The following is a 229,039-nucleotide window of genomic DNA, read 5'->3' on the forward strand; positions in this document are numbered from 1 at the left end:
TGCCACGGGAAATAACGCTCAAGCCCAAGCCTCTTGCCGAGCTCTTTCGCAATCCACCAGCCAGGCTTCGAATCGCCCCGAGGTGGCAGTGCCGGCGCGCGCAGGGCCACGCAAGGCTCACGTTCAGGCGAATTTCGCAACGGGTCGTAGCGCTCAAGATAGGAGCATTCGGGCAGCACCACGTCCGCATACCCCGTCATCTCTGACGGCTGCACATCAATGGCCACAATCAACTCAAGCGACTGGGATGCGGTGGCGAGCTTCTCCCGCACCCCCGGCATCGTCATCGGCAAATTGGTGTCGTAGACGATCAGCGCCTTGTAGTGGGCATCCTTGCCGAGGGCGTTATCGATAATGACATTCGTGACCGCTGCTCCCGCGAGCGGATACTTTTTCAGGGTGATGTCCCGCCACGACGCCTTCGGCGCGGGGTAAGCGGGAAGCGGGTAGCTTGGGAGCTCGACCGCCTCCGGTAGGTAATACCCGCCGCGTGCTCCCCAGATGCCTAGCAGTCCAGCCAGAATCGCCATCGCACGGGCGCGTTGCGTATCGTCACCCCACCAGGTCGAATGACGCCCAGGGTGAATGACGGTGGCGGGCGCCGCAGCGGCCATGATGCGCGCTGTACGGCGGATGAGCTCGGCGTCGACCCCGGTCTCGGGATAAGCCCACTCGGGTGTGAACGGCGCGACGTGCTGCGCCAGCGCGTCGAAACCCAATGTGTTGCGCACAACATAATCGCGGCTATAAAGCTGCTCGGCCAAGATGACATTGATCCAAGCCAGCAGCAGGGCAATATCTGTACCCGGCCGGATCGGCAGCCAATGCTGGGATTTTCCGGCCGCCACCGAGAAACGCGGATCGACGGTAATAATGGTTGCATCGTTGCGTATGGCGTCCCCGAACGTCTGCACCTGACTGTTATGAAGGTTTTCGCCGATATGCGATCCAACCAGCACAATGCACCGCGCATTCTCCATGTCGGTCTGTTCGGGTGACTCCAACCCTTCGCCGAACGTCAGGAAAAATCCGGTGTCACGTGGCCCGCGGCACTGCGCAAATGCAGGCTGCGCGATGCTGTCGCTTCCGAAAGCGCGTACAAGGTGGTCAAAGTGTCCGGCGCCCGGGCCGTGGACAAGCGCCGCGACGCGATCGGCGCCGTGCTCGCGCGCGACTTTACTCAGTTTTTCGCTGATGAAGCCAAGCGCCACGTCCCAGCTGACCGGCTCGAAGCTCTGCTTCCCATTGCGCTGCACCCGCAACAGCGGCTTGACCAGCCGATTTGGATCGTAGTACGCGCCAACGCCGCCGGTTCCGCGCGTGCATAGCCGTCCGTTCGAATGCGGATCACCCGGCTGGCCCGTGATTTTCCAAAGCTCACCGTCTCGCGTATGCACACTTGCGGCACAACCCCAAAAGCAGATATTGCAGACCGTCGGGCTTTGCTTTGCAGGTGCTTGTGTCATCATCTTCTGCCATTCGGCAGGCTGGCTGCACCCTTCCAGCGTAGACCCCAGCAGCGCGACAGACCCCACTGCCGCGCTGACCTTCAAGAAGTCACGGCGCTGCATGTTCAATCCCCTAAGCCGCCACACCGCAAGGCGCCCAATGGTGACACCGCGGGATCGGCACCTCTTGCCGCAAATGCGCATCGGACCATGGGGTCACAAAACGTTGCATCCATCGACTCACCTCCATTGTGAAGGCCCGCCTCGAAAGGCACGACCATCGTCGATACGGTGAAACCTTGCAAGCGCGTTGGCGTAATCGGGGCGAGTCAAGCGCCAGCTGAGGACCCAGCAACACACTATTTTCAGGCTAGTCGGAAATGTGCGCCTCGAACTTGATCCACGTCAAGACCGGGAGGTACGTCACCCCAGGCATTCCCAGCCCCCTACCCTGCAATCTGCACGCAGCGCAGACCGCTCGGGACTATAGTTATCGCACAAGCTGGCGGAGTCCCGCGGACTGTAATTGCGCGCAATGGAGAAAACGAATTGAAAAACGTGGACTTGCTGCTTCTCCATGCGCCGAGCGTGTATGACTTTCGCAAACATGCGATCCTTTATGGACCCGTGAGCGACCTGATTCCGTCGTCAACGGTATTCGAGATGTATCCCCTCGGTTTCCTGACGATCGCGAGCTATCTTCGGCGGCAGGGAATGGAAGTGCGCATCGTCAATCTGGCGCTGCGCATGATCAATAGCCGCCGCTTCAGCGTTCCGCGCTTCCTTGCCAAAATTGCCAAGCCCGCGGCCATCGGGATCGATCTCCATTGGCTGCCACATTGCCATGGCGCGCTGGAGGTGGCGCGCATCGCAAAGGAAATTCTGCCCGACACGCCAATCATCATGGGCGGCCTGTCGTCAAGTTACTTTCATGAGGAGCTGATCACCTATCCGCAGGTCGACTATGTCTTGCGGGGCGACAGCACCGAGCCGCCCCTGCACCAGTTGCTGCTTGCCTTGCGCGACGGAAGCGATCTCACCACCATTCCAAACCTTACGTGGAAAAAGGCCGGGGCAGTCCAGGTCAACCCGTATACCTTCATCCCGGCCACTCTCGATTACGCCGACTTGCGGCCGGACCTGATGGTCGAGATGGTTCTTCGCTATCGTGACTTGCAGAGCGTCACACCGTTCAACGGCTGGACCAAGAACCCCATCACCACCGTGTTCACGGTCAAGGGCTGTGCACACGACTGTGTCACGTGCGGCAGCTCGCACACAACCTGCACGCACCTGACGATGCGCGACAAACCCGTGTTCCGCAGCCCGGCAAGCCTGGTCGAGAACATGCAGGCCATCAGCCGTCTGACACGCGCTCCGATTTTCCTGGTCGGCGATCTGCTCCAAGCCGGCCCAATGCATGCCGCGGAAGTTCTCGAGCAGCTTCGGCTGGCCCGCATCAACAACGAAATCGTCTTCGAGTTTTTCACCGTGCCGCCGACCTCGGTGCTGCAAGCCATTGCTCGATCGACCAAAAACTGGAGCATGGAGTTCAGTCCTGAAAGCCATGACCGCGCGGTTCGCAATGCGCAAGGCGGAGGCGAAGGCGAATATGACAATACTGCGATGGAGTCGTTCTTTCAGGAGGCGCTAAGGCAGGGCTGCCACCGCATTGACGTATTTTTCATGATTGGCTTGCCGCAACAGACCGTACGCTCGGTCCATGAGACCATCGATTACTGCGAACATCTCTTTGCCCTGGGTGACGCACGGCTGTCCTGCTTCATTTCACCCATGGGACCTTTCCTCGATCCGGGTAGCCGTGGCTTCGAAGAACCGGAACGCCTCGGGTACCGCCTCTTCGCACGCACACTCGAAGAGCACCGGCAGCTGCTGATACAGCCAACCTGGGAGCGGATCCTCAATTACGAAACCCGGTGGATGAGTCGTACCGAGCTGGTCGACGTCACCTACGCGGCGGCTGAGCGTCTCAACGATCTAAAGGTTCGGCATGGCCGGATTTCACCGCGTCGCGGCCGAAAGGTGGCCAGCCAAATCAAGGAAGCGCGCGCCTTGCGCGCCAGACTGGACGCCGAGCTGGCCACCGGAAAGGCCTCTTCGGCCTACCAGAGTCTGGCGGGCGAGATATCACGATTCAGCATGGACACGGTTTGCGACAAGCGCGAACTGTTCTGGCCACGGCACGCCGTCAATTTCAAGGCCAAAGAGATTGTGCGCATTATTAAACGGTATCTTTCAGGCCAGATCGAGTCGCCCAACGCGTAGGCTTTCGCTTCGCGACCGTATAACGGCGCCGTGCGGTTTTGCGCGATGGCACTTCCAAAACAAGTGCTTGTTGGATGCCCCTTCGATGCCAAGATCGTGCAGTCGCCACGTCAACGTCGCACCCGAATCATTGCGCCTCTGTTATTTTCGTTCGACACGGGATTATTTCGCCAGGCATCGAGTCTTCATATCGACCACAAACTCTCCTGTGCACGTTGCGCACTGAATCCCGTAATGGCCTCATTGAAGCCACCATTTGTGCTGATTCGCGATTGGATCCAAAGCCTACCTATTAAGAGTCCGCCAACAGCGAAAATTCATCGCTAATCTGGCAAGCCGACAGTCGGATTTCCGAGATTCGTCCATTCGATCATGGATCCCGCATAGAGCTTCGAGTTTGGATTACCGACGATTTCGCTCATCACGAACCACGCACCGGAGGCAAAAAGCGCCGTATTGCAGTAGCTAATGGTCGGCACGTCCGGCCTGATATGGAATTGGGCCAAGATCATCTTGTAATCTCTTGCGCTCATAAATTCGTAGGCCGCGCCAATCGGCCTGACAATCGCGTCGGTCGGGAAGGACACGGCGCCCGCCAAGTGCCCTGGTGTTTTATCCACTGGACTCCTGACGACACCCAGGAACTGATCCACGGGACGGGCGTCGACGAACTGATACGAGCCTTCCCGCAACCCCACTTTGACCTGTTCCAAAGAGGCAAGGATTTTTTGGTCGGCGGGGCCGGCGGTCCAGTTTCCGGTTGCTGCGGCAATCTTGTCAACACTTACCGGATAGCCGTCTTGCAACCACGCGTTGAGGCCACCATTTAAAATGGCAATTTTGTCGCGGGGCTCACCGAAAAAGCGCAGCTGGAAATAAAGCCGGGTGGCCATATCCACGGACGAGACGCTGTCGCCGACCGAAACAATGACAATAGGCTTGTCGGACTTGTTCAGACCCGAATCATCCATAATCTTTGTAAAGCGCTGCGCGGTGGGCATTTGTGCCTGAATCTTCACCCCGTCGACGATCCGGTCAACCCGGATCTTGTTGAAATCGACAGCAATCGCATTGGCAATATGCCCGCCGGTCTGCAGCAAACTCTTTTTCCCACTGGCCGCGACACCCCCGAATTGTGGTTCTTGGGTCAAATTCTTCATGTCGTCGCGGATATCGACAACCGTAACCTCGTTGAGATGCCGGCTCAGCCATTGCGGAGTGACGAGCGCACCCGGCAGGCCAGAGGCCGAAGCGGCTTGAGCCACCACCCCAAGAACGCAAATTGCGAACAACAATTTCCCCTTCATGCCCTTCTCCTCATATTGACGCCATCCCCCTCACCGATGCAGGCGCCGCCTGTAACGGTGAGGGGCTGTTGCTGAAAGAGCCTCCTGCGCTGAAGCGCCCTGACAGCCGGATTTATAGCGCGCTTTGCGGGTGCGCACAGGCCTGAGTTCCTGCGTCCCCGCGGCACTGCGTTCGCGCAGTTCGATTGTGCGGCATATGCAGCAGAAGCGATTCGCGCTTGCGGCCGTAGACACGACAGGATTTGGGATTGGGAGCTTGGCCGGCAGCGGCTAACCACGACGCACTGGAGCTCGTCACGCGCCACCTTGGACTCCAACATGGAACCAAACTCCCTGCAAGCAGCATTCGAAATGGAGCGCGCCAGACGATGATTGCTCCCGACCATCATGGAACCGTAAGACCAATGATGCATACCGTCTGGTTCTCACGAAAGATCGTCGTCGATGCCTTGTCGAGATGATCGCGCCGTGCGTCGCGCACGGCTGCGTGGACCTTCACAATGCGCCTAGAAGATTAACGCTGCCCACTGTACAAGGGTGGGGTGCGTGCGCCTTGGGGCCCAAACCGGCCTTGGCGGCCTCACGCTTGCCAGCGTCGGGTCGCAGCGGCGGGGGCGACGCATGTCTTCTTGGTAACGCATCCGGCCGTAGCGGGTCAAGCAACAGGACGATTTCAGCGTCCCTCGGAATTTTTCCGTCCACGTTAATGGGAATGTCTTCCGCGCATATGCCGTTAGACGTTTCTCGTCCCCTCCGTCAAGCATAAGGTGACCGCACTTCGAGTAGTGGCCGCAGTACGGGGCCGTTGCTGGGCGTTACGAACTCGGAGGCGGCTGTGTCTGAATGGCGCCGGACAACAAAAAGCCCACTTGGCCAAGACCCGTGGGCTTTTCTAATGGACACCTATCACACAACAGCGATAACACAAAATGTGGCCCATCGGCAAATCAAGCATATCGTGCCCAGTCGGCCACTTTTTGCTTAACGGCACACGAGCGCTAACCCGTATGAATGCTACGGATGGCGGAAGCGGTGAGATTCGAACTCACGAACGGTTGCCCGTTGCCGGTTTTCAAGACCGGTGCAATCGACCACTCTGCCACGCTTCCGAAGGATCGGCATTGTAGGTGAGGCTCGGAACTAAATCGCATTTGACTGAATCGACCGCGGTTTGCGGTCCTGTTCAGAGGGGAGAAACAATGTCAGCACCTCATTGAGCAGATCCCAACCCCTGGGAGTTGCAGCGATGAATTCTCCCGTCTGCCTCACAAGCCCAAGCCGATTGGCTTTCTCGAGCCCTGCGCGCAACGTGGACAGGGGCAAGCCCGTACGCTGCGTGTAAAGCTCTGTCGCAAATCCTTCGCGCAGGCGCAGCGCGTTGAGAAGGAACTCAAATGGAAGCTCGCGCCTTGCGATTTCGGCTTCGGACTCGACCGGTGCGCCTTGCACGGCTTGCTGCATATAACGTTCAGGCTGCCGCCATCGGGTCTGGCGAATGATGCGATGCGCGAAACTCAGTTTGGAGTGCGCTCCGGCGCCGATGCCCAGGTAGTCGCCGAAATCCCAGTAGTTCCGGTTATGGCGGCAGGCGTGGCCCGGTCGCGCATAGGCGGAGACCTCATAGCGATCGAGTCCGTCAGCCTGAGCCAGATCGGCGACCGCCTGCTGCATGTCGGCGGCGAGATCGCCGTCGGGGAGATGCGCTGGGGGTCGCTTCGCAAATGCAGTCTGGGGCTCGATGGTGAGCTGGTAAAGCGACAGGTGCGCAGGCTGAAAAGCAAGTGCCTTCGCAACCTCGGCGCGCGCGTGCTCGACGGTCTGCCCTGGCAGGGCAAACATGAGATCGATATTGAAGTTGGGCACGACGGTTTGGGCTTCCTCGATGGCAGCCCGCGCTTGCGCGGCGTCGTGGACACGCCCGAGCCTGCCGAGCATGTCATCGTCGAAGCTCTGCACGCCAATGGACAGGCGATTGACCCCCGCCTGGGCATAAGCCTTGAAACGCTCGCGCTCAAAGGTTCCAGGATTAGCCTCAAGGGTGATCTCTGCGTCGGACGCCAGTTGCACGCGAGCGCGCACTTGGGCCAACAGAGCGTCGACGGCATCGGGCGAGAACAGGCTCGGAGTGCCTCCCCCGAAGAAGATGCTCGTGACACGTCGACCCCAGATCAGTGGCAGCGCCGTTTCCAGATCAGCGACGAGCGCCTGCACGTAGCGCAGTTCGGGAATCCGGGGCTGCTCCCCCCGCCACTCATGCGAGTTGAAGTCACAATACGGACACTTGCGCAGGCACCAAGGCAGGTGCACGTAAAGACTGAGCGGCGGCAGCGCATGCAGTTGCAACGTACCTGCCCGCATATAGTCAGGCATGCGAGCAGCAGCCTCGGCCAGTGCCATCTGCCCATGCTCAAGCGGCGTGTCGACGATGGGAATCACAGGCCCCGTCATGGCGATATCCACATATTCGCTGGGAGAATCATCAACGCTTCAAGTCGGCGCCAGGCTGCCGCTGCACGCCCCAAAAGGCCTGCAGCAGTTGCGCCATCTGCCCTGCGGCGCGCGCACGATGACTGACACGATTCTTGTCCTCGGGCAGCAGCTGTGCGAGCGTCGCGCCGCTTTCGTTCAAGACGAACAGCGGGTCATAGCCGAAGCCACCGGATCCCGCCGGTCTCGTCGCAATGCGTCCGTGCAGCCATCCATGGGCAATCAGTGGTTCCGGATCGTCAGGCCGACGCACGGCAGCCAACACGCACACGAAATGGGCGCGGCGATCGGTACAAGCGTTCAGCTCACTGAGAAGTTTCGCGTTATTCAGCCCATCCTGCGTGGCACGGTCAGCCGCAGGGCCCCCTGCCGGTTGCGCATAGCGTGCCGACCACACCCCAGGCTCGCCACCGAGAGAGAACACACACAGACCCGAATCGTCAGCAAGTGCAGGCAAGGCTGTATGCGCCGATGCGTGGCGCGCCTTGGCCAGCGCATTTTCCACGAAGGTGCAGTGGGGTTCGGGGCACTCTGGCACCGCGTACTCCGACTGCGGAGCGATCTCGATCACCAGGTCACCGAAGAGCGCCTGGAATTCAGCGCACTTGCCAGGGTTGCCCGTCGCCAGAACCAACCGCGGATCATCGTCTAACGGCAGTTGCGTCATGCCAGATCGAGGGCCTGCCTTTGCGCGCCAATCAGTTGTGCGATGCCCATCTGCGCCGCGTCAATGAGCGCGTCAAGCTGAGCGCGGTGAAACGGCTCTCCCTCGGCGGTGCCCTGCACCTCCACCAAAGCGCCCGATGCAGTGCCGACAACGTTCATATCGCAATCGCAGGTCGAGTCTTCCTCATAGGCCAGATCCAGCAACACCTCGCCACCAAGCAAACCAACGGAGACCGCCGCCACCAACTCTCGCATGGGATTGCACGCGACTTTCCCCTGCTTCTGCAGCCAGGTGCAGGCATCCCAGGCGGCGACGGCCGCTCCGGTGATGGCAGCGGTGCGGGTGCCTCCGTCGGCCTGGAGCACATCACAATCCAAGACGATCTGGCGCTCTCCGAGTGACGTGAAATCAAACACACTGCGAAGGCTACGCCCGATGAGTCGCTGGATTTCCTCGGTACGCCCCTGTGGCCGCCCACGCTTGACCTCACGTTCGCTGCGCGTGTGCGTCGCACGCGGCAACATGCCATATTCGGCGGTCACCCAGCCTTGGCCTGTTCCCCTGCGATGCGGGGGAACACGCTCCTCGATACTCGCCGTACACAACACGCGTGTGCGTCCCATCTCCACCAGGACTGAGCCCTCGGCATGACATGTGAACTGGCGCAGAAGACGCAGGGGACGCAGCGTTGCGGCTTGGCGGCCGTCGGAACGGGAATAAGGCATGAGATCTATTTTTTGGCCGCGGCGCGGCGGATGGCTTCGTTAATTTCAGCAATGGATCGTTCGATGGCAGCATCATCGAGTTCGTCCATCTGCATGTCCGGTAATCCCGACTGGAAGGTCGACGCGAAAACACCCGGACGGATGCCCTCGGTGCTCACGCCCTGTGTCGTTTCGTGCTCAGCCTCCGCCTCCCACTCCATCGCGAGCGCCGTGACGTTATCCGACTCAACAGCATTCTGCCGCAGTGCCAATTCCACCATCTCGGGCACGGCATCAGATAAAACGCGCTCGCTGAGCAGCCGTACGATCGTGGCCTCAGGCAGCTGGCTCCACAGACCGTCTGAACACAGCATCACCACGTCCCCTGAGCGCAGGCTCTGCGGCACACCGATTTCCACAAAAGGGAGTTGTGACGAACCCAGACAGGTATAGAGAACGTTGCGGTTGACGGGCCCGCCATCCAATGTGGCATCCAGCGGGTTGTTTTCGCGCACCGCGCGCAGCATGCGCTGCTCGGCATGCGAATGGTCACGCGTGCGGGTGAGCAAAGCCCCGTTTCGCAGGTAGTACAGGCGGGAATCGCCAACATGCGCCCATTGTGCAACGCCCTTTTGCAGCACACACAAAACGACCGTGGTACGCGGATAATCGCTCAGCCCCTGCGTCTTGGCGTAGCGTTGAATCTGTTCGTGGGCCGTGAGAATCGCTCGGCGAAGGAACGCGCGCGCATCGTCCAGCGCTGGCTTGGCTTCACGCTGGAACATGGCCGCAATGGTCTGCAGCGCGAGTTGCGCCGCCATATCGCCGCGCGGATGGCCACCCATTCCGTCGGCCAGCCCCAAAAGCACGCTGTCTTGCGTGTAACAGTAACCCATACGGTCTTCATTCGCCAATCGCGCGCCGCGCCGGCTGACCTGGTAGATCGAGAACTTCATGGCTTATCCCGCCCTGACGGTGCCCTCTCGCGAGCACCACCGCCGGGGCCTATGCGCGTAGCCCCATTAACCCCCATACGCGTGGCCTGCTTGGCCTTGTCAACGCGGGATTTGGTGTCATGCACGAGCTCGTCGATTTGCATACGCAATTTTTCGCTCAGCGTGAGCTGTGTATAGCGGCGCGGATCTTCAGCGCCCAGCTCCTTTTGCAGATTGAACACACTTTGGGGGCGTGCCAAGGGATCCAGTGACATGCACCACTCCACGATTTCAATGAGGTTGTCCGAATAGATGCCGCGCAATTTTGATAGTTGCATCGGCAGCCGGTCCTTTTCCAGCCTCTGTGTGGCCTCATACGGGGGGTAACCCGTCATGCACGCGTAAATGCAGGAACCGACCGAGTAAATGTCGGTCCACGGACCAAATGATGCATCACGCTTATACATTTCCGGGGCTGCAAAGCCCGGGGTATACATCGGCCGAAAGCGCTTGTCTTGCTGCCCCAGCACCTCGCGCGCTGCGCCGAAGTCGATAAGGATGGGCTTGTCGTCGTCGGTAATGAAGAGATTGGCCGGCTTGATGTCCAGGTGCAGCATCTTGTGCTGGTGCACCACGCGCAAGCCTTGGAGGATTTCGTCGTAAAGAGAACGGATGGTGGATTCGCGGAAGATCTTCTTGCGCTTGAGTTCGCGCGCCGTGATCACGAACTCCTGCAGTGATGAACCCTCCAGGTAATTCATCACCATGTAGACCGTTTCATTTTCCCGGAAGAAATTCAGCACACCAACGACACTGGGATGCGAGATCTGCGCCAGCGACCGGCCTTCTTCAAAGAAGCTCTTCAGCCCCAAGCGGTATAGCGCCAATTTCTCAGGGTGTGCAATGGGCACCATCTCGCCCGCCGCTCGCTCCACCAAGGATGCCGGCAAGTACTCCTTGATGGCCACGCGCTGGCCATCCGCCGTGAGGGCGAGGTAGACCACGCCAAATCCACCGCTGGCCAGCTTGCGCAAAATGCGGTAGCCCCCAACCTGCGTATCGGGTTCAAGAGGTGCTGGCTTGGTTTTGGACATGTCGATTGACAATGGCAGGACTGCCCTGCGGAAGGAATGCTAGCTCGCGCGCCGCATTATGAAAAAATGCGGCGTTCGACCAAGGAGCATCGAGTGAAATTACTTTATAGCATGACCGGTTACGCCGAGGTCGGCCTGCCCGTTTCGGGCTCAGCTACACCCCTGACGATACGCGTCGAGTTGCGCAGTGTGAACAGCCGCTTTCTGGATTTGTTGCTCCGCCTGCCTGACGAACTGCGCGCAAGCGAAGCCAATGTCCGTGCATCGCTGACTCGCGAACTGCGCCGTGGCAAGGTGGAATGCCGGGTCAACCTGGACGAGGGCCAATCCGCGCAGATGCTGCCCGATCTGCAAATTGTCGAGTCATTGCTTCACGCCGAAGCCGCCTTGCTGCAGCGCGCACCACACCTGCGCAGCCTCTCCGTGGCTGATGTATGGCGCCTTGGCGCGGCACAGCAGCAACAGCCCTCTAGGGATGCGACTGCATTGGCGAACACGTTGCAGCAGGCCCTCGAAGGGGCATTGCAGGGGCTTCAGAAGGCGCGCGCGGCCGAAGGGGATCGACTTCGCAGTTTCCTGCTGGAGCGTTGCGACCAATTGCAGCAATGGGCACGTGCAGCTGAAGGCGTGGCGCCGCAAGCCGTGCTTCGGCAGCAGGAACGCTTCATGACCCGTTGGAGGGACGCGCTGGCGACCCTGGGCGGAGGCGCAAATCCGGAGGCGGTCCAGGAGCGTCTTCTGCAGGAAACCACAGCGTTCGCTCTGCGCGTGGATGTGGCCGAGGAAATCAGCCGCCTACAATCCCATCTTGATGCCATACGCACGGTGCTCGAAACTGGTGGGGAAGTGGGCAAACGGTTGGATTTTCTGATTCAGGAACTGCATCGGGAAGCCAATACCTTGGGCTCCAAATCCGCCGTGCTCGAACTCAGCGAGTTGGCAGTCAACATGAAGGTCTGCATCGAGCAAATGCGCGAGCAGGTGCAAAACCTCGAATAGCAAGGCACCGGCAGCTCTGGCCGGACCAACACGTCTTCCTGTGGCCTCACAGCGCTTCCTCCGTTCTCAACCCTAGCCCCAATACGACAGCGCATGGACTTCCCAGGCAATTTGTTCGTCGTCGCAGCTCCGAGTGGGGCCGGCAAATCCAGTCTGGTGTGCAAGCTGCTATCCAAGGACAAGGGCATTCAACTGTCCATCTCCTACACGACGCGTCCCCCGCGCGGACAGGAAGAGGATGGTCGAGAATATTGCTTCGTCGATCGTGACGAGTTCCAGCGTCGCATCGAGGCCGGCGACTTCCTCGAATGGGCGGAGGTCCACGGCAATCTGTATGGGACCTCGCGCCATTGGCTTCAGCAGCGCATGGCTCAGGGCGTGGACGTCATGCTGGAGATCGATTGGCAGGGCGCCGAACAGGTCAAGCGGCAATTCAGCAACGCAGTGAGCGTATTCATCCTGCCGCCCTCGTTCGAAGAACTCGAAGCAAGGCTCAAACGCCGTGGCGAAGACGCCCCGGAGGTCATCGCCCGGCGTCTGCGCGAGGCTCGGGTCGAAACCCCGCATGCCTCGACGTTCGACTTTATAATCGTGAACCACGATATCTCCCACGCGCTGCGCGACTTGCAGGCCATCGTGGTCGCGCAACGGTTGCGCTACGCGGCACAGCACCGCGCTCATCCCGAAGTATTCAAGGCGCTCGGCATTTGTTGAGTCGCTTGCTCTGACTTTCACTGGAACTGCCATGGCCCGTATCACCGTCGAAGACTGTCTGGAAAAGATCCCCAACCGATTCCAACTCGTACTGGCTGCCACCTACCGGGCGCGGATGCTCGCGCAGGGTCACACACCCAAGGTTGATAGCCGCGACAAACCGGTGGTGACAGCGCTGCGTGAAATCGCTGCCGGTCAGATTGGCATTGAAATGCTCAAGCGCGTCCCCGCCTGAGGGCGCCGACGGCATCTGGGTGCGCGGTGTTCCTGATGACCCCACGTCATGCAAAGCCGCCCACCCGTGACCGGCAGCAACCCGGCACCCCGCAACCGCCCCGTCGTCAGGCGCAAGCCTGCCCAGCACGCGGACGTGCCTCCGGATTTGGGCGCAGTCGCTGACACCGCGCTGAGCGCGCCGCTCGACAAGCCAGCTGCGGTCAGCCTGGCTGGATTGCTTGACAAGATATCGGCGTATTTGCCCGAGGGCGACCTGCAGTTGATCCGCAACGCGTATCGCTTTGCGGACGCGGCACACCTCGGACAATACCGTGCAAGCGGTGAGCCTTACATTTCGCACCCGGTGGCGGTCGCTGAGATCTGCGCCGACTGGAAGCTTGACACCCAGGCCTTGATGGCCGCCCTGCTTCATGACACAGCCGAAGACAAGGGCATTACCCAAGCGGAACTCATCGAGCACTTTGGCGCGACTGTTGCCGTGCTGGTGGACGGGCTGACCAAGCTCGACAAAATCCAGTTTTCCAACCGCGAGGAAAATCAGGCCGAAAGCTTTCGCAAGATGTTGCTGGCGATGGCGCGTGACATCCGCGTCATTCTGGTCAAGCTTGCCGACCGGCTGCACAACATGCGCACGCTGGCCGCCATGGCACCGGAGAAGCGCCGCCGCATCGCAAACGAAACGATGGATATCTACGCCCCCATCGCCTATCGGCTGGGGCTCAATCAGGTGTACCGCGAATTGCAGGATCTGGGTTTCCAACACAGTCACCCGATGCGCTATGCGGTGCTGAGTCAAGCGCTCAAGGTCGCCCGCGGCAATCGGCGCGACCTGATCGATAAGATCCTGGCTGCGACCACCAAGTCTTTTGCGGACGCCGGCATCTCCGTGCACCTGTACGGGCGCGAGAAGACCCTGTATTCCATTTACCGAAAGATGCAACGCAAGCATCGCTCCTTTGCGCATGTGCAAGACATCTTCGGTTTTCGCGTGATCGTGCCTGACGTCTTGGACTGCTATCGCGCCCTGGGCGTGCTGCATGCCCAGTACAAGCCCATGCCGGGCAAATTCGAAGACTTCATTGCCATTCCCAAGCTCAATGGCTACCAGTCGCTGCACACCACACTGATCGGCCCCACGGGCGCGCCAGTCGAGTTTCAGATTCGCACGGAGGCCATGCACCGTGTGGCGGAAAGCGGCGTGGCGGCACACTGGTTGTACAAGACAAGCAATGGCCTGGAGGCCATTGCACAAGTCAGCACCGCGGCCTGGCTCCAGTCGCTTCTGGATATCCAAAATGAGAACCGCGACGCTGCCGAGTTCATTGAGACAGTAAAGGTTGATCTTGCGCCGGACGCCGTGTATGTGTTCACACCCAAATCGCGCATCCTGGCGTTGCCGCGCGGCGCCACGCCCGTGGACTTTTCATATGCCGTGCATACCGATCTTGGCAACCAGACGGTCGCCGCCAAGGTCAATGGGGAGTTGGTACCGTTGCGCACCGAGCTCCACAGCGGTGACGTCGTGGAAATTGTGACGGCACCGCATTCGCGGCCGAATCCAAATTGGCTGAGTTTCGTGCGCACGGGACGCGCCCGCTCGAAGATCCGGCATGAGCTCAAGGTTGGCCAGCAGGCCGAGTCGCAGGATCTTGGTAAGCGATTGCTCAGCCGCGCGTTGACACAACTGGGCCTGCGCCTCGAAGATTTAAGCGCCGCGAATTGGAGCCGGCTGCTGCATTGGAGCGGGAACAAGAGCCAGGAAGAACTCTTTGGCGATATCGGCTTGGGCAAGCGCGTAGCCGACATCGTGGCGAAGCGCGTGCAGATGCAATACGGTGAAGCATACGGCGCGGCGAGTCCGCGCTCCCCGGACGAAGCGGGGTCCGCTTCGTCCCCCGCTTCCAATGGCGGGGCGCATGGCGCCACTGAACCATTGACGCGCACTGCCCTCCAGCTCGATGGCACTGAGGGCACCTCGGTGCACTATGCCGATTGTTGCCACCCGATACCTGGCGACGCCGTTCTCGGTTATCTCGGCAAAGGCGAAGGCCTCACCGTGCATCAGCAAGACTGCCCTCAAGCTCGCCGCCTGTTTCAGAAGCACCCACGCAGCTGGATCGACCTCAGCTGGTCGTCAACAGTGACCGGCTTGTATCAGGTGGGGATGGCGGTTGTCGTCAGCAACGGAAAGGGCGTGCTGGCGAAGCTTGCGGCGGCCATCAGCGAACACGATGCCGACATCATCCACGTCACCATGGACGATGACGCGGGCCAACCGACCATTGAGTTGCGTTTCATCATCGCGGTGCGCGACCGCAAACATCTCGCCGATATTTTGCGCGCGGTGCGAGCTCACAAATTCGTCGTTCGCGCCTCCCGCGGCAAGGCGCGCAGCCCGCATTGACCCGATGCGCGACAAGCCCCGCCGTTCAGGACGGGGAAGGATAGCGCGGATGCCACAGGCATCCTTGTCAGACTTGCAGGGTGTTCTCTTGTGCTGTCTATGTATCCTGCAATGAAGGGCGGGACACGCCCGGATCGCCTGCCAAGTGCGTGGTGCAGTTAGGCCGCCAGCAACAGGAACCCACCGAAGCGACTCTTCCCGGCTCGATGCAGGGGTGAGCGCCGTAGGAATCTCTGCCCTTTCCGCGCAAGCGGTGGCGACAGCCAAGGGCGGTGAGGATGTCAAACGACTTACGGTGCCGGGTAGCGCACGTCCACGACCTCAATCTGCAGCACGCCGCCGGGCGTGGGCAAACTGACAACATCACCCTCGCGAGCCTTGAGCAAGGCCCTGGCCACCGGCGAAACCCAGCTGATGTGCCCGCATTCGAGATCGACCTCGTCTGCGCCCACGATGGTGACCCGACGCTCGGCGCCGTTATCCTCGACGTACCGTACTGTGGCGCCGAAAAAAACCTGTGTGTTGCCATGCTGGCGCGATGGGTCGACCACCTCGGCCAGATCCAGGCGTTTGGTGAGGAAGCGAATGCGCCTGTCGATCTCGCGCAGGCGCTTCTTGCCGTAGATGTAATCGCCGTTTTCCGAGCGGTCACCATTGGACGCCGCCCATGACACGATTTCGACCACTTGGGGACGGTCGCGCTCGATCAACGCCTTGAGTTCATCGCGCAGGCGTGCGTAACCCGCCGGGGTGATGTAATTCTTGCTTCCTGGCGGTAGCTCCGGAAGGCGCGGCTCCTCGTCGTCTTGCTCCGTTGCGCTGTCTTCGCGTGTAAATGCCTTGTTCATGATGTCCAACGCATGCTCTTGGGAATGCCAATAAAAAAACGCCCCGGAAAGGGCGTTCGACACGTCAAAGCCAAGCTTGGGCCGGTGGCGCATGCACCACCGGCCCAAGCGTGTAGCGGCTTTACTTCACGGATTCGACCGCAACCACCTTCTTCACGCCATTGTCGAACGTCGACAGGGTGATGGTCGGAGCAGCCAAATTGCCGTCAGCTTCGAAATGGATGTCCTTCTTGGTGACGCCGTTATAGTCGATCTTCTGAATGAAGGGCAGATATTTCGCCGGATCGACGGAATTGGCCTTCATCATGGCGTGCGCCAAAACCATCGTCCCATCATAGGAATAGGGCGAATAGATCTGGAACGCGCTTGCCCCGAATTCGGCGTCATAACGCTTCTTCCATGCATCGCCACCAGGCATTTGCGAGATGGGCGAGCCGCCCTCGGCGCAGATGGTGATGTTGGCTGCGTCGCCAGCCAGCTTGGCCAGCTCGGGCGCGCAAATGCCATCGCCACCCATGAACTTGGCCTTGATGCCGAGCTGCTGGATCTGACGCAGCATGGGGCCGGCTTGGCTATACATGCCGCCATAGAAAATGACGTCGGGATTCATCGACTTGATCTTGGTCAGGATGGCCGAAAAATCCGTGGCCTTATCGTTCGTGAACTCCCGATCGAGCACCTTCAGGCCGTCCTTCTTGGCCGTTTTGCTGAACACGTCGGCAACGCCTTGGCCGTAGGCCGTACGGTCGTCGATCACAGCCACGGTCTTCGCCTTGAGTTCCGTCTTGGCGTAGTTGGCCAAGCCGGCGCCAAGTGCGTTGTCATTGGCAATGATGCGGAAGAAGGTCTTGAAGCCCTGCTGGGCGATCTTCGGATCGGTGGACGACGGCGTAATGTCCGGAATGCCCGCGTTGTTGTAAATCCGTGACGCTGGGTACGTGCAACCGGAGTTCAGGTGGCCCACGACGCCATTGACTTTTTCGTCCACGAACTTCTGTGCGATCGTCGTCGCCTGCTTCGGGTCCGCCTGGTCATCCTGAGCGTCGATTTTCCAGACCACCTTCTTGCCGCCGATCACGATGTTCTGCTTGTTCAGATCGTTGATGGCCATGCGCACACCATTGGTGTTGTCCTGGCCAAACGAAGCCTGCGGCCCGGACATCGGCGCTGCGCTGCCGATGGTTACGGTCACGTCGTCCGCCGCATACGCGGTGCCAATTGCCAGGGACAAGCCCAGAAGGGCATATTTCAGCTTCATAAATGAGCCTCCAGAAAGGATATAAAAGTAGCTTTAAGTCGGGAATTCCCAACGGAGGCATACGTTAACGGAAACAAGCTGAAATGAACAGAGCAATTTCGCGCCATGTTGCACCCTTTCGAAACCCCCGGAGACCGGGGCTTGCGCGGCCAACGTGCCCAGCTTACATGGAGGCGCGTGAGGTCGCAGGCAACATCGGTAGCGACCGTTCGTTACAAAACTTGCAGATCAACAGAAACTTTTCTTCCACGCGCCGTATGCGCAAACCAACACTCGCACAGCCACCGATTGTGTTCAGGGCTGTGCTTTTGAGGTTGGCGCCAGCACCGCGTCCACGGCCGCATGGGCCAAGTCGAGCAATGCAGGCTGGAGTTCGATGGCCAACTCTCGGGCGAGATCATCGACCTTGTGAGCCAGCAAATCCCGGATCTGCAATTCAAGTTCGCGACCCAGGCGCTGCGCCAGATCGGCCTGCAACTGTTCCTGAAGCCGCGGCACGCCAGCCGCGATCTGGGCGCGCAGGTGCGCAGCGACGACCTCATCTGGCCAACCACTTTGGAGCCAGTCGATTTCGGGCTTCAGGATCTCGCGTCGCGCTGCAGACTGCGAGATGGGGGACGCGGTTACCCCAGCCGATGGCGAAAACCCTGGTGCGACAGGGTTCAGTGCGCTCGCAGGGTGCTTCTCCTCGTCGGCTTGGCCCGCAATCACTGGCGACAAACAGGCGGGAGCCTCCTCGCCGTCGATGATGTCCGTCAAGACCGGCAGACGATCGGGAATTACGGGTGTCATACATCAACCTCCATGGTCGCGGGCTCGCAACCCCCACTCCGATAAGCGCGAAAGCGCTCGCGCCCGGCCTGCTTTTCAGCCGGCGTTGCACCAACCACTTCGATGACTCGGGGCAGCGCCCGCCAGCCCCCGGCAGATGCCGCCGCAAGATTGACCAGACAATCACGCTCGCCAAAACGGGACACATCGGCCTCGTCGGTCAGCACGATCGGGGTACGCGCCTCGAGCGGGTCCCCGGCTCGGCAATGCGGGAGGAAATCGAGCTGGGAAAAGGTCCACAGCCGCGCGTCCAGCGTATCGACCAGAGCCGGATCGACACGGACGACAAGTCTGGCCCCCTTCCCTGCCGCGACTCGCAAAAGACCGCAGACATAGGCCAAGGGGTCAGCCACGCCGACGCGGAACTCCACTTGCGTCATGCCTTGTTGTCCGGCTCGACGGTTCCGAGCAAATACCGCACGAGCAGCGGCACGGGGCGACCGGTCGCGCCCTTGGCCGCGCCACTCTTCCAGGCTGTGCCTGCGATGTCCAGATGGGCCCAGCGGTAGTCCTTTGCAAAACGCTGCAGGAAGCAGGCCGCCGTAATGCTCCCCGCCGCACGACCGGCAACATTGGCGACGTCGGCGAAATGCGTCTTGAGCCCGTCTGCATAATCGTCGCCCAGGGGCATGCGCCAGCAACTGTCGTGAGCCAGTTTTCCCGCCTTGAGCAAAGATTCAGCCAGCGCGTCGTCCGGGCTGAACAAGCCGCTGTGCACGTGCCCGAGTGCGATGACGCAGGCTCCGGTGAGTGTGGCCACATCCACCACGCTGGCGGGCTTGAAGCGCTCGGCGTACGTCAGCGCATCGCACAGAATCAGACGACCTTCGGCATCGGTATTCAGGATCTCGATGGTTTGCCCTGACATGCTGGTGACCACGTCGCCCGGTTTGACTGCGCGCCCCCCGGGCATATTCTCGGTCGCCGGAATCAGGCCCACCAAATTAAGCTTCGGCCTCAGGCGGGCGATCGCCTCAAACGCACCCAGCACTGCGGCAGCACCCGACATGTCGAATTTCATCTCGTCCATCTCGGCAGCTGGCTTGATCGAGATGCCGCCCGTATCGAACGTCACGCCCTTGCCCACCAGGACGTGCGGCGCATCCTTGCGGCCGGCACCGTCGTAGCGCAGCACGATGAAACGCAGCGGCTGATGCGATCCTTGAGCCACGGCAAGCAAAGCGCCCATCTTCAGCCGCTCGATGCTGGTGCGGGTCAACACCTCCACCTTGATTCCGTGGCGCTTGCCCAGATCCTGCGCGACCTTGGCAAGATGAGAAGGCGTGCAATAGTTGGCTGGCAAGTTGGCCAGGTTGCGTGTGAGCTCCACGCCCGCCTGAACGGCTTCAGCCCGCCCAAGCGCGGCTTTGAGTGTTGCCGCCTGGCGTGCGTGGCGTGACAGCAGATGCACGGCCTCGACCTTATAGGCCTTGGCGGGCTCGGGTTTGCGGGTCGCGGTGTATCGGTAGGCCGCATCTCCAAAGGCGCTCGGGACCAAGTCTGCCAGGCTCTGCTCCCCGTCGGCGGCAAGCAGATGGACCTGGTGGGCCCCAAGTGGCTTGAGCGCGCCGGCTGCGGCCTGCACCGCCTTGAGCCAGCCGGCTTGATCGACCGGCGCTGCACCCAGACCCACGAGCACGAGCCGCTTGGCTGCAAGCCCGGCGGGACGGCTACGCGTATAGGTGGCGCCCAGGCTGCCATTGAAGTCGCCGTCCTGCGCGGCTTCAGCGGCGATCTGGTCGACGGCATCGGCCTCGACCAAACCGCAGGACGTGCCGGGCTGGTGCACAAAGACGACGAGGGCATCAGTCTTTAAGGCGGCCAAAGCTTTCAGGGGGGCTATGCTAAATTTCATAAGGGCTCCAGATGACGCTTTCATTATTCCACCGAGCCCACGCAAGCGTGCCGCCACACACGAATGCGACTACTGCGTGTACCCTCTGCGTGAACATTTCGCACACGCTTCGTGCACCTGATTGATCCTTTGCCCTCCGCTGATGTTGTTGGACACCTCCCTGCGCCGCGAAATGGCCCGCAATTTCGGCGGCAGCTTCACCGTGTTGTTCTCGGTGGTGCTCACCCTCATGCTCATCCGCATCCTCGGCCAGGCGTCGGAAGGGCAGGCCAATCCTCAGGATCTGTTCCTGCTTATCGGTCTGGCAAGTCTGAGCTATCTGCAATTCATCCTGGGCCTGGCGCTGTTCATTGCGGTCCTCATGAGCTTCTCGCGCATGCATCGCGACTCGGAAATGGTGATTTGGTCGGGTGCGGGCGTGGCACCCCTGAAGTTTTTTGGCACGACGTTGCGCTTTTCCGCGCCGGTCATCCTGGCCATCGCGCTGCTGACCCTCATCGCCTGGCCTTGGGCCAACCAGCAAAATGCGGCCCTGCGCGAACGTTTCGAGCAGCGATCCGATCTGTCGCGCGTTGCGCCCGGTCAATTTCGCCAGTCCGCTTCAGGGCAGCGCGTTTTTTTCATTGGCAAAGGCGCCAACGCCCAGGGTCTCGCTCGCAACATCTTCATCCGCGACAAGGGCAACGGCAAGGAGACGATCACCCTGGCGCAGTCGGCCAAATTGCAGAACCATGACGGTTCGCGCTATCTGATGCTTGACAGCGGCCACCGCTACACCCACACGCCCGGGCAAGCCGATTACCAGATCACCGGGTTTTCACAAATGGGCATACGCCTTTCGGCCATCGCCGCGCCACCGTCCGCAGCGTCAACGTTACCTGAGGCGGCACGCCTGGCCAACACCCCCAGCCGGGAGATCTCCACCCTGACCCTGGCCATGTCCCACATACCCGCCTGGCTCGGCGAGCTGTCATGGCGCATTGGCGTACCGATCTCCACGGTGCTTCTGGTTTTCATGGCCATTCCACTTTCCGCCACGAATCCCAGGGCAGGCCGCGCGTTGCAGCTCATCATGGCCATCCTCATCTACCTCACCTATTTGAACTTTCTCAACGCCGCGCAGGGGTGGATCGACCAGGGAAAGCTGAGCCTGGGTGCGGCACTGCTTATTTTGCATGGCACAGCTGCGTTCGTGCTGATCGCCCTTGCCTTCTACAAGGGACTGCTGACTTGGCGGCGCGGCCTCCAAGCGCGACCCTCGGCCAACCGATTGCAAGGGCCGACAGCGTCACACTGAACCTCGGCCACCATGCGTACCCTGCGGCGTTACCTATTCCTGCAAATCGCGGCCGCCAGCGGCATCGTGCTGGTGGTGTTTCTCGGCTTGCTGTTTTTCCTTGATGTGATCAACGAACTCAGCAATGCGGGAGCCACGCCTGCGCTGGGCCACATCCTGGTCATGGTCGCACTGCAACTGCCCAGTCGAGCCTATGAGCTGTTGCCGATCGCGGGGCTCACTGGCACGGTGTATGTGCTGGCCAGCCTTGCAGCCTCGAGCGAATTCACCGTCATGCGCATGTCGGGCCTGGGCCCGCGCCGCGCGCTCTTGGAATTGTTGGGACTCGGGCTGGTGTTCGCCGCGCTGATCTTTGCACTGGGTGAATTCGCCGCACCACGCGCCGAGCGTATTGCTGCGACATTGCAAGCCAAGGCCCAGGGCGGACAGTTTGGCACCCAACTCAGCTCGGGGCTTTGGCTTCGTAACCGCCAAGACGGGCAGAACGATCAGATGATCAATATTGGCAGTGTGTCGGCGGGGGGTGAATTGCGCGACGTGCACATCTATAAGCTCGACAGCGCCGCGCATCTCGTCGAGACCGTGCATGCCGCCGCAGCCGTCTATCGCAGTGGGGGGACTTGGCTGCTGCGGCGGGTCACTTCGATTAGCCTGCCAACCCAGTCTGGCGAAGCCTTGCAGATCCGGCACACGGCGGAATTGCCCTGGCGCACCGCAATGTCGCCCACGGTACTCAACGTCCTTCTCCTCAGCCCGGAAAATATGTCAGTCGTCGATCTATGGCGCTACATCGACCATCTGCAGGCAAACGGCCAGGCTGTCCAGCGTGACGAAATTGCGCTGTGGCGCAAGCTCCTCTACCCCCTGAGCGCCGTGGTGATGATGATGCTCGCCTTACCCTTTGCCTATCTCCACGCGCGCTCCGGTCAGATCAGCTGGAAGGTATTCGGTGGCATCATGCTGGGCATCAGCTTCATTCTCATGAACACCCTGACATCCAGGCTGGGCTTGGTGGCGAGTTGGCCCACTTGGGTTGCCGCCGCGCTGCCCTACCTTCTCTACGGCTCGGCAGCGCTCGTGTTTTTCGTCTGGCGCGTGCAATATCGCTGAAGACACTTCAAGACGCTGAGTCGACCATCGGACCATGAACCTTCATCAGTTCCGCTTCCTGCAGGAAGCCGTGCGCCGCAATTTCAACCTCACCGAGGCTGCGCGCGCCTTGTTCACCTCGCAGCCGGGTGTGTCCAAGGCCATCATCGAGCTTGAAGACGAGCTGGGGGTCGAGATTTTCAGCCGCCACGGCAAACGCATTCGCAAGCTCACCGCCCCCGGCGAGGAGGTGCTGCGCAGCGTCGATGTGATTTTGCGCGAAGTGAACAACCTCAAGCGCATCGGCCAGAACTATGCCGCGCAGGACAGCGGGGCGCTCACCATCGCGGCCACCCACACCCAGGCCCGCTACCGCCTACCGCACGTGATCGCTGAATTCCGCCGGCGCTTTCCGCGTGTTCAGGTTCACATGCTGCAAGGCAACCCCGATCAAGTCGCGCACGCCGTGTTGGAAGAACGCGCCGATTTGGGCTTGGCGACAGAAAGCCTGGCAGAACACGCCGATCTCATCAGTCTGCCGTGCTACGAATGGCAGCATCTGGTGGTGACACCCCTGAACCATCCGCTGGCCGACCTCCCGGATCTTTCGCTCGCCGAGCTTGCGCGCTACCCCATCGTGACATACGACCCTGCGTTCACGGGTCGTCGACGCATCGACCACGCATTCGCCCAGCACGGTCTGCAGCCCGATATCGTGCTCGAGGCCATCGATTCGGACGTGCTCAAGACCTATGTGGAGTTGGAGCTGGGCGTGGGGTTGATCGCAGAGATGGCATTCAACCCGGAGCGAGACACGCAATTGCGTGCGCGCCCGGCGGGACATCTGTTCGGTCATAACCTCACGCGCGTGGCATTCAAGCGGGGCGTTTACCAGCGCGGTTTCGTCTACGTCCTCACTGAACTGCTCTCGCAACGCTTGTCGCGCAAACTGGTGGAACAGGTTTTGCGCGGTGAAACCAGCCCGGATTTTTCCATTTAACGCCGCTTGCACTTCGCCCGAAGGCCACCAGCAATGTCCACAGTCGAATCCGTCCCTGTGATCTCCCGCAGTCCCGCCCTGCATAGTCGCTTGCCTCACGTGGGCACCACGATTTTCACCGTGATGTCCGCCTTGGCACAGCAGTGCGGCGCGATCAACCTGGGGCAGGGTTTTCCCGATTTCGACCCTGACCCCGAACTGGTCAATGCAGTGACTGCCGCAATGCGCGCTGGGCACAACCAGTACCCGCCAATGGCGGGCCTGCCGGGCTTGCGTGAAGCCCTGGCCGACAAGATCTCAGCCCTCCACGGCAACCGATACGACCCCGCTGAGGAAATCACGATCACTGCGGGGGCAACGCAGGCGCTGCTCACCGCCATTCTGGCCGTGGTCCATCCGGGCGATGAAGTCATCATCCTCACACCAGCCTACGACAGCTACGCGCCAGCGATCGAGCTGGCCGGAGGCGTGCCCGTCTTCGTCCCTCTGGCTGCGGACTTCCGTCCTGACTTCGCTGCGATCGCGGCAGCCCTGACTTCGCGCACGCGTGCCATCCTGGTCAACTCGCCCCACAATCCCAGCGGCCGGGTGTGGAGCGCTGCCGACATGCGGCGCTTGGCTGCGTTGCTCGCTCCCACGGATACCCTGCTGATTGCCGATGAGGTGTATGAGCACATGGTGTTCGACGGCACCATGCACCAAAGTGCTGCCGCGTTTGCGGAGCTTGCCCAGCGCAGTTTCGTGGTCTCGAGTTTCGGGAAGACCTACCATGCCACGGGCTGGAAAGTGGGTATGGTGGCGGCGCCGCGCACCCTCATGCGTGAATTCCGCAAGGTGCACCAGTTCAACGTGTTCACGGTCAACACGCCGATGCAGGCGGGACTGGCACATTACCTGCGCACACGGCCCGACGCACACCTAAACCTGTCCGCCTTTTACCAAGCCAAACGCGACCGTTTCCGCTCGGGGTTGGCCGCCACGAGGCTAAGCTTGCTGCCTTGCGAGGGCACATATTTCCAGTGCGTGGACTACTCCGCTCTGGATGAGCGGTCTGAGGCCGAGTTCTGCGAGTGGCTAACGCGGGACGTGGGCGTCGCGGCGATTCCGTTGACGGCATTCGAACCCGCACCGAACGCGGCGCGCCGCTGCGTTCGCTTTTGCTTTGCCAAGCGTGAGGCCACACTTGACATGGCGCTGGATCGGCTGGCCAAGCTCTGATCACATGGCCGGTGATTCTCCTCGCGAGGCTGTGGGGTCGCCGCGCGGTCAGTTGCCGATTTCGTGAGCGATTTTGTAAAAATGGCGCTTCGGCGCCTAAAACCCAGCGCTCCCCCACACCTCGCCTGCACAACCGAAGCCGATGTCCCCTCATTCGATGAACACGCCTGATCCAGGCGCCCGGGTCAGCATCCTGAACCTGCAACTCGGCACGGCAAATAGCGTGATGACGCCGGCAATGGCACATGCGGGCATCGAAGCTCTGTCCACCGCGTTGCGCGATCCTGATATCCGGGTCATCGTCCTCACAGGCAGCGACGAGCAGTTCTGTCTCGGCGTTGGGGAGCAGACCAGGGGTGTTGCCGGCGCCGCACCGGCTCCTGCCGACACTGATGTCGCCTTCATCGACGCGTTGCACGACTGGTTGCTGGCGCTTCACGACAGCGACAAACCCGTCATCGCCGCAGTTGAAGGCGAGGCGCGAGGCGCAGGCCTGGCGCTTGCGCTGGCCTGCGACCTCATCGTTGCATCGCGCAACGCGCAATTCAGCTTGCCGGTTGCAGCACAACTATCCGGCCAAAGCGCAGGAGCGCTATGGTTTGCTGCGCAAAGGCTCGCGGCGCCGTCGTTGCTGAGCGAGCTGCTCCTGCTGGACACAGCGCTCGCGGGGGAACGCGCGCATCAGCTGGGCCTTGTTTGCCGTCTCGCCGATCCCGGTCTCGCCTTGCAAGATGCAGTCCAACTCGCCGAAGGCATGGCACGACACGCCCCGACAAGCTTTGCGGTGCTGAAGCAACAGATCCTGGACGTTGCCGCGAGGCCCCTGCACGAGGCGCTCAGCGACGAGCGCAACCGCTGGCTCCAGTCGAATGCCTATTGACCGGAATGCGCGACGCACCTCTGTCGTGTCACGCCATCACGATTTCTGCCCATCCCCCCCTGAACAAATGCCCGCGCATTCCCCTTCCTCGCCCGGCCCGACGCACAGCGTCGCTCAGGCGAAGCCGTCCGGGCAGGAGGGGGTCAAGCGGGCGGGTTTCGCTTGTTGTTCCTTGCGAGGCTGGATAAAATACCAGCATGCAACGGCGCAAAGTCACGCTCAAGCTGTATCCCAATGCCGCGCAGATGGCGCGGCTGAAGGCGTGGACGCGGCTGCACTGCGAGTTGTACAACGCGCCGCTCGAAGAGCGCATCGACGCCTGGCACAAGGCCCGGAAGTCCATCTCTTACGACGAGCAGCAGAACGTCCTGCCGCAGATCAAGGCGGAGCGGCCTGAGTTCATGGAACTCGGTAGCCACGCGCTGCAGCAAACGCTGCGGCGGCTGGATCTCGCCTTTCAGTCGTTCTTTCGCCGGGTCAAAGCTGGTCAAACGCCCGGATTCCCGCGGTTCAAGGCCGCCAAGCGGTTCGCGGGCTTCGCGTATCCAGACCCGTCGGGATGGAAGCTCATGCAGCACGGCGGCCGTGGTGCCACGCTGCGCATCGGCAGTGGCGAGGCTGCGATGTCCATTCGGGCGCGCGGGCTGCACCGCTTCGGCGATCAGGCAAAACCCAACGACATCACGCTCACGCGCAAAGGTGGTGGGTGGTTCGTGTCGGTGACGCTGCGCGTGCCCGAGTCGGCCTGTGCGCGGCAGCGCACCGCCGGCATGCGGCGTGGCGTGGATTTCGGGATCACCGACTGGGCGACGTTCGATGATGGACGGACCATCGATAACCCGCGCTGGGTGCGCGAGGAACTGCCGCGCCTTGCCGCGCTGCAGCGGCAGCGCGCCAGGAAGAAGAAGGGATCGCTGCGCTTCAAACGGCTCGGGCGCCGCATCGCCCGGCTGCACGAGCGTATCGGCAATCGGCGCCGGGACTTCGTGCACAAGGAAACGACCAGGATGGTGCGGCAATGCGCGGTGCTGGCGACCGAAGAACTCGCACCCAAGAACATGAGCCGCAGCGCGAAGGGCACGGTGGAGACACCGGGCCGTCGCGTGCGGCAAAAGGCCGGACTCAACCGGGAGATCCTCTCGGCGGGGTTCGGCATGGCGCATCCGATGCTCGCGTACAAAGCGGAAGAAGCTGGTACGCGGCTGCATCTGAGCAATACGCGCCAGCTCAAACCGTCGCAACGCTGCGCGGCGTGCTGGGAGATTGTGCCCAAGACGCTCGCAGAGCGCATGCATGTCTGCCCGCACTGCGGGCATGTCATGCAACGCGACCAAAACAGCGCGTTGGTGGTGCTCATCGACGCATTCAATACGCAGGACACGCCTGGGACGGGCGTGGCGGCGAGACCGAAACCTCTGCCACGGCAACGGGGCAAGTCGAAGTCTGTGACCCGCGAAACCCCCACGACAACCGCGCAAGCGGTTTAGTGGCGGGAGAGTTCATCTGGAGCTTTTATGAAACTCGTCCGCTATGGCCCGTCTGGGCGTGAACAACCTGGCCTCATCGACGCCAAGGGGGTGCTGCGCAGCTTGCGCGGCGTTGTGGCTGACATCAGCCCCGACGTGTATGCGCCAAAGGGGCAACGTGCCTTGCGCAAGTTGGACCCCGAAAGTCTCCCAATGGTGCGAGGCAACCCCCGGCTAGGCGTGCCGTTCGTCGGCATCAGCAAATACATCGCCATTGGTCTGAACTATCGCGACCATGCCGCCGAAGCGGGGCAAGCGCTGCCCAGCGAGCCCATCGTGTTCAATAAATGGACCACTTGCATCAGCGGGCCCTTCGACCCTATCGAGCGTCCCCCGCATTCCACGCGCATGGACTGGGAGGTTGAACTCGGTGTGGTCATCGGGCGCGAGGCCCGCTATGCGTCGGTGGCTGATGCGCTTGGCCACGTCGCCGGCTATTGCACCTTGCACGACGTGTCGGAGCGACAGTTCCAGTTTGAGCGCGGTAGCCAGTGGGACAAGTCCAAGGGGCTGGACGGTTTCGGCCCGGTCGGCCCATGGCTCGTCACGGCTGATGAAGTCCCCGATCCGCAGAACCTGAACTTGCATTTGGATGTCAACGGTCAGCGGATGCAGACCGGCAACACCCGAGACATGATTTTCAGCGTCGCGCAAATCGTGAGCTACCTCAGCCACTTCATGACGCTGCGTCCTGGAGACCTGATCGCGACCGGGACTCCCTCGGGCGTCGGATTGGGCCGCAAACCGCCACGTTTTCTGCAGGCCGGCGACGCCGTCGAACTCGAAGTCGAGGGGCTTGGCATGCAGAGGCAAACGATTGTGCCATCACGTGACAAAGTGGCCAGTGATGCAGGCCAGCTCATACTGCCGACTGAGCGTCGCTGAAGCGCCGAAACCCGCCGCATGGCGGGTTTCGTGCACCCGCACGCCGCACTTCAACTCGGGAGTTCGCGCGCACGCATTTCAGGGTCGGTCGCGAAAATCACGGCGCGTGCTTCCTCGGGCTCAGGCAGCCCTGTCATGACAGCCAGCGCCATCACGACCAGGCTCAGGACCGCCACGAGCCCCATCCCGGTGTAGAAGCCAAATGCACCGGCACCCCCGATGACCGCATCCGAAGGACCGTAATGCGTGATGGCCCACATGCCGACAAAGTAGGGAAGCAACCACGATGCCCCTTTCCACTCCAATTGCCCAAGGCGCCCACGCAAAGCCTGCGCGATCAGGTACAGCACAAAGATCACAAGCAACGCGCCGAAAAGAAAATCGTCGGTCGTCCTTCCCGACCAATAAATGATGAAGTTGGACACGATGAAAGCCAAGGGCGCCCACAGCCACGCGCCTTTGAGGGTAAAGGGGCGAGGATATTGCCCCGTGGGCAGCGTGCGACGCAGCGTCAATAGCGTGACGGGCCCCACGCCGTAGCCAAGAACGGCCGCTGAAGAGATGAATGTCACAATCTTCTGCCAAGACGGGAATGGCAGGAAAAAGAACATCCCCACGATCCAGGTGAGCCAAAGTCCTGCAGCGGGCACCCCCTTCTTGTTGAGCGAAGCAAGCCAGCTAAATGCCAGGCCGTCGTGTCCGGTGGCGTAGATCACGCGCGCGGTGGTACCCCCGTAAACAAGCCCTGTGCCCGCCGGTGAGACGACGGCGTCAATGTAAAGCAGCACAGCAAGCCAGCTCATGCCGACCAGCACTGCCAAGCCCGCAAATGGTCCGGCTGACCCGGCAAAATGCAGCTTGCCCCATCCCTGGGCCAGATCAGCCGGGTTCACTGCACCGACGAACGCCACCTCCAGACCAATGAAAAGAACAGCTGCGATCAGGACCGAGCCCAAGATGGCGATCGGCAGGTCGCGCTGAGGATTGCTCGCCTCCCCAGACAGCTCAATGGCCTGCCGGAACCCGAGGTAGCTGAACACGATGCCCGAGGCCGCCACCGCACCGACAATGCCCTGCATACCCATCGGTGCAAAGCCCTGGGCCGTGAAATTCTCACCATGGAATGTGACGACAAGCAGCACGATGACCGTCAGGGCGGGCACAATGAGCTTCCAGATCATCACCGTATTCCCCACTCGCAGCAACGCCTTCACGCCAAGCGCATTGATCCCCACGAACGCCCCCAACAGCACCACACCAGCCATGAACCCAAATGGCGTGAGAAGATGGGTGTGCACGTGAACCAGACCGGGGATGTAGTTGTTTGCATAGGTCACTACCGCCAGCACCTCAGCGGGCGCCACGCTGACGTAGCCCAGGAACACGACCCAACTCATCACCGCAGCCATGAGGCTGCCGTGGCTGAGCTTTGGAAACGTGATGACCGCACCCATGCGCGGAAAGGCCGTTGTCAACTCCGCGTTGACAAAGGCCAGGAGCAGGATCGCCACCGCGCCGATGACCCAAGACACGACGCTCGCTGGCCCGGCCTGCTGCGCCGCGTTCAGAGGCGCGAACAGCCAGCCCGACCCAACGATGGCGGTCAGGCTCGCGAACAACAGACTCCAGATGCCGGCAACCTTGTGAACCTTACGCTGCGCGGCAGATGGGGTCACTCCCGCGACGGGAATACTGGCCATGATCATCTCCTCTCAAGCGGTCGAATTGACCTTCGTCGCAAATTGGATTGCCACTCAACATTTTTAGTCTGTGCCGCACCGTTCGCCCGTGATCAAACGTAACCTCTGCAGCCGCATGCATCCTCTCCGCCTCCGTGCATGCCCGCGTGCGGGGCACACGAACTGCGGAGTTGCTAGGCTTTCGGAATGAACGCCAGCCCCAAACCCGCCATTAGCGCCGAACACCTTTTGCAACACATCTGGGGCTACCCCACCTTTCGCGGCATGCAGCGCGAGGTGATCGAACACGTCGTGCGTGGCGGCGATGCGCTGGTGCTGATGCCCACCGGTGGCGGCAAGTCGCTCTGCTACCAGATTCCGGCGTTACTCCGTCCCGGCATCGGCATTGTGGTGTCGCCCCTCATCGCGTTGATGCAGGACCAGGTCGTGGCATTGCGTGAACTTGGCATTCGCGCCGCCTTCCTCAACTCCACCCTGGATGCGCACGATGCACGCGAGGTGCAGGCAAGAGCGCGGCGCGGCGAACTGGATTTGCTGTACATGGCCCCCGAACGCCTGTTGAGTGAGTCCGGCCAGCGCCTCCTGGAGGCGTGCCGCATTGGGCTGTTCGCCATTGACGAGGCGCATTGCGTGTCCCAATGGGGGCACGACTTCCGCCCGGAATACGGTCAGCTTGCCATGCTGCGCGACCGCTGGCCGGACGTACCGCGCATTGCGCTGACCGCCACCGCAGACGTGCCCACCCGCAAGGAAATCGCGGACAAGCTGCTTCAGGACGGCCGCGCATTCGTGTCCAGCTTCGACCGGCCCAACATCCGCTACCGCGTTGTCGAAAAGCGCGACGGCCGCGCGCAACTGCTCCAATTCATTCGCGGTGAGCATGCAGGCGACTGCGGCGTGGTGTACTGTCTTTCGCGCAACACTGTGGAGGAGGTGGCCATGATGCTGGCGGCACACGGGGTGAACGCGCTGCCCTACCACGCAGGTCTGCCCACTGAGACGCGCTCCCGCCACCTGCGCCGCTTTCTGGATGAGGACGGCATCGTGATGGTCGCCACAATCGCCTTTGGCATGGGCATTGACAAGCCGGACGTGCGCTTTGTCGCGCATCTGGACATGCCGAAGTCCATTGAAGGCTATTTCCAGGAGACCGGGCGCGGCGGACGCGATGGCTTGCCGGCCCAAGCATGGATGGCCTATGGCCTTGCCGATGTGGTGCAACAGCGCCGGCTGATTGAACTCTCGGATGCGGACGACCCATACAAGCGCCTGTCCACGGGGAAACTTGACGCCATGCTGGCCTTGGCTGAAGCGGCGGACTGCCGACGCGTGCGCCTGCTGGCGTATTTTGACGAACCCAGCACGCCCTGCGGCAACTGCGACAACTGCTTGGCACCACCAGCTCTGGAGGACGCCACCGAAGCAGCACAAAAGCTGCTGTCGACGATCTACCGTTGCCGCCAGACCAGCGGCTCCAGCTTCGGTGTCACCCACATCATTGATGTGCTGCGGGGCAAGCGCACTGAAAAGGTGGAGCGTTACGGCCACCACGCGCTTTCCACTTTTGGCATTGGTGGCGATCTGTCCGAAGCTGATTGGCGCTCATTGCTGCGCCAACTCGCCGCCCAGCATCTTCTCGAGGTCGACGCCACTCACTTCAACGTGCTTCATCTCACCAACGCCAGCCGTGACGTGCTGCGCGGGCAGCGTCGCATTCACCTCAAACGCAGGGAGCAGCCATCGGAGCGCAAACGCCGCACGAGTGCAACGACCACCGCACGCCAGTCCGTGCTTTCCGCGGGCGAATTCGCGCTCTTTGAAAGCCTGCGCACCTGGCGAAGCGGCGTCGCCAAGGAACACGGCGTGCCAGCCTATGTGGTGTTTCCAGACGCCACGCTGCAAGCCATCGCCCTGGCAAGGCCGCGCAACCTCGACCAGCTACGCGGCATCTCAGGGGTGGGTGACAAGAAGCGCGATGCCTATGGCGACGCCCTTCTGGATCTGATCCGCACACATGTTGAAAGTGACGCCGTCTCCCACTGAACTGGCCGCCGACTGGAGCCGGTGCGCACGCCCAATCCATGCCGCATGACCGTTTCTAAATGACAAGCGACTGAAGTCGCGGGCCTTATTGTGAAGCAGAGGCCTGCTCGCCCATCTCCATGATTCCGACATCTCGTCGATGGACAGCGGGCCTCGACCGGGGGGGTGCCGCACGGCTATTCCACACCCGTTGTTCGAAACGGGGTGGGACAAATGTGCAGAGCGCCTTAGGCATGCCGGGCATGCTGGACGACCTGAGCGCGAAGGATCGAAAGGACCGATCCTCACGCACCTGCGCGTTGTCGATGCACCACGACGGGGCGTGGTCGCGAGCCGGGAAGGTGTGGCAACTCGTTCATGACGCCACGCCATGGACCACGGCACGCGCAACCTCTGTCACGATCTGCGCCACGGCTCGTTGGAGCAGACTTTGGGCAGCTTGCGCATAGTGCGCGGCATCGTTGACCCCAAGCACTTGTTGAGCATCCACGTGCCAATGCGCGAAGACGCGGCGGGGGATGGCCTGGACGAGCTGGCAGGTCATGTCCAGGTGCACGACACCGTGATCCGCAAAGACGTCATGCTCGAGTCGCACGAGCTCACAGTGGAGAGTCCAGTCGGCCGGTGCAAGCGGCGTCGCCTGCTCCACAGCGCTCACCCAGGACTGCCTGGATAACGTCTGGGCAATAGCCGCGCGGATGAGGTCAGCAGGCGGCGCCACCCAGCGGCTATCCCGGTAAGGCTCGATCTGACCCGGCTGTGCGCTGTACAGCATGGCTGTGCCACCCAGACCAGGTGCTGCCCCCACCGCAAGCAGCCGAATCACCACCGGCTGCGCATTGGCTGGAACGACCACGGGCGCAGCCAACAGACGGTACGTCGTCTGCGCCTGGGCGCCCGTTGCGGAAAGCGTGCATCCCGCACCCAGAGTGGCTGCCGCAAGCGCAAGGGCAAGCGCCAAGAAGCGAATCGCAAAGGTCATCAATGCTCTCCCGGACCGGCTGCTGGCTTGGGCGGGCCATAGAGCAACTGGCTTGGGTTGCCCTTGAGGCTGCGGATGAGTTCCGTGAGCTGGCTGCTGAGTTGTTCGAGGTTACCGGTGAGGCGGTCAAGCCCAGGAAGGGTGTTGTCATGCAACTGGTTGACTGCACGTGCTCCGGCCGCACCAAGGGTGACGGCGCCCTGCCCTGCCACGCGCCAAGTTCGAGCGGCCTCATCCATATCGCCCAGAGTCACTTGCAGTTGCTGGGTCGTGTCGCTCAACTGGCTAAGCAACTTGGCGCTCTGGGCGGTGAGTTGCTGTGCATTTGCCCCCATCGCAGACAGTTCCTGACTCGACTGGCGCAGATTCACTAACGTCTGCCCGAGATCCTGGCGGTGCGCATCCACCGTCTGCGTGACGCGGGCAACGTGTGCCAACGTCTGACTGAAGGCGCGCAGGTTCTCGTTGCTCAGCAGCAGGTCGAGGCGGTTGGCAATTTTCGACAGGACGACCGTCGCTTCGCTGATCCCTCCTTCCAAGCGCGAGAACACTGAGGGAGCATAAGGAATCACCGGATAAGCCTGGCCAGGTTTGGCCCGGAGCAACTCGCTGGAATGGCCGCCGGTGAGATTAATCACCGAAAGTCCTGTCACCCCTTGCGGACTCAGCTGTGCCACCGTGTCGGCCCGTACCGGAACATCCTTGTCAATGTGCAATTTGATCCGGATGAGCGCCGGATTGGCCGGATCGATCTCGATGGAAGCGACTTTCCCGACTTGCACCCCGCGGTACAACACGTTGCTTGCGTCGTTGAGCCCGTTGACATTGTCCGTCGCATAAACGAGGTAGGGCACGCTGTTGCCCTGTCGGCTGCCCGCTGCAAGCCACGCACTCACACCGGCCAGCATCAAACCGAACAAGACGACGAACACGCCCACAGCGGTGTAGTTGACCTTGGATTCCATCATGCAACCTCAATCCTCATCGAACCATACAGCAAAGATGCCCGTTCATGGCAAGCCAGCGTGGTGCGGCCTTGCTGCTTGCGCCTCATGCAAAAAAGCCAGGGATCGGCCCTCCCGGAAATAAGCTTTGAGTTCTGGCTCGTCGCGCTGCGCCAACTCGGCCGCGGAGCCGATCGCAAGCACGAGCTTGCGCGCGAGAAAGGCAACCAACTCGCTGCCATGCCAGATCGAGTCTAGATCGTGCGTCACCTGAAGGACGGTCAATCCAAGAAGGTCGCGTAACTCTCGGATGAGGTTGTCGAAACCCGCCGCGCCAACCGGATCCAATCCTGATGTGGGTTCGTCCAACACGAGCAATTCGGGGTCGAGGGCCAACGCGCGTGCCAATGCCGCACGCTTGACCATGCCTCCCGAGAGCTCCGATGGGTATTTGTGCGCCGCATCTGCCGGCAGTCCGGCCAGACGGATCTTGAGCATGCCAATATCGGACAGCAATCGACGGTCGACCGCGCCATGCTCGCGAATGGGCAGCAGGACGTTTTCGAGCACCGTCAACCCCGTAAACAGCGCACCTCCCTGGAACAACACCCCAATGCGCTGGCGCAGGCGCTGGCGCGCGTCCGTGCTTGCGCCGCGAACGTCCTGTCCGAAAAGCTTCAGGCTTCCGGCCTGCGGTTCACGCAGCAGAATGAGCGTGCGAAGCAGTACTGTCTTTCCCGCTCCCGAGCCACCCACAAGCGCCATGATGCAGCCGCGGGGAACGGCTAGATCCAACCCGTCATGCACAGCGTTGGTACCGAATCGGTTGACGATGCCACGCGCGTCGATGACAGCAGAGGTGTCGCTTCTCATAGACCCAGCAAGTTGTAAAGCACGGAAAAACCAGCATCAATCACGATCACCAGAAAGATCGACTGCACCACCGCGACCGTGGTGGCACGCCCAACAGCAGCAGCGCTGCCTGACACACGCAGGCCTTGCATGCAACCGACCAACGCGATGATCACGGCGAAAACCGGCGCCTTCACCAACCCGAGCAACAACGTCTGCCCGTCCACCACCTGCGGAACGCGTGCAAGATATTCGGTCCAAGGCACGCCGTATCCGACCGAAGCCACAACGCCTCCTCCGATCAGCCCCATGACGTCGGCAAACAGGGACAGCAGCGGCAAGGTCACGACCAATGCCATGACCTTCGGAAAGACCAATATCTCGAAAGGCGACAGACCCAACGCGCGCAATGCGTCGACTTCCTCCGTAATCCGCATGGTCCCTAGCTGGGCTGTGTATGACGAGCCGGTTCGCCCGGCGACCAGGATGGCGGCCAGCAGCGGCCCGAGCTCGCGAAGCGTGATAACCGCCACCAGGTTGACGATGAATATGTTGGCTCCATAGGTGGCCAGGGTCGCACCGCCCTGGTAGGCCATCACCATCCCGATCAGGAACGACAACATGCCCACGATGCCCAGCGCGCGCAAACCCGCCGCATCGATTTCGGCCACGACCTCGCGCCACCGGATCCGCCAAAACGTCAGGAGCAGCGGCATGCCGCGCCAAACCAGCTCTCCGATGACCTTGAGAAACTCGCGACCCTCGTTAAGGGCAGCCAGCGTTGCGCGGCCAATGTCCCCGAGCAGCCCGGGATGGTCCCCGTGCTGCTGCGGTGGCTCCGCCGCGGCACGTGACAGCACGAGTTCGATGAGTTGGCGTTGCGCGGAGCTCAGCGCGCTGCGGTCTATGACGACGCCAGCCTCAGCCCATGCCTGGAGACTGCGCGCCAGGACCAGCGCGCCGGCCGTGTCCATCTGCAGCCGCGCGCCTTCCGCATCGGCCGCCGCTTGCAGGTGCACCGTCGTGCAGGCCTCGGGCAACGCCAGCACGGGTGCAGGGGACAACCCGTGCACGGTCCAGGCACCGCCAAGCAGCAGATTCTGTAGGCCGGCCGCCGCCCCCGCTCGCCAGTGCGCGTGCGCCGGATGCAAGTCCACTGATCGAGACGTGGCGTGCATGAAGCGAATGCGCGAAGGTGCTGTTACCCGCCCTTCAGCGCGCCAAAAACCTTGCCGATCAGCGCGCTGCCGGTTCCCACGGGGTCCGTGCGAATGGCTCTCTCCTCTTCCCCGATGGCTTGATACAGCCGGTTCAGCGTCTGCTGAGTCACGTAGGTATCGATATTGGCCTGGTCTGCACTGACGAGCCCGAATTGAGCGGCTTGGCCGGCATACTGATCATAGGTTTGCGCCAGTCCCACTTTCGCCGTCGCTTGTCGCACGATGGGCAGAAACTTTTGCGTCAGAGGAGCCTCGGTCTTACGCTTGAAATAGGCGGTTGCCGCCTCATTGCCCCCAGTGAGAATGCCTTTGGCATCCGCAATGCTCATGGTTTTCACCGCATAAACCAACAGGTCTTTGGCCTCGGGCACGGCGGCCTCGGCAGCGCGGTTGATGGCCAGGTCCAAGGCATCAGCCTGCGAACCCATGCCGGCCATGCGCATGAGACTGGTCGTCTTCTCAAGCGCAGGCGGCAGCGGAATGCGCCATTTGGGACTGCCGTAGAAACCATCCGTGCGGCCCAGCGTGCTGACCGCCGTGTCGACGCCGCGCGACAGCGCCGCCTTCAGCCCCTGCCCCACCTCGCCTGAACTCAGCGCGGCAACCGCTGCGGTACTCCCGGATGCACTTCCCCCCGTATCCGAGGGAGCTGTCTGCTGCGCAGGCTGCTGTGATGTCCCGGGGTTTGCCTTTTGCAACACGCCCCCGAGCTGGTTTTGCAGGTCGCCGAGGTTGAACGCATAGGCAGGCACCGCGCTGGCCAGAACCATACCTGCAGCAAGGGCTTGGAAGGATGTGCGGATGAGCATCGGAAACTCCCTGGTCATTGGAAACTGCCTGGTGTGAAAGGCCGCGAGTCGGTCTGGCAAGAGGAACACGCCTCAGCCTTGGGCGACAGGCGTCGCATGCAGGACTTCATCGAGCGTGGTGCTGCCCTCTGCAACCTTGAGCGCGCCAGCCAGCCGCAGCGGACGCATGCCGTCGCTGACGGCTTGCTGGCGCAGCGCCTCAAGCGGGGCATTGGCCGCCACGAGGGTGCGCAAGGCCGGGCTGACCACCAGCAATTCGTATAGCCCCAATCGACCAAGATAACCGGTGTTACGGCACGCTGGGCAACCCACTGGCTTGTATGGGGAAATCCTCGTGCTCGGCCTCCAAGGGGCGACCGCGTGCTGAAAAGTGGTCTGATCGAAACTGTCGTCAGGCTGTTTGCAATGGGGGCAAAGCGTGCGCACCAGTCGCTGAGCGAGGATGCCGAGCACGGTGGCATTCACCAAGTAGGGAGCCACACCCAACTCCAGCAGCCTTGTGATGCTCCCAGGGGCATCATTGGTGTGCAAGGAGGACAACACGAGGTGACCGGTCAGGGCGGCCTGTACGGACATATCGGCCGTCTCGCGGTCACGAATCTCACCCACCATGATGATGTCAGGGTCTTGTCGCATCAGCGCGCGCAGCCCCTCGGCAAAGCCCATGTCAAGGCCAGGCTGGACCTGCATCTGGTTAAAGCTGGGCTCGACCATCTCGATCGGGTCCTCCACCGTGCACACATTGACTTCGTCAGTCGCCAGACGCTTGAGCGTTGAATACAAAGTGGTGGTCTTGCCGCTTCCGGTTGGGCCCGTCACGAGCACGATGCCGTGCGGTCGGCTCGTCAAATTCTGCCAACGCTGCGCCTCCGCCGCTGGGAATCCCAAGGCGGCCATATCACGCAACACAACGTCGGGGTCGAAGACGCGCATGACCAGCTTCTCGCCGAAGGCGGTGGGTAGCGTGGACAGGCGCAGTTCGACCTCGTCACCCGCCGGCCTGCGCGTCTTGATGCGCCCATCCTGTGGGCGACGCTTTTCCACCACATCCATGCGGCCCAGCAACTTGACGCGGCTGGTCATGGCATTCATAACCGAAGGCGGCACTTGGTAGACGGTCTGCAGGACGCCATCGATACGAAAGCGGATCACGCCAAGTTCGCGTCGCGGCTCCAGGTGGATGTCCGATGCGCGCTGCTCGAAGGCATATTGCCAAAGCCAGTCCACCACCTGCACCACACCGGCGTCATTGGCGTCCAGCGCACGCCCACTCTTGCCTAACTCGACCAGTTGCTCAAACTGATTCACCCCGCTCACGCCAGAAGCTGAGCCATTTTTCTGCGCCTGCCGCACCGACCGAGCAAGACTGAAGAACTCGTTGGTGTAGCGCGCAATGTCGATTGGATTGGCCACAACCAGATGGATCGCCCGGCGCAACATGCGCTCAAGCTCAGGCTTCCATGCGAGGTCAAAGGGCTCGGCCGTGGCGACCGTCACGCCCTCAGCGTCAGCCGCCACCGGCAAGATACGATGGCGCTCGGCGTAGTTCATCGAAATCAAGTCACCGATTTTCCCGATATCCACCCTCAGCGGGTCGATCCGCAAATAGGGCAAGGCTGCACGCGTCGCCAACCAACTTGTGAGCAGGTCCAGATCCAGGGCTTTGGCGTCAGATACGCGCACCAATCCGGCGTTTGCCACCTTCTGTAAGGCATGCAGGCGCGCACTGGCGTGGGCAGTACGATCCATCCCCTGCCGTAGCCCCGCATCGTCGATCAGGCCGTCCTCGTGCAACCAGCGAAGCAATTCGCGCCATTCGAGCGGGCCATGCATGGCCGCGACCGCCGTCTTGTCCTCCCGCCGGACGTGCTCGTTCAGATTGGTGGGTCTGGATGCTTGCATTGGCTCAGTGTAGATGCTGCAAGAGCGTGATACGCGCTCAGGCGTCAGCCGCGATCAGTCCATGGCTGATGAATACCCCACGCCATGCCTCGAGCTTACGTGCGAAGCTCCAACTCGCGTTGGCCGGACTTGTTGAGGGCAAGCGGTGGCACGCTGGCGCCAAACTGCAAGTCAGGCGCATCAGCCGAGCGGACTCACCGCCGTTGTGGGCAATAGCGCGTAATTGCGGCAATCCCGCCGCGAGGGCGCGCAGATCATTGGGTTGTGCCTTCGTGATGGCGGCGTCCATGCTGCCCTGCCGCTCGCAGGCCGCATACACGTCCCAGATGCCCAAGCCGCGCCTGAGAACAGCCTGCAGCCGAGTGGCGTACGGCATGCTGGTCAGGTCTTCATCAAACAAGGCCGCCAGCAGGGGCCAGAATTGGTTGCGCGGATGGGCGTAATACTGTTGAGCCTGAAGCGACGCGCGGCTTGGAAAACTGCCCAGAATCAGCAAGCGCGTGTGCGGTGCGATGGCGGGCGGCAAACCCAGGAACTGCGGCGAGGAGGATGTGGAAACAAGCATTGGACCGGCCGTTTATAATCGAACGTTTTGCGGGTGTAGTTCAATGGTAGAACGGCAGCTTCCCAAGCTGCATACGAGGGTTCGATTCCCTTCACCCGCTCCATGCACTTCGCCAAGCAGGCCTCACCGGAACGCCCGGTTTCTACGTCGGCCGCCTTCAGCCTGACGCCCATGCCTGATGCATCCATTCCCGAGTTGAGTCCGTCCACGGCAGAACTGCCGCCAACTGGCGCGCTGCGCGCGCGGCCGGTACGCAGCTTCGTCCTGCGAACCGGGCGAACAACGAGAGGCCAAGAACGCGCTCTGGCTGAACTCGGACCCCGTTTCGTTCTTCCCTACCGCGCCAGTGAACCGGACTGGGACACCGTTTTTGGCCGCTGCGCCCCCAAAATTCTGGAGGTGGGGTTCGGCATGGGCGAAGCAACGGCCCAGATTGCCCAGACCCACCCGGATCGCGACTTCATCGGCGTCGAAGTTCATACGCCGGGTGTCGGCGCCTTGCTGCTGCGTATCGAGACGCTGGGCCTGACCAACCAGCGCATCGTCCAACACGATGCGGTGGATGTGCTGCGCGACATGGTGGCACCAAACTCGCTTGCCGCCGTGCACGTGTATTTTCCGGATCCCTGGCACAAGAAGCGCCACCACAAGCGCAGACTGATCCAACCCGCCTTTGTGGATTTGCTGAGCAGTCGCCTCGAGCCTGGTGGCTACCTGCATTGCGCCACCGATTGGGAACCTTATGCCCAGCACATGCTGGAGGTCATGTCGGCGAATTCAAACCTGTTGAACACCGCCGACGGCTTCGCGCCGCGCCCGGCTTGGAGGCCGCCCAGCAAGTTCGAGCAGCGCGGCCTGCGTCTGGGCCACGGCGTTTGGGACCTGCTGTTCGTGCGGCGCGCCAACCCAACGTTGCAGCCGTCCTGATCACCCGCGCGGCGAATAGCCGCACGAGCCGGGGTGATGCAGCTGGGTTCAGTGCGCCCAGTCAACCCAACCCATGCGTGCCGTCAGCAGCACGAGCCCTCCAAAGACGAGCCGGTACCACGCGAAAGGCACGAAGCTATGCGCAGCCACGTAGCGCAGCAGCCAACGCACGACGACAAGCGCCGACAGGAAAGACACCGCCATGCCGAGCGCGAAGGACGGTAAATCCCCCACACCAAGAAGACTGCGGTGCTTGACAACGTCGTAGATCGTGGCCGCCATCAGGGTGGGAATCGCAAGAAAAAAGGAAAATTCGGTTGCTGCCACGCGGCTGAGCCCGAACAGCATTCCCCCGATGATGGTTGCCCCCGAACGGCTGGTGCCGGGAATCAGGGCGACGGCCTGCGCGACGCCCACCGTGAGCGCATCAAGCGCGCCCATTGCATCCACGGAAGTCACGCGCACCACGTCAACGCGGGCCTGGCGGCCCTCCGCCCAGAGGATCACGACAGCGCCAGCAATGAATGCCAGCGCCACAGGCTCGGGGGCGAACAGATAGCGCTTGATGGCGGACGCAAATGCCAGTCCAAGCAATGCAGCCGGCACAAAGGCAATGCACAGGTTACGGGCGAAGTGCGAGGCTCGTTTGCGCTCGGAGGCCTCCGGCGACACCATCGCCTGCATCGTCGCGATCAACCGCATCCGAAAATGCCACATCACGGCCAGCATGGCCCCGCCCTGAATCGCGATCTCGAACACCTTGGCCTTGTCACCGACCCAGTGCAGGACACTGGCGGTGAGAATCAGGTGGCCGGTGGAGGAAATCGGCAGAAACTCCGTCATCCCCTCGACCAGGCCGAGGATGGTTGCTGCCAATGAGGTGTACAGATCCATGCGGCGTACAGGCAAAAGCCTGCATTATCGCGTGGCGTGCATCGCACGCTGCCTGGGTGCACGGTAACGTACGCGGCTCAGAACACGCCGCTCAATCCACCGTAGACACCGAGTGAAGAAGTCAAGACCACCACCCCAAGCACCACCCAGAAATACCACCCGCGCAATCGGTGCTCGGGCGGCAATGCCTTGACCCCTAGTGCGACCAGAAAACCAAGAACCACGGGCAGCATCAGCGCATTCATGACTTCCACGCCCACGGACAACGCCACCAGATTGGGCGCCAGCGCCACAATCAAGGCGCCGCCCAACACACCGAGGGTGAAGACGACGTAGAACCACGGAGCCTCAAGCGGGTGGTATTCAAGTGAGTGCTTGTACCCAGTGACCTCGCCGAAACCCCAGGCCGCCGCCAAGGCCACAACGATGGCCGCCACCATCGCTGCGCCCAGAATTCCCAAGCCAAACAGGGTGTGGCCGAGCGTCTGCCCCAGAAAAGGGGTGAGGGCCTGCGCCACCTGGCCCACGGTTCCCAGCGGCGGGCTCAGATGCCCGGCCCACAGCGTGGCCGCAGCGACCAGAAGCACGGCTGCCATCACCACCTGAGTCAACGCGGCACCGATTGCCGTATCCCACCGCGCAGCTGTGTACTGATCAGGTCTGAGCTTCTTGTCAGCAACTGCTGACTGCTGGTAGAAGACCATCCACGGCATGATTACCGCACCAATGTTGGCCGCAACCAGGTACAAAAATCCTGGATGATGTGCCGGCACGCTCGCAAGTCCGTGCGCAAGTGCGCGCGGATCGATCGGAGCCTGCAAGGCCACCCAAATGAACACGAGTTCGAACAAGCCAAGAGCGATGGCCACGCGCTCCACCCGCCGGTAGCTCCCGGTCCATACGATGGTCAGCAGAAACACGGCGGCCATCGTGAGGCTCCATGCGCGCGGCACCCCGAACAACTCGCCCACTCCAGCGACGCCGGAAAACTCGGTCAGCAGGGCACCCACAGTAGCCACTGCCAAGCCCCCGACCGAAACCCAAGCCCACCCAGCGCCAAAAGTCGTGCGGATCAGCTCGCCATGGCCTTTGCCGGTGAAGATCCCCAGGCGAACCGTGAGCTCCTGGACCACGTACAGAATGGGAATGAGCAAAAGTTGAAGGCTGAGCAGCTGATAGCCCCATTGGGCGCCGCTTTGCGCTGCGGTCAGTATGCTGCCCACATCCGTGTCGGCCAGCATCACCACCAAGCCGGGGCCCAGGACGGCAAAGAATATTGTCCAGCGCGCTGTAGGTCGATGACATTGCGGACTGGCCGCCTGCGGGGTGCTCATACGGATCCTGGAGGAGTATCGGAGTGTCGTCCCCGCAAATGATAATCGTTCTTGATTGTTTGGCGATTTGTCTTACCTTCCGTTACCGCGGTCGCCACCGCGACCCCACTTGAGCCAAGCAAGCCAAGACCGCCACGTATCCCACAGTTCGCCAACGCCTTCCGCGCATCATCGCCAGGCGCAATCGCCTGTACGCTCACTCCTGGAATTGAAGGCCGCGCAAAGCGCAGACGGCGTCTTTCTCGCACGGCGCCGCCGCTCCACCCTAAAATGTCGGTTTTCGCCTGAAACTATCGAGCCATGGACTTCGAACGTGCCCGTTTCAACATGATCGAGCAGCAAATCCGACCCTGGGACGTGCTGGACCAGGACGTGTTGGACCTGCTGGGTGCCGTCAAGCGCGAGGATTTCGTGCCCACGGCCTACCGCAGCCTCGCTTTCACGGACATGGACATTCCCCTGCCATGCGGTGAGAGCATGTTGTCACCCAAACTGGAAGCCCGGATGCTGCAGGAACTGGCTGTGCGCAAGCACGAATGGGTGCTCGAGGTCGGCACCGGAAGCGGCTACGGCACCGCGCTGCTTGGGCACCGCTGCGCCCATGCGGTGAGCTTGGAGATCCACCCCGAATTGGCCGAAATGGCACAACACAAGCTGCGCCAAGCCGCCGTGATGAACGTTACCGTGCGATGCATGGATGCGTCGAAGGAACTGCCTCCTGGCGAATTCGACGCCATCATGCTGTCGGGTTCGGTTGCGCAGATCCCCGAGGCGCTGGTTGCACGCCTCAAACCGGGTGGGCGCCTTCTGACCATCGTCGGCGATGCCCCCATGATGCGCGCTCAGTTGCTCACGCGCACCGGCCCGAAGGAATCCAAGGTCGTCGACCTTTTCGACACCGTCGCGCCGCGGCTGCACGGTTTTCCTGAATCCCCCCGTTTCCGCTTTTGAGGATCGCTTCGATGATCGAACAAATGACCGTGGGCGAATTACGCGCGCTGCTCGACGAAAAGCACGAGCAATTTGCTTCCTGGCAGGTCGTCGACGTACGTGAGCCTTGGGAAGTGGAACGCGCCTCGATCAAGCACAAGCATCTCAGGCACACCCACATTCCCATGGCAACCATACCGCTGCGCCTTCAGGATCTGGACAAATCCAAACGCATCTTGGTGATGTGCCGAACCGGTGGCCGCAGCATGCAGGTTGCCAATTTTCTGTCGCAAAGCGGTTTCAGCAACGTCTACAACCTGCAAGGTGGGATCACCGCGTGGTCACGCGAGGTCGATCCCTCCGTGCCCACGTATTGACGAACTGGGGCCTGTGCGTGACCCCATGAGGTAACGGCCAATCCAGTCAGCCTGTTTGGCCGCAGCCCCGCGGTGCCTCGCTGCGAAACGAAGGGCTGCTTCGCTTGCCTGCTTGTGGCTGGACGCGTCATCCAGCCATGCGCCAAAGCAGGCCCACACCGCCGCCGCGTCCCCGACCTGAACGACCGCCCCGGCAGCGATACCCTGCTCCACCGCCTCGGTAAAGTTGAACGTGTGCGGACCCATGACGACCGGGCAGCCCTCGGCGCAGGCCTCAATGAGATTCTGCCCACCCAGCGCAAGAAGGCTGCCCCCGACGAAGGCGGCATGAGCCATGGCGTAATAGGCGGGCATTTCGCCCACGCTGTCGCCAAGCCAGACCTGGGTGTCGCGCTCCGGCAGCGCCTGGCTGCGGCGCACCACGCGCAAGCCACGGTCGCATAGCAGCGCATAGACCGCATCCATGCGCTGGGGATGGCGCGGCACCACGACGAGCAAAGCGCGCTGAAGCACGTGGGCAGGCAAGGCATCAAGCAGCAGCGACTCCTCGGCCAAGCCCTGATGCTCGCGGGTCGATGCCAGGAGCAGCACCGGGCGGTCAACCACGGACTTCCAATTCAGCCCACGTTCTCGCAGAGCGGGATCGCTCGCGCGGTCGAACTTGAGGTTTCCCGAGACGGTCACATCGTGGAGGCCCAGTCCTTGCAGCCGCAGCGCATCGGCCTCGCTCTGGGCCGTGGCGGCCGTGATCGCCTCAAATGCAGGTCTGGCGAGTGCCGTCCACCGCGCCCAGCGCACAGCGCTGCGCGCGGACAGCCGTGCATTGGCCAGCAAGAGGGGCACGCCGAGCTGTGCACAACTCTGCGCCAGATTAGGCCAAACCTCCGTTTCCATCAGGACGCCCGCAGTGGGCCGATAGTGCAGGAGAAAACGACGTATGAAACCCGGCAGGTCATAAGGCAACCAGCACTGCAGGTCGCCATCCCTGAGCAGCAGTCGCCCGGCATCGCGCCCCGTCGCCGTCATGTGCGTAAGCAGCACGGCAAGGTCCGGATGTGCACGACGCAGTGATTCCAGCAGAGGCTCGGCTGCGCGTGTTTCGCCGAGCGACACCACGTGCATCCACAGCAGGGGACGACTTCCGTTGCGCAGCGCGTGTTTGCCTGGCAACGCCCCATACAAGCCAAAGCGTTCGCCCAGATGCGTGCGGTACAGCGGCTCGCGGCGCGCGCGCCAAAACAGGCGACACACGGCAAACGGCAGCAGAACCCACCACGCAAGGGTGTACAGACGCAAAGCCCAAGCCATCTTGCGGGACGAACCGTCCCCTGGGGTCACTGACATGCGCAACCGGCGTTGTTTGCCAACATGCTCAGGGCGCCGGGCCGTGCACGGGCACTGCAGCGGGCAGCACGGCCCATCCCAACACACTGCCCACGGCCTGCATCACCGCGTGCACGTCCGGCGGCTTACCGTCATCGCCCAAGCTGCGCCAGGGGCCGCTTGATTCGAACTCGACGCTGTGCGGTGACGACCCCGCGTAGATGGCGACAGCGGGGGTACCCACGGCTGCACCGAGATACAACAAACCGGTATCGACACCGACCACCAAATGCGCAGCCTTGAGCACACCCATCCAAACATCGAGGCCAAAGGCTTCAGGCGCTACGTGGGCAAGACCCTCCGCGTCTTCGCCGGCCTGAGCACTGACGCCCGAAGCGAGTCGCTCAGCCCGCGCGCGTTCGCTGGCGTTTCCCCAAGCGAACACGCTGACCAAGCCCTGCTCACGCAACCATCCAGCCAACGCAACCCAGCGCTCCTCCGCCCAGAGTTTGCGCTCCTTCGCTGTCGCGGAAAGCAACACGACATAAGGACGACGACCATGCAGCCAGCCTGGCCGGTTCGCACGCACCTGGAGCCCGAAAATCGGTGGAGCCGAAGACGTGTATCCCAGCGCCCAGGAAGCGAGTTGACGGTAGCGCTGCACGGCAGCCTCGGTGCGCCCCAGAGGGGTTTGCATGCGCCGGTCATAGAACATCGAAGCCAGCGCTTCTCGCGACGAAGCCCAAGAAAGACCCAGGTGAGGGCCTCGGGCCAAGCGCGCGATGACGGCGCTTTTGACCAGTCCTTGCAAGTCAATGATGGCATCGAACGGCCGTGCACGCAGAGCGTGCACGAAGGCTCGCCACTGGTTGCGCGTTTCGGGATGGAGCAGGTTTTTGCGCCAGCGCCGCAGCGCAATCGGAATGACGTTCTCCACACCAGGATGTGCCTGAACGATGGGCATGTAGGCCTCTTCGACCAGCCACTCGATATGAATCCCAGGGAAGGCCGCATGCAGGTCAGCAACGACGGGGAGCGCATGCACGATATCGCCCATTGAACTGGTCTTGACGAGCAGCACACGCATTGCGGGGGGCTAAAAGGGCAGCTTCAGTGCCGGGTCGAGCGCAAGCAGCGCAGCGCGAAACTCACCCTGGATGCGCGTCAACGCTTGAAGGCTCGTGCCTTCAAACCGCAGCACCACGCAAGGCGTCGTGTTCGATGGGCGTGCCAGACCAAATCCATCCGCATACTCGGCGCGCACACCATCCATTGTGTAGATCTGCGTGGCCCGGGGGAAAGTCGCCTCACGCTGCAAACGCTCACACAACGCAAAGTTGGCACCCTCGGGCGTTTCAATTTTGAGCTCTGGAGTGGACACCGAATCGGGCAGCGCCAGTAGATGTGCCTCTGAATCGGACACACGGGAGAGGAGTTCGAGCAACCGAGCGGCGCCATATTGGGCGTCATCAAAGCCGAACCAACGATCCTTGAAAAAGATGTGCCCGCTCATCTCTCCGGCCAGGGGCGCACCGACTTCTTTCATGCGCGACTTAATCAGCGAATGCCCGGTGCGCCACATCATTGGATCGCCTCCATGCCTGCGCACCCATGGCCCGAGGTTAGCGGTGCATTTCACATCGAAAATGATGGGTGCGCCGGGGTGTCTCGTCAGCACGTCGGCCGCGTACAGCATGAGCTGGCGGTCTGGCCAGATGACGTGGCCGTGCTTGGTGACCACGCCCAGACGGTCGCCATCTCCATCAAAGGCCAAGCCAATTTCGGCGTCAGTCTCGCGCAATACACGCTGCAGATCCTGCAAATTGTGAGGATCGGCGGGATCTGGGTGATGGTTGGGGAAGGTACCATCAACCTCACAAAATAGCTCGACGACGTCACAGCCCAGCATGCGCAACAGACGCGGCGCGAACGCTCCCGATACGCCGTTGCCGCAATCCACCACCACCTTCATCGGGCGCGCCAGCCTTACGTCTTGCACGATACGCTGCAAGTAAGGCTCCACTACGTTCGCACGATGCTGACTACCGGCACCGCTTGCGTAATGCTCCGATTGCGTCAGCTCACGCAGGCGCTCGATGTCCTGCCCGTGAAGCGCATCGCCGCCCAGCACCATCTTCAATCCGTTGTAATCCGGCGGATTGTGGCTGCCAGTGATCTGGATGCCGTTGGGTACCCCGGTGGTAGCGCAGGCGTAGTACAGCATCGGGGTTGCGTTCATGCCGAGGTCAATGACATTCAAGCCCGCCCCTCGAAGCCCCGCACTCAATGCTTCAGCGAGCTCCGGGCCTGACAGGCGCCCGTCGCGGCTTATGTTGACGGACGTCTGACCGCGCTCGCGAGCAAGGGTGCCGTAGGCTCGCCCGATGTGCTCGCAAGCGGCGACGGTCAGGCTGCGCCCAACAACACCGCGAATGTCGTAGGCCTTGAACAAGGTCGGGTCAAGTTGCGCCATGGGGTGGTTTCTAGCCTTGATGGTTTGATGAAGGCGTCCTGAAGAAACCGGATCGCCATCTGATTGACAGGATGAAGAGCGTCGCAACCGAAGCGCCGCGAGCGTCCTGCGCTATTCTAGAAACTCATGACCACTTACTTGATTGGCGACCTGCAAGGCTGTGATGCAGCCTTCGCACGCATGCTTGACGTGATCGCCTTCGATCCAGCCCATGACCGGCTCATCGTGCTTGGTGATGCAGTCAATCGCGGACCAGACTCGCTGACGGCGTTGCGACGCCTGATGGCTCTGGGAGATGCGGCGCAATGCCTCCTTGGAAACCACGACCTGCATCTTCTGGCGGTCGCGCATGGTGTGCGCAAGATGCATCGCAGCGACACGCTCCAGCCGATCCTGCAGGCTACCGATCGGGAAGCCCTTCTTGACTGGGTGCGAAACCGCCCCCTCGCTCTTTTTGAACAAGGCTGGCTGTTGGTCCACGCAGGTGTACTGCCACAGTGGACCGTCGAAAAGACATTGCAACTGGCAGCCGAAGTCCAGGAACAGTTGCGCAGCGCTGATCTTCCGGCCTTCCTACAGGACTTGTTCGGCAACGATCCTGACCGCTGGAACGATCATCTGCAGGGTCCCGAGCGCTGGCGAATCACAGTCAACGCCCTCACACGCTTGCGCTTCATCGATACGAATGGCGCCGATGGGGGGCGCATCGACTTTCACTGTAAAAAAGAGGCGGATCGAGCGCCCCAAGGACTGGTCCCCTGGTTTGGCGTGCCCGGTCGACAAACGCAAGGGGTCCCGATCGCCTTCGGCCACTGGTCGACGCTTGGCCTTCATTGGGCGGATAACGCCCTATGCCTCGATAGCGGGTGCCTGTGGGGCGGCAGCCTGAGCGCAGTTCCGTTGCCACGCCCAGGCCAGCGGTGGCTACAGATCCACAGCCAACCTTGCCCCCGTCAACTCGAACCCATGCCGTTTTGAACAAAATCCCCGCGCATTCCCCTTCCTAGGCTGCAAGCCAGGAGGGGGTTAGCGGGGGCGTGTACCGTTGCGCGAACGCATTTCGCTCGTAGACTGTTTGCTTGCATGACGTACGGTGCTGGGCTGCTGTGTATGACGCATGCGTCGAACGTTGTACAATGTTTTGTTCATTTTCATCAAACCTAGGTGGAGTGCTCCATGGCACGGGTCTGTCAAGTAACCGGCAAAGCGCCGATGGTGGGCAACAACGTTTCCCACGCCAACAACAAAACCAAGCGTCGTTTTCTGCCCAACCTGCAATACCGCAGAATCTGGGTCGAAAGCGAGAACCGTTTCGTACGTCTGCGCATCTCGAATGCCGGTCTGCGCCTGATCGATAAGGTCGGCATTGACGCGGTATTGGTCGACCTGCGTGCCCGCGGCGAAGTTTGAGCACTGAACAGCACAGGAGCGAAACACCATGGCCAAAGGCGGACGTGAAAAAATCAAGCTGGAATCCACTGCGGGGACCGGCCACTTCTACACCACCACGAAGAACAAGCGGATTCAACCGGATAAGATGGAAATCATGAAATTCGATCCGGTGGCACGCAAACATGTTTCCTATAAGGAAACCAAGATCAAGTAAGGTCTTGAGGCGGCATTGATCGCCGATGAAAGAGCCCGCCGTCACGCAGCGGGCTTTTTTTGCGCCCTTCCCGCCTCCACCCCGGCCTCAAGCGGCCTCGCCTCCTCCGAGCAGAACATTGCTGCGACGGGAACACGCGGCTGACGATCGGATTCGAATCGTCGGTTGAGCCGCTAGGGCGCGCACCGGATCGACGTCGCGGTGATGGATGGATCCATCGTGTGTGCGTTCCGCCCTCGTACCAGCGATATCGAAACGCCTTCAGCATGTTCGGGCCTTCTCGACACTTGCCGACTCCCCACAGCTTTGGAGATCGTCTGCGAACACACTCCCGCAGCGTGCCGTGCAAGAGGCTCATGTCGCTCGCACTCGGCAGTGCCTGCCGAGCGAATGCTCCTTACTGGACCACACTAGCCGCTCGACGCGCCAAGCATGGTCGCGGGAGTTGCATGCCCCCAATGCAAAGGCCGTTGATGTTGCCCTCTCAAGCCCCAAACCACGGGTATTGCGCCCGCGCATATTCGTAGCCACCCGATCGCGCATAAAAAAAGCCAGCTTGCGCTGGCTTTGACATACTCGGCGCGAAACGCGCCTCGATATGCTTACTTGCTGGCGGCGCTGGCGGGAGCCGAAGCAGCAGCAGGTGCAGACGCAGGAGCAGCGGCCGAAGCGGCAGCGGGAGCGGCGGCGGAAGCAGCAGCAGGCGCAGCGGCCGAAGCAGGGGCCGAGGCAGCAGGAGCTGCTTCTTCTTTCTTACCGCAGGCAGCCAGGGCCAGGGCAGCGATCATGGAAGCCAACAGAAGGGACTTTTTCATTTGTATCCTCAAAGCGTCAGACAAATCAAACGGGCAATGGAAATCGGGCGATTCCGGGAAGTTTTTCAATCACGAACCCTCATGCCTCAGCGGCCATGCAAAGTTCAGTACAGAAGTATAGCGCCAGCCCGGGTTTTCCCCGGGGGCTCGACATAACTACGCGATCAGTGTTGCAAATTGTTCACAATCCGAGTGTATGCGCTGGAAACATCGGCGTCGAATGCTCCCAAGACTGATCAAACGCGTGAACCGCGGCGTGGAGGCGCGCACCCGAACAGTAGATGGCTAGCCGTGATTTCTCGCTGGGGATGACCAGCAACCCTATCTCGGGCAGCAACAAACATTCTTGCAGGCCACCACATTCCTCGGGCAAGGCATGACACGCAATGACATGGGCAAAGCGTATGCGCCACTGGACAAACCGCGGATCATCGCGCTGCAGGCCTTCAAACCGCTGGCCCAGCATGCGCACACTGGTCTGGCTGCGCCCTATGGCCCAAGCGTCCAAGCCCGCAATGACGTCCGGGGCTCCCAACCCCCAATCCGCATAGTCGGGGCTATACATGCGAATTGAACCGCGTGGCTGGGCCAGCAAACTCCGAATAGCGTGCCGCCAAGCCACTCGCCCCTGCACCTGCAAATCCACCGCCTCGGCCTCCCCTGCACGCGTGTTCACGACCAATCTCCTTCGCGATCTGGATGAGCCCAGCCCTGCACGCACCACTGCAGCAAGGCTTGGATTTCTTCGGGACGCGCGGCCTTCCAGTCATCGGCCCCAATGGCATGCCGGTCGGCGAGCCGGCGCAGCAATCTGGAGCGCGCAAGCCCCGGCGCGACGCGCTCGCCGTTGATCATCACGTCCCTGGATGTGTACAGCATCCGGCTTCGCCGATCCAAGCGCAGGCCTGCAGCGGCGCAGGCTTTCAGCAACTGGGCACGCTTGCGCGATGCCGCCTCGAACCACACCTGCTGTTTGGGCTCCGTGAGCAGTTCACCCAAGGCAGCTTCGAAGTCCCGAGATGCGGGGTTCAGGCGCGAGAAAGCTGCTTGGAGGAAGTGCACCAAGTCCTGTGGCAACTTCGCCGGGTGCCCAGCCACGGCGGTATCAACGCGACCGCGGTCGCTGTAACGCTCACCAGGCGCAAGGTCCTCGGCCAATTTCCACAGCAACTGCTGCAAAAGCTCGCCCTGCGGCGGGGCACGGAAGCCAACGGAATAGGTCATGCACGCGCCGACGGCGACACCGTCGTGGCCCCAGCCGGGCGGCAGGTAGAGCACATCGCCGGGGTCGAGCACGAATTCGGCGTCAGGCTCGAAATTCGTGAGAATCCTCAACGGCTGCTCGGGCTCGAAATGGGGCACTTTGACCGGTCCGATGCGCCATCGCCGCTGCCCCTCGGCCTGGACCAGAAACACGTCATAAGCATCGACATGAGGTCCCACCCCGCCGCCGTCGCTCGCCCAGGAAATCATCACGTCGTCCAATCGCGCATCGGGGAGAAAGCGAAAGCGCTCCAGGAACGCCGCTACGCCGTCGTGCAGAAGATTGGCGCCTTGCAAGAGCAGCGTCCAATCGCACTTGCGCAGAGCGGGAAGCGAGCGCTGGGCGAAGGGGCCATGCCTGAGCATCCAGCGGCCGGCCTGACGCTGCACGAGGCGAGACTCCGCATCATCCTCGCCCGCCAATGCGAACAGCTCGGCGCGCGTCAGCAAGGGTTGGAATCCCGGGATTGCCTGACGCAGCAGGAGCGGCCGGCGCTGCCAATGGCGTTGCAGGAAATGCGCGTGGCTGATGCCTTGCAGGGGCCAGGCCGCCTTCTCTGAAGATCGTCTCATAGGGTCTTGATGGCAAATGGAGCAGGATGCATTGTGCGGGTGAGAATTTACGCGCATCGGCAGGCCATGTCGCGGCCGCTTCGGCACTTGCAACGCGACGTGTCCGTTCCAGTGGTTGCGCAAGCGCCGCGCACGCATTGCATGCCCGCGCACTGCAATGAAGTCTAGCTTCGCATGCCTGAGGCGCTAAGCTTCCAACTGCACGCAGGCGCTGCGTCGCGCTGCAGTCCGCGCGTGCCGCCATTTTCATTCCGTCCATTGCGATGTCTCTCCTATGCAAGCCACACCCGATACCGTCGTGACGCTGTCCTGGCACCTCACTGACGCACAAGACGAACCCATTGCCGATGATGAGGAAGGCACGGATTTCTACGTCGGCGGTGCCGACCTCCTGCCGGTCATTACACAGGACCTTCTGGGCAAGCGCGTGGGCGAAAGCGGGCAGCTGCAGATCGAACCCCACGACGCCTTTGGCGACTATGACCCGGAGCTTCTGCGTGTGGAGGAGCGTCGCCTCTTTCCCGATGTGCTCGAACCCGGGCTGCAGTTTGAACAGCTGCCCGCCGGTTGCGCGTCGGCCGCGCCTGGGACCCTTTTTACGGTCACCGACATCGCCGACAACAAGGTCATCCTCGACGGTAACCATCCCTTAGCCGGGATGGCTCTGCGGGTTCGCTACACGATTTTGGATATCCGCGAGCCGGACCCAGACGAGCGCGAGGCGCAAAGCGCACATCTGGATGATGTGGACAGCGGGATGTTTTTCACGGGCACACCGCGCGGCAGCGCTTAGGCCCTTTCTGGCGTGGGCCGAGCGTGACCAGGACAGACACAGCGCTGTGCGCTGTCTCGCACATCGCCAGCTCGCCAGAGCCGACAACCGAGGTGCATACATGCTGCGGATGCACGCCTGAACCGGGAGTCGAAACTGGCACGGAGCCGCAAGGACACCAATGCTTGGCCAAAAGCGGCAGAGCGGAGTGCCTTGCCCATCCAGCGGCACTGGCGCCAAGAGCCAAGCCACGTTGCGCCCGCCCGCGGGCGTGACGATCTGCGGCGCGAAGCCCGCCGCGCGACCACAGCATCGGTCCTCGGGATTGATTAAAAATTGCGGCCGCAGCATGGGGCGTGCGCGGGACATTGTCTCTTGCTGAATTCGACGCGTCCGCACGCTTGGCCCCGAGCTCTTGGCCCGGGCTTGGCCATGCCGGGACCCGGGCCTGTCAGGTGCCATTCAAACCCGCACGTGCAGCGCACCGGCGCTGCCATTGCCGGCGAATGGAACAGCTCCAACCAAGCCGCACCAACACATACCCCAGAACGGCCAGCACCAGAGCCAGGATCGGCAATCCAACGAGCAGCGGCTCACCCAGTCCCATGGACCAATGCACAAGCGCCTTTATTGACGCGCCGAGGTGAGTCCAGTCCAACTGCGGCACAGCAGCGAGCCTGTCCCGCCCATTGACGCCCGTGACCCAGCTGCCCAAATGATAGGCAACCAGGTACAGCGGCACGATCGTCAGCGGATTCGAATACAAGGTGGTGACGAGAGCAATCGGAAAGTTGCATCGCAGCGTCACCGCCAGAACGCCAGCCCCCAACATCTGCAACGGCCCCGGAATGAGACCGGCAAAAAGACCCACAGCAACACCAAGGGCCACGCTGCGCCGATGCAGGCTCCACAGCGCGGGGTGACTCATGTGCGCGGCAAAGGGGCGCAATACTGGGTAATCACGCATTGTGTCAAAGCGTGCGGCAATCGCCCGGCTGAGCCTGCGCGCCATCCTGCGGCCCCGCTACGTTCGGCCGGTGGAACCAAATCCACCTTCGCCTCGCGCGCTTGGCGTGAAGGCCTCGACGACCCGCCATTGCGCCTGGACCACCGGAACAATCACCAATTGCGCGATGCGCTCAAAGGGCTGAACCGTGTAGTGCTGCAAGCCACGGTTCCAGCAGCTCACCATCAGCGGGCCCTGGTAGTCCGAGTCGATGAGGCCAACGAGATTGCCCAGGACGATCCCGTGCTTATGGCCAAGCCCCGAACGCGGCAGAATCATCGCAGCATGACCGCTGTCCGCAACGTGGATGGACAGGCCCGTACTGATCAGTTCGGCTTGACCGGGCGCCAGCACAAGCGGCTCGTCGATGCATGCTCGCAGATCCATACCCGCTGCGCCCGGCGTGGCATAGGCAGGCAGTTGCTCACGCAGCCTGGGGTCGAGCACAAGAATCTCAATAGGCAGGTTCATGATTGCTGGGATGGCATGCGGGATACGATTTCGACCAAAATGCGCCGCGCCAGGTCGAGTTTGGCGCCACGCGGCAGCTCGAGCACTCCTTGCGCATCGATCAAAACACAGGCGTTATCGTCGCGGCCGAAGGTCTGCGGGCCAAGGTTGCCCACCAACAGCGGCACACCCTTGCGCACACGCTTGGCCTGCGCGTTGGCGATGAGGTCATCCGCTTCGGCGGCGAAGCCCACGCAGAACGGCGCCTCGGGTTGGGCGGCGACTTCGGCAAGGATGTCAGGGTTCGGGTCGAGTTCGAGTACTGGTGGTCGGGCATCGCCTTGCTTCTTGAGCTTGCCAGCCTCAACGCGCGCGGGTCGCCAGTCAGCGACGGCGGCGGCGGCAATGAACACATCCACACCCTTCAGCTCTGCTTGGACTGCATCGCGCATCTCCCGCGCTGTTTCCACCTCGATGGTGCTCACCCCATAGGGAGTTGCCTGCGCCGTGGGACCGGCCACCAGGGTGACCTCTGCGCCCTGCTCCCAAGCTGCGCGTGCCAACGCCCAACCCATCTTGCCACTGGATCGGTTCGTCAGGCCACGCACTGCGTCCCAAGGTTCGAACGTGGGACCGGCGGTGATCAACACGCGCCGCCCAGCGAGCCGCTTGGGTTGGAATAGTGCCTCAATTTCGAGCAGGATGCTCTCGGGCTCGAGCATCCGGCCTTCGCCAACCTCGCCACAAGCCTGCTCCCCGCTGGCGGGCCCAGCGATTCCCACACCATCCATGCGAAGGCGCTGGACGTTGCGCTGCACCGACGCGTTGGCCCACATCGCCCGGTTCATCGCTGGCGCAAGCAGGGTGGGGATGGTGTCACGGGCAAGCAGAAGCGTCGAAAGCAGATCGTCGCCCAAGCCGTTCGCGGCCTTGCCTATGCAATCCGCACTGGCGGGGGCAACAACCAGAGCATCTGCGGCACGCACAAGCTCGATGTGGTCCATCCCATTGGCCGCAAGCGGTTGCCACTGGTCGGTTGCTACCGGCCGGCCCGAAAGCGCCTGGAGCGTCGCAGGCCCGACAAAACGCGTTGCCGCCGCAGTCATCACGACTTGGGTGGTATACCCCGCCTTGACCAGCAGGCGGGTCAGTTCACACGCCTTGTAGGCGGCAACGCCACCGCTTACACCAAGCACAATGTGGCGGGTCTGCAAGCTATCCATGGCTTAGGCCGACTGCGCAATCAAGCGCTGCGTGACGAAGTCGCGCCCGGCGGCTAGCGCAGCATCGGTCGCCTGAGGCTGAGTGCCTCCCGCCATGGCGAAATCCGGCCGGCCACCTCCCTTGCCGCCCACCGCCTGCGCGGCGATATTCACCAACTCCCCAGCCTTGATGCGAGCGGTGAGGTCTGGCGTCACGCCAGCGGCGAGTTGCACCTTGTCGCCGTCCACACTCACCAGCAGGATGACGGCCGATTTGAGCTTGCTCTTGAGCTGGTCGACCACGCTACGCAACGCACTCGCATCGGCACCATCCAGGCGCGCCACCAGGAGCTTGGCCCCACCCATCTCCTGGGCCTGTGCGACCAATTCCACGCCGCGCGCTGCCGCCTGATGGGCCTTGAGCGCAGCCAACTCCTTTTCCATCCCGCGCAGTTGTTCAAGCAATTGTGCTGCACGCTTGTCCAATTCGTTCTCGGGTGTCTTGAGCAGTGCGGCCAGGGCGCCCAGTTCAGCGCTCTGCCGCTGCGCCAGGACCAGTGCATTCAAGCCGGTGGTGGCTTCCACCCGCCGCACGCCCGCTGCCACCGCGCCTTGCGAGACGATGCGCAGGCAACCGATATCACCGGTACGCGCCACGTGCGTGCCGCCGCAAAGCTCACGGCTTTCTCCGATGTCGAGTACGCGGACTTCGTCACCATATTTCTCGCCAAACAACATCATCGCACCCGTCTGCTTGGCGTCCTCGATTGAAAGCACGCGCGCCTCGGTTGCGGTATTGAGCAGGATCTGCGCATTCACCCAGCGTTCGATCCGCTCGATCTCGTCGACGGAGATTGGCGCGTCATGAGCAAAGTCGAACCGGGTCTTCTCAGCATCCACCAAGGAACCCTTTTGCTGCACGTGCTCGCCGAGCACGAGACGCAGCGCCTTGTGGAGCAGGTGCGTGGCGCTGTGATTGCGCATTGTCGCCAGCCGGCGCTCGATGTCAACGCGTGCGGCAACGCTCTCGCCAACCCTCAGGCGTCCCGAGTCAACCACACCATGGTGGCCAAACACGTCATTCTGGATCTTCTGCGTGTCATTCACGCTGAAATGCAGCCCGCAGTCGTCGCCCTCGAAGAGAACCCCGCTATCGCCAACCTGACCGCCAGACTCCGCGTAAAACGGCGTGCGGTCCAGGACAACGACACCGGCCTGGCCCGTCTCCATGTGCGGCACCGAGATGCCCCCCACGTAAAGCGCGAGGATCTTGCAGGTGTCCAGCTGAAAGTGCGCATAGCCCTCAAAACGCGTGGCCTGACCGCTGTAGTCAAGATTGCCCGCCATCTTGAACTTGCCCGCAGCTCGCGCCTGTTCGCGCTGACGGTCCATCGCCGCATCGAATCCAGCCTCGTCCACGGCAACACTGCGCTCACGGCACACGTCGGCGGTGAGATCCAATGGAAAACCGTAGGTGTCGTATAACGTGAAGGCCACCTCGCCGGAGAGCGTGGCGCCTGCGTGCTCGCGCAGCGTTTCCAGCTCCGCGTCGAGGATGCGCATGCCATTCTCCAGCGTTTCAACGAACCGCTTCTCCTCAGCCTCGATGACCTCCCGGATACGCCTCGAGGCCTGCGCCAGTTCGGGATAGGCAGCTCCCATCTCCGCAACGAGATCGGGCACCAGCTTGTGAAAGAAGGGTTGGTGTTGGCCCAGCTTGTAGCCATGGCGCAGCGCGCGGCGGGCGATACGGCGCAGCACGTAGCCACGGCCCTCGTTGCCCGGGATCACACCATCCACGATGAGAAATGCGCACGCGCGAATGTGGTCGGCAATGACTTTCAGCGACGCATGACCGAGGTCTGCGCAACCGGTCTCGCGCGCGGCCGCCTTGATCAGCTTTTGGAACAGATCAATCTCGTAATTGCTGTGCACATGTTGCAGCACCGCCGCAATGCGTTCCAGGCCCATGCCGGTGTCCACGCAAGGCCGCGGCAATGGTTTCTGCGCGTACGTGGTGCATTTCCAGACGTCCCCTTGGCGTGCGACAAGCGCAATGCCGCCCTTGCGCTCGATCTCCGCCTTCGCCGCCTGAGCTTCAACCTCGCTGGGGAAGGTGCGTTCCTCGGCCACGCTGCGCTCGAACTGCATGAACACTAGGTTCCAGATTTCGATATAGCGGTCGCCGTCGCCCTCAGGGGATCCGGGGGGCCGCCCCATACGTCGGGACCATGGTCATAGAAGATTTCACTGCATGGCCCGCAAGGCCCCGTATCGGCCATTTGCCAAAAATTGTCGGATGCGTACCTTGCACCCTTGTTATCGCCAATGCGCACGATGCGCTCGGGGGGGACCTTCATCTCCCCGGCCCAGATGGCGTACGCCTCATCGTCCTCCTGATACACGGTGACCCACAGCTTGTCGACTGGCAGCTTGTACACCGAGGTCAGCAGTTCCCACGCATAACGGATGGCGTCACGCTTGAAATAGTCGCCGAAACTGAAGTTGCCCAGCATTTCAAAGAAGGTGTGGTGACGCGCCGTGTAGCCGACGTTCTCCAGATCGTTGTGTTTGCCCCCGGCGCGCACACAACGCTGCGCCGTGGTGGCGCGCGTGTACGGACGGCGGTCCTGACCGAGGAACACATCCTTGAACTGGACCATGCCCGAGTTGGTAAACAGCAATGTGGGATCGTTGCCTGGCACCAAAGGCGACGAAGGCACGCGGGCATGACCCTGGGACGCGAAGTAGGCGAGAAACTTCTCGCGGATGTCGGAAACGTTCATCAAGGCACCTGGAAGAGGCCGGGCTGGCTCGCGCGGCAAATGCGATCAAACCGTGGCAAATCCGCGATTTTAGGCGCCACCCCTTCGATGGCACGAGACGGTATACCAGACCTGCCGCCCAGTGGTTGCCCCGGCGACCCCAAGGTGGTGCTGTGCAAATGCGCTCCGGTGAGGCTAAATTGGTGGCTGACTTCCTTCAAACACCAGAAAGACTGCCATGGATACCGCGACCTCACCCCTCGCCCTTCTGCATGACCCTTCTTTACTCAAGACCCAGGCACTGATTGACGGCCAATGGATCGATTCTGTGAATACCGTGCCGATCCATGACCCGGCCACAGGCCGCGTGCTTGCGCACGTGCCCAGGCTCGGTGCAGGCGAAGCCGAGACGGCTGTCGCCGCGGCCGAACGGGCGTGGCCCGCCTGGCGCGCCCAGACGGCCAAACAGCGTGCTGCGGTGATGCGCCGCTGGTTCGAGCTGCTGATGCAGCATGCTGACGATCTGGCGCGCATCATGACCGCCGAGCAGGGCAAGCCCTTGGCCGAGGCCAAGGGCGAAGTCACGTACGGCGCAAGCTTTGTCGAGTGGTTCGCCGAGGAGGCCAAGCGCGTGTACGGCGAGACGATTCCCAGCCCGGATCCGACCAAACGGCTGCTCGTCATTCGCCAACCGGTCGGCGTGTGCGCAGCCATTACACCGTGGAATTTCCCCTTGGCCATGATCACCCGCAAAGTCGCCCCGGCCTTGGCCGCCGGCTGCCCCGTGGTCATCAAGCCCGCCGAGCAGACGCCACTGACGGCGCTCGCCGCGGCTGAACTCGCGCAGCGCGCCGGCATGCCGCGTGGGGTGCTTAACCTGCTGACGAGCGATGCTGCGGGTTCGGTGGACATCGGCAAGGTCCTGTGCGGTAGTCCCATCGTGCGCCACCTGTCGTTCACCGGCTCTACCGAAGTCGGACGCATCCTCATGGCGCAATCGGCACCCAGCATCAAGAAACTCGGTCTGGAGCTCGGTGGCAATGCACCGTTCATTGTTTTTGATGACGCTGACGTGGATGCCGCGGTGGATGGTGCGATGCAGAGCAAGTACCGTAACGCCGGGCAGACGTGCGTTTGCGCCAACCGCCTGTACGTGCAGGACGGCATCTATGAGAGCTTCGTCGAAAAGCTCTCCGCGCGAGTAGCCGGGATGAAGGTCGGCGCCGGTTTTGACGAAGGGGTGCAAGTCGGGCCGCTGATCGATGAGCAGGCCCTGTCAAAGGTGCAGCGGCATGTGGACGACGCCTTGGCCAAGGGCGCCCGCATGCTCACTGGCGGCACGGTCCTGAACGTGGGGTCCGGCGGCCGCTTCTACGCGCCAACGGTACTTGCCGACGCCAACGCCGGCATGTTGTGTGCACGAGAAGAGACATTTGGGCCCGTGGCGCCCGTGTTCCGCTTCAAAACCGAGGAGGAGGCGATTGCGGCCGCCAACGCCACCGAGTTCGGACTGGCAGCCTATTTCTTCAGTCGCGACGTGGGCCGCATCTTCCGGGTCGGCGAGGCCCTGGAATACGGCATGGTGGGCGTCAACACCGGTTTGATTTCCAACGAGGTTGCACCCTTTGGCGGCGTGAAGCAATCGGGTCTGGGCCGGGAGGGCTCGCACCACGGCATCGACGAATACGTTGAAATGAAATATCTCTGTCTTGGCGCGATTGACCGCTGAGCGGCCCTGGGCGCCAGGCGCTGAGCAGACGCCAGGTGGCCTGGCGCCGCGGCGGGCCTTAGCGAGGCGAGTGGCACTCGGCTTCGCCTTGCTGCTGCCGGATGCGCTGGCACACGTGTTCCTCCGGTTGGGGAGGCTCGTGTGCACCTAAGGTGCCATTGGCCAATCGGCATCATTCGCGCGCAGGCGCCGCCGAAAGCAGGCAATGACCAAGCATCCCCAAGGTCATTCACCTGCCTCGTACATGCGCGTCGAGCCTTCGATCAATGGGCGGCGGCGTAGTAGCGGTTTTGCGAGTGACTGACTTGGGCAAAAAAATGCCAGCGCTCGGCAATGAGTCCAGTCATCTGAGTCAACCAGGCCACGACGAACCAAGCCAGCGGCTCGTTTGCGCCAATCCCTGCACCGATCAGGCCCAGAGGGACCAGAAAACCCATGAGCACGAAGCCACCCTGAACGCTGCGCAAGACCGTATCCCCCTGGCCATGGAAGAACTCGCGCAGGTTGAAGCTGCCGGCCGTAAAGCCGCGGGAAATCTGCACGATGTGGTTGCTGCGCACACCGATGGCCGACTGCACGCTGCCAGCCAGCACCAGTCGCGCCGTACGCAAAAGCGCAGCCATGCGCCCGACGAAGGCCAGAAATGTCAAACCCAACGCCCAGCTGGCGATCTCTCCGACAGCGAGGCCCAGGGACGCAAACAGCGCGGCCGCCAGGATGAATCCGGACGCCAAACCCATGAGAACGAAATTCAGCAGAGTCAGCGGCGTGGCCCATTCGCGGATAAAGCGCACGCAGGCGTAGATCATCGCCGTGCACAGCCACAGGGCACCGCATGCCAGCAGCAGCGTCAGCGCCAGCCAGGACGGCCACGCATGCATCAGCCCCATCCATACCAAGGTGAAAGCGGTGATACCGAGAAAAGCCGGCAACGCGATGACCTCGCGCGAAAGCCAGGAGGTGCGCCACATCGCCGCCGCGCGCCAGGCACGCTCTGGCCGGCCGAGGTGCAGAAACGATGCGATGAGCGCAACCGCCCCGAGGGCCAGAACCACCGCTAGCCCAGCCCGCCCGGCGGCCAAGGCCGCGACTGGACCTCCGAAGAGCCCCAGAACGGCCAGCGCCAAGGCCACGGCGAGACCCTGGGCACAACCGATCAGCGTGGTGAGAAGCAGCACAGACCAAGCCGGACGCATGCTCAGCCCCCGACCAAAGGGTTGGATGACGCCAATCCTGCCGTAGTCACGCGACGTTGGGGCGGGGTGCCAAGTTCGGGGCCCGCGGCCTTCACGCCGCCACAGCCGCACTGCCCGGCGCCACACGCGCTGGCTGCACTGCCCCGTGTGGCCGATGTGCGCCTGCTGGTCACGCCGCCTGTCATCCGCCCAAAGATGCGTGACAGCAGGCTTTCACTTTCACGAACCAGCTCGTTGGCGGCGGCACACGTGCCCATGTCGGTCACTACAGACTGCATGCCGGCTTGCGATTGCGCATGGGGCTGGCCAGCAATCGATTCGCCAACCGGCCCGTCCTGCAGTCCAGCGGCCACCATTGCCCGGCGCGGCAGGTATTGGTTGGCAGGGCGGGTGCCGAGTTCGGGCATCAGAGCGTAGCCACCTCTACTGCGGATGGCACGCGACACCTCGGACTCGGGGTCGTGCACATCGCCGAACAGCCGCGCATGGGTCGGGCAGGCGTTGACACACGCGGGGTTGCGGCGCTCGGGCGGCGTGGTTTCATCGTAAATGCGATCCACGCACAGGGTGCATTTGGTCATGATGCCGCGGTCCTCATCGAACTCGCGCGCGCCGTAGGGGCAGGCCCAGGCGCAGTATTTGCATCCAATGCATTTGTCAGCATCCACCAGCACGATGCCGTCCTCCTTGCGCTTGTAGGAGGCGCCCGTCGGACACACTGGCACGCAGGGGGGCTCCTCGCAGTGCAGGCAGCTCTTGGGGAAATGCACCACCTGCGTGTTTGGAAACTGACCGACCTCAAAGGTCTGTACCCGGTTGAAGAAGACTCCCGAGGTGTCACTGCCGTAAGGATCGATGTCGCTCAAGGGGCCGGCAGCGCCCGACGTGTTCCATTGTTTGCAGGACGTGACACAGGCGTGACAGCCGACGCAGACATCCAGGTCGATGACTAGCGCGAGTTGGGTCATGAGCGGGTCTTCGGTTGAGAAGTCGTGGGTTTGTTTTTGTGCATGCGCCCTGCGTGGTACTGCAGCACCTGCGCCTGCGATTGCAGCCCGGCGTGCTGGCCGGGGGTGCGCGGCTGCGCAGCGTGGCGAGGCCAGCTGGCGTTTGCATCGACAGCGTGCAACACGTCGGTCCCTGCCGGCAGGGGCGCGCCGTGAACCTCCGCGTACGCATCGTCGCCGGCAGCCATCTCGGGAGCGCCGGCCGGGCGCAGGCGCACCCGCACGTCGTACCAGCCGGCTTGGCCAGTGATCGGATCGCTGTTGGACGACGGACCATTGGCGCCCGGCAGCTCGTCCGTGATCAGGTGGTTGAGCAGGAAGCCACGGTGCGACTCGGCCGCGCCCGGCCGCAGGCCCCAAGCGCCGCTGGCCTTGCCGATGGCGTTCCAGGTCCACACCGTGCCGGGCTCCACCGCCTCGGAATATTGCGCGACGCAGCGCACCCTGCCCCAGGCAGACTCAACCCACAGCCAAGCACCATCATCGACCCCGGCGGCGCGAGCGGTTTGCGGGTGCACGAACAAGGGGTTATGGCCGTGAATCTGCCGTAGCCAAGCGTTTTGCGCATCCCAGGCGTGGTACATGGCCATTGGGCGCTGCGTCACCGCCGCCAGCGGAAAGGTGGCAGCGTCGGTCTGCGCCTGCTCCAGCGGCGGCTCCCAGAATGGCAAGGGGTCGAAATGGTGGGCGATGCGCGCGCGCAAATGCTCAGGCGGCTGCCGGCCCTGGCCCGCCGTACTCGCCGCAGTCGCCTCCTCGGCACGGTCGCTCGCCGCCAGGCGAAACTTCTGCAACACCTCGGAATAGATGGCAATGACCACCGGATCATCGCGCCGGCGCCAGCCCATGTCCTTCGCGTAGCTCAGGTAGTCACGGTTGACACCGCGCATGTAGCGCAGGTTCTCGGGCAGCGGGGTGTAGTGCACGCAATCGTTCTCGGCGTAGCGCTCCCACTGCTCGGGGTTGGGCTCGCCCTTGAGCGACTTGCTGCCATCCTTGCCGCGCCAGCCCGAGAGGAAGCCCACGCCGGAGCCAGGTGCCGTTTCGTAGCGGACGATGAAGTCGGTGTATCCCTTGTACTTTGGAGTGCCGTCGGCGGCGGTGAATGCCGGAAAGCCCAGACGCGAGGCCAGCTCGATCAGCACCTCCTGGAACGGCCGGCAAGCGCCCAGGGCCGGCACCACGGGCACGCGCACCGAGTCCATCGCGCCGTCGAATTCCGAAATCGGGCGGTCGAGCATGGACATCGCATCGAACCGCTCCAGATAGCTGGTGTCAGGCAGCACGAGATCGGCGAAAGCCACCATCTCGGACTGGAAGGCATCGCACACCACCAGGAAAGGAATCTTGTGCTCGCCGTCGGCACGTTTATCGGTGAGCATGCGACGCACGCGCTGCGTGTTCATGGCCGAATTCCACGCCATGTTGGACATGAAAATCAGTAGAGTGTCGATAGGGTAAGGGTCGCCGCGCCAAGCGTTGGTGATGACGTTGTGCATCAACCCATGCACCGCCAGCGGATACTCCCAGGAAAACGCCTTGTCGATGCGCATGGGCTTGCCAGCCTCGTCCACCATCAGGTCCTCAGGCCCGACTGGCCAGCCCAGTGGCGCACCGTTCAGGGGCGTGTTGGGCTTGACATCGTCCCACGAGCGCGGGGTTCGCACCCCCGGCGGCGTCTGCTTGGGGTATGGCGGCTTGTGGCGGAAGCCGCCGGGAGCATCGATGGTGCCAAGCAGGCTCATGAGCACAGCAAGAGCGCGGATGGTCTGAAATCCATTGGAATGTGCTGCCAGCCCGCGCATGGCATGGAACGCCAGCGGGCGGGCGGTGACATAGCTGTGCTCACGGCCCCACGCGTCGGTCCACGCCTGCGGCACGTCAAAAGCCTGGTCGATGGCGGCTACAGCCATCTCCTCGGCCAGCTGTGTGATGCGCGCAGCACTGATCCCAGTGATGGCCGCTGCCCACTGCGGCGTGCTTGTGGCCACCTGATCGCGCAGTAGCTGCAGCGCGGTGGCCACCGGGGTGCCATCGGGCATCTGGTAGCGACCGAACAGGGCGGGCGTGGCGTCGTCGCTCCACGCTGGCACGGGTTTTTGTGTCGGCGCGTCCCACCACCAGGCGTTGCGCGGCGACGCGGGGTCGCCCACTTCACCATCGGGGTTGCGCAGCATCATGCCGTCGTCCGGGTGGCCGGGCTGCACCCTCACCAGTTGCGCGGCGTTGGTGTAACGCGCGGCGTAGGCGGAATCGAAGCGCCCGCTGCGCAACAGTTCATGCAGCAGCGCCATGAACAGCGCACCGTCGGTGCCGGGACGGATGGGGATCCACTCGTCGGCGACAGCCGAATAGCCGCTGCGCACCGGGTTGATGGAGATGAAGCGCCCTCCCCTGCGTTTGAAGTCCGACAGCGCCATCTTCAGCGGATTGCTGTGGTGATCCTCAGCCGTGCCGATCATGACGAACAGTTTGGACTGCTTCAGGTCCGGGCCACCGAACTCCCAGAAACTGCCGCCTGTGGTGTAGATCATGCCTGCAGCCATATTCACCGAACAGAAGCCACCGTGAGCGGCATAGTTCGGCGTGCCAAACTCGCGTGCGAAAAGACCGGTGAGTGCCTGCATCTGATCACGTCCGGTGAACAGCGCGAACTGCTTGGGGTCGGTGGCGCGGATGTGGCGCAACCGGTTTTCAAGCATGGCAAAGGCCTCGTCCCACGAAATCGGCTCGAAATCGCCGGCACCACGCTCGCTGCCCAGCTTCCGGCGCAGCGGCTGCGTCAGACGGGCGGGCGAGACCTGCTTCATGATGCCAGCTGACCCCTTGGCGCAGATCACGCCATGATTGAGCGGGTGGTTGGGGTTACCTTCGATGAACCGCACTTCGCCGTCCCGCACATGCACGTGGATCCCACAGCGGCAGGCACACATATAGCAGGTGGTGGACTTGACCTGGGTCTCGCCTTGCGGCTTCGCGATGGGGTCATGCAGCGGCGTGCCGTTGGAGAACACTCGGTTGATACGGTCGGTGATCCAGGCCATGGGATGTTTGGATTGCTCGGAGCGGAGGCTAAACCGTAGGCCCGACGGTCTATGAATTCCAACGCAATGTTTCGCTGACGATCAACAGCTTTTTCGATGGAACCGTCCCATGGCATTAGCACGAGACACACAAACCTGTCAGGGCGCGGGCTCTGCAGGCCTTGCGCTGAGTCCCTACGATGCCAAGTTGCACATTTGAGCAACGTTCGCGGAGGCCGATGATCGAATCTGGCCTCTGCCCTACCCAGGAATTCCAATCATGCACAAGAACCTGTTCAGCCCGCTCCGCATGGGCGCACTCGAACTGCCAAACCGCGTCGTCATGGCGCCACTCACGCGCTCGCGTGCCAGTCAACCCGGCGATGTGCCGAACGAAATGAACGCTCGCTATTACGCCCAGCGCGCCGCAGCTGGCCTGATCGTGAGCGAAGCCACGCAGATCAGTCGCCAGGGCCAAGGCTATGCATTCACGCCTGGCATCTACACCGATGCACAAGAGCGTGGCTGGCATATCGTGACCGACGCAGTGCATGCGGCTGGCGGACGCCTCGCGCTGCAACTGTGGCATGTCGGGCGCATCTCTCACCACCTCTTGCAGGAGGGTGGCCAGCCCCCGGTTGCACCGTCGGCCCTACGCAGCGAATCCGGCGAGTCCTTCGTTGTGCTGCCCGAAGGCCCCAAGCGCGTTCCTTGCGACATGCCGCGTGCGTTGGAAACCGAAGAACTCGCAGGCATCGTAGAGGACTATGCGCACGCCGCGCAGCGTGCCCTTCGCTCCGGCTTCGACATGCTGGAGCTCCACAGCGCCAACGGCTACTTGCTGCAGCAATTTCTCGCCACGAACACCAACCAACGCACCGATGCCTACGGTGGCAGCCTGGAGAATCGGGCCCGCCTCGTCCTGGAGGTCATGGACGCCATCATCGCCGTGGCCGGCAGCCAGCGCGTGGGCGTGCGCATCTCACCGCATTTCACCCGGCACGACATTGTCGATACCGAGACCGAGGCCATTCACCTTTATCTGGCGCGGGAGTTTGAACGCCGCGGTGTGGCCTATATCCACGTCGCCGAACCGGACTGGGCGGGCGGCCCGTCACTGACCACTGACTTCCGCAAGCAGTTGCGCCAGTCCTATCGGGGGCGTCTCATCGTCTGTGGCAACTACACGGCTGACAGCGCCGAGGCCCGCATCGGCGAGGGCTTGGCTGACGCTGTGGCATTCGGCCGCCCCTTCATCGCCAATCCGGATCTTGTGGAGCGCCTGCGCCGCGGCGCAGCCTTGAACAAACCGGACGCCACGACGTTTTATGGAGGCGGCGAGCGTGGATACACCGACTATCCAACTTTGGCCGATTAGGCTTTGGGGGCTTCGCGCCCCCACACACGCCAGCCCCAGATCGCTGCCTTCTGGCTTAAACCCAGAAATCGACGAGGAGCTGGGGAGGTTGAAATGGTCTCAGGGCTTGCCACCGCCAGGGCCCCTGCCGGCCCCCGGCCCCATGCCGGCGCCAGGACTCAAACCTTGGTGCATACGCTGAGCCGGCGGGTTGTCGGGCAGCGTCACACCGCGCTCCCTCGCTCGCTCCTGCATCTGCTTGTGATGTTCGGCCCGCAAGTGTTCGCGCTCCCGCACGGTCTTTGCTTCGCGCAACCTCGCCCTGTACTCGTTGCGCTCCTGCCGGGTCATCAATTGACTCCCGTAAATCGTCTCCTGCCTCTGCGTTTGGGCAAAGACAGGTGTGGTGCTTAAGCCAGCGGTTGCTAGCACCAAGCTTGCGGCGATTGCAGTCAGCAGCGGTTTTGTGGATGTCATGGCATTCTCCTGAGTAGAACTCTCGATATGGGAATCAGCGGATGTCGTCTTTCGTAACATAAAGGCCGGGCGCATGCCGGCGCTTGACCAAGATCAAGTTTGGGCGCCTCTTGCGCTGCGCCCTTGAACGCGCGCTGTCGGAGCCTGCGCGGCGCCCCCCCGAGCGCGCGATGCGTCAACGCGACGGCAACCCAGCAAACACCCGCACCCTGTGCCGTGGACTCACGCTCCGGCCGGAGGGGCTCCTCATATGGTCGCCGCTGTCAATCGCGTCAGCGCATGGGTGATGGCCGGTGAGGGGGTTCAGGATCGATCGGGTGATGCGACACGAGCGTTGCAGCGACGATGAATCAGACTCATATCCGCGGATTGGTTACCAGCACTTCATCGATTCGTCGCGGGCCTGCCTCGCTCTAGAGTCGGGGATCAGCCTTGCGGTGCCCTGGTAGGAGCTTCGAGGATTGCCCTGTCGGTGCTCGTGTGGCATCGCCCGATCGATCCCGGGTCGGTGTTCAGGTGATCCCCCTTTCGCGTTGTGCGTGCATGCCGAGCGCCCAGACGAAACCCGCCAGTTCGCGGGCCACGGCCACGCAGACCTTGTTGGCCTGAACGCCGCGCTTGTGCAGGGCGGCGTAGCGGGCGGTCAGTCGTAGCTGTGCCTTCCAGGCGATCATGCGGATTGCCTCGGAAAGCCCCTGCTGGCGTGCATGGATCTCTTTGCCGACTCTGGCCTTGAATTGGTCGTGCCAAGCCGCCTCGACCAAAAGCCTGCGCGCATGGCCGTTGCCCGTCTTGGTGATACTGCCTCGGCTCGTGCGTTCACCGCTGGAGTGCTCCGAGGGCACCAGGCCCAGGTAACCCATGAGCTTGCGCGGGTGCTCGAAGCGACTGAGGTCACCGATCTCCGCAACCAAGCCGATCGCGGTGACCGCAGCCACCCCACGCAACGCCTGCAAGGCTTCAACCACCGGCTCGAAGCGCCAACCTGCGATCGACGCCTGCAGCGCCTTCGTCAGCCGCGCCACGCGTTCGTCGGCCGCTTTCACCGCTTGCCAGTACTCGGTGAAGGCCGTCTGCGTGGCAGCCGAGTCGAAGCTCTGCCTGGCCAGCCACTGATCGTGCGCACCGCACCAGGAGGTCTTCCCGCCATAACGCCGGTCGTGACGCAGCAGGAAGCCCTTAAGCTGTTGACGCACCTGCGTGCGGTTGTTGACGGCGTCCTCGCGCGCCCGTGACAGATCGCGGATCGCCTCGTCTGCCGGATCGGGAATCCACACGGGTGTCAGCGCCCCGGCACGCGAGTACTCGGCCAGCTCCAGGCTGTCGCGGGCGTCGGTCTTGACCCGCTGACCCGACTGCCGAGGCGTCTTCGACGGCGCAATGACTTCGCACGCATAGCCCCTCGCAGCCAATGCCCGCTGCAGCCCGTAGCCCGTCGGACCGGCCTCGTAGACGATGTGCAGTCCATCGACCGTGCCCAGCTTGGCCAGCACCTTCAACAGCTTGGGAACGTCATGCGCGACCTTGCCCACCAAGCAAGCTTTGTCTCGCCCGGGCTCGGCCGCAGCCACCGTGATGCTGTCCTTGTGGACGTCCAAACCCACATGAATCTTGGTACCCTTTTCCATGGTCGGTCTCCTGTTTGCTGATGGCCCATGCCACAGCATGTAGCTCTACGCGCCTCGGCGCGCAACCTACGATGTTGGGGACCGGCCATCCGCCCTTCACGCGGCGACCATGATGTCTAGAATGGACTGCTGGTTCAGGTTTCATCAAATAGGCAAATCCAACATCATGTCAGCCATCAAAAAAGTAGTTCTCGCCTACTCGGGCGGGCTGGACACCTCAGTCATTCTCAAATGGCTTCAGGACCAATACCAATGCGAGGTCGTCACCTTCACGGCCGACATCGGCCAAGGTGAGGAAGTGGAGCCGGCGCGCGCCAAGGCCCTGAAAATGGGTATCAAGCCCGAGAACATCTACATCGAGGACCTGCGCGAGGAGTTTGTGCGCGACTTCGTGTTCCCGATGTTCCGTGCGAATGCGCTGTACGAGGGCGAATACCTGCTTGGCACGTCAATCGCACGCCCGCTGATCGGCAAGCGCTTGATTGAAATCGCGCGTAAGACGCGAGCCGATGCCATCTCGCACGGTGCCACGGGCAAGGGCAATGATCAGGTGCGCTTCGAGCTCACCGCCTACGCGCTCATGCCGGGTGTGAAGGTCATCGCTCCTTGGCGAGAATGGGATCTACTGTCTCGCGAGAAGCTGCTGGCTTACGCTGACAAGCATGGCATCCCCGTGGACTTCAAAAAGCGCAAAGGCGGCGGTGCGCCCTACTCGATGGACGCCAACTTGCTGCACATCAGCTACGAAGGCGGCGTACTGGAAGATCCGAACTACGCGCCTGACGACAAGATGTGGCGCCTCACCGTGTCGCCCGAGAAGGCGCCCAACAAGCCGCAGATTGTTGAATTGACCTATGCAGCTGGCGATATCGTCGCCATCGACGGCAAGCCACTATCGCCAGCGCAAGTTCTCACGACGCTCAATGGCATCGGCGGGCGCCACGGAATCGGGCGACTGGACAAGGTGGAAAATCGCTATGTCGGCATGAAAAGCCGCGGTTGCTACGAAACTCCGGGCGGTACCATCATGCTGGCCGGGCATCGTGCCATCGAGAGCATCACCCTGGACCGCGAGGTGCAGGCGCTTAAGGATGACCTCATGCCGCGTTATGCCCGCATGATCTACAACGGCTACTGGTTTGCACCCGAGCGCGTACTGCTACAAGGGCTGATCGACGCCTCGCAGGCGACGGTGAACGGCAAGGTGCGGTTAAAGCTCTACAAGGGCACAATCATGTGCGTGGGGCGCGAATCGGCAACTGACAGCCTGTTTGACCCTCAGATCTCGACCTTTGACGATGACCGCGGCGCTTACAACCAGGCCGATGCAGCAGGGTTCATCAAACTCAACGCGCTTCGACTGCGCATCGCGGCCAACGCCAAGGCCAAGCGCGCGGCCAAGTCTCGAGGCAGCGCGAAGCCAGCAGTCAAATCAGCTGGCAACTCCACCAGCAGCAAGAAGGCATCTTCCACCACCAAATCCGGTCTGGGCAAGCGCGCCAAGGCCGTCTCCGAGCCCCATTGACAACCATCATGACGAACGCAACGATCCTGCAAGCGCAAGTCACACCGCGGGCCAACGTTTATTTTGACGGCCGCTGTGTCAGCCACAACCTCCAACTCGCCGACGGCACGCGCAAGAGCGTGGGCGTCATTCTGCCTGCAAGCACGCTCACCTTCACGACGCAGGCGCCCGAGATCATGGAATGTGTGGGTGGTTCATGTCAGTGGCGGCTCCAGGGCAGCGCTGCCTGGCAAACGAGTGCTGAAGGCCAACGATTCGCGGTGCCAGCGAACACGGCATTCGAGATTCAGGTGGGCGCAGAGCCTTATCACTACATCTGCCATTTCGGCTGATGTCCGGGGGCCTGAACGTTGTGCCGTGAAGGGGGCGCGCCCCCTTCACGGCGGTCAAGCCAGTCGTGTCAACTGTGGTGATGGGGGTGCATCACCTTATCCTGAAGACGCTTGAAACCGACGAGCTTCATGACGTACTTTTCGTAGATGGGCTCCGAATTGCCCTTCTTCATCTTGCGAATGAAATATTTCTCGAATGCAATCTTCGCCAGATGCACCCACTTGCCGGAGCCGAACCAGTTCACATCACGCGGGGGGATTTGCGGAATGGCGACGAATGCGGCTCCCGTCGTTCCGAAATCGGCTAGGCAAATCGCCTGCCAGGTCCCTTTGTGCGTGGGCTTCTGGCCTGCGAGTTCCTCCTGGATGTTGTGCACAATGGCCGTGATCATGGACTCGATCATGTAGCCGGTCTTGGGCACGCCGCAAGCCACGGGGGTCGGCCCGACCGGCGGAATGGCGATGCACACACCGGCTGAATAGATGTTGTTGTATTTCTGATTGCGCTGGAACGCATCAACGGTTACAAAACCACGCGGGTTGCACAGGCCCTCAACCTTGGCGACTGCATCGACGCCTTTGAAAGCTGGCAGCATCATCGCATGCTTGAAGGGCAGTTCATGCTTCTTCAGCACGTTGCCGTGCATGTCGAGTTCGTCGACATACATCTTGCCATCTTCCACCTTGGTTGTCTTCGCGTTCGTGACCCAACGGATGTCATGATCACGAAATTCGTGCTCCATGACCCCCTTGGAGTCGCCGACGCCATCCAGGCCCAAGTGTCCAATGTAAGGCTCCGCCGTCACGAATGTAATCGGCACCTTGCTGCGCAGCCTTTTCTTGCGTAGCGCAGCATCGAGAATCATCGTGTACTCGTATGCGGGGCCGAAGCAACTCGCTCCCGGCATGGCGCCGATGATGACCGGGCCGGGGTTTTCGCACAGCTTCTGAAAGTCTTCGTAGCACTTCTCCGCATGATCGATGGTGCAGATGGACTGCGTAAATCCGCCATGCGGCCCCGCCCCTTCGACCTCGTCGAACGCAAGCTTGGGGCCCGTGGTGATGACGAGGAAGTCATAGTTGACCTTGTCGCCATTTTGCAGCGTGATGGTGTTGTTGGCGGCATCAATGTCCGTGGCTGCCTGCGCGATGAACTCGATGCCCTTTCGCTCGACATAGGGGCGAATCGGAAAAACCACCTCCTCGCGTGTGCGCCAGCCCACGGCCACCCACGGGTTCGACGGCACGAACTGAAAATAGTCCACGGTGTTGATCACCGTAATCTTGTGTTCCTTGCCGAGTAGATCCCGCGCCTCGTAAGCGGCAGGCATGCCACCGATGCCTGCGCCCAAAATGACGATATGTGCCATCGTTTCTTTCCTCCGTAACGACCCAGTTGCGTGAAGCCCCACGCCTTGCGCGCGCCCCACCCGTGTGCCCTCGCCCTTTTTGTTGTTTCGCACCCGACGCGGCAATGCTGCAACCATCCGCTGCAGGCCATTCCCGATCGTTTCCGGGACGAGCGATCTTTGAGGCTCGTGAAGCATACCCACTACACCCACCAGCCGGGCTACCCGATAGCGCAGTATGGAGCAGCGGTTTGACATCGGTCAATCGAATACACGCGGGCATCCGTGTTTGTCCTACCCTAGACAAACCCTAATACCCCGGGAAGCATCGTGGAAATCTCTCTATACTCGCCACAGTTCCCCAAGAACGATCCACAATCAATGGGAATGTAATTAAACGCTATTGTCACCAGTACACGAGGAGGAAGACACCATCATGCGAATCCCACGACCCCTTTGGAATCCTTACGTCGCGGGAGTCATCCTCGGCTTGGGATTGCTCGCCACATTCATCGTGACCGGCAACGGCTATGGCGTTACCGGCGCAACGACCCTGATCACGGCGTCGGCAGCCGGTCATCTTGCCCCGAGTCTCGTCGCCCCCCACACCTATTTTCACGGCCTGTTCGATGCTGGCCTGAACCGCTGGATCGTGTGGGAAGTCCTCGGGTTGTCCATTGGTGCGCTGCTTGGCAGCGTACTTGCCGGACGATTCAAGTTTCAGATCGACGGCCCCACTCAGGCGGGACGGACCTTGCGCCTGGTTCTCGCGCTGATCGGCGGGACCGCCGCGGGTTTTGGTGCTCGCCTCGCCCTGGGTTGCACCAGCGGCATGGGCCTATCCGGTTCCGCCACACTGGCAGCCGCCGGGTTTTTGTTCCTGATTGGCTTCTTCATCGCCGGAGCCGTGTTCGGTCAATTGACGAAAGGACTTTGGAAATGAGCCTCCCCCTCGGCTTTACGGGCCCACTTTCGGGCATCATTCTCGGCATCATTTTCGGCTACGTGCTGGAAAACGCCGGATTTGGCAGCGGCTGCAAGCTGACGGCCCAACTTCGCTTCCAGGACTGGGCCGTGTTCAAGGTCATGTTCACCTCCATCGTGGTCGCATCCGGCGGTCTTTACCTCTTGCAAGGCTTGGGCTTCGTCAATGTCGTCAACGACATGTTTGTCCCCTCCGTGTTCATCTGGGGTAGTACGTTTGGCGGCGTCTTGATCGGTGTGGGTATGGCGGTCGGCGGCTATTGCCCGGGCACCTCAATGGTCGCCCTGTTCTCCGGCAAGCTTGATGGGCTGGTCTTCCTGCTTGGACTCGGATTGGGCACGCTCGTCTTCAACGCCTTCTCCGGCTCGATTGAATCCTGGGCCTGGAAGCAAGTCGGTCCCGATTCCCTGACGCTTCCGCAACTCCTGCACATGCCGGTGTGGGCCGTGTGGGGCCTCCTGTTGGCTGTGTTGGTGGTGGTTGGCTATCTCACCCGCAACAAGATGCAGAACCGATCGGCTTCGGCGGCGCGTTCCCCGTCGAATATGGCAACGGCTCAACAGTCTTAAACTTTGCCCGGCGGATCCATGCAGTGTGTCTGCATGGATCCGCCGTCGCCGCGTCAACAATCGCGCGCTGAATGTACACCAATCGGCGTCGTATTCGTTGAACCCAAACGAGCCAGGCTTGCTTCTGGCTGCGTATCGCACCTTTTCTTTTCCATTCCACAACCTGGAGATTTATCAATGGCCACGTCCCGCCGCCTTAAGCTGTCCCACGCTTTGCCCGCGCTGGCTCTTGCCGCCGCCGTCGTTGCTCCGATGCCCCAAGCGCTGAGCAGCCTTTCCGCCACGACCGTGGCCCAAGCTGCGGCCAATCCCTGCGCTCCAAGCAACCCTTGTGCGCCCTCGGCCAAGAAGGCGGACAAGAAGATGGAGAAAAAGGCTGGCAATCCTTGCGCTCCGAGCAAGACGCAGCACAAGTCGAGCAACCCCTGCGCGCCTTCAAAGTAATTTAGGCCTGACACGAACAGGTTGCGCCGAGTCACGTCGCATCTGATTGAGACTCCAGGCGCACAGGTTTTCCATGTCGAACGATTGGTCTGAGCAGTCATCACAATGCCGAATCGGCGACTCCGAATTGGAGGACCTGTTGCGCGCCGAGCCGCGTGCCCGCAAAGAGCAAATGCTCGAAGCGGCGGAAGATGTGCTGCGTTGCGTCCGCGCCTATTCGAGACGTAGCACCAGTGTGCTTGCCGATGTACTCGGCAAGCACACGCATTTTGAGGAATGGGCCCATTACCCCGAACACGATGCCGTCGATACCCACAGCGGCTATCGCTTTTACTACCATGCGCATGCGGCGCGTGAGCGCGTGCGCGGTGAACATGGCCATTTCCACGTTTTCGGCCCGGCGCCAATTTCACGGCGCCGCAACCATGCAACCGCCAAGCCCGACGCAGACTACACCCACATTGTGGGCATATCCGTGGATGAGCGCGGCTTTCCGATGCGCCTGTTCACCACCAACAGATGGGTCACGGCCGAGCAGTGGCTGCCGGCTGCTAGCGTGATCCGCTCGATGCACAAGCTCGATCTGCGTCGAGCAAGACCTGTGCGTGCGGCGCGCTGGGTACAAGGCGTTGTGCACCTTTTTGGCGTGCAAATTGCCGCCATCGTCCGGCACCGCGACCACCGCATGGCCAGCAAGGCAGGCCATGCCGACCTCGAACGGCTATTTGAGGACCGGCGCAGTCATATCCTGAGTCAGTGTCGCGTTGACCTGGCAAAACAATTTCAGTTTTTGGAGGGCGCCGGAGTCGGCTGAAATTCGATCCCGATTCGGCATTTTTTTGTTCAACGAGGAGAAGAGTATGAAACTAGTGAAATGGATCGGTGTTGGCATTCTGGGAGCGGCTGCCCAGATTGCCTCGGCTGCAGGCACCCTGCCGGGGCCGCTGGTCACCCCGCAGTGGCTGCATGAGCACCTGAACGAGGTCACCATCGTCGATATTCGCGACGACATGAAGACCTTCAGTGCAGAGCCCAAATTCGAAGTCGACAAGAAGACGGGCAAGAAAGATCTGGTGGAGACCGGCGGACATATCGCAGGCGCAATCTCCGTGGACTTCAACAAGATTCGGGAAGAGCGCACCGTCGACGGCGTGAAGATCAAGGCCCAGCTTCCGACGGCCGAGTACTTCACGAAAGTGATGGATGACTTCGGCCTGAACAAGACCGACAAGCCCCTCGTCATCGTTCCCACGGGTGAAAGCGTGGACTCGATGGATATGGCTACCCGCCTGTATTTCCAACTGCGCTACTTCGGTGAACCGCGCGACAAGGTCGCGATCCTCAATGGCGGCGTTAACGCTTGGCTGCAGGCTGGCTTCCCGGTGAGCACGGATAAAGTCACCGCGACCAAAGGCAACTGGACCGCTGGTCCTGAGGACAAGGCAATCCTGGCCTCGATGCAGCAAGTCAAAGAGGGTCTGCAGAAGGGCTCAGAGCAGTTCGTCGACGCACGTCCCACGGCCCAATTTCTCGGTATTGTGAAGAAGCCGATCAACAAGACCGCAGGGCATCTTCCCGGCGCCCGCTCATTTCCGACGGATGCCATCGTCAAGCCCGTGGGCGCTGCTCACGAGTTCATGACGGCTGAAGACTACAAGAAGATCTACGCCGAGTTCAACATCCAGCCCAACGTGCCGACGGTGACCTACTGCAATACGGGCCACTTGGCTTCAGGCGCTTGGTTCGTGACCCACGAAATCCTGGGCAACAAGAACTCCAAGCTCTACGCCGGCTCCATGATCGAGTGGACCAATCTGGGTAACCCCACCATCGGTCTGCAACAGTAAAAGTTCACCTGACGTCTTGCCGTCCATCGGGCGGCAGGATTTGGGTAGGCACGGAAAAGGAGGCGCCTTGGCGCCTCCTTTTTTTCGTCGTGCCGTTGCGGCCGCGGCTTGTCGGCGCGTGGATCAGATCACCACGGGCTCAAATTCGAGCGTGATGCCGAACTTTTGGGCAACGGCACGCTGTACGGCGCATGCAAGGGCCTTGATCTCCTCACCGCTAGCGCCGCCTTTGTTAACCAACACCAAGGCGTGGCGCGCATCCACAGCGGCGCGCCCCATGCTCTTGCCCTTCCAGCCGCTGGCGTCGATCATCCACGCAGCGGCCAGCTTGAAGGTGCCATCATCCAACGGGTAGCTCACAATCTCGGGAAAATCCTGCAGAATCTCGTTGCGGATCGTGCGATTCACCACCGGATTCTTGAAAAAACTTCCGGCATTGCCCAACAAGGCCGGATCCGGCAACTTGGCACGACGAATGGCGCACACCGCGTCGAAAATTTGCCGTGCGTCGGGTTCGGGATGACCAAGTTTGCCAAAATGCCGCGACAGGTCGGCATACCCCAATACGGGTTGCCACGGCTTGGGAAGGCGCAGGCGCACCTGGGTGATGAGGGATTTGCCCGCCAGCTCGCGCTTGAACAGACTGTCCCGGTAGCCGAAGCGACAAGCCCGCGCATCCAGCGTAACCATGCGCCCAGTGGTCAGGTCGACCGCGTCGAGTGAGTCGAAACGGTCGGCCAGCTCCATCCCGTAGGCCCCGATGTTTTGCACCGGTGCGGCACCGACCGTGCCGGGAATGAGGGCCAGATTCTCCAGGCCCGGCAAGCCGATATCCAGGCTCCAGCGCACGAGCTCATGCCACTGGACCCCCGCTCCGGCTTCGATGATGGCCGCGTCGACATCGTCGCGCAGCACGCGCATGCCGCCAATCTCCACCTTCACGACCAGTTGCTTTGGATCGTGGGTAATCAGAATATTGCTACCGCCGCCCAGCACGAGTTTCGGCAGCGCCCCCCATTGCGGGTGGTCCACCACGAGGCGCACATCGCGTGCGCTATGCACGCGCACCAAACGCTCCGCATGCGCCGCCACGCCAAACGTATTCATGGCGACCAAGGGCACATGGGTTTCAAGTTGCAGGTCCATACAATGTGTTTTTGATCAAACGTCCATTATCCTCGTCAGGTCACGCGCCATGCCTTCCTTTGATGCCGTCCTCGAACCCAATCTGATCGAAATCCGCAACGCCGTGGATCAGACCGGCAAGGAAACCGCCACCCGTTTTGACTTCAAAGGCAGCTCGGCAAAGGTGGAGCTCGCGGACAAGACGATTACCGCCTGGGCCGACACCGAGTTTCAGCTTGGACAGGTGCGTGACATCTTGCTGGGCAAGATGGCCAAGCGCCATGTCGACGTCCGTTTTCTCGATATGGGCAAGACCGAGAAAATTGGCGGCGACAAGGTCAAGCAGTCAATAACCGTCAAGTCCGGCATCCCGCAGGAGCTTGCCAAACGCATCACCACGGCCGTCAAGGATTCCAAGCTCAAACTGCAATCGTCGATTCAAGGCGAAGTGGTGCGCATTTCCGGTGGCAAGCGCGATGATCTGCAAGCGGCCATTGCCATGTTAGGCAAGGCCATCACCGACGCTCCGTTGTCGTTCAGCAATTTTCGCGACTGACGCGTCCAGCTGTCGTCATCGCACTCCCATCGCGGCAAAGGCGCCTCGCTTTGGGCAGCCGCCAAACTCGAGGCCGGTGTCCGCTGCAGCATGTGTTTCCGCGACAGTCCGTGCCAATCACTTTGCGCCCGTACCGCGGCGCCTTGTGCTCAAAATGCCCGAGGAACCCTGACGCGATTGCATCGCTGATCGACCTCGCCAGCCTGCCACGCACAGCCCCCTGTCGGATCGGCCGTTATGGGCGCTTCGCGCCAATGCGGCGCTCCTTGCCGTCCAAAAGATTGCGAATGTTCTGACGGTGTCGCCATACGACCAAGGCCGCAATGACGGTCACGGCCACCAGCATGGCTGGGTCGGCTTGCCACACCAGACCGCTTCCGAACCAATCGTAAAACGGCGCAAACAGCGCTGCCGCTAGCGCAGCGACCGACGAATACCGACTGAACATCGCGACGATCAGCCAAGTCGCCATTGTGGCCAACCCAAGCCACGGGTTGACGGCCATGAGGACGCCAGCAGCCGTGGCCACACCTTTGCCACCCTTGAACTGGAAGAAAATGGGATAAAGGTGTCCAAGAAAGACTGCGATGGCCACGAGCGGTACGGCGGCATGGTCGAGAAAGCCAACGTGCTGGCCCTGATAGGCCAGCCATACAGGCAGCCAGCCCTTCAACGCATCCAGTGCCAAGGTCAGCGCTGCAGCCGGTTTGCTCCCTGTACGCAGCACGTTCGTCGCACCCGGATTGCCCGAGCCAAAACTGCGTGGATCCGGCAATCCCATGCCTCGACTCACAACCACGGCGAAGGCGATGGAACCAAGGAGATAGGAGGCCAACGCGGCAAGTAGGGCTGTGAGGATCGTCATGCGCAGCGATTCTATTGAACATATGCTCGCGCATGCCCCTTCCAAGCCCGATCCGACGCCCAGGGTCACATCGGCGAAGCCGTCCGGGCAGGAGGTGGCCCAGCGGGAGGTCTGCGCCTGTTGATTCCTGCTGCTCTGGATCCAAGCACGGCAAACAGATGGGACTTTGCGTGCGCCACATCCGGCCTCAATGCCGCGATCCTGCGCGCAGCCTCAGGCTCGGTCAACGCGTATTCGACGTCCAGGACGATGCCGCGTGCTGCCACCTTCGCCCTGACACCCGGCCTACGCAGGCCGCGTTCAAGTGCCCCCTCGTGCGACAACGCCATGCGTTGCGCGGCGGGAGCGTTCATGACAAGCCGCCAGCCCTTTTGCGCGACGCCAACTGCGATTGCGGGACCTGGCATGCCTCATCAAGTCAGCGGCAGAGCACACTCCACGGATTGGGCCTGCAGCAAGTCACGCAGCACTGAAGGCTGGATGCCCAGAAGCAGCCCGCGGCGCCCGCCATTGATGTAAATGCGCGCCAATGACAACACGCTGGCCTGCACGTAAATGTCCATGGGTTTGCGCAACGCAAAGGGGGACGTGCCACCGACTTGATATCCGCTATGCCGCTGCGCCACTTCTGGAGTGCAGGGCTGAACACTCTTTGCACCGATCGCCCGGGCCAGGTTCTTTGTCGAAACTTGGCAGTCCCCGTGCATCAGCACCACCAAAGGCTTGGCCTGCTCGTTTTGCATGACAAGAGTCTTGATGACAGCGTGCAAGTCCAGCCCCAGGCATTCGGCCCCCCAAGCTGCGCCGCCGTGATCCACATACTCGTACGGATGCAAGGTGAATGCAACCTTCTTTGTGCGCAGCCAATTCGTGGCGGGGGTCTCAGTGGGGCGCCGGTTTGTGCTCATGAGGATCGTTGGTCATGCGGGGGATTGGCTCCATTGCAGCAGGCTGGGTGCAATCTGCCAAGCCGGGCGTCGCCGGGGCCAAACCCATACCCCAAGCCGAGCCTGCGCGGCAGCCTAGAATCGGCACCATGCTCGTACCAGCCAATGCCGACCTGCACTGCCACTCGACCGTGTCTGACGGCACGCTCGCACCGGCGGCACTGGCGCGCCGCGCGCACGCCAATGGAGTGCAGATCTGGGCCCTCACGGACCATGACGAAACCGGCGGCCTGCATGAAGCAGCGCAGGCAGCGCAGGCACTGGGCCTGCATTTCGTGCCCGGAGTTGAAATTTCCGTTTCGGTCGGCGACCAAACTGTGCATATCGTGGGCCTCGGAATCGACCCCTCCAACCCGCTATTGCTTGGCGGGCTGGCCCAGGTGCGCGCCGGGCGCGATGCGCGCGCGCACCTGATGGCCAAGGCGCTGGAACAGCATACCGCCATAAGCGGCGTGTACGAAGGCGTCAGCCGTTACGCGGGGAACCCCGCGCTCATTTCGCGCACCCATTTCGCGCGCTACCTTGTCGAGCAGGGCGTCTGTGGCACCACACATGAGGTCTTCGGCCGGTTTCTCACTCCAGGCAAGCCCGGCTACGTTGAACACACTTGGGCAACGTTGCAGGACGCTGTCGAGTGGATTCGCGCAGCTGGCGGCCAGGCCGTCATCGCGCATCCGGGCCGTTATCGATTCACGCCCACGGAGGAATGGGCGCTGTTTTCGAGCTTCAAGGAAATGGGAGGCGCTGGCGTGGAAGTCATGACCGGCAGCCACACGGCATCGGACTTTCGCAAGTATGCCAGCTTGGCGCTGGCATTCAACCTGCGTGCATCGCGCGGATCAGATTTCCACAGTGCCAGAGAAAGCCGCTGTGATCTGGGCCAACTGCCCGCGCTACCGGCTGATCTGCCCCCCATCTGGGAACTGCTGCACTAGCGGCGACAACTCGACCCAGTCGCGCACACCCTTATCTTGCATCCATGGCGCAATATTTCCATATCCATCCCGACAATCCACAAGCACGGCTCATCAAGCAGGCTGCGGCCATCCTCCATGGTGGCGGGATCGCAGCCATTCCAACCGACTCGTCTTATGCCCTGGTCTGCCACCTGGACGACAAAGCGGCGGCTGAACGCCTGCGCCGCATCCGGCAAGTCGACGAAAAGCACCACCTCACGCTGCTTTGCAGTGACCTTTCTGAACTCGGGACCTACGCCGTGGTGGACAACCGCCAATTCCGCCTGCTGCGTGCTGGCACTCCCGGCCCCTACACGTTCATCCTCGAGGCCACCAAGGAAGTCCCACGACGGGTGTCACACCCCTCGCGCAGGACGATCGGTGTGCGCGTACCCGAGCATGCCGTGACCCATGCTCTGCTCGCCGAACTCGGCCAGCCCCTTCTGGCCACCACCCTCATCATGCCCGCACACCAAGACCCCCTGAACGATCCCGAGGAGATCCGAGCCGTCCTGGAAAAACATGTGGAGCTTGTGCTGGACGCTGGACCCTGCCCGCATCAGCCCACGACCGTGATCGACCTGACCGGGGATACGCCCGTCGTCGTGCGACTGGGACGCGGCGCACTAGCCCCACTGGGGCTAAGCGCGGAAATCTAAGGCCAACATCCCCGCCACATCTTCCCCTTGCACCCTGCCGCTCCACACCCCGCATAGGCCTCAAGCCCCAACAACTCGATTCATGGACCAACTTATCCAGGCCGTAACGGTCTTTGCTTTACCGGTGCTGTTTGCCATCACCCTGCATGAAGCCGCACACGGCTACGCGGCGCGCCACTTCGGCGACAACACGGCCTACATGATGGGCCGGGTTTCGCTCAATCCGGCAAAGCACATCGATCCCATTGGCACCATTCTCGTACCACTGGTGCTTTACTTCGCAACCGGCGGAAACTTTTTGTTCGGTTACGCCAAACCGGTTCCTGTGAATTTCGGCGCCCTGCGCAACCCCAAGCGCGACATGATCTGGGTGGCCCTCGCGGGACCCGCTTCCAACTTCGTCCAAGCGTTCCTGTGGGGTTTGGCGCTCATCGTCCTGCACGCTCTCGGGGACAGCGAAATCTACTTCTACGATGTGGCCCGAGCCGGAGTCCTGGTCAATATCGTGATGTTCGTGTTCAACCTTTTTCCCATCCCCCCGCTCGACGGCGGCCGCGTGCTGGTTGGCCTGCTACCGGTGCGTCAGGCCATCGCGCTATCACGCATCGAGCCGTATGGTTTTTTCATCGTGATGGCCCTGGTTCTCACCGGCGTTGTGACCACGGTGTGGTTGATCCCGCTCATGGGGCTGACCCAAGCCGTGCTTAGCCTGCTGTTGACGCCCTTCCGGGTCTTGCTCTAACTGTCCGCTTCATCTCCATCAGAACACAACGCTCCAACGTCCTTTTATGCGCTCAAGCATTCGAGATCATTCCTGCACATTTCCTGTCCGGCCATTCCTTGCTTCCATCCTGATTGCAGGCGCCTGCGTGCAAACCGCACAGGCCGCTGAGCTTTCGGCACTTTGGGGTGCGTACAAGGGTTATCACAACACCACGATTGCCTACCAGACCAGTCCTTTTTGGGCGCACGACTTCAGCCACAGCAGGCTGGACTTGACTCTGGAAGCGTCGGGCGGCCAAGTCACTGCGCCCTCCGGTACGCCCGACCACTCGCTCTGGCATGTCGGGCTCACGCCATTTGTGCGCTGGTGGCTCACGCCGCAATCGGGAGTGGAATTCGGGATCGGTGCGAATGCGTTTTCGGGCACCCACCTCGGCAGCAAGAGGATCTCGACCGCCTATCAATTCGGTGACTCCATTGGAGCGTTCCATCATTTCAATCACACACCGTGGACTCTGGGCGTGCGGCTGACGCATTACTCCAACGCCGAGATCAAACGCCCCAACCCAGGGCAGGACTACATCCAACTGCGCTTAAGCTATGGCTTCCTCTGAATCGTCGAGCCCTTCTGTGAACCCGGACGGGCGTGTTCTGTCCGGCATGCGCCCAACGGGTGCACTGCATCTGGGCCACTACCATGGTGCGCTCAAAAACTGGGCCCGACTGCAGCATGCTCATACCTGCTTTTTTTTCGTGGCCGATTGGCATGCGCTGACTACGCATTACGAATCGCCCGAGGTGGTCGCGGCCAACAGCAATGACATGGTCATCGACTGGCTCGCCGCGGGAGTCGATCCGGACAAGGCCACCCTGTTCGTGCAAAGCCGGGTCCTTGAACATGCGGAACTCTTTCTCCTGCTCGGCATGGGCACACCGCTGGCGTGGCTCGAGCGCGTGCCAACGTACAAGGACCAGATCGAGAATCTGAAGGACAAGGACCTGCTCACCTACGGCTTTCTTGGCTACCCGCTGCTGCAGGCAGCTGACATCCTTATCTACCAAGCGCGTTGGGTGCCGGTTGGTGCTGATCAGATCCCGCACATCGAAATGAGCCGCGAGATTGCCCGCCGCTTCAATGCGTTGTATGGCAAAGATCCCGAAACTGAAGCGAAGGCGCGTCTTGCCGCCGCCAAGTTGCCCGCTGCGACGCGCGAGCAGTTGCAACAGCTGCGCCGCGCCGCCGATCAGGACGGCCTGATTGAAAAACGCGACGAGGCACGCGCCTTGGTCGCAGCCAGCCCGCTGTCACGCGCCGAAAAGGATGCATTGCGCGCCCAGATCGATGGTGGGCGGCGCACAATCCTTCGGGAACCCGAGGCGCTGCTTACACCGGAATCCAAATTGCCGGGTCTGGACGGGCGCAAGATGTCAAAGAGTTATGGCAACGCGATCGCCATCCGCGAAGAACGCGCTGTCGTCGAGCACAAGGTCAAGCGCATGCCAACGGACCCTGCACGAGTCAGGCGTACGGATCCTGGCAATCCCGAGCGATGCCCAGTCTGGCAATTCCACTTGGCCTACACGGACACGGACACGCACGACTGGGTGCAACGCGGCTGCACGACCGCCGCAATCGGTTGCCTCGAATGCAAGCAGCCGGTCATTGACGCGATCCTGCGCGAACAGCAACCCATGCTGGAGCGTGCGCAGCCTTACCTCGACCAACCATCGCTTGTGCGCGACATTTTGGACGCCGGTTGTGACAAGGCACGCATCACGGCGCGCGAAACGATGCGTGGCGTACGCGAGGCCATGGGCCTGCGTTAAGAGCGGTCTCCGCGCGATGCCGGGCCTCGCAAGGCCGCTCTGCGTACGGCGCGGCGTCGCGCGACCATCCAGATCGCGCCAATCAACGCCACAAGCAGCAGCAACCCGGCTTCGACGTGCTGAAGCCGGCCCGACAGGCTGGCCAACGCCTGCCCAAACAGCCATCCCAGGCCCGCGATCATCGGCGCCCACAGCATCGCACCGATGACGTTGAACACGAAGAACCGCAGCGGTGGCACGCCTGCAGCGCCGATCGTGATGGGCCCGGCGATGCGCAATCCATACAGGAAACGCACCCCCACAATGGCCCAGTGGGGGTAGCGCTGCAGCAAGCGTCCGACCCGAGGGAACTGGGCGGCCAAACGGGGAACGCGCACAATCAGGCGCCTGCCCCACTGACGCCCGATCCAATAGAACAACTGATCCCCGGCGCTGGCAGACGCGCAGGCAATCGCCACCACCCAGCCGAAGTCCAGCAAGCCACGGTGCGCCGCGTACCCGGCCGCCAGCAACACGGTTTCACCCTCCGCGAAGGCACCCAGGGCAACTGCCACATAGCCCCAGTCGTGGATGAACTGTTCCACCATGCGGCCTCCCTCATGTGCGCCCTACGCCACGTGTTGCCACCCAGCCCGAGCGTGAGGCGCATAAAAAAAGCCGGCCCAGAAGGCCGGCTCTTCATCGCTTGACGCCATGACGGAAACTTTATGCTTCCATCATGGCCGCAAGCAGAAAAACAGCTGGAGAGACTCAGATGGGGCGGATTTGTGACGCCTGTGGTCCCTTGGGGCCGGCCTTCACGGTGAATTCCACGCGCTGATTTTCTTGCAGGGTCCGGAAACCCTTGGATTGGATTTCGCTGAAGTGAGCGAACAGATCTTCGCCGCCTTCGTCGGGCTTGATGAAACCAAAACCCTTGCTTTCATTGAACCATTTCACGATGCCGGTGGGCATAATCATCCTTTCAAATCTTGAACATTAAGAAGAATGCAAATCTTCAACAAGCCCAGCCGGTTTATCGAGATCCAATTAACCCTAACTGTAGGCAGAATCTGCCCGTCTTGAAGCGACTGCAGGGCTTACTATACACCGAATGGCGCGTTTGCAAGTGTTCTATGCAAGGCATGCGCCAAATCGCCGCCAGACCATCTGGGCACCGTTGCCTTGGTGCCACAAGGCGGATCTGCCCCACATTCTCCAACGCAATTCATGCAGCTATTTCGCGGCTTTCATCACGCTGCCTTGACGACGCCCAGTGCCGTAAGCATCGGAAATTTTGACGGTGTTCACCGCGGGCATCAGGCCATGCTTGCCTTGCTTGTGAACGAAGCCCGACACCGCAATCTGGTGTCCTGCGTACTGACTTTTGAACCCCATCCGCGCGACTATTTCGCCGCGTTGCAAGGCAGGCCCGAGACGGCGCCAGCCCGCGTTGCTCCCCTGCGTGACAAGTTGGCGGAGCTGGCGCGCTGCGGCGTGGACCGCGCCGTTGTGTTGCGCTTTGACGAACATCTGGCGGCGATGCCTGCGCAGGAATTTATTGAGCGCGTGCTGCTGGACGGCCTGCACGCGCGGTACGTGCTGGTGGGGGATGACTTTCGTTTTGGCGCACGCCGAGGCGGGGACTACGCTTTGCTCGATGCACAAGGCGGGCGCTTGGGTTTCGACGTGGCGCGCATGAACGCCTACGAAGTGCACGCTCAGCGCGTGTCCAGTTCGGCTGTGCGCAAGGCACTGGCAGCTGGCGACATGCGACTTGCTGAGAGTCTGCTCGACCGTCCCTACGCCATCTCGGGTCATGTGCAGCACGGACGCAAGCTCGGGCGCAATTTGGGCTTTGCCACCCTCAATCTGCGCTTCGGTCATGCCCGGCCTGCCGCGCAGGGCGTGTTCGCGGCGCGTGTGCACGGTTTGCAAGGCCAGCCTCTGGACGGTGTGGCGAGCCTCGGCCAGCGTCCAACTGTGGATGACACGGGGCAAATGCTCCTGGAGACTCACGTGTTCGATTGGAATGGGGATGCCTACGGTAAACTCGTGCGCGTGGATCTGCTGCACAAACTGCGCGACGAGGCGCGCTATGACACCCTGCAAGCCTTGACCAAGGCCATCGCAAGCGATGTGCGGCAGGCGCGCGCCTGGTTCGCAGCGAATCAATCCCAGCTCAGCGCATCCCGAATTTGACGCGCACGCCGTTCCAGCGCTGCGCGCCTCGCGCTGCCTCGACGGCGAGCCCTCATCGACACTGCATCCCAACATTCATTCGTCCACGCGCACCCCGGCGCATCCCTTGCCATGACCGACTCGACAGCGCCCAAGAAAAAGCCCGATTACCGCTCCACGCTCAATCTTCCGGATACCGATTTTCCAATGCGCGGGGACCTGCCTAAGCGCGAGCCCGCCTGGATCACCGAGTGGGATGCGAAGGGGGTATATCAGCGCCTGCGCGCAGCCCGCAGCGGTCGCCCGAAATTCGTGTTGCACGATGGCCCTCCCTATGCCAATGGGCAAATCCACGTGGGCCACGCCGTCAACAAAATCCTCAAGGACATGATTGTCAAAGCCCGCCAGCTTGCGGGGTTCGATGCGGTGTACGTGCCCGGCTGGGATTGCCATGGGTTGCCAATCGAGAACCAGATCGAGAAGCTTTACGGCCGCAATCTGAGCCGCGACGAGATCCAGGCCAGGAGCCGCGCCTATGCCGCCGAGCAGATCGCCGGACAGATGGCGGATTTCAAGCGATTGGGCGTGTTGGGTGACTGGGAGCATGCCTACCGCACGATGGATTTTGGCAATGAAGCGGATGAAATTCGGGCCCTGAAACACGTGATGGAACGCGGTTTCGTCTATCGCGGGCTTAAGCCGGTCCATTGGTGTTTTGACTGCCACTCGTCGCTTGCAGAGTTCGAAATCGAGTATGCCGACAAGAAGTCCCAGACCCTCGACGTCGGTTTTGCGTGCGCCGAACCCGACAAGCTTGCCGCTGCCTTTGGGCTGACCCGACTGGATAAGCCCAGTTTCGCCGTGATCTGGACCACCACGGCCTGGACCATCCCTGCCAATCAGGCGCTGAATCTCAACCCCGATCTGGACTATTGCTTGGTCGAGACCACGCGCGGCCTCCTGCTGCTGGCGTGCGCCCGGGTTCAGGATTGCCTGCAGCGCTACGGGATGGATGGCCACATCGTTGCGACCGCCAAGGGCAGCGCCCTCGCCGGCATCAACTTCAAACATCCGCTTGCCGCCGTCGATGCCGGGTATGACCGGACCAGCCCCGTTTATCTCGCTGAGTACGCGACGGCCGAGGAAGGCACGGGCATCGTGCATTCCTCCCCAGCCTACGGGGTCGACGATTTCAACTCCTGTATCGCGCATGGGATGCGCATCGAGGACATTCTCAATCCGGTGCAGGCCGAGGGCAGCTATGCGCCTGAGCTGCCGCTGTTCGGGGGCATGCAAATCTGGAAGGCTGCGCCCATCATCGTCGAGAGCCTTCGCCAAGCCGACCGGTTGTTCGCCACCCTGGACATCCAACACAGCTATCCGCATTGCTGGCGCCACAAGACTCCGGTGATCTACCGCGCTGCCAGCCAATGGTTCGTGCGCATGGATGAGGGCGGCGGCGTCTGCACCGTCGACAAGGCGCCGCGCAGCTTGCGAAGCTCGGCCCTGGACGCCATCGAGCACACAGCTTTCTACCCCGCCAACGGCAAGGCAAGGTTGCGCGACATGATCGCGGGCAGACCGGACTGGTGTATTTCGCGCCAGCGCGCCTGGGGCGTACCCCTGCCCTTCCTGCTGCACAGGAGTACCGGCGAACTGCACCCTGAAACGCTCGCGCTGATGGACCGCGCCGCTGATCTTGTTCAGCAAGGAGGCGTGGAAGCCTGGGCCAAACTTGACCTGCGCGACTGGCTGGGCAGTGAGGCAGAGCAGTATGAGAAGTCGACGGATATCGTCGAGGTGTGGTTCGACTCGGGCACCACGCATTTCCACGTGCTCATGCGCAGCCACGCTTCGCAACTGCAGTGGCCCGCCGACCTGTACCTGGAAGGTCACGACCAGCACCGCGGTTGGTTCCATTCCTCCCTGCTGACATCCTGCGCAATGTTCGACCGCGCGCCGTACAAGGCGCTGCTCACCCATGGATTCACCGTGGATGGGAACGGGCGCAAGATGAGCAAGTCGCAAGGCAACGTCATCGCGCCACAGGTTGTCAGCGAGAAGCTTGGCGCGGAGATCCTCCGCCTATGGATCGCCAGCACGGATTACTCGGGCGATCTCGCCATCTCCGACGCCATACTCAAACAGGTGGTTGAGAATTACCGGCGCGTGCGCAACACACTGCGCTTTCTGCTCGCCAACGTCGCCGATTTCGACCCGACAACGCAAAGCGTGCCCTTGGCCGATATGGTCGAACTCGATCGCTGGATGTTGGCGCATACCGCGGCCCTGCAGCGCGACATTCTGGCTTACTACGACCGCTACGAGTTCCACCCGGTCGTCGCGCGCCTGCTGACTTTCTGTTCTGAGGATCTGGGCGGCTTCTACCTCGACGTGCTGAAGGACAGGCTCTACACCACACCCGCGCGAAGCCTGCCGCGGCGCAGCGCGCAAACGGCCTTGTGGCATCTGACGCATGCCATGCTGCGTTGGATTGCACCATTCCTCAGCTTCACGGCTGAAGAAGCCTGGAGCCGCTTTGCGCCGCAACAGGCGCAGGCTTCCGGCACCATCTTCGTCGAAACGTACCACGCAGTCCCCGAACCCGCAGACGCCCTCGACCTTCTCGACAAATGGGCCCGTCTGCGCGCCGTGCGCGACTTGGTGAATCAGGCCGTGGAGACTGTGCGCACCGAAGGCCGCCTCGGCTCGTCGCTGCAGGCTTGGGTGGACATCACTGCGCCCGAACCGGACCACGGCCTGCTCGCCAGCCTTGGGGATGAACTCCCCTTCGCCTTCATCACGTCGCGCGCCACACTGCGTGCTGGCAGCGAGTTTTCGGTGCAGGCGCAGCCAGCCGATGCCGCCGGCGCAGCCAAGTGCGAACGCTGCTGGCATTGGGAAGTGGACATCGGCGTCGATCCAGCGTATCCGGGCATTTGTGCGCGCTGCGCGGACAACCTTGGCGGGTCGGGCGAAACCCGCCGCCACGCTTGAGAATCCATGGTGCCAAAGCCGATGCCGACCACGCCCACTCGCCCCATTCCTCAGCACGCGCCTGTCCACGCAGGTGCAGAGCCTGCCAGCGCTTGGCCATGGCTCATCGTCGCCGCCTGCGTATTGGTGCTTGATCAATGCAGCAAATGGATCGTGCAGCGTGATCTGCCGCTTGACGCCAGCCACGCCGTCACCGGGTTCTTCAACATTGTGCACATCGAGAATCCCGGCGCGGCCTTTTCGTTTCTTGCCGCGGCCGCTGGCTGGCAGCGCTGGCTGTTCACCGGGTTAGGGCTTGGGGCGTCCGCGCTGATCGTCTGGCTGCTGTCGCGCCACCGCAACCGCATGCTGTTCAGCTTGGCCCTCGCGCTCATTCTCGGCGGCGCGTTGGGTAACGTCGCCGACCGTGTCGTGTGGGGACACGTCACGGACTTTCTTGATTTCTATGTGACCATGGGCGCCAAGCAATGGCACTGGCCTGCATTCAACGTGGCCGACAGCGCCATCACGATCGGCGCGGGGCTGCTGCTCCTGGACGAGTGGCGCGAGTCGCGCAAGCGCAAGCGCGACTCGGGTCGATCCTGAGATTTTCCCCACTTGCTTTGGGAACGACCCCGACATAGCCTCTTCCTCTTGAGGGTTTTCCAAGACCCCAGAGGAGGAGATGCCCATGACACCAGAGGAAGCGCAGCGCCAACCCCTTGCAAGGGATCGCCGACAGCCCGTTTCTGTGTGCACGCTGACCTGGCGTGACCCGCTGCTTTGGCTTCGCGCGGGCTGGGCCGACGTCGTGCGCTGCCCGGCGGTGAGCCTGAGCTATGGACTGATGTTCACCCTGGTCGCCTGGGCGTTCCGGTTGAGCGCTGTGCGCAGCCCCGAGTACACGCTCATGTTGGCAAGCACCGTCTTGCTGATGGGGCCAGCACTCGCGATGGGACTGATCCAGGCCAGTCGCAGTTGTTCCATCGGCGCCGAGGCGAAGTTGCGCCCCTGCCTTGTGTGCTGGTGGCAGGCAAAGGGCAGTATGGCCCTATTTGCCGGTCTCCTGCTGGTGATCGAATTGTTGTGGGCGCGCACATCCTTGCTTGTCTTTGCGCTGTTTTCCGACAATCTGGTGCCGAATACGAACGTGCTCTCCATGCTGCTGGACGGGGCGAACCGAGCCTTCATGCTCGCCTATGGCTGTGCCAGCGCCGGGTTTGCGCTGCTGGCCTTCGGCATGAGCGCAGTGTCGCTCCCGTTGATGCTTGACCGACCCGCCGCCGACGCCATCACTGCTGCCATCACCAGCTTGCGCGCATGCCTGGAGCACCCTGCGGTGATGCTGTGGTGGGCGATGCTCGTGGCGGTAATCACCCTGCTCGCCATGCTCCCCTTGGGCTTCGGGCTGCTCGTGGCTTGGCCCCTGATCGGACATTCGAGTTGGCACGCCTATCGCGGCATCGTGTGTCCGCAAAACCTGTCGAGTCTCACGCCCTTGCAGACCGATCGCTGACCGAACTGCACTCACGGCCAAGGGTCATGCCTCACGCCTGAAGTCTTGACGAAGGCATTGCGATACGCCGCGGCGCCAATCAGGCAGCCTGCGCGTGTACCCCTCTCAAACCGGATGAGACGGCGCGCCCCACGGCGGCCGCCCGAGCATCGGGTCCATCAGGGCTCTAACACGATGCTGCCTGTGGTCTCCCGGCTTTCCAGCGCCATATGGGCCCGCGCGGCATCGCGCAGTGCGAAGCGTCGACCGATGGTGGGCGTGACTTGACCCGCAAGCACGACGCCGAACAGTTCCGCGGCCATCTGCTCAAGCGTGGCTCGATCGCCAATGTGGGTCATCAGCGTGGGGCGCGTGACATACAGCGAGCCTTTGGCGGCGAGATCGGTCAACAGAACGGGCGGCACAGGACCCGAGGAGTTGCCGAAACTGACCATCAGGCCAAAGGGCTGCAAGCAGGCCAGCGATCGCTCCCAGGTGTCGCGGCCCACGGAGTCATACACCACAGCGACGCCCTTGCCGTCCGTGATCTCCTTGACCCGGGATACCAGATCCTCTGTCCGGTGATTGATGCAATGCGCGTATCCGTTGGCCAGCGCAAGCGCACATTTCTCATCGCTGCCGGCCGTTCCTATAAGCTGCACGCCCAAGGCACGCGCCCATTGTCCCGCGATCAACCCGACGCCGCCTGCGGCTGCGTGAAATACTGCGACGTCACCGGCCTGCAGCTTGCGCGTGCGACGGAGTAGAAATTGTGCCGTCAGACCTTTGAGCATCATGCTCGATGCGGTATCGAAGGCAATGGCATCAGGCAGTTTCACCAAGACCCGTGCCGGCATCACCCGCGCCTGAGCGTAAGCACCGGTGGGACCGTTGCAATAGGCCACGCGGTCGCCCGGTGCAAAACCCCCGACACCCTCGCCCACGGCCTCGATCGTACCTGCCGCCTCCAGCCCGATCCCGGCAGGCAACTGCAAGGGGTACAGCCCCGTGCGGTGGTACACGTCGATGAAATTCACCCCGACGGCGCCATGGCGCACGCGCACTTCACCCGGCCCTGGGTCACCAAGTGGCACTTCCTGCCATTGCAGCACTTCGGGTCCGCCGGTGCGTTCGATGCGGATGGCGTGTGTCGTGTTCATGGTCGTCTCCCGGGAAAATGTCGTGAACTTGCTATTGTGCCGAGGACGAGCCAAATCTGCAGCGTCCCCCGGTTGCCTCACCGGGAGCGCAGCCAGCTCAGCGAGCGTGCCCTCAACGTGGCCAGAAGCATGGCCGCCGCAGTGAGTGCGGCGCCTGCGCCAAAGGCATATTGCGCACCGAAGTGCTGCCACAACCACCCCGCGCCCAGGCTGCCCAGCAACTGCAACAGCCCGATGATCAGATAGTAGACACCGAAGGCTGTACCGCGCAGCGCTTCGGGCGCAGTGGCGGCCACGGCTGCCGCAAACACGCCCTGCGTCAGGCCCAGGTGCAGGCCGTACAAGCACGCGCCAAGCCACAGCGTCAGCATGCCCGGCAGCGCGAGAAGCACCATGGATGCGAACAATGCTGCCGCTCCCCACAGCAGCAACGCGCGCCGTCCGAAGCGCTGTGCCAGCACGCCGGCGGGATAGGCACTGAGCGCGTAAACCAAGCTAAATGCCAGGGTCACGAGCGGTATCCAGAGCAGCTTTACGCCCTGCTGCTGACCGCGCAGCACCAAGAACGCCTCAGAGAGCCGCGCGACCGTGAATACGCTGGCGACAGCCACCACGCCCCAGTACGCGCTCGGCAAGCCACGCGCTGCCGCAAAACGGGGCAATCTGCCGGCTTCAGCGCGCCTGTGGGCCCGATCAGGCTCGCGCGAATGTGCGGGCTCCTGGACTCCGAAAGCGAGAATGCCAACGGCGATCAAAGCCGGCACGACGCCGAACCACAGCAGCAGACGCAGGCGGTCATGCAGCCACCACAACAGGGCAATTGCGGCCAGCGGACCGAGAAACGCGCCGACGGTATCCATGCTCTGACGCAGGCCATAGGCGGCATTGCGCAACGCCTCGGGAGTCGCATCAGCCAGCAAGGCGTCGCGCGGTGCGCCACGAATGCCCTTGCCGATGCGATCGATGAAGCGCGCTGCGATGACCTCGGTTGCACCGGATGCCAACGGGAACAAGGGCTTGGTAATGGCAGACAGCCCGTAGCCCAGAACTGCCAGCACTTTGCGCTTGCCAAGCCGGTCCGAAAGAGCCCCTGAGAAGGCCTTTAGCACCGAGGCCGTCGCCTCGGCGATGCCCTCAACCAGCCCCACGGTGAGCATGCTCAGGCCCAATGTCGTGGTCATGTACACGGGCAGCACGGCGTGGATCAGTTCGGATGACATGTCCATGAACAGGCTCACCCAGCCGAGTAGCCAGACTGTGCGGGGCATGCGAGCGGGCACTTCAGCAGTGGTGTTCAGGGGCTTTTGCATCGTCCGATGAGTGGTGTCAACTTGAGCGATTAAGCACAGTCTAAGGCCCAGGCACCATACTTCAGCGCATCACGCTTGTGATGCACAATGCCGCTGGCCGCCACCCACATACCCACATGCGCCTGTTGCTGGTAGAAGACGATGTCATGATCGGCGAGTCCGTGCTCGACGCCCTCCGCGGGGAGGGCTACGCAGTGGACTGGGTGCGCGACGGGCATATGGCGGATGCGGCCTGGAGCACCGAGCATTACGACTTGGTGCTGCTCGACCTCGGCCTGCCCCGACTTGATGGACTGCAGGTGCTCAAGAAGGCCCGCGCGCGGCGTGACCGAACCCCAGTGCTCATCGCCACGGCGCGTGATGCGGTCAACGATCGCATTCGGGGGTTGGATGCAGGAGCCGATGATTACGTGCTGAAGCCCTATGATCTGGATGAGCTGCAAGCGCGGATCCGAGCCCTTTTGCGTCGAGCGGCCGGTCGTGCGGAGCCTGTGTTCGAGCATGGGCCCGTGAGGCTGAACCCGGTCACCCACGAGGCCACGTTCGAAGGCCAGCCGGTGCAGCTCTCACAGCGCGAGTGGGCGGTCCTGGAGGCGTTGATTGCGCGCCCCGGCGTCATCCTCTCGCGCACCCAACTCGAAGAGAAACTCTACAGCTGGAAGGATGAGATCTCCAGCAATGCGGTCGAAGTGTATGTGCACAGCCTGCGAAAGAAGCTGGGCGCGGACTTCATTCGCAACATCCGCGGCATGGGGTATGTGATCGCGCGCGATGCGCCAGGTCCTGCACCCGCCGACGCAGGATCTGAAGCATGAAATCCCTTCGCGCCCAACTGCTGATCCTGCTCACGGCAGCCGTGCTGTTGGCGGCCCTCGTACAGGCCGTGGTTGTGTTCAACAACGCCATGCGCGAGGCGGATGCCGTGTTTGATTATCACCTCCAGCAGCTCGCCCTGTCGTTGGCCAGCGGCGACCTCGGCCTCCCTGGGTTCGGCCCCGAAGGCCGGGCGCGTGACGACGTGGACTACGTGGTGCAAGTCTGGTCGCCTGATGGTCAGCGCATCTACGTCTCGCGTCCGCGGGTGGAACTGCCCGACCAGGCCGTTCTGGGCTATGCGAACGTGAATGTGGGAACCCAGCAATGGCGGGTGTTCTCCATGCAGGCTGGCGGTCGCACCATCCAAGTTGCGCAGCCGCTCTTGAGCCGCCGCGCACTGGCCCTGACCTTCGCCTTCAACTCGGTTTGGCCCATGTTGCTGATTGCGCCGCTGCTGCTGCTCGCCGTCGCCTGGGTGGTGCGCCGATCGCTGAGGCCGCTGCGCGCCCTGTCGCAGGAGCTGGAAAGCCGCGCAGCCACCTCATTCGATCCACTGGAGCCGAAGGCCGTGATTCTCGAGATGCAGCCGGTGGTGCGCGCCATGAACGGGCTCTTCGCCCGTACCCGTCAGGCTTTCGATGCCCAGCAAATGTTTGTCGCGGACGCTGCGCACGAACTGCGCTCGCCCCTTGCTGCGCTCAAGGTGCAAATTCAGATGCTCGGTCGCGCACAGGACGAAGCAACACGCCAGCTTGCGCTGCAGCGCCTGGGCTCCGGCCTTGACCGCGCCACGCATCTCGTCGAACAGCTGCTAGCGCTGGCCCGTGCTGATGCCGACGGCCAGGACGCCACGGTCCCCACATCACTGACCGACATTGCCCGGCTGGCCCTTTCCGACACTCTGGAGCTGGCGCAAACACGCGGCGTCGACGCCGGGCTGGAGCAGGCCGACGACATTCTCGTGGACGCGCCGCCCAACGGTCTGCGCATGCTCATTCGCAACTTGGTTGACAATGCCCTTCGCTACACGCCTGCCGGCGGGCGCGTCGACGTGCGCGTACGGCGCGAAGGCAGCCACGCAGTGCTGGAGGTGGACGACTCCGGCCCGGGCATTCCGCCGGAAGACCGGCCGCGCGTGTTTGACCGCTTTTACCGGCGGGAGAACGCCCCGCCCGGGGGCAGTGGGCTGGGGCTGGCCATCGTCAAGAGTGTGGCCGAGCGCAGTGGTGCGCAACTCACGCTCCTGGATTCCCCGCTCGGGGCCTGCGTGCACGGGTCGCCTTCCCTGCACCAGCTGCAACGCTCACTTCGCTCAGCGCGGCGCAATCCCACGCAAGCTGAGGGCTCCGGCGCGATTGCGTCAGGACGCCTGTTCGTCCAAATCGAATGCCTTGTGCAGGGCTCGCACGGCCAGCTCGAGATATTTCTCCTCGATCAGCACCGAGACCTTGATCTCCGAGGTTGAGATCATCTGAATGTTGATGCCTTCCTCAGCCAATGTCCGGAACATCTTGCTGGCTACGCCGGCATGGGAGCGCATTCCAACACCGACGACGGACACCTTGCAGGCCTTCGGGTCGCCGATGATCTCCTTGGCGCCGATATGGGATTGAATGCTGGTCTTGAGGATGTCCAGCGTGCGTGCGTAGTCTCCACGTCCCACGGTGAACGAAAAATCGGTGAAACCCGCCACGCTCTGGTTTTGCACAATCATGTCGACATCAATGTTCGCGCCACCCACCGCGCTCAGGATCTGATAGGCAATGCCCGGACGGTCTGGCACACCCACCACAGTGATCTTGGCTTCATCGCGCGCGAAGGCGATGCCTGATACGACGGCTCGTTCCATGTTCTGGTCTTCCTCGAAGGTAATGAGTGTGCCGCTGCGCATTTCCTGCTCCAGCGGAATATCCCAGGGCGTAAGGCTTGACAGCACGCGCAGGCGCACGCGGTATTTCCCGGCAAATTCAACAGAACGAATCTGCAGCACCTTCGATCCGAGGCTTGCCATTTCAAGCATTTCCTCGAACGTAATGGTGGAGAGCTTGCTTGCCTCAGGCACGACGCGCGGGTCCGTCGTGTAGACGCCGTCCACGTCCGTGAAGATCTGGCATTCATCCGCATCGAGCGCGGCTGCCAGGGCCACACCGGATGTATCGGATCCCCCACGGCCAAGTGTGGTGATATTGCCCTCAATGTCCACACCCTGAAAACCGGCCACAACGACGATCAAGCCGCGGTCCAGGTCGGCTCGTATGCGCTGTTGATCGATGGACTCGATACGCGCCTTGGTGAAAGCGCTGTTGGTGTGAATACCAACCTGGTGGCCCGTGTAGCTACGTGCCTCACGCCCAAAGGACTTGAGCGCCATGGCCAGCAAACCGACGGTGACCTGCTCGCCCGTGGATGCCACCACGTCGAGTTCGCGCGGATCAGGGTCGGGCTGGATTTCACGAGCCAGCGCAATGAGTCGGTTGGTCTCCCCGGACATGGCCGATACCACCACCACGACCTTGTGTCCGGCATCTGCCCATTTGATGGCGCGGCGGGCCACGTTCTTAATGCGTTCGACGGACCCGACTGAGGTGCCGCCGTATTTCTGGACGATAAGCGCCATGATTGCGTTGGATGGACACGGCGCATGCGCGCTCCTGGCGCTGCCGTTTCAGGAAAACCTGAAATTATAGGCAGCCGCTCCCCTCGTGTGCATCGTGCAGCCCGCAATGGCCCGACACATAAGTGCCGGCACTCAGCGCCAGCCAGGGGCCACGGCGCTCAACCAATCCCTGCCCGAGTCTGACCTGCAAAGCCACGGCTCCCCGCGCTGTGGCCCGAACCTGTCGACAAAGGTTGACGATCTGTCCGTGGTTGCTGCGCAACCCGCTCTGCCGCAGCCAAAGGCGCAGAACCTCACTCAAACGCGCCTCGGGCAGGGCACGAAGCGCAGCCAGTCGAAGGCCTTCGGGGCCCTCACACCGAGCCAGATCCTGTTGCGCCAGCTCTTCGATTCCAGCTGAGGCCTGTGCGCAAAGGCTGGCCGCACGCGTCAGCGTGGCACGCCACGATGGCTCCAAGCGCGCAAGGACGGGCAAAAGCTCATGGCGGATGCGACTTCGTCGAAACGCCGGATCGAGATTCATGGCATCGCGCACGTAGGGCACACCCTGCACGTCGAGCATGTGCCTCAAGGAGTCCGCTGCACAGGACAGCAAGGGACGGCCCAACCAGAGCCCCGCGCGCGATGCCACAGCAGGCATGCCCGCCAAGCCCTTTGGACCCGCCCCGCGCAGAAGGGCGAGGAGCAACGACTCCGCTTGGTCGTCGGCTTGGTGGCCCAAAAGCAACCAGCGCGAGCCCAGCTTGCCTGCTGCATTCGTCAATGCTGTGTAACGCGCGCCCCGTGCGGCATCCTCCAGACTTTCTCCGGGCCGCGCCGGGATTTGCACGCGCAGCACGCTGCACGGCACGCCCCACGAAGCGCACAGGCCGCGCGCATGCTCGGCAAATCGGTCGGCATCGGTTTGCAATCCATGATGCACATGCAGCGCGTGCAGGCGCTGCGGGCCCCACAGGTGCAAGGCCGCCAAAAGCAGCGCGGTCGAATCCGCACCCCCGCTAAAGGCGATGGCCAACGGAACCGCATTGGCTTGCGGATCGAGCCGCGCACCGGCAAAAAGGCGTAAGGCCGACAGGGCCGGGTCTGCCTTCAAGACAGCCCAGTGGGGCGGGGCGGCTGAGCCAGCTAGGACCATGGAACAGCAGCGATGTGCTCAGAAAGCCGACGGGTTTGCCGGCATCGGGACCGCAAAGGCCTTAACGCGAAACCTTGGTGTCCTGGAACTTGCCAAATGCGCAAAGGCGTTCGTAGCGCTGCTTGACAAGATCAGCAGGCTTGGTGTCCTGGAATTGACGCAGACTCTCAGACAGAGCGCGCTTCAAGCTCGCCGCCATCGCAGGCGGGTCGCGGTGGGCTCCGCCGACAGGCTCACTGACGATTTTATCGATCAGGCCCAGCGCCTTGAGCCGATGCGCGGTCAGACCCAGCGCCTCAGCGGCCTCCGGTGCGCGCTCCGCGCTTTTCCACAAAATCGACGCGCAGCCCTCGGGGGAAATCACCGAATACACCGCGTACTGGAGCATGAGCACGTGGTCGGCCACGGCGATGGCCAATGCTCCGCCCGAGCCCCCCTCGCCAATGATGGTCGAGACGATGGGCACCCGCAATTGCGACATTTCGAAAATGTTGCGGCCAATCGCCTCCGATTGGTTCCGCTCCTCTGCATCAATGCCGGGATACGCACCAGGCGTGTCGACGAAGGTGAAAAGGGGCAGCGCGAATTTCTCCGCCAACTTCATCAGCCGCAGTGCCTTGCGATAGCCCTCCGGCTTGGTCATGCCAAAGTTGCGCAGGCCCCGCTCTTTCGTGTCACGCCCTTTCTGGTGGCCAATCACCATGCACGATTGACCATTGAATCGGGCCAACCCCCCAACAATCGACAAGTCATCCGCAAAATGCCGGTCGCCATGCAGTTCGTGAAAATCGGTGAACAGTTGCGCCACATAATCCAAGGTGTAAGGACGCTGCGCATGGCGGGCAATCTGCGTCACCTGCCACGGTGTGAGCTTGGCGTAGATGTCCTTGGTGAGTTGCTGGCTTTTCTTCTGCAGGCGTGCGATTTCCTCTGAAATGTCCACGGCCGATTCATCCTGCACATAGCGCAGCTCTTCGATCTTGGTTTCCAGCTCAGCCACCGGCTGTTCGAAATCGAGAAAAACTTTTTTGATCATGGTTGTAGGTCCCCGCAAGGTACGCCCGCAATGCGAGCGGTGCGTGCGCCAATCATGGTGCGTGGCAATGCTTCGTCGTTTGCCTCAGCACATCTGGCGTATCGGAATGGTGATCAGTACTCAACCGCCACCGGGTCGAGGCTTCGCCAAATATACCAAGTGCCGACCGAGCGCCAAGGCGCCCAAGCGGCGGCCACCTCACGAAGATCGCTGCGGCTGACCGCTTCGCCCGAGAAATAGCGCAGGCTGATCCCCCGTTGCAGACCGAGATCGTCCAGTGGCAAGACGTCGGGGCGCATGAGGTAGAAGATCAAGAACATCTCGGCCGTCCACCGGCCGATGCCGCGGATGGCCACGAGTTCAGCAATGATGGCCTCGTCAGGCATGCTATCCCACTGTCGCGGATGCACCTGGCCCGCTTCGAATTTTGCCGCCAAGTCTTGCAGGTACTCGCATTTGCGCTGAGAAAGGCCAGCCTGCCTGAGCGCCTGCGGCTTATGCTGCAGCAGGCGCTCAGGTGTGGCTTGTCCCACGAGCACAAGCAGGCGATCCCAGACCGATTGCGCCGCCTTGACCGAAATCTGCTGACCGACCACCGAGCGCGCCAAGGTTTGGAAGGCGTCGCCGCGGCTCTGCAGCTGGGCCTGCCCATGCTCGGGGATGAGCTTGCGCATCACACGGTCCGCGCGCATGAGCTGCGCGCACGCGTCATCCCAATACGGGGGGCGCACCACGCTGGGATTCTCGGCCACGACGCTACGCCCGGCGCCACACGGTGACACCGCCCGGCTTGTCTTCCAGCACGATGCCTTGCTCCAGCAACTCGGCGCGGATTTGATCAGCACGCGCGAAATCACGGGCCTTTTTTGCCTCGGTACGTGCGCTCAGCCGCTCGTCGATCCAGGCGACATCGGTCTTGGCGCTTGAGGCCCCCCCTTGCAAGAAGCTCTGCGGAGACTGTTGCAGCAGGCCGAGTGTGGCACCCAGTCCCTTGAGCAGCCCGGCAAGTTCGGCCGTACGGGTCCGGTTGACTTCGCCGGCAAGGTCAAACAGCACGGCGAGAGCCTCGGGGGTGTTGAAATCATCATCCATCGCCGCACTGAATCGTTGGGCGATGGGATGGGACCAGTCCTGCACGGCTGCCACCTCGGGAAAGTCCTGCAGCGCGGTGTACAACCGTGTCAGCGCATGGCGCGCGTCCCGCAGGTTGTCTTCGCTGTAATTGAGCGGGCTGCGGTAATGCGCGCGGATGATGAAAAACCGCACCGTCTCGGCGTCGAACAATTTCAGCACATCGCGAATGGTGAAGAAATTTCCAAGTGATTTGGACATTTTTTCTTCGTCAACGCGCACGAAACCGTTGTGCATCCAGATGTTCACGAAGGGCTTGCCGCTTGCCCCTTCGCTTTGGGCGATTTCGTTTTCGTGATGGGGAAACTGCAGATCTGCGCCGCCACCATGGATGTCGAAGTGCTCCCCCAGCAAGGCGCAGCTCATGGCCGAGCATTCGATGTGCCAGCCAGGCCTGCCCTCGCCCCACGGTGACGTCCAACGCACCTCGGCTGGTTCCTCGGGCTTGGCACGCTTCCACAGTACGAAGTCCAGCGGGTCACGCTTGGCCGTGTCCACTTCCACACGCTCACCGGCGTGCAACTGGTCCAGTGCCTTGCCCGACAGCTTCCCATAGCCTGGGAACGCGCGTACCGCGTAGTCCACGTCGCCCGCCTCATCCTGATACGCCAGGCGCTTATCGAACAAGCGCGCAATGAGTTCCTGCATTTGCGGGATGTAGTCGGTCGCGCGCGGCTCGTGCGTGGGCCGCTCAATGCCCAAGGCATCGGTGTCCTCATGCATGGCGGCAATAAAACGGTCGGTGAGCGCACGCACGCTCACACCTTGTTCCACCGCGCGGCGGATGATCTTGTCATCCACATCGGTGATGTTGCGCACGTAGGTGACTTGCAGCCCGCGCGCCCTCAGCCAACGTTGCACGAGGTCGAAGACGGCCATCACCCGGGCATGGCCGAGGTGGCAGTAATCGTATACGGTCATGCCGCAAACGTACATGCGCACATGGCCCGCTTCGATGGGGGCAAGCGGCTGCTTCTGGCGCGACAACGTGTCAAAGATCTGCAAGGTCATGAACTGTATGGCGGCCCGTCGCGCCGGCTAGCTGCAAGAATCGAATGGAAGGAACGGGCCGGCAGGCCCGGATAAAATCAAAAACTTAGCACAGACCGCGCGACCCAGAACTCATGCCCCCCGCCCACCTCCCCCGCGTCAGGCCGCGTCCATGCGGAATTTTGCGCCTGCTCGCAGGTGTGGCGCTTTCAACGGTGCTTGCGCTCGGCGTGATCCCCATGCCAGCCCATGCCGATGAGCTGGGCGCCGTGCAGCAGCTGATCCGGGCAGGCAAGCTGCAGGACGCATTGACCGAAGTCAACGCGTTGATCACGTCAAACCCCAAGGACCCCCAATACCGCTTCGTGCGCGGCATCATCCTTGCTGACCAGCGCAAGACGCAAGAGGCCATTGAGGTATTCACCCAGCTCACGGAGCAGTACCCCGAGCTGCCTGAGCCTTACAACAATCTGGCTGTTTTGTATGCCCAGCGGGGCGATTACGAGAAGGCGCGCGCGGCATTGGACATGGCGATCCGCACCAACCCGAACTACGCCACGGCCTATGAGAACCTGGGCGACGTGTATGCAAAGCTGGCGAGCCAGTCCTACCAGAAGGCTTTGCAGCTCAACGGCAACAAGGGCGATGCCACACGCGCAAAACTTGCACTCATACGCCAGCTGCTGAGCAATCGCCCTGAGCCACACTCGTCGGCGACACCCACGGAGGCACCCCATGCGTTGGCGCACGCGAACTCGGATGCGGCAGCGGCGCGTCGTCCGATCACACCAGCCATCGCGGCCCGGCCCGCATCCGCCCCCAAACTCGTCGCGCAGCCGTCGCCGGCTGCGTCCCGCAAAAACCTCACCGGCGCGGCACTGGACTTGCGGCACGACAACACCGCGGCACGCATCAAACCCGTGCCGCCGTTGGTGCCGACGCGTTTGAGCCGCTCCGATGCCCAATGCCTTGCGCCTGCCGCATGCGCAGTCGCATTGGCTGGTCCGGCACGCAATTGTTGCCCAAACGCAGTCGCCTGAGGCTGCCACTTTCCTCTGCACCACCGCGCTCCTCCATCACTCCCACCGCTGAGCATCTCGGGCAGCCCTGGCCGCAATATCGAGTGCTGCCATGGCCCACCCAACAGTGATCAACAGTCTCACCTATCCATTGCAGCCACCATGCTCCGAAACACGATCGATCCCCTCTCAGACTGCCGCGAAACCGCACAGCCACCGGCGGGCGGCAGACGCCGCCTGTTCATGCTGGGCGCTGCCATTTTGCTTGGCAATTGTCTTCCAGCGATCCATCCCGCGCATGCCGAAGCACCGCCCCGCGTGAAACTGGTCACGACGCTGGGCACGATCGAGGTTCAACTCGACCCGCAACGCGCCCCGAAGACCGTGGCAAATTTCGTGCAGTATGTCAAGGACGGCTTCTACGCGGGCACGATCTTCCACCGCGTGATTCCGGGATTCATGATTCAAGGCGGCGGCTTCACCGTGGACATGCAGCAAAAGTCGACCCGTGCGCCCATTGCCCTGGAGAGCAAAAACGGCCTGAAGAATCTGCGCGGCACCATCGCCATGGCGCGAACGTCGGATCCGAACTCCGCGACGTCGCAGTTCTTCATCAATTTGGCGGACAACCCTTCGCTCGATTATCCTCAGCCAGATGGTCAGGGCTATGCCGTATTCGGCCAAGTGATCGCTGGCATGGACGTGGTCGACCGCATCGCGAAAGTCGCCACCCAGAGCACGGGCCCCTATCAAAACGTACCGGTCACGCCCGTGATCATCCAACAAGCCATTTTTCTCAAGTAAAGGACCATCATGGTTGAACTACACACGAACAAGGGCGTCATTCGCATTGAGCTTGACACGGAGAAAGCTCCGAAGTCAGCCGCAAATTTCCTCGCTTACGTCAAAAGTGGCCATTTCGACGGCACCATCTTCCACCGCGTGATCGACGGTTTCATGATCCAAGGCGGCGGCTTCGAGCCTGGCATGAAGCAAAAGCCCACCCAAGCGCCCATCCCGAATGAGGCGAATAACGGGCTCAAGAACAAGCGCTACACACTCGCCATGGCACGCACGAACGATCCCCACTCGGCCACTGCCCAGTTTTTTATCAATGTGGCAGACAACACTTTTCTTGACCACAGCGCTCCCACGGCGCAAGGTTGGGGCTATGCCGTGTTCGGCCACGTGGTGGATGGCCAGGACGTGGTGGATGCCATCAAGGGCGTGAAAACAGGAACCAAAGGATTCCACCAGGACGTGCCTGTTGAAGACGTGGTGATTTTGAAAGCCGTTGAAGTCTGAACACGCCCCCGAAATCGAGGCACGCGCGCACTGGCGCCGGCTGGCGTTCATCTCCGACCTCCACCTCGGACCTGATGCGCCGCTGACGACGGCGCGCTTTCTCCAATGGTTGCAGGCCGATGCTCTGCAAGCCGACGCACTATTCATTCTTGGTGACCTGTTCGAGGCTTGGATCGGTGATGACCTGCTCGACGCCGATCCAGCCGACGTCCATCACGAGGTTTGCACCGCGCTGGCTTCCTTTGCGTCGACGGATCGTTTCCTCGGGGTCATGCACGGCAACCGGGATTTCCTGCTCGGTTCCGGGTTTGTTCAGCGCACCCACGTGCAGCTCCTGGCTGACCCGAGCGTCTTGCGCTTCGCCGGCGAGCGCATCCTGCTCACTCATGGCGACGCCCTGTGCACGGCCGACATCGACTACCAGCATTGGCGCGCACGCTGCCGCGATCCCGTGTGGCAGCGGCAGGTTTTGGCCCAGCCGCTTGCCGCACGGCGCCAGCAAGCCGCCGCACTACGCGCCCAGAGTCGCGCGGCACAAAGTCGCATGGAAACCTCGAGCGATGCCGACCCCGCGGAAGCCTCCCGCTGGCTCAGCCAAGCGGCAAGCCCCTGGATGATCCACGGCCACACCCATCGCCCCTGCGACCACTGGGAAGGAGGTCGCCTGCGCCAGGTTTTGTCCGACTGGGATTTGGACGCGCCTGTCCACAGCGTTGCGCATCGCGCTCAGGTGCTGTGGCTGGATCAGGGCCCCGGCGCTCTTGCCGTGCATCGTCAACAACTGGTTTGACGCTGCGCTGTGGCGTGCCTTGGCACGGGCGGATTCACTTCACCAGCTTCTCGAGCTGACCTTTGTCAAAGTGTTCCTCGCGCAGGGCTTCGGGAGGACAGCTTTCCCGGGTGCAGACCCCTTGCCGCTCGAGCTCGCGCCACAGTAGGGCAATCTGGTGCTCGAATTGGGCTGCATGGTCGATGAGCCCCAGAATGGCCTTGCTTTGCGGGTCGTCCCCGTTTTGCATAACGGCATAGGCCGAAAAGCCCATGCGCGCGGCAGTCGCCTCGCGCTCCTTTTCCGACTCCTTCTGGATAATCCGCGCGGGGTTGCCCACAGCCGTTGCTCCGGCCGGCACAGCCTTGACGACCACAGCGTTGGACCCGATGCGCGCTCCGGCGCCGACGGTAAAGCCGCCGAGCACCTGCGCGCCAGCGCCCACCACCACACCGGCCTCAAGCGTCGGGTGTCGCTTCGTACCCTTGTACAAGGTCGTGCCGCCCAGCGTGACACCCTGATAAATGGTGCAGTCGTCGCCGAGTTCGGCCGTTTCGCCGATCACGACCCCCATGCCGTGGTCAATGAATACCCGCCGTCCAATGGTGGCCCCAGGGTGAATCTCGATGCCGGTGAAAAACCGTGCCCAGTGCGAGATCCACCGCGCCAGCCAATGCCAGCCCCGCCGCCACAATCCATGTGCCAGGCGGTGCAGAACGAGCGCGTGCAGGCCGGGGTAGCACGTCAGCACCTCCCAGCGCGATCGAGCCGCAGGATCGCGTTCGAGGATGACCTGGATATCTTCGCGCAAGTGCTGGAGCATGGACGGTTCGAATGGGACGCTCAGAGTGGATCGAGTGTATTGGAGCCTTGCGGCACACGCAGGGCTGCGCCTAAACGGCCTTGCGCGGAGCGCGCGCACTGCCCGTCGACTGTTTTGCAGGCGCCGGACTGCCGCTCGATGGCGAGGCTGCATGCGCATCGCCCAGTCGCTCCAGCCCCATTTTGCAGATGCCGCGCAAAATGTGCACCTCCTGCCGGGTGAGCGCGGCCCGTGCGGCCAAGCGGGACAGGCGGGGCATGAGCTTTTTCGGCGCTTCCGGATCCAGATAGCCCAGCGCGACCAATGCCTGCTCCGCATGATCAAGCAGGCCCTGCAGCTCGGCCTGGGTGGCAGCGACCTCAGGCGGCGGGCCGGACGGTAGCCTGAAGGCGCCCAGCGCACGGCGCCATTCCCAAGCCACGATTTGCACGGCCTGCGCCAGGTTGAGAGAGGCATATGCGGAATAGGCGGGCAGGCTGAGCAACGCGTTGCAACGATACACGGTGTCGTTATCCAGCCCATAACGCTCGCTCCCGAATACGAAGCCGACCCGCCGTCCCTGCTCGGCAGCCTGTTGCGCCAACTCGGGCAGCCAGTCGGGCCCATGCAGGGGCGGGCCAAAATCGCGAACCCTTGACGACAGGGCGACCAGCATGCCGCAATCACCTGCTGCCTGCGCCAATGTGTCCGCCTGACGCGCCGCACGCAGCACGTCGCCGGCCCCACTGGCAAAAGCCAGCGCATCGGGCTGCTCACGCACGTCCGCATGTCGAGGCGCCACCAAGGCCAAATGCGCGAAACCCATGGTCTTGATCGCTCGCGCTGCAGCACCCACATTTCCCGGATGGCTCGTGTGCATGAGCACAAACAGCGGCGCTTCAGGCCCCTCGGGCGTCAGGCCAGCGGGCTCGATGCCCCCTTCGATAGAATCACGCTTAGTCATCCGCTCTTTCACATCCACCCGCACGTCCTCCTCGAGGCGACATTGTCGCGTCTCGGCACCCACCATGCATCCCATGATCAACGTCGCCGTTCGCGCAGCCCGCGAAGCCGGCAAAATTATCAATCGCGCCAGCCTCGACCTGGACTTGCTACGCGTGACGCAAAAGTCCGCGCGCGACTTCGTCACGGAGGTGGACCGAGCCAGTGAGCAGGCCATCATCGACATCTTGCTCAAGGCATTTCCCCAGCATGGCATCCTGGGCGAAGAAACTGGCACCACCCACGGACGGGCCGACTCGGAGTACCAGTGGATCATTGACCCGCTGGATGGCACCACGAATTTCATTCACGGCATGCCGGTCTACGCCGTGTCCATCGCGCTTGCCCATCAGGGCGTTGTGCAGCACGGGGTGGTGTACGACCCATCGCGCGACGAGCTCTTCACCGCCAGCCGCGGGGGTGGATCCTTTCTCAACAACCGGCGCCTGCGCGTATCCAAACGCACAAGGCTGGAAGACGCACTCATCGGCACTGGCTTTCCGTTCCGCAAGGGCGACGACCTGGACACCTATTTGGAGATGTTCAAGAAGGTCGCCGAGCGCTGCGTGGGGCTGCGGCGCCCGGGCGCCGCAGCCATTGACCTCGCCTATCTGGCTGCCGGCCGCTACGACGGCTTTTTCGAAACCGGCCTCAAACCGTGGGACGTGGCGGCGGGCTCGCTGTTGATCACCGAAGCCGGGGGACTCGTCGGCAACTACACCGGTGACTCGGATTTCCTGCACCGCGGTGAACTGGTTGCGGGAAGCCCGCGAATCTACGCTCAGCTCGTTGCTTTGCTCAAGCCTTACGCCCATGGCGACCGCGCAGTGCCAACCGCCAGTCCCAAGCGACCGACTTCGGCCCAGGCCGAACAGGCGGCGGACGATAGCGCTCCATTCTGAAACGGTTCAAGGCAATGGCCGGCATTTCCAGCACCGGGCCTAGGTCCGCGGTGGCCGCCGAGACGAACGCGCTCGCCTTGGGTGGCCACACACCGATGATGGCCCAGTACCTGCGCATCAAGGCCGAACATCCAGACGTTCTGGTGCTGTACCGCATGGGCGACTTTTACGAGCTCTTCTACGCGGACGCCGAGAAGGCCGCGCGACTGCTTGATCTGACCCTCACGCGCCGCGGGCAATCCGCGGGACAACCCATCGTCATGGCGGGGGTCCCGGCGCAGGCGTTGGATCAGTATCTGGCACGGTTGGTGCGCCTGGGTGAGTCGGTCGCCATCTGCGAGCAAGTCGGCGACCCCACCAGCAAAGGGCCGATGGAGCGGCGCGTGGAGCGCATCGTCACACCAGGGACGCGACTGGACGATGGATTGCTCGACGATCGCGCCGACTGCGCCCTCCTCGCCATTGCGGCGGACAAGTCCCGGCGCAATGCAACGCTCGGGCTGGCGTGGCTGGTGCTGTCAAGCGGCGCCTTGCGGTTGGCAGAGTGCGCGCCCTCGGAGCTTGAAACGTGGCTGGCGCGCATTCAGCCGGCTGAAGTGCTATGGCCGCAGGACGTGCCGCAGCCGCCCGAACTCTCAGGCTGCACCATCAACGTGCGTGCGCCTTGGCAGTTCGACTCTTCGGTGGGCGTTGAGAAGCTCTGCCGCCAGCTTGGCGTAGCCGCGCTTGACGCCTTCGGCGCCCACGATTTGCCCCGAGCCCAGGCCGCCGCCGCCGCACTCATGGGCTATGCCGAGCAAACACAGGGGCGGGGGTTGGCCCACGTCACGGACCTGCAGATTGAACGCAGCGACGATACATTGCTCCTCGATGCCAATGCGCGGCGCAACCTGGAGCTGTTCGTCACGCTGCGTGGCGAGACTTCCCCGACCCTGCTATCGCTTCTCGACCAATGCCAAACGGCGGCTGGGAGCCGCTTGATTCGCCAGTGGCTGGCTGCGCCTCCGCGCGCTCAAGAGCTGGCACGGCAGCGCCACGCCGCAATCGCCGCACTCCTGGCCGGTCCCTGGGGCGAACTGCGCAATGCCCTCAAGGGACTGGCTGATCTGGAACGCATTGCCGCGCGCCTCGCCCTGCAGCAGGTGCGCCCGCGGGAACTGGCCGGCGCGCGCGAGACCTTGGCCAAGCTACCGGAGATCTGCGCAGTGCTGGAGCACTTCGAGGATCCGCTGCTGAGCGTGCAGTGCAGTGCACTCCTGCTGGACGCGGCGCCTTTGGCGCTCCTGCAACGCGCTTTGGCCGATCCGCCTGCGCTCAATTTGCGTGACGGCGGCGTGATCGCCGCCGGGTTTGATGCCGAACTCGACGAGCTGCGAGCCATCGGTCAGGACTGCAGCGCCTTTTTGCTGGATATGGAGGCGCGCGAGCGGGCGCGCACCGGCATTGGCAATTTGCGGGTGCTGTACAACAAGGTCCACGGCTTCGCCATTGAGGTCACCCACGGCCAAGCTGACAAGGTGCCACCCGACTACCAGCGCCGCCAGACCCTCAAGGGCGCCGAGCGCTACGTCACTGCGGAGCTCAAGATCTTCGAAGACAAGGCTCTTTCGGCGCAGGATCGAGCGCTGGCACGCGAAAAGTTGCTTTTCGCGAAACTGGTGGACGACTTGCAGCCGGCTGTGCCTGCATGGCAGCGTGCGGCGCGCGCCTTGGCCCAGGTCGACGTGCTGGGTACGCTTGCCGAGCGGGCGCGCACCTGGAATTGGGTGTGCCCGGAACTCTCCCCGTTGCCGGGGATCGAGATTCGCGCCGGGCGCCATCCGGTGGTCCAGGCGCAGGTCGATCGCTTTGTCCCCAACGATTCCTTGCTGCTGCAGCAAAGCCGAACGCACGTCATCACGGGGCCGAACATGGGCGGGAAGTCGACCTATATGCGCCAAGTGGCGCTGATTGCGTTGCTTGCCTGCATGGGCAGCTTCGTCCCGGCGGCAAGCGCGCGCATTGGCCCGCTGGACGCCATCCATACGCGCATCGGTGCTGGTGATGACCTGGCCGGGGGACGTTCCACATTCATGGTGGAGATGACCGAAGCGGCAGCAATTTTGCGCACGGCCTCCCCGCAAAGCCTCGTCCTGATGGACGAGGTCGGTCGCGGAACCTCGACATTTGACGGCTTGGCGCTCGCGCTGGCCATTGCGACCCATCTTCATGAAAAAAACCGCGCCTTCACCCTTTTTGCGACCCATTATTTCGAACTCACCGACTTTCCCGCGCACCACCCCGAAAGCATCAATCTGCACGTGAGCGCGGCCGAGCATGGCGACACGATCGTGTTCCTGCACGAGGTCAAGCCGGGCCCGGCCAGCCGAAGCTACGGCGTGCACGTCGCGCAGTTGGCAGGCATGCCGACAGCGGTGATCCGCGATGCGCGTCGCCGCCTGGAAACCCTTGAACAGGCCCAAAGCGCGCAACTCGCGCAGCTTGACCTTTTTGCGCAAACGGGGAACCTGCATGAAGACGAGTCGGCCGTGCCGCACACCGCTCCTGATCCGCTGCGGGCGCAGCTCGCAGCGATTGACCCGGATGCCTTGAGCCCGCGCGACGCGCTCGATCTGCTCTATACCCTGCACGTCGCTGCGCGTGAGGACGTGCCCCTGTGAGCGAGCGGATCCGGTCTGCCTTGAACTCCCTGCGTCCAATGTCTCCCACTTCCGCGCCCCAACCCCTGATGTCCGGCGCCGATGCGCGCCCGTTGCTGATTTTCGCCCACGCCAATGGCTTTCCCGCGGGCAGCTACCACAAGCTCTTCGTCATGCTGGACCCGCATTTCCAGGTGCTGGCTCCGCCCCAGTTCGGACATGACCCCGCACACCCTGTGAGCGACGGATGGCCGCAATTGCAACGCGAGTTGCTGGGTTTTGTGCTGCATCACGCCCACGGCCGCAAGGTCGTGCTGGTTGGGCATTCGCTTGGCGGCTTTCTGAGTCTGATGTTGGCTCGCGCGCACCCGGAGCTCGCGCGCTGCGTGGTCTTGCTTGACTCTCCGGTGATCGCCGGCTGGCGCGCCGGGGCCCTGTGGTGGGCGAAGCGCACCGGGGTGATTCGACGACTCGATCCGGTCGCCCCTGCACTGCGGCGCAAGCAAGAATGGCCAGATGTGCAGGCGGTGATCGCGCACTTTGCCAGGAAAGCCGCCTTCGCCCGTTGGGACCCTGAGATGCTTGCTGACTATGCCGAGGCCGGCACCGTTCAACGCGGGAACAAACGTGTTCTTGCCTTCGACCGCGACGTTGAAGCCCGCATTTACGCCACACTTCCCCATCGCTTGGGCCGCTTGACTCGCCCGCCCGGCGACGTGCCCGTGGGCTTCATTGGCGGCACGGCGTCGCGTGAGCTGCGCATGGCGGGCATGGCGGCCACCCGTCGCCTCGTCGGTGCGCATTTGCGCTGGATCGCTGGAGGTAGCCATCTCTTTCCTTTCGAGCAGCCCCAACTCACTGCCGAGGCCATCATGGCCATGGTCCACGAACTTGTGCGCGATTGAGCGCTGCGCCAGCAACATTGGCCACGCGTCCGCAAATTGTCGGATGCCAGTTTCTATAATGCACGTTTACCGGCCTGATACGGCGTCATGACCCAATACGTTTTCGTCACCGGTGGTGTGGTGTCCAGCCTCGGCAAGGGTATCGCAGCCGCCTCCCTCGCTGCGATTCTCGAGTCTCGCGGCATCAACGTCACCCTCATTAAGCTCGACCCCTACATTAACGTCGACCCTGGAACCATGTCGCCATTTCAGCACGGCGAAGTGTTCGTCACCGACGACGGGGCCGAGACCGATCTGGACCTCGGTCACTACGAGCGCTTCATCCGTCGCTCGATGCGCCGAACCAACAATTTCACGACCGGGCAGATCTACGACAGCGTCATCCGCAAGGAACGGCGCGGCGAGTATCTTGGCAAGACCGTTCAGGTGATTCCGCATATCACCAACGAAATCCAGGAATTCATCCGCCGGGGCGCTGGAGAGGGTACTGCCGACGAGGCCGACGTCGCGATCGTCGAGATCGGCGGCACGGTGGGTGACATCGAGTCCCTGCCCTTTCTTGAAGCCGTGCGGCAAATGAGCCTGCGCATGCCGCGCCACCACAGCGCGTTCGTGCACCTGACCCTGGTGCCGTTCATCCCCGCCGCCGGCGAACTCAAAACCAAGCCGACACAGCACAGCGTGCAGAAGTTGCGCGAGATTGGCATTACGGCTGACGCCCTGCTGTGCCGAGCGGACCGGCCGATTCCGGATGACGAGCGCGAGAAAATCTCGCTATTTGCGAACCTGCCCCAGGAAGCCGTGATCTCGGTTTGGGACAGCGACAGCATCTACAAGATTCCGCGCATGCTGCACGAGCAGGGCCTGGATGCGCTGATCTGCGACAAGCTCAAGCTTGTGGGGGGACCTGCTGACCTATCCGCCTGGGACGCCCTGGTCGCTTCCGAGGCCCATCCACGCCATGCCCTGCGCATCGCCATGGTGGGCAAATACACCGACCTCTCCGATTCATACAAATCGCTGAATGAGGCCCTACGCCATGCGGGCATCAAGAACGCGGCGAAAGTCGACATCACCTATCTTGACTCGGAAACCCTCGAGCCGGGCAACATCGGCCAGCTTGCGGCGTTTGACGCGATCCTGGTGCCAGGCGGCTTCGGCAAGCGCGGGGTCGAAGGGAAAATTCTCGCCGCGCAGTACGCTCGCGAGCAGCGCATCCCCTATCTGGGCATATGCCTCGGCATGCAGGTGGCCACCATCGAGTATGCCCGCCATATGGCAGGTCTTGACGGCGCCAACAGCACGGAGTTTGACCCCCACACGCCACATCCCGTGATCGCGTTAATCACGGAATGGAAGGACAAGACTGGCGCCGTGCATGCGCGTAGCGCGGATTCCGATCTCGGCGGCACGATGCGCTTGGGCGCGCAGGAGGCCCGTGTGCAGGCCGCAACATTGGCCCATTCCATCTACGGTGACCTTGTCAACGAGCGGCACCGGCATCGGTATGAGGCGAATGTGGCCTACCTCGAAACCCTGCAGAAAGCAGGCCTTGTCATCTCGGCGTACACGACCCGCGAGCATCTCACCGAAATTGTGGAATTGCCCCAAAGCGTGCATCCCTGGTACCTGGGTGTGCAGTTCCACCCCGAGTTCAAGTCCACCCCGCGTGACGGCCACCCGCTGTTTTCGGCATACATCCAGGCAGCGCTCGCACGTCACGGCCAGCACTCGCGAGCCGGTCTCGAGCCGGCCGTCAACGTCTGAGGGCGCGCCGAACCATGCATCTCTGCGGATTCGAAGTCGGCCCCGATCAGCCGCTTTTCCTCATCGCCGGGCCCTGCGTGATCGAGAGCGAGCAGCTTGCCCTCGACACCGCCGGCGCATTGAAAGCCATCTGCGCCGAGCTCGGCATTCCCTTTATTTTCAAGTCTTCATTCGACAAGGCCAACCGGTCGTCCGCAAAGTCATTCCGCGGCCTGGGACTTGAAGAGGGTCTGCGCATCCTGTCCGAGGTCAAGCGCCAGATCGGCGTTCCGGTGCTTACGGATGTGCACGAGGACACGCCGCTAGTCGAGGTCGCCGACGTTGTCGATGTGCTGCAGACTCCAGCTTTTTTGTGCAGGCAGACCAACTTCATCCAGAGTGTCGCCCGCTTGGGCAAGCCGGTGAATATCAAGAAGGGCCAATTTCTCGCGCCCTGGGATATGCAAAACGTGGTCGACAAAGCGCGCGCCGTGGGGAACTCCCAAATCATGGCGTGTGAGCGCGGCGTCAGTTTCGGCTACAACACGCTGGTGTCGGATATGCGCGCATTGGCGATCATGCGCGACACGGGTTGCCCCGTGGTCTTCGACGCCACGCATTCGGTGCAGCAGCCTGGTGGTTTGGGCGAAAAGTCCGGCGGACAGCGCGAGTTTGTGCCCGTGTTGGCGCGCGCGGCCGTGGCTGCAGGCATTTCGGGGCTGTTTGCCGAGACGCATCCGGACCCCGAGCATGCGCTGTCCGATGGCCCCAATGCGGTACCGCTTCACCACATGCGAACCCTGCTCGAAAGCCTTAAGGATCTCGATGCTGTCGTCAAGCGTCAAGGCTATCTGGAAGACAAGTTGCGGTGATACGCTCCATGGCCGCCCACCTTTCCGCAGCCCTTGAACGCACCAATCGCACCCGATACAAGGCCGATCGCCTTGTCGCTTCAACGCGGAGTCGCCGACGTCCGGCGGTGGCACTGGTGCGCCGCAATTTAATTGAAGGCCCAGAACCGGCTGCCCCTGGCGTCCCCACCGCCCCGACGGGGCGCTTGATGGCTTGGGCAAGGACTGCCCCGAGGGTCATCAGGTGGTCACTGCGTGACGCCGGCCTGGTGATGCCCTTGCTGCCCGTGCAAGATAGCGCCTGAATTGTTCGTTGATCCCCCAAAAAACAGACCAACACTGGAGAACCCATGAGTGCAATCGTCGACCTCAATGCCCGTGAAATCCTCGACAGCCGCGGCAACCCCACCGTGGAATGTGACGTGGTGCTCGAGACCGGTTTCCTGGGTCGGGCTGCTGTGCCTTCGGGCGCCTCCACCGGAACCCGCGAGGCGGTCGAACTTCGTGACGGCAATACCCAGCGCTATGGCGGCAAGGGCGTGCTGAGGGCAGTGGAACATATCAATACCGAAATCACGGAGGCCGTGATGGGCTTGGACGCCTCGGAGCAGGCGTTTCTCGACCGCACGCTTCTCGAACTGGATGGCAGCCCAAACAAGTCCCGTCTCGGGGCCAATGCCCTGCTGGCGGTGAGCATGGCCGTAGCCAAGGCCGCTGCCGAGGAGGCCGGAGTCCCTCTTTACCAGTATTTGGGGGGCTTCGCGGCGTGCGAGTTGCCCGTGCCTATGATGAATGTGATCAACGGCGGCGCACACGCCAACAATTCCCTGGATATGCAGGAATTCATGATCATGCCTGTAGGCGCGCCAAACTTCCGCGAGGCCCTGCGCTATGGGGCCGAAGTGTTTCACGCGCTCAAAAAACTGATCGACGATCGCGGCATGCCCACCACCGTCGGTGATGAAGGGGGCTTTGCCCCAAGCGTTGCCAGCCATGAAGCAGCGCTGCAGCTCATCGTCGAGGCCATCGAGAAAGCGGGCTACAAACCAGGCGAACAAGTGGCCATTGCCCTGGACCCGGCCTCCAGCGAGTTTTACAAGGATGGCAAATACCACCTCGCGGGCGAGGGTCTGGTGCTCTCCAGCGAGGAACTCGTTGCGTTGTATGCGAGCTGGATTGGCAAATACCCCATCGTCTCCATTGAAGACGGTTTGGCCGAGCAGGATTGGGATGGTTGGAAACACCTCACCGCAGAGCTCGGAAAGAAGATCCAACTGGTGGGCGACGACATCTTCGTCACCAACACCGAAATCCTCAAGCGCGGGATCGAACAAGGCATCGCCAACTCCATCCTGATCAAGGTCAACCAGATTGGCACGCTTACTGAAACCTTCGCAGCCATCGAGATGGCCAAGCGCGCGGGGTACACGGCTGTCATCTCCCATCGCTCGGGTGAGACCGAGGACACAACCATTGCCGACATTGCCGTGGCAACCAACGCCGGGCAGATCAAGACCGGCTCCTTGTCGCGCTCGGATCGCATCGCCAAGTACAACCAGTTGCTACGCATCGAGGAGAATCTTGGCGATGTAGCACGCTTCGCTGGCCGAGCGACCTTCTACAACCTGCGCTGAACCGCGAGGCGGCAAGCACCTGCGGATCCATGACGTGAGGGCCATGCGCTGGGTCACCCTTGTGTTGCTTGCCGTGCTGTTGCTTCTGCAATGGCCGCTGTGGTTTGGCGAACGCAGCTGGCCACGCGTGCGCCAGTTGCGCGCCAATCTCGCGGCCCAGTATCAGGCCAACGAGCAGGCACGTTTACAAAACCAGCGCCTGGAAGATGAAGCACACGACCTTCGGCACGGCAAACAGGCTGTACAGGACCGCGCACGGCGCGAGATGGGCATGGTCAAACCCGATGAAATCTTTGTGCAGATCCTGCCTGCCTCCAGCCCCCTTCCGCCCGCTGCCGTGACAAGCGCACCGGCCGCCCCAACCCGCAAAAGCACACCCCACCCCCGCGCACAGCGCTGATCGCGCACACGCGCGATCGGGACTGGACGCGACAGGGCTTAAACGGGAGCGAGCAATGCGCCCGCTCAGCGCCGTGGCCACCGCACGCCCCGGTCAAGGACCAGGTGGCATATGTTCAGGTGTGGGTTGAGTAACCGTGATTCGCGCGATGGACCGTTCCGGCTCGGGCTGTCTCCCACGCCATCAGCGGAGCGCCTGGCTCTGGCTCGACTGCGTGCCCGCAACGGGCGCAGTCCACCGGCTTTGCCCACAACATGGTGATGCGCTGCCGGGAACCAGCCGACGGGAGCGCGAATTATTGGGGATGGGGCGGGGCGGGGGGTTGGTTGACGTCCGGGCGGAACAGCCGTGCAGCGTCCACAAGGTCGAATGCGTAGCGCGCGCCACAAAACTCGCAAGTCACGTCCACCTCACCCTGCTCCTTGAGCACCGACTCCACCTCGTCCTGGCCCAGCATTCGCAGCATATCGGCCACGCGCTTCTTGCCGCACGTGCAGTGGAAATGCGGGGACTGGGGGCTGAACACCCGGGGCTCCTCCTGCCAGAACAACTTACGCAGCAGATCCTCCGGCTGACTCTGCAACAATTCGTCGCGACCCAGCGTAGATGCAAGATGTACGGCGCGGGAAAAGTCCTCGTCGGCCTCCGCGTCGCGCCCGGCCGCTCCTGCCGTCCCACCGGAATCAGGCATGCGCTGCAACAACAGGCCGCAGGCGGCTTGCTCGCCCGCCGCGAGCATGAGCCACGACGGAATCTGCTCCGACTGGGCGAGGTACTGCTGCAACACCGCGCCCAAGTCGCTCAGTGACTGCCCACTGGCGTCGGCCAGCGACACGATACCCTGATACGGTTGCTGGCCCTGGTCCTTGGTCCGTGGATCAAGCGTAATGACGCAACGCCCCATGCCATGCGCATTGGCCAGCTCGGACAAGCTGCCCACCGCATGCACATCGGCCTTGGCGGTTGCCCGAAGCCCAAAATCAGGCTGACACTCCGCGACGGCCAGGCGTAAAGGCCCATCGCCCTGGATCTGCAGGACAAGCGAACCGTCGAACTTCAGACTACCGGCAAGCAAGGCCGCAGCCGCGGTCATTTCGCCCAGAAGATTCTGCACCAGCGCATCGTGCTGACGGCGTTTGCGCATTTCCCGCCAAACGGATTCCAGCCGCACCACCACGCCACGCACGTGGCCGGCGCCAAGCATGAACTTGAGCAAGGTGTCCGTCATGGCGTGGTGCCGACGCCTTGCAGCGACGTGCGGTAAAGCCGTGCCTTTTCCACGTAGATTTGCGCGTTAGCCCTTAAGCGAGCAATCTGCTCGGGCGTGAGTTCGCGCACCGCGCGCGCCGGCGAACCGATGATCAGCGAGCCATCCGGGAATTCCTTGCCCTCCGTCACCAAGGCGCCGGCGCCCACCAGGCAATTGCGCCCGATGCGTGCTCCGTTGAGCACCACGGCCTGGATGCCGATCAGGCTGCCATCACCCACCGTGCAGCCATGCAACATGGCCTGATGACCGATTGTCACGCCCGATCCGACGCGCAGCGGAAAGCCAGGGTCGGTGTGTAGCACCGCGCCTTCTTGAACGTTACTGTCCTCGCCCACGACAATGGGCTCATTATCCCCGCGCAAGACCGCTCCGAACCAGACGCTCGCACGGGCGCCCAAGCTCACACGTCCGATCACGCGCGCCGTATCGGCAATAAAGACTTCTGCAGAGACTTCCGGTGTGACACCGTCCAGACGATAAATCAGCATGGGCATTGAGCGTAGTGCGCGGGATGGAACCCCGATGAAGGGAGAATACCGCATGAGCAGCTCCGACATGAGCATCCGTCGCATCCGACCACACCGTGGTCGTTGGCCTCCCTCATGAGCTGGACACTCACGCGCCTGCTCCCGGGTGCGCCATTTCCTGATCCTGAATGGGCCCTGCCTGCACACGCGCCCTATCCCGGCCTGTTGGCAGTAGGCGGGCGTCTCGACGCGGCCACCCTAAAGGCAGCCTACACGCGTGGAATTTTCCCCTGGTTCGGCCCGGGCGAGCCGCCGCTGTGGTGGAGCCCCGATCCGCGCATGGTGCTTGAGCCGGGTGCGCTTGCCGTGCGGCGTTCGCTGCGGCAATCGGCCCGGCGCTTTCTCGTGCATGCCGATTTTGAACTGCATGTGGACCGCGAGTTCCGGGGCGTCATGCAGGAGTGCGCGGCGCCGAGGCGAGATACCGCTGAAACATGGATCGTCCCGGCCGTCATCGATGCCTACTGCGGCTTGCATGCCGAAGGGCTGGCGCATAGTTTCGAGCTTTGGCACGGCGGCGAGCTTGCAGCGGGGCTGTACTGCGTGGCGCTGGGCGGCATGGTGTTTGGCGAGTCCATGTTCACCCGCGTGGCGGACGGCTCCAAGGTATTGCTGATGGCGCTGTGCGGGTTTTGCCTGCGGCACGGGCTTGGCCCGATCGACTGTCAGCAGCAAACCGCGCACCTTGCCCGCATGGGCGCGCAACCGCGCCCCAGATCCGAATTCCTGCAGACGCTGCGGCAACGACTGACGATCGCAGGACCTGAACGCTGGCAGTATGATTGGTCGCAATTTCAACACGATTGCGCGCCCTGGCTGTGACCCATCCCAAGGAACTTCCGTTCACCGAGCTGCAGTTCTACTCGACTGCGGCCTACCCCTGCAGTTACCTGCACGGCTGGCAAGCGCGCTCCCAGGTGGCCACGCCCAATCACCTGATCAACGCCGATGTCTATACGACTTTGGTGCAGGCCGGCTTTCGCCGCAGCGGCCTATTCACCTACCGACCCCAATGCGACAGCTGCCGCGCCTGCATTCCGCTGCGCGTGATGGCGCAGCGCTTCACGCCCAGCCGCACCCAACGCCGGGTGTGGGCGCGGCATGGCATGCTGGAGGCCACCGTGCTGAAATTGGGATTCGTGCCTGAGCACTATCAACTCTACCTGCGTTACCAGGCACGCCGGCATGCTGGCGGCGGCATGGATCAGGACAGCATTGACCAGTACACACAGTTTCTCCTGCAAAGTCGGGTCAACACACGGCTCGTGGAGTTTCGAGAGCCGGCGCAAACGCATGGTGAACCTGGCGCACTGAAGATGGTTTCCATCATCGATCTGCTTTCGGATGGTCTTTCTGCGGTCTACACGTTCTACGAGCCCGGCGATCCGGGAGCCAGCTATGGCACTTACAACGTGATGTGGCAGATCATGCAGGCACGCGCGATGCAACTGCCCCATGCCTATCTCGGGTATTGGATCGCCGCCAGCGAGAAGATGGCCTACAAATCCCGCTTTCGACCCCATGAAATCTTCAAGGATGGCCACTGGATAGAATCCCTCGGCTGACGTTGCACTGATCCCCCATCCCATGCGCCATGCCTTTCTCGCCGCGCTGCTCGGCACCGGACTCGTTATGCCACTTTCCTGCCAGGCATTCGGCCTCTCCGGTGTGCAGAGTTGGGCTCACAGCGCCTCGCAAAACCTCCTGAACATCTACAACAATGGGTCGCCGGACCTCTACGTGACCGGCTACACATGGCACGATCCAAGCACCTACACGGAAGCCAAGCGCTCGGTGCTCAACGCACGCGCCTGGGGCTTGGGTTGGGGCAAGCACCTCGTGGACGCCAATGGCAACGACGAGCTCGTGTATGCACTGATCTTCTCCGACTCGCACTGGAATGCCGAACCCGTCGTTGGCTATGCCAAGCAATGGCTCTGGCGGCCTTTCGACGGGCGTTTCAAGCTCGGTGCAGGCTACACGGCCGGCATCACCTCACGCGCCGATATCGCGAAGAATTTCCCGATTCCCATCGTCTTGCCGATGGCCTCGGTGGGTTATGGCAATCTCACGATGTATGGCGCATTCCTGCCGCGCTTCAACGGGTCGCCGAATAACGGCAACGTTGGCTTCCTATTCTTTCGCTACGCATATTGAGCTTTTGCCGGAGACCCCTGGCACGCGGGAGCTTTAGCGCCGCTCGTTGCGCGCATCACGAGGGAGCCAAATTCCAAGCGCCCGCGGCCCACTTGCTGCGCAATGCGCACGGCGGCGCCATTCCGGATGACAGCGGTTGATTTCACGATATAAAATAGAACATCATGAAATCGTCCGACCACAATCCACGCGAACAACCCGCCATTCAGGTTGTTGAGCGCATGTTCGCGATTCTGGATGTGCTGGCTGCCAACTCGGAGCCCATGGCGCTGAAGACCATCGCTGAGCGCACCGGCTTGCATACGTCCACCGCACACCGCATCCTTAACGACTTGGCGACTGGCCGTGTCATCGATCGCTGCGAGCCGGGCGTCTACCAGCTTGGCATGCGCTTGCTTGAGCTGGGCAACTTGGTGAAGGCTCGGTTGAATGTGCGCGACGTGGCGCTGGGTCCCATGCGCGAACTGCACCGGCTGACCCATCAACCCGTGAACCTGAGCATGCGCCAGGGCGATGAAATTGTCTACATCGAGCGAACCTACAGTGAGCGCTCGGGCATGCAGGTCGTGCGCACGGTCGGTGGCCATGCGCCCTTGCATCTCACCTCGGTGGGCAAACTGTTCCTCGCTGGCGAGGATCCGCAACGGGTGAGGGCCTACGCGATGCGCACAGGGTTAGTCGGGCACACGCGCAACAGCATCACGAATGCCGCCCAGCTTGAGGGGGAGTTGGTGCGCGTGCGCCAACTCGGCTATGCGCGCGACAACGAGGAACTGGAACTGGGGGTGCGCTGCATGGCTGCCGGCATCTACGACGATTCCGGCCAGCTGATCGCAGGCCTTTCGCTATCGGCACCAGCAGACCGCCTGCAGGAAGATTGGCTCAGCAAGGTGATTGACACGGCAGCGGCAATTTCGGCGGCGCTTGGCTATCGCGCGGACAAGCCAGCGACGCGATCGATGCGCTGAGACGCGAGCGAACGCGACGTCACTCGCTGAGCGACGTGCGTACCAACCGCGCCGACGCATCGGCAGGAATGGCATCGGTGCGCGACAGCATGACGCGACCTGTGGTTTCCATCCAGGTTCGGATGCGCTCGGCATCAGCGAAATGGGAATATTTGCCCCAAGCGTCAAGCAGCACCACGATCACATTGCGCCCCTGAACGACCGCGTTGAGGACCAGACAGTGCCCTGCTTCATTGATGTAGCCGGTCTTTTGCAACAAGATGTCCCAGCCGCGATTGAAAACCAGATGATCGGTGTTGCGATACTGCAATTCGCGATTACCAACGTCGACCGTGCTCTTTTGGTGGGTGGAAAACTCCCGAATCAGCGGGTAGGCGTACACCGCCTTCACCAGCAGCGCCAAATCGTGCGCCGTGGACTCGTTCTGCGGCGATAGTCCTGTCGGATCGATGTACCGGGTCCGCGTCATGCCGAGCTGCTGGGCCTTGCGATTCATCGCTTGCATGAAGGCGTCGATTCCGCCCGGGTATGTTGTTCTCGCCAATGCGTGCGCCGCGCGGTTTTCCGACGACATCAGCGCCAGCTTGAGCAACTCCTCGCGACTGAGTTTCATGCCTGGGCGCAGTCGCGAACTGCTCCACTTCAACGTATCGATATCGTCACTCGTGATCTCGATCATCTGGTCCATCGGCACATGCGCATCGAGAACCACGGCTGCCGTCATCAGCTTTGTCAGCGACGCGATGGGACGCACGTCGCTAGCGTTCTTGCTTAACAGCACCTCGTTTGTCTTGTCGTCGATCACCAGGGCCGACCCGGAGCGAAGTGCCACCGGATCCCCGACTGCCGGGACCTCCGCATCCGCCAACCGAACCGGCCGCTCGTCCATGCCCGGTCTCTTCACAGCCTCGATTTGCCGCTTCGCACGCAGCCCGGTGGCCGCGAAATCCGCGTGGATCCGCGTTCCTCGGGCCATCCTTTTGCTCGCCACGTGCCGTGGCCGCCGAACCGGCACCGCTTTCTTTTGCAGCTTGCGTTTGGGATGCACGACATGGCGTCGGACGTGCTTTCGCACCTTGACCGCACCTGCGGATGCCTGTTCGGTCGTTGCTCCTTGCGCGCTCGCCGCCTGCGCGTCAGCTATGCCGAAGACTGCCATCGCAATGGCCAAAATCAAAGACAGCGCGCCCATCTGTGGCCGGGTGATTCGTGGATTCGGGAGCATGGTCTTCGTCGTCAAATCGTATGCCGAAGCCTAACAAGTCATCGAAAAATGCGCAAGATCAATCGGTTGCCATATCCAATTGAAGTGAATTCCCCGTTCGCATCCAGCGGCAGCACGCACGAATCTTACGCGCATAAAAACGGCCACGATCTGTGGTGGCCGTCGATTTTTGGTGGGTGGTACAGGGATCGAACCTGTGGCCCCTGCCGTGTGAAGGCAGTGCTCTACCGCTGAGCTAACCACCCAAACCCCAAATTATGCCATACCGACACGCTCGGCCTGAAATTCTCAGCCTGGCTTCCATACGGATCCCTTCGCTGACGCCTTCTCAAGGGCTTGGAGGATGCCTTCATGGGCTTGCACCTCGGCTGCGTCGGCAAAAATCAGCGGCAGCTCGATGCCTCGAAGATCCACCGGCTCGGCGCTCGTGTCCTCCTGCGGGCCATCGAGTTCGATGACCAGACTGTCCTGGCCGCGCGTGAGCCAGACATAGACTTCAGCCAAAAGCTCCGCATCAAGCAACGCACCATGCAAGGTGCGCCTTGTATTGTCCACCCCGAAACGCTTGCACAGGGCATCCAGACTGTTGAATTTGCCCGGAAACTGCTCGCGTGCGATCGTCAGGGAATCGGTGATGCTGGCGCACTGCTGGCTGAACGGCGGCAAACCCAAACGCTCGAGTTCGGCGTCCAGGAAGGCCACGTCGAAGGCAGCGTTGTGGATGATCACCTCGGCATCGCGCACAAAGTCCAGCAGATCCCCGACGATCTGCCCAAACAGTGGCTTGTCCGACAGGAACTCGTCCGTCAGGCCATGCACACGCAGCGCGTCGGGGTGGCTTGAGCGCTGCGGATTGACATAGCGCTGGAAGTGCGAGCCGGACGGCCTTCGCTTGAGCAGTTCCACCGCAGCCACTTCGATGATGCGGTCACCAGCAGCCGGATTCAGTCCCGTGGTTTCGGTATCGAGGATGATCTGTCGTGTCATGGGAATGGAATTGGAAAGCGAAAGAGTGAGGCGGGCGATCTCAGGCCGTGTTCAGCACACTATCCACGCCGCGATTGGCCAATGCGTCCGCGGCCTCATTGCCCGCATCTCCGGTGTGGCCACGAACCCACACCCATTCCACATGGTGCGGCGCAAGTGCCCGCTCGAGGCGCTGCCAGAGATCAACATTCTTGACCGGTTTGCGATCGGCGGTCTTCCAGCCCCGCGCCTTCCAAGCAGGCAACCACTCCGTGATTCCCTTGAGCACGTATTGCGAATCGGTGAAGAGCTGCACCTGGCAAGACTTGCGCAACGATTCCAAAGCCATGATGGCGGCCATGAGCTCCATGCGGTTATTGGTGGTCTGGGCCTCGCCGCCGAACAGCTCCTTGCGGACGTGGCCTGCCCGAAGCAGCACCCCCCAGCCTCCGGGACCCGGATTGCCCTTGCATGCGCCGTCCGTGTAGGCATGCACGTGTGTTGTCGTCTGTGTGTTCATTGTCCAGGGTTAGCGATTGGCGCTTCGGGAAACGTTACGGCCGTGGGCCACGGGGCGCGCGACGGAGGACTTGGCTGCCTTTTGCTGCCAAGCCTTGCCAACCAGGCGCATGGAGCGCACACGCTTGGTCGCCACAAGGACGTACGCCGCACCCAGCATGGGCCACCAGCGGTCGCCTGCCTTGTCCATGAAGCGCCAGCGATCCAGCCACGACTGACTGCAGGCGGCTGGTCGGTAGCAGCCGTAGCGACCTGCAGTGACCTCGAAACTGAGCAGGCGCAACCAGTCTCGCACACGACGAGGCGAAATGAGCTCGCCGCGCTGCGGCAAATAGAGTGGTCCGCCCAGACGGCCAATGGCCTGGCGCGCGCCCCACAGACTCAGGGCATTGAAGCCCGTGATGACCACCTGACCTCCGGCCACCAGCACACGGTCCACTTCGCGTAGGCAGGCGTGCGGATCGGATGCCGACTCCAGCGCATGCGGCAGCACCACCAGATCAAGGCTTTGGGTTGCGAAAGGCAGGTCGGTGAAGTCGCAAACCACGGCGTGGGATTGAATGCCCGATGCGGATGGGGGCGCCTTTGCGGCCGCGCATGGGGGAGCGCCGTCGCTTGCGCCGTCGGTCATGAGGATCTGGGGATCCGTGTAGATGGGCGAAAACTCGGGTGGCGCAAAACTCTGGCAAAGCAGCCGCCTGGCAGGCCCGGGGCCCTCGTCGACGGGCGCGCCTTGGGCCAACCAGCGGTGCGGCATGCGGTTATGCCGCAGAGCCAGCAGTGGTGCAAGCCCCAGTTGCAGCGCATGAAAGCCAAAAACGTCGGCCACGATGTGGTCCAGCTGCGCCTGCTCCCAGCCCAGCACATAGCCCCCGCTCGGGGTTTGCAACCACCGGTCGAGACTTATACTCGCGCTGACTTCGGGGCTCACATGCATATCGTCGCGCTGCACGCCTTTCGGGATAACTACATATGGATGATCCACGACACGCGTCACGCGCTGGTGGTGGATCCGGGGGACGCCGGCCCGGTGCTGACGGCGTGCAAAGCGCAGGGGCTGGCGATCGCGGGCATTCTAGTCACCCACCACCACGCGGACCACACCGGGGGCATCCACGACCTGCTGAGGCACGCCCAAGTGCCGGTATGGGGGCCCGCAACCGAAGACATACCCGGCATGTCGCAGCCCTTGCGTGACGGCGACCACGTTGCCCCGCGCGGCATCGATCTGGGATTCGACGTCATTCATGTTCCGGGCCACACGCTCGGTCATATCGCCTTCTACGCTGACGGAGGCTTCGGCAATCGCTTTGTGTTCTGCGGAGACACCTTGTTTTCGGCGGGTTGCGGGCGCTTGTTCGAAGGCACGCCCGAACAAATGTTGCATTCGCTTGACCGCCTCGCCGCCTTGCCCCGGGACACGCGCGTGTTCTGCACACATGAATACACGCTGAGCAACTTACAATTCGCGCAGTTCGTCGAGCCAGGCAACCAAGCGATCCAGACGTACAGGCAATGGTGTGAAGGCAAGCGTGCCGAAGGTCTGCCCACACTGCCCAGCACCCTGGAACAGGAATTGCGTGTCAATCCGTTCCTGCGCGTGGACGAAATCGACGTGCTTGTGCGCCTCACCGAACACACCGGGCGCGAACCGACCAGCCGAGCTGATGCATTTGCGCTTTTGCGGCAGTGGAAAGACGATTTCTAAGACTGAGGATGACGGGATGCACCGATTGCGACGACTGAAATTCTGGGCCCTGGCTGCCGTGGTTGTGATGGCAGCCGGTTGCGCCGCCGTCCCACCATCATCCCCCACCTCGGCATCTTCTTCATTCCCTTCAGACACGGCAGCCAATGCGCGCGACGCCACGGCGAACGGACAAACTGCAGTGGCGGCGCCACCGGATGCTGCGCAAGTCGCGCGCGACGATGCGATGGAAATGCGGGCGGCCGAGGACGCCGCCGACCACTCCGATGTGCCCTACAGCAATATTTGGCAGCGCATCCGGGCAGGCTTTGCCATCCCGAACATGGACGGCCCGGCCATGGTGCCCTATGTCCAGCAGGCGGTGCAGTGGTACAGCACCAAGCCTGAGTACATCGCGCGCATGACCGAGCGTTCACGCAAGTACCTCTACTACATCCTTGAGGAAGTCCAGCGTCGCAACCTGCCCACCGAACTGGCCCTGCTTCCATTCGTCGAAAGCGCCTTCAATCCCGATGCGATGTCCTCAGCACGCGCCTCGGGAATGTGGCAGTTCATTCCATCCACAGGCAAGCATTTCAACCTGAAGCAGAACATGTTCCAGGATGACCGGCGCGACGTGATGGCGTCGACAAAGGCCGCCCTTGATTACCTCACCAAACTGCATGACATGTTTGGCAACTGGCAGCTGGCCCTGGCTGCCTACAACTGGGGCGAAGGTGGCGTGCAACGCGCGATCGCCGCCAATCAAGCCAAGGGTCTTCCGATCAGCTACGGCGCTTTGAATATGCCAGCTGAGACCCGCAATTACTACCCCAAGCTACAGGCGGTGAAGGACATCATCGCTGATCCGTCCAAGTACGGCATCGCGCTACCCGACGTCCCCGATCACCCCTACTTCAAGCCGGTCACCATCACGCAGGATATTGATGTGGCCTTGGCTGCCAAGCTTGCCGGCATCACGATCAAGGAATTCAGGTCGCTGAATCCCGCGTTCAACAAGCCCGTCATTCTGGCAGCCACCAAGCCCAAGATCCTGCTCCCCTACGACAACGCAACCGCCTTTGAGCAGTCTGTGGCGACCTACCAGGGGCCACTGTCCACATGGACAACCTATGTGGTGCACGCCACATCCAGCCCCCTACAACTTGCACGCAACCTGCACTTGACCGAGGCCGTCCTGCGCGATGTGAACAACATCCCCGTGCGTACGCTCGTGAAAGCCGGCTCCACGCTTCTCGTTCCGAAGCCACCCCAGGACGATCAGAACGTGACCAAGCACGCTGTCGAAAATGCGGTGCTGGCTCTTGCACCGGACGTCCCGCAGGGCCGCCTGCAGCGCCTGATCGCAGGCCGATACGACACGCCCTTCACCGTGGCACACCGCTATGGGCTGAGTCCGGCCGAGGTCGCCGGCTGGAACCACATCGCCGAGCGAGGGCGCTTCCGCCCCCACTCGGTCATCGTCGTCTATTCACGCCGCCCCGTGTTCAGGCAGCATGAAGATCTCATCGCAAAACGTGATCGCAAACGCACCGTGCGTATTGCGGACCGGCGCCAATTTGCGCATGCCTACAAGCATTCACTACGCTACACGATGCACCCATCGTATCGGCGCGGCGTGCGGGTGGCGCAACGCTGAAGTGCGCACCTAACGGGCCCGGTCTGGCCGGGCCGCGAGCGGCCGGCTCGCATACCGGTCCAGTCGTCTAGGCAGGCCTTCTGCCCCGGGGGCCTGTCATCAGATCCGCCGCCCCCAGAGAGGTCCCACGCCAAGAGCTGCGGGCGGCAGTTGGCTCATCGTCGAGCAGGCCCCTGCATTTCCCGGCAACGAGCCCGAAATTGACGAGCCTCGACGCCTCGTCAGCGCCGAGTCGAGATGGTTTGCCATGCGGCCGCGCCGAGAACTTGCCTCCCGGACGCCGCGCTGATGATCCAAACCCGTGAGGGCGGGACAATCGCGCATAGCTCGGCAAACGTTTCCTTAACCGTGGCGAACGTGATGTAGGTCAAGAAAGTTCCTCCCGTCGCGTAGCACCATGTCCCAATCACGATGCAGTTTCAAGTGGACACAGTCAATGGGCACCAGCATGCAGACATGGGCGCCATGGAATCGGCAACGGGATTCCGCGCTGGGCATGGCTTCGGACCCGCTCAACAGATCCAGGCGCCCGCCCCGATTCAAGACGCGATGTCTCGGCGAACCCTGCCGCAGGGCAACCGATGCGATGCATACCGTGCTGCCTCAGGCCTCGCCGCGGATGCCGCCATTGTGCGAAGGCGATGGAAGGCGGACGGGGCCAGCATTGCGCGTGCGTCGCTCCTATCGGGACGGGGCGGCGCTCGAGCCTCGGCTTCACGATTCAGGCCTTCGAGGCCATGCGTGCGACGCAAAGGCAGCCACCCGAAACGATCCGCAACGCGCACTGGAGTTCCTCGAATACCTGGGTTCTCGGCATCCCCAAAAAAGAGCGGCCGGCGCGTCGTCCGCAACCCAGAACAAAACCGGGCGGGGACAACACTCGTGCCAACTGCACCTGTCCAATGAGCATCGTCCCGTCCAACCCAAGCTTTTCCACGTGCAACGAGCAAGGAGAACGCCATGCGTCGTCTATATTTTTTAATTCCCGATGTTCCCACCGCCAAGAAAATCGTCGACGATCTTCTGCTGGCACGCGTTCTCGAGCGACATATCCACGTCATTGCGCGCGAGGATACGCCGTTAGGTGAGCTTCCTGAAGCCGGGCTGGCGCAACGAACGGACCTCATCCCCGCCATCGAGCGGGGACTTAGCTACGGAGGCGCCACCGGCATGCTGGCGGGGCTTTTGGTGATTGCCATCCCCGGCGCCGCCGTCGTCTCGGCCGGAGCGCTCGTGGTCGCCCTGGCATTTGCGGGAAGCGCAATGGGCGCGTGGCTCAGCAGCATGGTCGGCATGAGCATCGATAGCCCGCGCTTGAAGCCCTTTGAGCAAGCCATCCAGGCGGGCCAGTTGCTGATGATGGTCGACGTGGACGCCGAGCGCGTCGATGAGACGGTGGCACTGATCCACGGCCACCATCCTGAAGCAAAACCCGAAGGCGTCGAAGCGGATATCCCGGCGTTTCCCTGATCGCATGCCGAGGGACTCGTGCGCTGGCCAAACGGCTGCAGCGATCGGTCGGGCCATCCCGTGCATTCCAGCGCCCGCGCCACCGTCAGTCTGGGACTGCCCTCTCGGCGTCATGCAATTCGGTTCCGAAGCCCCCTCCTCCGGGGGTTTCGATGACAAACACATCCCCGGGTCGCATGTCGACACTGGCCGCGCCCCCCAGCAGTTCGACAGCCCCATTGGCTCGCTCCACGCGGTTGGCACCCAATGCTCCTGGCTCGCCACCGGCCAAGCCAAAGGCTGGCACGATGCGTCCGTTTGACAGAATGCTCGCGGTCATCGGCTCCAGAAAACGCATGCGCCGCACACCGCCGTCGCCACCCTTCCATCGCCCAAGCCCCCCCGAACCCCGTCGTAGCGCGAAACTCTCCATCCGCACCGGGTAACGGAATTCGAGTACCTCGGGATCCGTCAGGCGCGAATTTGTCATATGGGTTTGCACCACGTCGGTGCCGTCGAACCCGCCCATGAGGCGACCTTGTGCGTCAAACAACCCACCGGCCCCTGAGCCGCCGGCGATCGTCTCGTAATACTGGTGACGGGCATTGCCAAATGTGAAATTGTTCATCGTGCACTGGCTGGCGGCTTGAACGCCCAAGGCGCCAAACAGCGCGTTGGTGATGCACATGGAGGTTTCCACATTGCCGGCAACCACCGCGGCCGGTGCAAGTGCGTCGAGCATGGTCCCCTGCGGAATGATGATGCGCAAGGGAGTCAGACAGCCAGCATTGAGGGGAATGTCGTCATCAACCAGACAGCGAAACACGTAGAGCACGGCGGCTACGGTGACAGCCCGCGGCGCATTGAAGTTGTTGGGCTGCTGTGGCGATGTGCCGGTAAAGTCAATCACCGCGCTGCGCGCGGCGTGATCCACACGGATGGCCACACGGATGCTCGCACCGTTGTCCAGCGCAAGCGCAAAGTGCCCATCGCGCAAAGCCGGGATCACGCGGCGTACCGCAGCCTCGGCGTTATCCTGAACATGGCGCATGTAGGCCTGCACCACACGCAGGCCATAATCGGACACCAGCTTTTGCAACTCCTGAGCGCCCCGCGTGTTGGCCGCGACCTGCGCGCGCAGGTCGGCTAGATTTTGACGCGGATTGCGCGCTGGGTACCTCGCGCTTTCCAGCAATGCCAGAATCTCGGCTTCGCGAAACTGCCCATCGGCGACGAGCCTGAAATTGTCCAGCACGACGCCTTCCTCGGAGATCGTGCGCGAGAACGGCGGCATCGACCCTGGCGTCACCCCGCCAATGTCGGCATGGTGACCACGCGAGCCGACGAAAAACAGGATGTCACTGCCGGTCGTGTCAAACACCGGAGTAATGACCGTGATGTCGGGAAGATGCGTACCGCCGTGATACGGGTCGTTGAGCGCGAAGACATCCCCATGCCGGAGGTTGCCCGCATTGCGCTCGATCACGGTGCGAACACTTTCGCCCATCGATCCCAAATGCACAGGCATGTGCGGTGCGTTTGCAATGAGATTGCCCTGTCCATCGAACAGCGCACATGAGTAATCCAGGCGCTCCTTGATATTGACCGATACCGCCGTGTTCTGCAGTTGGGATCCCATCTGCTCGGCGATATTCATGAACAGGTTGTTGAATACCTCCAGCAACATCGGGTCCGCTGTTGTGCCGTGCCGCAAAGCGGCGCGGCGCGGCCGCACCCTCGCAAGTTCCAGGTTCCCCTGCGCGGTGATCTGCCCGCGCCATTCAGGTTCGATCACCACGGTGGTCGTGTCGGCCACCAGGATTGCAGGTCCCATGACACCCTGCCCTGGCCGACATGCGCTGCGCAAAACCAATGCCGCCGCCTGCCACGCACCGCTCAAATACACCGGCACATATTCGGCAATCGGAGCATCGCCCTCCATGGGAGTTTCCACTGCCGGGGCGTCGGCATACTCCCCGCCGCCGCTCGCTTCCACCGATACAGCCTCCACCACCACCGCCCGCTCGGGCATGGCGTGTGCAAACCGCCGGGCGTATTGCACCTCAAAGTCCCGGCGCATGACCGGAACCGGCGCGTAATCCACGGCGAGAGCCGTGTCGGTTCCCGCAAACCGCAGATGCACCTGGCGCGCAACATGCACGGCGGAAGGGTCCACGCCGTGGTGAATCAGTTCCTGTCGCGCCGATGCGCTCAACCGCTCAAACAAAGGGTCAAGGCGCGCGTGACTGTGCGTGTCCATCTCGAACTCCACGCCGTGCTGGCGCATGGCTGTCTGTTGCGCCAGACCCATGCCATAGGCCGACAGCACACCGGCAAGCGCATGGATAAACACCCGCTCCATGCCCAGCGCGTCGGCAACACGGCAGGCATGCTGGGCACCCGCGCCGCCGAAGCACTGCAGCGTATAGCGCGTCACGTCGTGGCCGCGCGCCACTGAAATCCGCTTGATGGCCCCAGCCATCGCCTGTACCGCGATCTCAATATAGCCCTCAGCCACTCCCTCCGGAGTTTGTGGTGCCGCGGATTCGCGCGCGATGCGCTGGGCCAGTTCGGCGAACTTGCTCCGAACCACGTCGGGGTCGATCGGCTCGTCGGCGTCGGGTCCGAAAACGGCCGGGAAATATGCGGGGCGCACGCGTCCAAGCATGACGTGTGCGTCGGTGATCGCAAGGGGTCCGCCGCGCCGATAGCAGGCTGGCCCCGGATCGGCGCCAGCCGAATCCGGCCCCACGCGCATGCGCGCGCCGTCGAAGTGCAAAATCGAGCCACCGCCGGCCGCCACCGTGTGGATGGACAACATCGGTGCACGCACCCGTACCCCGGCCACTTCCGTTTCGAACGCTCGCTCGAACGCGCCCGCATAGTGCGAGACGTCGGTGGACGTTCCACCCATGTCAAAGCCAATCACGCGTGCGTGCCCCGCCTGCTCCGCTGTGCGAGCCATGCCGACGATCCCACCCGCAGGGCCCGACAGGATTGCATCCTTGCCGGCAAACGCGTGCGCCTCGGCCAGCCCGCCGTTCGACTGCATGAAGAGCAGTCGAACACCCGGCATCTCCGCCGCCACTTGCTCGACATAGCGCCGCAGGATGGGGGAGAGATAGGCGTCGACGACCGTCGTATCGCCGCGTGAAACGAATTTGATCAATGGGCTCGTGGCGTGGGAGCTGCTGACTTGCGTGAACCCGACCTCGCGCGCGATGCGCGCGGCCGCCTGTTCATGGGCGGCATAGGACCAGCCATGCAGGAACACGATGGCCACTGCGCGCAACCCGTCGCCGAACGCGGCGTGCAACTGCTCGCGCAGCGCAGCTTCGTCCAGGTCCGTCTCCACGGCGCCGTCAGCGCCCACGCGCTCGTCGGCCTCAATCACCCGGGCGTACAGCAACTCGGGCAGGACGATTCGCCGGTCGAAAAGCCGCGGGCGGTTCTGGTAAGCGATGCGCAGGGCATCGCGAAACCCGCGAGTGGTCACCAGAACCACAGGCTCGCCCTTGCGTTCAAGCAAGGCGTTCGTGGCCACTGTGGTGCCCATCTTCACACATTCCACCTGCTGCGGGGTGATGTGCACGTCAGGCGCCAGACCCATCAATTCGCGCATACCTGCCAGCGCCGCATCACGGTATCGCTGGGGATTTTCCGACAGAAGCTTATGCGTGAGCAGCCGGCCGTCCGGCGCGCGCGCCACGATGTCGGTAAATGTTCCACCACGATCAATCCAGAACTGCCAACGCATCCCGAAATCCTCGCTCACGGCGCAACCGGACCCGGCTGCGCGACAATTCATGCTTGTCCGGGGCATATCGATCCCGGCCCGGTTCCCGACGTCCCATGCACACCGAAGTCCGCCCCTACCTGCTCAGCCTGCAAGACCGCATTCTCCGCGCTTTGGAAGACGCCGACGGCAAGTCGTTCTTGCGTGATGGCTGGACGCGCCCGACTGGCGGCCAGCTGGAGGGGGATGGTGCAACCAGCCTGATCGAGGATGGCAATCTGTTTGAGCGCGGCGGTTGCAACTTCTCCCATGTGCGCGGCACCAAGCTGCCGCCGTCAGCCACGCAGCATCGGCCAGAGCTGGCCGGAGCACCGTTTGAGGCAATTGGCGTATCCCTTGTCCTGCATCCGCGCAATCCGTACGTGCCCACGGTCCACATGAATGTACGCATGCTCGTGGCAAAGCCCGAAGGCCGACCCGACGTTGCATGGTTCGGCGGCGGCATGGATCTCACGCCCTATTACGGCTTTGAGGAGGATGCAGTGCATTTTCACCGCACCTGTAAACAGGCGCTGGACGGGCTGGATACGGCATATTTTCCGCGCTTCAAGACTTGGTGCGACGACTATTTCTTTCTCAAACACCGAGGCGAACCGCGAGGCGTGGGTGGCGTGTTTTTCGACGACTTCGCCGATGGCGGCTTTGCCCACGGTTTTGCACTCATGCGCGCGGTGGGCGATGCGTTCCTCGAGGCTTATCTGCCCATCGTCCAACGGCGCCGCGACTTGCCATTCGGGGAACGCGAGCGCGAATTCCAGGCATTGCGGCGTGGGCGCTACGTGGAATTCAACCTTGTATGGGACCGCGGCACGCTTTTCGGCCTTCAATCGGGAGGGCGCACGGAATCGATTCTCATGTCCATGCCGCCCGTTGTTAAGTGGCGCTACGACTGGCACCCTGCCCCAGGCACGCCGGAAGCGCGCCTGTATGAGATTTTCCTCAAGCCTCGCGATTGGGCATCCGCGTGACGGAGGCCGCCCCCCACGCCGGGTTGCGCATCGGATTGCTCGGCGGCAGTTTCGACCCGATCCATCGTGCCCACCTGCGCCTCGCGCACAGTGCATGCGCCGAACTTGGACTGGACGCAGTGTGGCTCATCCCGGCGGGTCAGCCTTGGCAGCGCGATCCGCTTGCCGCAAGTCCTGCGCAGCGCTGGGATATGGTCAAACTCGCCATTGCCAGGCGACGCGGTCTGAAGGCATGCGACATCGAACTGCGTCGAGCGGGACCGAGCTACACGATCGACACGGTGCGTGAATTGCAGGATGCACATCCGGACGTGACGTTCACGTTTATCCTCGGCTCCGACCAACTGCGCAATTTGCCCACCTGGCGCGGCTGGAAGGAGATCACCGCCCGTGTCGACCTGGCTGTGGCCGCCAGACCCGGCCACGCCGACACCGCGCCACCCGAACTGCTCGACGCGCTTGCCCAAGGGGGGCACCGCCTTCACCGCCTGGCAATGGAACCGATCGATCTGTCGGCGACGCGTGTGCGCGAGCGCATCGCTTCAGGCATGCCGCTCGGCGAACTCGTGCCCAAGACGGTAGCGCGCTATATTGAACACCATCGGCTCTACTCCACCCCCACATTGCATGGACATTCGTAAACTGCAGCGCACCATCGTCGACGCTCTGGAAGACGTCAAGGCACAGGACATTCAGGTGTTCAACACAGAACATCTCACCAGCCTGTTCGACCGGGTCATCGTGGCCAGCGGCACATCGAACCGGCAAACCCGCGCCCTGGCCGCCAGTGTGCGCGATAAGGTCCGGGCCGCAGGCGGCACGGTAAAGAACCCCGAGGGCGAGGGCAGCGGGGAGTGGGTCCTGGTGGATTGCGGCGACGCCGTGGTGCACATCATGCAACCGGTGATTCGCGCGTACTACAAGCTCGAGGACATTTGGGGCGGCAAGAGCGTGCACCTCAAGGCTCGGCAGCAGGCCGATGCGGCCTCGAAGGGCAGCCGCTTGCGTCAAGGTGACGCATCATCGGCAATGCCTGGAACGAAAACCCGGGCCGGACAAGCGGAGAAGACCGGCCAGCGTGGCGCACCCAAGCCCGCAGCCAAAGCGGTCAAACGGGCCGCGAGTGCAAGCAAGCCGCGGACCAAAGCGCCTGCGAAACCCGCAACGGCTTCCGTCCCGGGCAAACGTGCCGCGGCCAAGAGCGCAGCCACCAAAGCCGCCCAACCCTCGACTGCACGCTCGGCGACTTCTTCTCCCAAGCGCCGGGTGGCGGCGAAGAAGCCCGCGGCCTGAAACACAGGGACACAGGGCGTCGCCTGCTGGACCGTTCGCGAGCACCCGCCATGAGGCTCTGGCTCCTGACTGTTGGGCAACGCATGCCAAACTGGGTCGATGAAGCCTACGCCGACTACGCCAAACGCCTACCGTCCGAAATGCCATTGCAGCTCAAGGAAATCCGGGCCGAGGCACGCCGCTCCAGCATCAGCTCCGATGCAGCCATGGAGCGGGAGGCGGTGCGCATCGACGCCGCCATACCGCCGGGTTGCCGGCTCGTGGTGCTGGATGAAACCGGTCAGCGACTCACGACGACGGCGCTCGCTGCAGAGATGCAACGTTGGCGCCAGGATGGACGCGATGTGGCGCTTTTGATCGGCGGAGCCGACGGCTTGGCGCCCCGCATCAAGCAGCGTGCCGACATGCTGCTGCGCTTGTCGGACTTCACGCTTCCGCATGGCTTGGCGCGCGTCCTGCTGGCCGAGCAGATTTACCGGGCACATACCTTGTTGGCCGGGCATCCTTATCACCGGGTATAGCAGCGCCAATTCCACCTCCGAGCCCGCACCTTGGGAGCGTCTCGATTGCGCAAGCGTCGGCTTCGCCATGAAGCGATCCGGACACAACCCTAAGCGCAAGGCCTCCCGGCACGCGCCGCGAACGCTCGGTGCGGATCAATCCACACCAGGTTGCGGATCCGCACGCCGGTAGACACGCGCGAAACGTGCATTTTCGACCACGCCATAATCGCCAGGTGCGTATTGCAACAGCCAGTCGTTCGCCAGCCCTCGCAGTAGATCGCCGCCTGCGCTGCGCGCGACGGTGAAATCGTGTGCCATTTGACGTGCAAGCACGGGAATGCGCTGGCTGACATAGCGTCCGTCCGCCCCAGGCGGTGTCCCCGAGAGCGCACGGTAGCGAGCCTCAAATCGCTGACGGGACACACTCCAGCGATCACCCGTCGATCCGGTCAGAATCGCATCGCCCTCGCGATAACGGTTCGGGCCTTCGCGACTAAGAACGGTTCCCGGCGCACGGGCAAAACACACCTCCACCACTTCATGTTTCACGTAGGCGCAGGCGCGCGTGTCTGTGCGCAGGTCGCTGACGATTTCCTGCCCGGGCTCGACCCCAAGTCCCTTCGCATCGCTTGGCATCAGGCACCTTCCAGGGATTCCCAGCGTTCCAGAGCCTCAAGGAGGGCCTGCTCGATCTGCGCGAACCGCGCCTGCATCTCGATAGCGGCCTGCGGAGCCGTCTTGTACAGCGCCGGGTCCGCCAGGCGCTCACCCAGGACCTTTTGCTCGGCCTCGAGCGCCGCAATGCGGTCGGGCAGTTCCTGCAGCTCGCGCTGCTCTTTGTAGCTGAGCTTACGCCGAGCCTGCGGGGGCTTGGCTACAGCGGGTGCTGCATCCGGCTTGCGCGCCACTGGCGGGCCTGCCGCGGCGGCTGAAGCAGCTAAGACCAAGCTGCGCGCGCGTTGCGCCTGCACGAGCCAATCGCTCACGCCGCCTTCGTATTCGCGCCAGCGGCCCGGATGGCCAGGCGCGGCCTCGGACACAATGGTGCTCGTGACCACATTGTCGAGAAAGCGCCGGTCATGACTGACCAGGAATACGGTCCCAGTGAAGTCCTGCAAGAGTTGCTCGAGCAGATCAAGCGTGTCAATGTCGAGGTCATTGGTCGGCTCGTCCAGCACCAGGACATTGGCGGGACGGGCGAACAGGCGTGCGAGCAAGAGGCGGTTGCGCTCGCCGCCTGAGAGCGATTTGACCGGTGAATTGGCTCGTGCCGGCGCGAACAGAAAGTCGCCAAGGTAGCTCATCACATGCTTGCGGTTCCCGGCAATTTCCACCCATTCACTCCCCGGGCTTATGGTGTCCGCCAGCGTCGCATCCGGATCAAGCGCGCTGCGCATTTGGTCAAAATAGGCCACTTGCAAGCGCGTACCCAAACGCACGGTTCCGCTGTCGGGCGCGAGTTCGCCCAGAATCATCTTGAGCAGGGTGGTCTTGCCAGCACCGTTCGGACCGATGATGCCGACCTTGTCGCCGCGCAGGATCGTCGCGGAAAAATCCTCCACGATGATGCGTTCGCCATAGCGCTTGCTCACGTGCTGCAGGTCCGCCACGATGCGGCCACTGGCCTGCCCCCCATCCACCTCGAGCTTCACGCGACCCAGGGTCTCGCGCCGCGCCTGACGCTGGGCTCGCAGCGCCTCCAGGCGCTGGATGCGGCTGACGCTGCGCGTGCGCCTGGCCTCGACGCCCTTTCGTATCCACACCTCTTCTTGCGCAAGCAGCTTGTCGGCACGGGCGCTGGCGACAAGCTCGTCGGCGAGCTCCTGCGTCTTGCGGGCCTCGTAGGCGGCAAAATTTCCCGGGTAGCTTCGCAGAACGCCGCGGTCAAGTTCGACGATGCGCGTGGCCACAGCGTCGAGAAAGGCGCGGTCGTGCGTGACAAGCATCACACTGCCCCGAAAGCCGATCAGGAGGCTTTCGAGCCACATGATGGCATCCAGATCCAAATGGTTCGTGGGTTCGTCGAGCAGCAGCACATCGGGCGCCGCCACCAGCGCCTGCGCGAGCGCCACGCGCTTTTGCATCCCGCCGGAGAGATCCCCGATGCGGGCGTCGGCCGGCAGTTGCAAACGTTGCAGCGTTTGTTCAACGCGCTGCTCCCAATTCCATCCATTCAACAGCTCAATGCGGGTCTGCAGCGCGTCCAGGTCATCCCCAGGAGCGTGCGCCTCGTAACGCGCACGCAGATCACGCGCCTCGGCAACGCCCTGACTCACCTGTTCGAACACCGTGCTGTCAGCTGGAAACTGCGCCTCTTGGGCTACATACACCAGACGCAACCCCTGCTGCACTTGCACCAAGCCACTGTCGGGCGCCTCAAGACCGGCGATGATCTTCAGCAGCGACGATTTGCCCGTACCGTTGCGTCCGATCAGACCGATACGCTCGCCGGCCTCCATGGCCATTGCGGCGTGATCGAGCAAAGGGACATGGCCGTAGGCCAAACTGAGGTCGGAGATGGAGAGAACGGCCATGGATGCTGGGGTAACTTGGCGGGATGCCAAACGCGAGGGCATTGTGCCACCGCGATGTGCGCGCCGAGCAGCCCGGTATGATCGGCCGTTGATCCAGCACTTCCCGCCATGCGCTCCAATCCATTGCTCTACCTTGCCTCGGCCAGCCCGCGGCGCCAAGAATTACTGCACCAGATCGGGGTGGATTTCACCCTGCTCGCCCCTGACGCGGAGGAGGATGCCGAAGCCCTGGAAGCTGCACTGCCAGCCGAGCCACCTGCCGATTATGTAGTGCGCGTGACGCGCCTGAAACTGGAAGCGGCAGTGGCGCGCCTGGCGCGCCGAGCCCTGCCTGCAGCCCCGATCATGTGTGCCGACACCACGGTGGCGCTCGGCCACCGCATGCTGGGCAAACCGGCGAACGCCGAGGACGCGCATGCGATGCTTCGACGGCTCGCCAATCGGACACACCGGGTGCTGACGGCTGTGGGACTGGCCTGGCATGGTGCCCGGGGCCCCAGAACGGCTATGGCGCTGAACACCACCCGGGTGCGCATGGCGCCCTTGACGGACGCTCAGATCGACGCCTACGTCGCCAGCAACGAGCCCTATGGCAAGGCGGGCGGCTATGGTGTGCAGGGGCGTGCAGCTGCCTTCATCGCGCGCATCGACGGCAGCTACTCCAGCGTTATGGGGCTGCCGCTGTTCGAGACCGCACAACTGCTGGAGCAGGCAGGGGTGTGCGCATGAACACCTCGACGCTGCAGGAAGACCTGCTCATCAACATCACGCCGCAGGAAACCCGGGTGGCGGTGATAGCCCAGGCCTCGGTGCAGGAAATACACATTGAGCGCACATTGGAGCGTGGCCTCGCAGGCAACGTGTATCTGGGCCGTGTCGTCAGGGTGCTGCCCGGCATGCAGTCGGCCTTCGTCGACATCGGCTTGGAGCGGGCGGCCTTTCTGCACGTGGCTGATCTTTGGCAACGCATGCTGAGCAATGGTGATGGCAAGACCGCCGCGCCACCCCCCTTGTCAATCGAAAAACTCGTGTTCGAGGGTCAATCGCTGCTCGTCCAGGTGATCAAGGATCCCATTGGGGCGAAGGGCGCGCGACTGTCCACGCAGATCAGCCTGGCCGGGCGCCTGTTGGTGCATCTTCCGCAGGATAGCCATATTGGCGTCTCCCAAAAGATCGATGATCCAGAGCTGCGCGACAGCCTGCGCCAGCGCCTCGCCCAACTTGCACTGCAGCACGACCGCGAAGCAAGCATGGGCTTCATTGTCCGCACCAACGCCGAGGATGCGAGCGACGCCGAGTTACTCGACGACATTGCCTACCTCCGCAAGACATGGAGCGCGATCGATTCACGCATGCGCCTGTCGCAGGCCCCTGCCCTGCTCTACCAGGAGCTGAGCTTGGCGCAGCGCGTGCTGCGCGATTTGGTGACTGATGCCACGCGCAGCATCCAGGTCGATTCGCACGAGAACTACGAGCGTCTTCGCGGCTTTGCCACGGAGTACATGCCCAGCGTGGCTGAGCGCCTGCAACTCTATCGTGGCGAGCGCCCACTTTTCGAGTTGTACAACGTGGACGCGGAAATCGAGAAAGCGCTGGGCCGCCGAGTGGATCTCAAATCCGGCGGCTACCTCATCATCGATCAGACCGAGGCCATGACCACCGTGGACGTGAACACCGGCGGTTTCGTCGGTGCCCGGAACTTCGACGACACCATTTTCAAGACCAATCTTGAAGCGGCCCAGTCCATTGCCCGGCAGCTGCGCCTGCGCAACCTGGGGGGCATCATCCTGATCGACTTTATCGACATGGGCAGCACGCAGCACCGGGCCGCCGTCCTGGATGAGTTAAAAAATCGCTGTCACGCGACCGCGTGAAGGTCTCGGTCAATGGGTTCTCGCAACTCGGCTTGGTCGAAATGACGCGCAAACGCACGCGCGAATCCCTTGCGCATCTGCTGTGCGAACCCTGCCCGACTTGCGGCGGTCAAGGCCAAGTCAAGACCGCACGTACGGCCTGCTATGAAATTTTGCGTGAAATTCTGCGCGAGGCCAAACAGTTCAATCCGCGTGAGTTCCGCATCGTCGCCTCCAACGCCGTAGTCGACCTCTTCCTCGAGGAAGAAAGCGCTCACCTTGCCGAGTTGTCGGATTTCATCGGCAAACCCATTGCGCTACAAGTGGATCCGGCCTATGTGCAGCATCAGTTTGACATCGTGCTGCTGTAGGCGTGTCATTTGGGCTTGGGTATCCGTCCCAGTGCATAGAACTCCGCGTTGGGCATCATGCCCACCAGTCCAGCCATGCGATTGGACAGCGCGAAAAACGCCGCAATGGCACCAATGTCCCACACGTCTTCGCGGCTGAATCCGACTGCGCTCAACGCTTCATAGTCCGACTCGTCCACGCTGTGAGCGCTTTGCGCCACGCGCAGCGCGAAGGCCAACATGGCGCGCTGGCGAGCCGTGATGGAAGCCTTGGACCAGTCCGTGGCAAGCTGATCGGCAATGAGGGCGTCTTTCTCATAGATACGCAAGATCGCCCCATGCGCCACCACACAGTACAAGCAGTGGTTGGCCGCGCTTGTGGCCACCACAATCATTTCGCGCTCCCCCTTGCTCAGCCCCGAGGGTTTGAGCATCAGTGCGTCGTGGTAGGCAAAGAACGCCCGGAACTCGTCTGGCCGGTGCGCCAAGGCAAGGAAGACATTGGGTACGAAACCGCTGCGCTCTTGCACCGCAAGAATGCGGTTGCGGACGTCCTCCGGGAGCGCGGCAAGTTCGGGAACGGGAAAACGGCTGATACGTTCGGGCATGATGTGGTGTGGCGTGGAACACGATACCCCATTGGACCGGGCCCGCGGATCAAAAACAAGATCCCGCGTTAGGCATTCGGTATGCACGAGGCCCGCGCACGGCGGGCCTCGTTGACGGCACAGACCGGAACCTGCTTACTTGGCGGAGCTCGTCTCGGTTACGCCCGCAGGGCAGGTATTGGCCTGATAAGGCGCCTTGCCGACGAGCAGCAAGAAACTCTCGAAGGGCTTGATCGCGCGCATGGCCACCATTTTGGGGCCTTGGAATTCAAGCTTCCCGCTCATCATGGCCCAGACCGGTCCCGGGTCACCTTTACCCATGGACTCCCAATTCTTGGTGCTTGCATGCATCAGAAAATCCACGCCGAAATTGGCAGCTGTGCTGGGCGCACCACCGTACGCGCAGAACGCCTTGCCATCCTTGGGCACGATCTTGAGTTCGACCATGGAGCCCTTGCCACAATCCGTGCGGTACATCTCCACCACTTTGTAGCCACGCCCTTTGTCGTCGTGCAGCCACTCGCCGGCCAGGCCCTCTGTGAGTTGCGGCGTCTGGTTCCAGGCTTGGCAGAAATTGGCCGTCCATTGGGGTGACATCAGCACCGGATCGGCTGCTTGCGCAGCCCAAGCCGTCGAGCCGAATGTCGCGGCAAGCGCCAGGCGAATAAGGGTCTTGCGGGTGGTCGTGATGGATAAATGCATGGGTGTGATCTCCTCGTGATGGTGGCGGATCCGGGCGGCCCGCACCGGCGATGCCTCGATCGCCAGCGACCATCATTTCAGGATACTCCCCGCCTTCCGTCAATCAGGGTTTGCGCTTTATCGCGGAATTCATTGGCTTTTTTCTCATCAATGAAAAGTCTGATGTACTTAGTACAGCTTTCCACGGCAGCCATTTGGGACTTCGGGGCGTTGTCAGCAGCTTGCAGCTTTTGCAACAGCTTGTCAGCGCCTTGGGCGAACATCTGCGTGACCAGTCGTGACAGCTCTGCCCGCAGATCGCTTGCCGGAAGCGGTGAGGCCCCAAAGCCCTGCGCCCTCGCAGAAGGCGTCGGCTCGGAAGCCCCGCTGCTGGACGATACGTAGCCTTGCTCCAACAGCAGGATGAGGGCCTCCTGCCAGCGCAGTTTGTCGGTTGCGCAATCCAGCAAGGCGCCTACGGTACGCTGGCCATTGATTAACACCAGTACCCCACGTGCCACCGCCGGAAGGTGGTGGGCGCGGCTGACAAGTGCTTCGCGGCCCGCGGCCGTTTTTTCCAGAATCCAGTCTGGCTGCATCGACGGTGCCTGCGGCAATGCGGTCGCGGGTCAGGCTAACTCGTCGATGATGCGATGCACGAGGCGCACCGTGACCACAACATAGATGGCCCCGAAGAGAAAGATGAGCGCAAACACGCTGCGCACGGAATCCGCGGGTAGCAACCCGAAGAAGGGCGTGGCCAGATAACCAAGCGTGAACAGAACGACAAGCCCCGTGAGAATTTTCCACGCATTGCCAACAGATCCGCCGCGAATCTTGCTGCGCAACCCTAGCACCATGAACAGCCCCACAATCATCACGGCAATGGCTGACGCGTTGATGAAAAACGGCAGGTCGACTTGTACACCCATGCTGACTCCTCCAATGGTCGCGACCCCAAGCTGTTGGTGCCTTGGTGTCGATCGTTGATTCACCGTTGAGGAGTATGCATGGCATCGCGGCGGCTGCCACTGAGGATTTACGCGAATAGCCCACAAGTGCCTTTGGCGCTGGCGTCAAAACGTCGCTTTCTCGCTCAACGCGCTGGCCCAAGTGGGGAGTCGGGCCACCTTCCACACGCCCTTGACCTGCGGCCACCGCGTGCGCGCCAGGGATCGAGATTTCTGCGGTGACCCTGGAGCCGAGTGGGGATGAGTACCCCGGACGGGGCGGCATCGCGAAAGTGTGCATATCGTCGAGGTCCCGGGCGGATCCCCTTCCATGCAGGATGAACTCTCCCACCACTAAACCGCTTGTGCGGTTGTCGTGGGGGTTTCGCGGGTCACAGACCTGGACTTACCCCATTGCCGGGGCCGAGGTTTGGGTCTCGCCGCCACGCCCGTCCCAGGCGCGTCCTGCGTGTTGAATGCGTCGACGAACACCACCAACGCGCTGTTGCTGTTGCTGTTGCTGTTGCTGTTGCTGTTGCTGTTGCTGTTGCTGTCGCGCTGGCGCTGCAGCGCGGCAAGGTGCGGCAGTTCCTCGCGCAGCCAGCGCGGGTTCGCGATGGGCGGACCCTCGTCGAACGTCGCCCAGTCGTTGATCCCGAAATCCACGCCACGTCGAAAATCAGCGGTGCGCTCACGCGCACAGGCCGCATCGGGCACGCGCAGCGTCACCGACACGAACCACTGATCGTTCCTGCGCGTGAGCGTGATGTCATTGGGTTTTGCCTATCGCCGAAGCGGTGCCGGCCGCGCACCGAATGGACATCGCCGCATCGCCGCTTCCCAAGCGCAGCGTGGCACCACGGCCGCCATGCTGCATGAGCTTCCAGCCAGCCGGATCGGGATAGGTAAAGCCCGAGAACCGCTTCGCGGCCTTGAACCGCGGGAATCCAGGCGTTTGACCAGCTTTGACCCGGCGAAAGAACGACTGGAAGGCGAGATCCAGCCGCCGCAGCGTCTGCTGCAAGGCGTGGCTGCCGAGCTCCACGAACTCAGGCCGCGCGGCCTTGATCTGCGGCAGGACGTTTTGCTGGTCGAAGTCGCTGATCGACTTGCCGGCCTTGCGCCAGGCGTCGATGCGCTCTTCCAGTGCCGCGTTGTACAAGTCGCAGTGCACTGTGTCCACGCCTCAAGCTTTTGGGCTTGAGCGGCATTGGGATACAGCTTGAGCGTGACCTTGCGGCGTTGCATGCTGTGATTTTTCCAGCCAACAGGAAGTCCACAAGCGAAAACCGCCCGCTTGACCCCCTCCTGTCCGGTCCGCTGCGCCTAAGTGACGCTGCGCGCCAGGGCGGGCTAGGAAGGGGAATGCGCGAGCGCATGTTCAACGCGACAGCACCATCCAAGCCGAGGTTAAACCCCCAGTCGGATGCCTGTGGCATCCGCGCCAGCCTTCCCGACCTTGAAGGTCGGAGGGCTTGTCGTGCATCGGGTCAGGCGTAGACGGCCAACGACTGTCGCATCTTTTTCATAGCCTGGACCTCAATTTGACGAATCCGCTCGGCCGACACGCCGTATTCACTGGCCAAGTCGTGCAACGTCTTGCCACCCGACCCGTCGTCATTCACATTGAGCCAGCGCTGCTCGACGATGCGACGGCTACGCGCATCGAGGGCGTCAAGTGCCTGCTTCAGGCCCTGCACCTGAAGGCGTTCACGGCCACGCGCCTCAAGCACGGCATCCGGCTCGTTGCCCCGATCGGACAGATAGGCCACAGGGCCGAAGACTTCTTCGCCATCATCGCCAATCGGTTGGAGCGACACATCGGAGCCTCCCATGCGCTGCTCCATCTCGATCACATCGGAACGCTTGACCTGCAACTCCTTCGCCACGGCGTCAATCTCCGCGTCGTGAAAGCTCTCGAAACCCTGCTTCATGGAACGAAGATTGAAGAACAGCTTGCGCTGCGCCTTTGTGGTGGCGACCTTGACCAGGCGCCAGTTCCGCAAAATGTATTCGTGGATTTCGGCCTTGATCCAGTGCAACGCGTAACTCACCAGGCGCACGCCCTGACCCGGGTCGAATCGGCGCACCGCCTTCATCAGCCCAATATTGCCTTCCTGGATCAGGTCTGCATGGGGAAGGCCGTAGCCGAGGTAATGCCGGGCGACCGACACGACCACACGCAAATGCGACAGCACCAACTTCCCAGCAGCATCGCGGTCCTCGCGCTCACGCCACGCAATGGCAAGATCGCGCTCTTCCTCGGCGCTCAGCATGGGCATGCGGTTGACCGCTGAAATATAAGACTCCAAGTTGCCTAGACTCGGTACTTGGGCTGGAAAGGTCACCGCAAATGTCCCTGCCCCTGCCGACGGCAAGCTTGCCGTATGTCGCAAGGTTAAGGCGCTAGATTGAGCCATTTGCATACTCCTCTGTCTAACCATAAGAACATTTTAGCACTCGCCACGTAAGAGTGCTAAACACCCCCCGAGTTCCACGCATCGGGCAAAAAATACGGCTTCGCCTCCTCCGTCGCGTTTGCTTTTCGAGTTCCTTTCAAGGGAGACCTTCCATGCCACAGCTTCGTGTCGCCGCCTTCTCCATTTCGCTCGACGGCTTGGGCGCGGGTCCGCGGCAGAGCCTGGAGCATCCGCTTGGCGTTGGCGGCATGGAACTCCACCGCTGGGCCTTCGCCACCCGCAGCTTCCGCCGGATGCACGGCAAGGATGGAGGCAGCACGGGCGTGGACGAGGACTTCGCCGCGCGCAGTTTCGCCAACGTTGGCGCATGGATCCTCGGCCGCAACATGTTCGGCCCGATCCGCGGCCCCTGGCCCGACGCGCAGTGGCGCGGCTGGTGGGGCGAGAGCCCACCTTACCACGTGCCGGTGTTCGTGCTCACCCACCATCCCCGCGAACCTATTGAGATGCAGGGCGGCACGACCTTTCACTTCGTCACCGGCGGCGTCGATGAGGCGCTGAACCACGCTTTTGACGCCGCCGGCGGGAAGGACGTGCGGCTAGGTGGCGGCGTGGCGGTTGTCCGTCAGTACCTCGCCGCGCGCCTGATCGACGAGATACACCTCGCCCTCAGCCCGGTTCTGCTCGGCCAGGGCGAGCCGTTGTTCGCCGGCCTGGACCTGCCGGCGCTCGGTTACCGCTGCTCGGCCCCCACCGCGGGCGAGCAGGCCACGCACTTCCTCCTGCATCGTGACGGAGGCAGGGCCGGATAACTCATCCTCAGACGTCGTTGGAAGGAGCGGACTATGCACCCGATTGCGCCATTTCTCTGGTTCGATGACGCGGCCGAAGCGGCTGCCGCGTTCTACGTGGGCGTCTTCCCCAACTCTCGCATTCTTGCGCTGACGCGCTATGGTGATGCCGGGCATGAGCAGCATGGCAGGCTACCGGGCAGCGTGATGACGGTGGCCTTTGAACTCAACCGCCAGCGATTTACCGCGCTCAACGGCGGACCGTCCTTCTGCTTCACACCGGCTGTCTCCTTCGCCGTGCACTGCCGCAATCAGGACGAGATCGACCACTACTGGGAGTTGCTCAGCGCCGGCGGCGAACCCGGGGCGCAGCAGTGCAGCTGGCTGCAGGATCGCTTCGGCCTGTCCTGGCAGATTATTCCCGACCGCCTGCCAGAACTGCTCTCAGACGCCGATGCGACCCGCTCCGAGCGAGTCATGCAGGCACTGTTGGGCATGAAAAAACTCGATCTTGCCGCGCTGGAACGCGCGGCGAATGCCCCCTGAGATGCGCGCCATGGTTCTGCGGCGTACGGTTCACGTCCCCAGGCGTCACCCTCGCCAATAACCCACCGCAGCGGCGAACCAGGCATCTCCGCGCGGGCGGGCGCACGGGTGACCAAGCGCCAAGAGTGCAGGCCGAGACCCGATCCAACGTAGAGCAAGCCAGCCAGGCTCCAAGGGTCGATGCCAAGCAGCCGGCGTTTGGCCAGCGACGCTCCAGCCCCAAAAAGGACACCAGCACCCCGAGCCGAGAGAACCCCAGGACGCATCAGGCTCCGCTTTCCATGCACCGGATCATCCCCACGGTGACGCTCTTGCGCCGCGCTCGTGACGTGGCCACACCCCGGGCAATCATATAACATATGAACAGCTATTCATATGTTATCCAATGCACACATCACCTCCGGATGCCCATCTTCCACAGCTGGCCGACCTGTTCCACCTGCTGGGGGACACCACACGGCTGCGCATCATCGTCACGTGCCTTCAGGGACCTATCGCCGTCGGCGATCTAGCCGCGGCATTGGCCCTGACGCCCACGCTGGTTAGCCACCACTTGCGCCTGCTGCGTGCGGCGCGTCTGGTGAAGTTCGAGCGACAGGGAAGGCACGTGCTGTACTCCGCCGCTGACCGCCACGTCTCGGACATGCTTCAGGACATGATCGAGCACATTGCCGAACCCCATTCGGACGTCGAATAATGGCTCACGACCACGACCACCACGATCGTGACCCCCATGCCTGCGGGCATGGTGGGGATCATCATCACCATGGCGATCCGGACAAACAGGCGTCAGCCTTCCGAATCGCCATAGTGCTCAACTCGCTGTTCGTCGTCGCACAGTTCGGGTTCGGGTTGGCGGCGAACTCGACGGCCCTGATGGCTGATGCCGGCCACAATCTCTCCGACGTCCTCGGATTGGGGCTGGCTTTGACCGCTTCGATCCTGGGCAAGCGTGCGCCCACGCCCCGCTACACCTACGGGCTGCGCAGCATGTCAATCCTCGCGGCGCTGGCCAACGCCGTGCTGCTATTGCTCGCATGCGGCGCGATCGTCTGGGAAGCCGCCCTGCGCGTGCTTGTGCCTCCTCCCGTCGCCGGCCTGACCATCACGCTGGTGTCGGCTGCGGGCATCCTCGTTAACGGGTTTTCCGCCTGGCTGTTCGTGCGCGGCAGCAAAACCGACATCAACGTCCGGGGCGCCTACCTCCACATGGCAGCCGACGCGGCCGTATCGCTGGGTGTCGTCGTCGCCGGCTTGTCCATCATGGCAACCGGCTGGTACTGGCTCGACCCGCTGGTCAGCTTGGCGATCGTGGGCATGATCGTCGCAGGCACCTGGGGGCTGCTGCGCGAATCCGTCGTCTTGATCCTCTCTGCCGTGCCCGCAGGCATCGACGCCGGCGCGGTGTCGGAGTTCCTGCGCAGCCAGCCCGGCGTAGCCGATGTGCATGATCTGCACATCTGGGGCATGAGCACGACGGAGAGCGCTCTGACGGCGCATCTGGTGATGCCGGCCGGCTATCCAGGCGATGCCGTGCTCGACGGCATCGCCAACGACCTCCGTACGCGCTTCTCCATCGGCCACTCAACGCTGCAGGTCGAGCAGGGAACCGTCCAGCATGCATGTGCGCTTCACGTGCCCGCGTAAGAGCGCATGTTCCTCCGCACCGGTTGGGATCGGCTCGACGAATCCGGAAACAGGAAGGCCGCTCCCATCCATGATCTGTCGGCCATGGCCAATGTGCTCAAACGCACGCCCGGGTCGGTGGCAGCAGTCCATTTCCGCTATCGCGCAATTGAGCTTTCACCGCACGCAAGGTGCGCGCGGGCAAGGCATCAACGATCGACCCGCTGTTGCAAATGGGCCGGATAGCGGTCGCCGACGATGGTGACCTGTTGCAGCCCCGCTTCGATCGCCGAAAGATCCTGCGCTGTGAGATCGACGGCAACTGCCCCCACGTTCTCCTCGAGGCGATGCAGCTTGGTCGTGCCCGGAATCGGCACGATCCAGGGCCTTTGCGCCAGAAGCCAGGCGATTGCAATCTGCGCGCGTGTCACGCCCTTGGCCGACGCGAGATGCACGAGAACATCGACCAGCCCCGCGTTGGCCTGGCGGTTTTGCTCGCTGAAGCGCGGCACGACGTTGAGAGGCCTTGCAGGTGAGGACCATGTCGCGCTCAGCCAGGGGCAACGCCGAGAAGCCGGGAAGCAACGTTCGGGCCAAGAGCGGCCTGAACAAGTCGATCCTGGATCAGGGCTGGGGCGAGTTTCGTCGCCAGCTTGAGTACAAGCTGGCGTGGAACGGCGGCTGGCTGGTGGCCGTGCCACCGCACAACACCAGCCGCACCTGCCCAGACTGTGGCCATGTGTCGGCCGACAATCGCCGCACGCAGGCGCAGTTCAAAGTGCGTGGCGCGTGGCTATGCGAATCATGCCGATGTGGTCGGCGCGATGAATATTTTGGCGCGGGGACACCGCGTTGCAGCCCGTGAAGAGGTGGTGCATTCGGGCCCCTCGGCGAAGCAGGAACCCACCGAAGCGACTGCGCACGAGGTCACTCATGCGTAGCGCCGCAGGAATCCCGGTCCTTCCCGCGCAAGCGGTGGCGAAAGCCAAGGGCGGGGAGGTTGTCAACCATTCATCTCGCGCAGTCGCATGCGTGACCCGAGTAACGCGTGACCAAGCGCGGCCACGCAGAGCGCTGCAAGCAATGCGGCGCAATAGGCCGAAGCAACACCGGCATGCCGCAGTTCCATGGCGACGACAAGATTGAAAGCCGCCGCGCCCAGGGAACCCACGATGATGCCGCGGAGCAGCGTCTTTGCCGGCTCTGGCCCTGCCTGGCGGTGGGTAAAGCCGCCCATAATGGCCGACAAGACCGGTAATGTGGCCAGCATGCCGCTCCAAGTCGGTCCAAGGTTCGCACTCGCTGCGGTGATGCCGATCACCGCAGCGAGTGCGAACATCATCCGAGCGGGCAGATCCCACCATGGGTGCGGTACTGGGGCCCCTGGCACTTGGCGGCCAACAAGTAAGACTAGACCCAGAAGAACTGGAAAGACCATCGCGGCCGCCAAGCCCGGGCGCTGGGGCACGCGCGCGAGTACGGTGAACAGGGCCGCGCACGCCACCGTCGCCAAGGCCATCGCTGGCAGCCATCGCTTGCCACGCGCAGCACGAGCGTAAGTAGCACAGAATCCGGCCATGGCGATAAGACCGAGCAGAGTTCCGACTGCCGCCTTGGCCGCAAACACCGAACCGTTCTGCAGCGCGAGAAAAACCGACAACGGTGCCGAGGTCACTGGCAAGCCCGTGACCAGTCCCCCGACGGCACCGCCGAAACGGCGCTGAAGTAACGTGGCCCCACCAATTAACAACGGCGTGATGACGATCTTGAACAACAGCAGGCTCATGGACAGGTCAGTGTAGCCCTGGGACCCATAGCTTCTCCGCCGCAGTCGCCGCTCGAGTCCTCGGGCCGAAGCAGACCACCGCAACCGTGGCTCGCACCAGCATTCGCGACGCAAATCGGACCATCGCCGAGCGAGCCCTCGGCCGGCCGGCAAACTGGGCTCCCGGGAACCCACGGCGGCTGACTTGGGGGCGCCCCAACGCGACTGCCCACCGCGCGGAGCCCGGTCACGAGCGGCTTATCCAGCCGGTCATAAGAGCGCGGCGAGCAGAGCCTGCGCCGCCTGACCAGTGGCATCGCCAATTTCTTTGGCGGGCGCGCGAAGTGTTCGCGCTTCACGCTGTCCAAGCACGACACGCCCCTGGCTCTGTGCTGCAGCCGCCCGCTGCGCGACGAGGCCAAGGTGACGAGCCTGACCGACACGCGACGCGGGTGGCACGGTAACACGCAGCGTTCTGGTCAACGCGGTCGTGATGCCCGTGCCGCTGACGGACGAGGCCTCAGGCATCGACACTGGTCTCACCCAACTTGTTGACGCCCGAGCGGCTGTCGCGCAGGATCAGCGATGTGGCCTGGCGCGAACCTGCCCCTTTGAGATCTCAACCATGTGCAACAAGGTGCGGCCGCGTGAGATCGGCCAAAGCAAGGCGCTGCCGGCCCGTCGCGTCGAAGTTCTCCGCAGCCAACCATTGCAGGTGTGCAGAGCGCAAAGTGGACCATTCTTGATCGAGCACGGCGTACCACGCTGTGTCTCGGTTGCGCCCTTTGACAACCGCCGCCTGGCGGAACAACCCCTCGAAGCTGAAACCCAGGCGCTGCGCAGCGCGCCGAGACGCGGCGTTCAACGCGTTGCACTTCCACTCCACACGTCGGTATCCCAGACCAAAGGCATTGTCGAGCAGCAGAAACAGCGCCTCCGTTGCGGCAACTGTGCGCTGAAGGCTGGGCGCGAATGCCAAGTGACCGATCTCGATGCAGCCGTTCTTCGCGTCGATCCGCAAATAGGCCGCCACACCGCACGGCTGGCCACTGCTGCGCTCGACAATCGCGAAGAACAGCGGGTCAACCCCGCCGCATTGCTCCTCGACCCAGGCCTGATAGGCCCTGACGCTCTCAAAAGGTCCATAGGGCAGGTAAGCCCACATGCGCCCGGCAACATCCGCAGCAAAAGCACGGTACAGCGCAGCACAATGGCCAGGCCGCAGGGCCTCCAAGCGAGCATACTTGCCGAGCAGCACGGTATGGCTCGGCACGGGCGGCGGCGCCCACCCGGGCAAGGCCGTGCCGAGCGGCGGCTCTTGCGATGGCCAAGGTGGCTGCATACATTGACTCCGGCGCAGTCGATCCGCGATGCCCTCAGCCCACAAGCGCCTGCGCGAAGGCGCGGGCATCGAAGGTCTGCAAGTCTTCAAGCGACTCGCCCACACCGATGAAATAGATCGGCACCGGCCGCTCGCGTGCGATGGCGGCAATGACGCCACCCTTGGCGCTGCCGTCAAGCTTCGTGAGGATGATTCCCGTCAGCTTCAAGGTGTCATCAAAAGCGCGAAGTTGAGCCAGCGCATTCTGGCCGTTGGTGGCGTCGATGACCAGGATGGATTCGTGCGGGGCGCCCTCCATCGCCTTGCCCACAACACGCTTGACCTTGGCCAACTCGTCCATCAGGTGCTGCTGCGTCGGCAAGCGCCCCGCCGTATCCACAATCACGACGTCCATGCCACGCGCACGCCCCGCCGTCACTGCGTCAAAGGCGACCGCCGCCGGATCCCCGCCCTGCTGCGCGATGACCTGAACCGCATTTCGCTCGCCCCACGCCGCAAGCTGCTCGCGCGCGGCGGCGCGAAACGTATCGCCAGCCGCCAACAGGACCTTGCAGCCCGCCAGCTGCAGGTAGCGCGTGAGCTTGCCGATGCTGGTGGTCTTGCCCGCGCCATTGACCCCCACCATCATGATGACTGTCGGCGCCGTAAGCCCAATGTCCAGCGGCTTTTCCAGCGGGGCGAGCAACTCGGCTAGCACGTCGCGCAGCAACTCCTTAACCTGTTGCGGCGTCTCGGCGCGCGCGGCGCGCACTGCCTTGCGAAGCCGCTCGAGCACATACTGCGTCGCCGGCATGCCCGCATCGGCCTGGATCAGCGCGGATTCCAGCTCCTCGTACAGCGATTCATCGACACGACTGCCCCCGAACAGCCCCGAAATGCCTGCACCGCTCTTGCGCAAGCCCTGCCGCAATCGGGAAAACCAACCCGACGCCGCCGTTGCCGAAGGCGCATTGGCAGACTTCTGTGGCAATCGCTCCGTTGAGCGGTCGGGTATCGTTTCGGCGCCAACCGAGGCAGCAATGGACGGCTCCATTGCGCCCTCCAGCTCCGGCAGGACGGGCTCGGCGGATGGAGAGGCAACAGGCTTACGCTTGAAAAATCGGAACATGGAAACAGGAACAGGATGGATGGCACGCCGATGCATGCGCAGGCGCATATTGTCGCCCGCCCGCGCGTCTTGCATCACCGGCGCTGGGGCGAGCGGCTATGCTTTCACGGCGCACCACCCATCTTGCCGCCTTTTCCCACACTGCTTATGCCACCCAAACCAGGTTCGATCGCCAAGCCTGCCCACCGGGCCACGCGAGCCCCGGGTGAGGTGCGCATCATCGGCGGACACCTTAAACGCAGCAAGCTGACCGTCGCCGATCACCCCGGTCTTCGCCCCACACCCGATCGCGTGCGCGAGACGCTGTTCAATTGGCTGGGCCAGGATCTCACGGGCCTGCGCTGCCTTGACCTGTTTGCCGGCAGCGGAGCGCTGGGGCTGGAAGCGGCTTCGCGCGGCGCGGCGCGCGTTGACATGGTCGAACGCGACGCCAGGCTGGCCAAGCTGCTGGCCGATGCCTGCACCCGCCTCAACACAAGCCAGGTCACCGTGCATGTGCAGGATGCCTTGCAATTCGCTGAACGCTGTGCGGCGGAGAGCTTTGACGTCGTGTTCATCGATCCACCGTTCGCCGAGGCCGAAGCAGGCCTGCACGAGCGCGCTCTTGCTGCGGCCCAACGCCTGGTGCCAACGGGCGGACTCGTCTATCTGGAAGCACCCGAAGCCGGGCTTCTCGGCGCTTGCGCAAGCAATCCCGCCTGGAACATTCGGCGTCAGGCGCGCGCCGGCGGCGTGCATTACGCGCTGCTGCAGCGCCAGCCAGACTCCACCCCCTCGCACTAAACTGCCGCATTGCACAAAAAAACGCGGAGCCCACCATGCTGACCGCTGTCTATCCAGGCACCTTCGACCCATTCACCCGCGGCCATGAAGACTTGGTCCGGCGGGCGGCCAAGCTCTGTGACAGGCTCATCGTTGCCGTAGCGGGCGGGCATCACAAGAACCCCTTGTTCGGGATGCATGAGCGCCTGGACTTGGCTCGGAGCATCCTGGCTCCCTACAAGAACGTGAAAGTCGAGGGATTCAGCGGACTGCTGCGTGATTTCGTGCTGGAGCGCGAGGCGGCGGTGATCATTCGTGGCTTGCGCGCGGTCAGCGACTTCGAATACGAGTTTCAGATGGCCGGCATGAATCGCCAGCTCATGCCCGAAGTTGAGACGATTTTCATGACGCCGGGCGATCAATACCAGTTCGTATCCGGGACGTTCGTGCGGGAAATTGCCCTGCTCGGTGGCGATGTCAGCAAATTCGTGGTTCCCTTGGTGACAGAACGCTTGGCCACCAAGCTTGCCGGACATGTGCCGCACTAGAGGAGAGACACGATGGCGCTGTGGATCACCGACGAATGTATCAATTGCGATGTGTGCGAGCCCGAATGCCCGAATCAGGCCATTTCCATGGGGCCGGAGATCTACGAAATCGACCCCGACCGCTGCACGGAATGCGTGGGCCATTTTGACCAGCCACAGTGCGTGCAGGTGTGCCCAGTGAGCTGCATCCCCGTGCGCCCGGATCGCGTGGAAGACCATGACACGCTCATGGCCCGCTACCGCCGTCTCGTTGGCTTGGATGCCGACGCATCAACCGTGTCCGCCTTGCAGCCGGCCCGCAGCACTTGTACTTAGGGGGCCACGGGCACGCTACGGGGCCCGAAGACTGGCGAGCTGGCAGGACCGACAGCCGCGTGGTGGATGTTGGAAAAATGGCCAGCCTGCCCCCTCGCCGGCAGCCCCGCGCATGGCGCATCGATGAAAGGCCCTAGACGCCCAATGCGCGGGACCCGTCGCATTGGGGGCAAACCGATCAGGCAGACTCATCCTTTGGCGGCGACTTCGCAGCACCCGGCATTGCGGGATTGCCCCGATGCAAATGCATCATCGCCGCCTCGAATTCGCCACGCATGATTCTCGGCAATTCGTCAAGGCCTCGCTGCATCGCTTCCTCGATGCGCTCGAGTTCGCTGCGGGGCGGCCGGCCGAGGACAAAACCGATCACGGCGGCCCGGTCGCCAGGATGCCCGATGCCGATGCGCAGGCGCCAGAACTGTGACGTGCCCAACTGCGCCGCGATGTCGCGCAGGCCATTGTGGCCGGCATGACCACCACCGAGCTTGAACTTGATCTGCCCGGGCTGCAGATCAAGCTCGTCGTGCGCAACCAGGATTTGCTCAGGGGCGAATTTGTAGAAGCGCGCCAGCGCCGCCACAGCCTGGCCTGAGCGGTTCATGTAAGTGCTTGGCTCCAAGAGCCAAACGTCGCCCTGCGGCCCCCGCAGCCGCGCCACGTCACCGAAAAAACCACGCTCTGCCCGCAGGCTCACGCTCTCGCGCTGCACGATCTGGTCCACCCACCAGAATCCCGCGTTGTGGCGCTGTTGCGCATGCTCGGGCCCTGGATTGCCCAGACCGACGATGAGGCGGATCACCGCAGAGCTCCGCCACGCGCAACCTCCGGCTGCGGCTCACGCGCCAGCAGCGCATGCAGCGCGTCCCGCGCGCTGCGATGGCCAGCCAGCAGGTCCGCCACCGAGCTCGCGATGGGCATGTCCACCCTGCGATCGCGCGACAGCTCAAGCACCGTTTGCGCGGTGTACACGCCCTCGGCGACATGACCGAGTTCGGCCACGATATGGGCCAGCGGCTTGCCCGCTGCCAGTTGCAGCCCGACGCGCCGATTGCGTGACAGCTCGCCGGTGCAGGTGAGCACCAGATCCCCCACGCCACTCAGGCCCATGAAGGTCTCCATGCGCGCACCAAGCGCCAGCCCCAAACGTGCCATTTCCGCCAATCCTCGGGTAATCAACGCCGCCCGGGCATTGTGGCCTTGCTCCAGACCATCGCTCACACCGCAAGCGATGGCGAGCACGTTTTTCACAGCCCCTCCTACTTCCACGCCAAGCAGGTCGGCGCTGGCATACACACGCATGCTGCCACCGTGCAGGGCTTGCACGCCATGCCGGATCAGCGCCTCGTCACTGCTGGCCAACGTTAAGGCCACGGGCAGGCCACGCGCCACCTCCTGCGCAAAACTCGGCCCCGAAAGCACGCCCACCGCCGGGCGCGCACTCCACCCGTCGAAGACGGCTTCGAGGACTTCGTGCGGCAGCAGCCGGCTGCCACGCTCAAAGCCCTTGGCCAGAATGAGCACGTGCTGCGGAGGCGACGAACCTTGGCTGCCGTAGGCGCGAATGGCCTGGGCCACCTCACGCAGCCCGGCGACGGGAACCGCCAAGACGAGCAAACCATCGCGCCCTGCGTGCGCGAGCGCCCCTCTGAGATCTGACGTGGTATCCATCGACTCAGGAAGGAGCGCACCGGGCAGGTACCGCGTGTTCTCGCCACGTCCCCGCAGAAGTTGCATCTGCGCCGCGTCACGCCCCCAGAGCTGCACGGCGTGACGCATGGCGATTTGACAGGCCAGAGCCGTACCCCAAGCGCCTGCGCCAAGAATGGAAATGTTCATGCGAGCCTGCTTCAGTCCGAGCAAAGCCAGGGCATGCGGGTTAGATCGGGCGAGTCGGGCGCATGCCGTGCGAGATCAGTCCGCCGGATGCCGGCGGACTCGCCCAACTCAGTTCAGGGCCGAGCCATCAGGCGCGACCAGACCGCTGGGGGCCTGGCCGGCCTTCTGGGCCTGCTGGCTCTCATACATCGCCTGGAAATTGATCTCGGCCAAATGCACCGGCGGAAAACCGGCGCGCGTGATGGCGTCAGCCAAGTTGGCGCGAAGGTAGGGATAGACCGTCTGCGGGCAAGCGATGCCAAGGAGCAGGTCGGCATGCTCCTGCGGAATGTTTCGCAACTCGAAAATGCCAGCCTGCTTGCCCTCGACGAGGAACAGGGTCTGGTCATTGACACGCGCCGTGATCGTGGCGGTGATGGCCACCTCAAAAATGCCCTCCACGACAGCTTGGGACTCCACGTTCATCTGCACGTCCACGGTCGGCTGGGCCTGCTCCAGAAGGATCTTCGGCGCGTTGGGCTGCTCCAGCGACAAGTCCTTCAGATAGCAGCGCTGCAGCATGAAAACCGGTTGCTGTTCAGCAGCTGCGGTGTTGGTGGGTGTGCTCATGCAAGAAGGCTCCAGAAAGTGGGCCCGCCGCTTACGGCGGATGGAAGGGAAACGTGCGATTGTAGGAGTCGCGCGCCACGCGCCCCAGGACCATCGGCGTGCTCAGTCCTTCGGTGCCTGAAGCAGCGGCTCCAATCCGCCGCGCGCGTCAAGCGCGTACAGGTCGTCGCAACCGCCGACGTGCGTGGCGCCGATGAAAATCTGCGGCACCGTGCGCCGCCCCGTCATTTCCATCATCTGCTTTTGCGCGTGGTGGTCCAGATCAATCCGGATTTCCTCAATCTCCTGCACGCCACGCTTGTGCAACAACGCCTTGGCGCGAAGGCAATACGGGCAAACAGCGGTGGTGTACATGCGAACCTGGGTCATGAGTGCTCCAAAAATGGCGCCGGACGGGCCGTCGGCAGGGCAATGGCCTTGCGGCCACGTGGTGCCTCCGAATGGCGCGACGGCCAATGATGCGCGCTGGGCGCAAAGGCGATTGGGGTCCAAGCAAAGTGGGAAGACAAGACGCGCAAATGGACGATCAGCTCTTTTCCACGGGCAACCCGGCTTCACGCCAAGCACGCAACCCGCCCGCCACAGCACTTGCCCGCACGTAGCCAAGTTTGCGCAGGGTCATGGCCGCGCGGCTGGCACGCGCGCCGCTTTGGCACATCACCAGAACTGGCGTTTCCTTGTTCTTGGGCAGATCCGACTGGCGCTGCTCGATTTGCCCCAGGGGGATGTTGCGCGAGCCGGGGCAATGCCCGCCCGAGTGTTCGGCCGGCTCACACACGTCGATCAGCACACCCTTTTCGCGATTGACCAGACGAACCGCCTCGGCCGGCGTCACGCCGCCGCCCGTGCCTCGCGAGAACGTGGACCACAGCAGCATGCCACCCGAGACCAAGGCAATGGCGATCAGCGCGAGATTGTCGATGACGAATTTCAAAATGCCGACTCCAAATCGAGGAAAACCGTCATTTTAGGAACATCAGCCCGAGCGCATACAGCCGCGGCCGATCACCAGCCTGGCAGGCGGGATTATTGCGACGCATCAAAATGGGCCTGTCGTTGCCGCAGTGCGCCGGATGCACCCCAAGGCTCCACTACCATGGAGGATCACCACCCAGATTTCCGGCTCACTTCAAGCGCACCTCCCCTCAGACCATGTACAAACTCGTCCTGATACGCCACGGCGAATCCACCTGGAATCAAGAAAACCGCTTCACCGGCTGGGTGGACGTGGATCTCACGGAGAAGGGGCAGAACGAAGCACGGGAAGCGGGGCGTTTGCTCAAAGCGCATGGGCTGGATTTCGACATCACGTACACCTCCGTGCTCAAGCGCGCGATCCGCACGCTGTGGCTGACGCTCGATGAGATGGATCGCATGTGGTTGCCCACCGTGCACAGCTGGCGGCTGAACGAGCGGCATTACGGCGCCCTGCAGGGGCTGAACAAGGCCGAGACGGCCGCCAAATATGGCGATGAGCAGGTACACATGTGGCGCCGCAGCTATGACACGCCACCGCCATCCATGGACGAAAAGCACCGTCACGAATTGGCGGCCGATCCCCGCTATGCGCGCGCCAACCCGATGGATCTCCCTCTGGCCGAGTGTCTGAAGGACACGGTTCGTCGCGTGCTGCCGCTCTGGGAAGAATCACTCGCCCCGGCCATCCGCTCCGGCAAGCGCATTCTGGCCGTGTCGCATGGCAATTCCATGCGCGCCATCGTCAAGCATCTCGACGGCATCTCTGACGCGGATATCGTCGGCCTGAACATTCCCAACGGCATACCCCTGGTGTACGAACTGGATGCGGCGCTCAAACCCATCCGTCGCTATTACCTCGAAGCGCCGGCAGTTGCGCGCTGAGTCCGCTGCACGAGTTGGTGCTCGAGGCTCCAGGCGCAAGCCGCCGCGCGTGCTTTCCCATGCGCAAATCCGGCTGATTTCCGCACTCTATACTGTTGCGTCTTCGAGGAATCACGCATGGCTGGCAAACTGAAAATCGCGGCTTGGATTACGGCCGGTGTACTCACCGGCGCCTTGGCAACACTCCAGTTGCAGGCCATGGCGCGGGGCGCTGTGTCGCCTCTTCCGCTGGAAGAGCTTCAGCAGTTTGCCGCAGTGTACGGCCTCATCAAGGCTGACTATTTTGAGCCCGTGGATGGCAAGAAACTGGTCAACGATGCCATTACGGGCATGGTCAGCAGCCTTGATCCACATTCGGAATATCTCGACCAAAAGAATTTCAAGGAATTCCGGGAAAGCACAAGCGGCAAGTTCGTCGGCGTGGGCATCGAAATTGCCGCCGAGAACGGGCTTGTGAAGGTGGTGTCGCCCATTGAAGGCTCACCTGCGGCGCGCGCCGGCATTCTCGCGGGCGATCTCATCACCCGTATCAACGACACACCGGTGAAGGGCATGACCCTGAATCAGGCCGTCAAGCTCATGCGCGGCAAGCCTGGCACCAAGGTGACGCTGACCATCCTGCGCAAGAGCGAAAGCCGCACGTTCAGCGTGACGGTGACGCGCGAGGAAATCCATGTGCAAAGCGTGCGGGGCAAGATCGTTGCGCCGGGCTATGCCTGGGTGCGCATCACCCAGTTCCAGTCCGACACTTTGTCGGATTTCGTGAAGAAAATTGACGAAATCCACAAGGAAGACCCCAAGCTCAAGGGCATCGTGCTCGACCTGCGCAACGACCCAGGCGGCCTGCTCGAGAGCGCCGTGGGCGTGGCCTCGGTGTTCCTCCCCCAAGACTCCGTGATCGTCTCGACCCGTGGCCAGATTCCCGAAGCGAATGTGAGCTACCGCAACACGCCAAGCGACTATTCACGCACCGCAGGCGAGAATCCGCTGGCCAGTTTGCCGGCCATGGTCAAGCAGGTGCCGCTCGTGGTGTTGGTCAACGGCGGTTCGGCCTCGGCCTCGGAAATCGTCACAGGCGCGCTCAAGGACTACAAGCGCGCCGTCGTCATGGGCACGCAAACCTTTGGCAAGGGTTCTGTGCAGACCGTCTTGCCGCTTGGCCCGGACACGGCGCTCAAGCTGACAACGGCGCGCTACTACACGCCCAATGGCGAATCCATCCAGGCAAAGGGCATCACACCAAACTATTTTGTCGACCCACTGCCCACTGGTGACCCCTATGCGGCGCTGCGCATGCGCGAAGTGGACTACAAGAACCAGATTGGCACCGGGGCCGGTGCCGCCGACTCAGCGGGCGTGAAGGAAGAACTGCGCAAACAGGAGGAGGCGCGCCGCCTGCTCGAGGCGCAAATCGAGAAGGACCCGGACAAGTTCCCCAAACTGCCCGAGTACGGCAGCAAACAGGACTGGCAGTTGGAACAAGCCTTGAACTACCTGCAGGGCAAACCGGTGGCAACCGCCAAGCTCGTGGCCGAAGCAACGGAGAAGACTGGCAAGGCTGCCACGAGCAGTTCCGCTGCGGCTTCACCAGCCAAACCGCCTGCCGCCACCTCCACAACAAAACCCACCGTCAAATAAGAAAAGAAGCGAAAGACGAATTGGCCTTTCCCTGTGTCGCGGGGACTGGTGCAAGCTCCGTACGGCGCCGCCGTGTGCACAAGCCGGTGGATGGCTGGATAGCTGACCGCATGAACGATTTCGATCTGTTGCGTTACTCGCGCCACATCCTGCTCGATGACATCGGTGTCGAGGGGCAGGAGCGGATCGCTGCGAGCCACGCGCTCGTCATCGGAGCAGGTGGGCTGGGCTCCCCGGTCGTGCTGTACTTGGCAAGTTCAGGTGTTGGGCGCATCACCCTCGTGGACGACGACACCGTCGATCTCACGAATCTGCAGCGCCAGATCGCACACACGATGGCGCGCGTGGGTGAACCCAAGGTGGAATCGGCCCGCGCCGCCATGCATGCCATCAACCCGCACGCCCGGGTCGACGTTGTGTCAGCGCGCGCCGATGCCGCCTTGCTGGCCAATCTGGTCGCGCACGCCACCGTGGCGATCGATTGCAGTGACAACTTCGCCACTCGCCACGCCCTCAACGCCGCTTGCGTGCACCAGGGGATTCCGCTCGTCAGCGGCGCGGCGATCCGGTTCGATGGCCAAGTCAGTGTGTTCGATGCACGTTCCTCCCCCCATGGTGAGCGCGGCCCCTGTTACGCCTGCCTTTTTCCGCCTGATGCGGCGGTCGAAGAAGTCCGGTGTGCGGTGATGGGCGTATTCGCGCCCTTGGTGGGCATCATCGGTAGCTTGCAGGCGGCCGAAGCACTCAAGCTCATAGCGGGTGCAGGTCAAAGTCTGGCCGGGCGACTCATGCTTGTCGATGCGCTGGATATGGACATTCAAACCATTGGCATCGCCCGAAACCCGCAGTGCCCTGTCTGCGGGGACGCTGCGACCTCCGCACCGCCCGGCGGGCCGGCTTCAGGTTCCAGCGATCCCCGTCCCGCAGCTCGGGACTAGCCCCGCAGCGGCGGAATTCAAACTTCGCGCACCATCCACCCGGCCATCGCTGCCGCCAGGCGCCTTGGCGTGAAACGCACGCCAAGGGCCATGATGCGGTTGATCTGGCCATGAACGGCAATGCGCTGGCCGCGCTCCATTGCCGCCACGCCGTATTGCGCCACATCCCTGGCCTTGGCGAGACGGCCCTTGAACAAGGCCGAATGCTCGGCTCGGGCACTGGACATAAAGCCCGTGTCCGTCGCGCCAGGACAAAGAACCGTGACAGTGATGCCCAAAGGCCGCAGTTCCACATCCAGCGCCTCACTCAGCGACAGCACATAGGCTTTGCTGGCGAAGTACACGGCCATGCCCGGCCCTGGCTGGAAGGCCGCAGTACTCGCCACGTTCAAAATGCGTCCCCCGCCATGCTTCAACATTGCGGGCAGCAGCAAAGCGGTCAATCGGGTGAGCGCGCCGACGTTGAGATCGACCATGGCTTGGATGCGCACGGGATCGACATCGGCGAAACGCCCGTACACACCCATCCCGGCGTTGTTCACCAGCACACTCGGTTGCACACCGGCTTCAGCGACAAAACGCACCAGCGCATCGACACCGCCCGGCACGCCGAGATCCAGCGCGACAGTCAAACAGTGCGCCCCGTGCTCCCCTTCTAACGCCTGCGCCAGTCGCTCGAGAGCGTCTTCGTCCCGCGCTGTCAATACCAGCGCATAGCCCTTCTCGGCCAGTACGCGCGCAATTTCCAGACCGATGCCGCCCGACGCGCCCGTAATGAGTGCCCATTTTTTCATCAAGTTCTCCGCGAGATGCCGACCTTCAGCCATGGGAAGGCAGGATACCGCCTTGCGAGGCTCCGGGCGTCGCCCGGTCCTGCGGACCTGATCTGCGACCACCCACCAGAGCGCCTATCACGGTCGTGGACGCGACTGCACTGCGAGCTATACAACGTGGCGCGCTGGAAGATCGCATCGACGCCTGGCGCAAGGCCAAGAAGCGATCAGTTACTACGACCAGCAAAACGCGCTGCCACAGATCAAGGCTTATCGGCCCGAGTTCGTGGAGCTCGGCGGTCATGCCTTGCAGCAGACGCTGCGGCGGCTGGATCGCGCATTCCAGTCGTTCTTTCGCCGGGTCAAGGCTGGGCAGACGCCCGGCTTCCCGCGGTTCAAATCCGCGAAGCGATTCTCGGGCTTTGCCTATCCCGATCCGGCGGGGTGGAAGCTGATGCAGCATGGCGGCCGTGGTGCCACGCTTCGGTTGGGCAGTGGCGATGCCGCCCTGTCCATCCGGGCACGCGGGCGGCACCGCTTCGGGGCGGAGGCAAAGCCCAACGACATCACGATCATGCGCAGGAACGGGCAGTCGTTTGTGTCGGTGACGCTCCGCGTGCCAGAGTCGGCATGCGTGCGGCAGCGCACTGCCGACATGCGCCGCGGGATGGATTTCGGCATCACCGACTGGGCCGCGTTCGACGACGGACGGACCATCGACAACCCGCGCTGGGTGCGCGTCGATCGACCGAAGCTGGCGGCGCTGCAGCGGCAGCGCGCCAGGAAGCGCAAAGGATCCGTGCGGCACAAGCGGCTTGGCCATGACATCGCGCGGCTGCACGACCGGATTGCCAATCTGCGCCGGGACTTCGTGCACAAGAAAACCAGGTGCATGGTCCAGTCCTGCGCCGTCCTGGCGACTGAGCAACTGGCCCCGAAGACCATGAGCCGCAGCGCACGCGGCACGGTGGAGACACCGGGCCGTCCCGTGCGGCAAAAGGCCGGACTCAACCGGGAGATCCTCTCGGCGGGATTCGGCATGGCGCATCCGATGCTGGCGTACAAAGCGGAAGAAGCTGGTACGCGACTGCATCTGAGCAACACGCGCCAGCTCAAACCGTCGCAGCGCTGCTCGGCGTGTTGGGAGATCGTGCCCAAGACGCTGAGCCAAGGCATGCACATCTGCCCGCCCTGCGGGCACGTCATGCCGCGCGACCGCAACAGCGCAATGGTGGTTCTCATCGACCCGCACAACACGCAGGACACGCCTGGGACGGGCTTGGCGGCGAGACCCAAACCTCTGCCACGGCAACGTGGCAAGTCCAGGTCGGTGACCCGCGAAACCCCCGCTACAACGCCATGCGTTTAGCGGCGGGAGAGTTCATCAATAGTCGGCGCTGAACAATGGCGTTTTCAGCTGACCGAGCCCACGGGGATAGATCCTGGCGGCGCGTTCGCCGCCAGCCATGCGTGTACGGCGTCGGCAATGCGGGCGCAAAGAAGCCTCAGCTTCTTCAGCAGCAGACGGATGTTGTGGCCGGCGCCGCACATCACGGCATGCAAGGCATCTCCGAGTGCGCCTTTGAGCGGATTGCGGGCGAGTCGGCCGTCGGATTTCATGTGGCCGATGGCGGGTTCGATTGCGCTGCGCCGCTTGACCATTGCGTGCAGCGTTCGTGTGAGACCGCGTTTCTGGCCTGAGCGCAAGATGCGCACGCCGTCGACCTTCACCCCCTGGTAGCCTTTGTCGACAATGGCGATCTTCGGCTTGGCGTCGGCCAGGATCTCCACTTGTTCCAGGGTTTCAGCCAGCGTGTGGCCATCCCAAGGGTTGCCCGGCATCGAGCGCATGCCCACGACCAGGCCCTCCTTGAGCGTGGTGGCGATCGTGACCTTCACGCCGAACTCGTAGGGCGTCCTGGCCTTGCCTTTCGAGATGCACTCGACCTCGGGGGCATGCAGCGCGTACAGCTTGTTCTTGTCCTTGGTCTTCTGCGTCAGAATGCGCCCGGCACGCTGCAGCAGATCCTGGGCTTTGTCCCGCTGGGCTTCGGGCAGCGCGTGCAGCTTGTGCCCGACCTCGCGGTGCACCCGCCCGACGCGGCTGCGCAGGGTACGCAAGGCCTTCTTCATCCGTTTGAACTGTTTGGCGTGCGCGTAGCGCCCGATCTGCGCCGCCAGGCGTGGGGCCTCGCGGTTGTAGTTCTGGCGAAGCTCGATGCCGCCTTCGTCGGCCAGCCTGACCAGATGCTGGCGGCTCCGCTCCAGCAGCCGGCTGTCGGTCGGATGGGCAATGGCCTTGGGCATCACGGTCGTGTCCACGATGACGCGCTCTACGCTCGTCTTGCTGATCATCCCGGCCTTGCGCGCCGCCTCGATCGTCAGCGCCAGCAGCGTCTCAACGCCGGCCTCGCCAATGCGCTTTCTCCAGCGCGTCAGGCTCGAGGGATCCACGGGCGCTTCGGTCTGCAGGTACGTCTCCCCCGTGAAGAACTGCCAGTAGGGGTTCTCCACCCAGGTGTTCACCACCGCGTCATCGGAGGCGTCAAACGCGTGCTGCAGGTACAGCAGCCCCGCCACCAGCCGGGGAGACAGCGCCGGGCGGCCACGGCCCGAGTTGAAGTGCCCGGCAAACGTGCGATGGATCTCGTCCCAGTCGATCAAACCGGCCAGGCGCACCAGCGGATGCTTCATGTTGATTTGTTCATCCAACCGCGCCCGGAACAGATCCGGCGGCGGCGACTGCGGGGAATGCGGACCCATGCACCAAACCTCGTCGAAATTTGCAGGAAATCTCGGTGTTTAACGCTCCAGCCTGCAATTCCGATCACCAGCCTCACCATCTTTTACAAACAAAATCAAGGCCTTGAAGATTGTTCAACGCCGACTCAATAAGAGCATATTGCCGAGTTCCGAGGTGTGGGGATGGCTGCATTTGACTCGGGAATATGTAGTCGGCGCCTCGTAGCCCGGACAGCCTATGTCTTGTGATCGGCCAGAATGACACAGCCGGTCACGTGCTCGGCCTCTCCAATTTCACCAAGCATTACATCAAGAGCTCGCCACAATCGAGACCGGATTATGAGAGAGCCAAGCCTGCCCGTTGATGCGCAGTCTTGGCCTTCTCGGTTGCATCACATCTCAAAAACGGTACTAATACAGATCAGACAAATAACCGAAAGAAAGGACATGGTTGGATTGGCCAAGCACCGGAGCGTTCAATGCGTGATGCCGAAAGCAAAATAACCAGGTCCGCTGGTGAAGTTGTTGTTGGTATTGCTAGCGTCAACCCACAGACCGCCTGGAGACGCCAGCAAATAGTCGATGGTTACGCCATCGGCCGCGGTCGCACTGGCCAAGCCCTGCACTGGATTATCTGCATTAATCGCTACAGATTTACCACTAGGAACAGCTGTCAGCATATTGCTTCCAAGGTTAAATAATGCAGCGGTGTCGTCGGTGCTGTTGCTGACATAAGTTCCGGTGAGAGGGGACCATGGGCTTTGTGGCGTGCCGAAATGCAGGCCTTGTACCAGGCCGCTACCGGTGTCGTGCTCGCCGTTAACCAAGATATAGGCCCCGCCATCATTGACGATGAAAGTGTCCCCGCGCACCAGTCCTGCAGAAGAAAAAGCAAACTCATAGTTGTTCCCCGAAACCGGCGCGTAGGTCCCGCTGGCGGTTGGCGTGGTACAGCTCGGGGAGTTTTTGCACATACTCCAGTTGCCTGTGCCGTCGATGGTGGTCGTGACGTACGACGATCGGGTCTGGCCACCGTTAGTGCTATCCGCCTGGTAGCGTAGGAGCACATAGGTGCCGGCAAGTGACGAGATGGTTGTGTTGGGTACAAGTGCGCTCTGTGCCATCAAAATCACCGGCTCGTCGACGCCGTTGACGATGGCATGCGAGATGCCCAAAACCCCGTTGCTTTGCATCGCGGTACGCATCGAATTGTTCGTAGAACCGGCGTCCATGCACACACCCGGATGGCTCGGGTCGGCGACAAGGCTCAAGGTACCGCTCAGCGCGTTGTTCTGGAAGCTAGACGCGTAGCTCGAGTAAACCAGTTGCGAGCCGCCTTGCGTAAATTGTGCGCTGCCAATCTGCCCAGTCAATGAAACCGCCACCAAGGGACTCGTCTGACTCATTGAGCAGGCTGCATAGGCAGATTGGGCTGTGCTGGTGCTGGTTGTGGCGGTGCTGCTGGTGCTGGTGCTGGTGGTGGTGGTGCCACCTCCACCACCGCCGCAAGCTGAAAGGGCTAGCGCGGCGAAAACGAGTCCTGCAAGTAATTTTTTATTCATCGCATTTAAATTAATGTTGGATAAGGTAAAAAACCACGAGCGAAGCGACCCAGCGACGCTGGGTTGTCGCGGCAGCCTAAGACTAAACGTAACTGGTTGTATTAATTTGCTGGATTAAGTGCTCTGATAGGGCCTAACCCTCGTAAAGCTTATTGATATGCAGACATATTGGCGACTTCTCACCTCGCCGAATAGGATGATGTGTGGCGCGCATGCAACAAATCGAGATAAGTCACTGATGACCGATGCCATCGGCTTGCGACCGCAGACCTTGTGGCGTGGCGTCGTGTCGCGCCAGCCCGTGGAGCCCCTTTGGCATCTTCCCCGCGTTGCGCCAAAGCCGCCGCTGCAGTGCAACGTGCCTTGGCGTGCTGCGCACCCCACGTTCTTGGCACCGAAGACTGCGCTTCGCGATCGAGTGCCGGCAAACCGCTGCGTAAACGGTGCCATGGGGCGCGCCACCGCAAGGCGACCCGTGTCGCCGTCAATGTCTGCGCCCCTGCAGATGATGCATCGTCGATCAGGCTGCCACAGCAGGGGCAAATCCCCCCGCGAGGGCCGACCTCAGATGGTCCACCAGAAGCTGCACTGCGCGAGGCGTCGTGGGACTCCAGGGACGAATCGCGTAAATTGATTCCCCGAAGAAACCCACGGGCCTCCACTCCGGCAGGATCAGACGCAAACGCCCCCGGCAGGCCGCGGTGTCAATACTGAAGTCGGGCACCAGCGCAATGCCCAACCCCGCGAGCACCGCCTCCCGCAGGACCTCGCTGGTGTTGGCGCGCAGCGGGCCCTGGACAGCCACCCGGACACGCTCGGTATCGGCGCCATCGTCACCTTGCCCTCCGCGTTCGAACATCCACGACGCCGCACCCGAGCGCAGATAGGTGAGGCACTCGTGCCCGCCGAGCTCAGATGGGTGCATGGGCATGCCGCGGCGGCGCAAATAGGCACTGCTTGCCACCAACAGCGAACGCGAGCGACACAACTCCCACGCCACGTGGTTTTCGGGTGGCGCCGCCACATGTCGGATCGCCAGATCGAATCCTTCCTGCGGCAAATTGGTCAGCCGGTCCGACAGTTCAAGTTCAGCGCGAATGTCGGGATAGCGACGCAGGAACTGCAACAGGTGCGGCGTGACATGCTGCCGACCGAGCGCGACCGGTGCCGTGACGCGCACCAGACCTCGCGGAGCAGCCGCAAGGTCATGAACGGCCGACACACTGTGCGCAATCTGCGCAAAGGCCGGTGCCGTTTCGTCAACCAGTCGCTGGCCAGCATCGGTCAGGCGCAGCACGCGCGTGGTTCTGCGGACCAGGGGCACACCGATGCGGCGCTCAAGTTGAGCGAGTTGCTGGCTCACAGCTGCCTTGGACACGCCCAGGCGCTGCGCCGCCGCGGTCAGGCTGCCCGTGGCGGCGATCACACCTAACCAATGCACCTGCTGCCAAAGCGAATCGTCGCGCGGAGGAACGCTGTTGGTCATGGATGGGCTCCCTGGCAATGTCTGAGGTTATGCAACCTGGTCTTATTGTTCATCACAATGAACAATGTCGTCAGGTAAATGCTCTATTCAAGCATCGGCGCAAGTCCTAGACTTCATGTCATTCGCAATTTGGACTTGGAGATTCGCATGGGCGCACCCGAAGCCTTCACCGCCACGGCCACCGTGGCGCACCACATTAACGGCCGGCCCGTGCAGGGCACGGCCTCACGCACGCAGCCTGTCTTCAACCCGGCCACCGGAACGGTGGCCCGTCAGGTCTTACTGGCCGATGATGCCGACGTGCGCGCTGCGGTGCACGCCGCGCAGGCTGCGTTCCCGAAATGGGCGGACACGCCCCCGGTGCGCCGCGCGCGGGTCCTGTTGCGGTTTCTGGATTTGATGAACCAACATCGGGACACCATCGCTGCCATGATTACCGCCGAACACGGCAAGGTTTTCTCCGATGCGCAAGGCGAGGTCACGCGGGGCATCGAGATCATCGAGTTCGCCTGCGGCATACCGCAACTCCTCAAGGGGGACTACACCGAGCAGGTGTCCACGGGGATTGATAACTGGACCATGAGGCAGCCCCTGGGCGTCGTGGCCGGGATCACGCCTTTCAACTTCCCTTGCATGGTGCCCTGCTGGATGTTTCCAGTCGCGCTGGCTGCGGGCAACACGTTCGTGCTCAAGCCCAGCCCGATCGACCCATCGCCAAGCCTGTTCATGGCCGAGCTGCTGACGCAGGCAGGACTTCCCGATGGGGTCTTCAACGTCGTGCAGGGTGACAAGGTCGCCGTTGACGCCCTGCTCTCACACCCCGACGTCAAAGCCGTCAGCTTTGTTGGCTCCACCCCAGTGGCGCACCACATTGCCCAGGAAGCAGCACACCACGGCAAGCGTGTGCAGGCCCTGGGAGGAGCGAAGAACCATATGGTGGTCATGCCTGACGCCGACATCGATCAGGCTGTGGACGCGCTTGTGGGTGCGGCCTTCGGCTCAGCCGGTGAACGCTGCATGGCCATTTCGGTGGCGGTGTTGGTGGGAGACGCTGCAGACGCCATCATGCCGCGGCTCGTCGAACGCACGCGTGCCCTCAAAATCAAAAACGGCATGGAGGCCGATGCCGAGATGGGTCCGATCGTCAGCGCCGCAGCCCTGCAGCGCATTTCCGCCTATGTCGAGTCCGGTTTGGCACAGGGTGCCAGCTTGCTTGTCGATGGTCGCAGCCACCGCGTGCACGGGTATGAGGCTGGATTCTGGCTTGGCGGCACGCTGTTCGACAACGTGACGCCCTCCATGAGCATCTATCAGGAAGAAATTTTCGGCCCGGTTCTGAGCTGCGTGCGCGTGCCCGACTTCGCCGCTGCACTCGAGTTGGTCAACACCCACGCCTATGGCAACGGCACGGCCTGCTTCACCCGGGACGGCCATGTCGCACGCGAGTTTTCGCGCCGCGTGCAGGCAGGCATGGTGGGAATCAACGTACCGATTCCAGTGCCCATGGCGTGGCACGGTTTCGGAGGCTGGAAGGCCAGTCTGTTCGGCGACACGCACACCTACGGCGAGGAAGGCGTGCGCTTTTACACCAAGCAAAAGAGCGTGATGCAGCGCTGGCCCCAAAGCACGCCGAAAGGCGCAGAGTTCGCCATGCCCACGTCGAAGTAACTCCAGCCCCGCCGCGCCGCCGACCACATGGCGCGCGCCCCGCAGCGTGGGCGCGCGCCATGCCGATGCAGGCACGGCATACCGCGCTTGCGTCATGCCTGACACCACTTTCGATCACATCATTATCGGCGCCGGCACTGCGGGCAGCTTGCTGGCTAACCGCCTCAGCGCAAATGGCAGCAAAACCGTGCTGCTGATTGAGGCCGGCGGCAAGGACGATTACCACTGGATTCACATCCCGGTGGGCTACCTGTACTGCATCGGAAACCCACGCACCGACTGGCTGTACCAGACCGAATCCGATCCAGGGCTGAATGGTCGCACCCTGCGTTACCCGCGCGGCAAGGTTCTCGGCGGTTGCAGCAGCATCAACGGCATGATCTATATGCGGGGCCAGGCGCGTGATTACGAGCAATGGGCGGATCTCACTGGAGACGATTCCTGGCGCTGGGACAACTGCTTACCCGATTTCAAAGCGCACGAAGACCACTACCGGCTCGATACACAAAGCGATCCAGCCTTTGCAGCCCTTCATGGACACGGCGGGGAATGGCGTGTGGACAAGCAACGCCTGCGCTGGGACGTTCTCGACGCCTTCGCCCAAGCCGCCCAGCAAGCCGGCATACCCCCGACCGATGACTTCAACAGCGGCAGCAATGAGGGCGTGAGCTACTTTGAGGTCAATCAGAAAAATGGATGGCGCTGGAATAGTGCCAAAGCGTTCTTGCGCCCAGCCTGCTTCGGTCGCCCCAACTTTGAGCTCTGGACTTCCGCGCAGGTTGCGCGTTTGCTTTTCGACACGCTCCCCGACGGCCAACGACGCTGCAGCGGGGTGCAAGTGTGGACCGGTCAAGAGATGGTCACTGCACGCGCGCGCGCCGGGGTCATTCTCAGCGCGGGCAGCATTGGTTCACCGCAAATCCTGCAGCTGTCGGGCATCGGGCCGGGCGAACTGCTGCAACAGCATGGCATCGTTCCTCTGGTGGATCTGAATGGCGTGGGGGCCAACCTCCAGGATCATCTGCAAATCCGGGCGGTATTCAAGGTACAAGGCACGCGCACCTTGAATACACGGGCTGCGAGCGTTTGGGGCAAGGCGATGATCGGGTTGGAGTACGCGCTGAGGCGCACGGGCCCGATGAGCATGGCGCCCAGCCAACTTGGCGTCTTCACGCGCAGCAGCACGCAATACCTGCATCCCAATATCCAGTATCACGTTCAGCCGCTTAGTCTTGACGCCTTTGGCGAGCCGCTTCACCGATTCGACGCATTTACCGCCAGTGTGTGCAATCTCAACCCCAGCAGCCGCGGCAGCGTGCGCATCCGAAGTCCGCGCTTTCAGGACGCGCCGGCGATTTCCCCGAACTACCTGAGCACTGACGAAGACCGCAAGGTGGCCGCGGACAGCCTGCGGCTGACGCGTCGCATTGTCGAGCAGCCGGCGCTGGCCCCGTTTCACCCGCAGGAGTTCAAGCCCGGGCTGCAGTTTCAGACCGACGAAGAACTCGCCCATCTGGCCGGAGATATTGCCACGACGATCTTCCACCCCGCAGGCACAACGCGTATGGGGCGTGCGGACGATGCACAGGCTGTTGTCGATACACGCCTGCGCGTACGCGACGGGCGCGGTGGCCACATCCTCGGGTTGCGGGTCATCGATGCGGGGGTGATGCCAACCATTCCCAGCGGCAACATCAACAGTCCGACACTGATGATTGCCGAGAAGGCGGCGCGGTGGGTGCAGCAGGAGACAGAGTGAGCGGACCCGTCTACGCTGCCTCGGCGCTGTAGCGCACCGCCAGGGTATGCGTCTGCCCAGGTTTGAGCGTGAGCACGTCATCGGCTGCGTTCGCGGATTCCACGCACAGCATGTTGCGCCAGCCTGTGGGGGTGAAATCCCCCAGGGCCGCGGCCTTGTCGTGCCCAGGATTCCAAACGACCGTGGAGGCCGATCCTTGCTTGGCGATGCGGATGCGACGGCGCAGGCGCGCGTCGACAATGGCGCACTCGCCCCACGCATGCACGTAAACCCGATCGATCTCGCCATCGAAGCGCAGCGGCGCGTCTTGCCGTTTGCGCGCAAAGCCCTCGGTCTTGTCTAGATAGGTACAGCCTTCCAGCCCGTCCAACTCGACTTCGGCGAGGTCCCGAACATAAAAATAGGCATGAAGGGCCTCTCCCACTGATAGCGGGATGGCCGTCGCGTTGCGGGTGGTCAGCGCGATTTCCAGCGTATCGGCAACGCGAATGCGCAGTTCAACCGGTGTGTCGTGCGGCCATTGCGCCCGTGTGGTGGCGCCGGGCGGCAGCCGAAGACAAAGTTCGGTCGCGCCCTGCCCCCCGGCGCTGTCGACCACATCCCACGATAGGGCACGGGCAAATCCGTGTGCCGGGAACGTCTCTTCAGTGGGGTGTGCTCCGAACCAGGGCCAGCATACGGGCACTCCGCCGCGAATCGAACGACCCGAGGCAAAGCGGGCGGATTCAGACAACCACACCACGGGTTCGCTCTGGGCCCTGGGGCGAAAGGTCGTGCAGTGCGCTCCCTGCATGCACACGCTGGCCACGCCGCCCGGATTCTCGATGTCGGCGAAAATCAATCCACCGGGGCCGCTGCGAAAGGTCAACTGACCCGGAATGGCAAAGGCTTGGAGCGCGGCGAGGTCTTGCATTGTGGCGAGGTGTGGCTTGAAAGCAGCGCCATTCTGCCAGCAGGACCCCGCACGCCATTCCGGTGGTGGTCGCCGGTGGCCCGGAATCGGCATGGCCATGCGCAAGCGTTGTGGCGATGAACTCTCCCGCCGCTAAGCCGCCTTCGCGGCTGTATTGGGGATTTCGCGGACCAAGGGCCAAGGCTTGCCCCCTCCTGCCCGGACGGCTTCGTCTGAGCGACGCCGCGCGTCGGGCCAGGTGAGGAAGGGGAATGCACGGGCACGTGTTCACGTTGCGTGCAGCGGCAAGCCTGTGCGCGCGCACCTGCATCCCGGGTGTGTTCAGGCGGCGGTTCAGATGCGTTCAGAGCTCAATCCGAGGCACCCGCGTCGACGACCATGCGGCGACCAGCGTGAGCGCGCCAGCCGCCATGAAGGTGAGATGAAACGCGTGGATCACTTGCAGCGTGGCCTGCTCACTGGTGCCGCGCAGAGCCGCCTGCAACTCGGCCGTCGAGGCGAGACCGAAAACCAACGCGCCGAACACGGCCGTGCCCACCGAAGCCCCAACCGACCTGGCCAGGGAGACCGTGGCTGCCGCTGCCCCGAGTCGGGCGCGTCCCGCCACAGTCTGGATCACGAGCTGCGAAGTGGGCATGACGGTGCCGAATCCAAGACCGGCAACCACACCAAGGACGCCCACAGTCCAGCTTCCGCCCGGAAGCCAACCCAGCACAAGCAGGGCCAACGCGGCCAGGACAAGTCCGAAACGTGGCGGCTGGTCTGGCCGGCCCGTATACGCCACGAGCCGCCCGGTGAGGTTGGATCCAAGGACCAGCCCCGCTGTGAGCGGCAACAAGAGCAGCCCTGCGTGCGCGGCGTTGCCATGCTTGCCAAGTTGCAGATAGACCGGCAGAAAAAATACCAGTGCGAACATGCTGGCTGCGAACAACGTGACCGTTAGGCTCGTCCAGGCGATGGCAGGTATGCGCAGCAGCTCCAGCGGCAGAAAGGGATGGGTTTGGCTGCGTTCGCGCCGAGCCAGAAGCGCACCCAGGAGGACGGCCACCCCGGCCATCGCCAGGCTCGGCGCGGAAACCCACGGGAAGCGGTGACCTGCCAGCGTCAGCCACAGCAAGGCGAGCCCGGCCATGCCGGCGAAGAGCACAACGCCGAGCGCATCGTGGCCTTGACCTGGAACCGCGTGACGCGGACTCCTCGGCAATCGCAATACACGCCAAGCCGCGATGGCCGCAAGCGGCAGGTTCACGGCGAAAAGCCAGCGCCAGCTGAACCGGCTGACGACAAGCCCACCCACGACCGGACCCGCAACGCTGGCGAGCACGAACACCACGCCGAAATACGCCTGGAATCGGGGGCGCTGGCGGGGCGGCACCACCTCCCCAATCAGGGCCTGGCTCATCACCATCAGCCCACCCCCGCCCAAGCCCTGAAGCATGCGCGAGGCAATCAGCCACCACATGCCCTGGCTCGCCATGCAGGCAGTCGAGCCAACAGCGAACAGCCCGAGCGCCGCAACCAGCGCATCGCGGCGCCCATAGCGGTCACCCAAGCGGCCATAAAGGGGGGCCATGATGGTGGACGACAGCAGATAGCCCACTGCAATCCACGCTGTGTCGCGCAAGTCGCCGAGGTCGCGCGCGATCGCCGGGGTCGCGGTTGCCAGAAGGGTCTGGTCCACCGCCGCCAGGAAAATCGGCAGCATGACCGCCGTGAACAATTGCACGAAGCGGCTCCAGGGCACGGCTGGCTCGGTCGTACTCGAGGATCCGGGTTCGAGCGGCGAGACGCCGGGCAGGGGCTCAGCGGAATCGGGAGGACTCATCGCAACAAAGGGGCTGTGGCGCCAGGTGAGAGTGGTGCGTGCTTGACATGGTCACGGCAGCGGCAGCGCCGTGGGCCCGGCTTGCGATGCGCCCATACGGTGTGGTGCCGGCCCCGCACATGGTGCCGTGCCAGCAGCCCAGCTTGCGCGCCCTGAATTGCACACCGGGGCACCGTGCACCACAATCCGCAGGCGGTTTTGCTCCGTGGCACCACGCCATTGACGACGCCCAGGGCGAAGCGATGGGGCGCGGGGGCGACGTGGGAGCCGCAAACACAGCATCAGGGCACGGCACTCAATCATGCAATCACCTGTTTAACGATCCCCGGGCTTGTGCGACAGTCGCCTTGCGGCGTTGGCTTGCGGCGAGCCGGGTCCTCGCGCCAGCAAGCGTAGCGCGAACCGCGCTTCTTCGCCCACCCTCAGCGGGCGCGCTTCACAACGGCGGGCGCCCCGGCCGGCAAAGAACCCAGAGCCTCGCCGTATGTCGTGCCCCAGCCGCCGCCAAGGGACTGAATCAGCGCAACCGTTGCGGTGTAGCGACGATTCAGCAGGACGATCTGGGCATTGCGTGCGCTGGTTGCTGTGGTCTGCGCGGTAATGACATTGAGGTATGGCGCCGTACCGGCCTTGTATTGATTCTCGGCCAGCCGCAACGACACGTCGGCTGCCTGTACCACCAGCGCCTGCTGCTGCGCCTCCTGTGCGAGGATGCGCTGGGCGGCCAGGTTGTCTTCCACTTGTTGTAACGCGGTCAGTACATCCTGTCGGTAGTTGGCAACCGTCTGGCGGTACGCCGCCTGGCTGGACGCCACCTGCGCGCGGCGAAGCCCACCGTCGAACAGCGTTGCTGCAAGACTCGGCCCCAGGGACCAGAAGAGCGATGGCACCGAGAACAGGTCGGCAACGCGCGTGGCCTGGCTGCCAGATTGTGCCGACAGCGTCAGGTTGGGGAACCAGGCGGTCTGTGCGACGCCGATTTGCGCATTGGCCGCCTCGACTTGTGCCTGCGCAGCAGCCAGATCAGGCCGGCGCTGCAGCAATTGCGCGGGAATGCCCGGCGGGATGACGGGCACATCGGGCATGGCGCCGTCTGCCGGCAGCGCAAAATCACTCGGCGGCGTGCCGACGAGAACAGCCACCGCATTTTGCAACTGTGCGCGGGCCACGCCAAAGTCCGTAAGACTGGTCTGCGCCTGCAGCAATTGAGTCTTTGCAGAAGCCACGTCAGCGGCCGTGTCCACCCCCGCCTTGTAGCGATTCTCCGTAAGGCGCAAGGCGCGCGCGTACGCCTCGGCGGTGTTTTGCGCCAAGCCCAACTGCGCATCCACCGTGCGCAGTTGCAGATAGCTCTGAGCCAGACTGCCTTGCAGGCTCAGCATGGTGTTGCGCAAGGTGGCCGCGCTGGCTTCGGCGCTGGCCTGGCTCGCCTGCACCTGAAGGCGGACCTTGCCCCACAGATCCGGCTCCCAACTCGCTGTGGCCGAGGCACTGACCGCGTTGCTGATACGCCCGGGCACCGCAACGCTGGTGCTGCTGCTCGCGAATTTGGAGCGGGTGGCGGCCGCCCCAGCGGAAAGCGTCGGGTAGTAAGCAGCCTGCGCCTGAGCGATGGCGGCACGGGCCTGGTCGTACGCGGCCAATTGCGCCGCCAGGCTCTGGTTGCGCTGCGCGACTTGCGCTTCGAGCTTGTTCAGCACCGGGTCTCCGAACACCTCCCACCAGGGACCCCGCGGCGCTGCCGCCAGGTGTTGCGCCGGTTGCCAGTCGCCTCGCGCCTGGGCATAGCCCATGGGCATCGCCACCTTGGCGGGTGGTTCGGGCGGAGTTGCGGCGCAGGCGGACAGCAACAAGAACCCCAGCGCACAGACAACGAGCCGTGATCGGTCAACGTGTGCAGCCGGATCACCGTGCCCCGAGCGGCACGGCGCCTCCGCCGGGCTTCGGGAACAGGGCAAGCGATTAGGAATACAGGTGATGGGCATGGTGGTCAGATCGGCGTGTCGATCGGCATCGGATGGCCACTTCGCCCAAAGCGGCGCAGGGTCCAGCGGCGCAGACTGTCGAGTTCGAGGTAGATGACCGGCGTGGTGTACAGCGTCAGCGCTTGACTCACGAGCAAGCCGCCGGCAATGGCGATGCCTAGCGGCTGGCGTAGCTCAGCGCCGTTGCCCGTGATGAATGCCAGTGGCAACGCGGTGCCCAATGCGGCGAGCGTGGTCATCAGAATCGGGCGCAGGCGCAGCGTGGCGGCCTGAAAAATGGCGTCACGGGGCTCCGCGCCCTGCTCGCGCTCCACCTGCAAGGCAAAGTCGACCATCAGGATGGCATTCTTTTTCACGATGCCGATGAGCAGGAATACTCCAATCAGCGCGATGATGGAAAACTCGGTATGAAACAGCATGAGCGCCAGCACGGCACCCACACCGGCAGGCGGCAGGGTGGACAGGATTGTCAGCGGATGCAACGTGCTTTCGTACAGAATACCCAGCACGATGTAGATGGCGAAGATCGCCGCCATGATGAACAGCGGCTGATTCTTCAACGTGTCGGAAAACAACTGGGCCGTTCCTTGAAAGCCGCCGTGAATGTCCGACGGAAGGCTGATTTCCGCCATCGCCTGGTCGATCTTGCCCTGGATCTGGCTGAGTGCAATGCCCTTGTCCAGGTTGAAGGAGATGGTTGACGAGACAAACAGGCCCTGGTGGTTGACCGCAAGCGGTGTGTTGGAGAGTTCGAAATGCGCCAAGGCCGATAACGGCACACGATTGCCGTTGCTGCCCACCACGTAGATGTCTTGAAGCGCGGATGCGCTTTGCTGGTACTGCTGCGCCGCCTCCATGACCACACGGTACTGGTTCAGCGGGGCGTAGATGGTGGACACAAGGCGTTGGCCGAACGCGTCGTTTAACGTCTGGTCGATGGTGGCGATGGGAATTCCGGACCGCGCGGCTGCGGCGCGGTCGAGGACCAGTCTGAGCTGCAGGCCGCTGGCCAGCTGATCCGTATTGACGTCATTCATGCCCGGGATGCGCTTGAACGCAGCCAGCACCTTGGGCTCCCACTCGCGCAGGGTATTCAAGTCGGACGCCTGCAGCGTGTATTCGTACAAAGCCGCCGACGGCCTGCCACCGGCGCGGATGTCCTGCACCGGGAACATGAACGTCTGCGCGCCGGGCACATTCGCCAGCGCCTTGCGCAGTTCGACGATGATCGCCTGCACGCCCTGGCGTTGATCGATCGGCTTGAGCTGCATGAACATGAAACCGCTGTTGGTCGTCCCACCGCCCGTGAAAGCCAGGACGTTTTGAACCCCCGCATTCCTGCGCACGATGCCCACGATCTTTTCGAGTTTCTTGCTCATGTCCTGGAAGGAAATCGATTGGTCGGCCTGCACCGAACCCACCAGAAGCCCCGTGTCCTGAATCGGAAAAAATCCTTTGGGCACCACGGCATAGAGATAGATGCTCAGGCCAATCGTGGAAAAGAACACCAGGAGCATGATCCTCGGATGCGCAAGCGCCCGCTGCAAGCTGTGCGCGTATCCGCGATGAACCGCATCCCAGCTGCGCGCCAGGCGTCCTGATTGCTGGCCGACCGTGCCGCCGCCTCCACGATGCGGGCGCAGCCAGCGCGAGGCCAGCATGGGCGTCACCGTCAGTGAAACGAGAAGCGAGATCCCGATGGCGACTGACAGCGTGACGGCGAATTCGTGGAACAGGCGCCCCACGATCCCACCCATGAACAGCACCGGCAGGAATACGGCAATGAGCGAAAGACTCATCGACAGCACCGTGAAGCCCACCTCGCGCGCGCCCTTCAAGGCCGCGTCGAGGGGGCGCATCCCGGCCTCGACATGGCGCATGATGTTCTCCAGCACAACGATAGCGTCATCCACCACGAAGCCTGTGGCAACGATCAGCGCCATCAAGGACAGGTTGTCGAGCGAGTAATCAAGCAGCCACATCGCAGCGAACGTGCCCACGAGCGACAACGGGACCGCAAGCGCTGGGATCAGCGTGGCGCGCCAGTCACGCAGGAACAACCAGACCACGCCCACAACCAGGAGCACGCCGAGCAGAAGGGTATTCTCGACTTCGCCGAGCGATGCCCGAATGGTGGTGGTGCGGTCGGACATGATGCGCACATCGATACCGGCGGGAATGGATGCTTCGAGCTGCGGCAAGGCCGCCTTCACGCCCTCCACGGCGCTGATGATGTTGGCTCCTGGCTGGCGGAAAATGATGAGCAACACGGCTTGCTCACCATTGGCCAGACCCATGTTCTGGTTGTTTTGCAGACCTTCGGCAACCTGCGCCACGTCATCGAGTCGAATGGGTGCGCCGTTCTTATAGCCAACAACGATGCGCTGGTACTGCGCAGGAAGGCTGATCTGATCGTTGGTGCCGATCTGCCACCGGTGGTTGGCGCTATCGACTGCGCCCTTGGGCGTGTCCACATTGGCAGCCGCGATGGCTTGGCGGATCTGCTCCAGCCCCAAGCCCATGCCGTTGATGCGAGGCAGATCCAACTCCACACGCACAGCTGGCAACGCCGAACCGCCAACGTTGACCTGACCGATGCCCGAAAGTTGCGAGATCTTCTGCGCCAGGATCGTCGAGGCGGCGTCGTACATCTGGCCCCGCGTCAGGTTCTTGGACGTGAGCGAGATGATCATGATCGGCGCATCGGCCGGGTTGACCTTGCGGTACGTCGGGTTTCCCGTCAGTCCCGTGGGCAGCAGTGGCAACGCTGCATTGATGGCTGCCTGCACTTGCCTGGCTGCGCTGTTGATGTCCTTTGACAGATCAAACTGCAGGATGACCCGCGTGGAGCCCAGCGTGCTGCTCGACGTCATCTGTGCGATGCCGGCGATCGTCCCGAGTGAGCGCTCCAGCGGCGTGGCCACCGTTGCCGCCATGACCTCCGGGCTGGCCCCGGCCATATTGGCCTGAACCGTGATTGTCGGGAAGTCCACCTGCGGCAGCGGCGCCACCGGCAGCAGCCGAAAAGCGATGATGCCAGCCAGGAGCACCGCAAGCGCCAGCAGGCTGGTACCGACGGAGCGCCGAATGAACGGGGCCGAGAGGTTCACGCCCCGCCCTCCTCGGCAGCTTCACCGGGCGCGCCAAAATGCCGCGCTTTCCAAGCCGCCGTGCGCCGGGCCATGCGGTCAAATGCGAGATAGATCACCGGGGTGGTGAACAGGGTGAGCAATTGCGAAAGCAGCAAACCACCCACCAGCGTGATACCCAGCGGCTGGCGCAACTCCGCCCCCATGCCGCCGCCCACCACAAGCGGTACGGCGCCAAACAGCGCGGCGAAGGTGGTCATCAGGATGGGCCTCAGCCGCAGGTGCGCGGCTTGCACCATTGCGGCCTCGGGCGCCATCCCCTGATTGCGCTGCGCGTCAAGCGCGAAGTCCACCATCAGGATCGCGTTCTTCTGCACGATGCCGATGAGAAGAATGATGCCAATGATGGCGATCACCGTCAGATTGTGCCCCGTGGCCATGAGGGCCAGCAAGGCCCCGATTCCGGCCGAGGGCAGGGTGGACAGGATCGTGACGGGATGAATGTAGCTTTCATAGAGGACCCCGAGCACGATGTACATCGTGGCAACCGCCGCCAGCAGCAACCACAATTCGTTGGACAGCGCCGCCTGGAACGCGCTGGCCGCGCCCTGAAAGGCGATGGCCACCGACGGGGGCAACTGCGCATCGCGCGCAGCGCTTTCAATCGCGCTGACCGCCTCACCGAGCGAGGCGCCTGATGCCAGCTGGAACGAGATCAGCGCCGCTGGAAACTGTCCAAGATGGTCCACCGCCAGGGGCGTTGCGCGTTGCTCAACGTGGGCAATGCTCAGCAGCGGGACCGCCTGGCCGCTGCTTGACGTCAGATACACACCGTCCAACGCCGCTAGGCCGCCCGCGCCAGTCTTGTCCATGCCCAGCACGACGCGGTATTGTGCCGACTGGGTGAAGATGGTCGACACCAGGCGTTGCCCGAAGGCGTTGTACAGGGCGCTGTCGACAGCGCTCATGGTGACACCCAATCGCGCGGCGGCTGCGCGATCCACGTCCACGAAGGCCTGCAGACCCTGGTCCTGCAAATCGCTGGTCAGCCCCGCGAGCTGGGGCAGACCACGCAAGCGCTTCAAGAGCGACGCGTTAGCCTCTGCAAGCTGGGTCTGGCTGGTCGCCGACAGGCTGAACTGGTACGGATAGCGACTAGGAATGTCGTCGATGGTCAGATCCTGCACAGGCTGCATGTAGGTGCGAATGCCTTCCACGTTGGCAGCGCGATCCGTCAGCCGCTGGATGATCGGCGCCACTCGCAGCACACGCTCATTCAGCGGCTTGAGATTGATGAGCAGGCGGCCTGTGTTCATTGTGGTGTTGACGCCATCGATACCGACCACCGAGGAAATGCTCGCCACCGCAGGATCGTGCAAAAGCGCATCCACCAGTGCCTGCTGACGCCTCGTCATGGCGTTGAAGGAAGCATCCTGCGGCGCGACCGTGGTTGCCTGGATCAACCCGGTGTCCTGCACCGGGAAGAAGCCCTTCGGGATCGTGATGTACAGGGCCACGGTCAGCAACAGCGTGCCCACCGCCAGGAGCAAGATGAGAGCCTGGTGGCCGAGAACCCACGAAAGCGCGCGCGCGTAACCGTCGGCCAATCGGTCAAACGCCCGGCCACTGGCGCGAAACAGGCGCCCCTGCTTGTTTTCCGGCACATGACGCAAAAGCCGCGCTGACAGCATCGGCGTGAAGGTCAGGGACACCGCCGCCGAAATCACGATCGCCACCGCCAGCGTGATGGCGAATTCGCGAAACAGCCGGCCCACGACGTCGCCCATGAACAGCAGTGGAATGAGCACGGCGATCAGGGAGAACGTCAGCGAGATGATGGTGAACCCGATCTGCGCGGCGCCCTTGAGCGCGGCCTGAAGCGGCGGCTCACCAGCCTCGATGTACCGGGCGATGTTCTCGATCATCACAATGGCGTCATCGACCACGAAACCGGTGGCGATGGTCAGCGCCATCAGTGTGAGCGTGTTGATGGAAAATCCGAACAGGTACATCGCGCCGAACGTGCCCACCAGTGCCAAAGGCACTGCAGTGGCCGGGATAAACGTGGCACGCCCGCTGCGCAGGAATATGAAGATCACGGCCACCACGAGCAGCACCGATAGCAGGAGCTCGAAGCTCACGTCGGAAATGGCTGCGCGTATGGTCACGGTGCGGTCCGACAGCACCGACAACTGGGCTGCGGCCGGCAACTGCTGCTGCAGGCTGGGTATCAGCTTGTGGATGCTGTCCACCACCTGGATGACGTTGGCTCCAGGCTGACGCTGCACGTTGATGACGATGCCCGGCTTGCCATTCACCATCGCCGCCTGCCAGGCGTTTTGCGGGCCCGTGTCGATCGTTGCCACATCGCCCAGGCGCACGGGAGACCCTGCCTTGTACGCGATGATGGTCTGCCGATACTGTTCAGGCGTTTGCAATTGGTCGTTGGCGTCGATCGTGAACGACTGCTGCAGCCCATCGATGCTGCCCTTGGGCGTATTGACATTGGCCCCGGCAATGGCGCTACGGATGCTGTCCAGACTTAGCCCGAGGGCGGCAAGCGCCTGCGCATTCACGCTCACGCGCACCGCGGGCTTATGACCGCCAGACAGCGTAACCAGACCAACACCCGAGACCTGCGAAAGCTTCTGGCTCAGTCGCGTATCGGCCAAGTCATACAGCGTGGTCAGGGGTAGCGAGCCAGAGGTCAGCCCCAGCGTAATGACGGGAGCGTCGGCAGGGTTGACCTTCGCGTAGATCGGCGGCTGCGGCAAATCCGTTGGCAAGAGGCTGCTGGCAGCATTGATGGCCGCTTGCACCTCTTGCTCAGCCACGTCAAGCGAGAGGGCAAGTTCGAAGCGCAGCGTGATGACCGATGCACCGCCCGAACTCACGGACCACATCTGCGCCAGGCCTGGCATCTGCCCGAATTGGCGCTCCAGCGGCGAGGTGACCGACGATGTCATCACATCCGGGCTGGCACCGGGGTAAAGCGTGGTGACCTGGATCGTCGGGTAGTCGACCTCGGGCAGTGCCGCCTGCGGCAGGAGCCTGTAGCCAACAAAGCCTGCCACAAGCACCGCGATCATCAAAAGCGTGGTGGCGATGGGTCGCAGGATAAACAGGCGCGAAGGGCCTCGACGCCCTGCGTTGGGGTCTGCCGGCTCCTGGTGCGACGAGGACTCGTCGTCTTGGGCCACCTCGCTCATGCTCACCGTGCTCCGCTGGCCGCAGCCGACCTTGCCCGCTCACCGGCTCGACTGACGGCTTTTTGCGGCCGCGACGCGCTGCCGCCGGGGGCGCTCGCCTGCGCCTGCACCACCTTGACCTCGCGGCCATCGCGCAAGCGGTCCAGACCATCCGTCACGACGCGCTCTCCGGGCTGAAGGCCGGAGAGAATCTGGGTGAGGTTGCCGTCGGTGGCGCCCGTGCTCACTTTGCGCAAGGCCACTTTGTCCCCGGAGCCGATCACGTACACATAGGTCCCGGGAGCGCCGACCGCCACCGCCGTCGTTGGCACCACCACCGCATGGGCAATGGTCCGCACCAGCAGGCGCACGTTGACGAACTGGTTGGGATACAGCGCCATGTCCTTATTGTCGAACTCGGCGCGCAGATTCAAGGTACCGGTTGCAGTGTTGATCTGGTTGTCCGCTGCCACCAGTTTCCCGCTTGCCAAAACTTTCGTGTTACGCGCGTCCCAGGCCTCAGCCGTCAGCGACGCTCCCCTCATGAGCTGGCCGACCACCTCACCAATCGCCTGCTGCGGCACAGCGAACGTCACATCGACCGGCTGGACCTGGGCGATGGTGGCAATCGGCGTGGCGCTGCCGCTCGTCGTACCGGAAACATTGCCAGAGCCAACCGCGCCAGAGGTGGTCACCATATTGCCCGCGTCCACCGGGCGTAGACCCGCCAGGCCTGCCACGGGAGCGGTGATGCGCGTCCAGGCGAGTTGCAGCCGCGCATTATCCAAGGCCGCCTTGTTCACATCCAGCGTGGCCTTGTATTGGGCCACGGCTGCACGCTGATCCGACACCTGCTGCGCAGCGATCGAATCCTGCTTGAGCAGGATCTCGTAGCGGGCGAGGTCCCCCTCGGCCCCAGCGAGTTGCGCCGCCGTCTGCTCCATCTGCGCTTTGGCCTGCTCCACGGCGATCTGGAACGGTCGCGGATCGATCTGCGCGAGCAATTGCCCGGCCTTGACCATCTGCCCCTGCTTGTAATCCACGCTTTGGAGCAAGCCGCTCACGCGCGGCATCACGTTGACCAGGCTGCGCGGCGTGACGGTACCCAGGGCGCTCAGCCACACCGGCAGCGGCTGCGCACGAGCAACAGAGGCCGTCACCGGTTGCGCAGGCTGCTTGCCCACCAGACCCGCGGGGCCTTTCTGCGCATGACTGACCTCGCCCAGCCGCCACCAAAGAAACAGACCCACGACCGTTGCCGCCAACGCAAGCAACCAACGCCCGCGACGCGCCGCTGAAGGCATGACAGAAGTCGGAGTGGAATGGGGGCCAAGGCCGGATGAAGTCATGGATGGAGGCTGCTCGGGAAGGAATGACGATTGCGTGGGGTCAGGCGAAACTCAGGCACATTCTCCGACCACGCCCGCCCACGTCGGTTTTTTGGGGCATGCCAGAGCCGCGTCGCGGCGCGACGACGCAGGCGTTGAGCATGCCAGAGCCGCATGAAGCCGAAGTGTGGCTTACGTGTCGAAGTATTGCTGCAACCAGTCGTCGGGCCCTCGGGCCCGGCATTTGAAAGGCAACGCGCCCCGATCGTCGTTCTGCCGGCACGGTAGTGCCCTGCCTGACGGCCCGGCCCCGGTGCGCATCAGAGCGCGTCGGAAAGCCATCGCTCACGGCTCAATGCCCCTGGCCTTGCGCTCGTGCCTCCAGTACACCTCGGTGCTGCCTTCCGCACCTGCACGGTTGAGTGTTCGCGCGAGCACGAAAAGAAGGTCCGAAAGCCGATTCAGATATTGAAGCGGGTGGGCGAGTTCAGCCTGAGCTGGCGTCGGCGCGCTGGTGTTGCCACCGGTGGTGTGCATCTGGCCACTTGGCCCGGTCACGGCTTCGCCTGCCACGGCAACCACCGCGCGCTCGGCTCGGCGCGCCACCGTGCGGCACACATGGGCGAGGCTGGCCGCGCGCGTGCCGCCGGGAAGAATGAACTCTTTGAGTGGCGGCAGTTTGGGGTTGTACTCGGCAAGCGCGGCATCCAGTCGCTGCACATGCGCGTCGTGCATGATCGTCATGCCTGGCACAGCGAGCTGACCGCCGAGGTCGAACAGGTCATGCTGCACCTGCAGCAAAAGCTCGCGAACGGTGTTTGCCATGGGCTCGGTCAGCAGCAGCCCGATGTGCGAATTCAACTCGTCCACCTCGCCCAGCGCGTGGATGCGGGCCGCGCCTTTGGAGCAACGTGAGCCATCGCCCAAGCCGGTCGTACCGGCGTCGCCGGTACGCGTGGTGATGGCCGTGAGCCGATGTCCCATGATTGGGTCCTTTAAAAGTCGGGAGGACAGCCCTGCCGAGCGCGCACGCCATGGCAAGGGGCAACACGCGTATTCTTACCCAAGCGCATCACCCCCAAGAAACACAGGAGACTGCAATGAACGCCTCGCTCCACCCCCAGATCCTGCAACGTGCGGTCTCGCCTGCCCTGCTCGACGCGTTGGCACAGCGCTTTGGCGCGCACTTCACCACCGCCCTCGCCATCCGCCAGCAGCACGGCCGCGACGAATCGCCCTTTGACGTCCCGCCACCCGCTGGCGTGGTCTTTTGCACGTCGACCGACGATGTGGCCAATGCGGTCAAGCTCTGCGCCGCGCACGACACGCCGGTGATCGCCTTTGGCGCGGGTTCTTCGCTTGAAGGCCAGCTTCTTGCGGTACGCGGCGGTATCAGCCTTGACCTCGGCCGCATGAATCGGGTTCTGGCAATTGCTGCCGAGGATATGAGCGCCACCGTCGAGGCGGGTGTCACCCGGCTGCAATTGAACGAGGAGTTGCGCCATAGCGGGCTGTTTTTCCCGATCGACCCCGGCGCGGATGCGACCATCGGCGGCATGATGGCCACTCGCGCCTCGGGGACGAACGCGGTGCGCTATGGAACGATGCGCGAGAACGTGCTTGCGCTGACCGCCGTGCTTGCAGACGGACGCATCGTGCGCACAGGCACGCATGCGCGTAAGAGCAGCGCGGGCTACGATCTCACGCGCCTGATCGTCGGCAGCGAGGGAACGCTCGCGATTGCCACCGAGGTCACATTGAAGCTCTACCCGCAACCCGAAGCGGTGGCCGCGGCCGTGTGTTCATTTCCCGATGTTGCGAGTGCCGTGGACTGCACCATCGCGACGGTTCAAGCCGGCATCCCGATTGCACGCTGCGAACTGATGGATGCGCACGCCGTACGTGCGGTCAACGCGCATGACCGCCTGGGTCTGCCGGAACAACCCTTGCTGCTGATGGAATTCCACGGCTCGCCGGCGTCCGTGCGCGAGCAGGCCGAGTCCGTTCAGGCCATCGCAATGGACCATGGTGGATCGCATTTCGCGTGGGCCGATACCCCGAGGAGCGGAACCGCTTGTGGAAGGCCCGCCATCACGCGTATTTCTCTGCGCTGCAAATGCGCCCGGGCTGCCGCAGCGTGACCACCGACACCTGCGTGCCCATCTCCAAGCTCGCGGAAAGCATCAATCTGACTGTTGCCGAGGCCGACGCGGCCGGTCTGCCCTATTTCATCGTGGGTCATGTGGGCGACGGCAATTTCCATGTGGGGTACCTGATCGATCCCGCCCAACCCGCGGAGCGCGAGCTCGCCGAGCGCCTCAACGCGCAGCTGGTGCGCCGAGCCCTCGCCCTGGGCGGAACCTGCACAGGGGAACACGGCATCGGTCTGCACAAGCAGGGGTTCCTGCGCGAGGAGGTCGGCGACGATGCCCTGGACACCATGCGCGCCATCAAGAACGCGCTGGATCCGAAAGGCATCCTCAATCCCGGAAAGATTTTCGCCTGAGCTGCACCCCAAAGGGCCGGCCTGGTTTGCAGCGAGGGGCTTGGCCAACTGGCGAATGCCCCGCGCGCCTAGCCGCCAAAGTAGCTCGGAAGGATTTTTGAGCGCGCGGTCTTGGGGTTGTCCGCGAGCAAATGCGGATCATCGGTGACGATGATGAGACCCGCCATCGGGTCGCCGAAGCCGTGCACGGTGGGCCGCTTCTTCGGGACGGTCCTGCCGCCCGGCTCCTTCACCAGTTCGGCGTGGACCGAGCAGTAGTAATACTTCAGTCCCGGATGACGGAATGTGATGGTGTAGGTGTGCACGGCGTGGCCTGGACCAGGAGTACCCTGCACGGCCCCCTCAAAGGTCTTGCTCGTGGCTCCGGTGGCTGGGTTGTAGCCGATGATGGTGTGCGCGCCCGTGTCTTCATCGACGAATACCACCGGCTGACCCGGTCGAACGACCACAACGTTCTCCAGAAACATATTCGCCCCATTCATGTGCACGTAGACCGGCGCCCGCGCAGCGGGCGCTGCTTGCGCTCCTGGGATGGCGAACCCTGCAGCCGCGCACAAAGCGGTGAACAAGGCGGCACGGCCGATATGCCGCAGGGCGGGATGAACCGAAAGACGCGATTGCATGGGACCTGTCCTCGTGGAATGCACCATGCCGAACCCTAGGCTCACCCTGCCATCCGGTCAATGCAGGCTCACATGGCGTTACCGCTGCAACGCCTGTTTGCGCCACGCGAGCGGGCTCCAAGCACGCATTGGCAGCGGCCATTTGCGCCGACACGGGGGCCTGATCGCCAAACCGGCATGACGGCCTGCAAGGAAACAGGCAAAGCCGTATGCTCAAAAATGTCAGCAGTGTTTCACCTTGTGGACCCCGCTTCGTCAGGATAGACCCTGATGCAGCGCAACATTGGGCACGTTATGGTTTGCGACAATACCTAAAACTTCCGTTCGCAGCCCCGCAACCATGAATGCCCCCATCCCCCAAGATATCGCCACGCGCGCTCAGCGGCAGGCGCAGGTCGTCGCCGCGCTGTCGGATGTGCTTCCGGCTTCGTGCCTGCTCTGGCAGCGTGAGGACGTGACGGCCTATGAGTGCGACGGGCTGGCGGCGTACCGGCAAAGGCCGCTGGTCGTTGCCCTGCCGGAGACAGAATCGCAGGTTGCCGCCGTGCTGCGGATATGTCACCATCTGACGGTTCCCGTGGTAGCACGAGGCGCCGGCACGGGACTTTCCGGCGGCGCGTTGCCGCACGTGGACGGCGTGCTGCTCGCGCTGTCGCGCTTCAACCGGATCAAGACCATCGACGTTGCGGCACGCACCGCAACGGTGGAGTGCGGTGTGCGCAACCTGGCCATCTCCGAAGCTGCTGCGCCGCATGGTTTGTATTACGCACCCGATCCTTCGAGCCAGATCGCCTGCACCATCGGCGGCAATGTGGCCGAGAATTCAGGCGGCGTGCACTGCCTGAAATATGGGCTGACCGTGCACAACGTGCTGCAGGTGCGGGGCTACACGGTGGAGGGCGAGCCCCTCACCATCGGAAATCTGGCAGGCGACTGCCCCGGGCCAGACCTGCTTGCCGCCGTGATCGGCAGCGAGGGGATGCTGATGGTCGTGACCGAGGTCACGGTCAAACTCATTCCCAAGCCACACCTGGCACGCTGCATCATGGCCAGCTTTGATGACCTGCGCAAGGCGGGCGATGCCGTGGCCAGCCTGATCGCCGCCGGCATCATCCCCGCAGGGCTGGAGATGATGGACAAGCCCATGACCGTTGCTGCCGAAGCGTTTGTCCATGCCGGCTATGACCTCGACGCCGAGGCCATCCTGCTGTGTGAGTCGGACGGCACCGCAGAGGAAGTCGAAGAGGAAATCGGCCGCATGAGTGCCGTGCTGCAAGGCTGTGGCGCCACCGCCATCGCCGTGAGCCAGTCAGAGGCTGAGCGGCTGCGTTTTTGGAGCGGGCGCAAAAACGCCTTCCCTGCCTCCGGCCGCATCTCCCCCGACTACTACTGCATGGATGGAACCATTCCGCGCAAGCGGGTAGCCGACATGCTGTTGTCGATCAAGGACATGGAGCGCGAGTTCTCCCTGCGCTGCGTCAACGTGTTCCACGCCGGCGATGGCAATCTTCATCCGCTCATCTTGTTCGATGCCAACCAAGCAGGGGAGTTGGAGCGCGCCGAGGCCTTCGGTGCCAAGATTCTGGAGACCTGCGTGGAAATGGGCGGCTCGATCACCGGCGAACATGGTGTGGGTCTGGAGAAAATCAATTCCATGTGCGTGCAGTTCAGCCCCGAAGAGCTTGAGCAGTTCCGCGCCTTCCGGCGCGCCTTCGATCCGGCTGAGCTGCTCAACCCGGGCAAGAACATTCCCAGCCATGCGCGCTGCGCCGAGTACGGAAAGATGCATGTGCGCGGCGTGCGCACGCCCTTTCCGGATCTGCCTCGCTTCTGACACCCACGTTGCCTCTTTGCGCTGATCTCCGGGGATGATCCGACCGTTGCCGGTCGGATCATCCCCGGCCATGGTGCACGCAATGCGACGCGAATCCTCACGATCCTTCACCTTTAACCGAGACTGTTTGTGAACCCCTCCGATTCCCTGGCCGCCCTGCAGGAGCAGGTGCGGCAAGCTGCAGCGGAACACGCATCGCTCATTGTGCGTGGCGGCGGCAGCAAGGCTTGGCTGAGCCTGCCTGCGGGCCCCGCGCGCGAGCAGCGTGCGCTGGACATGCGCACCTACGCCGGCATCATCAGCTACGAACCCACTGAACTCGTCGTGACCGCGCGAGCCGGTACGCCACTGGCCGAACTCGAAGCCGCTTTAGCCGCGCACGGTCAATGCCTTCCGTTCGAGCCACCGCACTATGCCCACACTGGAGCGCAAGCCACCGTGGGCGGTATGGTTGCAGCTGGGCTCTCCGGCCCAGGGCGTCAGGGCGCAGGCGCGGTGCGCGACTACGTGCTGGGCGCCGCCCTGCTCGATGGTCGCGGCGCGGTCCTGCATTTCGGCGGACAGGTCATGAAAAATGTCGCCGGCTTTGACGTGTCACGCCTGCTCGTCGGGTCCATGGGATCCCTCGGTGCCATCGTCGAGGTCTCGCTCAAGGTATTGCCCGTTGCGCCGGCCGAGGCCACGCTCGTTTTCGAGTTGGGCAAGCAGCGCGCCCTGGAACAAATCAACGCGTGGGGTGGGCAACCAATCCCCATCGCCTCAAGCGCCTGGTGGAGCGATGACGCGGGCACCGATGTGCTTCACGTGCGGTTGCGCGGGGCACGCGCGGCCGTGGCGGCAGCGTGCAGTCGGCTGGGTGGCACGCGCCTCGACGACGATGCCGCCCAAAAGCTTTGGCAGGGACTGCGCGAGCAGACTCTGCCCTGGTTCGCTCCGACTTGGGCACAGCCCGGTGCAGCGGGCGAATGCCTGTGGCGGCTGGGCGTGCCGCCCACCACGCCACCACTGAAGCTGCAGGGTTCCCTGCTCATTGAATGGGGCGGCGCGCAGCGCTGGATCAAGAGCGAGTTGCCCGCTGCAGTGATGCGCGAGGCGGCGACCGAAGCCGGGGGGCATGCCACGCGGTTTCGCGGTGGCGACAGCGCCACCCCGGTGTTCACCCCGCCTGCACACCCGCTTGAGCGCATTCATCACGACATCAAGCGCGCATTTGATCCGCACGGTGTATTCCCCGCGATGTTCCCCGATCACTGAGACCCCGGTCAAAGCCGCCAAGTATTCTCATCATGGAAACACGACTGTCTCCCGAATTCGCCGGCACCGCTGAAGGCCAAGAGGCGGAAAGCATTCTGCGCGCCTGCGTGCATTGCGGCTTTTGCACCGCCACCTGCCCCACCTACCAGTTGCTTGGCGACGAACTGGACGGCCCACGTGGGCGCATCTACCAGATCAAGCAGGTCCTCGAAGGCGAGGCGCCCACCCGCAGCACCCAGCTCCATCTCGATCGCTGCCTGACCTGTCGCAACTGCGAGACGACCTGCCCCTCGGGCGTGGCCTATGGTCAGCTTCTGGACATTGGCCGCCGCGTCGTCGACGCGAAGGTTCCCCGTCCTGCTGGCGAACGTGCCAAGCGATGGGCGCTCAAGGAAGGCCTGACTTCGCCGCTGTTTGGCCCGGCGATGAAGCTGGGCCAGATCCTCAAGCCGCTCGTGCCCACGGGGCTGAAGGACAAGGTGCCGCAACCCAAGCCAGCCGGCTCGTGGCCGACCCGTGAGCACGCCCGCCGCGTCCTTATGCTGGCCGGGTGCGTGCAGCCCTCCATGGCACCCAACATCAACACCGCCACCGCCCGCGTTCTCGACGCCCTCGAGGTACAGGTCTTGCTGGCCGATGGCGCTGGCTGCTGCGGCGCGATCCGCCAGCATCTATCCGACCACGACGGGGCGCTGGCCGACATGCGTCGCAATATCGATGCCTGGTGGCCGCTGGTGGAACGCGGCGCCGTGGAGGCCATCGTCATCAATGCCTCGGGCTGCGGGGTGCAAGTGAAGGACTACGGTCGCGAGCTGGCGCACGATCCTGTTTATGCCGAGCGCGCGAAACGCATCTCCGAGTTCGCGCGCGATCCCATCGAATTTCTGGCGGAGCAGGGTCCGCAAATCGCAGCCCGGCTCCAGCGCAAACCGGCCGAAAGCCTGGCGTGGCATCCACCCTGCACACTGCAGCACGGCCAGCGGCTCGGTGGCCAGGTGGAAACGTTGCTACGCAGCTTGGGATTCACAGTCAGCTTGCCAGCCGAGAGCCATCTGTGCTGTGGTTCGGCCGGAACGTACTCCGTGCTGCAGGGCAGCCTGTCCAAGCAGCTTCGCGAGCGCAAGCTCAAAAATCTCGCGCACTTGGCACCGGAGCGCATTTTGAGCGCGAATATTGGCTGCATCCAGCATCTACAGGCCGGCACCACGATGCCGGTGCAGCACTGGCTGGAATTTCTGGATGAGGCCCTGCGGGAGTAAATGAATGCGCCACGGCGCACACCGCTTGCATGCAGTGGCGTTGTCCAGCGCGGATCATTCGCAACCCGGGGCACGATCCATGCAGGGCACCGGCGGATCAGTCAGGATTGCGTTTGGCCACCAAGGTCAGAATATCGTAGCTTGCCACCAGCTCCTCGTCCTGGTTGCGCACCTCGACGTCCCAGGCCACCACCCCTTGGCCACGCCCCTGCGCGTCCGTCTTGCGCCGGTCAATCTTGCGTTTGCAAGTCAAACGCGCCCGGATCGTGTCGCCAATGCGCACGGGCTTGATGAAACGCAGCGTGTCAAGCCCATAGTTGGCAAGCACGGGCCCAGGCGCCGGAGACACAAACAGTCCCGCAGCGGCCGAGAGCACGAAATATCCATGCGCGATACGCTGGCCAAAAGGCGACTGACGCGCCGCAATCTCGTCAAAGTGCATATAGAAATAGTCACCTGAAATGCCGCCGAAGGCAACGATATCGGCCTCGGTGACGGTGCGTCGATGGGTCAACAACGACTCGCCGATCTGCAGATCCTCAAAGTGGCGGCGGAACGGATGGACATCGGATTCGATGCGCGCTGCGCCCCGTATGTACTCCCCCACCACAGCTGCAACCATGCTCGGTGAACCCTGGACAGCCGTGCGCTGCAGGTAATGCGTGACGGCGCGCAGTCCCCCGAGTTCCTCGCCACCTCCGGCACGCCCCGGCCCGCCGTGCTTGAGCATGGGCAGCGGAGCCCCATGCCCCGTGGATTCTTGCGCAGCCTGCGCATCGAGGACGAGAACTCGGCCATGATGCACCGCTGCGCGGCGCACGGCATGCGACGCCGTTGCGGCATCGCGTGTTGCAATCGTCGCCACCAGACTGCCCTGCCCGCGCGCGGCAAGCTCAAGGGCTTCATCCATGTCGTCATACGGCAGCAAGGTGCTCACGGGGCCAAAGACTTCCACGTCGTGAACCTCTGCCACCTCGTTCGGACGCTCGCAAAGCAACAAAGTCGGGCCGACGAACGCCCCCGTCTGCGCATGCGCTCCAGGCGCAAACGGGTGCTCACCACCGTCGTAGACCGTTGCGCAGTCCTTACGCAAGCGCTGCAATTGCGCGAGCACGTCGGTTTGTTGAGCCTTGCTGGCCAGTGGTCCCATTTGCACGTCGCTCGATCGCGGATCGCCGACGGCAATCCTGGACAGCTTCTCGCGCAGGCGTTGCGACAGCGCCTCGAGTTGCTTGCGCGGGACCAGGATGCGCCGGATCGCCGTGCATTTCTGCCCCGCCTTGACGCGCATTTCGCGCACGATCTCCTCGGCGAACAACTCAAACTCGGCATCCTGCGGCTTCACGTCCGGGGCAAGAATGGCGCTGTTGAGGGAATCAGCCTCGGCGTTGAATGGCACGCCACGAGAAAGAAGGTTGGGATTTGCGCGCAATTTCGCCGCGGTAGCCGCCGATCCGGTAAAGGTCACGATGTCCTGGCCATCCAGGCGATCGAGAAGATCTCCTGTCGAGCCAATCACAAGTTGCAGACTTCCGGCGGGCAGCCCACCCCATTGCAGCATGCGGCGCACCAGCGCCCAAGTCAGGTATGACGTGCTGGTGGCCGGCTTGGCGATGCAAGGCATCCCGGCCAGAAAGCTCGGCGCGAACTTCTCCAATAGTCCCCAGACCGGAAAATTGAATGCGTCAATATGCACAGCCACGCCTTCGCGCGGCACCAGGATGTGGCTGCCGACGAAATGGCCCTTTCGGCCAAGCGGCACGACAGGCCCCTCGTGGAGCACATTGCCGCTGGGCAATTCATTGCTGCCAAGGCCGGCATAGGCAGACAGCGTGGCAATGCCGCCTTCGATGTCGATCCACCCATCCGGTCGTGTCGCCCCCGTGTGCGTCGACCAGGCATACAGTTCTTCCTTGTGCTCGCTCAGGTACTTGCCCAGCTGTTTGAGGCGCTGCGCGCGCTCCTGAAAATCCAGCGCCAACAACCCGCGCACCCCTTGCCCGCGCGCATGGTGCAAGGCTGCGGCAAAGTCGGGTTTCTCGGCGTGTGTGCTTGCGGCCGCAACGCCGCTTGACGCATCCAACAGCACCTCGAGCGGCTCACGGCCGAACCACTGATCAGCGAGGTAGCTCTGCAGAACGGGGATGTCCATGGTTACTTGCATTCATCCAAAGGTGGAGGGAGATCACAGTGGGGGCGCCATTGGCCCCGTCGATTGCAGTGCAACGGAGCTCGCCGGAGCGAATCGCGCGAATCACGGGCAGCACCCGTCGCCGCGACCCAAAGGCCTGTCGTCTTCGTCGCCAACTCAGCCCTTAAGTCATGCAGCATGGGCGGGCATCGCGGAAGACAGCCTGGAGGCAGGCGCTTGCAATCCGCACACGCCGTTGAGAAACAGCTCCGCCACGAGCGGAGCAAGATCCGGATAATCGAGTGGCTGGCCGGCCTTGAACCATGTAAACAGCCAGTTCATCATCCCGAACAACAGCATGGCCAGCGGCTTGTCCAATGCCTGCAGGCCAAGATCAGGGCGCGCGGCGGCGATGCATTGCGAAAAATGGGCAACGACCTCGCGCTCGACGCCGAGGATGCGCTCCCGGTCCTGTTCAACCAGAAAGCGTACGTCTTCGGTCAGGACCCGGTGAGCGTCCTGGGCGCTTGCATATTCGTCGACGAAACGCGTGATGAGGATCGGCAGGCGTCGAACGGGATCTGCGCATTCGGCCTCCACCTCCCGCACAAGTGCGAGCAGCCGCCGCACGTGTCCCTCGGCGATATGGGTGAGCAGGGCATACTTGTCGCGGAAGTAGTGGTACAGCGAGGCCTTGGACAGGCCACAGGCGTCGGCCACCTGGTTCATCGATGTGGCCACGTAGCCTTGGCGCGCGAACAGGCGCGCGGCCTCAGCCAGGATTGCGGCGCGTTGATCGTCATAGCCGGCGGCGCGTCCACGTGCCATGTCAGCGGTCGTCGAAGGAAATCTCGACCTGCTCGGTCAGAGGATGCGCCTGGCAGCAAAGAATGAACCCGGCTTCCAAATCCGTCTTTTCCAGCGCAAAGTTGCGGTCCATGCGCACCTGACCCTGCAAGAGACGAGCGCGACAGGTCCCGCACACACCGGACGTGCACGAAAATGGCAGGTCCATCCCTGAGGCAATGGCCACATCCAGGATGCTCGGGTCACCCTTGCGAAAGTTGACGTCGCGCCGTTGGCCATCGCGCACGATGCTCACCTTGCTCTGCGCAGCGTCCTGGGCCTGGGCGCTGTGCATGACAGCGCCGGCGGCAGCCTGACCCTGAGGCAGACCAAACCGCTCCACGTGGATGCGCTCGGCCCCGACCCCGGCTTCGCGCAGCGCTGCCTCGGCTTCATCATTCATCTGGTACGGACCGCAGACAAAGGCGTGGTCGATGGCGTCTGGCTGGACGACCCGCGCCAGGAATTGCGCAATCCGTGCACCGTCAAGCATGCCATGGTGCAGCGGGGAATCGGCCGACTCCTCGGAAAACACATGATGCAGCACCACGCGTGTCAGATAGCGGTTTTTCAGATCCTCAAGCTCTTCCTTGAACATCGTGGACTTGAGGCTTCGGTTGCCATAGAGCAGAGTGAAGCGGCTTCGGGGTTCACGCGCCAATACGGTCTTCATGATCGACAGGACCGGCGTGATGCCGCTACCGCCCGCGATACCAAGATAATGACGCTTGGCCGCCGGGTCGATGGCCACATAAAACCTGCCCTGTGGGGGCATGATCTCAATGCTGTCACCGGCATGCAGATGCTCGGCAATCCAGTTCGAGAACACGCCTCCGCGCACCCTGCGCACGCCAATGCGCAGCACCCCGTCGTCCACACCGGCGCACACCGAATAGGAACGGCGCACCTCGGCTCCATCGATCCTCGCGCGCACATTGAGGTACTGACCTTGCGTGAATGCAAACCGGTCTGCGAATTCCTCGGGCACGTCGAAGCTGACAATCATGGCTTCATCCGTATCGGGCTCGACGGCGCGTACGCGCAAGGGGTAGAAATGGGTGTCCATGCCTTGCTGCTCAAATGGGTTTGAAGTATTCGAAGGGCTCACCACATGCGCGGCACCGCCACAGGGCCTTGCACGCGGTGGATCCAAAGGCTGAAAGCTGCTGCGTATCGGCGCTTGCACAACGCGGGCAGCTCAGTGGCTGAGGGCGCGAACGATGCACACGCACGGGCACGGCCGTCGCGTGCGCTGCCGTGGCGCCTCCGGCAGGCGGCGCAATGCCGTATTTGCGCATCTTTTCCAGCCCCTCGGCGCTAATCCAGTCGCTGCTCCACGCGGGCGCACGCTGCTGGCTGATGCGCACGGGCCCGAGCCCTTCGGACTCAAGCGCTTCGGCCACGCTGCGCGCGATCAGTTCCGTGGCTGGGCACCCCGAGTACGTCGGCGTGAGCACCACGTCGAGCACACCGTCGCCGGCGTGTCGCACGTCGCGAACGATGCCCAGATCACAGAGTGAAAGGACGGGGATTTCCGGGTCAGCCACTGTCTGCAGCACGGCCCAGGCGCGGGCCGTGCGCGCTTCCAACGCGGTTGCAGAAAGCACCGTGCTCACCACGCGCCTCCGGGAAAACTGCGCTGCATATGCTGCATTTCGGCAAGGATGTAGCCCATATGCTCACTGTGGATGCCCAGCCGCCCGGTGCTGACAAAGGCTGTGTCGGCGGGCACAGCGAGGCCGGCCCCATCGAGCGCAGCTGTCACGTCGCGCAGCCACGCATCGTGCAAATCCGCCCATCGCGGGCCCAGTCCGCACGCGGCCGCAGCATCGTCCACCGCGTCGGGGGTGAACAGCTCGCGGGTGTACGGCCACAACAGCTCAAGCGCTTGCGCAACGCGCCTGCGTGACTCAGCAGTGCCGTCGCCCAGGCGCTCCAGCCAATCGGCAGCGTGGACATGGTGATACCGCACCTCCTTCACGGCCTTGCCTGCCACTGCAGCGATCTCCGGATCCTGTGATGCCTGGAGCTCGCCCCAAACCCGCTCAAGCAAAGCCGACACGATGAGATTGCGTACCGTCGTGACTGCAAAGTCGCCACGCGGCAGCTCCACCAGTGTTGGATGGTGATAGTCGCGCTCATTGCGCAAGAAGGCGAGCTGGTCTTCATCGTAGTTCTGCCCGTCGAGTTGGCCGGCTCGGGTCAGCACGCCACGCGCCTGGCCGAGGAGATCGAGCGCAATGTTGGCCAGCGCGATATCCTCTTCGAGAATCGGCGCGTGACCACACCATTCCGACAGGCGCTGCGCATGGATGAGGCAGGTGTCGCCAAGTCGCAGCAGATATTGCACGGATGGATCGGCGCTGACGGGAATCGATGCTTGCATGGCCTGCACCTCACATGTGGTCGACTTCATCGGGCAGCTTGTAGAAGGTCGGGTGACGGTAGACCTTGTCTTCCATCGGATCAAAAAACATCGCCTTGTCGCCGGGATCACTGGCGACAATCTGGTCCGATCGCACCACCCAGATGCTCGTTCCCTCCTGCCTGCGCGTGTAGACATCGCGCGCCATTTCCAGCGCCATCTTGGCATCCGGCGCGTGCAGACTGCCGCTGTGCTTGTGGTCCAGTCCAGCCTTGCTGCGCACGAAGACTTCCCACAATGGCCACTCGCTGGCTGCGCTGCGGGTTTCGTTTCTGCTGGCATTTTCTGACGTGCCTTGCGTGTCGCTCATCATGCGTCTCCGGAATCAGGCTCTCAGGCGGCCCGGGATTGGGCCATTTCACGTTTGGCCGCGTGGGCCATGGCTGCTTCGCGCACCCAGGCGCCATCCTCCCAGGCCTGGATTCGCGAGCGCATGCGCTCGCGGTTGCAGGGACCATCGCCGCCGATGACGCGCCAGAATTCGTCCCAATCGATCGCACCGAAGTCATAGTGCTTGCGCTCATCATTCCAGCGCAGGTGGGGGTCGGGCATGCTCACGCCGAGCACCTTCGCCTGCTCGACCGTGGCGTCGATGAACTTCTGCCGCAGGTCATCGTTGGACATGCGCTTGATGCCCCAGCGCATGCTCTGCGCGGTGTGCGTGCTTGCATCGTCCGGCGGGCCGAACATCATCAGGCTGGGCCACCACCATCGGTTGACCGCGTCCTGCACCATCTCGCGCTGCGCCTGGGTGCCGTCCCGCATCATGGTCAGCAACGCATCGAAGCCCTGGCGCTGGTGGAAGCTCTCCTCCCGGCAAACTCGAATCATCGCCCGCGCGTATGGCGCGTACGAACAGCGGCAAAGCGGCACCTGATTCATGATGGCGGCTCCGTCCACGAGCCATCCGATCACGCCAATGTCTGCCCAGGTGAGCGTCGGATAGTTGAAGATGGAACTGTATTTGGCCTTGCCTGTGTGAAGGGCGGCAATCATCTCGTCGCGCGAAATGCCGAGCGTTTCGGCAGCAGCGTACAGATACAGGCCGTGCCCGCCTTCATCCTGCACCTTGGCCAGCAAGATGGCCTTGCGCTTGAGCGTAGGCGCGCGTGTGATCCAGTTACCCTCGGGAAGCATGCCCACGATCTCCGAATGCGCGTGCTGGCTGATCTGGCGGATGAGCGTCTTGCGGTAATGCTCGGGCATCCAGTCCTTGGGCTCGATAAATCCGCCGTCGTCGATGCGGGCGTCGAAGCGCTCGAGCAACTGCTGCTCGGTGGCCGAGCGCGCTGCGCCAGGCTCATCCGAACCCTTGGGCATGAGATCCATCGCTTGGGTGTACATGGTGCGACTCCTTGATGCTCGAACTGCGGTCCTCGTCCGTGGCCCCGCTCAGCTGGTCTTGCGGCGGTGGTCGATCACACGCCGGGCCTTGCCCACGAGCGTGCGCTCGATCGAGTCGGGCGGCAACACATTGACATGCGTGCTGATGCCCACCAGCGTCTTGATGCGGTGCGTGACCCAGTCCGCGATTTTCTGGCGCTCAGCCTCCGAGACGTACCCGATGGACGGCTGCAACTCGCAATGCACCTCGACCTTGTCAAGGTGGCCGTCGCGACTGAGATGGATCTGGTACTGGCCCGAGAGTTTGTCATGCGCCAGCACGATTTCCTCGATTTGCGTCGGAAACATGTTGACTCCGCGGACGATGAGCATGTCGTCGCTGCGCCCGACGATCTTGCCCATGCGACGAAAGGCGCGCGCGGTCGGCGGCATGAGGCTTGTCAGGTCGCGGGTCCGGTACCGAACGATCGGAAGCCCCTCCTTCGTCAGTGTGGTGAAGACCAGCTCGCCATCACTGCCGTCGGGCAGGACTGCGCCTGTGACCGGATCGATGATCTCCGGGTAGAAGTGGTCCTCCCAGATCACTGGCCCGTCTTGCGTTTCCACGCATTCGCAGGCAACCCCCGGCCCCATGACTTCGCTCAGACCATAAATATCCATGGCCTTCAGACTGGTCTTCGACTCAATCTCCCGCCGCATCGCCTCGGTCCAGGGTTCCGCCCCGAAAATGCCGATGCGCAACGCACAGTCGCGCGCATCAAGACCCTGGCGCGCGAATTCCTCGATGATCACCTGCATGTAGCTTGGCGTGACCATGATGATGTCGGGTCTGAAATCACGGATGATCTGCACCTGCTTCTCCGTTTGCCCTCCCGACATCGGGATCACCGTGCAGCCCAGGCGCTCAGCGCCATAATGGGCCCCAAGGCCACCGGTGAACAGGCCATAGCCGTACGCCACGTGCACCATGTCGCCGGGTTTTCCGCCCGCGGCGACGATGGATCGTGCAACCAGGCTGGCCCAGGTGTCGATGTCGCGCTTCGTATAGCCCACAACGGTCGGCTTGCCGGTTGTGCCCGATGAGGCGTGCACCCGCACAATCTGCTCGCGCGGCACGGCGAACATGCCGAAGGGGTAGTGATCGCGCAGGTCGGACTTGCCCGTGAAAGGGAATTTGGCCAGGTCCTGCAGGCCATGCAGATCATCGGGATGCACCCCGTGCGCGTCAAAGGCGCGCCTGTAGTGAGGCACGTTTTCGTAAGCATGGTGCAGGGTCCACTGCAGCCGCTTGATCTGCAGTGCGGTGATTTCATCCCGGCTTGCCGTTTCGATGGGATCGAGCGCGGATCGATTGGGGCTCAGCATGACAGTTTCCTCCTCCTATGTCTGATCGTCTGCCGCTGCAGAACCCACGGCTTCGACGACCGGTCTGCCCTTGATGCGGTAAGAGCGCCCCCGGAACAGTGCCACGCGCTCCGCGCGCTGGTTGCTCACAACCACGTCGTACACACCCGTGCGCCCGCTCAGCGCCTGCTCCACGCAGGTGGCCTCCAGCACGTCCCCAAGCTTGGCCGGAGCGATGAAGTCGATGCTCAACCCGGACGCCACGGTAACCTCGTTGTAGGCATTGCACGCATAGGCGAAAGCAGTGTCCGCGAGCGTCGCAATGAGCCCACCGTGACACATGGCAAAACCGTTCATCATGTCCTGCCGCACCGGCATGCGGACCCGGCTTCTGCCAGGCCCCACGGTGACGATTTCCATGCCAAGGGCTCGCGCGGCATGGTCTTGCATGAGCATGTGATCGCGCACACGCTCGGCTGTGCGCTGCGCCAACGGCTCGGCCGCAGCCGCCGCAACGTGACGGGGTTCAAGCATCGCAATGCCTCCTGTATGACGTGCATGCGTGGATTGGGCCCGACGCCACCAAAGACTGTCTCGAGGTGTGCATCGGGTTTGGCGACAGCCGGCTGCGCAGGGCTTGCGCCGATCCGGCTGTTTCTTCCTGTGCCGCAGCGGGTCTCGACCCCTCGCTAGCGCGACGGCTCGATCCCGGCGCGTGCGCCAGGCACTGCGCGACCCGGGTACGCATCGCGCGCGAAGGCTCGGCGTGCTCGCCTGAGGCGCCGCGGCGCCGACCGTCGAAGGCAGCCAGGATCTGCATGGGCTCAGCGATCCGTAAAGCGGGCTGTTCGCTTTTGCGCGAACGCCGCGACACCTTCGGCGAAATCATGCGCAAAACCGAGTTCACGCTGCGTCCGCGCCTCCGCATCGAGTGCATGCTCGAGCGAGCCTGTCAGCCCCTGATCGAGCAGGGCCCGCGTCTTCACCAGGGCGTGCGTGGGCAAGCGGCAAAGACGCTCGGCCAGAGCCCGCACCTCGGCTTCGAAAGCCTCATCCTGAACACATTTCCAGATCAGTCCGATCTGCTCGGCGCGCTCTGCCGGAAGCTTGTCGCCCAGCATCGCCATGCCCAGCGCCTGCGCGCGCCCAACCAGGCGTGGAAGCACCCACGTCGCGCCACTGTCAGGCACGAGGCCAATCGACGAAAATGCCTGGATGAAGACGGCACTGCGCTTGGCCACGACCACATCGCACAAAAGCGCCAGCGACGCGCCCGCCCCTGCCGCAACGCCCCCGACCGCCGCGAGCGTTGGCACGGGCATCGACCGCAGTCGCAGCATCAAAGGCTTGTAGTGGCGTTCAACCACGTCGCCGAGATCCTTGGGCTTGCCCGCTTCGTTGGCCACTTCCGGGTCCTTCAGGTCCTGCCCGGCACAAAACGCACGCCCTTGCCCACCGAGCACCACGCAGCGCACACTGGTGTCGCGCGCGGCAGCGTCCAATGCAGCCAGCAATGCCGCCGTCAGGTCTGCGTTCAGACTATTGAGCGCTTGCGCGCGATTCAGTTTGAGACCCAGAACAGCGCCTTGACGCTCAACGAGCAAGCTGGATGCAGGGTCTTGATCCATCGCAAAGTTTTTGAGGGCGGAGGTGGAAGGGTGCGGCCGCGTCGGGCGAAAACAATATTGACCAACCGGTCGGTTAATCTTAAGCTTGCCAAATGTTTGATGCAAGTCAAACAATCATCCGGACAAACCCGAGGAGAGATCCATGCCCTGCTACGCCATTGACGGCGTCATTCCGGTCGTCGACCCTACGGCCTATGTGCACCCCAGTGCCGTGCTCATTGGCGACGTCATCGTGGGTCCCGGCTGCTACGTCGGACCCTGCGCCAGTCTGCGCGGGGATTTCGGCCGCATCGTGCTGGACGAAGGGGCCAACGTGCAGGACAGCTGTGTCATGCACGGCTTTCCGGGGCACGACACCGTCGTGGAGCGCAATGGCCACATCGGCCACGGTGCCATCCTGCACAGCTGCATGGTGCGGCGCGATGCGATGGTCGGCATGAACGCTGTCGTCATGGATGATGCCGAGATCGGCGAACAATCGATTGTCGCGGCCTGTGCCTTCGTTCCCGCCGGCATGATTGTCCCGCCGCGGACGCTCGTCGCCGGCATGCCGGCGACCATCCGTCGCGAACTCAAGCCGGAAGAAATCGCCTGGAAGCTCGAGGGCACGCGCACCTACCAGGACCTAACCCGGCGCTGCCTGCAAAGCCTTCGTGAAGTCGCGCCACTGCGCGCCGCCGAGCCCGAGCGACCCCAACTGCGAGCACCAGCGGTCGAACCGCTGATCGCGCTCAGGCGCAAAAACCCGGTGCCATCGGAACCGTCACGCTGAAGAGCAGCGCCCCCTGCGCTTGGCCATTGCGCAGGCACGGCTTGCTTGCCACGCCAGACGCGGGCCCGACGGTTGTTCGATGCGACGACCGATGCCCGGCGCGCTGCAAGCTCACCCCCGCAGGACTTCATCCCCGGTTGCCGGCACCGGCGCATCCAGCGCCATTTCGATGTCGGCGCGCAGCGCATCCGGCTGCGTTTGAGGGGCGTAGCGGCGAATGACCTGGCCGTCGCGGCCAATGAGAAACTTGGTGAAGTTCCACTTGATCATCTCGGTGCCAAGCATGCCGCTGGCCTCGTCCTTGAGCCATCGCCATAACGGATGGGTGTGCGAGCCATTGACGTCGATCTTCTCGAACACGGGAAACTCCACGCCATAATTGGCACTGCAAAATCGGGCGATCTGCTCCGCGCTACCGGGTTCCTGGCCGCCGAACTGGTTACAGGGGAAGGCAAGCACTTCAAAGCCGCGATCGCGGTAGGCGTGGTACAGCGCCTGCAAGCCCGCATACTGCGGCGTAAAGCCGCACTCGCTCGCGGTATTGACAATGAGCAGCACCTTGCCGCGCCATTGTGCCAGGGGTTGCGCGCGACCAAGAATGTCGGTCGCCGAAAACTCGAATGCACCGTGAACGGCAGGCACGGGCTGGGCGGGATGCGGATCAACGGCTTTCAAGTCGGTGTCTCCCGAGGCGGGTGCACTGGCAATGCCGGGCGCCGGGGGCGCACCGCCGCAAGCAAGATGGCCAGCAAAATAAGGCTACCACCAATCAGCGCCTGGCGGCTGAGTTGTTCGGCTCCCAGAACGACGGCGCTGCCGCTGGCGAATACGACTTCCACCGTCATCACCACGGCCGTGAGGCTTGAGGGCAATCGCTCAGCGCCGTACTGCAAGCCCAGATTGGCGACAAGAAAGGCCAGCGACAACGCTGCGACGGGCACCAGCCATTGCGCGCTGGGCGCAGGCAGGGGGCTGCCCAACCCGCTTGCGGCGAACGCGGCCGCCAGGGCGCCCGCCACGATCGTGCCCCCGGCGAACATAGCCAATCCGCGAGCCTCCGGCGGCGTCTGCGCGTACTTGCGCAGCAGCACATTGTTGAGTGCAAAGAAAAATCCACCGGCCACGCCGAGCCAATCCGCCAACTGCCGCGGCAGCGGGAGTCCTCCGCCCGGCGGCCACAGCACAACCATCGCCCCCACGAGTGCAAGCGTCAAGCGCACACTCACCAGTTTCGTCAGACGCTCGCCCAGGAGCCAGCGCGCGAGCAGGGTTGCCCAGACGGGCATCAGGTAAAAGAGAAGCACAACACGCACGACATCACCCTGCGTCACGGCCCAGTTGAAGGCTGCGTTGGTGGACCCCGACGCCAGCAAAATCAGCCACAGCGGCGGCTTACGTAGCAACTGCCCGAGTGCCTGCGGTCGCCATGCCAGGATGGCGACGCTGCTGACGCCATAGATCAGCGCGGTCGCCCACAGCGGGTTGAGCCCGAGCGCATGCAGGTGGCGAAACGGCCACCATGAGACGCCCCAAACCAGCGCATTGAGCATGAGCCCGGCGATGGCAATCAGGGTTTGGCGCGAGCTGTGCATGCCGACTCAGTGACCAGGTGCTTGGCGCATTGCCGCAATGCCCTGGCCCAGCGTGGCGGCCGAGAGCTCGCCAATGTGCATTGCCCTCAGGCGCCCATCAGCGCCAATGAAGAGCGTGGTGGGAAAGCCCGGCGACCGGTAATGGGCCATCAACGCCTGATTCGCGTCAAGCAGCACCTCTGGTGGGTGCAAATGCGCGGCTTGCAGATAGGCGCTCACAGTCTGTGCAGCCTCTCCCTCATTGACCAGCACGATGCGCACGCCACGTGGGTTTGCCGCAGCCTGCACGAGCATGGGCAACTCGCGCCTGCAGGGCGGGCACCACGTCGCCCAAAGGTTGACCACGAGGGGCTGGCCCCGCAGGCTTTGCAGCGCCACGACCCCGCCGCCCAGCCGCGGCAGGCTGATGGCCGGCAGCGGGAGGCTTGGGGGCTGGAGCAGGCGCAGCACACCGAACGCCGCCAGCACCACGGCGGCACCAGCTGCGCTGCTCACGGGCAAACTGCGCCGAAAACGCGGCCTGCGCCAAGCCACGATGGCCACTGCGCATAGCCCCGCGGCCCAACCGGGCCATGAATCAAAGCCGCCGTCACGCACATCCAGCATGGACAGCAGATCGCGGTAGTCGGCCCGGTGCCTAAGCACGAAGGCCGTTCGCGCTGCCGCGAGCGCGAGCACCAGGAGCGGTAACAGTGCAGGCTCCGCGTTGCCCCGGCCGTGCCGCTGCGCCATGGCGGCGACGTACACCGCCACCGTGTACCCCAACACCAGCACAATCGGACCCCAAGGCAGCACCAAAGGCCCGAGACGCAGGGCGTCCATCGTTGCTTGCATGCGACTCAGCGTCCCGCTTCGTGCCGTGGCTCGCCGATGATCTGGGTCCAGTCACGCTCACGCATGTTGCGTGCGTTCCAACGCATCACCAGCCACATATTTGCGACCACGAACGCTCCAAACAGACCGATGATCCACTGGATCGACAGGTCAAACTTGATGAGCAGCGCGTACATCGAGAGCAAGGCCAGCACGCTCACGTTTTCGTTGAAGTTCTGAACGGCAATGGAGTGCCCTGCGGACAGCAGCACATAGCCACGGTGCTGCAGCAGCGCGTTCATCGGCACCACGAAATATCCGGCCATGGCACCAATGGCCACCATGAATACCCCAGCCAGCAACAGGTACAGAGGCAGATGCAGCTGGCCGATGGCTAGCTGCATGTCGGGGACCTCATTGCGCGTATACAGCGACAGCACCATGCACAGGATGCCCATGCCCATGCCAACCGGCAACACGTTCAGGCTCTTTTTCAGCGGAACCCGGGTTGCGGCCCACATGGCGCCCGCCGCAACGCCAAATGCGACGGTGGCCTGCAGCGTCGCCGCCTTGCTCAGATCAAGGCCTAACGCGTACTCGGCCCATTTGATGACGATGAATTGCAGCGTGGCGCCAGCGCCCCAGAACAGCGTAGTGACGGCCATGGAGATCTGGCCAAGCTTGTCGGTCCACAGGACCTTGGTGCAGTGAAGAAACTCGACCAGTTGCTTGCCCGGGTGGGCTGTCTGGTGCGGGTAGCGCGCGCCGGTGTCGGGAATCTTCAAATTGCACAGCGCAGCAATGACGTAGACGAACGCGATCACCGCCAGCGCGCCCTCGGCAACCGTCGTAATGCCCAGATGCGACAGCAACGGCAACTTGAGCAAAAAATCACCGGCAGCCTGGCTGACGAGAAAGCCACCCAGGACGGTGCCGAGAATGATCGAGCCCACGGTGGTGCCCTCGATCCAGCCGTTGGCTGCCACGAGCTGCTGCGGCGGCAGCAGCTCGGTGAGGATGCCGTATTTGGCGGGCGAGTAGGCGGCGGCCCCAAGCCCGACCACACCATAGGCCAGCAGCGGGTGCACGCTCACGAGCATGAGCATGAGCCCCACCAGCTTGACGATGTTGGTGACGAACATCACCCGGCCCTTCTGGAGCGAATCCGCAAAAGCCCCCACGAAGGGTGCCAACAGGACATAGGAGACAGTGAAGAAAAACTTCAATAGCGGCGTCATCCAGCCTGGCGCCTGAAGTTGCACCAGCAGCGCAATGGATGCGATGAGAAGCGCGTTGTCGGCCAGCGACGAAAAAAATTGCGCGGCCATGATCCAGTAAAAGCCTCTTTTCATCGCTTTGTCGTTCCTCAGCGGCTGCGGTCTGGGCGGGTATCGGAATGGAGAATCGGAAGGCGCAACAGGCGCTCGGCCACCACCCGGCCCATGTTCGCCCAAGCCCGATGGACGCCTCGTGCTCGGGCTGCCGCGACACGCGCGCGTCCACCGGCTGCGGATGACGCGTGCCGCCGACGGGCTGCGGCTTTATAGCACAGGGCGGGGACGACTATTTGCGGCGAACTACACTGCGCCATCACCTCGCAAAACCCATGCCGCGCCCCATCCGAGCCACCATTCACCAAAGCGCCCTCACCCACAACCTTGCGCGCGCGCGCCGTGCCGCGGCAGATGCCAAGGTGTGGGCCGTCGTCAAGGCCAATGCCTATGGCCACGGGGTCGACCGCGTCTTTCCTGCGCTGCGCGCGGCAGACGGCTTCGCCTTGCTCGACCTGGCCGAAGCTGAAACGCTGCGCGCGCTGGGCTGGGGCGGACCCATCCTGCTGCTCGAGGGATGCTTCAGCCCGGATGACCTTCAACTCTGCGAGCGGCTCAATCTGTGGCACGTGGTGCATGATGTTGCCCAACTGAACTGGCTTGCCGCTCGCCGCAAGCCCCGCGCCCACCGCGTGTTCCTCAAGATGAACACCGGCATGAACCGCTTGGGATTTGCCCCGGAGCAATACCGCTCGGCTTGGGAACGCCTGCAGCAATGCCCGGCCGTGGGCGAGATCACCCACATGACTCACTTTGCCACCGCCGACGGTCCCCTGGGGACCGCCGACGCATTCGACCTGTTCCAGCGCACCACCGCACTGTTGCCCGGTGAGCGCAGTCTGTGCAACTCCGCTGCGCTGCTGCGGCACGGCAACCGCCAGCCCAATGACGTCACGCACGCGCCCGCGGTCCTTCCAATCGCTGCCGTCCACGCAGGCACGGCGCCAGCCACGCCGAGGCGTCAGCCGCGTCCGAGCCTCGCGCCACCGGCGGCGCTCGGCGAACACCGGCAAACACAGCGCAACGCGGCAGCCGAGATCCTGGGCGATTGGGTACGCCCCGGCATCATGCTGTACGGCGGCTCACCCACAGGCTTGGCACCGGATGCGGAGCACTGGGATCTGCGCCCTGCGATGAGCCTGCTCACCCGCATCATCGGCGTACAGAACATTCCGGCAGGTGCAAGCGTGGGCTATGGGGCTTCCTTTACCGCACCGCAACCCATGCGCATTGGCGTGGCGGCCGTGGGCTACGCCGACGGCTACCCCCGCCATGCCCCCACAGGCACGCCGATTGTCGTGGACGGAGTGCGCACCCGTGTCGTCGGGCGCATCTCCATGGACATGGTCACGGTGGATCTGGACCCCGTACGCGCCGCCGGCCGAGCCGCCGACGTGGGCAGTGCGGTGCTGTGCTGGGGCCACCACAACGGCGCGGAACTGCCGATCGACGTGGTGGCCGAGGCCTGCGGCACGGTGGGCTACGAGTTGATGTGCGCACTCGCACAACGCGTGCCGGTGCAGGTGGAGTAATGGCCGCGGTCAAATCCGTGTTTGTCTGTAGCGACTGCGGTGGCCAATCGGCCAAATGGCTCGGCCGCTGCCCGCAGTGCGGCGCCTGGAATAGTCTGATTGAAACTGTGGCGGCCGCCGCTCCACGCGCCGGTGTGCGCACGGGAACGGGCGCAACATCGACAAGACACGCAGCGCTTGCGCCGGCCTCGACCGTGCAGAGCCTGCGCACGGTGCCCGCCAAAACCCAGCCGCACCTGCCCACAGGGATCGCCGAACTCGACCGCGTGCTTGGCGGCGGGCTGGTGGCCGGCAGCGTCGTGCTCATCGGGGGTGACCCCGGCATTGGCAAGTCCACGCTGCTTTTGCAAGTGCTGGCCCATTTGAGTACCCCGGGTGCGACGGCGATGCAGCATGCCGCGGCAAGCGCCCACGCGCCGGCCCTTGGGCCCTCGCACGAGGCCGGGGGACAGCGGGAAAAGGTGCTTTACGTCAGTGGCGAGGAATCCGCCGCGCAGGTGGCGCTGCGCGCGCAGCGCCTGGGACTGAAGGACAATGACGTGCGGCTGATGGCGGAAATCCAGCTCGAACGCATCATTGACGCCTTGGGCGCTGAGCAGCCCGACGTGTGCGTCATCGATTCCATCCAGACCGTCTACACGGAAATGCTCACCTCGGCGCCTGGCTCCGTGGCGCAGGTTCGGGAATGCGCAGCCCAACTCACGCGGATGGCCAAATCGGGCGGCACCTGCATCGTGCTGGTGGGTCACGTCACCAAGGAAGGAGCGCTTGCCGGACCGCGGGTGCTCGAACACATGGTGGACACGGTGCTGTACTTCGAAGGCGACACCCACAGCAGCTACCGGCTTATTCGGGCCATCAAGAATCGCTTCGGGGCCGTGAATGAACTCGGCGTGTTCGCGATGACCGAACGCGGGCTCAAGGGCGTGTCGAACCCCTCGGCCTTGTTTCTCTCGCACCATGGTGCGCCGGTGGCCGGCTCCTGCGTGCTGGCCACGCTGGAGGGTACACGGCCACTTTTGGTGGAAGTGCAAGCTCTGGCCGACACGGCGGCCGCTCCGAGCCCGCGACGCCTCAGCGTGGGTCTGGAACCCGCTCGTCTGGCCATGTTGCTTGCCGTGCTGCACCGCCACGCCGGCATCGCCTGTGGCGACCAGGACGTCTTTGTCAACGCGGTGGGTGGCGTGCGCATCACCGAGCCTGCTGCCGACCTGGCCGTCCTGTTAGCCATTCAGTCATCGCTCAAGAACCGCCCGCTGCCGCGCGGACTGCTCGCCTTTGGCGAAGTGGGGTTGGCCGGGGAAATCCGCCCGGCCCCACGCGGCCAGGAGCGCCTTCGTGAGGCGGCCAAACTCGGATTCTCCGCCGCCATCATTCCTGCGGCCAACGCACCCAAGAATGCAGGCTCGCGATTCGAAGGGCTCGCGCTGCATCCCGTGCACCGGATCGACGAAGCGCTGGACATCGTGCGCAGCTTGCAGGGCTGAGCCCCACATTGCACCGCTCGCCGGTTGCGCTCGGCCACCTTCGCGCCAACCCAACCCCGCCAGCCCCCAACCGCCTTGCGCGGGGCACCACGGTGCTGCAGGCCCGACCAGGCACCGCTTCCCACCGCTCAGGCGCTCGCCCGGTTTCGTGTCAACGCGTGCGATCCGGGGGATGGGTACCGGGAATGGGGCGCAAAACAAAGGCTGTGGCCGCGCGGCGGATGGTGTGCTGGAGGGAGTGCGATTGGGGTGCAACCATCAAGGCGGCCGAACACGCCCGCGCCCTCGCCTACACTGATTCACCGCATCAATTCCCGGAGTCTGCCGTGAAGGACGTCCTGACCGCCTTGCTTCTTGCCCTGGGCCGCGTGCTGATGGCTGCGATCTTCGTGCATGCTGGCCTGTCGAAGATCGACACCTATGCCCACACTGCAGCGTTCATGCAGTCGCATGGCGTGCCGGGGGCAGTGCTGCCGCTGGTCATTCTGCTTGAACTGGGTGGCGGACTGGCCTTCGCGCTCGGCCTGTATACGCGGTTCATGGCGGCTGCGTTGGCGTTGTTTTCGATTGCGGCCATCGCGATCTTCGTGCTGCCGCCTGAAGGGCACATGGGAATGATCGTGATGTACGCCGAAGTGGCCATGGTGGGCGGGCTGATCCACTATGCGGTCCGTGGTGGCGGCACGCTCGCCGTCGATCAGCTGCTGCGAAGCCGGCGGCGGAGCCGCTCGGGCGGATTCGCGAACTGATGCCGTTTTAGCGTGGAACCTGCCCTGCTTCCCAAGGGCAAGCGACTCTGACGGGCGGGGTCACGCCATCGCCGGGCCACGCACTCGACATCGGGCGCGGAGGCTCACAGACGAAGGCCAATGCGCGACTGATGCGCGTTGGCCTTTGGCGCACACCTCAAGCCCCGGCCAGCGCCCAGTGACCCGACTCGCCGGCGCGTTCCGGCTCGTCCGGGTCCGCGGGACGAGGCACCAGGCGCGCCGGCTCCTCATTCGTTCCTGGCTGCACCGCCAAGATCTGCCGGTGGAAACGGATGACGCCGAGCCGATGCGCCACGCTCACCAAAGTCGTGTGCGGCAGCTCACGCTGCAGCAGCTCGTACATGGAGGCCTCCGTGGGTGCGTCCAGTGCGCTGGTGGCTTCATCAAGGAACAACCAGTCCGGGGCGACCAAGAGCGCGCGCGCAATGGCCAGGCGCTGTTGCTCCCCCGGGGACAGTCGCTGCATCCAGGTATCGGTTTGATCCAACGCAGCAAGCAGATAGGGCACGCGCGCCAGGGTGAGCACGTCGCGCAGACGCGCGTCGTCGAAATTTGCCGGCGGCAGCGGGTAGGTCAACGCTTGGCGCAGCGTACCCATGGGCAGGTATGGCTTTTGCGGCAGAAACAGGGTACTGCCCTCGGGCAGCCGGTAGTGGGTGCCCTCGGCATACGGCCAGATCCCCGCCAGCCACCGCACCAGAGTGCTTTTGCCCAGGCCCGAGGGCCCGACAAACAAGGTGTGCTGGGCTGGGGCGATGCGCTCACCCGCCGCCTGAAGCAGCGGCCGGCCGTCTGGCGTGGCGATGCGAAGGTCGCCCAGATCGATGGCCCGCCCAACCTGCGGGCCCGCGGCAGCTCCCGGTGAGGCATCCGCCGCTGCGGCATGCGCCACTTCGGCGCCATCCAGAAGCTCGCCCACCGGCACATGCCGCACCGCTTCAACCGACAGCACAAAGGTGTACAAACGTTCCTGGGTTGCGCGCCAATCCACGATCCGTCCGTACGCGTCGATGAACCACGACAAGGCGCCTTGCACCTGGCCGAACGCGCTGGCTGTTTGCGTGAGGCCGCCGAGCTGGATCTGCCCGGCGAAATAGCGCGGAGCGGCCACCAGGATGGGGAAGATGATGGCGAGCTGCCCATAAAAGGAGCTGTACCAGGTGAACAGCTTTTGCCGCTTCATGATGCCCCACCAGTTGCTCCAGACATTGGCGAAGCGACTGGCGTGGCCTTCGAGTTCGCGCTCCTCACCGTGATACAGCGCAATACCCTCGTTGTGTTCGCGCGTGCGCGCCAATCCAAAGCGAAAATCCGCCTCGTAGCGCTGCTGGTTGAAATTGAGCTTGATCAGCGGCTTGCCGACCTTGTGCGCGACATAGCTGCCAATCCCGGCGTAGGCCACGGCGACCCACACCATATAGCCGGGAATATTCAGACCCCAGAGTTTGAGTGCGCCCGAGAGGGTCCAGAGGATCGTCAGGAACGACACGAGCGTCACCAGCGACGAAATGAAACCGAAGAAAAGGCTCAAGGAGTCATTGACAAAACTGCGCACGTCATCGGCGATCCGCTGATCGGGGTTGTCCGTGTTGCCCTGGCGAAGCGACATGCGGTAGTGCGCGCCTCCCACCAGCCAATCCTTGAGAAAAACCTCCGTCACCCAACGCCGCCAGCGGATTTGCAGCATCTGCAAAAAGTACTGCGAGTACACGGCCAGCACGATGTATGCAAAGGCGTAGCCAGTGAACACCAGCAGCAGGTGCTTGAACACGGCAAACTTGCGCGCCTGCAGCGAGTTGTAGAAGTCGTTATTCCAGTAATTCAAGCGCACGTTGACCCAGACGATGGCCAGATTCATCGCGAGGATCACGAACAGCAGGGCCCAACCCTTCTTCTTGTCCTCCGAGACCCAATAGGGCCTGGCGAGCTGGATGAAATGCCGCACGGAAAATCGGTAGGGTGGCGCTTTGGTGTCGGACATGGGTGGCATGGCGGCAGGACGAAAGGATGGAAATCTCGACGCTCGGGCCGAGCAGACAGGCGCTCATTTGGCGCATGAACGGAACATCGTGCCCACAGCATAGCCACGAGCTCTTAGTCGAGACTGAATGCGGGGAAAACCACGACCGGCGCACGAACTCAACCGGGCCGCCTGCGCGCTTGAGACGCAGCCATTGCACTCCCATGGCAATGACTTTAGTGCCGCACCGACGCGGGCAGCGCGACGTGCTGAACGCAGTCGCGGCGCGCCAACGTCAGTCGGCGTTTCTCGGGTCGGCCCGGCAGACCTGCTCACGGCCAGGACGGCGTGCGCGCTGACAACCACGACGGGCCTTTGGCGCCAGGCGGTGGCATGCGCACAATCCGCGAGCCAAAGCGTCTTGACGCTCCAGCCAATCGTGATCCGACCGCGGACGAAATCCGCCTTGGCCTGGGTGCGCGTGGGACGCGCCCTGCGTGGCCGCGAGCAACGCCGCAATCCGCCGCCCACGCAGAGGTAGGCATTGAACCGGCAGCGGGGAGCGGGTCAAGACGCAGCCCACTCCCCATGGTCAACCGTCGGCAGCAATGGACCCCGATCAATGATCCATATGAACTCTCCCGCCACTAAGCGCCTGACGGCGCTGTAGTGGGGGTTTCGCGGGTCACGGACCTGGACTTGCCCCGTTGCCGGGGCAGAGGTTTGGGTCTCGCCGCCACGCCCGTCCCAGGCGTGTCTTGCGTGTTGTGCGCGTCGATGAGCACCACCAACGCGCTGTTGCGGTCGCGCGGGGCCGTGTGCCCGCAGTGCGGGCACACATGCACACGCTGCGCCAACGTCTTGGGAACGCGTTCCCAGCACGCCGCGCAGCGCTGCGACGGTTTGAGTTGGCGCGTGTTGCTCAGATGCAGTCGCGTACCAGCTTCTTCCGCTTTGTACGCCAGCATCTGATGCGCCATGCCGAACCCCGCCGAGAGGATCTCGCGGTTGAGTCCGGCCTTCTGCCGCACGCGACGGCCCGGCGCATCCACCGTGCCCTTCGCGCTGCGGCTCATGGTCTTCGGAGCCAGTTGCTCCGTGGCCAGGACGGCGCATTGCTGCACCATCTTGGTTGTTTCCTTGTGCACGAAGTCCCGGCGCAGGTTGCCGATGCGATCATGCAGCACCGCGATGCCGCGGCTCAATCGCTTGTATCGCACGGAGCCTTTGCGTTTGCGTGCACGCTGGCGCTGCAGCACTGCAAGGCGCGGCAGCGCCTCGCGCACCCAGCGCGGGTTCGCGATGGGCGGACCCGCGTCAAATGTGGCCCAGTCCGTGATGCCGAAATCCACGCCACGCCGCATGTCGGCGGTGCGCTCGCGCGCACAGGCCGCATCGGGCACGCGCAGCGTCACCGACACAAACCACTGACCGTTGCGGCGTGTCAGGGCGATGTCGTTGGGTTTGGCATCAATCCCAAAACGATGCTGCCCACGCGCCCGGATGGACAGGGCGGCATCGCCGCTGCCGATGCGCAGGGTTGCGCCACGGCCGCCGTGCTCCATCAGCTTCCACCCAGCCGGATCGGGATAGGCAAAACCCGAGAACCGCTTGGCGGATTTGAAGCGCGGAAAGCCGGGCGTCTGCCCCGCCTTGACGCGGCGAAAGAACGACTGGAATGCGAGATCCAGCCGCCGCAGCGTCTGCTGCAAGGCGTGGCTGCCAAGCGCGATGAACTCGGGCCGATCGGCCTTGATCTGAGGCAGGACGTTCTGCTGGTCGAAGTAGCTGATCGACTTGCCCGCCTTGCGCCAGGCGTCGATGCGCTCTTCGAGCGCCGCGTTGTACAACTCGCAGTGCAGCCGCGTCCACGCCTCCAGCCGCGCCATCTGCGCGGCATTGGGATACAGCTTGAGCGTGACTTTGCGCCGTTGCATGCTGGTATTTTATCCAGCATGGCGAGGAACAACAAGCGAAAACCGCCCGCTTGACCCCCTCCTGCCCGGACGGCTTCGCCTATGCGACGCTGTGCGTCGGGCCGGGCGAGGAAGGGGAATGCGCGAGCATGTGTTCAAAGGTCGTGTCGCTTGTTCCCGAAATCGTAATGGTCGCGGGCTGCGACATGGAACCGTACTGATTTGTGGAACCGTACTCACCATCCGAGGCATAGGACTGAATGGTGACCTGCGGTGCCGATGCCAATTGCTGGAGGGTGATCGAACTGCCAAATGTCCCCACATAGGGCGCTACCGTCGGCACCGTCAGCGTGTAGGAGTCGGTCAGTGGTTTGGAGTCATTTTCAACGCCATTGATTTGGGCAATGCTGATCACCGGGCCTCCGCCAGGGAGTGTTTCCTGGGCAACAAACAAGGTGTCGGCCTCGGCACTCAGCGTCACTGATCCCGTGTACGTTTGATCGATCGCGTTCGAATCGAAAACCTGCAGGGGCTGCGCCTGCGTGCCCAGCACTGTCGCCGGCGCGCCGGCCGCCACCGGGACATTCAGGATGACGTCTGGAGCAAAGTTGGGGCTCAGCGTCGTGGACGCAGACACAAGGGTCGACGGCGGCGCGATCACCACGTTGTAACCGGTGCTGCTGGCCGGCAGCGGCGCCAGCGTGAACGTCCACGGGTCCCCAGCGGTTGCGCCCGGTGCGGCAAAGGTCGTCTTGAGAATGTGGCCCTGGCTATCCTCGGCCATGACCACGGCGCCCACGTCGACCGCCGGCAGAAAGCCCGTGATGGACCCGGCCTGCTCATCATCGACCAGATTGAGCACGGGCTTGAGGATGTACTTGCCACTGTTACCGGCCATCACGACCGAACGACACGCATTGAAGTCCACCACCAGATTGGCCTGGCCATTCGCAGCGACCGTGAACTGCCCGTTGATCTTGTAGCCACTTTGCTGCGCGCTCGGCGTCGTCAAGGGGTGCGGAATGTCCGCTGAATCGATGACGTAATTGGCAAGGTTGGGTCCATTTCCATTGTTCGACGCCAGGATCAGGCGCACCTGCTGATAGGTGCCGGCCGGCACGCTGATGTTGCCCAGCGCCAATGTTTGGCCGTTGGTCAGCGTGGCCAGATCGACCTGCATCGGCGTTGTCATGGAGAGGGCATAGGTCCCCGATGGACCGATCAACTGAATGCCTGTGACTGTCACAAAGACACTCCTGAGACCGGCGCAAATCGGAGCATCCGTCAAGGCAAAGCTTGCCGTTCCGCCCGATTTGGTTCCTCCACCACCCCCGCCACAAGCACTGAGGCTCAGCGCCAAGGCTGCGGCTTGGGCCGCAGCCGTCGTTCGACACGCTGGCGCGCAGCGTCACGCGCGACGTGCACCCGTACAGCGTGCTGAGCGATCTGCTGCGGCTGGGGCTCGTGCAGGTGCAGGTGGTCAAGGGCCAGGAAATGGTCGTGCCGCATCGCGACGGTTTCGTGCCACCGCCGGGGTCGCGCGAGATTCTGGAGCTGTTCAGCGCCAATCTGGCGGACCACGCCTGGGCGGCGGTGGGCAACCTGCGGGGGCAGGGGCCGCGCCTGGAGCAAAGCGTGTTCGCCGAGGGCATCACGGCGGAGTCGGCCGAGGCGCTGGGTGCGCTGGCGCGCAAACTTTGGGCGGATGCGCGCAGCGCGATGATCGCCGAGGCCACCCGTCGCTACGATGCCGATCTCCACCGCAGCGGCGCCACCTGCCGCATCCGCTTTGGCACGTATTTCTGGTCCCAGAACTGCTGCGCCGACCCGTTTGCAGGGCCGGCGCGCGCCTGATACGGGACAAGCGGGCTCTTGTCGATGTCAAGAGGCACCGGGATCCAGCCTGCCGGCCTGGAATGTGTGCTGTCGCGCCCGCGCCGGCGGCGTTGCGCCCGTCGCCATACGCACACTCCTAGAATGGAACGCTGATCCTGACCACACCCTGGAGACCTTGCAATCATGGCCCTGCCCACATCCATGTCCGACCGCGACGGCAAAATCTGGATGGACGGCCAGCTCGTCGAATGGCGCGACGCCAAAATTCACGTGCTGACCCATACCCTGCACTATGGCTGCGGCGCGTTCGAAGGCGTACGCGCGTACAAGACCGATACCGGGACGGCCATTTTCCGCCTGCGCGATCACACTGAGCGGCTGTTCAACAGCGCCAAGATTTTGCGCATGCAGATTCCCTTCACCCCCGAGCAGGTGATGCAGGCACAAATCGATGTGGTGCGCGTCAATGGCTTCGACTCCTGCTATATCCGGCCCCTGACATGGATCGGCGACAAAAAGCTCGGCGTCTCGCCCCGTGGAAACACCATCCACCTGATGATCGCCGCTTGGCCTTGGGGCGCCTATCTCGGCGAAGAGGGCCTGAAAAAAGGCATTCGGGTCAAGACCTCCAGCTACACACGCCACCACGTGAATATCACCATGTGCAACGCCAAGGCTGTGAGCAACTACACAAACTCCATCCTGGCCAACCTGGAGGTGACCGCAGACGGCTACGATGAGGCACTGCTCCTGGATCCTCAGGGCTTCGTCAGCGAGGGCGCTGGTGAGAACATTTTTGTGGTCCGTGAAGGCGTGCTGTACACGCCCGACCTGTCGTCCGGCGCGCTCAATGGCATCACGCGCAAGACCGTGTTCGCGATTTGCGAAGATCTGGGCCTGACGATCAAGGAAAAGCGCATCACGCGCGATGAGGTTTACATCGCTGACGAAGCGTTCTTCACCGGTACCGCGGCTGAAGTCACGCCAATCCGGGAGCTCGACGGCGTGACCATCGGGCCCGGCCAACGCGGCCCCATTACCGAGCGCATCCAGAATGCATTTTTTGACATCGTCGGCGGGCGCAACGCCAAGTATGCGCCGTGGCTAACCCAAGTGTGAAGCTGCCTCACACCCTCCTCTCGAGCGCAACCCCATGAGTGCCATTCCCAAACCCGACATGCCCGTGGTCGAACTCAAGGCCAAGGATCTTCCCGCCCACTGCCCCAACCCGAACATGCCCATCTGGAGCAGCCACCCCCGCGTGTTCATCGACATCACCCATGGCGAAGCCGCCTGCCCGTATTGCGGCACGCGCTATCGCCTGGCTGCGGGCGAAGCGGCGCACGGGCATTGAGCCGGTCCAAAGCCCTTCACCTCGCCCACGCCCGCCGCGCGTTCCACGAACCCGCGTACAGCGCGCCATGCCCCGCGCCCTCCTGATCGCCCCTCAGTGGATCGGCGACGCAGTGATGGCGCAACCGCTGGTGGCAGTGCTGGCCGCGCGCGGCGAACACGTCGCAGCTCTTGCGTTGCCCGCGATCGCGCCGGTATTGCGGGCGATGCCCGGCGTCACCGAAGTCATCGAGGCGCCCTTCCGCCACGGCCGCCTGGACTTTGCGGCCCGCTGGCACATCGCCACGGCGCTGCGCTCACGTGGGTATGCGCGCGCCTACATCCTGGGCAACAACGTCAAATCGCGCTTGGTGCCATGGCTGGCGAGAATTCCCGAGCGCATCGGCTATGCGGGGGAAGCCGCGGGGCTGCTGCTCACCTCCAAACATCACGCGCAAAGCAGCTCCAGCCGAGCCGACATGCGCAAGCATTACGCGCAACTGGCCGAAGCCGACGCCCGCGCAGCGCTCGCGGAGCCGACCTTGGATGTTGCCCCGGACATTGCGGCCAGCGTGCGCGCGCGCTTTGGACTGCCCGCGCGCTGGATCGCGGTATGCCCAGGCGCCGAATATGGCCCCGCCAAACAATGGCCCGTGGAGCACTATGGTGCGCTTGCCCTGCGAGCACAACGCGATGGTTACGCGGTCGCCGTTCTCGGCGCGCCCTCGGACGCGCCGGCTGGAGAGGCCATTGCGCGCCTAGCCCCGCACGCGATGAATCTGTGCGGGCACACACGACTGGATGAGGCCATCGCGCTCCTCGCCGCGGCCAGCGGTGTGGTCAGCAACGACTCGGGGCTGATGCACATTGCGGCTGCGCTGAGCCGCCCCACGCTTGGCATCTATGGCTCCACCGACCCTCGCCACACGCCGCCCGCAGCCCACCACAGTGCCACGCTGTGGCTGCATTTGCCGTGCAGCCCATGTTTCGCGCGTGCCTGCCCGCTTGGACACCTCAATTGTTTGCGCGGCATCCTGCCCGAGACGGCGTGGGCTGCTCTAGAAGGCTTGATGCGGGATTGAGTCTGCGGCGGGCTTCACCCGGGCGTGCGCTTGCGCGTGCAGCACAAGCGCTGCCGTTGACCCGCGCACCACGCAGCGCCCGCCGAGAAGGACTTTGCGCGGCGGCAGCGCCGGATTGTCCAGGCGCTCGAGCAGAATCGACATGGCGGTGCGGCCGATGGCCTCCAGAGGCTGCTCAATAACCGTCAAGCCCGGACCGACGAGTTCAGTCCAGCTCTCGTTGTCGAAACCAGCCACGGCCACGTCGTCGGGTATCGTCAAACCGGCTGCACGCACTGCACGCACGACCCCCATGAGCAGCAGTCCGTTACTTGCGATCACCGCCTGCGGGCGCTCGCTGCAATCAAGAAGACGGCGAACCTCGGTCTGCGCGGCCTCGATCTGGGGCGGCACGAACGCTGTCTGAATCTGCAGGCCGAGGCGCTGAGCGGCTGCGACGAAACCGTCGTGGCGCTCGATCCCGCTGCTGCTGGCATTGCCAAAAATTCCGGCGATTCGGCGGTACCCCTGGGCGTGCAGATGCTCCATGAGCATCGCGCTGGCGGCGCTGTTGTCCAACACAACCGCATCCTGCTGCCCGTGCGGACTGACACGATCGATCAACACCAGCGGAAACCCGATGTCGCGCTGATCGAGGGTCTGAGCGGTCTGTCGTGTCGGCGCGAAGATCACACCGGTGACACGCTCCTCTTCCATCAACTTGAGGTAGATCGCCTCCTTATCCGGGTTTTCGTCCGTGTTGCACAAGATGACGCGCAGGCCGTGCTGATACGCGACGTCCTCCACCGCGCGGCTCACGGCCGTGAAAAACGGATTGCGCAAGTCGGCAAGGATCAGCCCGATGGTGCCGGAGTGGCGCGAGCGCAGCCGCCGTGCGGAGAGATTGGGGCGATAGCCGGTTTCATGGATTGCGGCTTCGATACGCGCCATCAGCTTGGGGCTGACCGCTGCCACACCGCTGAGCGCGCGCGACACGGTGGCGACCGACACCCCAGCAACCCGGGCGACATCCTTGATACTTGAGCTCATGTGTAAACGATATCACAAAAATGACAGTTCGTTCCTGCAGGACGAACCGGAATCTAGAATTTCTTGCCAAACTTCAGGGTAAACACCAAGAGTTTCGGCTTGATTGCTTGAATGTAAACGTTATCATTTCAAAACATCAAAAGGAGACAATCATGGTAGCTGCTTCCCCTGCCGAGCTGCTTTCCGAAGCACGTATCAGGTTGGCGTCGCACCCTCGGGACAAAGGGGCTGCGATTGCCGAAGCCACCCAATTGCTCATCGCCAGTGGCTGCGTGGCCCCGGGTTTCGAGGCCAGCGTGATGGCCCGCGAGGATGTTGCGAATACGTATCTCGGTCACGGCGTGGCCATTCCCCACGGCTTGGGGAAAGACCGCAATCAGGTCCTGCGCGACGGACTGGCCATTCTTCAGATTCCGCAAGGGGTGGAGTGGAACCCAGGGCAGAGCGCGCATCTGGTGGTGGCGATCGCCGCGCAGTCGGACAACCACATCGCCATCCTGCGTCGCCTCACCCGCCTGATCCAGGATGAGCAGCGCCTGCAGTCCTTGTTCACAACCCCCCACACGGCCGATCTCCTTGCCGCGCTGGGCGACGATGCACCGCCCGCGCCCACGCAGGTGGCCTCGGATCTGGCTGAACGCATCGAATGGATGGTGCGCTACCCCGCCGGACTGCATGCGCGACCGGCATCCGTGTGGGTCGAGGCGGCACGCAAATCCGGTGTTCGCATGCAGGCCCGCCATGGCGGTGAAGTGGCCGATGCGCGCAATCTCGTGGGCTTGCTGGGCCTGGGCCTGCGCTATGGGCAGACGGTCGTCCTCTCGGCCGAAGGCGAAGGCGCGCGAGCCGCGCTCGAGGCCTTCCGCGCCTTGATCGACGCGCTCACTCCCCAGGAACAAGCCGATGCAGCGAAAGCGGCCGCACCCGTGCTCGCCTCGGCCTGGTCGCCTCCCGGCAGGCTCGCCGTGGTCCCCGGCATTGCGGCAAGTCCCGGCCTCGCCATGGGCACCCTGCATATCCTCGCGGCGGCTCAGCCTCAGGTCCCCGACCTTCCGGGCACGCTCGATCAGGGCGCCGATCGGCTCAACGCCGCCATCGTCGCCACGCAAGAGCAGCTCACCGCACTGGCCGACGATACCGCACGACGTCTCGGTGCAGCCGAAGCAGGCATCTTTCGCGCGCAGCGTGAGCTGCTCAAGGACAGCGATCTCATCACCCTGGCATGCCAGATCATGGTCGAGGGGCACGGCGTCGCGTGGTCATGGAACCAGGCCGTGGAGCGCATGGCCTGCCGGCTCGCTGCGCTCGGCAACCCTGTGCTGGCAGGCCGTGCCTCCGATTTGCGCGACGTGGGGCGGCGCGTGCTGGCACGACTGGAACCGTCCATCCAGCTTGGGAGCCTCTCGGATCTGCCCGACACGCCCTGCATCGTGGTCGCGGACGACCTTTCGCCATCCGATACCGCAGCCATTGACATGCGGCGTGTCGTGGGCCTTGCCATCGCGCAGGGCGGGCCAACATCGCACACGGCCATCCTGGCCCGCACGCTGGGACTGCCTGCCATCGTTGGCGCCGGCGCTGCGTTGATGGCGCTGCACAGCGGCACACACGCCATCATCGACGGAGCGGGGGGCAAGCTTTACCTTGAACCCCGCGAGCCGGACCTTGCGTCGGCGCGCGACTGGATCGCGCGCGAAAGCACGCGGCGCGCCGAGGAAAAAGCCGAGCGCGGCAAGCCGGCCCGCACAAGCGACGGGCACACGGTGGCCATCGGCGCCAATGTGAACCTTCCCGACCAGGTGCCGCTTGCGTTGCATGAAGGCGCTGAAGGCGTCGGGTTGATGCGCACGGAGTTTCTTTTTCTGGAGCGCGGCGAAACGCCCGACGAAGACGCCCAGTTCGCCGTGTACCGCGGCATGATCGATGCACTCGATGGCCGGCCCCTGATCGTGCGTGCGCTCGATATCGGCGGCGACAAGCAGGTCGCCCATCTGCAACTGCCGCAGGAGGCCAACCCGTTCCTGGGCGTGCGCGGGGCACGCTTGCTCCTTCGCCGCCCAGACCTGCTGCAACCCCAGTTGCGCGCGCTCTACCGGGCAGCCAAAGGCGGTGGCGATCTGTCCATCATGTTTCCCATGGTGACCAGCGAAGATGAAGTCCGCGCACTGCGCGCCGCATGCGAATTGGTTCGGTCCGAACTCGGCGCGCCTCAGGTGCCCATCGGCATCATGATCGAAGTTCCGGCCGCGGCGATCCAGGCCGATCTTCTGGCCGCCCACGTGGACTTCTTCTCCATCGGAACCAATGACCTGACCCAGTACACCTTGGCCATGGATCGCCAGAACCCGGAGCTTGCGCCACAGGCCGACAGTCTTCATCCGGCGGTCCTGCGCCTCATCCGCAGCACGGTCGAAGGCGCGAGCCGCCACGGCCGATGGGTCGGTGTGTGCGGCGGCATCGCCGGCGACCCATTCGGCGCGACCTTGCTCGCGGGCCTGGGCGTGCACGAATTGTCCATGACGCCGCGCGACATCCCCGGCGTGAAGGCGCGCATGCGCGCAAGCAACCGCCGATCCCTCGAGGAGCTCGCCGCCCGGGCGCTGGCTGCTCAATCCGCACAGGCCGTGCGCGCGCTGGACCAGGAAGCCCCATGAACGCCCCGCAGCCTCCAGTCGTTACCGTCACCTTCAACCCCGCAATCGACGAAACCATCACCTTGGATGCGTTGCGCCCGGGAACCGTGCATCGGGCGCGAGCCGTGCGCTTCGACCCGGGGGCAAGGGCGTGATCGTCGCCGGTTGCCTCGCCGACTGGGGCCAGCGCGTGGTGGCCACCGGCCTTCTCGGCAAGGACAATGACGCGCCATTTACCGAACTCTTCGCCGCCAAGGGCATTGAGGACCGCTTTTGCCGGTTCTCGGGTCTCACCCGGGTCAACGTCAAACTCGTCGATCCTCGAGACACGACGGACATCAACCTGCCGGGAGCCGACCTCGCGCCCGAACAGCTGCAGAGGGGACTCGATGCGGTACTCGACCTGGCCAGCAGCGGCACCATCGTCGTCCTCGCCGGCAGTCTGCCTGCCGACTTTCCCGACGATACGTACGCCCATTGCATCGCCAAACTCACCGCGCGCCAGGTGCGCGTGGTGCTCGATACCTCGGGTCCACCGCTGGCTGCGGCGCTCCAGGCTGCAGCGGGGCCCTGCCCCATGCCATCAAACCCAACCGCACCGAACTTGAGGCCTGGGCTGAACGCCCCTTGCCGACGCACGCCGACTTGATGTCGGCGGCACGCGATCTGCTGGCTCGCGGCGTGGAGCTGGTCACCGTTTCGCTCGGCAGCGAAGGCGCCATCTTCGTCACGCGTGACGCGGCGCTGCACGCACGGCTCCCCGCGATGCGCCCCACCAGCACCGTGGGCGCCGGCGACGCCATGGTCGCCGGCATCGTTGCCGGCATCAGCAGTGGAGCATCCGTCGAAGACGTCGCCCGCCTGGCCACGGCCTTCGCACACACCAAGCTCGGCCAGATCGGCGCCAATCTCGGTGACGCCGCACAAGTGCGCAGCCATGCTGCCCATGTGGCCATCGAACGACTGAACTAAAGCTGCTCCCACCTCAAACAGGAGACACATCATGGGTCCATTGTTCGCATCCATCGCAGCCGCAGACCGCACGGTCGCCGGCGTGCTCGCCGCCGAGGCGCTGCGGCACGCTGCCACAGCCAAGGGCACGGCAATCGACATCGAAGTCTCGACAACGGAGGGTGTGCTCAACCCGCTGGTGCGCTCGCAAATGGCCTCCGGCGGCACACTGCTCGCCGTGGGTGCGGTCAACACCGCAGATCCCAAGTTTGCCGGACTGCACATCATCCCAACCGGACTTGACCAGGTCCTCGCCGACCCCCACGCGGCGCTGGCGCAGGCACTGCACAGCCAACCGCCTGCGGCCGATGCACCGGCGCCGAAACCCCAACGCATCGTGGCCATTACGTCCTGCCCAACCGGCATCGCCCACACCTTCATGGCCGCCGAAGGGCTGCAACAAGCCGCCAAGGAACTCGGCATCGCGATGCGTGTGGAAACGCAGGGCTCCGTCGGCGCCCAGGACGCGCTCACCGATGCCGAGATTGCTGCAGCCGATGTCGTCATCGTTGCCGCTGACCGGCAGGTCGAACTGGGCCGCTTCGCCGGCAAACGCATGCTCTTGAGCGGCACAAAACCGGCCATCAACGATGGCAAAGCCCTCATCCGGCGCGCCCTGGCAGAGGCGCAGGTGCAGGAACAGGGCCAAGCGCGGGGGGACACGTCGGCTGCTTCCAAACCGGCAGCTACGGCCAAAGCGCGCACCGGCCCCTACAAACATCTGATGACCGGGGTGTCGTTCATGCTGCCCTTCATCACGGCCGGTGGATTGCTTATCGCCCTGGCATTTGCGTTCGGTGGCATCTACGCCTACCAGCACAGCGGCACACTCGCTTATGCGCTGTTCCAGATCGGTGCCAAGTCGGCTTTCGTGCTCATCGTGCCGGCGCTGGCTGGTTACATTGCCTACTCAATCGCCGATCGTCCCGGCATCGCTCCGGGCATGATCGGCGGGCTGATTGCGGCCAATCTGGGGGCAGGCTTCCTTGGCGGCATCGTCGCCGGCTTTATTGCCGGCTACGGCACCGACTGGTTCAATCGCCACCTGCGCCTGCACCGCAGCGTCGAGGGCCTGAAGCCCGTGCTCATCCTGCCGCTGCTGGGCACCCTGCTCACGGGTTTGCTGATGATCTACGTGGTGGGCACCCCAGTGGCGCACGCCCTGGCCTTTCTCACGGAGTGGCTCAAGGGCATGCAGGGGGCCAGCGCTGTCGTGCTCGGCATGCTGCTGGGCGCCATGATGGCGTTCGACATGGGTGGCCCGGTGAACAAGGCCGCCTATACGTTTGCCACGGGCCTGCTTGCCAGCCAGGTCTTCACGCCGATGGCGGCCGTCATGGTCGCTGGCATGACCCCGCCGCTTGCGGTGGCGCTTGCCTCCTGGCTGTTTCCACGGCGATTCACGCTTGAGGAACGTGAGGCGGGCGGGGCGACGGCGTTGCTCGGGCTGTCCTTCATCACCGAAGGCGCCATTCCCTACGCCGCGCGCGACCCGCTGCGGGTGATTCCTGCCAACATGGTCGGCTCGGCTGTGGCCGGGGCAATCTCCATGGTTGCAGGCGCTCAGCTCCGGGTGCCACACGGCGGCGTGTTCGTCCTTCCCATCCCCAACGCCGTCACCCATCTGGGCCTGTATGTGGTCGCACTCGCCGCTGGTACGGCGGTCAGTGCGGCGCTGCTGGGCTTGTTCAAAAAGAGCGTCGGCTGACGACGCGACCCATTTCGACGAGGAGACCACAATGAACCATCGCAAGAACCTGGCGCGCGCCACAATCGGCGCAGCAGCGCTAGCACTGGTGACAGGCCTGGCACACGCGGCTGATCCGACGCCCGGTCAATACGCCTTGGGCGACGGGCTGACCCTTTCGGCAAACTACACCGGCGAGGCTGCGGCCAACACCAGCGGCGGGATCCGCCGGGGTTCGGCCTATGCCGGCCAGCTGTTCCTGGGTGCCGATCTGGACCTGCACAAAATGCTGGGCTGGAATGCCACGAGCGTGCACATCGCCGTGACCCAACGCCACGGCCAAAGCCTGGCGTCCGAGGCGATCGGCAACAACACCTCGGTCCAGGAAATTTACGGCACCCAGAACCTGCATTTGGCCTATTTCACGATTGAGAAAAAACTGTTCGGCGGCCGTCTCGAACTGCAAGGTGGCCGCACCGTCGCCAACATCGACTTCCTCAACTCGCCGCTGTATTGCAACTTTCAAAGCAACTCGGCGTGCGGCAACCCGACATTCGTGTTCAAGGACAGCAACTTCACCTACTTTCCTGCATCCAGCTGGGGCGGCTACGCCAAGGGCTGGCTGACGGACAAGCTTTATGCAAAGGCCGGCGCCTACGAAGTCAACCCGAACGACAAACGGGCGAGCGACCATGGCATCAACTGGAGCACGGGTGACGCCACAGGGGTGATCGTGCCCTGGTCCCTGGGCTACGCGACCACCTTCGCCAACGACAACCACCCGCGGAACTATGAGATTGGTGGCTGGTTTGACCGCTCCGACTACGCCGATCCGCTCCTCGATGCCAACGGCAATGATGCGGTCCTCACCGGCCTGCCCTACCGCACCGACCGTAACCGTTCAGGGGCCTATGTACGCTTCAATCAGATGGTGTGGCGCCCGGACATGAATACCAAGCGGGGCCTGACCGTGTTCGGCGTGGCCATGACCAAGCTTGCAGGGCGGGTCAACGAGAGCAATTTTCTTGAACTCGGCGCGGTAATGCAGGGACCCTTCGCATCGCGGGAGCATGACACGCTGGGCTTTGTGATCAACCAGCAGCGCTTTTCCAGTCTGGCGCTGCAAAACATCCAAGTGGCGCTTGCCTCGGTGGGCGTCACGACGCCGGTACCCGACAACGAAATCATGATGGAGCTCGCTTACGGCTATCAGCTCAGTCCCGGCATTCGCCTCTCACCCAACGTGCAATACATCGTGCATCCAGACCAGCAGGCCGAGCCGTTTCGAACGTCCGCGATTGGAAATGCCTTCGTCATCGGTCTGAAATTCACCCTGGCGCTCTGAGCGCCCAAAGGCATGAAGGGCGGGGGCTGCCGTTGCAGCCCCCGCCCTTCATGCCTTTCGATACCCCACCGGCGGCGCGCCATGCGCACAGCCGGTGGGCTCAGGGGTGGTGCAGCTCAGCGACCGCCATCGCGTCGTGGCGCACCCGAGGTGCCGCGGCGGCCGGCATCGCGCCGAGGTGCGGCGGCACCATCACGGCGTCCACTGCCATGTGCATGACCGGTGGCATCGCTGCGCCCGTGACCATGGCCTGCCAAGGCCCGGCTCGGAGACTCGCCGCGGCGTGCACCGCCACCCGAGGGCTTTCCACCGCCGATGGTCGTACGGCCGACGCGAATGGGCTGCGCGCGCTCCTTGGGATCCGGTTCGAACCCAGCGATCACGTGACGGTCAATCGGGCGACCGATGAGGTTTTCGATGTCGCGAAGAAAGCGCAACTCATCCACGCAAACCAGGGAGATCGCCTGGCCTTCGGCCCCCGCGCGCCCGGTGCGTCCAATCCGATGCACGTAGTCTTCCGGCACATTGGGCAACTCGTAGTTCACGACCATCGGCAATTGGTCGATGTCGATCCCGCGAGCTGCGATGTCCGTGGCCACCAGCACCTGCAGCTTGCCACTCTTGAATGAGGCCAGCGCACGGGTCCGCGCACCTTGACTCTTGTTGCCGTGGATGGCGTCGGCGCCGATGCCGTCCGTGTTGAGCTGTTCAGCCAGTCTGTTGGCACCATGCTTGGTGCGCATGAAGACCAGGACCTGGTACCAGTTGCTCTCGCGAATCAGGTGCGACAGCAGTTCACGCTTGCGCTCGCGCCCCACCGGATGCACGGACTGTCGCACGGTCGCCGCGGTCGCATTGCGACGCGCCACCTCGATCACCGCCGGCTTGTTCAACAAGCCGTTGGCCAGGGTCTTGATCTCGTCTGAGAAGGTCGCCGAAAACAGCAGGTTCTGGCGTTGCTTGGGCAGCAGCGAGAGCACGCGTTTGATGTCATGGATGAAACCCATGTCCAGCATGCGATCCGCCTCGTCGAGCACCAGGGTATTGATGCCGGAGAGGTTGAGCGTACGCTGGCCGTGGTGGTCAAGCATGCGTCCGGGTGTCGCCACGACGATATCCACGCCGCGCTTGAGGGCGTCGATCTGCGGCTGCATGCCCACGCCGCCGTACATCACCATACTGCGCAGCTGCAACTGCCGGCCGTAATCGCGCACGCTTTCCGCCACCTGGGCAGCAAGCTCGCGCGTGGGAACCAACACGAGCACGCGCGGAATGACGCGTCCCTGCGCGTCACGCGCCTGCTCGCTCTGGCTCAGGCGATGCAGGATGGGCAACGTGAAGGCGGCCGTCTTACCCGTTCCGGTTTGCGCCGCAGCCAGCAGATCGCCACCGGCAAGGACTGCCGGAATGGCCTGCGCCTGAATGGGGGTGGGGGTGGTGTAGCCCTGCGCCGACACGGCACGCAGGATAGGCTCGGCAAGTCCGAGTTGATCAAAGTTCATGGAGTCTTTCGAAGCCGCGTGCCACAAGGCTTGGCGGCAGGTGCCTGGCAACCGCTCGACCGGGAGGACGAACACCAGCTTGTTGCAAGGCTGAGCCGGAACATTCCGGCAGGAGGTCAGATTGACAGGGTGTGCAGAACTGGGCAGCACACCGCAGAGGCACACTATAGCAGGGATTGCCGCAGTTTGCGCTATGCATCAGACGCCGCATGTGAATGCTCCCGCGACTAAGCGCCACGCGCTGTCGTCGCGGGATGCGCGGTCGAATTGCTCAAAGCCGCGCCCGCGTCAGCGCGTAAATGCCCGCCAGCACGAGAGCCGTGCCAAGGAGCAGCCAAGGCGTAAACGGCTCATGCAGCAGCCAGACGCTCAGTGCGATGGTCGACAGCGGACCGAGCATTCCCGTCTGCGCCGTGAGTGCCGGGCCGATGCGCTCGATCGCCATCATCACCATCAGAATCGGCGCCACGGTGCACACGGTCGCGTTGAGCAGGGATAGCCACACCACCGGCATGGGCACCCACACCGCCTGCCAGGGCTTGATCAGCGCGAACTGGGCAATGCAAAAAAAACTGGCCACAACACCCGCCCACCCGGCCAGGCGCAGCGACCCCAGTTCCCCCACAAGCTTGCCGCTCATCAGGAGATACACCGCATACGACAGCGCACTACCCAGCACCAGCAAGGCGCCCAGCACCGCGTGCGCGCCCTGCAGGCCGATTTCCTGGGCGAACACCACCAGCACGCCCGCGTAGCTCAATGCGATGGCTGCAACATGGCGCCATCCCACGCGCCGGCCAAAGACCATGGCCCCGAGCAGCAGCACGAAGCTCGGGTTGAGGTACAAAATGAGCCGCTCGAGGCTGGCCGTGATGTCCTCCAGACCCATGAAGTCGAGCATGCTGGCGGCGTAATACCCCGTGAACCCCAGCACGAGCACGATGCGCGCCTGCGACGCGGTGAGACTTGCCTTGCCGCGCCCGGCCCACCACGCCATGACTGCGAACAACGGCAGGGCGAACAGCATGCGGTAAAAAATGAGCGTGACCGCGTCGATCGGCCATTCGTAGATCAGCTTGGCGAGGATCGCCTTGCCCGAAAATGCAATCGCTCCGGCCGAGGCCAGCAGCAGGCCCGCTCGCAACGCTCCTGGACGCGAGGCGGTGCTGGTGGGTGCGCGTATGGGGACTGCGGGCGACGGAGGCGATGGCATGGACATGGGCGCGGCGTGAAGGGCGAAAAAACAGGGAACGGCATCGGCGCACATGCGCCTGGCCTTGCTTATGCTATGGGGTTTTCCACAAACGAGCCCGAGCTGCCATGTCCATCTATACCAATCTCCAAAATCTCGGCATCACCCTGCCTCAGGCTTCCGCCCCGGCAGCCGCATACCTCCCGTTCGTGCAAACCGGCAAGCTGTTGTTCCTTTCCGGCCACATCAGCAAGAAAGATGGCCAGGTCCTGGCCGGACAGCTCGGACGCGACCTCACCACAGCACAAGGCCAGGCGGCTGCGCGGCTTGTGGCCGTCGATCTGATGGGCACGCTGCATGCAGCCTGCGGCGACCTGCATCGCGTGCGCCGCATCGTCAAACTCCTGGGCCTGGTGAACTCCACGCCGGTTTTCACTGAGCAGCACCTGGTGATCAACGGCGCCTCCGAACTGCTTGGGCAGGCATTTGGCGACCTTGGTCGCCACGCGCGCAGCGCCTTTGGTGTAGCCCAGCTGCCCATGGGCGCAGCAGTGGAGATCGAGCTGATCGCCGAACTCGACTGATTCCGCCTTCGCGCGACATCGTTCCATCGATGCCCGCGACGGTCTAGATCGCGCGCAAGGCCACGGGCTTGAAGCCGGCCGTGCCCACCGCCTTGCCCTTGCGCGCGCGCTTGGCCACGTAGTCGTTCTGGGTCCGCGGTGTGAGCGTCTGAACCTTGGCAACACCCCCGCGCCCGCTTCCTGCAACCTCCAGCGTCTCGCCAGGGGCCAAAGCGCAGGTGGCTCGCACCGTTTCCTTGGGATCCAGGGCCATCAGCAGCACGCCGCGCCCGCCGCGCGGCAGTTCGCGCAATTCGTCGACGCCAAAGATCAGCAATCGCCCCCCGCTCGACAGCACGGCAACGCGGTCGGCCGCTTGCACCTCACCTTGCTCACCCGCCACGCGCTGCAGCGGCTGCGGCGGCAGGAGGGACTCCCCACCTTCGATCGGAACGAAGGTCTTGCCGGCCCGTTGGCGGCTCGACAGATTTTCCGCACGGGCGACAAATCCGTAACTGGCGCTCGACGCAAACAGCAAGGGCATGCCGGCCGGGCCAGCCCAGTAGTGAGCTGGGCTGGCGCCAGGAGCCAGGTCGATGAAGCTCGTCACCGGCTGTCCGTCACCGCGCCCGCCTGGCAGCTGCGCGATGGCAATGCTGTAGGCGCGGCCATCGCTGCCCAGGACCCACAGCTGGCCCGTGGAGCGGGTCTCGAACGTGGCGCGTAGCGCATCACCCGGCTTGAAACTGAGGTTTGCAACTCCAAGACCGTGGCCCTTTTGCGTGCGCAGCCAACCCTTTTCGGACACGATGACCGTCACGGGTTCGTCCGCCACGCGCACCTCCAGAGTGGCGCGGCTTTGGGCCTGGATCAATGTGCGGCGGTCATCACCGAACTGCTTGGCGTCCGCCTCAATTTCCTTGATTACCCGACGCGTCAGGGCCTTGTCATCCGAAAGCAACTTTTGCAGCTCGCCCTGCTCGCCGGTGAGCTTGTCGATCTCCTGCTCGATCTTGATCGCTTCAAGCCGCGCGAGCTGACGCAGCCGGATTTCCAGGATGTCTTCGGCCTGGCGGTCGGTGAGCCCGAAATGCTGCATCAGCGCAGACTTGGGCTCGTCGGATTCCCGGATGATGCGAATGACTTCGTCGATGTTCAGCAGGACGATGCGCCGCCCTTCCAGAATGTGCAGGCGATCGTCAACCTGCTGCAACCGGTGGCTGCTGCGGCGCCGCACGGTAGCTTGCCGGAATGCCGTCCATTCGCGCAGGATGTCGAGCAGTCCCTTCTGTCTCGGCTTGCCATCGGCCCCGACCATCACCAGGTTGAGCGGCACGCTCTGTTCAAGGCTGGTGGTGGACAGCAGCACGGACACCAGCTCTTCCACGGGCACGCGCGAACTCTTGGGTTCGAACACGAGGCGCACGGCAGCATCGCGCCCGGCTTCATCACGCACGCCGTCCAGAACGGCAAGCACCGTTTGCTTGAGCTGTTGCTGCTCGGCGCTGATGGTCTTCTTGCCGGCCTTCGGCTTGGGGTCGGTGATCTCCTCGAGTTCCTGCAGCACGCGCTGCGCGCTGGTCGCAGGTGGCAACTCCGTGACAACGAGCTGCCACTGACCACGAGCGAGATCTTCCACGGTCCAGCGCGCGCGCACCTTCAGGCTGCCGCGTCCGCTGACATAGGCGTCCCGGATATCGTCCGGGCCACTGATGATCTGGCCTGCGGTGGCAAAGTCCGGCCCCGGCGTCAGCGCCAGGATCTCGTCGATCGAGACTGTCGGCTTGCGCAGCACGGCCACGCAAGCTGCCGCCACCTCGCGCAGGTTATGCGCCGGAATCTCCGTGGCCATGCCCACCGCGATGCCCGATGCGCCATTGAGCAGCACAAAGGGGAGCCGCGCCGGCAACAGCCGTGGCTCGGTGGTGGAGCCGTCGTAGTTCGGCGCGAAGTCCACCGTGCCCATATCCACCTCATCCAGCAGGAGGCGGGCGACGGGTGTGAGCCGCGCTTCGGTGTAGCGCATGGCTGCGGCCCCGTCACCGTCGCGGCTGCCAAAGTTTCCCTGGCCGTCAATCAGCGGATAGCGTTGGGCGAAGTCCTGTGCCAGGCGCACCAGCGCGTCATAGGCAGCCTGGTCGCCATGCGGATGGTATTTGCCCAGCACGTCGCCCACCACGCGGGCAGACTTCACCGGCTTGGCGCCCGAAGCAAGGCCCATGCGGTCCATCGCGTACAGGATGCGTCGCTGCACGGGCTTGAGCCCGTCGCAGACATCCGGCAGCGCGCGGCCCTTGACCACGGAGATGGCGTAGTCGAGATAAGCCTGCCGCGCGTAGTCCGCCAGCGACAGGCTGTCGCTGTCAGAGAGATCCGGTGAGGGCGGCTCCTGTGCGGATGAGACGGCGAACAGATCGGGAGTCGGGTCGGATGGTCCGGGAATCGAAGTCATGGGTCAATGTGAATCAAGAATCAATCATGGCGCTGGCCGGGTTTGTCCACCGCGCACGTTGCAATCGCCTTCGTCGCCGCGTGCGGGCGCCCGCTGTGCCTGGGTCAGGAACGGGAAGGTCGGCACTCTTCGCGGGCTCTCAAACGTCCACCTCGACGCGGTCGCCAAACGCCTCCATCAGTTCGCGCCGGGCCTGGGCTTCGCCCTTGCCCATGAGCTGCACGAACAGCGCGGTGGTTGCCGCTTCGCCTGCGCGCCCCAGTTGCACGGGCAGCAGGCGGCGAGTGTCCGGGTTGAGTGTGGTCTCCCACAACTGCTCGGCACTCATCTCGCCCAAGCCCTTGAAGCGGGACACGCTCCAGCCGGCCTCTTTCACCCCATCCTTGCGCAAGCGGTCGAGGATCGCCTGCAGTTCGCCGTCGTCCAGCGCGTAAAGCTTTGCAGCCGGCTTTTTCCCGCGGGCCGGCGCATCCACACGGAAAAGAGGCGGGCGAGCCACATACACATGGCCACGTGCGACAAGCTGCGGAAAATGGCGGAAAAAAAGAGTCAGCAGCAGAACCTGGATGTGCGAGCCATCCACGTCCGCATCGCTCAGGATGCAGATCTTGCCGTAGCGGAGCTGGCCAAAGTCCACGGCGTCGGCCAAGCCATGCGGGTCCAGCCCGATGGCCACCGCCATGTCATGGATTTCCTGGTTGGCGAACAGGCGGTCGCGATCGACCTCCCACGAATTGAGCACCTTGCCCCGCAACGGCAGCACGGCCTGGTACTCCTTGTCGCGCCCCATCTTGGCCGAGCCACCGGCGGAGTCACCCTCCACGAGGAACAGCTCGTTACGCGCGGTGTCGCGGCTTTCGCAGTCCGTGAGCTTGCCTGGAAGCACGGCCATGCCGGAGCCCTTGCGCTTTTCAACCTTTTGGGCCGCGCGCTGGCGGCTTTGTGCTTGGGCAATGACGAGCTCAGCCAGGGCCTTGCCCTGCTCGACGTGCTGGCTCATCCACAGCTCCAGGGCCGGGCGCACAAAGCCGGCGACGAGGCGCACCGCGTCGCGACTGTTGAGGCGTTCCTTCATCTGGCCCTGGAACTGCGGGTCGAGCACCTTGGCCGACAGCACGAAGGACGCTCGCGAGAAGACGTCCTCCGGCAGCAGTTTCACGCCCTTGGGCAACAAGCTGTGCAATTCGATGAAGCCCTTGACCGCTTGGAACATGCCCTCGCGCAGGCCCGCTTCGTGCGTGCCGCCGGCAGGTGTCGGGATCAGGTTGACATAGGATTCCCGCAGCACGCTGCCCTCGGCGCTGAAGGCCACGCACCACGCCGCGCCCTCACCCACCGCAAACCCCTCGCTTTGGCTGCCGGCTTGGCCTTCGCCCTCGAATTCGACCAGCACCACCGTATCGCCCAAAGCCTCACCCAGATAACCACGCAACCCCTGGTCATAGCGCCAGGAGTGGGTCTCGCCCGTTTTTTCCACGACAAGCGTCACCTCCAGCCCCGGCAACAGCACGGCCTTGCTGCGCAACAGATGCACCAACTCCGCATGGGGCAGTTGAACGCTGTCGAAGTATTTCGCGTCGGGCCAAGCTCGCACCCGGGTGCCAAGCTTCCATTCACCACGCCCCAGCGCCCGGGTCTGCAGGGCCTGCACAGGCGCCCCACCCTTGAACGCCAGGCTCGCAGCCTGGCCATCGCGGTGCACCTCCACCTCCAGGCGTGCGGCCAGCGCATTCGTCACGCTCACCCCGACTCCATGCAGGCCACCGGAGAAGCGGTAGGCGGCGCCGGCGTCGAGCTTGTCGAATTTGCCGCCGGCATGCAGCTGGGTGAACACGAGTTCCACGACAGGCACCCCCTCGTCCGGATGCACGCCGATAGGGATGCCGCGCCCATCGTCCTGCACGCTCACGCTGCCGTCGGCGTGCAGCGTCACGGCGATGCGACGCGCATGTCCGGCAAGCGCCTCGTCGGCGCTGTTGTCGATGACCTCCTGGATGACA

The 229,039-nt window shown here is 63.1% G+C and carries 202 protein-coding genes, 3 tRNA genes and 8 pseudogenes (2 of these 213 running past the window's edge); 100 read left to right on the forward strand and 113 right to left on the reverse strand.

Annotation, left to right across the window (positions count from 1 at the left end; genetic code table 11):
- A protein-coding gene (locus CD04_RS0108320) for a molybdopterin-dependent oxidoreductase (protein ID WP_031405805.1) crosses the window boundary here: on the reverse strand, positions 1–1,571 show its 5' portion. 628 nt of this gene lie to the left of the window's left edge; the window shows 1,571 of its 2,199 coding nt (coding positions 1–1,571); it begins with the start codon at positions 1,569–1,571; the stop codon falls past the left edge of the window.
- Positions 1,572–2,006: 435 nt separating this feature from the next.
- Here CD04_RS0108320 and CD04_RS0108325 point away from each other — a divergent pair, with 435 nt between their 5' ends.
- Positions 2,007–3,734 (forward strand): TIGR04190 family B12-binding domain/radical SAM domain protein, encoded by a 1,728-nt coding sequence (locus CD04_RS0108325; RefSeq protein ID WP_231480614.1) that lies wholly within the window; start codon positions 2,007–2,009, stop codon positions 3,732–3,734.
- A 323-nt stretch (positions 3,735–4,057) separates the two neighbouring features.
- Here the strand turns inward: CD04_RS0108325 and CD04_RS0108330 are convergent, their stop codons facing one another.
- The 7 genes from CD04_RS0108330 to CD04_RS0108365 all read right to left on the reverse strand — a co-directional run bounded on the left by CD04_RS0108330 (position 4,058) and on the right by CD04_RS0108365 (position 10,928).
- Entirely contained in the window at positions 4,058–5,041 is a 984-nt protein-coding gene (locus tag CD04_RS0108330) for a sulfurtransferase (RefSeq protein ID WP_031405809.1), read from the reverse strand.
- A gap of 1,021 nt (positions 5,042–6,062) precedes the next feature.
- A tRNA-Ser gene (locus CD04_RS0108340) sits at positions 6,063–6,150 on the reverse strand.
- 31 nt (positions 6,151–6,181) lie between these two features.
- Positions 6,182–7,489 carry a radical SAM family heme chaperone HemW gene (gene hemW / locus CD04_RS0108345; RefSeq protein ID WP_038167612.1) on the reverse strand — a complete coding sequence of 436 codons (1,308 nt, stop codon included), beginning with the start codon at positions 7,487–7,489 and terminating at the stop codon, positions 6,182–6,184.
- A 31-nt stretch (positions 7,490–7,520) separates the two neighbouring features.
- Positions 7,521–8,195 (reverse strand): RdgB/HAM1 family non-canonical purine NTP pyrophosphatase, encoded by a 675-nt coding sequence (rdgB, locus tag CD04_RS0108350; protein WP_038167615.1) that lies wholly within the window; start codon positions 8,193–8,195, stop codon positions 7,521–7,523.
- Positions 8,192–8,920 carry a ribonuclease PH gene (rph, locus tag CD04_RS0108355; RefSeq protein WP_031405816.1) on the reverse strand — a complete coding sequence of 243 codons (729 nt, stop codon included), beginning with the start codon at positions 8,918–8,920 and terminating at the stop codon, positions 8,192–8,194. The genes rdgB and rph overlap by 4 nt, the downstream gene beginning before the upstream one ends.
- A 5-nt stretch (positions 8,921–8,925) precedes the next feature.
- A complete protein-coding gene (locus tag CD04_RS0108360) occupies positions 8,926–9,855 on the reverse strand; it encodes a PP2C family serine/threonine-protein phosphatase (RefSeq protein ID WP_031405818.1) in 930 nt (309 codons plus the stop codon).
- Positions 9,852–10,928, reverse strand: a complete 1,077-nt coding sequence (locus CD04_RS0108365) for a serine/threonine-protein kinase (RefSeq protein WP_051849038.1) — start codon at positions 10,926–10,928, stop codon at positions 9,852–9,854. The genes CD04_RS0108360 and CD04_RS0108365 overlap by 4 nt, the downstream gene beginning before the upstream one ends.
- 111 nt (positions 10,929–11,039) lie before the next feature.
- Here CD04_RS0108365 and CD04_RS0108370 point away from each other — a divergent pair, with 111 nt between their 5' ends.
- The 4 genes from CD04_RS0108370 (at position 11,040) to CD04_RS0108385 (ending at position 15,282) form a co-directional block, all read left to right on the forward strand.
- Complete coding sequence (locus tag CD04_RS0108370) at positions 11,040–11,927, forward strand: YicC/YloC family endoribonuclease (RefSeq protein ID WP_031405821.1); 888 nt, start codon at positions 11,040–11,042, stop codon at positions 11,925–11,927.
- A gap of 93 nt (positions 11,928–12,020) precedes the next feature.
- Positions 12,021–12,641, forward strand: a complete 621-nt coding sequence (gene gmk, locus CD04_RS0108375; RefSeq protein ID WP_031405823.1) for a guanylate kinase — start codon at positions 12,021–12,023, stop codon at positions 12,639–12,641.
- Positions 12,642–12,672: 31 nt separating this feature from the next.
- On the forward strand, positions 12,673–12,876 hold the full coding sequence (gene rpoZ, locus CD04_RS0108380) for a DNA-directed RNA polymerase subunit omega (protein WP_031405825.1): 204 nt from the start codon (positions 12,673–12,675) through the stop codon (positions 12,874–12,876).
- Positions 12,877–12,924: 48 nt separating this feature from the next.
- Positions 12,925–15,282, forward strand: coding sequence for a bifunctional (p)ppGpp synthetase/guanosine-3',5'-bis(diphosphate) 3'-pyrophosphohydrolase (locus CD04_RS0108385; RefSeq protein ID WP_038167619.1), 2,358 nt, complete (start codon positions 12,925–12,927; stop codon positions 15,280–15,282).
- Positions 15,283–15,572: 290 nt separating this feature from the next.
- Here the strand turns inward: CD04_RS0108385 and greB are convergent, their stop codons facing one another.
- The 5 genes from greB to CD04_RS0108410 all read right to left on the reverse strand — a co-directional run bounded on the left by greB (position 15,573) and on the right by CD04_RS0108410 (position 20,074).
- Positions 15,573–16,130 (reverse strand): transcription elongation factor GreB, encoded by a 558-nt coding sequence (gene greB / locus CD04_RS0108390; RefSeq protein ID WP_031405829.1) that lies wholly within the window; start codon positions 16,128–16,130, stop codon positions 15,573–15,575.
- A gap of 121 nt (positions 16,131–16,251) precedes the next feature.
- The gene (locus CD04_RS0108395) at positions 16,252–17,388 is read right to left on the reverse strand and encodes a branched-chain amino acid ABC transporter substrate-binding protein (protein WP_031405831.1); all 1,137 of its coding nucleotides are present in this window, start codon (positions 17,386–17,388) and stop codon (positions 16,252–16,254) included.
- Positions 17,389–17,682: 294 nt separating this feature from the next.
- On the reverse strand, positions 17,683–18,180 hold the full coding sequence (locus CD04_RS0108400) for a hypothetical protein (RefSeq protein ID WP_031405834.1): 498 nt from the start codon (positions 18,178–18,180) through the stop codon (positions 17,683–17,685).
- The gene (locus tag CD04_RS0108405) at positions 18,177–18,599 is read right to left on the reverse strand and encodes a DNA polymerase III subunit chi (protein WP_038167622.1); all 423 of its coding nucleotides are present in this window, start codon (positions 18,597–18,599) and stop codon (positions 18,177–18,179) included. Before CD04_RS0108405 ends, CD04_RS0108400 begins: the two co-directional genes overlap by 4 nt.
- On the reverse strand, positions 18,596–20,074 hold the full coding sequence (locus tag CD04_RS0108410) for a leucyl aminopeptidase (protein ID WP_031405837.1): 1,479 nt from the start codon (positions 20,072–20,074) through the stop codon (positions 18,596–18,598). The genes CD04_RS0108405 and CD04_RS0108410 overlap by 4 nt, the downstream gene beginning before the upstream one ends.
- 142 nt (positions 20,075–20,216) lie before the next feature.
- On the opposite strand from CD04_RS0108410, the gene lptF reads away from it, so the two are divergent.
- From lptF to CD04_RS0108445, 7 genes are all read left to right on the forward strand, one after another.
- Positions 20,217–21,371: an LPS export ABC transporter permease LptF gene (gene lptF / locus CD04_RS0108415; RefSeq protein WP_031405839.1), complete on the forward strand. Its 1,155-nt coding sequence runs from the start codon at positions 20,217–20,219 to the stop codon at positions 21,369–21,371.
- 12 nt (positions 21,372–21,383) lie between these two features.
- Positions 21,384–22,481: an LPS export ABC transporter permease LptG gene (lptG, locus tag CD04_RS0108420; RefSeq protein ID WP_031405841.1), complete on the forward strand. Its 1,098-nt coding sequence runs from the start codon at positions 21,384–21,386 to the stop codon at positions 22,479–22,481.
- A 34-nt stretch (positions 22,482–22,515) separates the two neighbouring features.
- Positions 22,516–23,460 carry a CysB family HTH-type transcriptional regulator gene (locus CD04_RS0108425; protein WP_031405843.1) on the forward strand — a complete coding sequence of 315 codons (945 nt, stop codon included), beginning with the start codon at positions 22,516–22,518 and terminating at the stop codon, positions 23,458–23,460.
- 33 nt (positions 23,461–23,493) lie between these two features.
- The gene (locus CD04_RS0108430) at positions 23,494–24,678 is read left to right on the forward strand and encodes a pyridoxal phosphate-dependent aminotransferase (RefSeq protein ID WP_031405845.1); all 1,185 of its coding nucleotides are present in this window, start codon (positions 23,494–23,496) and stop codon (positions 24,676–24,678) included.
- Between the two features lie 157 nt (positions 24,679–24,835).
- Complete coding sequence (locus CD04_RS0108435) at positions 24,836–25,558, forward strand: enoyl-CoA hydratase-related protein (RefSeq protein WP_051849039.1); 723 nt, start codon at positions 24,836–24,838, stop codon at positions 25,556–25,558.
- A 197-nt stretch (positions 25,559–25,755) separates the two neighbouring features.
- Positions 25,756–27,045, forward strand: coding sequence for an RNA-guided endonuclease TnpB family protein (locus CD04_RS0108440; protein WP_031405849.1), 1,290 nt, complete (start codon positions 25,756–25,758; stop codon positions 27,043–27,045).
- Between the two features lie 27 nt (positions 27,046–27,072).
- Positions 27,073–27,969 carry a fumarylacetoacetate hydrolase family protein gene (locus CD04_RS0108445; protein WP_038167625.1) on the forward strand — a complete coding sequence of 299 codons (897 nt, stop codon included), beginning with the start codon at positions 27,073–27,075 and terminating at the stop codon, positions 27,967–27,969.
- A 50-nt stretch (positions 27,970–28,019) separates the two neighbouring features.
- Here CD04_RS0108445 and CD04_RS0108450 read toward each other — a convergent pair whose 3' ends face one another.
- A complete protein-coding gene (locus CD04_RS0108450) occupies positions 28,020–29,669 on the reverse strand; it encodes an APC family permease (protein ID WP_051849247.1) in 1,650 nt (549 codons plus the stop codon).
- 186 nt (positions 29,670–29,855) lie between these two features.
- Between CD04_RS0108450 and recQ the strand changes: the two genes are divergently transcribed.
- On the forward strand, positions 29,856–31,712 hold the full coding sequence (gene recQ, locus CD04_RS0108455) for a DNA helicase RecQ (protein WP_031405855.1): 1,857 nt from the start codon (positions 29,856–29,858) through the stop codon (positions 31,710–31,712).
- 355 nt (positions 31,713–32,067) lie between these two features.
- Here the strand turns inward: recQ and CD04_RS0108460 are convergent, their stop codons facing one another.
- The 7 genes from CD04_RS0108460 to CD04_RS0108490 form a co-directional block, all read right to left on the reverse strand.
- The gene (locus CD04_RS0108460; RefSeq protein ID WP_031405857.1) at positions 32,068–32,694 is read right to left on the reverse strand and encodes an ABC-type transport auxiliary lipoprotein family protein; all 627 of its coding nucleotides are present in this window, start codon (positions 32,692–32,694) and stop codon (positions 32,068–32,070) included.
- Positions 32,694–33,662: an MlaD family protein gene (locus CD04_RS0108465; protein WP_231480504.1), complete on the reverse strand. Its 969-nt coding sequence runs from the start codon at positions 33,660–33,662 to the stop codon at positions 32,694–32,696. Before CD04_RS0108465 ends, CD04_RS0108460 begins: the two co-directional genes overlap by 1 nt.
- A gap of 42 nt (positions 33,663–33,704) precedes the next feature.
- Positions 33,705–34,511, reverse strand: coding sequence for an ABC transporter ATP-binding protein (locus CD04_RS0108470; protein WP_031405861.1), 807 nt, complete (start codon positions 34,509–34,511; stop codon positions 33,705–33,707).
- On the reverse strand, positions 34,508–35,668 hold the full coding sequence (locus CD04_RS0108475) for an ABC transporter permease (protein ID WP_031405863.1): 1,161 nt from the start codon (positions 35,666–35,668) through the stop codon (positions 34,508–34,510). The genes CD04_RS0108470 and CD04_RS0108475 overlap by 4 nt, the downstream gene beginning before the upstream one ends.
- 23 nt (positions 35,669–35,691) lie before the next feature.
- Entirely contained in the window at positions 35,692–36,519 is an 828-nt protein-coding gene (locus tag CD04_RS0108480; RefSeq protein WP_031405865.1) for a DUF4197 domain-containing protein, read from the reverse strand.
- Between the two features lie 72 nt (positions 36,520–36,591).
- Entirely contained in the window at positions 36,592–38,352 is a 1,761-nt protein-coding gene (locus CD04_RS0108485; protein WP_231480615.1) for a GspE/PulE family protein, read from the reverse strand.
- A gap of 106 nt (positions 38,353–38,458) precedes the next feature.
- The gene (locus CD04_RS0108490; RefSeq protein WP_031405868.1) at positions 38,459–38,986 is read right to left on the reverse strand and encodes a DNA-deoxyinosine glycosylase; all 528 of its coding nucleotides are present in this window, start codon (positions 38,984–38,986) and stop codon (positions 38,459–38,461) included.
- A gap of 29 nt (positions 38,987–39,015) precedes the next feature.
- On the opposite strand from CD04_RS0108490, the gene CD04_RS0108495 reads away from it, so the two are divergent.
- Both CD04_RS0108495 and trmB read left to right on the forward strand, forming a co-directional pair.
- Positions 39,016–39,089 (forward strand) — tRNA-Gly (locus CD04_RS0108495).
- Positions 39,089–39,913 carry a tRNA (guanosine(46)-N7)-methyltransferase TrmB gene (gene trmB / locus CD04_RS0108500; protein ID WP_081857864.1) on the forward strand — a complete coding sequence of 275 codons (825 nt, stop codon included), beginning with the start codon at positions 39,089–39,091 and terminating at the stop codon, positions 39,911–39,913. Before CD04_RS0108495 ends, trmB begins: the two co-directional genes overlap by 1 nt.
- 48 nt (positions 39,914–39,961) lie before the next feature.
- Here the strand turns inward: trmB and CD04_RS0108505 are convergent, their stop codons facing one another.
- Both CD04_RS0108505 and CD04_RS0108510 read right to left on the reverse strand, forming a co-directional pair.
- Positions 39,962–40,807 carry an undecaprenyl-diphosphate phosphatase gene (locus CD04_RS0108505; RefSeq protein WP_031405872.1) on the reverse strand — a complete coding sequence of 282 codons (846 nt, stop codon included), beginning with the start codon at positions 40,805–40,807 and terminating at the stop codon, positions 39,962–39,964.
- Positions 40,808–40,884: 77 nt separating this feature from the next.
- A complete protein-coding gene (locus tag CD04_RS0108510; RefSeq protein WP_031405874.1) occupies positions 40,885–42,141 on the reverse strand; it encodes an NRAMP family divalent metal transporter in 1,257 nt (418 codons plus the stop codon).
- Between the two features lie 300 nt (positions 42,142–42,441).
- Between CD04_RS0108510 and CD04_RS0108515 the strand changes: the two genes are divergently transcribed.
- Together CD04_RS0108515 and CD04_RS0108520 are read left to right on the forward strand one after the other, a co-directional pair.
- Entirely contained in the window at positions 42,442–43,092 is a 651-nt protein-coding gene (locus CD04_RS0108515) for a protein-L-isoaspartate O-methyltransferase (RefSeq protein WP_031405876.1), read from the forward strand.
- Positions 43,093–43,103: 11 nt separating this feature from the next.
- Entirely contained in the window at positions 43,104–43,448 is a 345-nt protein-coding gene (locus CD04_RS0108520; protein WP_031405878.1) for a rhodanese-like domain-containing protein, read from the forward strand.
- On the opposite strand, the gene CD04_RS0108525 is transcribed toward CD04_RS0108520, so the two are convergent.
- From CD04_RS0108525 to CD04_RS0108535, 3 genes are read right to left on the reverse strand one after another with little or no spacing between them, the layout of a single operon-like run.
- A complete protein-coding gene (locus CD04_RS0108525) occupies positions 43,413–44,792 on the reverse strand; it encodes a 3-deoxy-D-manno-octulosonic acid transferase (protein ID WP_231480505.1) in 1,380 nt (459 codons plus the stop codon). The genes CD04_RS0108520 and CD04_RS0108525 overlap by 36 nt on opposite strands.
- Before the next feature lie 28 nt (positions 44,793–44,820).
- Entirely contained in the window at positions 44,821–45,858 is a 1,038-nt protein-coding gene (gene waaC / locus CD04_RS0108530; RefSeq protein WP_051849041.1) for a lipopolysaccharide heptosyltransferase I, read from the reverse strand.
- Positions 45,859–45,867: 9 nt separating this feature from the next.
- Positions 45,868–47,244: a phosphomannomutase/phosphoglucomutase gene (locus CD04_RS0108535; protein WP_031405885.1), complete on the reverse strand. Its 1,377-nt coding sequence runs from the start codon at positions 47,242–47,244 to the stop codon at positions 45,868–45,870.
- Positions 47,245–47,370: 126 nt separating this feature from the next.
- Between CD04_RS0108535 and CD04_RS0108540 the strand changes: the two genes are divergently transcribed.
- The 3 genes from CD04_RS0108540 to rpmG all read left to right on the forward strand — a co-directional run bounded on the left by CD04_RS0108540 (position 47,371) and on the right by rpmG (position 48,850).
- Complete coding sequence (locus CD04_RS0108540) at positions 47,371–48,222, forward strand: symmetrical bis(5'-nucleosyl)-tetraphosphatase (protein WP_031405888.1); 852 nt, start codon at positions 47,371–47,373, stop codon at positions 48,220–48,222.
- A gap of 198 nt (positions 48,223–48,420) precedes the next feature.
- Complete coding sequence (rpmB, locus tag CD04_RS0108545) at positions 48,421–48,654, forward strand: 50S ribosomal protein L28 (RefSeq protein WP_031405890.1); 234 nt, start codon at positions 48,421–48,423, stop codon at positions 48,652–48,654.
- A 28-nt stretch (positions 48,655–48,682) separates the two neighbouring features.
- Positions 48,683–48,850, forward strand: a complete 168-nt coding sequence (rpmG, locus tag CD04_RS0108550) for a 50S ribosomal protein L33 (protein WP_031405893.1) — start codon at positions 48,683–48,685, stop codon at positions 48,848–48,850.
- 602 nt (positions 48,851–49,452) lie between these two features.
- On the opposite strand, the gene CD04_RS0108555 is transcribed toward rpmG, so the two are convergent.
- From CD04_RS0108555 to CD04_RS0108565, 3 genes are all read right to left on the reverse strand, one after another.
- Positions 49,453–49,665 (reverse strand): hypothetical protein, encoded by a 213-nt coding sequence (locus tag CD04_RS0108555; RefSeq protein WP_031405895.1) that lies wholly within the window; start codon positions 49,663–49,665, stop codon positions 49,453–49,455.
- 181 nt (positions 49,666–49,846) lie between these two features.
- On the reverse strand, positions 49,847–50,341 hold the full coding sequence (locus tag CD04_RS22550) for a hypothetical protein (protein WP_031405897.1): 495 nt from the start codon (positions 50,339–50,341) through the stop codon (positions 49,847–49,849).
- Positions 50,338–51,501 (reverse strand): cupin domain-containing protein, encoded by a 1,164-nt coding sequence (locus tag CD04_RS0108565; RefSeq protein ID WP_031405899.1) that lies wholly within the window; start codon positions 51,499–51,501, stop codon positions 50,338–50,340. Before CD04_RS0108565 ends, CD04_RS22550 begins: the two co-directional genes overlap by 4 nt.
- Before the next feature lie 274 nt (positions 51,502–51,775).
- On the opposite strand from CD04_RS0108565, the gene CD04_RS0108575 reads away from it, so the two are divergent.
- The gene (locus tag CD04_RS0108575; RefSeq protein WP_031405901.1) at positions 51,776–52,294 is read left to right on the forward strand and encodes a peptidylprolyl isomerase; all 519 of its coding nucleotides are present in this window, start codon (positions 51,776–51,778) and stop codon (positions 52,292–52,294) included.
- A gap of 430 nt (positions 52,295–52,724) precedes the next feature.
- Here the strand turns inward: CD04_RS0108575 and CD04_RS0108580 are convergent, their stop codons facing one another.
- The 4 genes and pseudogenes from CD04_RS0108580 to alaS form a co-directional block, all read right to left on the reverse strand.
- On the reverse strand, positions 52,725–53,240 hold the full coding sequence (locus CD04_RS0108580; protein WP_231480506.1) for a DUF2062 domain-containing protein: 516 nt from the start codon (positions 53,238–53,240) through the stop codon (positions 52,725–52,727).
- A 57-nt stretch (positions 53,241–53,297) separates the two neighbouring features.
- Complete coding sequence (gene dut / locus CD04_RS0108585) at positions 53,298–53,750, reverse strand: dUTP diphosphatase (protein ID WP_031405905.1); 453 nt, start codon at positions 53,748–53,750, stop codon at positions 53,298–53,300.
- Positions 53,747–54,952, reverse strand: a complete 1,206-nt coding sequence (gene coaBC / locus CD04_RS0108590) for a bifunctional phosphopantothenoylcysteine decarboxylase/phosphopantothenate--cysteine ligase CoaBC (protein WP_031405907.1) — start codon at positions 54,950–54,952, stop codon at positions 53,747–53,749. The genes dut and coaBC overlap by 4 nt, the downstream gene beginning before the upstream one ends.
- Before the next feature lie 3 nt (positions 54,953–54,955).
- Positions 54,956–57,717: pseudogene (gene alaS / locus CD04_RS21615) on the reverse strand (alanine--tRNA ligase).
- A 217-nt stretch (positions 57,718–57,934) separates the two neighbouring features.
- On the opposite strand from alaS, the gene CD04_RS0108600 reads away from it, so the two are divergent.
- Positions 57,935–59,425, forward strand: coding sequence for an NAD-dependent succinate-semialdehyde dehydrogenase (locus CD04_RS0108600; protein WP_031405909.1), 1,491 nt, complete (start codon positions 57,935–57,937; stop codon positions 59,423–59,425).
- A gap of 263 nt (positions 59,426–59,688) precedes the next feature.
- Here the strand turns inward: CD04_RS0108600 and CD04_RS0108605 are convergent, their stop codons facing one another.
- The 3 genes and pseudogenes from CD04_RS0108605 to CD04_RS0108615 all read right to left on the reverse strand — a co-directional run bounded on the left by CD04_RS0108605 (position 59,689) and on the right by CD04_RS0108615 (position 64,672).
- Positions 59,689–60,621 (reverse strand): DmsC/YnfH family molybdoenzyme membrane anchor subunit, encoded by a 933-nt coding sequence (locus CD04_RS0108605; protein WP_031405911.1) that lies wholly within the window; start codon positions 60,619–60,621, stop codon positions 59,689–59,691.
- Between the two features lie 341 nt (positions 60,622–60,962).
- Positions 60,963–61,589, reverse strand: a pseudogene (locus tag CD04_RS0108610) (4Fe-4S dicluster domain-containing protein); the annotation flags it as partial.
- Entirely contained in the window at positions 61,586–64,672 is a 3,087-nt protein-coding gene (locus tag CD04_RS0108615; protein WP_051849042.1) for a molybdopterin oxidoreductase family protein, read from the reverse strand. The pseudogene CD04_RS0108610 and the gene CD04_RS0108615, both read right to left, overlap by 4 nt.
- 259 nt (positions 64,673–64,931) lie before the next feature.
- On the opposite strand from CD04_RS0108615, the gene CD04_RS0108620 reads away from it, so the two are divergent.
- On the forward strand, positions 64,932–66,029 hold the full coding sequence (locus tag CD04_RS0108620; protein ID WP_031405916.1) for an alkene reductase: 1,098 nt from the start codon (positions 64,932–64,934) through the stop codon (positions 66,027–66,029).
- Positions 66,030–66,128: 99 nt separating this feature from the next.
- Here CD04_RS0108620 and CD04_RS0108625 read toward each other — a convergent pair whose 3' ends face one another.
- Both CD04_RS0108625 and CD04_RS0108630 read right to left on the reverse strand, forming a co-directional pair.
- Positions 66,129–66,485 (reverse strand): hypothetical protein, encoded by a 357-nt coding sequence (locus CD04_RS0108625; RefSeq protein ID WP_031405918.1) that lies wholly within the window; start codon positions 66,483–66,485, stop codon positions 66,129–66,131.
- Positions 66,486–66,997: 512 nt separating this feature from the next.
- On the reverse strand, positions 66,998–68,113 hold the full coding sequence (locus CD04_RS0108630; RefSeq protein WP_031405920.1) for an IS110 family transposase: 1,116 nt from the start codon (positions 68,111–68,113) through the stop codon (positions 66,998–67,000).
- 166 nt (positions 68,114–68,279) lie between these two features.
- On the opposite strand from CD04_RS0108630, the gene CD04_RS0108635 reads away from it, so the two are divergent.
- The gene (locus CD04_RS0108635) at positions 68,280–69,638 is read left to right on the forward strand and encodes an argininosuccinate synthase (protein ID WP_038168154.1); all 1,359 of its coding nucleotides are present in this window, start codon (positions 68,280–68,282) and stop codon (positions 69,636–69,638) included.
- A gap of 8 nt (positions 69,639–69,646) precedes the next feature.
- Positions 69,647–69,970 carry a pyrimidine/purine nucleoside phosphorylase gene (locus CD04_RS0108640; protein ID WP_031405924.1) on the forward strand — a complete coding sequence of 108 codons (324 nt, stop codon included), beginning with the start codon at positions 69,647–69,649 and terminating at the stop codon, positions 69,968–69,970.
- A 68-nt stretch (positions 69,971–70,038) separates the two neighbouring features.
- On the opposite strand, the gene CD04_RS0108645 is transcribed toward CD04_RS0108640, so the two are convergent.
- Positions 70,039–71,340, reverse strand: a complete 1,302-nt coding sequence (locus tag CD04_RS0108645) for an NAD(P)/FAD-dependent oxidoreductase (RefSeq protein ID WP_031405926.1) — start codon at positions 71,338–71,340, stop codon at positions 70,039–70,041.
- Positions 71,341–71,755: 415 nt separating this feature from the next.
- Between CD04_RS0108645 and CD04_RS0108650 the strand changes: the two genes are divergently transcribed.
- From CD04_RS0108650 to CD04_RS0108670, 5 genes are all read left to right on the forward strand, one after another.
- Positions 71,756–72,262: a YeeE/YedE thiosulfate transporter family protein gene (locus CD04_RS0108650; protein WP_031405928.1), complete on the forward strand. Its 507-nt coding sequence runs from the start codon at positions 71,756–71,758 to the stop codon at positions 72,260–72,262.
- Positions 72,259–72,873, forward strand: coding sequence for a YeeE/YedE thiosulfate transporter family protein (locus CD04_RS0108655; RefSeq protein WP_031405930.1), 615 nt, complete (start codon positions 72,259–72,261; stop codon positions 72,871–72,873). Before CD04_RS0108650 ends, CD04_RS0108655 begins: the two co-directional genes overlap by 4 nt.
- Positions 72,874–73,050: 177 nt before the next feature.
- Positions 73,051–73,317 (forward strand): hypothetical protein, encoded by a 267-nt coding sequence (locus CD04_RS0108660; RefSeq protein WP_031405932.1) that lies wholly within the window; start codon positions 73,051–73,053, stop codon positions 73,315–73,317.
- Positions 73,318–73,390: 73 nt separating this feature from the next.
- Positions 73,391–74,131: a hypothetical protein gene (locus tag CD04_RS0108665; protein ID WP_051849043.1), complete on the forward strand. Its 741-nt coding sequence runs from the start codon at positions 73,391–73,393 to the stop codon at positions 74,129–74,131.
- A gap of 46 nt (positions 74,132–74,177) precedes the next feature.
- The gene (locus CD04_RS0108670; RefSeq protein ID WP_031405936.1) at positions 74,178–75,164 is read left to right on the forward strand and encodes a sulfurtransferase; all 987 of its coding nucleotides are present in this window, start codon (positions 74,178–74,180) and stop codon (positions 75,162–75,164) included.
- A 123-nt stretch (positions 75,165–75,287) separates the two neighbouring features.
- Here CD04_RS0108670 and murB read toward each other — a convergent pair whose 3' ends face one another.
- Positions 75,288–76,310, reverse strand: coding sequence for a UDP-N-acetylmuramate dehydrogenase (murB, locus tag CD04_RS0108675; RefSeq protein ID WP_031405938.1), 1,023 nt, complete (start codon positions 76,308–76,310; stop codon positions 75,288–75,290).
- A gap of 49 nt (positions 76,311–76,359) precedes the next feature.
- Here murB and CD04_RS0108680 point away from each other — a divergent pair, with 49 nt between their 5' ends.
- Positions 76,360–76,845, forward strand: coding sequence for a YajQ family cyclic di-GMP-binding protein (locus CD04_RS0108680; protein WP_031405939.1), 486 nt, complete (start codon positions 76,360–76,362; stop codon positions 76,843–76,845).
- Positions 76,846–77,080: 235 nt separating this feature from the next.
- Here CD04_RS0108680 and plsY read toward each other — a convergent pair whose 3' ends face one another.
- Positions 77,081–77,710, reverse strand: a complete 630-nt coding sequence (gene plsY / locus CD04_RS0108685) for a glycerol-3-phosphate 1-O-acyltransferase PlsY (protein ID WP_031405941.1) — start codon at positions 77,708–77,710, stop codon at positions 77,081–77,083.
- Positions 77,711–78,123: 413 nt separating this feature from the next.
- On the reverse strand, positions 78,124–78,618 hold the full coding sequence (locus CD04_RS0108695) for an aminoacyl-tRNA deacylase (protein ID WP_031405945.1): 495 nt from the start codon (positions 78,616–78,618) through the stop codon (positions 78,124–78,126).
- Between the two features lie 128 nt (positions 78,619–78,746).
- Between CD04_RS0108695 and CD04_RS0108700 the strand changes: the two genes are divergently transcribed.
- The 5 genes from CD04_RS0108700 (at position 78,747) to CD04_RS0108720 (ending at position 82,822) form a co-directional block, all read left to right on the forward strand.
- Positions 78,747–79,592 carry a 3',5'-nucleoside bisphosphate phosphatase gene (locus tag CD04_RS0108700; RefSeq protein WP_031405947.1) on the forward strand — a complete coding sequence of 282 codons (846 nt, stop codon included), beginning with the start codon at positions 78,747–78,749 and terminating at the stop codon, positions 79,590–79,592.
- A gap of 44 nt (positions 79,593–79,636) precedes the next feature.
- Entirely contained in the window at positions 79,637–80,272 is a 636-nt protein-coding gene (locus CD04_RS0108705; RefSeq protein WP_031405949.1) for an L-threonylcarbamoyladenylate synthase, read from the forward strand.
- A gap of 82 nt (positions 80,273–80,354) precedes the next feature.
- Positions 80,355–81,014, forward strand: a complete 660-nt coding sequence (locus tag CD04_RS0108710; protein ID WP_031405951.1) for a site-2 protease family protein — start codon at positions 80,355–80,357, stop codon at positions 81,012–81,014.
- Between the two features lie 127 nt (positions 81,015–81,141).
- Positions 81,142–81,609, forward strand: a complete 468-nt coding sequence (locus CD04_RS0108715; RefSeq protein ID WP_231480507.1) for an acyloxyacyl hydrolase — start codon at positions 81,142–81,144, stop codon at positions 81,607–81,609.
- The gene (locus tag CD04_RS0108720; RefSeq protein ID WP_051849045.1) at positions 81,596–82,822 is read left to right on the forward strand and encodes a tryptophan--tRNA ligase; all 1,227 of its coding nucleotides are present in this window, start codon (positions 81,596–81,598) and stop codon (positions 82,820–82,822) included. Before CD04_RS0108715 ends, CD04_RS0108720 begins: the two co-directional genes overlap by 14 nt.
- Here the strand turns inward: CD04_RS0108720 and CD04_RS0108725 are convergent.
- Both CD04_RS0108725 and CD04_RS0108730 read right to left on the reverse strand, forming a co-directional pair.
- Positions 82,819–83,409: a DedA family protein gene (locus tag CD04_RS0108725; RefSeq protein ID WP_051849046.1), complete on the reverse strand. Its 591-nt coding sequence runs from the start codon at positions 83,407–83,409 to the stop codon at positions 82,819–82,821. The two genes, CD04_RS0108720 and CD04_RS0108725, sit on opposite strands and share 4 nt — an antisense overlap.
- Before the next feature lie 163 nt (positions 83,410–83,572).
- Positions 83,573–83,776, reverse strand: coding sequence for a cold-shock protein (locus CD04_RS0108730; RefSeq protein WP_031405959.1), 204 nt, complete (start codon positions 83,774–83,776; stop codon positions 83,573–83,575).
- A gap of 255 nt (positions 83,777–84,031) precedes the next feature.
- On the opposite strand from CD04_RS0108730, the gene CD04_RS0108735 reads away from it, so the two are divergent.
- From CD04_RS0108735 to CD04_RS0108750, 4 genes are all read left to right on the forward strand, one after another.
- Complete coding sequence (locus tag CD04_RS0108735; protein ID WP_031405961.1) at positions 84,032–85,003, forward strand: bifunctional riboflavin kinase/FAD synthetase; 972 nt, start codon at positions 84,032–84,034, stop codon at positions 85,001–85,003.
- Positions 85,004–85,114: 111 nt separating this feature from the next.
- On the forward strand, positions 85,115–87,979 hold the full coding sequence (ileS, locus tag CD04_RS0108740) for an isoleucine--tRNA ligase (protein WP_031405962.1): 2,865 nt from the start codon (positions 85,115–85,117) through the stop codon (positions 87,977–87,979).
- 21 nt (positions 87,980–88,000) lie between these two features.
- The gene (lspA, locus tag CD04_RS0108745; RefSeq protein WP_081857989.1) at positions 88,001–88,564 is read left to right on the forward strand and encodes a signal peptidase II; all 564 of its coding nucleotides are present in this window, start codon (positions 88,001–88,003) and stop codon (positions 88,562–88,564) included.
- A gap of 85 nt (positions 88,565–88,649) precedes the next feature.
- Entirely contained in the window at positions 88,650–89,474 is an 825-nt protein-coding gene (locus CD04_RS0108750) for a DUF2189 domain-containing protein (RefSeq protein WP_051849249.1), read from the forward strand.
- A 158-nt stretch (positions 89,475–89,632) separates the two neighbouring features.
- Here CD04_RS0108750 and CD04_RS0108755 read toward each other — a convergent pair whose 3' ends face one another.
- Both CD04_RS0108755 and CD04_RS0108760 read right to left on the reverse strand, forming a co-directional pair.
- Entirely contained in the window at positions 89,633–90,613 is a 981-nt protein-coding gene (locus CD04_RS0108755; RefSeq protein ID WP_031405969.1) for a quinone oxidoreductase, read from the reverse strand.
- A gap of 77 nt (positions 90,614–90,690) precedes the next feature.
- Positions 90,691–91,923, reverse strand: a complete 1,233-nt coding sequence (locus CD04_RS0108760; protein ID WP_031405971.1) for an MFS transporter — start codon at positions 91,921–91,923, stop codon at positions 90,691–90,693.
- Positions 91,924–92,039: 116 nt separating this feature from the next.
- On the opposite strand from CD04_RS0108760, the gene CD04_RS0108770 reads away from it, so the two are divergent.
- Both CD04_RS0108770 and CD04_RS0108775 read left to right on the forward strand, forming a co-directional pair.
- Positions 92,040–92,738: a response regulator gene (locus CD04_RS0108770; protein WP_038167647.1), complete on the forward strand. Its 699-nt coding sequence runs from the start codon at positions 92,040–92,042 to the stop codon at positions 92,736–92,738.
- Entirely contained in the window at positions 92,735–94,204 is a 1,470-nt protein-coding gene (locus CD04_RS0108775) for an ATP-binding protein (protein WP_031405975.1), read from the forward strand. Before CD04_RS0108770 ends, CD04_RS0108775 begins: the two co-directional genes overlap by 4 nt.
- Here the strand turns inward: CD04_RS0108775 and CD04_RS0108780 are convergent.
- From CD04_RS0108780 to cysS, 5 genes are all read right to left on the reverse strand, one after another.
- Positions 94,100–95,356, reverse strand: coding sequence for an aspartate kinase (locus tag CD04_RS0108780; protein ID WP_031405977.1), 1,257 nt, complete (start codon positions 95,354–95,356; stop codon positions 94,100–94,102). The genes CD04_RS0108775 and CD04_RS0108780 overlap by 105 nt on opposite strands.
- A gap of 64 nt (positions 95,357–95,420) precedes the next feature.
- The gene (tilS, locus tag CD04_RS0108785; RefSeq protein WP_197033062.1) at positions 95,421–96,449 is read right to left on the reverse strand and encodes a tRNA lysidine(34) synthetase TilS; all 1,029 of its coding nucleotides are present in this window, start codon (positions 96,447–96,449) and stop codon (positions 95,421–95,423) included.
- 103 nt (positions 96,450–96,552) lie between these two features.
- Positions 96,553–97,524 carry an acetyl-CoA carboxylase carboxyltransferase subunit alpha gene (locus CD04_RS0108790; RefSeq protein ID WP_031405980.1) on the reverse strand — a complete coding sequence of 324 codons (972 nt, stop codon included), beginning with the start codon at positions 97,522–97,524 and terminating at the stop codon, positions 96,553–96,555.
- A gap of 116 nt (positions 97,525–97,640) precedes the next feature.
- Positions 97,641–98,219 (reverse strand): DNA-3-methyladenine glycosylase, encoded by a 579-nt coding sequence (locus tag CD04_RS0108795; protein WP_197033119.1) that lies wholly within the window; start codon positions 98,217–98,219, stop codon positions 97,641–97,643.
- A gap of 64 nt (positions 98,220–98,283) precedes the next feature.
- On the reverse strand, positions 98,284–99,669 hold the full coding sequence (cysS, locus tag CD04_RS0108800; protein ID WP_031405984.1) for a cysteine--tRNA ligase: 1,386 nt from the start codon (positions 99,667–99,669) through the stop codon (positions 98,284–98,286).
- Between the two features lie 161 nt (positions 99,670–99,830).
- On the opposite strand from cysS, the gene CD04_RS0108805 reads away from it, so the two are divergent.
- The 4 genes from CD04_RS0108805 to CD04_RS0108820 all read left to right on the forward strand — a co-directional run bounded on the left by CD04_RS0108805 (position 99,831) and on the right by CD04_RS0108820 (position 102,762).
- Positions 99,831–100,688 carry a tetratricopeptide repeat protein gene (locus tag CD04_RS0108805; protein ID WP_051849048.1) on the forward strand — a complete coding sequence of 286 codons (858 nt, stop codon included), beginning with the start codon at positions 99,831–99,833 and terminating at the stop codon, positions 100,686–100,688.
- A 222-nt stretch (positions 100,689–100,910) separates the two neighbouring features.
- A complete protein-coding gene (locus tag CD04_RS0108810) occupies positions 100,911–101,471 on the forward strand; it encodes a peptidylprolyl isomerase (protein ID WP_031405988.1) in 561 nt (186 codons plus the stop codon).
- A 9-nt stretch (positions 101,472–101,480) separates the two neighbouring features.
- Positions 101,481–101,972, forward strand: coding sequence for a peptidylprolyl isomerase (locus CD04_RS0108815; protein WP_031405991.1), 492 nt, complete (start codon positions 101,481–101,483; stop codon positions 101,970–101,972).
- Positions 101,962–102,762 carry a UDP-2,3-diacylglucosamine diphosphatase gene (locus CD04_RS0108820; protein WP_051849049.1) on the forward strand — a complete coding sequence of 267 codons (801 nt, stop codon included), beginning with the start codon at positions 101,962–101,964 and terminating at the stop codon, positions 102,760–102,762. The genes CD04_RS0108815 and CD04_RS0108820 overlap by 11 nt, the downstream gene beginning before the upstream one ends.
- A 34-nt stretch (positions 102,763–102,796) precedes the next feature.
- On the opposite strand, the gene cysE is transcribed toward CD04_RS0108820, so the two are convergent.
- Together cysE and CD04_RS0108830 are read right to left on the reverse strand one after the other, a co-directional pair.
- Positions 102,797–103,564 carry a serine O-acetyltransferase gene (cysE, locus tag CD04_RS0108825; protein WP_031405995.1) on the reverse strand — a complete coding sequence of 256 codons (768 nt, stop codon included), beginning with the start codon at positions 103,562–103,564 and terminating at the stop codon, positions 102,797–102,799.
- A 70-nt stretch (positions 103,565–103,634) separates the two neighbouring features.
- Positions 103,635–104,507 (reverse strand): RNA methyltransferase, encoded by an 873-nt coding sequence (locus CD04_RS0108830; RefSeq protein WP_369792788.1) that lies wholly within the window; start codon positions 104,505–104,507, stop codon positions 103,635–103,637.
- 64 nt (positions 104,508–104,571) lie between these two features.
- Here CD04_RS0108830 and CD04_RS0108835 point away from each other — a divergent pair, with 64 nt between their 5' ends.
- The 7 genes from CD04_RS0108835 (at position 104,572) to ftsB (ending at position 113,622) form a co-directional block, all read left to right on the forward strand.
- A complete protein-coding gene (locus tag CD04_RS0108835) occupies positions 104,572–105,447 on the forward strand; it encodes an inositol monophosphatase family protein (protein WP_038167651.1) in 876 nt (291 codons plus the stop codon).
- A gap of 14 nt (positions 105,448–105,461) precedes the next feature.
- Positions 105,462–108,107, forward strand: a complete 2,646-nt coding sequence (gene mutS, locus CD04_RS0108840; RefSeq protein ID WP_369792789.1) for a DNA mismatch repair protein MutS — start codon at positions 105,462–105,464, stop codon at positions 108,105–108,107.
- 38 nt (positions 108,108–108,145) lie between these two features.
- Entirely contained in the window at positions 108,146–108,991 is an 846-nt protein-coding gene (locus tag CD04_RS0108845; protein WP_231480509.1) for an alpha/beta fold hydrolase, read from the forward strand.
- An 87-nt stretch (positions 108,992–109,078) separates the two neighbouring features.
- A complete protein-coding gene (locus CD04_RS0108850; RefSeq protein WP_031406002.1) occupies positions 109,079–110,758 on the forward strand; it encodes a CTP synthase in 1,680 nt (559 codons plus the stop codon).
- Between the two features lie 14 nt (positions 110,759–110,772).
- On the forward strand, positions 110,773–111,609 hold the full coding sequence (gene kdsA, locus CD04_RS0108855) for a 3-deoxy-8-phosphooctulonate synthase (RefSeq protein ID WP_031406003.1): 837 nt from the start codon (positions 110,773–110,775) through the stop codon (positions 111,607–111,609).
- Positions 111,610–111,938: 329 nt separating this feature from the next.
- On the forward strand, positions 111,939–113,222 hold the full coding sequence (eno, locus tag CD04_RS0108860) for a phosphopyruvate hydratase (protein ID WP_031406005.1): 1,284 nt from the start codon (positions 111,939–111,941) through the stop codon (positions 113,220–113,222).
- A gap of 43 nt (positions 113,223–113,265) precedes the next feature.
- On the forward strand, positions 113,266–113,622 hold the full coding sequence (ftsB, locus tag CD04_RS0108865) for a cell division protein FtsB (RefSeq protein WP_031406006.1): 357 nt from the start codon (positions 113,266–113,268) through the stop codon (positions 113,620–113,622).
- Positions 113,623–113,917: 295 nt separating this feature from the next.
- On the opposite strand, the gene CD04_RS0108870 is transcribed toward ftsB, so the two are convergent.
- Together CD04_RS0108870 and CD04_RS0108875 are read right to left on the reverse strand one after the other, a co-directional pair.
- Positions 113,918–114,850: an Hsp33 family molecular chaperone HslO gene (locus CD04_RS0108870; RefSeq protein WP_031406008.1), complete on the reverse strand. Its 933-nt coding sequence runs from the start codon at positions 114,848–114,850 to the stop codon at positions 113,918–113,920.
- Complete coding sequence (locus CD04_RS0108875) at positions 114,847–115,380, reverse strand: gamma carbonic anhydrase family protein (RefSeq protein ID WP_031406011.1); 534 nt, start codon at positions 115,378–115,380, stop codon at positions 114,847–114,849. Before CD04_RS0108875 ends, CD04_RS0108870 begins: the two co-directional genes overlap by 4 nt.
- Before the next feature lie 114 nt (positions 115,381–115,494).
- Here CD04_RS0108875 and aat point away from each other — a divergent pair, with 114 nt between their 5' ends.
- The 4 genes from aat (at position 115,495) to CD04_RS0108895 (ending at position 118,544) form a co-directional block, all read left to right on the forward strand.
- Positions 115,495–116,241: a leucyl/phenylalanyl-tRNA--protein transferase gene (gene aat / locus CD04_RS0108880; RefSeq protein WP_031406013.1), complete on the forward strand. Its 747-nt coding sequence runs from the start codon at positions 115,495–115,497 to the stop codon at positions 116,239–116,241.
- Entirely contained in the window at positions 116,238–116,984 is a 747-nt protein-coding gene (locus CD04_RS0108885) for an arginyltransferase (RefSeq protein ID WP_031406015.1), read from the forward strand. The genes aat and CD04_RS0108885 overlap by 4 nt, the downstream gene beginning before the upstream one ends.
- Before the next feature lie 22 nt (positions 116,985–117,006).
- The gene (gene pagP / locus CD04_RS0108890) at positions 117,007–117,576 is read left to right on the forward strand and encodes a lipid IV(A) palmitoyltransferase PagP (RefSeq protein WP_031406018.1); all 570 of its coding nucleotides are present in this window, start codon (positions 117,007–117,009) and stop codon (positions 117,574–117,576) included.
- A 164-nt stretch (positions 117,577–117,740) separates the two neighbouring features.
- Positions 117,741–118,544, forward strand: coding sequence for an IclR family transcriptional regulator (locus CD04_RS0108895; RefSeq protein ID WP_031406019.1), 804 nt, complete (start codon positions 117,741–117,743; stop codon positions 118,542–118,544).
- A gap of 19 nt (positions 118,545–118,563) precedes the next feature.
- On the opposite strand, the gene pbpG is transcribed toward CD04_RS0108895, so the two are convergent.
- The 5 genes from pbpG to CD04_RS0108920 form a co-directional block, all read right to left on the reverse strand.
- Positions 118,564–119,769, reverse strand: a complete 1,206-nt coding sequence (gene pbpG / locus CD04_RS0108900) for a D-alanyl-D-alanine endopeptidase (protein WP_051849050.1) — start codon at positions 119,767–119,769, stop codon at positions 118,564–118,566.
- 170 nt (positions 119,770–119,939) lie between these two features.
- Positions 119,940–120,014: transfer RNA gene (locus CD04_RS0108905), tRNA-Val, on the reverse strand.
- A gap of 43 nt (positions 120,015–120,057) precedes the next feature.
- Complete coding sequence (gene dnaQ, locus CD04_RS0108910; RefSeq protein WP_031406024.1) at positions 120,058–120,756, reverse strand: DNA polymerase III subunit epsilon; 699 nt, start codon at positions 120,754–120,756, stop codon at positions 120,058–120,060.
- A gap of 40 nt (positions 120,757–120,796) precedes the next feature.
- Positions 120,797–121,255 (reverse strand): ribonuclease HI, encoded by a 459-nt coding sequence (gene rnhA / locus CD04_RS0108915; RefSeq protein ID WP_031406026.1) that lies wholly within the window; start codon positions 121,253–121,255, stop codon positions 120,797–120,799.
- Positions 121,256–121,264: 9 nt separating this feature from the next.
- A complete protein-coding gene (locus CD04_RS0108920) occupies positions 121,265–122,185 on the reverse strand; it encodes a class I SAM-dependent methyltransferase (protein ID WP_231480510.1) in 921 nt (306 codons plus the stop codon).
- On the opposite strand from CD04_RS0108920, the gene gloB reads away from it, so the two are divergent.
- The 3 genes from gloB (at position 122,186) to CD04_RS0108935 (ending at position 126,071) form a co-directional block, all read left to right on the forward strand.
- Complete coding sequence (gloB, locus tag CD04_RS0108925; protein ID WP_031406029.1) at positions 122,186–122,962, forward strand: hydroxyacylglutathione hydrolase; 777 nt, start codon at positions 122,186–122,188, stop codon at positions 122,960–122,962.
- Between the two features lie 16 nt (positions 122,963–122,978).
- Positions 122,979–124,601: a transglycosylase SLT domain-containing protein gene (locus CD04_RS0108930; protein WP_051849051.1), complete on the forward strand. Its 1,623-nt coding sequence runs from the start codon at positions 122,979–122,981 to the stop codon at positions 124,599–124,601.
- 960 nt (positions 124,602–125,561) lie between these two features.
- Complete coding sequence (locus CD04_RS0108935) at positions 125,562–126,071, forward strand: hypothetical protein (protein ID WP_031406031.1); 510 nt, start codon at positions 125,562–125,564, stop codon at positions 126,069–126,071.
- An 85-nt stretch (positions 126,072–126,156) separates the two neighbouring features.
- Here the strand turns inward: CD04_RS0108935 and CD04_RS0108940 are convergent, their stop codons facing one another.
- Complete coding sequence (locus CD04_RS0108940; protein ID WP_051849052.1) at positions 126,157–129,807, reverse strand: hydantoinase B/oxoprolinase family protein; 3,651 nt, start codon at positions 129,805–129,807, stop codon at positions 126,157–126,159.
- A gap of 95 nt (positions 129,808–129,902) precedes the next feature.
- Between CD04_RS0108940 and hemF the strand changes: the two genes are divergently transcribed.
- The 4 genes from hemF to rlmH are packed head-to-tail and all read left to right on the forward strand — an operon-like array spanning position 129,903 to position 132,628.
- Positions 129,903–130,814 carry an oxygen-dependent coproporphyrinogen oxidase gene (gene hemF / locus CD04_RS0108945; protein WP_031406033.1) on the forward strand — a complete coding sequence of 304 codons (912 nt, stop codon included), beginning with the start codon at positions 129,903–129,905 and terminating at the stop codon, positions 130,812–130,814.
- Positions 130,811–131,455 carry a nicotinate-nucleotide adenylyltransferase gene (gene nadD, locus CD04_RS0108950; RefSeq protein ID WP_031406034.1) on the forward strand — a complete coding sequence of 215 codons (645 nt, stop codon included), beginning with the start codon at positions 130,811–130,813 and terminating at the stop codon, positions 131,453–131,455. The genes hemF and nadD overlap by 4 nt, the downstream gene beginning before the upstream one ends.
- The gene (gene rsfS, locus CD04_RS0108955; protein WP_031406035.1) at positions 131,442–132,107 is read left to right on the forward strand and encodes a ribosome silencing factor; all 666 of its coding nucleotides are present in this window, start codon (positions 131,442–131,444) and stop codon (positions 132,105–132,107) included. The genes nadD and rsfS overlap by 14 nt, the downstream gene beginning before the upstream one ends.
- A 50-nt stretch (positions 132,108–132,157) precedes the next feature.
- Positions 132,158–132,628, forward strand: coding sequence for a 23S rRNA (pseudouridine(1915)-N(3))-methyltransferase RlmH (rlmH, locus tag CD04_RS0108960; RefSeq protein WP_031406036.1), 471 nt, complete (start codon positions 132,158–132,160; stop codon positions 132,626–132,628).
- Positions 132,629–132,763: 135 nt separating this feature from the next.
- On the opposite strand, the gene CD04_RS0108965 is transcribed toward rlmH, so the two are convergent.
- The gene (locus CD04_RS0108965) at positions 132,764–133,246 is read right to left on the reverse strand and encodes a PGDYG domain-containing protein (RefSeq protein ID WP_038167654.1); all 483 of its coding nucleotides are present in this window, start codon (positions 133,244–133,246) and stop codon (positions 132,764–132,766) included.
- Positions 133,246–135,144 carry an ATP-binding cassette domain-containing protein gene (locus CD04_RS0108970; protein ID WP_031406040.1) on the reverse strand — a complete coding sequence of 633 codons (1,899 nt, stop codon included), beginning with the start codon at positions 135,142–135,144 and terminating at the stop codon, positions 133,246–133,248. Before CD04_RS0108970 ends, CD04_RS0108965 begins: the two co-directional genes overlap by 1 nt.
- Before the next feature lie 108 nt (positions 135,145–135,252).
- On the opposite strand from CD04_RS0108970, the gene CD04_RS0108975 reads away from it, so the two are divergent.
- Positions 135,253–135,873, forward strand: coding sequence for a nucleoside triphosphate pyrophosphatase (locus CD04_RS0108975; protein ID WP_031406042.1), 621 nt, complete (start codon positions 135,253–135,255; stop codon positions 135,871–135,873).
- 11 nt (positions 135,874–135,884) lie between these two features.
- Positions 135,885–137,368 (forward strand): annotated as a pseudogene (gene rng / locus CD04_RS21620) (ribonuclease G).
- A gap of 5 nt (positions 137,369–137,373) precedes the next feature.
- Here rng and CD04_RS0108985 read toward each other — a convergent pair.
- From CD04_RS0108985 to rpoH, 7 genes are all read right to left on the reverse strand, one after another.
- Positions 137,374–137,955: a peroxidase-related enzyme gene (locus CD04_RS0108985; protein WP_031406044.1), complete on the reverse strand. Its 582-nt coding sequence runs from the start codon at positions 137,953–137,955 to the stop codon at positions 137,374–137,376.
- 135 nt (positions 137,956–138,090) lie between these two features.
- Positions 138,091–138,657 (reverse strand): SCP2 sterol-binding domain-containing protein, encoded by a 567-nt coding sequence (locus tag CD04_RS0108990; RefSeq protein WP_031406047.1) that lies wholly within the window; start codon positions 138,655–138,657, stop codon positions 138,091–138,093.
- 77 nt (positions 138,658–138,734) lie between these two features.
- On the reverse strand, positions 138,735–139,235 hold the full coding sequence (locus CD04_RS0108995) for a hypothetical protein (protein WP_031406048.1): 501 nt from the start codon (positions 139,233–139,235) through the stop codon (positions 138,735–138,737).
- 30 nt (positions 139,236–139,265) lie between these two features.
- Complete coding sequence (locus CD04_RS0109000) at positions 139,266–139,568, reverse strand: hypothetical protein (protein WP_031406050.1); 303 nt, start codon at positions 139,566–139,568, stop codon at positions 139,266–139,268.
- 372 nt (positions 139,569–139,940) lie between these two features.
- Complete coding sequence (locus tag CD04_RS24500) at positions 139,941–140,321, reverse strand: hypothetical protein (protein ID WP_031406052.1); 381 nt, start codon at positions 140,319–140,321, stop codon at positions 139,941–139,943.
- 34 nt (positions 140,322–140,355) lie between these two features.
- Positions 140,356–140,769, reverse strand: a complete 414-nt coding sequence (locus CD04_RS24505) for a transposase (RefSeq protein WP_031406055.1) — start codon at positions 140,767–140,769, stop codon at positions 140,356–140,358.
- Between the two features lie 307 nt (positions 140,770–141,076).
- A complete protein-coding gene (rpoH, locus tag CD04_RS0109015) occupies positions 141,077–142,012 on the reverse strand; it encodes an RNA polymerase sigma factor RpoH (protein WP_038167656.1) in 936 nt (311 codons plus the stop codon).
- 146 nt (positions 142,013–142,158) lie between these two features.
- On the opposite strand from rpoH, the gene CD04_RS0109020 reads away from it, so the two are divergent.
- The 4 genes from CD04_RS0109020 (at position 142,159) to CD04_RS0109035 (ending at position 144,990) form a co-directional block, all read left to right on the forward strand.
- Positions 142,159–142,818: a dihydrofolate reductase family protein gene (locus CD04_RS0109020; RefSeq protein ID WP_031406060.1), complete on the forward strand. Its 660-nt coding sequence runs from the start codon at positions 142,159–142,161 to the stop codon at positions 142,816–142,818.
- 33 nt (positions 142,819–142,851) lie between these two features.
- Positions 142,852–143,343 (forward strand): VOC family protein, encoded by a 492-nt coding sequence (locus CD04_RS0109025; protein ID WP_031406062.1) that lies wholly within the window; start codon positions 142,852–142,854, stop codon positions 143,341–143,343.
- A 385-nt stretch (positions 143,344–143,728) separates the two neighbouring features.
- Positions 143,729–144,040 (forward strand): helix-turn-helix transcriptional regulator, encoded by a 312-nt coding sequence (locus CD04_RS0109030; RefSeq protein WP_031406064.1) that lies wholly within the window; start codon positions 143,729–143,731, stop codon positions 144,038–144,040.
- Positions 144,040–144,990: a cation diffusion facilitator family transporter gene (locus CD04_RS0109035; RefSeq protein ID WP_031406066.1), complete on the forward strand. Its 951-nt coding sequence runs from the start codon at positions 144,040–144,042 to the stop codon at positions 144,988–144,990. Before CD04_RS0109030 ends, CD04_RS0109035 begins: the two co-directional genes overlap by 1 nt.
- Positions 144,991–145,178: 188 nt before the next feature.
- Here CD04_RS0109035 and CD04_RS0109040 read toward each other — a convergent pair.
- Positions 145,179–145,487, reverse strand: a pseudogene (locus CD04_RS0109040) (aldo/keto reductase); the annotation flags it as partial.
- Positions 145,488–145,489: 2 nt separating this feature from the next.
- Between CD04_RS0109040 and CD04_RS0109045 the strand changes: the two are divergent.
- Positions 145,490–145,910: pseudogene (locus CD04_RS0109045) on the forward strand (RNA-guided endonuclease InsQ/TnpB family protein); the annotation flags it as partial.
- A gap of 62 nt (positions 145,911–145,972) precedes the next feature.
- Here CD04_RS0109045 and CD04_RS0109050 read toward each other — a convergent pair.
- The 3 genes from CD04_RS0109050 to ftsY all read right to left on the reverse strand — a co-directional run bounded on the left by CD04_RS0109050 (position 145,973) and on the right by ftsY (position 149,184).
- Positions 145,973–146,755, reverse strand: a complete 783-nt coding sequence (locus tag CD04_RS0109050; RefSeq protein WP_038167658.1) for a hypothetical protein — start codon at positions 146,753–146,755, stop codon at positions 145,973–145,975.
- A gap of 598 nt (positions 146,756–147,353) precedes the next feature.
- Entirely contained in the window at positions 147,354–148,076 is a 723-nt protein-coding gene (locus CD04_RS0109060) for a GNAT family N-acetyltransferase (RefSeq protein ID WP_031406076.1), read from the reverse strand.
- A gap of 34 nt (positions 148,077–148,110) precedes the next feature.
- Positions 148,111–149,184 carry a signal recognition particle-docking protein FtsY gene (ftsY, locus tag CD04_RS0109065; protein ID WP_031406079.1) on the reverse strand — a complete coding sequence of 358 codons (1,074 nt, stop codon included), beginning with the start codon at positions 149,182–149,184 and terminating at the stop codon, positions 148,111–148,113.
- A 15-nt stretch (positions 149,185–149,199) separates the two neighbouring features.
- Here ftsY and rsmD point away from each other — a divergent pair, with 15 nt between their 5' ends.
- From rsmD to CD04_RS21625, 3 genes are read left to right on the forward strand one after another with little or no spacing between them, the layout of a single operon-like run.
- Positions 149,200–149,967 (forward strand): 16S rRNA (guanine(966)-N(2))-methyltransferase RsmD, encoded by a 768-nt coding sequence (gene rsmD, locus CD04_RS0109070; RefSeq protein WP_369792790.1) that lies wholly within the window; start codon positions 149,200–149,202, stop codon positions 149,965–149,967.
- A 35-nt stretch (positions 149,968–150,002) separates the two neighbouring features.
- Complete coding sequence (coaD, locus tag CD04_RS0109075) at positions 150,003–150,494, forward strand: pantetheine-phosphate adenylyltransferase (protein ID WP_031406082.1); 492 nt, start codon at positions 150,003–150,005, stop codon at positions 150,492–150,494.
- Between the two features lie 12 nt (positions 150,495–150,506).
- Positions 150,507–150,809: a YfhL family 4Fe-4S dicluster ferredoxin gene (locus CD04_RS21625; protein WP_038167660.1), complete on the forward strand. Its 303-nt coding sequence runs from the start codon at positions 150,507–150,509 to the stop codon at positions 150,807–150,809.
- Between the two features lie 178 nt (positions 150,810–150,987).
- Here the strand turns inward: CD04_RS21625 and pth are convergent, their stop codons facing one another.
- The 5 genes from pth to CD04_RS0109105 all read right to left on the reverse strand — a co-directional run bounded on the left by pth (position 150,988) and on the right by CD04_RS0109105 (position 154,188).
- Positions 150,988–151,608: an aminoacyl-tRNA hydrolase gene (pth, locus tag CD04_RS0109085; protein WP_038167662.1), complete on the reverse strand. Its 621-nt coding sequence runs from the start codon at positions 151,606–151,608 to the stop codon at positions 150,988–150,990.
- Positions 151,605–152,645 carry an NAD(P)H-dependent glycerol-3-phosphate dehydrogenase gene (locus tag CD04_RS0109090; protein WP_031406088.1) on the reverse strand — a complete coding sequence of 347 codons (1,041 nt, stop codon included), beginning with the start codon at positions 152,643–152,645 and terminating at the stop codon, positions 151,605–151,607. Before CD04_RS0109090 ends, pth begins: the two co-directional genes overlap by 4 nt.
- A 108-nt stretch (positions 152,646–152,753) precedes the next feature.
- Positions 152,754–153,254: a protein-export chaperone SecB gene (gene secB / locus CD04_RS0109095; protein WP_031406090.1), complete on the reverse strand. Its 501-nt coding sequence runs from the start codon at positions 153,252–153,254 to the stop codon at positions 152,754–152,756.
- A gap of 102 nt (positions 153,255–153,356) precedes the next feature.
- Positions 153,357–153,623: a glutaredoxin 3 gene (grxC, locus tag CD04_RS0109100; protein WP_031406092.1), complete on the reverse strand. Its 267-nt coding sequence runs from the start codon at positions 153,621–153,623 to the stop codon at positions 153,357–153,359.
- A gap of 157 nt (positions 153,624–153,780) precedes the next feature.
- Positions 153,781–154,188 (reverse strand): rhodanese-like domain-containing protein, encoded by a 408-nt coding sequence (locus CD04_RS0109105; protein ID WP_031406094.1) that lies wholly within the window; start codon positions 154,186–154,188, stop codon positions 153,781–153,783.
- A 218-nt stretch (positions 154,189–154,406) separates the two neighbouring features.
- Here CD04_RS0109105 and gpmA point away from each other — a divergent pair, with 218 nt between their 5' ends.
- The 3 genes from gpmA (at position 154,407) to CD04_RS0109120 (ending at position 157,690) form a co-directional block, all read left to right on the forward strand.
- Positions 154,407–155,114, forward strand: coding sequence for a 2,3-diphosphoglycerate-dependent phosphoglycerate mutase (gene gpmA, locus CD04_RS0109110; RefSeq protein WP_031406096.1), 708 nt, complete (start codon positions 154,407–154,409; stop codon positions 155,112–155,114).
- 117 nt (positions 155,115–155,231) lie between these two features.
- Positions 155,232–156,752, forward strand: a complete 1,521-nt coding sequence (locus CD04_RS0109115) for a S41 family peptidase (protein ID WP_031406098.1) — start codon at positions 155,232–155,234, stop codon at positions 156,750–156,752.
- Positions 156,753–156,862: 110 nt separating this feature from the next.
- Positions 156,863–157,690, forward strand: a complete 828-nt coding sequence (locus tag CD04_RS0109120; protein ID WP_051849053.1) for a molybdopterin-synthase adenylyltransferase MoeB — start codon at positions 156,863–156,865, stop codon at positions 157,688–157,690.
- A gap of 17 nt (positions 157,691–157,707) precedes the next feature.
- Here CD04_RS0109120 and CD04_RS0109125 read toward each other — a convergent pair whose 3' ends face one another.
- Positions 157,708–158,484, reverse strand: a complete 777-nt coding sequence (locus tag CD04_RS0109125) for an SDR family oxidoreductase (RefSeq protein WP_031406103.1) — start codon at positions 158,482–158,484, stop codon at positions 157,708–157,710.
- A 205-nt stretch (positions 158,485–158,689) separates the two neighbouring features.
- On the opposite strand from CD04_RS0109125, the gene CD04_RS21630 reads away from it, so the two are divergent.
- Entirely contained in the window at positions 158,690–159,832 is a 1,143-nt protein-coding gene (locus CD04_RS21630; RefSeq protein ID WP_231480617.1) for a transposase, read from the forward strand.
- A gap of 44 nt (positions 159,833–159,876) precedes the next feature.
- On the opposite strand, the gene CD04_RS0109135 is transcribed toward CD04_RS21630, so the two are convergent.
- The 3 genes from CD04_RS0109135 to CD04_RS0109145 form a co-directional block, all read right to left on the reverse strand.
- On the reverse strand, positions 159,877–161,226 hold the full coding sequence (locus CD04_RS0109135; protein WP_031406105.1) for an IS5 family transposase: 1,350 nt from the start codon (positions 161,224–161,226) through the stop codon (positions 159,877–159,879).
- 455 nt (positions 161,227–161,681) lie between these two features.
- Positions 161,682–162,767 carry a hypothetical protein gene (locus CD04_RS0109140; RefSeq protein WP_031406107.1) on the reverse strand — a complete coding sequence of 362 codons (1,086 nt, stop codon included), beginning with the start codon at positions 162,765–162,767 and terminating at the stop codon, positions 161,682–161,684.
- Positions 162,768–163,287: 520 nt separating this feature from the next.
- Positions 163,288–164,253 (reverse strand): LysR family transcriptional regulator, encoded by a 966-nt coding sequence (locus tag CD04_RS0109145; RefSeq protein ID WP_031406109.1) that lies wholly within the window; start codon positions 164,251–164,253, stop codon positions 163,288–163,290.
- Positions 164,254–164,400: 147 nt separating this feature from the next.
- On the opposite strand from CD04_RS0109145, the gene CD04_RS0109150 reads away from it, so the two are divergent.
- A complete protein-coding gene (locus CD04_RS0109150) occupies positions 164,401–165,921 on the forward strand; it encodes a CoA-acylating methylmalonate-semialdehyde dehydrogenase (RefSeq protein WP_031406111.1) in 1,521 nt (506 codons plus the stop codon).
- A gap of 94 nt (positions 165,922–166,015) precedes the next feature.
- The gene (locus CD04_RS0109155) at positions 166,016–167,680 is read left to right on the forward strand and encodes a GMC family oxidoreductase (RefSeq protein ID WP_031406113.1); all 1,665 of its coding nucleotides are present in this window, start codon (positions 166,016–166,018) and stop codon (positions 167,678–167,680) included.
- Positions 167,681–167,690: 10 nt separating this feature from the next.
- Here CD04_RS0109155 and CD04_RS0109160 read toward each other — a convergent pair whose 3' ends face one another.
- From CD04_RS0109160 to CD04_RS0109190, 7 genes are all read right to left on the reverse strand, one after another.
- Positions 167,691–168,593 (reverse strand): D-hexose-6-phosphate mutarotase, encoded by a 903-nt coding sequence (locus tag CD04_RS0109160; RefSeq protein ID WP_031406115.1) that lies wholly within the window; start codon positions 168,591–168,593, stop codon positions 167,691–167,693.
- Between the two features lie 343 nt (positions 168,594–168,936).
- A complete protein-coding gene (locus CD04_RS0109165) occupies positions 168,937–170,418 on the reverse strand; it encodes an MFS transporter (RefSeq protein WP_051849056.1) in 1,482 nt (493 codons plus the stop codon).
- 422 nt (positions 170,419–170,840) lie between these two features.
- Positions 170,841–172,268 carry an efflux transporter outer membrane subunit gene (locus tag CD04_RS0109170; protein ID WP_231480511.1) on the reverse strand — a complete coding sequence of 476 codons (1,428 nt, stop codon included), beginning with the start codon at positions 172,266–172,268 and terminating at the stop codon, positions 170,841–170,843.
- Between the two features lie 140 nt (positions 172,269–172,408).
- Positions 172,409–175,513 (reverse strand): efflux RND transporter permease subunit, encoded by a 3,105-nt coding sequence (locus CD04_RS0109175; RefSeq protein ID WP_031406121.1) that lies wholly within the window; start codon positions 175,511–175,513, stop codon positions 172,409–172,411.
- Positions 175,510–178,581, reverse strand: a complete 3,072-nt coding sequence (locus tag CD04_RS0109180) for a multidrug efflux RND transporter permease subunit (protein WP_051849252.1) — start codon at positions 178,579–178,581, stop codon at positions 175,510–175,512. The genes CD04_RS0109175 and CD04_RS0109180 overlap by 4 nt, the downstream gene beginning before the upstream one ends.
- A gap of 122 nt (positions 178,582–178,703) precedes the next feature.
- Positions 178,704–180,029 carry an efflux RND transporter periplasmic adaptor subunit gene (locus CD04_RS0109185; protein WP_081857872.1) on the reverse strand — a complete coding sequence of 442 codons (1,326 nt, stop codon included), beginning with the start codon at positions 180,027–180,029 and terminating at the stop codon, positions 178,704–178,706.
- Positions 180,030–180,353: 324 nt separating this feature from the next.
- Complete coding sequence (locus tag CD04_RS0109190; protein ID WP_031406127.1) at positions 180,354–180,992, reverse strand: cob(I)yrinic acid a,c-diamide adenosyltransferase; 639 nt, start codon at positions 180,990–180,992, stop codon at positions 180,354–180,356.
- A gap of 116 nt (positions 180,993–181,108) precedes the next feature.
- On the opposite strand from CD04_RS0109190, the pseudogene CD04_RS21635 reads away from it, so the two are divergent.
- A pseudogene (locus CD04_RS21635) lies at positions 181,109–182,514 on the forward strand (FAD-binding oxidoreductase).
- Positions 182,515–182,582: 68 nt separating this feature from the next.
- On the opposite strand, the gene CD04_RS0109200 reads toward CD04_RS21635, so the two are convergent.
- The gene (locus CD04_RS0109200; protein ID WP_156030204.1) at positions 182,583–183,137 is read right to left on the reverse strand and encodes a Cupredoxin; all 555 of its coding nucleotides are present in this window, start codon (positions 183,135–183,137) and stop codon (positions 182,583–182,585) included.
- A 340-nt stretch (positions 183,138–183,477) separates the two neighbouring features.
- Here CD04_RS0109200 and CD04_RS0109205 point away from each other — a divergent pair, with 340 nt between their 5' ends.
- From CD04_RS0109205 to glcF, 3 genes are all read left to right on the forward strand, one after another.
- Positions 183,478–184,971 (forward strand): FAD-linked oxidase C-terminal domain-containing protein, encoded by a 1,494-nt coding sequence (locus CD04_RS0109205; RefSeq protein ID WP_031406131.1) that lies wholly within the window; start codon positions 183,478–183,480, stop codon positions 184,969–184,971.
- Positions 184,972–185,100: 129 nt separating this feature from the next.
- Positions 185,101–186,225, forward strand: coding sequence for a glycolate oxidase subunit GlcE (gene glcE / locus CD04_RS0109210; RefSeq protein WP_031406133.1), 1,125 nt, complete (start codon positions 185,101–185,103; stop codon positions 186,223–186,225).
- Between the two features lie 32 nt (positions 186,226–186,257).
- The gene (glcF, locus tag CD04_RS0109215) at positions 186,258–187,484 is read left to right on the forward strand and encodes a glycolate oxidase subunit GlcF (protein ID WP_031406135.1); all 1,227 of its coding nucleotides are present in this window, start codon (positions 186,258–186,260) and stop codon (positions 187,482–187,484) included.
- 97 nt (positions 187,485–187,581) lie between these two features.
- Here the strand turns inward: glcF and paaZ are convergent, their stop codons facing one another.
- From paaZ to CD04_RS0109265, 10 genes are all read right to left on the reverse strand, one after another.
- The gene (gene paaZ, locus CD04_RS0109220) at positions 187,582–189,636 is read right to left on the reverse strand and encodes a phenylacetic acid degradation bifunctional protein PaaZ (RefSeq protein WP_031406137.1); all 2,055 of its coding nucleotides are present in this window, start codon (positions 189,634–189,636) and stop codon (positions 187,582–187,584) included.
- Between the two features lie 168 nt (positions 189,637–189,804).
- Positions 189,805–190,443 (reverse strand): TetR/AcrR family transcriptional regulator, encoded by a 639-nt coding sequence (locus CD04_RS0109225; protein ID WP_031406139.1) that lies wholly within the window; start codon positions 190,441–190,443, stop codon positions 189,805–189,807.
- A gap of 1 nt (position 190,444) precedes the next feature.
- Complete coding sequence (gene paaE, locus CD04_RS0109230; RefSeq protein ID WP_031406141.1) at positions 190,445–191,527, reverse strand: 1,2-phenylacetyl-CoA epoxidase subunit PaaE; 1,083 nt, start codon at positions 191,525–191,527, stop codon at positions 190,445–190,447.
- A gap of 10 nt (positions 191,528–191,537) precedes the next feature.
- The gene (paaD, locus tag CD04_RS0109235; RefSeq protein WP_369792792.1) at positions 191,538–192,080 is read right to left on the reverse strand and encodes a 1,2-phenylacetyl-CoA epoxidase subunit PaaD; all 543 of its coding nucleotides are present in this window, start codon (positions 192,078–192,080) and stop codon (positions 191,538–191,540) included.
- Positions 192,074–192,847, reverse strand: coding sequence for a 1,2-phenylacetyl-CoA epoxidase subunit PaaC (paaC, locus tag CD04_RS0109240; protein ID WP_031406145.1), 774 nt, complete (start codon positions 192,845–192,847; stop codon positions 192,074–192,076). The genes paaD and paaC overlap by 7 nt, the downstream gene beginning before the upstream one ends.
- A 10-nt stretch (positions 192,848–192,857) precedes the next feature.
- Positions 192,858–193,196 (reverse strand): 1,2-phenylacetyl-CoA epoxidase subunit PaaB, encoded by a 339-nt coding sequence (gene paaB / locus CD04_RS0109245; protein WP_051849254.1) that lies wholly within the window; start codon positions 193,194–193,196, stop codon positions 192,858–192,860.
- Positions 193,197–193,219: 23 nt separating this feature from the next.
- Positions 193,220–194,230, reverse strand: coding sequence for a 1,2-phenylacetyl-CoA epoxidase subunit PaaA (paaA, locus tag CD04_RS0109250; RefSeq protein ID WP_031406148.1), 1,011 nt, complete (start codon positions 194,228–194,230; stop codon positions 193,220–193,222).
- A 48-nt stretch (positions 194,231–194,278) separates the two neighbouring features.
- Entirely contained in the window at positions 194,279–195,595 is a 1,317-nt protein-coding gene (gene paaK / locus CD04_RS0109255; RefSeq protein ID WP_031406149.1) for a phenylacetate--CoA ligase PaaK, read from the reverse strand.
- Positions 195,596–195,610: 15 nt separating this feature from the next.
- On the reverse strand, positions 195,611–196,108 hold the full coding sequence (gene paaI, locus CD04_RS0109260) for a hydroxyphenylacetyl-CoA thioesterase PaaI (protein WP_051849057.1): 498 nt from the start codon (positions 196,106–196,108) through the stop codon (positions 195,611–195,613).
- A gap of 290 nt (positions 196,109–196,398) precedes the next feature.
- Positions 196,399–197,202, reverse strand: a complete 804-nt coding sequence (locus tag CD04_RS0109265; protein ID WP_031406154.1) for an enoyl-CoA hydratase-related protein — start codon at positions 197,200–197,202, stop codon at positions 196,399–196,401.
- A 142-nt stretch (positions 197,203–197,344) separates the two neighbouring features.
- On the opposite strand from CD04_RS0109265, the gene paaY reads away from it, so the two are divergent.
- Positions 197,345–197,974, forward strand: coding sequence for a phenylacetic acid degradation protein PaaY (gene paaY / locus CD04_RS0109270; RefSeq protein ID WP_031406155.1), 630 nt, complete (start codon positions 197,345–197,347; stop codon positions 197,972–197,974).
- Positions 197,975–198,085: 111 nt separating this feature from the next.
- On the opposite strand, the gene CD04_RS0109275 is transcribed toward paaY, so the two are convergent.
- From CD04_RS0109275 to lplT, 4 genes are read right to left on the reverse strand one after another with little or no spacing between them, the layout of a single operon-like run.
- Positions 198,086–198,649 carry a glutathione peroxidase gene (locus CD04_RS0109275; protein ID WP_304412999.1) on the reverse strand — a complete coding sequence of 188 codons (564 nt, stop codon included), beginning with the start codon at positions 198,647–198,649 and terminating at the stop codon, positions 198,086–198,088.
- Positions 198,646–199,566 (reverse strand): DMT family transporter, encoded by a 921-nt coding sequence (locus tag CD04_RS0109280; protein ID WP_038167666.1) that lies wholly within the window; start codon positions 199,564–199,566, stop codon positions 198,646–198,648. Before CD04_RS0109280 ends, CD04_RS0109275 begins: the two co-directional genes overlap by 4 nt.
- Positions 199,567–199,572: 6 nt before the next feature.
- Entirely contained in the window at positions 199,573–200,388 is an 816-nt protein-coding gene (locus CD04_RS0109285; protein ID WP_031406161.1) for a TlpA disulfide reductase family protein, read from the reverse strand.
- A gap of 17 nt (positions 200,389–200,405) precedes the next feature.
- Positions 200,406–201,731: a lysophospholipid transporter LplT gene (lplT, locus tag CD04_RS0109290; RefSeq protein ID WP_031406162.1), complete on the reverse strand. Its 1,326-nt coding sequence runs from the start codon at positions 201,729–201,731 to the stop codon at positions 200,406–200,408.
- Positions 201,732–201,985: 254 nt separating this feature from the next.
- On the opposite strand from lplT, the pseudogene CD04_RS25220 reads away from it, so the two are divergent.
- The 4 genes and pseudogenes from CD04_RS25220 to CD04_RS0109305 all read left to right on the forward strand — a co-directional run.
- Positions 201,986–202,582, forward strand: a pseudogene (locus tag CD04_RS25220) (alanine racemase); the annotation flags it as partial.
- Between the two features lie 150 nt (positions 202,583–202,732).
- Positions 202,733–203,242 (forward strand): annotated as a pseudogene (gene alr / locus CD04_RS25225) (alanine racemase); the annotation flags it as partial.
- Positions 203,242–204,729 (forward strand): DNA repair protein RadA, encoded by a 1,488-nt coding sequence (gene radA, locus CD04_RS0109300; protein ID WP_031406166.1) that lies wholly within the window; start codon positions 203,242–203,244, stop codon positions 204,727–204,729. The pseudogene alr and the gene radA, both read left to right, overlap by 1 nt.
- Positions 204,730–205,055: 326 nt before the next feature.
- Positions 205,056–205,478: a DoxX family protein gene (locus CD04_RS0109305; protein WP_197033064.1), complete on the forward strand. Its 423-nt coding sequence runs from the start codon at positions 205,056–205,058 to the stop codon at positions 205,476–205,478.
- A gap of 157 nt (positions 205,479–205,635) precedes the next feature.
- On the opposite strand, the gene CD04_RS0109310 is transcribed toward CD04_RS0109305, so the two are convergent.
- From CD04_RS0109310 to CD04_RS0109320, 3 genes are all read right to left on the reverse strand, one after another.
- On the reverse strand, positions 205,636–207,480 hold the full coding sequence (locus tag CD04_RS0109310; RefSeq protein ID WP_231480512.1) for an ABC transporter ATP-binding protein/permease: 1,845 nt from the start codon (positions 207,478–207,480) through the stop codon (positions 205,636–205,638).
- A gap of 626 nt (positions 207,481–208,106) precedes the next feature.
- Positions 208,107–209,396 (reverse strand): RNA-guided endonuclease TnpB family protein, encoded by a 1,290-nt coding sequence (locus tag CD04_RS0109315; protein WP_031406172.1) that lies wholly within the window; start codon positions 209,394–209,396, stop codon positions 208,107–208,109.
- A gap of 79 nt (positions 209,397–209,475) precedes the next feature.
- Entirely contained in the window at positions 209,476–210,735 is a 1,260-nt protein-coding gene (locus tag CD04_RS0109320; protein WP_081857874.1) for a DUF4382 domain-containing protein, read from the reverse strand.
- A 74-nt stretch (positions 210,736–210,809) separates the two neighbouring features.
- On the opposite strand from CD04_RS0109320, the gene CD04_RS0109325 reads away from it, so the two are divergent.
- From CD04_RS0109325 to waaF, 4 genes are all read left to right on the forward strand, one after another.
- Complete coding sequence (locus CD04_RS0109325) at positions 210,810–211,229, forward strand: hypothetical protein (RefSeq protein WP_231480514.1); 420 nt, start codon at positions 210,810–210,812, stop codon at positions 211,227–211,229.
- A 165-nt stretch (positions 211,230–211,394) separates the two neighbouring features.
- A complete protein-coding gene (locus tag CD04_RS0109330; RefSeq protein WP_031406176.1) occupies positions 211,395–212,330 on the forward strand; it encodes a branched-chain amino acid transaminase in 936 nt (311 codons plus the stop codon).
- A 34-nt stretch (positions 212,331–212,364) separates the two neighbouring features.
- Positions 212,365–212,565, forward strand: coding sequence for a zinc-finger domain-containing protein (locus CD04_RS0109335; RefSeq protein WP_031406177.1), 201 nt, complete (start codon positions 212,365–212,367; stop codon positions 212,563–212,565).
- A 67-nt stretch (positions 212,566–212,632) separates the two neighbouring features.
- Positions 212,633–213,625 (forward strand): lipopolysaccharide heptosyltransferase II, encoded by a 993-nt coding sequence (gene waaF / locus CD04_RS0109340; protein ID WP_031406178.1) that lies wholly within the window; start codon positions 212,633–212,635, stop codon positions 213,623–213,625.
- Here waaF and CD04_RS0109345 read toward each other — a convergent pair.
- The gene (locus tag CD04_RS0109345; RefSeq protein WP_051849059.1) at positions 213,602–214,654 is read right to left on the reverse strand and encodes a LacI family DNA-binding transcriptional regulator; all 1,053 of its coding nucleotides are present in this window, start codon (positions 214,652–214,654) and stop codon (positions 213,602–213,604) included. The two genes, waaF and CD04_RS0109345, sit on opposite strands and share 24 nt — an antisense overlap.
- 152 nt (positions 214,655–214,806) lie before the next feature.
- Here CD04_RS0109345 and ptsP point away from each other — a divergent pair, with 152 nt between their 5' ends.
- Genes ptsP through CD04_RS0109365 form a run of 6 tightly spaced genes read left to right on the forward strand, consistent with a single transcriptional unit; the run spans position 214,807 to position 221,330 of the window.
- On the forward strand, positions 214,807–217,308 hold the full coding sequence (gene ptsP, locus CD04_RS0109350) for a phosphoenolpyruvate--protein phosphotransferase (protein WP_031406182.1): 2,502 nt from the start codon (positions 214,807–214,809) through the stop codon (positions 217,306–217,308).
- Positions 217,305–217,442: a hypothetical protein gene (locus CD04_RS25230; RefSeq protein ID WP_369792793.1), complete on the forward strand. Its 138-nt coding sequence runs from the start codon at positions 217,305–217,307 to the stop codon at positions 217,440–217,442. The genes ptsP and CD04_RS25230 overlap by 4 nt, the downstream gene beginning before the upstream one ends.
- Complete coding sequence (locus CD04_RS25235; RefSeq protein WP_369792794.1) at positions 217,439–217,936, forward strand: PfkB family carbohydrate kinase; 498 nt, start codon at positions 217,439–217,441, stop codon at positions 217,934–217,936. The genes CD04_RS25230 and CD04_RS25235 overlap by 4 nt, the downstream gene beginning before the upstream one ends.
- Positions 217,915–218,259 (forward strand): PfkB family carbohydrate kinase, encoded by a 345-nt coding sequence (locus tag CD04_RS25240; protein WP_369792795.1) that lies wholly within the window; start codon positions 217,915–217,917, stop codon positions 218,257–218,259. The genes CD04_RS25235 and CD04_RS25240 overlap by 22 nt, the downstream gene beginning before the upstream one ends.
- A 31-nt stretch (positions 218,260–218,290) precedes the next feature.
- Positions 218,291–220,006, forward strand: coding sequence for a PTS fructose transporter subunit IIC (locus CD04_RS0109360; RefSeq protein ID WP_031406185.1), 1,716 nt, complete (start codon positions 218,291–218,293; stop codon positions 220,004–220,006).
- Positions 220,007–220,037: 31 nt separating this feature from the next.
- Entirely contained in the window at positions 220,038–221,330 is a 1,293-nt protein-coding gene (locus tag CD04_RS0109365) for a carbohydrate porin (protein WP_051849060.1), read from the forward strand.
- 116 nt (positions 221,331–221,446) lie between these two features.
- Here the strand turns inward: CD04_RS0109365 and CD04_RS0109370 are convergent, their stop codons facing one another.
- Together CD04_RS0109370 and CD04_RS0109375 are read right to left on the reverse strand one after the other, a co-directional pair.
- Positions 221,447–222,832 (reverse strand): DEAD/DEAH box helicase, encoded by a 1,386-nt coding sequence (locus CD04_RS0109370; RefSeq protein ID WP_038167670.1) that lies wholly within the window; start codon positions 222,830–222,832, stop codon positions 221,447–221,449.
- A 271-nt stretch (positions 222,833–223,103) separates the two neighbouring features.
- The gene (locus tag CD04_RS0109375) at positions 223,104–224,045 is read right to left on the reverse strand and encodes a DMT family transporter (RefSeq protein ID WP_369792823.1); all 942 of its coding nucleotides are present in this window, start codon (positions 224,043–224,045) and stop codon (positions 223,104–223,106) included.
- A gap of 107 nt (positions 224,046–224,152) precedes the next feature.
- Here CD04_RS0109375 and CD04_RS0109380 point away from each other — a divergent pair, with 107 nt between their 5' ends.
- Positions 224,153–224,608: a RidA family protein gene (locus CD04_RS0109380; protein WP_031406190.1), complete on the forward strand. Its 456-nt coding sequence runs from the start codon at positions 224,153–224,155 to the stop codon at positions 224,606–224,608.
- Between the two features lie 43 nt (positions 224,609–224,651).
- Here the strand turns inward: CD04_RS0109380 and parC are convergent, their stop codons facing one another.
- Both parC and CD04_RS0109390 read right to left on the reverse strand, forming a co-directional pair.
- Positions 224,652–227,039: a DNA topoisomerase IV subunit A gene (gene parC / locus CD04_RS0109385; RefSeq protein WP_031406192.1), complete on the reverse strand. Its 2,388-nt coding sequence runs from the start codon at positions 227,037–227,039 to the stop codon at positions 224,652–224,654.
- 139 nt (positions 227,040–227,178) lie between these two features.
- Positions 227,179–229,039: the 3' portion of a DNA topoisomerase IV subunit B gene (locus CD04_RS0109390; RefSeq protein ID WP_231480618.1), read on the reverse strand. The gene runs 29 nt beyond the window's last position; 1,861 of the gene's 1,890 nt are visible here — the last part of the coding sequence; its start codon lies beyond the right edge, outside the window — the gene reads right to left on this strand; the stop codon is at positions 227,179–227,181.

Source organism: Thiomonas sp. FB-Cd (assembly GCF_000733775.1).
Taxonomy (GTDB): domain Bacteria; phylum Pseudomonadota; class Gammaproteobacteria; order Burkholderiales; family Burkholderiaceae_C; genus Thiomonas_A.

Excerpts from the sequence above, each read along its gene's own strand:
- CD04_RS0108330 (WP_031405809.1), bottom strand. The coding sequence starts at position 5,041 with ATGAAGGGGAAATTGTTGTTCGCAATTTGCGTTCTTGGGGTGGTGGCT.
- hemW (WP_038167612.1), bottom strand. The coding sequence starts at position 7,489 with ATGACGGGGCCTGTGATTCCCATCGTCGACACGCCGCTTGAGCATGGG.
- rdgB (WP_038167615.1), bottom strand. The coding sequence starts at position 8,195 with ATGACGCAACTGCCGTTAGACGATGATCCGCGGTTGGTTCTGGCGACG.
- rph (WP_031405816.1), bottom strand. The coding sequence starts at position 8,920 with ATGCCTTATTCCCGTTCCGACGGCCGCCAAGCCGCAACGCTGCGTCCC.
- CD04_RS0108360 (WP_031405818.1), bottom strand. The coding sequence starts at position 9,855 with ATGAAGTTCTCGATCTACCAGGTCAGCCGGCGCGGCGCGCGATTGGCG.
- CD04_RS0108365 (WP_051849038.1), bottom strand. The coding sequence starts at position 10,928 with ATGTCCAAAACCAAGCCAGCACCTCTTGAACCCGATACGCAGGTTGGG.
- CD04_RS0108370 (WP_031405821.1), top strand. The coding sequence starts at position 11,040 with ATGACCGGTTACGCCGAGGTCGGCCTGCCCGTTTCGGGCTCAGCTACA.
- gmk (WP_031405823.1), top strand. The coding sequence starts at position 12,021 with ATGGACTTCCCAGGCAATTTGTTCGTCGTCGCAGCTCCGAGTGGGGCC.
- rpoZ (WP_031405825.1), top strand. The coding sequence starts at position 12,673 with ATGGCCCGTATCACCGTCGAAGACTGTCTGGAAAAGATCCCCAACCGA.
- CD04_RS0108385 (WP_038167619.1), top strand. The coding sequence starts at position 12,925 with ATGCAAAGCCGCCCACCCGTGACCGGCAGCAACCCGGCACCCCGCAAC.
- greB (WP_031405829.1), bottom strand. The coding sequence starts at position 16,130 with ATGAACAAGGCATTTACACGCGAAGACAGCGCAACGGAGCAAGACGAC.
- CD04_RS0108395 (WP_031405831.1), bottom strand. The coding sequence starts at position 17,388 with ATGAAGCTGAAATATGCCCTTCTGGGCTTGTCCCTGGCAATTGGCACC.
- CD04_RS0108400 (WP_031405834.1), bottom strand. The coding sequence starts at position 18,180 with ATGACACCCGTAATTCCCGATCGTCTGCCGGTCTTGACGGACATCATC.
- CD04_RS0108405 (WP_038167622.1), bottom strand. The coding sequence starts at position 18,599 with ATGACGCAAGTGGAGTTCCGCGTCGGCGTGGCTGACCCCTTGGCCTAT.
- CD04_RS0108410 (WP_031405837.1), bottom strand. The coding sequence starts at position 20,074 with ATGAAATTTAGCATAGCCCCCCTGAAAGCTTTGGCCGCCTTAAAGACT.
- lptF (WP_031405839.1), top strand. The coding sequence starts at position 20,217 with ATGTTGTTGGACACCTCCCTGCGCCGCGAAATGGCCCGCAATTTCGGC.
- lptG (WP_031405841.1), top strand. The coding sequence starts at position 21,384 with ATGCGTACCCTGCGGCGTTACCTATTCCTGCAAATCGCGGCCGCCAGC.
- CD04_RS0108425 (WP_031405843.1), top strand. The coding sequence starts at position 22,516 with ATGAACCTTCATCAGTTCCGCTTCCTGCAGGAAGCCGTGCGCCGCAAT.
- CD04_RS0108430 (WP_031405845.1), top strand. The coding sequence starts at position 23,494 with ATGTCCACAGTCGAATCCGTCCCTGTGATCTCCCGCAGTCCCGCCCTG.
- CD04_RS0108435 (WP_051849039.1), top strand. The coding sequence starts at position 24,836 with ATGAACACGCCTGATCCAGGCGCCCGGGTCAGCATCCTGAACCTGCAA.
- CD04_RS0108440 (WP_031405849.1), top strand. The coding sequence starts at position 25,756 with ATGCAACGGCGCAAAGTCACGCTCAAGCTGTATCCCAATGCCGCGCAG.
- CD04_RS0108445 (WP_038167625.1), top strand. The coding sequence starts at position 27,073 with ATGAAACTCGTCCGCTATGGCCCGTCTGGGCGTGAACAACCTGGCCTC.
- CD04_RS0108450 (WP_051849247.1), bottom strand. The coding sequence starts at position 29,669 with ATGGCCAGTATTCCCGTCGCGGGAGTGACCCCATCTGCCGCGCAGCGT.
- recQ (WP_031405855.1), top strand. The coding sequence starts at position 29,856 with ATGAACGCCAGCCCCAAACCCGCCATTAGCGCCGAACACCTTTTGCAA.
- CD04_RS0108460 (WP_031405857.1), bottom strand. The coding sequence starts at position 32,694 with ATGACCTTTGCGATTCGCTTCTTGGCGCTTGCCCTTGCGCTTGCGGCA.
- CD04_RS0108465 (WP_231480504.1), bottom strand. The coding sequence starts at position 33,662 with ATGATGGAATCCAAGGTCAACTACACCGCTGTGGGCGTGTTCGTCGTC.
- CD04_RS0108470 (WP_031405861.1), bottom strand. The coding sequence starts at position 34,511 with ATGAGAAGCGACACCTCTGCTGTCATCGACGCGCGTGGCATCGTCAAC.
- CD04_RS0108475 (WP_031405863.1), bottom strand. The coding sequence starts at position 35,668 with ATGCACGCCACGTCTCGATCAGTGGACTTGCATCCGGCGCACGCGCAC.
- CD04_RS0108480 (WP_031405865.1), bottom strand. The coding sequence starts at position 36,519 with ATGCTCATCCGCACATCCTTCCAAGCCCTTGCTGCAGGTATGGTTCTG.
- CD04_RS0108485 (WP_231480615.1), bottom strand. The coding sequence starts at position 38,352 with ATGCATGGCCCGCTCGAATGGCGCGAATTGCTTCGCTGGTTGCACGAG.
- CD04_RS0108490 (WP_031405868.1), bottom strand. The coding sequence starts at position 38,986 with ATGCTTGTTTCCACATCCTCCTCGCCGCAGTTCCTGGGTTTGCCGCCC.
- trmB (WP_081857864.1), top strand. The coding sequence starts at position 39,089 with ATGCACTTCGCCAAGCAGGCCTCACCGGAACGCCCGGTTTCTACGTCG.
- CD04_RS0108505 (WP_031405872.1), bottom strand. The coding sequence starts at position 40,807 with ATGGATCTGTACACCTCATTGGCAGCAACCATCCTCGGCCTGGTCGAG.
- CD04_RS0108510 (WP_031405874.1), bottom strand. The coding sequence starts at position 42,141 with ATGAGCACCCCGCAGGCGGCCAGTCCGCAATGTCATCGACCTACAGCG.
- CD04_RS0108515 (WP_031405876.1), top strand. The coding sequence starts at position 42,442 with ATGGACTTCGAACGTGCCCGTTTCAACATGATCGAGCAGCAAATCCGA.
- CD04_RS0108520 (WP_031405878.1), top strand. The coding sequence starts at position 43,104 with ATGATCGAACAAATGACCGTGGGCGAATTACGCGCGCTGCTCGACGAA.
- CD04_RS0108525 (WP_231480505.1), bottom strand. The coding sequence starts at position 44,792 with ATGTCAGTGACCCCAGGGGACGGTTCGTCCCGCAAGATGGCTTGGGCT.
- waaC (WP_051849041.1), bottom strand. The coding sequence starts at position 45,858 with ATGCGTGTGCTGCTCGTCAAGACCAGTTCAATGGGCGATATCGTGCAT.
- CD04_RS0108535 (WP_031405885.1), bottom strand. The coding sequence starts at position 47,244 with ATGGCGCAACTTGACCCGACCTTGTTCAAGGCCTACGACATTCGCGGT.
- CD04_RS0108540 (WP_031405888.1), top strand. The coding sequence starts at position 47,371 with ATGACCACTTACTTGATTGGCGACCTGCAAGGCTGTGATGCAGCCTTC.
- rpmB (WP_031405890.1), top strand. The coding sequence starts at position 48,421 with ATGGCACGGGTCTGTCAAGTAACCGGCAAAGCGCCGATGGTGGGCAAC.
- rpmG (WP_031405893.1), top strand. The coding sequence starts at position 48,683 with ATGGCCAAAGGCGGACGTGAAAAAATCAAGCTGGAATCCACTGCGGGG.
- CD04_RS0108555 (WP_031405895.1), bottom strand. The coding sequence starts at position 49,665 with ATGAAAAAGTCCCTTCTGTTGGCTTCCATGATCGCTGCCCTGGCCCTG.
- CD04_RS0108565 (WP_031405899.1), bottom strand. The coding sequence starts at position 51,501 with ATGAGACGATCTTCAGAGAAGGCGGCCTGGCCCCTGCAAGGCATCAGC.
- CD04_RS0108575 (WP_031405901.1), top strand. The coding sequence starts at position 51,776 with ATGCAAGCCACACCCGATACCGTCGTGACGCTGTCCTGGCACCTCACT.
- CD04_RS0108580 (WP_231480506.1), bottom strand. The coding sequence starts at position 53,240 with ATGCGTGATTACCCAGTATTGCGCCCCTTTGCCGCGCACATGAGTCAC.
- dut (WP_031405905.1), bottom strand. The coding sequence starts at position 53,750 with ATGAACCTGCCTATTGAGATTCTTGTGCTCGACCCCAGGCTGCGTGAG.
- coaBC (WP_031405907.1), bottom strand. The coding sequence starts at position 54,952 with ATGGATAGCTTGCAGACCCGCCACATTGTGCTTGGTGTAAGCGGTGGC.
- CD04_RS0108600 (WP_031405909.1), top strand. The coding sequence starts at position 57,935 with ATGGATACCGCGACCTCACCCCTCGCCCTTCTGCATGACCCTTCTTTA.
- CD04_RS0108605 (WP_031405911.1), bottom strand. The coding sequence starts at position 60,621 with ATGCGTCCGGCTTGGTCTGTGCTGCTTCTCACCACGCTGATCGGTTGT.
- CD04_RS0108615 (WP_051849042.1), bottom strand. The coding sequence starts at position 64,672 with ATGGCCTGGATCACCGACCGTATCAACCGAGTGTTCTCCAACGGCACG.
- CD04_RS0108620 (WP_031405916.1), top strand. The coding sequence starts at position 64,932 with ATGCACAAGAACCTGTTCAGCCCGCTCCGCATGGGCGCACTCGAACTG.
- CD04_RS0108625 (WP_031405918.1), bottom strand. The coding sequence starts at position 66,485 with ATGACATCCACAAAACCGCTGCTGACTGCAATCGCCGCAAGCTTGGTG.
- CD04_RS0108630 (WP_031405920.1), bottom strand. The coding sequence starts at position 68,113 with ATGGAAAAGGGTACCAAGATTCATGTGGGTTTGGACGTCCACAAGGAC.
- CD04_RS0108635 (WP_038168154.1), top strand. The coding sequence starts at position 68,280 with ATGTCAGCCATCAAAAAAGTAGTTCTCGCCTACTCGGGCGGGCTGGAC.
- CD04_RS0108640 (WP_031405924.1), top strand. The coding sequence starts at position 69,647 with ATGACGAACGCAACGATCCTGCAAGCGCAAGTCACACCGCGGGCCAAC.
- CD04_RS0108645 (WP_031405926.1), bottom strand. The coding sequence starts at position 71,340 with ATGGCACATATCGTCATTTTGGGCGCAGGCATCGGTGGCATGCCTGCC.
- CD04_RS0108650 (WP_031405928.1), top strand. The coding sequence starts at position 71,756 with ATGCGAATCCCACGACCCCTTTGGAATCCTTACGTCGCGGGAGTCATC.
- CD04_RS0108655 (WP_031405930.1), top strand. The coding sequence starts at position 72,259 with ATGAGCCTCCCCCTCGGCTTTACGGGCCCACTTTCGGGCATCATTCTC.
- CD04_RS0108660 (WP_031405932.1), top strand. The coding sequence starts at position 73,051 with ATGGCCACGTCCCGCCGCCTTAAGCTGTCCCACGCTTTGCCCGCGCTG.
- CD04_RS0108665 (WP_051849043.1), top strand. The coding sequence starts at position 73,391 with ATGTCGAACGATTGGTCTGAGCAGTCATCACAATGCCGAATCGGCGAC.
- CD04_RS0108670 (WP_031405936.1), top strand. The coding sequence starts at position 74,178 with ATGAAACTAGTGAAATGGATCGGTGTTGGCATTCTGGGAGCGGCTGCC.
- murB (WP_031405938.1), bottom strand. The coding sequence starts at position 76,310 with ATGGACCTGCAACTTGAAACCCATGTGCCCTTGGTCGCCATGAATACG.
- CD04_RS0108680 (WP_031405939.1), top strand. The coding sequence starts at position 76,360 with ATGCCTTCCTTTGATGCCGTCCTCGAACCCAATCTGATCGAAATCCGC.
- plsY (WP_031405941.1), bottom strand. The coding sequence starts at position 77,710 with ATGACGATCCTCACAGCCCTACTTGCCGCGTTGGCCTCCTATCTCCTT.
- CD04_RS0108695 (WP_031405945.1), bottom strand. The coding sequence starts at position 78,618 with ATGAGCACAAACCGGCGCCCCACTGAGACCCCCGCCACGAATTGGCTG.
- CD04_RS0108700 (WP_031405947.1), top strand. The coding sequence starts at position 78,747 with ATGCTCGTACCAGCCAATGCCGACCTGCACTGCCACTCGACCGTGTCT.
- CD04_RS0108705 (WP_031405949.1), top strand. The coding sequence starts at position 79,637 with ATGGCGCAATATTTCCATATCCATCCCGACAATCCACAAGCACGGCTC.
- CD04_RS0108710 (WP_031405951.1), top strand. The coding sequence starts at position 80,355 with ATGGACCAACTTATCCAGGCCGTAACGGTCTTTGCTTTACCGGTGCTG.
- CD04_RS0108720 (WP_051849045.1), top strand. The coding sequence starts at position 81,596 with ATGGCTTCCTCTGAATCGTCGAGCCCTTCTGTGAACCCGGACGGGCGT.
- CD04_RS0108725 (WP_051849046.1), bottom strand. The coding sequence starts at position 83,409 with ATGGTGGAACAGTTCATCCACGACTGGGGCTATGTGGCAGTTGCCCTG.
- CD04_RS0108730 (WP_031405959.1), bottom strand. The coding sequence starts at position 83,776 with ATGCCCACCGGCATCGTGAAATGGTTCAATGAAAGCAAGGGTTTTGGT.
- CD04_RS0108735 (WP_031405961.1), top strand. The coding sequence starts at position 84,032 with ATGCAGCTATTTCGCGGCTTTCATCACGCTGCCTTGACGACGCCCAGT.
- ileS (WP_031405962.1), top strand. The coding sequence starts at position 85,115 with ATGACCGACTCGACAGCGCCCAAGAAAAAGCCCGATTACCGCTCCACG.
- lspA (WP_081857989.1), top strand. The coding sequence starts at position 88,001 with ATGCCGACCACGCCCACTCGCCCCATTCCTCAGCACGCGCCTGTCCAC.
- CD04_RS0108750 (WP_051849249.1), top strand. The coding sequence starts at position 88,650 with ATGACACCAGAGGAAGCGCAGCGCCAACCCCTTGCAAGGGATCGCCGA.
- CD04_RS0108755 (WP_031405969.1), bottom strand. The coding sequence starts at position 90,613 with ATGAACACGACACACGCCATCCGCATCGAACGCACCGGCGGACCCGAA.
- CD04_RS0108760 (WP_031405971.1), bottom strand. The coding sequence starts at position 91,923 with ATGCAAAAGCCCCTGAACACCACTGCTGAAGTGCCCGCTCGCATGCCC.
- CD04_RS0108770 (WP_038167647.1), top strand. The coding sequence starts at position 92,040 with ATGCGCCTGTTGCTGGTAGAAGACGATGTCATGATCGGCGAGTCCGTG.
- CD04_RS0108775 (WP_031405975.1), top strand. The coding sequence starts at position 92,735 with ATGAAATCCCTTCGCGCCCAACTGCTGATCCTGCTCACGGCAGCCGTG.
- CD04_RS0108780 (WP_031405977.1), bottom strand. The coding sequence starts at position 95,356 with ATGGCGCTTATCGTCCAGAAATACGGCGGCACCTCAGTCGGGTCCGTC.
- CD04_RS0108795 (WP_197033119.1), bottom strand. The coding sequence starts at position 98,219 with ATGCGCGCGGACCGTGTGATGCGCAAGCTCATCCCCGAGCATGGGCAG.
- cysS (WP_031405984.1), bottom strand. The coding sequence starts at position 99,669 with ATGACCTTGCAGATCTTTGACACGTTGTCGCGCCAGAAGCAGCCGCTT.
- CD04_RS0108810 (WP_031405988.1), top strand. The coding sequence starts at position 100,911 with ATGCTGGGCGCTGCCATTTTGCTTGGCAATTGTCTTCCAGCGATCCAT.
- CD04_RS0108815 (WP_031405991.1), top strand. The coding sequence starts at position 101,481 with ATGGTTGAACTACACACGAACAAGGGCGTCATTCGCATTGAGCTTGAC.
- cysE (WP_031405995.1), bottom strand. The coding sequence starts at position 103,564 with ATGCTCCAGCACTTGCGCGAAGATATCCAGGTCATCCTCGAACGCGAT.
- CD04_RS0108830 (WP_369792788.1), bottom strand. The coding sequence starts at position 104,507 with ATGACTAAGCGTGATTCTATCGAAGGGGGCATCGAGCCCGCTGGCCTG.
- CD04_RS0108835 (WP_038167651.1), top strand. The coding sequence starts at position 104,572 with ATGCATCCCATGATCAACGTCGCCGTTCGCGCAGCCCGCGAAGCCGGC.
- mutS (WP_369792789.1), top strand. The coding sequence starts at position 105,462 with ATGGCCGGCATTTCCAGCACCGGGCCTAGGTCCGCGGTGGCCGCCGAG.
- CD04_RS0108845 (WP_231480509.1), top strand. The coding sequence starts at position 108,146 with ATGTCTCCCACTTCCGCGCCCCAACCCCTGATGTCCGGCGCCGATGCG.
- CD04_RS0108850 (WP_031406002.1), top strand. The coding sequence starts at position 109,079 with ATGACCCAATACGTTTTCGTCACCGGTGGTGTGGTGTCCAGCCTCGGC.
- kdsA (WP_031406003.1), top strand. The coding sequence starts at position 110,773 with ATGCATCTCTGCGGATTCGAAGTCGGCCCCGATCAGCCGCTTTTCCTC.
- eno (WP_031406005.1), top strand. The coding sequence starts at position 111,939 with ATGAGTGCAATCGTCGACCTCAATGCCCGTGAAATCCTCGACAGCCGC.
- ftsB (WP_031406006.1), top strand. The coding sequence starts at position 113,266 with ATGCGCTGGGTCACCCTTGTGTTGCTTGCCGTGCTGTTGCTTCTGCAA.
- CD04_RS0108870 (WP_031406008.1), bottom strand. The coding sequence starts at position 114,850 with ATGACGGACACCTTGCTCAAGTTCATGCTTGGCGCCGGCCACGTGCGT.
- CD04_RS0108875 (WP_031406011.1), bottom strand. The coding sequence starts at position 115,380 with ATGCTGATTTATCGTCTGGACGGTGTCACACCGGAAGTCTCTGCAGAA.
- aat (WP_031406013.1), top strand. The coding sequence starts at position 115,495 with ATGAGCTGGACACTCACGCGCCTGCTCCCGGGTGCGCCATTTCCTGAT.
- pagP (WP_031406018.1), top strand. The coding sequence starts at position 117,007 with ATGCGCCATGCCTTTCTCGCCGCGCTGCTCGGCACCGGACTCGTTATG.
- CD04_RS0108895 (WP_031406019.1), top strand. The coding sequence starts at position 117,741 with ATGAAATCGTCCGACCACAATCCACGCGAACAACCCGCCATTCAGGTT.
- pbpG (WP_051849050.1), bottom strand. The coding sequence starts at position 119,769 with ATGCTCCCGAATCCACGAATCACCCGGCCACAGATGGGCGCGCTGTCT.
- dnaQ (WP_031406024.1), bottom strand. The coding sequence starts at position 120,756 with ATGACACGACAGATCATCCTCGATACCGAAACCACGGGACTGAATCCG.
- rnhA (WP_031406026.1), bottom strand. The coding sequence starts at position 121,255 with ATGAACACACAGACGACAACACACGTGCATGCCTACACGGACGGCGCA.
- gloB (WP_031406029.1), top strand. The coding sequence starts at position 122,186 with ATGCATATCGTCGCGCTGCACGCCTTTCGGGATAACTACATATGGATG.
- CD04_RS0108930 (WP_051849051.1), top strand. The coding sequence starts at position 122,979 with ATGCACCGATTGCGACGACTGAAATTCTGGGCCCTGGCTGCCGTGGTT.
- CD04_RS0108935 (WP_031406031.1), top strand. The coding sequence starts at position 125,562 with ATGCGTCGTCTATATTTTTTAATTCCCGATGTTCCCACCGCCAAGAAA.
- CD04_RS0108940 (WP_051849052.1), bottom strand. The coding sequence starts at position 129,807 with ATGCGTTGGCAGTTCTGGATTGATCGTGGTGGAACATTTACCGACATC.
- hemF (WP_031406033.1), top strand. The coding sequence starts at position 129,903 with ATGCACACCGAAGTCCGCCCCTACCTGCTCAGCCTGCAAGACCGCATT.
- rsfS (WP_031406035.1), top strand. The coding sequence starts at position 131,442 with ATGGACATTCGTAAACTGCAGCGCACCATCGTCGACGCTCTGGAAGAC.
- rlmH (WP_031406036.1), top strand. The coding sequence starts at position 132,158 with ATGAGGCTCTGGCTCCTGACTGTTGGGCAACGCATGCCAAACTGGGTC.
- CD04_RS0108965 (WP_038167654.1), bottom strand. The coding sequence starts at position 133,246 with ATGCCAAGCGATGCGAAGGGACTTGGGGTCGAGCCCGGGCAGGAAATC.
- CD04_RS0108970 (WP_031406040.1), bottom strand. The coding sequence starts at position 135,144 with ATGGCCGTTCTCTCCATCTCCGACCTCAGTTTGGCCTACGGCCATGTC.
- CD04_RS0108975 (WP_031406042.1), top strand. The coding sequence starts at position 135,253 with ATGCGCTCCAATCCATTGCTCTACCTTGCCTCGGCCAGCCCGCGGCGC.
- CD04_RS0108985 (WP_031406044.1), bottom strand. The coding sequence starts at position 137,955 with ATGCCCGAACGTATCAGCCGTTTTCCCGTTCCCGAACTTGCCGCGCTC.
- CD04_RS0108990 (WP_031406047.1), bottom strand. The coding sequence starts at position 138,657 with ATGCATTTATCCATCACGACCACCCGCAAGACCCTTATTCGCCTGGCG.
- CD04_RS0108995 (WP_031406048.1), bottom strand. The coding sequence starts at position 139,235 with ATGCAGCCAGACTGGATTCTGGAAAAAACGGCCGCGGGCCGCGAAGCA.
- CD04_RS0109000 (WP_031406050.1), bottom strand. The coding sequence starts at position 139,568 with ATGGGTGTACAAGTCGACCTGCCGTTTTTCATCAACGCGTCAGCCATT.
- rpoH (WP_038167656.1), bottom strand. The coding sequence starts at position 142,012 with ATGCAAATGGCTCAATCTAGCGCCTTAACCTTGCGACATACGGCAAGC.
- CD04_RS0109020 (WP_031406060.1), top strand. The coding sequence starts at position 142,159 with ATGCCACAGCTTCGTGTCGCCGCCTTCTCCATTTCGCTCGACGGCTTG.
- CD04_RS0109025 (WP_031406062.1), top strand. The coding sequence starts at position 142,852 with ATGCACCCGATTGCGCCATTTCTCTGGTTCGATGACGCGGCCGAAGCG.
- CD04_RS0109030 (WP_031406064.1), top strand. The coding sequence starts at position 143,729 with ATGCACACATCACCTCCGGATGCCCATCTTCCACAGCTGGCCGACCTG.
- CD04_RS0109035 (WP_031406066.1), top strand. The coding sequence starts at position 144,040 with ATGGCTCACGACCACGACCACCACGATCGTGACCCCCATGCCTGCGGG.
- CD04_RS0109050 (WP_038167658.1), bottom strand. The coding sequence starts at position 146,755 with ATGAGCCTGCTGTTGTTCAAGATCGTCATCACGCCGTTGTTAATTGGT.
- CD04_RS0109060 (WP_031406076.1), bottom strand. The coding sequence starts at position 148,076 with ATGCAGCCACCTTGGCCATCGCAAGAGCCGCCGCTCGGCACGGCCTTG.
- ftsY (WP_031406079.1), bottom strand. The coding sequence starts at position 149,184 with ATGTTCCGATTTTTCAAGCGTAAGCCTGTTGCCTCTCCATCCGCCGAG.
- rsmD (WP_369792790.1), top strand. The coding sequence starts at position 149,200 with ATGGATGGCACGCCGATGCATGCGCAGGCGCATATTGTCGCCCGCCCG.
- coaD (WP_031406082.1), top strand. The coding sequence starts at position 150,003 with ATGCTGACCGCTGTCTATCCAGGCACCTTCGACCCATTCACCCGCGGC.
- CD04_RS21625 (WP_038167660.1), top strand. The coding sequence starts at position 150,507 with ATGGCGCTGTGGATCACCGACGAATGTATCAATTGCGATGTGTGCGAG.
- CD04_RS0109090 (WP_031406088.1), bottom strand. The coding sequence starts at position 152,645 with ATGAACATTTCCATTCTTGGCGCAGGCGCTTGGGGTACGGCTCTGGCC.
- secB (WP_031406090.1), bottom strand. The coding sequence starts at position 153,254 with ATGAGCACACCCACCAACACCGCAGCTGCTGAACAGCAACCGGTTTTC.
- grxC (WP_031406092.1), bottom strand. The coding sequence starts at position 153,623 with ATGACCCAGGTTCGCATGTACACCACCGCTGTTTGCCCGTATTGCCTT.
- gpmA (WP_031406096.1), top strand. The coding sequence starts at position 154,407 with ATGTACAAACTCGTCCTGATACGCCACGGCGAATCCACCTGGAATCAA.
- CD04_RS0109115 (WP_031406098.1), top strand. The coding sequence starts at position 155,232 with ATGGCTGGCAAACTGAAAATCGCGGCTTGGATTACGGCCGGTGTACTC.
- CD04_RS0109120 (WP_051849053.1), top strand. The coding sequence starts at position 156,863 with ATGAACGATTTCGATCTGTTGCGTTACTCGCGCCACATCCTGCTCGAT.
- CD04_RS0109125 (WP_031406103.1), bottom strand. The coding sequence starts at position 158,484 with ATGAAAAAATGGGCACTCATTACGGGCGCGTCGGGCGGCATCGGTCTG.
- CD04_RS0109135 (WP_031406105.1), bottom strand. The coding sequence starts at position 161,226 with ATGGGTCCGCATTCCCCGCAGTCGCCGCCGCCGGATCTGTTCCGGGCG.
- CD04_RS0109140 (WP_031406107.1), bottom strand. The coding sequence starts at position 162,767 with ATGAATAAAAAATTACTTGCAGGACTCGTTTTCGCCGCGCTAGCCCTT.
- CD04_RS0109145 (WP_031406109.1), bottom strand. The coding sequence starts at position 164,253 with ATGACCAACAGCGTTCCTCCGCGCGACGATTCGCTTTGGCAGCAGGTG.
- CD04_RS0109150 (WP_031406111.1), top strand. The coding sequence starts at position 164,401 with ATGGGCGCACCCGAAGCCTTCACCGCCACGGCCACCGTGGCGCACCAC.
- CD04_RS0109155 (WP_031406113.1), top strand. The coding sequence starts at position 166,016 with ATGCCTGACACCACTTTCGATCACATCATTATCGGCGCCGGCACTGCG.
- CD04_RS0109160 (WP_031406115.1), bottom strand. The coding sequence starts at position 168,593 with ATGCAAGACCTCGCCGCGCTCCAAGCCTTTGCCATTCCGGGTCAGTTG.
- CD04_RS0109165 (WP_051849056.1), bottom strand. The coding sequence starts at position 170,418 with ATGAGTCCTCCCGATTCCGCTGAGCCCCTGCCCGGCGTCTCGCCGCTC.
- CD04_RS0109180 (WP_051849252.1), bottom strand. The coding sequence starts at position 178,581 with ATGATCGCGGTGCTTGTGGCAGGCTTTGTTGGCTACAGGCTCCTGCCG.
- CD04_RS0109185 (WP_081857872.1), bottom strand. The coding sequence starts at position 180,029 with ATGACTTCATCCGGCCTTGGCCCCCATTCCACTCCGACTTCTGTCATG.
- CD04_RS0109190 (WP_031406127.1), bottom strand. The coding sequence starts at position 180,992 with ATGGGACATCGGCTCACGGCCATCACCACGCGTACCGGCGACGCCGGT.
- CD04_RS0109200 (WP_156030204.1), bottom strand. The coding sequence starts at position 183,137 with ATGCAATCGCGTCTTTCGGTTCATCCCGCCCTGCGGCATATCGGCCGT.
- CD04_RS0109205 (WP_031406131.1), top strand. The coding sequence starts at position 183,478 with ATGAATGCCCCCATCCCCCAAGATATCGCCACGCGCGCTCAGCGGCAG.
- glcF (WP_031406135.1), top strand. The coding sequence starts at position 186,258 with ATGGAAACACGACTGTCTCCCGAATTCGCCGGCACCGCTGAAGGCCAA.
- paaZ (WP_031406137.1), bottom strand. The coding sequence starts at position 189,636 with ATGGACATCCCCGTTCTGCAGAGCTACCTCGCTGATCAGTGGTTCGGC.
- CD04_RS0109225 (WP_031406139.1), bottom strand. The coding sequence starts at position 190,443 with ATGGCACGTGGACGCGCCGCCGGCTATGACGATCAACGCGCCGCAATC.
- paaE (WP_031406141.1), bottom strand. The coding sequence starts at position 191,527 with ATGGACACCCATTTCTACCCCTTGCGCGTACGCGCCGTCGAGCCCGAT.
- paaC (WP_031406145.1), bottom strand. The coding sequence starts at position 192,847 with ATGCAAGCATCGATTCCCGTCAGCGCCGATCCATCCGTGCAATATCTG.
- paaB (WP_051849254.1), bottom strand. The coding sequence starts at position 193,196 with ATGAGCGACACGCAAGGCACGTCAGAAAATGCCAGCAGAAACGAAACC.
- paaA (WP_031406148.1), bottom strand. The coding sequence starts at position 194,230 with ATGTACACCCAAGCGATGGATCTCATGCCCAAGGGTTCGGATGAGCCT.
- paaK (WP_031406149.1), bottom strand. The coding sequence starts at position 195,595 with ATGCTGAGCCCCAATCGATCCGCGCTCGATCCCATCGAAACGGCAAGC.
- paaI (WP_051849057.1), bottom strand. The coding sequence starts at position 196,108 with ATGCTTGAACCCCGTCACGTTGCGGCGGCTGCGGCCGAGCCGTTGGCG.
- CD04_RS0109265 (WP_031406154.1), bottom strand. The coding sequence starts at position 197,202 with ATGGATCAAGACCCTGCATCCAGCTTGCTCGTTGAGCGTCAAGGCGCT.
- paaY (WP_031406155.1), top strand. The coding sequence starts at position 197,345 with ATGCCCTGCTACGCCATTGACGGCGTCATTCCGGTCGTCGACCCTACG.
- CD04_RS0109280 (WP_038167666.1), bottom strand. The coding sequence starts at position 199,566 with ATGCACAGCTCGCGCCAAACCCTGATTGCCATCGCCGGGCTCATGCTC.
- CD04_RS0109285 (WP_031406161.1), bottom strand. The coding sequence starts at position 200,388 with ATGGACGCCCTGCGTCTCGGGCCTTTGGTGCTGCCTTGGGGTCCGATT.
- lplT (WP_031406162.1), bottom strand. The coding sequence starts at position 201,731 with ATGAAAAGAGGCTTTTACTGGATCATGGCCGCGCAATTTTTTTCGTCG.
- radA (WP_031406166.1), top strand. The coding sequence starts at position 203,242 with ATGGCCGCGGTCAAATCCGTGTTTGTCTGTAGCGACTGCGGTGGCCAA.
- CD04_RS0109310 (WP_231480512.1), bottom strand. The coding sequence starts at position 207,480 with ATGTCCGACACCAAAGCGCCACCCTACCGATTTTCCGTGCGGCATTTC.
- CD04_RS0109315 (WP_031406172.1), bottom strand. The coding sequence starts at position 209,396 with ATGCAACGGCGCAAAGTCACGCTCAAGCTGTATCCCAATGCCGCGCAG.
- CD04_RS0109330 (WP_031406176.1), top strand. The coding sequence starts at position 211,395 with ATGGCCCTGCCCACATCCATGTCCGACCGCGACGGCAAAATCTGGATG.
- CD04_RS0109335 (WP_031406177.1), top strand. The coding sequence starts at position 212,365 with ATGAGTGCCATTCCCAAACCCGACATGCCCGTGGTCGAACTCAAGGCC.
- waaF (WP_031406178.1), top strand. The coding sequence starts at position 212,633 with ATGCCCCGCGCCCTCCTGATCGCCCCTCAGTGGATCGGCGACGCAGTG.
- CD04_RS0109345 (WP_051849059.1), bottom strand. The coding sequence starts at position 214,654 with ATGAGCTCAAGTATCAAGGATGTCGCCCGGGTTGCTGGGGTGTCGGTC.
- ptsP (WP_031406182.1), top strand. The coding sequence starts at position 214,807 with ATGGTAGCTGCTTCCCCTGCCGAGCTGCTTTCCGAAGCACGTATCAGG.
- CD04_RS25230 (WP_369792793.1), top strand. The coding sequence starts at position 217,305 with ATGAACGCCCCGCAGCCTCCAGTCGTTACCGTCACCTTCAACCCCGCA.
- CD04_RS0109360 (WP_031406185.1), top strand. The coding sequence starts at position 218,291 with ATGGGTCCATTGTTCGCATCCATCGCAGCCGCAGACCGCACGGTCGCC.
- CD04_RS0109365 (WP_051849060.1), top strand. The coding sequence starts at position 220,038 with ATGAACCATCGCAAGAACCTGGCGCGCGCCACAATCGGCGCAGCAGCG.
- CD04_RS0109370 (WP_038167670.1), bottom strand. The coding sequence starts at position 222,832 with ATGAACTTTGATCAACTCGGACTTGCCGAGCCTATCCTGCGTGCCGTG.
- CD04_RS0109375 (WP_369792823.1), bottom strand. The coding sequence starts at position 224,045 with ATGCCATCGCCTCCGTCGCCCGCAGTCCCCATACGCGCACCCACCAGC.
- CD04_RS0109380 (WP_031406190.1), top strand. The coding sequence starts at position 224,153 with ATGTCCATCTATACCAATCTCCAAAATCTCGGCATCACCCTGCCTCAG.
- parC (WP_031406192.1), bottom strand. The coding sequence starts at position 227,039 with ATGACTTCGATTCCCGGACCATCCGACCCGACTCCCGATCTGTTCGCC.